The sequence below is a fragment of the Pseudoalteromonas sp. P1-7a genome (assembly GCF_001401855.1).
In the GTDB taxonomy this organism is placed as follows: domain Bacteria; phylum Pseudomonadota; class Gammaproteobacteria; order Enterobacterales; family Alteromonadaceae; genus Pseudoalteromonas.
Window position 1 is genome coordinate 230,687 of record NZ_LKDU01000001.1, and the last position, 230,686, is coordinate 461,372.

Genomic DNA, 230,686 nt, shown 5'->3' on the forward strand with positions numbered 1-230,686 from the left:
GCAGTGGCAACATTTTTATCCGCTTGTTGTACAAACAGCCCAGCACTATCGCGTTTTGTATCAGCAACACCCGCACGCTTTACAAGCGCGTTTAAGCTTGTACACCAGCCACTACGACTTTGCTACAAACCTCGTTATTAACCAATGTGTTATTAGCACAGCACTGTGCGCTAGCCAGCAATTTGATGACGAACTAACCGAGCTTTATATTGGTGTTGCATTGGTAGAGCATTGCTGCGTTGTAGCGCAGCATAATAAAATTGCGCAGCAGCAAATGCTTACACTCAGCGATAAAAAAATATGGCGTTTTCGCCATCAGCTAGCAGCAAAAGTGTTGCTCAGTGCACAGCACCCTACTCAAAATAGCGTGCGTATGTTAGCTAAACTAAATAAGTATAAGCAAGCGTTACTAAGTACTAGCGACATAATGCTATATGACAATGCCATAACCTTGTGTGCATTAAGTAATATTATCGCGATGAACATCACCTATACATCGAAAAAGAACCCATTAAATTTTTACAAAGCTTTGGGTGAATTGTATGTCAAAACAGCTAACCCATTTGCGCAAAGGTTAATTAAGGATTTAATAGCGCATATAGGCCCACACCTGCCAGGCAGTAAAATTGTTTACAGCGACCAAGCAATGGTTTATTTAGCAAGTGATGAGACTAATAAGCATATACTTATTAATGCCAATAATGAGAAAAAACTGGCGTGGTACAAGGTTAAAACCTCACTTAAAGATCAACCAATGCAATGGCTATGTACTGATAAACGGGTATTATTTTTAGCCTGGAACAATGAGCACCTAGTACGTAAAGCCCCGGCGCAGATAAGTTCAAAGGCCGAATTAATAGCGTTAGTGAGTCATATAAAAGTAGCACATGAATATAGTTTTAAAGGCTTAGATAAGTTACTAGCCCCTTTTAGTGAAATAACACAGAAGCTCTGCCAAGCAGTCAGGCCCTATAACAATCAGCACCAAGCCGCCAAAGACTTACGCCATAGCTTGTCGATGGTCGGCTACGATAATGCACCGGCAATTATTCAGCGGGTTATATTTGAGCAATTAGTGGATACATCACATCATCCACACAAACACATCGTACTGAATAAACTTAATAGCTTTATTAGTATTTTAGCTTTAATGGTAAGTAATAACCCAAAACAGCAATTTGAACATATAGCCTTGCCCATCTATGGTTACGTGCATTATTTATTAACCCATTGCAGTGCACAGCTCTGTGCAAAAGTAACCATAAGTAGCGTGCCTAACCAAACTTATAGCGCCCCATTAGCAGCCTTTTTTGGGGTGGAAACGACTAATAATGAACATTTAAATACAGAATTAGCAAAACTACTGAGTGATAATCCATGGACCAAGCCCCTACTCGATGCTGAACAACAACCTAAAAAAGAGCTAAACGAGCAGCACAAATTATGGATTAGTTTAAAGGTCGTGGCGCAAACTATTTTTAAACCCGCTCTGCCTTTAACGCCTTGGCAAAAACAAACTTTAAATGCGCAGCTAAAAGCACAAGGCTTTAAATCTGAGGATGATTTTTTTGCGCAACTGCAAGGCTTATCGCTATATAACAGCATTTAAGTCACTTATGCTGACTATAAGCACAGGTTATACCCTGTATTTATAGTATAAACTGGCAAAATGGGCGATAAGTTGGTATAAATGCGCCCTCAAAATATATCCACATACGTCACATAAATGACCTAACAAGCAGTTACTATTATTAGTAATAATTTATGTGCGTTTTTTATTCTTTTAAAGGAAAAGTCAATGGCCAAACAAACCATCACAGTGATCAAAGGCGACGGCATCGGTCCGAGCATTATCGACTCAGCACTTGAAATATTAAAAGCCGCAGGTTGCGATTTTGATTATGAATTTGTTGATGCAGGCCTTGCTGCACTAGAAAAAACTGGCGAGCTACTTCCTCAAGAAACAATTGATACAATCGCTAAAAACAAAATCACTCTTAAAGGCCCACTAACGACGCCGGTAGGTGAAGGTTTTACGTCTATTAACGTAACATTACGTAAGCAGTTTGGTTTATACGCAAACGTACGCCCTGTTAAATCATTTGTTGGTACTAAAGCACGTTACGATGATATCGATATCATTACTATTCGTGAAAATACCCAAGGTATGTACTCAGGTGTAGGCCAAGTAGTAAGCGAAGACGGTAACGAAGCAGAAGCTAAATCTGTAATTACTCGCGAAGGCGCTGAGAAAATCATCACTTTTGCCTACGAGTTAGCAGTACGTGAAGGCCGTAAAAAAGTAACCGCAGTACACAAAGCAAATATCTTAAAATCTACCTCTGGCTTATTTTTAAAAGTTGCACGTGAAGTTGCTGAGCGTTACCCGCAAATTGAATCAACTGAAATGATTGTTGACGCAACATGTATGAAGCTGGTTATGACACCTGAAGAGTTTGACGTTGTAGTAACAACTAACTTATTTGGCGACATTTTATCTGATCTTTGTGCAGGTTTAGTTGGCGGTTTAGGTATGGCACCAGGGGCAAACATTGGTGAAGATGCTGCTATTTTTGAAGCCGTTCACGGTAGTGCACCAGATATTGCTGGCAAAAACCTAGCAAACCCTACTTCAGTAATTTTAGCGTCTATCCAAATGCTTGAGCACTTAGATATGGGCGACACGGCTGAGCGTATTCGCAGCGCAGTAGCTGATGTAATTAAATCAGGCGATCGCACAACTCGTGATTTGGGCGGCAGCCACGGTACAACTGATTTCACTCAATCAGTAATCGACCGTTTATAATTTTACAAGGTTAATCTTGTTTTAAGCCTAAAAAGCCAGCATATTGCTGGCTTTTTTGTATTTTAACCTTTGCTGATAACATCACTTGGCATAACTACGCTATTTATTTTAAATAGAATTTTTAATGCAGCGAGCATCATTTTTTATACCACTGGTGTTAAGTTATTAGACATTTAAGTCAAATGCTTTTACTTCACAAAATCATTAAACTTTATTGCTGGTACGCCGGTAAAATCCACTTATCACTAATAGCGCAATTAAATAACCTATTGCCCCACCACTTGATGACGATTCACTTTGCGCTTCTTGTACCGAGACTGTTAGCTCACTACTTATAACTTCATTGGTTTGACTGTCTGTGAGTACAAGTTTTACTGTATAACTACCTGCACCTTGGTAATTATGACTTGGGTTTTGCGTTGTACCTAGTGGGCTGCTATCGCCATAATCCCAGCTATATGTATAATTACCAGATCCGCCTAATGGTGAGCTATTAAATTGTACCGCTAAGTTATTTGCCGTATGGCGTGTACTTAATTGCAGCGGTGCATTAACACTCAAAGCATGCTGTTGGCTAACACTTATCCCTTGCGTATCAGTTACTATTAACGCGAGGGTGTAATCTCCAGAGTAGCTAAATTGGTAATCTAGGTTTTCAGTTTGCGATACGGGTTCACCATCTATAAGCCAACTCATGTTGTAAGGTGCTTCTCCGCCAGTTACGATTGCTTGAGCAGATAAAATCGCACCGTTTAACTGATACGTTAAATTTTCAATTTCTAGCGGCTTTGTGATGGTAATTTGTTTAGTTTGTGTTTGCGTAGTCGTCTCACCCGTTGCCGAAAAGGTAACGCTATAGGTGCCGTAATCGGCATAGGTATGTGTAGGACTTAGCTCAGTACTCGATTGCCCATCACCAAAGTCCCATAAAAATGTATCTGTGGGGGTTAACTTTAAACCGGCTACATTAAAGCTAACGGTTGCCTCGTTTACTGTTGTGGTTATTTGTTGTAGCGCATCATAGCTAAGCAAAAGCTCAGCTGTTTCACTTTCAGGGTGTTGGCTGACTATTTCAAAGTTAAACCCTTGGGGAGTAAGCACCACACCTGATTCAGCCTGCTGCGTAAAGCTGTAATCAAAATGATCATTAAACTCACTAATGGCAGCTAAGTCTTGATCGCCTAAACCTGCACTTTGCTGATATAAACTAAATGCAGCATCGCGAACTTGTATAGGTGTATCTGCAAGTGTGGTGCTACCTGTACCGCGATAAATTGGCTTTTGATCCGCATCAACCACTAAATTAACCCCCCCCCCTGGGTGATCAGTTGTGTTGTTGTTATCAAATGCACTATTGCTAAACCACAATATAACTCCCGGTGAATATTGCTCTGCTTGTAAGCCGGCATCCACACCTCTGTGCGCACGTAGCTGTATATAGTAGTGGGCTGCTTTAGCATAAATATAACTACTCACGCGGCTAAAACCATTTAACGCTAAGGTCGACTCTGACTGCTCTGCGTTATTTTGCCAAATCACAGTATTGTTGTGTGTTATTTTTAAATCATCGGCTACAAAACCATAATACTGTGTGTTTGTATCAGTAATATACTCAATACTTAATGTAATGGTTTGTCCTGCATATTGTGTTAAATCAAACTCATGCATTAAAAAACCATTAGGTTGCTGCGCATCTGCATGTAAAAACGAATCACCAGTTATATACGGGCCTATATCGCCATAATAAGGATTTGTCTCGATTGTATAATTACCAGCTAAAGGAGTTTGATTTACCTTTACTTGTACAAGGTCATAATCGCGCTCAATACTGTAGTAAGCTAAAAAGCTAAATGTCAGTGGTGTAGCCGCCTCAGGTAAGGTCACGGTTTGTGAGAGCGTGTGTGTTAGGTTGTTACCTGTACCAGAGTAAAATTGAAAATCTCCTTCAACCGGGGTTTTAAATTTTTCTAGCTGCTGCGCAAGTGTCACTTTAATTTGGCTTTGTTGCTGAGAAAGTGAGCTAGTATAAACAAGCGACTGCTGAGGCTGGCTGTTAACTTCCTCCATGGTTAAATTAAGCTGGTTCACCCAATTGCCTTGGTATCTGTTTTGTAAATACTCAAGCGCCTGTGCACTAAACATAACGGGCTTTGAGCCCCGAGGCCCACCAGCCCAGCTACCAGTAGACATTATTGACCAAGACGATACAGGCTCACCCACGGTATTTGACTGAAAATCGTACTCATCTGCTAAACCTAAGTCGTGACCAAATTCATGCGCAACGACACCTATGCTGGCATCTATTGGGTTTATCGTATAACCCGATAACTTAACGCTACTACCCGCAATACTGACAGGTTCACTGTTTTCATCAAATACGTAGTAGCGGTGAGACCAAATTGCATCAACGCCTAAATAGCCTCCACCGGATTCTTCACCAATACTGGAATGAAAAACCATAACATGGTCGATAATGCCGTTTGGCTCGTTGATAATGCCATCGCCGTCAATATCATCTAAATCTGTTAAATCATATTGCGTTAAATCAATATCAAATTGTGCAGTGGCTTTTTCGACTGCTTCTTTTATCAGTGCGGGGGCATTTATATCGCGTGTGTTACCTACGCGCTCACCATAGGTTTTAGCATTACTATCTGCCCTAACCCACCCATATACTTGCCCGCTAAAAGCTAAGCTAGCACCTGATGCGTCGTAATAATAATCGTATACGCTGCTAAGTGTTTCATTATTAGGGCCTACAAACCCACCCTCATTAAAAAGCAATTGTTGGTAATGCTCTTTTGTATAATTTTCGTAATACATATCGGTATCATCATCAACTAGCTGATTGTCATCGTGCTTTAAATCAGGAAAATCAATTAAAATAGCCAGTACTTTAACCTCATTTAGCGCGATGCTAGGGCTAGCCGCACTTGCATATTGCAGCTGCTTATTGGCTTGCTTAGCGGTTAAGCGGGCTTTCATGGTAGAAACAGGTTTTAACTGCGAAGGGTTAAGCCGTTCAGTATTCGCTAAGTAGCTTTCAACCGTTGGCTTGTTAGTGGTTTGTTGGGTATCAGCGCGTTTATTTAACCAATACTCTATTCTTTGTTTGTTAATAATACCTGGGTCATGCGCACTGGTATTTGCTGCGTTAAGATTTAGGCTGCAAAGGAATAAACCAAGCCATATTATTTTTTTCACTGTATCTTCCCCAGATAAATTATTGCTCTATCATACCTAATATATGCATTAAGCACAGCGCTCAAATCACCTATTTACCCATTAAGGTTACTCGGTTAAATTAGCATAATTTCTTCATATTTTTTATATAACTACAAATAGCGTGCAACTTTTTAGTATTAAAACAAATTAATTTGAAATTTTAATCCAAAACAGCCCTTTCAAGGTTGACATAAGCACGTAAAACCCTTAAAAATAACCCCATATAGAATTTTTAATCTAAAGCAGCATTTTGCTTTTTATAAAGTGACAATTATGAAAAAACAACTTCACCTTTTAATCTTACTCGTAGTGGTCTTAGTGATAAGCCCAGCGGGGATGTATTAAAAAGTGAAATTGCTTTTTAAAAACCCTCGCACTACGCGGGGGTTTTTTTATGCATAAACAGCGCACAGAGGAATGAGGATGAGCAAACAAGAATATAATGGTTCTGAACTAGTTGTTCAGGCATTAAAAGAGTTGAAGGTTAAGTATATATTTGGCTACCCAGGTGGGTCGGTTTTAGATTTATACGATGCACTTTTTCAACAAGAAGACATTGAACATATTTTAGTGCGTCACGAACAAGCCGCAACGCATATGGCAGACGGTTATGCCCGTGCTACTGGCGAAGTTGGTGTTGTACTTGCTACCTCAGGCCCTGGCGCAACTAACTGTATTACAGGTATTGCCACCGCTTATATGGACTCAATCCCGATGGTGGTATTATCGGGGCAAGTACCTACTAGCTTGATTGGTGACGATGCATTCCAAGAAACTGACATTGTTGGCTGTTCTCGCCCGGTTGTAAAACATAGTTTTAACTGCAGAAGCGCTGAAGAAATTCCGGCTATTTTGGCAAAAGCGTTTTACATTGCAAGTACTGGCCGCCCAGGACCCGTTGTTGTTGAGCTACCAAAAGATATGCTTAACCCTGCTATTAAGTTTGAGTACAACTTCCCTAAAACAACAGAGCTTAGAACCTACAGCCCAAATACAAAAGGTCACTCTAAACAAATTCGCAAAGCGGTTACCACAATTTTAGAAGCTAAAAAACTGGTTATATACTCAGGCGGCGGTATTATCTTATCTAACACCTCTGAGCAATTAACCCGCTTAGTTGAATCGCTAAATGCACCTATCACTAATACATTAATGGGCTTAGGCGGTATTTCGGGTATTCACCCAAATTACGTGGGTATGCTGGGCATGCACGGCACGCTTGAAGCCAATAAAGCCATGGCAAATGCCGATGTAATTTTAGCACTGGGAGCGCGTTTTGATGATCGTGTAACCAATAATGTTAAAAAGTTTTGCCCTAATGCAACCATCGTTCACGTAGATGTAGACCCGACCTCTATTTCTAAAACGATTAAAGCACATATTCCGGTTGTGGGCTGTTTAGCCACTGTAATGGAGCAACTGCAAACCGGCATAGATAAAAGTAGCATTCAAATTGATCGCAGTGCACAAGAGGATTGGTGGCGACAAATTATTAGCTGGCGCGAGCAAAAGTGCCTAAGCTACAACACCGATGGCGACAAAATAAAGCCTCAAGCTGTTATAGAAGCAGTGTATAAAGCCACTAATGGTGACGCATATGTAAGCTCTGATGTGGGTCAGCACCAAATGTTTGCAGCGCAATATTATCCATTTAAAAACCCTCGCCAATGGATCAATTCAGGGGGCTTAGGCACCATGGGCTTTGGTTTACCAGCAGCGATGGGGGTTAAGCTTGCCTTTCCTGATAAAGAGTCTGTGTGTGTAACCGGCGATGGCTCAATCCAAATGAATATTCAAGAGCTATCAACATGTTTACAGTACAACTTGGCTGTAAAAGTGGTTTCGCTAAATAACCGCTCATTAGGCATGGTACGCCAATGGCAAGATATGATTTACGGCGGTCGCCATTCATCTTCATATATGGATTCATTACCTGATTTTGTAAAACTTGTTGAAAGCTATGGCCATGTAGGCATAAAGGTAGATACTTTAGATGAGCTACAACCTGCTATAGATAAAGCCATGAGCATTAACGATCGCTTAGTATTTTTAGATATTAACGTCGATGAAAAAGAACATGTATACCCAATGCAAATTAAACTAGGTGGCATTGATGAGATGTGGTTACGTAAAGGAGTAAAAGCATAATGCGTCGTATATTATCTATTTTATTAGAAAACGAACCGGGAGCCTTATCTCGCATTGTTGGGCTTTTTTCACAGCGCGCCTACAACATAGATAGCTTAACAGTGGGCACCACTGATGATGAGTCACTGTCACGTATCACCATTACCACAATGGGTGATGATAGAATCGTTGAGCAAATTACTAAACAAGTTAATAAATTAGTTGATGTACTTAAAATTATTGATTTGACCGAAATGAGTCACATCGAACGTGAATTATTACTTGTTAAAGTATTTGCCCAAGACGAAACCACACGTGCAGCTGTTACACGCGTGGTAGATGTGTTCCAAGGTGCTATTTTAGATATGGGACGCCAAAGCTACAGCTTACAACTGGTAAGCAGCACAGACAAAATAGAATCGTTTTTAGACACCCTACGCCATGAAACCGACATTATTGAAGTGGTGCGCTCTGGTGCTGTAGGGATCGGCCGTGGTGATAAAGCATTAAAAGCGTAATTAATTAAAGCTTAAACGTTAAGCGTTTTATATTAAATCCCTGCTAAGCAATTAGCAGGGATTTTTTATGCTAAGCCTTGCCTTACAACGCCCTGCATTAATACCTAATTAGGCATGTGGGAATAAGCTTAACTTAGGTAAGCTCACTACTTTAATACAAGCAAAAAAAAAGAGCTAAATAGCTCTTTTTTAAAAAATTCTGTAAAGCGCCAATTAAGGGTTTACTTGGTCTTTAAGACCTTTACCTGCTTTAAAGCTTGGGATAGTTGCCGCTGCGATTTGGATCTCAGCACCCGTTTGTGGGTTACGGCCAGTACGTGCTGCACGTTCTTTAACTGAGAAAGTACCAAAACCTACTAATGCAACTGAATTACCTTCTTTTAAAGAAGAAGTTACAGCGCCAGTAAACGCGTCAAGTGCACGTGTAGCAGCAGCTTTAGAGATTTCTGCATCAGTAGCGATTTTTTCAACTAATTGAGCTTTATTCATTGTTAGATTCCTATTCGTTATTATTTTGCCTTCGCAAAACCTATCTTTATGCATTTTTAAGGAGTTAGCAACAGCAAATTGCATTTTTTGCTTAAATACTTCGAAAATGCGTAAAATTTTAATAATTCTCGGTAAAATACAGCGTGTTGGATTAACTAAAACTTAATTTAAGTACACAAAAGGCACACTTTAAATAACACACTGCTCTATATTTTTTCGATAACTAAGGTCACTTCCCCAACCTCGACACCAAACTTAACAATAGACGTTCGGTTTATCAAGCGCGATTGTGTAACCAGGTACATCCAATCATCAAAATTCACCTCAAGCGTACTACCGTCATAGGGTAAGGCCACATTGTAGTTCCAATGAAACACACTGCCTGCGCTTTTACCGGTTGCAATGCCAAGCACATCATCAGCACGTCCCACTAAGCTATTATCGTCATTAAGGGTGACATACCAAATACGCTTTTGTGTTTCACCATCGTCATACACAAAGTCTTCCTCTATAACGCCCTCGTTCCCTTCCCAGCGCGCATTCATAGTGACAACAAGTTTACGTGTGAGTTCGCCTTTATAATCTTGCACGACGCCGTATGCTTTCAAATCGCCACTAAAAAACGCTTTAAAATCAAATTCTGGGTTGCTGCTATTGTAGTGCTCTACTTTTGGCGCGGAGCAGCTTACTAAAAATAATGCGGCCATTAAAATACATAGCTGTTTAAATTTATTTATATTGCGCATGTTAAATCCCTAATAATTGTTTTCTAAGTGCTGGCTCTGAGGTGTTTGGGCTAAGCCAAATAGCTAAAAACTGATTGGCAAATTGCGAGTCACTAATTTCACCTAACTTTTTATCATTATGATAAAAAATAGCCTCACCGCTTGGTGATGTTTGTAGGCTTAACGACTCGCCTTTTTTAATGTCTGGCCAAAGAGCGAGCAATTTATTAGCATACTTCGCTGATAAATCACTTTTACCTAAATGCTGCCATTGCTCTTTAGTGGCTTTAACAATGTCTTTTGCTGCAAAGTCTCGCAAATAGGTGAGCGTAAATTTAACGGGGTGCGCCCCCTGTTTGTAACTCCCTGAGCGGGTATATAACGTTGCATCGTAAACATCCCAAAATAAATATTCCATGCGCGCCTCGCCCACTTTTTTAAAGTCAGTTTGCTCTTCGCTAAAGCTCAATGGGGTAAAAAAAGTAGCCATAATCATTGTGGCCGTTATTGCACATATTTTTGCGGTGATATTCATACAAGCTCCTGTTATTGCTTGCTACAATTTATAATCGCTTTAATTTTTTGATTAATAATAAGAATTAATGTAAAAGCTGCAGCCCAAAGTGCGCCGTACAGAAGCCAAAATGCCCATACAGGTGAATAAATACTAAGCACGCCAAATTGAGCACCTGAATAATAACTAATTGGCGCAAAGGCTAAGCACACTAAATAGGCTTGCCAAAGTTTTAGGTTAGTAATAAACGCCATTGATGTGTTTAAGCAAAGCAATAATGCTGCCCAAAGCAAGGCTAACCAAAGCGGAAAAGGGGATACTTTAAATTCCAGAAGGTTTAGCTGCACAGCAAGGTATTCACATAACAGCGCAATTGGTAAAGCTTTAACTAAAAGCAACGCGTCGAGCTTATGCTGCTTTGATAAAACAAACATAAGCACAACAATACCAGAGGTGTATAAAACAGATTGAGCTTCTAAAAACAGTGATAAAAACCACACTGTTTGAAAAAGCACAAAATTAATAATTAAGGGCAATTTCGTCATTTTGACTAGTAAAACGTGGTTTACGCGCCGTTAAATGAACGGTACTGGTTGCTCGCGTTCTAAAAGCGCCTTCGCAGTAAGCAAAGTAAAATAACCATAATCTGTAAAAACGCTCATCAAACTTGTCACTGTCTAGGGTGTGCCAGTTATCAATAAAGCGTGTGCGCCAATCGGCTAGTGTTCTAGCATAATGTGCGCCTATGTCGCTAACAGTATGAATAACCATATCGGTATTGTTTTTAATTTGCTCGCTCATCTCATTAATTGAAGGCAAACAACCACCGGGGAAAATATACTGCTGAATAAAGTCAGAGTTTTTTAAATAATGTTGATAACGTTGATCGCCAATAGTGATCGCTTGGATTAGCATTGCACCGTCTTCTTTAAGCAAGCTATTACATTGCTTAAAAAAGCTTGGTAGGTATTCATGCCCTACTGCTTCTATCATCTCTATTGATACAAGCTTGTCGTATTGCCCTTCTAATAAACGATAATCAAGCTTGAGCAAAGTTATATTATTTTCAAGTCCTAACTGTTTAACCTTGTTTTCAACATAGGCATATTGCTCATCAGAAATCGTTGTTGTGGTCACATGGCAGTTGTAATGTGTGGCTGCGTAAATCGCAAACGCCCCCCAGCCTGTGCCAATTTCAATGACTGAATCGCCTTCGTTTATCTCTACCTGCTCACAAATTTGTTTCAGCTTATTTTGTTGAGCGTCCTCAAGAGAGGCATCTTTTGATGGATAAACAGCGCAGGAGTAAAGCATTTCCTCGCTTAAAAATGACTCGTATAAATCGTTACCTAAATCGTAATGTGCAACGATATTCTTTTTCGACCCAGATTCTGAGTTGCTGTTTTTGAGATGGTTAAAACGGTGGGCTAGGCCACTAAAAAACGAGAATTTTTTTTCAAAAGCATCTAGTTGTTTTTGGTTTATGGCAAATATTTCGATGAGTTTGGTCAAGTTATCACACGACCATTGCCCAAGAATATAAGACTCACCAGCACCCACACTGCCAGATAGCGCAAATGCTTTGTACATGGCAGTGTCGTTAACGGTAATCGTGGTTTTTAAGTCTGAATGTTGTTGACCAAATACTGTTGAGCGACTGTTCTCAACTAACACTATTTGGCCTGTTTCAATACTTGCAAAGGCTTTGGTGACTAGCTTTTTATATAAGTTTGTAAACCAACCTGTTTGCTCTTGGCAGTTTATACTCGAGACTTTTTCCATCTTAAACCCTTTATAATTTTATCGCTACCTGCAACTAAGCTTGTTTAACTATACTAAGGTTTTCCTGAATGACCTAAAAAAGGAACCCTTTTAATAAACAGCTTAAGTGCTTGCACATAAATACCTTTGAAAATAGACAAAGTCATCGCAGGAAATTTTTTTAATAATTTATTAACTTCTTGCTTAGTTAACTGACTTCGCTTTAATCGTAAAGACGCGTCGAATAACAACTCATCCCCACGTTTATTTTCTATATGAATTAATGTGTTATCGGCTGTATGTTGTACCTGCCAATGGTAGTCCATATCTAAATTCATAAAGGGTGATACGGAGAAAGCCTTCTTAAAGTTCACTTTTTTTTGTAAGGGCACCAAATAATAATGGCGCTCATTCCACGGCGTATTGCTTACCTCAGCAACCATATATTTAAAGTTATCGGTGCTATTACCGTAAAAGTAAAAATTTACAGGGCTAAAATAAATGCCCATACACCTAAGTTGGCCAAGCATATAAATATGCGAAAACGTCTCTTTAACACCTAGTTTTTCTATTTGGCACTGTGCACGTTCAATAATACTTAATGGCTCTGAGTTAGGTAGTGTGTTTAAATAATCGGATTGATTAAAACGCAGTGCTTTAAACCCAAAAGTACCTAACATGGGGTGAATGTTATTAAGCAATAACGGATTTTTTAAATCTACCCACATCATATAAAGCGGGTATTTAAACTGATGGTTTTTTACCGCAAAGCGCCTGTGCCTTACATCGCCTAGGTATACAGCGCTATTCAAATTCAACACCTAATTGCTTTGCCACATCTACCCCACTGCGAACACCATCTTCATGAAAACCGTTATACCAATAAGCACCACAAAAATAGCTATTATTTTGGCCATCAACAGTGTGCTTGAGTTTTTGTGCGGCAATGGATGATTCGTTAAAAACAGGGTGATGATAAGTAAACTCACGTAATATATTTGCTTTGTTAATCCCTTCTAAGTGATTAAGGGTTACACAAAATTGTGTATCTGAGTCAATACCTTGCAGTATATTCATTTGGTATGTAACAACCGCTGCTTTGTCGGTGTTTTCGTTTAGTAAGTAATTCCAGCTAGCCCAGGCGGCTTTTCTATCTGGCAGTAAACTGGTATCTGTATGCAGTACTACCGAGTTTTCGGTATAAGGAATTGCACCTAATACAGTCTGTTCTTGCTCAGTCGCATCACCAAGTAATGCAAGGGCTTGATCTGAGTGACACGCAAATACCACTTTATCAAATTCAGCTTGTTCGCCATTTTCAAGGGTAATAATTACCTTATTATCTACACGTGTAACCGTCTCAATGTCGGTATTTAATTTTATCCGCTCTGCAAAACCTTTAATAAGCGGCTTAATGTATTGCTTAGACCCACCAGGGATTACATACCACTGAGGCCTGTTTGTAACATCAAGTAAGCCATGGTTGTAAAAAAACTTTACAAAAAACTCAACCCCTACATTTTGCATCTCTTTGATGCTGGTTGACCAAATTGCCGCCCCCATAGGTAAAATGTAATGGTATTTAAAAAAGTCATTAAAGCCGTGCGTATCTAATAACTGACCCAGTGTTTGATCTTTAGGGTAGTTTTGCTCGCTGTGCATTGCTTTACATAATTTATTAAACTTAACTATATCGCTTAACAAGCGCCAAAACTTAGGCCTAAATATATTTCTTTTTTGAGCGAATAAGCTGGCAAAGGTGTGTCCGTTGTACTCAAAACCACTTGCTTGATTATGAACACTAAAGCTCATTTGTGTTTCTTGTCTGTCTACGCCAATGCGCGCGAGTAGTTTTTCAAAGTACGGGTAAGTGCGGTCATTAAATACTATAAAGCCCGTGTCTATTGAGCGTTTAACCCCAGCATCAGATATCTCTACTGTCGCGGTATGACCACCAATGTAATCGTTTTTTTCAAATACGGTAATATCGTAATGCTTATGCAGTAAATGAGCACAGGTTAAACCCGATACGCCAGAACCTATTATTGCTATTTTTTTCAACGGGCTAATCCTTTTGCTAAACGTAACCAAAGTGGTAACGGTAAAATACGTAATGCTTTTAAAATAAGCGTAAACCGATAAGGAAAATGAACTTCTTTACGGCGTTTATTGATCCCCTTAATCATATAATCGGCGGCCTCTGTTGCAGTGACGGCCATAGGCATTGGGAAATCGTTTTTATCAGTAAGGGGGGTTTTAACAAAACCAGGATGCACCAACGTAACATCAACATCGTTTAAGTCGATTGCTAAGCTTTTCGCTAAATAGCTTACCCCGGCTTTAGATGCGCCATAAGCCTCAGAGCGTGGCAGAGGTAAATACGTAACGCTTGAGCTAACAAGTACAAGTTGTCCGCCCGCACTAATTTTTGGTAATAAAGCCTCTAGGCAGTAGCCCATTGCCAGCAGGTTTACTGAAATAACTCGCTCAAACAAAGCGCTGTCAAAGTTACGGGCATCATCTACATACTCACAGTTACCAGCGTTAAGAATAACCTTATCAAAAGCACTAAACCCAAGGGTTGCTTGCTTTATGTCTTTAAGGTCTGTGGCATCAAACTGACACGCTTTAATGTTGGTGTGCTTTTCAAGCTCAACTAACTTTTCAAGGTTTCTGCCGCAAGCAATCACGGCGTTACCTTGCTGTGCGTACTTTATTGCTAGCTGCTCGCCAATACCTGAGGTTGCACCTGTAATTAAAATATTCATCGCTACCCTGCTCGTTTATCTATGTAATTTATAACGCCACCTAAAATAGGAATATGCTTGTATAGCATCTCACCGACATTAAAATAGTCGCGGTGGTTAATAATTTTACCTTCTTTAAAAACCAGCTTACTGTGCCCTTCTACCGATATAGTTTTGCCAGAAGCCAGTTTTGGGTGGGCGTAATGCATAGTCCAATACAAAAATGCTTTGTCATCACGCTCGTAGGTGTCGCTAATATCAAACTGACAATGCTTAACATTACTATATAGATTAGAAAAATATCGGGTAAGCTCGCTTAGCCCGTGTATTTCGTGCATTGGGTCTTTAAATTTAATTTGCTCGCTGTAAATATCATTAAGCAAATGCAGGTTTGATTTATCGAGTTCTTGATATATGTCTACAAATTTTGCTACCGGTAATGCTGTTTCCATATCACCCCTTAAATGCAGCTATTGCACGCTCGCGAGCTGCTTTATGATCTACGATTGCCGGCCAGTAACATTGCTTATCAGCCCCTATTGACGCTAAATAAGCATGAGGAAAATGAATATGTTTATCTGGCACTTTTTCAAGCTCTGGTAAATATTTACGTATAAATTTACCATTAGGATCAAAGCGCTCACTTTGAGTGATAGGATTAAATACGCGAAAATAAGGCTGCGCGTCACAGCCAGTGCTTGCAGCCCACTGCCAACCGCCATTATTAGAGGCTAAATCGCCATCAATAAGGTGCTGCATAAAAAACTGCTCGCCTTCACGCCAATCAATTAATAAATGTTTGGTCAAAAAGCTGGCAACTACCATTCTTAAACGGTTATGCATCCAGCCGGTTTGAACTAACTGTCTCATCGCTGCATCAACGAGTGGGTAACCTGTTTTTCCCTCGCACCAGGCTTTAAACTCAGCCTCGTTTTTACGCCATTTAACGCCATTGTACTTTTCGTTAAAGTTATCACCACGAGAAAGCTTAGGAAATTGCGCAATTAAATGACGATAAAATTCGCGCCAAATAAGCTCGTTTACCCAAGTAAACGTTTTACTTTTAGATGTTGTTAAAATATCTGGGTAGCGGTTTTGAATATTAACCAGTAACTGCTTAGGGCTTATAATACCCAGAGCTAAATAAGGGCTTAAACCCGATGTGCCTTTAATGCTGGGTATATCACGCTGATCGTCGTAGCTACTTAATTTGTCGCAAATAAAATTATCAACAATGGTTGCTAAGCTTTCATCATCAACCGGCCATTTTTCTGAGCTGCCATCACTTTTAATTGCCTGTGCGTTGTTATTTATCGGCTGTTTTTTTAAAGGCCACGGTAATAAGCTAAAGTGAGTATCTTGGTGTTGTTTAAGCCACTGTTTTTTAAATGGCGTAAACACTTTGTACATTTCGTTACTTTGGTTTTTAACACTGCCCACAGGCGCTATTACATCTCCCTCATAGAGGGTAAACGTAATATTTTTATCATCACACTTTGCAAGTATTTGCGCATCACGATTTACTTCATTTAACTCATACTCTTTATTGGCAATTACATGTTTTACCTGATGTTTATCGCAAAATGATAAAAGCGCACTTTCACAATCGTCAAAGTAAGGAGCGTCAATAATATGCAGCTCTATTGCGTACTGCGCTAGCTGCTCGCGTATATAATTGAGGCGCCTTTTTAGTAAATCTATTTGAATGGGAGCGGCGTTGTGTTGTTGCCATTGCTTTTCGCAGATAAAAAAAATGGCCTGTTTAGCGCCATTATTTAGCGCTTCAATAAGCGCTTCGTTAGAAAAAAGGCGCAAATCGCGCCTAAACCAAAAAAGTGTATTCATTATATGCCGTAACGTAATTTTAGTTCATTAGGGTAAGGATTAAAAAACACCTGCTTTTCTAGGTATTCATTAGGATGTACTTTTAGATGATGTTTTAACAAAGTAAGCGGTACGTACAAAGGCACTAAACCTTGACGGTATTCATCGATGGCATCGCGTAGCTCTTGCTTTTCAACCTTAGATAAGTCTTTTTTAAAGTAGCCCTGCAAGTGCATTAACGTGTTGCAGTTATTCCTACGTGATGCAGGCTTTTTAAGGCCGTTCATTAACCCAAGAATGTACTCATCTGCTAAAGCGTTAATATCATCACCATTATAAGTACCAAGTAAATTACCTAAGTCGCGGTAAGCTTGATAATTATGAGCCATTAATAAGTACTTATATTGCGAGTGAAACTGGGTGAGCTTATGCACTGTTAGCGGCTCAGATGCTAATAACTGCCACTGTTTGTACGCGTACACGCGCATTACAAAGTTTTCGCGTAAATGCATGTCGTTTAAGCGGCCGTTTTCTTCACATGGCAATAATGGATTGTGCTTCATTATTTGCTCAGCAAAAAAACCAACGCCTTCGGAGGTATTGCCGGTGCCCGCTTCGTTATAAATTTTAATTCTTTCCATACCGCAGCTTGGGCTTTTCGCACAAAATACAAAACCGCTTAGGTTTTTAGCTTGTTCTGTGGCTACTTTTATACCGTATTCAGTTAGCTTAGGCCCAACATCGCCAGTGCCATCTGGTCGGCATACTTTTATTGTATCGCCCACACGTACTTGGCGTATCGTTGGCCTAGGAATAGGTAACCCTACGGCTACCTCTGGGCAAAAACGCGTGTACTCTACATGTTTTCCAAGTTCGTCCATACAAAAGTTAGACTTTTTATGGCCTGTATCAAAACGTACTTTTTCGCCTGCTAAGCAGGCGCTAATACCTATTTTTATTGTGTCTGTTTGCATAAATTCTCTTAATAAATCAAGTTACCTATAGGATTGAGTAACTTACTGAGCCCTTTATTAAAATGTAGCGCACTACTGACTACTGTAAAGCATAAACAGCCATCTTTTGTAAGTGGGGTGTGCTGATGAGAGCCATCTTGCCAAATAAAGTCTCCTGGCACGTAACTGCCCTCTTCATCACTAAACTCACCATCAAGTAGCAATGTTACTTCAAAACCAGTATGAGTATGCTCGGGGATTTCGCCCCCTGCGCCAATATGTAAAAGGCTTGAGCGCAATGGGCCATCATCAATAGCAACGCGAGAGCGAGCAAGCTTACCCACTTGCGTAAAACGCCCATGCGAAATGCGTGTTAAGGCGCGTGGTAATTCGTAGTTATGATCATTAACTTGTACGGTTACCGGCTCAACTTCGTAAACTTCATCAATGCTAGCATCGGCGGTTATCAAATCTAGCAGGTCAGCGTCAAAATCTGGTACTTGTAAATCGTTACTTAAATTTAATGTATCAGGGGCGTATGGCGGCTCGCTAAATACATCCTTTGCATTAGCGGCTTCAAGTTTTGCCACTTTTGCTTGGCAAACTGGGCACATATCAACGTGTATAGATACCGCAACGCTTAACGATGCAGGTAACTGCGCTGAACAATATTGTGCTAGTAAAGATTCACTAGGGTGATGTTTAATCATGCTGATCTCCCATTTCATTACGTAATTTTTGCAAGGCTAAACGCAATCGTGATTTTACCGTGCCTACAGGAATATTTAATTGTTGAGCAAGTTGCTCTTGCGACATATCTTGGAAATAAACACCTCTGACTACCTCTCGCTGTGCAGTTGGTAGTTTGTCTAGGTAACGTTTAATTTGTTGATCTTCCAAGTGGTCGCTAAATTCAAGTGTTGTATCTTGAGATTCGTTAATAAGTGGCCAAATATCTTCGCTTATATTCTCTTCTTTATTACTTTTCATTTTACGAAGCATATCAAATGAGGCATTACGCATTACGGTATATACCCAAGTCGTCGCAGCCCCTTTATCGCTGTGATACAAATGCGCTTTACGCCACACTGAGGTTAGTGTTTCTTGTACAAGCTCCATTGCTTGTGCCTCAGAGCCAAATTGCTTAATTCCAAAGCGTTTAATTTTTGGCGAAAAGTATTCAAATAAGTAAGCAAACGCTCTTTTGTCTCGCGAAGTAGCTACATCAAGCAGAGCTTGCATAAGCTCTGCACTTGGCGTTTCTGGCATGGCAGTATATTTACCTGTATTAGGTTCACAACGTGGTGAGGGTTGTTGACTTACCATAATAATTAATCCCGTGTATGCTTTTGTACATATCTATACGCCAAGCAATTAAACGCAGATCACATTATTTTAGGCAAATTCATTGTTAATCACAGTATGGAGGAAGTTTAGTAAGTTAGCAAAGTTACTTTCGAACGCAAGTTGCTGTTTTTTATCGATAGATATAGGTAATAGTTCAAGCCAGCGGGCAGCTACCCAGGCTAAATTATCAAACTTGGTTTGCCTATATAAACTAGAAAGCTCTTTATTGTTTAAAAATATGTCCTGCAAAGAATCAGACAAGCGTTGATTATCAGCCGAAATTTCACTGTGGGAGTCATTGTACCAATACGGCGTATTGCAATCGCTTAATAAGCCATGGCGCAATTCACTTTCATCTTGGTAAACGTCATTTATTTGCACGCTTTTAGCAGCGTACACATCAATAAGTAGCATATTGCTAGGGTCTTGATCAAAGTCGATAATATCGACCAAACAGCCCTGAGCGCTAATATTAAATGGCGTGTCGTGCTGGTAGGTGCATAGCACAAAACCGACATTATTTTGTAGTGCGGTTTTTACCATGTTTAAATACCTAGGCTCAAATATACGCAAACGCGTATAGCCTTGTGGTAACACAAATATTGGTAATGGGAAAATCGCACGTTTCATAAAGTCTACTTCTTTAAATTACACTGCCTTTATCTACGTGCGCTTTTACTAAGTCGATCAGCTTACTCAAATCGAATTATTTACCTATAAATTAAAAGTTGATCCAACTTCCCATACTTTTTATTACTTGAACCATATAGTAAACACTAATCATGCTTACAACAGGCGCCAACATAAGTGCAAATAATCCTAATTCGTTACTCATCGTCTTATCCTTTTACACTTATTTAGCTTTAACTTGCGTAGTTACCGGCATTGTAGACTGCGTGGTAACGTCAGCTTGTTCTTGCGCTTGATTTACAAATTGCTCAAGTACTGCCTGGGCATCAAAACTAAGGCTCTGCGAAATTGATTGTTCAAGTTCTGCCGTTGCTTGATTAATATAGCTTGTTACGTTTTGCGTTATAATATCAGTTACATCTAAGTCCACTTCACTCGCATGTACTTGCGAAGAACCTAATACTAATAAACTTGCCATAGCGATTTTAATTGAATGTTTCATAATGGTATTCCTTGTTGTGTATATTGTTTAGACGCAATAACATAATCAAGGGTTGTGCCAACAGAAAAACAAAAATTAAACCATTGATATATAAAGACTATATTAAAAACTATACAGCAACGCAGCATTCAGGCTTGGTTAATTTAACTAACCTTTTTAATTTTTTGACTAACTATTAGTAAATATTTTTAGTTCACTATTTGCAGTTTAAAACAACGACTACCATTACTTTTTATTTTGTGTATTGGGTTTAACTTTTTTACCTAACCGATAAGCATCAGCCATACTTAGTAACCAAATGACCACCATTAAAGGAAGATATTTATATTCCCCAAGCTGAGCACATTCACCTGATGGATTACGAGCGGCTTGTAAAATGCCTGAAGCCGTCATCGGAATTTTACCTGCTAAAATTTCATTTGCGCTACATTGCGCTATAGCCAAAATATCACCTAATGTCATAAACAAAAGTAGCGTAAATACACCTGCAAAAATACAGCCTATTAAATGCTTTTTAAGCGAAAAATGCCCTGCCCCTGGATAAACAATGGCAGTAAGTAAAACGGCTTTGAGCTCTTTTTTCATGATAAACGTGCCTTAATTAATTGAGACTATACGACCACACTATAACCGATTAATTCCCTTTAAAATCAATAAAAGTACGGTGACAAATTTACAGTAACAATGCTGACATTGAAACATTGAGCGTACACCTGTACACTCAAGTTTAATTAATAAGTGGTAGGACTAGTATGACTATAGAGGCACCCTATTCTCGCAAAGAAGAAAAACTCAATGTATTAAGCCATGCACTGGGAATATTTTTTGCTGTGTTTGTAATGTGGGATTTATTTAAACAAGCCACCAGCGTAAAAGCTTATATTAGCACCGCTGTATATGGGGCTAGTTTATTTGTATTGTTTTTATCATCCACACTTTATCACGCCAGTGTACAGCCAAAATTACGCGCTTTTTATAAAAAATGTGATCACTGCGCTATTTACGTATTAATAGCAGGTACGTACACCCCATTTTTGTTGCTATCTCTTAATGGATTGTGGTCTTGGGGGACACTGAGTTTTATTTGGGCAATCGCGCTTGGTGGCGTTGCTTATAAAGTGCTGGTTAAAAATGGTAATAAAAAAGTCTCCCTGGCTACCTACTTACTTATGGGCTGGTTTGCCCTTGCGATTGTATACCCACTTTATTTAAATATTGATGTAAAAGCACTGTACTGGTTACTGGCAGGTGGCATTTTTTATAGCTTAGGAACATTGTTTTATAGCGCTAAAAGCACTCAATTTAGCCACGCAATTTGGCACCTCTTTGTAATAGCTGGGTGTGTGTGCCACTACATTTCAATTACTAATTACGTGTATTAATGCATGTAATTAGTAATTTTATGCCACACACATAAACCACAATAATTTTGCTACCCTTCTATATAAAAGCGCGATAAAAGCGCGTTGTAGCTTAGGCGTTATCACCTAAGTCTTAATTAAAAACGCTGTTATTTACGGCTCTGACTATAAGCCTATCACTATCCTTACTCGCCTAATTAACTAGCTCGATAAACAGCGTGTAACATTTTCGGTACTCTTATCCCTTTTTTACCCATTTTATTCACTTACTCTTTTCCTAGTTTAAAAATAAATGCATTAAAATAAGTGAGATAGCTTCATATTTTAAATGTAACGCTATGGCATACCTATTGCTCCTTCAATATAAATGGTCAGTAAAACCTTGACCAAGCAAATACGTTAAAGGAGATACAAAGTGGGCGCATTCCAAGCTGACTCTACAATTGAGGCAAGTGCTACATTAGTAAGTTGCTACTTATACTCAATATTTTACAACCACACTCACTTTTACGTCTATTCCCGCCAAGCAAAGAGGTAGGTAACACGCATTTCTGCGTTATATGCCATTAGGCTCTTTGTGATTACATGCAGTTAATCCAACTTAAACTTTACGTTAAAGGAGACGTTGATATGCCAACTAACCAATTTACGATGCAAGACCCTAGAAGCCAATATCAAATGGGACGAACCGAAAAAGACAGTGATCAACCAGACCCAGGCCTAGATGAAATTTTAAAACCTAAAGCAGATCACGGCGAAGATACGTATGTAGGTAGCGACAGATTAAAAGGCCGCAAGGCGTTGATCACTGGGGGCGACTCGGGCATTGGCAGAGCGGTTGCCATTGCATTTGCCAGAGAAGGTGCCGATGTGGTTATTAATTACTTAGCCAGCGAAGAAGCCGATGCGAAAGAAACACTCGATATTTTAAAAGCCAGCGGTAGCAAAGCTTGGGGAATTGCAGGCGATATCTCTGATGAGAGTTTTTGTAACGACCTTGTGGCGCAAAGCGTTGAGAACTTAGGCTCAATCGACATATTAGTGAATAATGCGGGTAAACAACAGTTTGTTGCCGAGTTAGACGATTTATCTACCGAGCAATTTTGCCAAACATATGCAACAAATGTATTTGCTATGTTTTGGATAACAAAGGCGGCGGTAAAACATATGCCACCGGGCGCTAGTATTATTAATACAACCTCTATCCAATGCTATCAACCCTCTGCTGGGCTTCTTGATTACGCATCGACTAAGGGCGCAATTACAAGCTTTACTAAAAGCTTAGCAAAAATGGTGATTGATAAAGGCATTCGGGTTAATGGGGTTGCTCCTGGGCCAATTTGGACCCCACTTCAACAAAGTGGCGGCCAACCGGCTAAAAAATTGCCTGAATTTGGTGATAACGTACCATTAGGTAGACCAGGCCAGCCTGCTGAACTAGCACCCACCTATGTCTACTTAGCATCGCAAGAGTCAAGTTACATAACCGCTGAAATAATGGGTGTGACAGGTGGGCAGCATCTACCATAGTCATGATGGCTCACTCATATTAGTTAATCTCAGCTTATTGTTTTTATAAAATAATAGCGGCGTATATCAGCCGCTATTTTTACCTAGCCTTTTTTCAATTATACCTAAATAAGCACCACTAAGTATTGGTGAGGCTCTGGTTAGCAATACCTTAGACAGCACCTGAGCTTGGCACTAAAACCTGTGCTCAAGCAGCAGCACCATTTAGCACAGTGTGAGCAAGAGCGTGCCTATTTAAGCACGCATAAATTAACTGCTTAAATAACTTAAGCAGATTAAGTGTTATCTTTTTTAGCACGTATATCGCGAATGAACTCTTCTAAATAAGGCGTAAACTCTAGCGCAAGTGCTATAAATAGCACCGTTGCCAAGTAAGTTATTGGTAAAGGAGAGGCTTTTAATTCAAGCGTAAAGTGAGGAGGAAAGCCGCCTGGAGTAAATAAAGCGGTAAATTGCTCCCAATGGCGCGCAATAATTAATACCAAAGCTAACAGGGGTATCATTTCTAAAAAACTGTGTATATGTTGCTCTACCGGCCCTACCCTTCGCTTACTTACCGCATAAGTTACATCCCACATTGCTGTAAGCTCATGCAGAAAAAACAACACAATACAAAGGGCAATAATCAAACTATTAACTTCAAAAATTAAAACGAGGATTAACGGAATGCCCACTTCGGCAAACATTAATAAATGAATAAATGACTCTTTAGCACCGCTGGTTGTAGAAATATTACTACGTCGATGACAAAACCAATCAGCAATACCAGCAGCAAGCCACACAGGGATCACAAAGTACATTAAAATCAATAAAGTTGGGTCAGTCATAGTTTGTTAGTCCTTAATATTTGGTTTTAATAACCCTCATGCTTAAAACTAAATATTTACACTTCATCAGCTTGATCATTCATCACTAGCGATGTGAAAAACCGTATTTTTTAAATAATTTATCAGTCACTTTTAAGATGGCTTGAGGATTACTTACGTTTTTACCTTAATGTAAATGAGATACCATTTTTAAACGCGCCCTTGAGCCAACATTTGGTATGCTCAATATCTATTTACAACTAATAAGTAGTTCAAATGTTATGCCAAATCTCGACGCTTAATTGATTTAATGCCATTTTAGCTATAGGTAGGTGTGGAGGTGTTTTTACTTTGCCGTGTATATTTTTATTGTGTAAAAAATAGACAATATATCGCTTATCATTGTAAGTTTTTCATTCACAAAGCTAGATAAGGAGGTTGTGGTAAAGGTAAAACTACAAGCTGAATACCCCTATTTGTTGTAGGTTTACGATAGGTAAAACAAAAAAGTAAGCCACTCACTTGTAATAAAGCAGCCTTTAAAAGCTCTTTTACAATAATACGTTCACTACTGCCATCTACACTCGCGCATATTTACTTTGTCGTTTTTAAAGCTAACCCCTTCTAATAATAGCTTTTGGCGCTGCTCTTGGTATTTATCACTGCCTGCAGGGAATGATATTTTACCTTGGCTGTTTACTACTCTGTGCCACGGTATAACAGAATCATCTGGCATTTGCTTTAAAAGGCGCCCTACTAAGCGTGAATTTTGCGGATAACCGGCAAGCGTTGCTACTTGCCCGTAACTTGCTACAAAACCTGCAGGTATATTTGCAATAATGGTGTAGATGAGGGTTTCTTTATCAATATTATCTGTCATTAACGTACGCCTCACTGAGTACTTTAAATTGCTCCCAAATAGAGCGTGCGACAGGGCCATGGTGTATTGCATCACGCCTAAATGCACGTACTTCTATGCCAAACTCATCTTCTCTGTCGTTTATCTGTATTTGCTGCAACAGCCCTGCTTCTATTTCAGGGGCGCAATAGTCTATGTTCATCATTGCCCAGCCGGCACCAGCAAGCAAAAACGACTTTAAATTGGTTACATCGTCAATCTTCATTAAGGCAGAGCCTTTTGAATACGAAAGCTTGTCGCTGTCTATGCTTAAGTCACTTTCAAACATAGCCAAACACGGGTAATTTTGTAGCTCGTTAAAGGTCATGTACTTAGGAAACGCATTAGTAGATGCAATAATTCCAATGTTTAATTTACCAATTGGTAGGCTCTCTAAGTGCCCTGTTGCATGAAATAAGTCAAACCAGGGGCCTATGCCTAACTCCACTTGCCCACTATTTACTTGCTCTAAAGAGACAAAGCGTTTGCCACTGGTTAAATTAAACTCTGTACGCTTAAATAGTCTAAAAGTATTACTTATGATCTCGTTATAACTGTCTTTTTGACAAATTTGCTCGTAGCAAATTCGATATTGTGGCTCGTTACCCAGTGCAAGCTCTTTAGCAAGCTGCGATAGCTCATCATTTGCATGCAATAATTGTTGTGCTTCGCGATGAAAAACACGCCCTTTTTCAGTTAACTGTAATCGGTACTTACTTCTATCAAGTAGTTCAAAGCCAATTTTTGCCTCTAGGTTTTTAATTGCTAAGGTAAGCGCAGGCTGAGTTTTATGTAATTTAAGCGCCGCGCCACTTAAACTTGCACTTTGTACAATGGCATCTAAAATTTGTAATTGATTCAGCTTCATACTGCGCTCAACATGATCATAAATAAAACTTATTATGTTTCTAAAATTTAATGAATTTTATTTTATATGGTTGCGGCGTATCCTGCACTTAATTATTTTGCCCATCATTGCCACGGAGAAGACATGAAACTCTTTCGTCTATGTATACTTACTACGACTTTACTTACCTTAATGGCCTGTTCTGAGCCAGAAAAGCAAGTAAAAGAAGAGCCCATTAGGCCTGTAAAGTTATTCAATATAGGACATGATTCGCAAACAAATGTGCGCAGTTTTCCTGCTGAAGTGGTTGCTAACCAAGGCTCGTACTTAGCATTTAGAGTCAATGGTGAACTGGTAGAGTTTCCGGTATTAGCAGGTGAAGAAGTTGAAAAAGGACAACTTTTAGCAAAGCTTGACCCAGAAGACTTTCAGTTACAGTACGATGATAGAAAAGCCCGTTATGAGCTTGCTAAATCACAACTTAGCCGCATTGAACAATTACTTGAAAAAAGAATCGCAAGTCAATCAGAGTACGATGAAGCATTGGCCAATATGCAAGTGGCAGAGTCTGCCTTTAAAATTGCCGAAACCAACCTAGAATACAGCGAGCTGCGCGCCCCATTTGCAGGGACTGTAGCCAAAGTATTTGTTAAAAACTTTGAAAACATTCAAGCCAAGCAAAACATTTTACGCCTAGAGACCCGCGATTTAATGGATGTAGAAATCCAAGTTCCTGAAAAAATAATAGCGCGCATTAAAAAAGGCAGTGACTACCACCCTACCGTTGTGTTTGACGGTTATGATAATAAAGAGTACACCCTTGATTTAAAAGAGTGGGACACGCAGGCCGATCCTACTACGCTTACCTACAAAGTTGTTTTTTCGCTACCAGTGCCTAAAGACTTTAACCTACTTGCAGGGATGACGGGCCGTGTATTTATCGATTTATCAAAAGTAACCAGCTCGCAAGTGGCTTACACTATTTTGCCGGTTGAGTCGGTTTTTTCTGAAGCTAAAGAAAGCGTGTCAGATAACGCCTATGTGTGGATATATAACCCAGAAACTGGTGTTGTTAATAAACAAGCCGTTAAAGTGGGCCAAGTACACCGCGACGGCATTGAAGTGCTAAGCGGTATTAAAGAAGGCCAAATTGTCGTTTCTGCTGGCGTGCACTCATTAGATGAAGGCATGAAAGTACGTCCATGGAATAAAGAGCGAGGCTTATAATTATGAGCTTTGCGCAACTCTCCATAGAGAAAAAAGTAATTAGCTGGATGTTTGCACTACTGCTGTTAATTGGCGGGAGTGTGTCGTACTTTGATTTAGGCCAACTAGAAGACCCAGAGTTTACGCTTAAAACCGCCATGGTTATTACTATGTATCCGGGTGCATCGCCACAACAAGTCGAGGAAGAAGTCACCTTTCCTATCGAAAATGCAATTCAGCAACTCCCCTACGTAGATTATGTGACCTCTATTTCATCAAATGGTAAGTCGCAAATATCGGTAGAAATGAAAAGCACCTACCGAAAAGAGCAGCTGCGCCAAATTTGGGATGAAATGCGCCGTAAAATTAACGATTTAGCACCTTCACTCCCAAGTGGCGTTTACCCAAGCACCATTTTAGATGACTTTGGTGATGTATACGGCGTTATGTATGCGGTTACCGGCGATGGCTACTCTTATGATGAACTTAAAGATTACACCGATTACTTAAAGCGCGAACTCGTACTCGTTAAAGGTGTGAGTAAAGTGACCATTGCTGGTGAGCAACAGCCTCAAGTAATGGTTGAAGTGTCTACCCGTAAATTAGCGCAGCTCGGTATTGCCCCAAGCCATATTTTTGGTTTACTGCAATCGCAAAATACAGTCTCTAACGCAGGTAAAATTAGAGTGGGCGATGAGTCTATACGCTTTCACCCAACCGGCGAATTTAAAGATGTTAAAGAGCTCGAAACTCTACTTATATCTAAACCCGGTGCTAGCGAGCTTATATACTTAGGTGATGTAGCAAAAGTATTTAGAGAATACGCAGAAGTACCCAGCAATGTTATTCGCTACAACTCAGAACAAGCGCTTTTAATTGGTGTTTCGTTTATGAATAGCGTGAACGTAGTAGATGTAGGTAAACGTATTGACGAGCACTTAGCAGAGCTTGAATACCAGCGCCCACATGGCATACATGTAGAATCGGTGTATAACCAACCTAAAGAAGTAGAAAAATCGGTAGATGGCTTTATTGTCAGCCTAGTAGAGGCGATTGCCATTGTAATCGTCGTACTGCTTATATTTATGGGGTTAAAAAGTGGTATTTTAATTGGCGGTATTTTATTACTCACCGTTTTAGGCACCTTTATATTTATGAAGTTGTTCGCCATAGACCTGCAACGTATTTCTCTCGGTGCGCTTATTATTGCCCTTGGTATGCTGGTAGATAACGCCATAGTAGTAACCGAAGGCATATTAATAAATTTAAAGCGTGGCCAAACTAAGTTAAAAGCTGCGGTTAATATTGTAGAACAAACTAAATGGCCGCTACTAGGCGCTACAGTTATTGGTATTACTGCGTTTGCCCCTATTGGCTTAAGCTCTGATGCGACCGGTGAATTTGCGGGTAGCTTATTTTGGGTCTTGTTTATATCGCTTTTACTAAGCTGGATCACCGCCATTACGCTTACGCCATTTTTTGCAAATTTAATGTTTAAACAAGATGAGTTTAAAAAAGCTAAAAATGCTGAGGGCGAAGAGGAAGATGACGACCCATATCAAGGCTTTATTTTTACCGGCTATAAAGCACTTTTAGATGTGTCTATGCATTATCGTAAAACCACGCTTGTGCTTATGGTCGTGCTCCTTTGCTCGGCTGTGGTTGGTTTTGGTGCGGTTAAACAATCGTTTTTCCCCGCCTCTAACACGCCTATGTTTTATGTAGATTACTGGCAGCAACAAGGCTCCGACATAAGGGCAACGCTAGAGGGAATCAAAAAGCTTGAAAACTACCTTCAAAAAGAAGAGCTAGTTGAAGAAATAACCAGTACTACAGGCCAAGGTGCTCCACGCTTTATGCTTACTTATGCACCGCAAAAGTCGTACTCGTCATACGGGCAGCTCATTATTAGAGTAAAAAACCGCGAGGCGGTGGCTGTAGTAATGCAAAAAGTGCGTGAATACTCGCAAAATACACCGCTTTCAGCTGAGCTTAAAATTAAGCCTATGGAAATTGGCCCCTCAACCGATGCTAAAATTGAAGCACGCTTTACAGGCCCTGATCCGGTAATACTTAGACGATTAGCCGCCCAGGCTGAAGAAGTTATCGCACAGGACGACGGCGCTTATAATATTCGTGATGATTGGCGCGCACGTACTAAAATGATTCGCCCACAATTTAACGAACAAAAAGCGCGCCGCTTAGGTATTAGTAAGTCAGACCTTGATGATGTACTGCTTACTAGCCTTTCAGGCAAGCAAGTGGGTGTATACCGCGATGGTACACAACTACTGCCAATTATTGCTCGCTCGCCGGCAAATGAGCGCCTAAATGTAGAAAGCGTTCACGATTTACAAATATACAGCCCAGTACTGGGTGTATTTGTGCCAGTAACGCAAGTGGTTGACGAATTTGTGGTTGAATGGGAAGACAGCCTAATTATGCGCCGCGACCGAAAGCGCACAATAACGGTAATGGCCGATCACAACGTATTAGGCGATGAAACTGCCGCTAAGTTATTTGCACGCGTGCGCGGACCCGTAGAAGCAATAGAGCTACCGCGTGGCTATAAATTAGAATGGGGCGGCGAGTATGAGTCGTCATCGGATGCACAAGCCGCTATATTTGGTTCATTACCGCTGGGTTATTTAGCGATGTTTGCGGTAACCGTACTGCTGTTCAATTCACTTAAACAGCCTTTAGTTATTTGGGCTACAGTGCCACTTGCCATTATTGGTGTGAGTGCGGGCATGTTAATAATGAATGCGCCATTTAGCTTTATGGCACTACTTGGATTACTAAGTTTAAGCGGGATGCTAATTAAAAACGGCATTGTGTTGGTCGATCAAATAAATCTTGAGCTTCGCGATGGTAAATCGCCTTATCAAGCTGTGTTTGAATCTGGCGTTAGCCGTGTACGCCCTGTAGCCATGGCGGCTATTACCACCATTTTAGGTATGATCCCGTTGTTGTTTGACGTGTTCTTCCAGTCAATGGCGGTAACTATTATGTTTGGTTTAGGTTTTGCAACCATACTTACGCTTATCGTAGTACCTGTGCTTTATACTGTTGTATTTAGAATAGACTACGAGCCTAGAAAGTAAATTAAAAGCCTTACAGGACGTTTAAAACGCAGCTTACCTCACAGTAGCTGCGTTTTTTATTATTTAAACCGAGGTTAAAGATGGACATAATAAACTAGGTTGTATTTGTATTCTGTTTGGCTATTTTCGCTTTATAACCGACGAAAATGGCAATGTAGATTTAAACAACTACCGTTTCACGAGCGGTATTGCACTGGTAATATTTGACGGTACTTACGATTTAATTACACGACTGCGCTCTAAAAACAGCGTATCTGCATTAGCCATTTATTTAGGGCTTTTTTTACTTTATATTGGCGTTGTGTTTTATAAATAACCCCTCAAATGACAGCAAAACAACTTTTTAGAATAATAATTACCGCTAGTTTACTATTCCCACCCCTATTTTTTATTGCTTGGGATGAAAATCTCGATCCCCCCTTTATTGCCAATACCGCTTATGATTTTTTAACACATAAGCTGTTTCCTGTTTTGTCAGTAATAATTAGTATTGCAGGGGGGATGTACGGATACAAAAAGTACAACGCATGCATAACATTTAAATCAAATTTTAAAGACTACTTAGAGGATGATGGGAAGCTTAGGGGCTGGCTGGGTATTTTGTTTATACCGGTTTTAGTTTATTTATGGCTGTGGGCTAGTTTTTGTATTTCAGTAAAGTTATGGACGTATTATTATAGCGACAATAGCTGGCAGCAAGAGTACCAGCTACTGGCTGTAGAGGCGTGTCCGAGTGATTACGAATACAGCTGCGCAAAACTGGTTGTGCTTGATTTACAAACTTACAGAAAGCGCTCTTTTAGGTGGTATTTAGATAAACCAGCATTAAAGCGGCTAAAAAATGAGAAAATAAACATCGTGGGCGTTAAAAGCCCACTTGGTTACGTTGTGCATCAAATACAGTGGTAAGTGCGCACGCTATTTTTTTAAACTTAATGTGCCAGATGAACGCGCTTTACCGTTTGCTGGCTTTTTGTTGTTTGCGTTTTTGCTATCGCCTTGCGTATTTTTACTAGCGCCCCCTTTACCTACATAGGTGGTTGAGCGCTTTTGAAAAGGGGTGTTACTTCTTTGAGTGCGAGTGCCTCGCTCATTATTAAAGGCGCGTGGGTTTTCACCCTGAAAATCACGCTTTTTAGGCTCGCCTTTGTTATTGGCATTTTGCTTATTGGTATCAACCGAATGCTCTTGCGTTTTACCCGAATCGGCAATGGAGTCATTAATTTGCGCCATTTCTACGTCGGTTAAATGTCGCCACTGGCCTACTTTTAAGCCCTTTAACGTTACATTCATAATGCGGGTACGTTTAAGGGTCACAACTTCATAACCTAGGTATTCACACATACGACGAATTTGGCGGTTTAAACCCTGCGTAAGCACAATTTTGAATTCTTGCGGAGCTGTTTGTGTCACTTTACATTTTTTTGTAACGGTATCTAAAATAGGAATACCGTTGGCCATTTTGCTCACAAATTGGCGATTGAGTGGTTTATCAACTGTCACCACGTATTCTTTTTCGTGGTTATTACCCGCTCGCAAAATTTTATTAACGATATCGCCTTCGTTAGTTAAAAAAATCAATCCTTCTGAAGGTCTATCTAAACGGCCGATAGGAAATATACGGGTGGGATAATTAACGGCTTTGACAATATTACTTTGAATTTTACTCTCGGTGGTACAAGTAATACCCACTGGCTTATTATACGCAATGTACACGCGTTTTGGTTTTTCGCGCAGCGGTTTTCCATCTACTAAAACAGTATCGGTATCAGCCACTTTTACGCCCATTTCAGGCGTATTACCATTAACCGTTACACGACCTTGCTCAATATATTTATCGGCTTCACGGCGTGAACAAAAACCTGTTTCACTAATAAATTTATTTAAACGTTTTAATTCGGTCATGGCACTTAATGGTCCTAATTTTAAAGGCGACTAGTGTAAACCACACGCCATTATTTTTCGCCCCTAATTTAAACCTTTACGCATTAATTTTTGCAATTTTAGCTTGAGTTAACCTGCGCCAAACATATTCCAGTGGCCCTTGCTCATAATAGCGACAATATAAAGCTGTCAACAATAGCTGCACGCTAACTAGGCCAGTCGCGACTATCCAATAGTCTATTCGGTTAAAACTTAATACCCACTGCGGATACAACACTTTATAAAGCAACAGCTGCATAAATGTTTGGCATATATATAAGGTAAAAGCTAAGCGCCCAGCTTGCTGAATAAGCTGGCCCACATGGGCACGGTTATTACAAAATTTCACGATGAGATGAATATAAAATACAGCCATGAACAACGCGGCAAAGGTATTTATAAACTCTTGTATGGCGAACCCTGCTCCCCCTGTGAACTTTGACGCATAAAGCCTCATGCCTGAAAAAATAAAGGCGCCAGCTATACAAACAATAAGGTGCGGCTTAGTTAAACCTTTACTAAAAACCTCATTTTTATATAAATATATGCCAATCAGCATTAGCCCTACGCACAGCCACATGATCATGATAGGAACAGCTACCAGCATTAATACATTCATACCTAGATTACTCAAAAAGTAATCGCTGTAATGCGGGCTATATAAATCGATATACTGTGCTGAGTCACGATAAACGACCTCATCTGGCGCACTAAAGAGCACCAACCCCGTGGCTACACAACCAATTAAAAGAAACTCTCCTGCCCTTTTTACAAGCAGTTGATTATTACTTTGCAAATATTTTAGAACAAACCAGCCAGATACACCGTACAAAAATAAAATGTCGCCAGCCCAAAGTAAAAAACCATGTACCAAACCAAAAATGATAAGCCAATGCAATCGCGCTTTTAAAGGTGCTATTGATTTAACTTTTTGCCATTGAATATAAAGCCCTGCCCCAAACAGTAAGCTAAACAGCGTTCTAAATCGGCCATCAACAAAAAAAGTACTCACAGCATGGATAAGGGTGTCACTAAAAGGCGGGGTAGATAAAGGAATATAGCTATAATCCATTAAGCCAAACGCATAGCCATTCATATACACTAAGCAAAGCACAGCAATGCCGCGAATAAAGTCCATATTATAATTTCGCATAATGAGCGGTTACTATCCTTTAACTATTATTTTTATAATTATCTGCCCAATCTACGGCTTGATTATATAACCCTGGCAGCACATCACTTTTAACATTAAGTAATATAACGGCTTTTTCTAATGTCCACCAGCTACCTGTTTCGTACGCTTGTACTACATTTAAAATATAATATAGGGTGTTTTTTTCGTTTAATAACGCCGCTTTAATATCATCAGGAAAAGGTAATTTTTCGACTAATAAACTCATAGGTTGATCGAGTATCGCATCTAGTAACGAAAACAAGCCGGTTAAAAACGCCTCACCCGCCAACGATTTAGACACTTGCTTTGCTATTAGCTCACAAAAGCGTGCTCTAACTACACACACTTGCATTAGCTCTGCTGGCTTTTTACCCGCGGTGTGCGCGGTAACAATTAAACTAACAAACTTTTTTAAACGCTCATGCCCTAAATACACTAACGCCTGTTTAATAGATGATATTTTACTCTGAATAGGAAAAACACCGCTGTTAATTAGCCGCATAAGCTTATAAGCCAAGGCCGCATCGGCTTCAAATAACGCACTAATTTGCTTTATATCTGGGCTTGGTTTCATTACTTGCGCGTAAATAGCCACAACTAACGCATAGTTATAATCAATGTCTTGCTGTTCGTGCATTGTGGGCTTGGCAAAAAAGTAACCTTGAAAGTAATCAAACCCCATTTTATGTGCTTGGTGATAATCGGCTTGGGTTTCTATTTTTTCTGCTAATATTTTTATTTTTTTATGCTGTTTTAGTTTTTCTACAATCTCGGCAATATCTGATAAAGGCGTTTGCGCAATATCAAACTTTACTAGCTTAATAAACTTTAAAAATCGCTCCCATTGCTCGTTATAAACAAAGTCATCTAATGCGAGTTTATAGTTTTTATGAAAAAGCTCTCTGCAAAGCTGATAGTTATCGTCGGTGGGTTCAATGGTTTCTAATAGCTCAATGACCACATCTTTGCAGGGTAAAAAGTCACATAAATTGTGCTTTAAAGAGTCTGGGCCTATATTTATCAGTGCCGTTTTACCTGAGGTGATGTGGCGTGTGCCTAAATTAAGCTGGTTTTCCATTATTAGGCGAGCAGTTGCTTGACCTTCTTCTATATCGGGAAAAAAGTTTTCAGCACTATTACGAAATAAAAGCTCGTAAGCAACTACATTTTGCTTACGATTGAATATTGCTTGCCTTGCAACAAATACAGACACATTACCTACTTCTTATTTATATACTCAAACTAAGTAATTAATAGCGTAAATAGGTATAAATGTCACTTCTACTGCGTTTAATTTTAATGATTTAGCAATACATGCTTGAAATATAATCAACAGCGACCGTTTCCCACGAAAAACGTGCTCCTTTAGCATTAGCTGTAATGTTACTCCATTGCTTAGGATTTTGCTGTTTTAGCGTAAGGGTTTCAGTTAAGCATGTCATTAACCCATCAACTTGTTCATTCAACGAGCCGCCAGAAAATGCAAAGCCATTGTTGTTGTGGCTTACGGTGTCTTTTAAACCGCCAACACTGTGTACTAAACAAGGTTGCCCTGCGCGCATAGCAAGCATTTGACTAATTCCGCAAGGTTCAAACGAGCTTGGCATTAAAAATAAATCCCCAAGCTCATATAGGCTATCGCCAATACCTTGCCCATAACCTTTTAAAAACAATAAGTTTGCATTGCGTGCCATGGCCTTGGTGAAAATGCTTTCAAGGGCTTTGTCACCAGAGCCTAAAATAATAAGACGACCGTTAAAACGGTTAATTATTTCACACACGTTATCAAGCGCTAATGCATTACCGTATTGTTGGCAAAGTAATAACACCTTTTGCTCGGTCAGCCTGCCAACACTTGTTACAAGGGGCCCATCTATTGGCGTGTTTTTAAACTGCAGCATGCGCTGATGCGCCACATAGTAGCTCGTTTCAAGCTGCTCATGTTTTGCCATCCAGTTAAATAAAGTATGTTCAATACGCTCATACAAGAGCGATAAAGTAACCTGCTCAGGGTGTTGCTCAGGGTAATCACAGCCATTTAATATTCCCACCACCTTGCCTTGAGCCGATTGATTTTGTAAATCAAGCTCTAAGCCTTCTCCACCAAAAAAACCTTGCTGATAATTACTCGGCTTTAATACCTCGGTACTGTAAGTAGGTGAGACTAAATGAACTTTATCTGCCAAATTTATAGCACTGCGCATAGGATTAAAACAGTGTGGGTAGCGAGGATCGCACAAATGTTGCCCGTTATAACCTAACGACGGAAACCAAGCCTCTAAACTCGAGTCGTCGTGTTTAAAAGGCCTGATCCCTTGCAGTGCTAAATTATGAACTGTATAGGCAATATGTAAATTAGCGAGGGTATCGTAGCGTTTATCAAATTTTAATAATACGGCGACACACGCGCTATGCCAATCGTGTAAATGCAGTGCTTGAGGGCGCGTTATTAAACCCTGTAGCAGCGCTTCACATAGAGCGGCACTAAATAATGCATATTTTGTTGCATCAGTGGCAAAAGGTCTCCCGGGTTCGTCATTGCAATACACCGAACCCGATTGGCTAAACAGTGGGTGCGAAATAACAAATTGATTAATGTGTGTGTTGTCATCACTTATTTTAAATAAAGATAATACCTGTGGCTGCGCTCTAAATATAACAGTGACATCACCTATATATTCACGTTGCAGTTGCTCAAACCCATAATCAGGAATAACAACATCTACGCTCACGCCTTGTGCTGCCAGTGCTTTTGGGGCATCTCTGACTACATCTGCTACCCCGCCCACTTTAGCGTTTGGTAGAGCATCGTTTTCTGCGGCAACCATTAATACATGCATTTATTTACTACTTCCTTAACCTTTGTTATTCGCATCCGATTTTAAGCGAACTTTTTATTTTCGTGTGCTTGACGTTCAAGCTTTTTAGCAAGTTCCGTGAGCATATCACGGGTGACTAATACGATGCCTTTTTTAGACACCCTAAAGCCGTTTTCTTCATCGGCTTTTCTATCGTAGCCAATTTCAAGCCCTGCGGGTATTTCACAGCTTCGATCAATTATGGCTCGCTTAATTTTACAATGACGATTAATGAGAGCCCCGGGTAAAATAACCGATTGCTCTATTTCGCAAAATGAACGCACGTGCACGTTAGAAAAAAGCAGTGATTTTCTAACTACTGAGCCCGATACAATACACCCTCCTGATACCGTTGAGTCTACCGCCATACCTCGTCTATCTTCATCATCAAAAATAAACTTAGCCGGTGGCAACTGCTCTTGGTAAGTCCAAATAGGCCAGGTTGGATCGTATAAATCTAGCTGTGGCTCGGGCATTACCAATTCCATATTGGCTTCCCAAAACGAGTCTAACGTTCCTACATCGCGCCAATAAGGTTGCCCTTCTTGCATGGGATCTCTAAACGGGAACGCATACACACTGTGCTCTTCTATAATTGCCGGAATAATATCGTGCCCAAAGTCGCGGCCAGAACCTTCATTTTCAGCATCTTTTTTTAGCTGCTCAAATAAAAACTCAGTGTTAAACACATAGTTGCCCATAGAGGCTAAGCAGGTACCTGGCTTACCAGGGACAGAGCTGGGGATCGAAGGTTTTTCATCAAAGCGACATACCCGATTTTTTTCATCAACGGTCATTACCCCAAAGGTATCTGCAGCCTCTTCAACAGGTACTTCAAGGCAACATACTGTCATGTCGGCGCCTTTTTGCACATGCTCGGCTAATAGAGCGCCGTAATCCATTCGATAAACATGATCGCCTGACAAAATCATCACATATTTTGGCAGTTCGTGGCGAATTATATCCATGTTTTGAAAAACCGCATCGGCAGTCCCACAATACCACTCATCACCATTACGCTGAGATGCGGGTAAAATTTCAACCGACTCCCCCAGCTCCTTTTTAAAATGGCCCCAGGCGCGATTAACATGGCGAATTAAAGAGTGCGATTTATATTGTGTGGCTATGCCTACACGCCTCACACCCGAATTGATACAATTTGATAATGGAAAATCGATAATACGGTGCTTACCGCCAAAATAAACAGCGGGCTTTGCGCGCCAATCTGTCAATTCGTGTAAGCGTGAGCCGCGTCCACCAGCCAGTATTAACGCGTACGTATCTCGGGTTAAGCTACTTATGTAACGATTTGCATAACTAGGCATAATACTCTCTCCGTTTAGTCTGTGCTCTTAGTGGCATGGCTCGTAGTTGCGTGTAAGTCTGTTTCACTAATAGTTAGGGGGGTTAGGTGCCAAATATCTTCACTGTATTGGCTTATGGTTCTATCGCTTGAAAATATGCCACTTGCGGCCGTATTTAAAATACTCATTTGCGTCCAATGCGTTTGGTCTTGATACGCAGCCTCTACCTGCTTTTGCGCTGCCACATAGCTTTCAAAGTCATGTGCAACCAACCACGGATCGTGAGGGCTTTTAATAGCATTAATAATGTCGTCAAATAAATTAGGCTCAAACAGGTTAAATTGCCCGCTTTCGAGTAACTGCATTACGTGGCTTAGGTCGCTGTTTTGCTCTATTAAATGTGAAGGGTTATATCGCGATTTAATATCATCAATTTGATGAGCCTGCGCACCAAACAAAAAGAAATTATCAGCGCCAACAGCGTCTCTAATTTCAATATTCGCCCCATCTAACGTACCAATAGTAAGCGCACCATTCATCATAAACTTCATGTTACCAGTGCCTGATGCTTCTTTACCTGCGGTCGATACTTGCTCTGATAAATCGGTTGCTGGGCAAATAGTTTCCATTGCGGTTACATTATAATTTGGCAAAAACGCAACTCGTAAATAAGGCGCTGCAAGTGGGTCTTTATTAATAACCTCAGCTACGTTATTAATTAACTTAATTATTTTTTTAGCCATGTAATAACCAGGGGCAGCTTTACCCCCTAAAAGCACACAACGTGGTACTAAGTTTGTAGTATCGCCTCGGCGTATACGGTCGTATAAATGAATAACATGAAGTACATTTAATAACTGGCGTTTGTATTCGTGAATACGTTTAACTTGTACGTCAAACATCATCTCTACATCAAAATCAACACCACAGCGCTCTTTCACTAAATCGACGAGACGTTGTTTGTTTTCGCGTTTAACATTTTGCCATTGCTGATGAAACGCGGTGTCGTCGAAGTAGCGGCGTAATTGGCTTATATCTGCAAAATCGCTAACCCATTTTGAGCCAATTTTTTCTGTAATTAAATGACTCAAGGCCGGGTTGCAGTGTGCTAACCAACGCCTTGGCGTAACCCCGTTGGTTTTATTATTAAACTTGTTAGGCCAAAGCTCATAAAAGGTTTTAAATAGCCCTTCTTTTAAAAGTTGGGTATGTAGTGCGGCCACACCATTTACCGAATAGCTACCCACAATCGCTAAATAAGCCATGCGTATTTGCGGCACGTCGCCTTCTTCAATTAACGAAAGCGCACGCTGTTTACTTGCATCGCCTGGCCAATGCTGAGCCACTTGCGCTAAAAAGCGGGCGTTTATTTCATAAATAATTTCTAAAATTCGCGGCAATAGTTTTGCAAAAAGCGGCACTGACCATTTTTCTAGTGCCTCTGGCAATAGCGTGTGGTTAGTGTAAGCCATTGTGCTGGTTGTAATTTCCCATGCGTTATCCCAATCAAGCTCGTAGTCATCAACTAAAATGCGCATTAACTCTGCCACGGCAATACTTGGATGCGTATCGTTTAATTGAAATACATGATGTGCTGCAAAGTCACTAAAGTCTTCGCCGTATTGTCCAACCCATTGCGATACGATATCTTGAATGCTCGCTGATGATAAAAAGTACTGTTGGCGCAATCTAAGCTCTTTACCATTTTCACTGCTGTCATTTGGGTAAAGCACCATTGTGATTTGTTCTGCTAGGTTTTTTTGCGCTACCGCTTCTGAATAACTCCCCGCATTAAACTCGGTTAAGTTAAATTCATCGGTCGCTTCTGATTTCCATAGCCTTAGCGTATTAACAATGTCGTTTTTATAACCAGGAATAGGCACATCATATGGCACAGCTAATACGTCGTGACAACCAACCCATTGACGGTGTTCGCGCCCATGTTTGTCGGTATAACTTTGTACGTGCCCAAAAAACTTCACTCGTTGTGATTGCTCAGGCGCGGCAAGCTCCCACGGGTGCCCCTCACGAAGCCAGTTATCGGGTTGTTCAACTTGGTGGCCATTTTTTAATGATTGGTTAAACATACCGTATTCGTAGCGAATACCGTAACCAACCACGGGAAGCGCAAGGCTTGCACAACTATCTAAAAAGCAGGCAGCTAAACGCCCAAGGCCACCATTACCTAGCCCTGCATCGTGCTCTGCCTGGGCTACGGTTTCAATTGTGGTGCAATACTCTTGCAGTGCACTGGAGACTTGTTCGTCTAAGTCGAGGTTTAAAATAGCATTACCAAGTGCTCTACCCATTAAAAATTCTAGCGATAGGTAAGCTGTTTTACGGCGTTTTTCTTGCTTGATTTGTTGTTTGGTTTCTCTGCAACGTGCAACAAGCCGATCTCTGATTGTCAGCGCAAGCGCATGATATAAATACAGTTGCGACTCACCCACTTTGTCACGCCCTAAACTGTAATAAAAGTGCCGAGTTAAATCATCTTTTAAAGTGCTTTCATCAATTACAGGGCCTTCTTGCCACCCTTTTACCACACACACATTTTCGTCTTGCTTAGACATGACCTTCGTCCTCTAAATTTGCACTAAAAACCCAGCTGCTTTGTGCTGAAATTTCGACTATTGCATCTTCTTTACTACTCACCGATGCGTTATGTACACTTGATAAAACCATGTCCCATTGCGCCGCGATAGGCGATGGGGGTAACTTACAAAAAACTGTTTTTTTACTCGCATTTAAAACGATTAATAAGGCGTATTTATTTTGCTTATCTAACAAGCTATACATTAAAAACTGGCGCTGTGGCTCGTGCCAATGCTCGTTGGTCATTTTTACGCCTTGCTCGGTAAACCATTTAACCGTAAAGCGCTCGTCAATATCTTCTGAAAACACGCTGTGTTTAAACGCACTGTGACCACGCCTTATTTTTAGTGCATCGTCAATAAATCGGGTTAGTGAATGATTTAGCTGTGAGTCTTTCCATGCCAACCAACTGGTGCGGTTATTTTGACAATACGCATTATTATTGCCCCCTTGCGAGTGACCCATTTCACTGCCTGAGGCAATCATAGGCACCCCTTTTGAGAGTATTAGCGTAAGTAAAAAGTTCTTTTGTTGCTGCAGCCTTAGGGCAATAATTTTGGCATCATTAGTAAATCCTTCAACACCACAGTTGGTGGAATGATTAGCGCTGTGGCCATCGCGATTTTGCTCGCCATTCGCTTCATTATGTTTATGCTCATAACTCACCAAATCGGCAAGCGTAAAACCATCATGGCTGGTAATAAAATTAATACTGTTTAGCGGCCCGCGCTGGCTGTGCTCAAAAATATCAAATGAGCCATGAATACGCTTTGCTACATTTGCAATAACGCCTTCTTCGCTTTGCCAAAATCGGCGTATTACATCTCGGTATTGGTCATTCCACTCTCGCCAAGGTGCAGCAAAAGCCCCCAGTTGATAGCCACCAGGTCCTATATCCCAGGGCTCACTAATAAGCTTTACACGGCTCAATACAGGGTCTTGCTCAATGGCTTGAAAAAACGCATGGGCGCTATTAAAACCATGGGCATTTCGGCCTAAAATGGTGGCTAAATCAAACCTAAATCCGTCTACTCCCATTATTTGCACCCAATAACGTAAGCTATCAAGTACCAGCTTTAAGGTTTTAGGATGATCAATATTAATGGTGTTACCACAGCCGGTATCGTTTATATACACCTGAGGCTTATCAGCCACCGTCCGGTAATAAGCTAGGTTATCTAGCCCTCTGAGCGATAAAATCGGCCCATCGGCGCCCGCTTCTGCGGTGTGGTTATAAACCACATCTAAAATAACCTCTATATCCGCTTTATGAAGCTCGCTAACCATGCGCTTAAATTCGTTAATGTCATCATCAACTAAATAATCTTTATGCGGAGTAAAAAAGTTGAGTGTGTTGTAGCCCCAATAATTTTGCAGCCCTTTTGCTGTTAAAAACTGCTCACTTATAAAAGCATGTACAGGGAGCAGCTCTAGTGCGGTAACCCCTAAATTATGTAAATGCTCAATAAAGCTAGGGTGGCTTAAACCTAAAAACTTGCCTTGTAAATTTTTCGGAATATTAGGGTGTCGGCACGTGGCGCCTTTTACATGGCACTCATAAATAACGGTATTAGACCAGCTATGGTTTGGCTTTTTATGTTCATAAGGCTGGCTATTAATAACCCGTGATTTAGGTATATCAATGGCATTATTAACCGTGCTTTTCGTACCAATAGGCATTTGCCCATAGTGGCGCTCACTCCATGTAAATTCGCCAAATAAGTCTTTTGCATAAGGGTCAATCAGCAACTTGTGCTCGTTAAACAGCAGACCTTTTTCAGGACTGTACTCCCCTTCAACGCGATACCCATATAACGCGCCTTCGGCTAAGGGCGCGACATGGGCTGTCCATATACCGCCTTCGTTGATATGCATGGTTACTTTTAATATTTCAGAGTGCCCACTTTTATCAAATAAGCACACATAAGCTTGTGTTGCCTTAGGTGCGTACAAGCTAAAGTTAACGCCGCCACTGCTAATAGTTGCGCCAAGTGGCTGTGGTTGCCCATGTGAAACCTCAAATCGATTACTCATCTTCAACCTTTTGTAAATAAATAGTCGTTAACCCGCACATCGCAATTTTAATGCTATGCGAAAAGCCATGAGCGCTTGCCTTAACGCTACTAACCGTGGCGTTTTTGTTTGCTGTTACTTTAATACCTGAGCCAAAAAAAGCGTCATCATCGGTGTTTAAAATAACCTTATATTTACCCGCTGCGGGTACCCCTATTTCATACTCTTGATAAGAAACAGGTGTAAAGTTTGCTACTACTACAATAAAGTCGTGGGCATTTTTAGCATAACGTACAAAACTAAATATACTTTGCTCGTTATTGTTGTTATCTATCCATTCAAAACCCGCAGGGCTTGAGTCGAGTTCATACAGTGCAGGCGACTTTTTATAAACAGTATTAAGCGCTTGTACAGTGTTTTGTATACCGCGGTGGCTTTTATGCTCTAGCAAATGCCAATCAATAGAATGATTGTGATCCCACTCTTTTCGCTGTGCTATTTCGCCGCCCATAAACAACAGTTTTTTACCGGGGTGCGCCCACATAAAAGCGTAATACGCACGTAAATTGGCAAATTTTTGCCAATCATCACCAGGCATTTTTTCAATTAATGAGCCTTTACCATGTACAACTTCGTCATGACTTAGCGGTAAAATGTAATTTTCGCTAAATGCGTACACCATAGAAAAGGTCATTTCGTGATGATGATGCTGCCTATAAAGCGGGTCATGTTGCATGTAATGAAGGCTGTCGTTCATCCACCCCATATTCCATTTGTAGCCAAAACCTAAGCCATTGTGATCAACACTTTGAGTGACCCCCGGCCACGCGGTCGACTCTTCAGCCACCATCATAATGCCCGGATTATTTTTATAACTACGCAAATTTACCTGCTTTAAGCACTCAATAGCGCCTAGGTTTTCTCGCCCACCATAACAATTGGCAATCCATTCACCTTCTTTGCGGCTGTAATCTAAATAAAGCATTGAAGCCACCGCATCTACGCGCAGTCCATCAAGGCTAAATTGCTCTAGCCAATACATCGCATTAGAGATTAAAAAGCTTTTAACCTCTGGGCGGTCGTAATTATAAATATAGGTATTCCAATCAGGATGAAAGCCCTGTCGAATATCGGCATGTTCAAATAAATGCGTGCCGTCAAAGTGGTGTAAACCATGCGGATCACTAGGAAAATGCCCAGGCACCCAATCAAGTAGCACGCCTAAGTTTGCTTTGTGGCACTGCTGAACAAAGTATTTAAAACTGCTGTAATCACCAAAGCGACTAGTTGGTGCAAATAAACCCACCGGCTGGTAACCCCAAGAACCATCAAACGGGTATTCACTTATTGGCATTAATTGAATATGCGTAAAGCCCATTTCAAGCGTGTAATTAACCAGTTTGTCGGCAAGTTCGCTATAGCTTAAATAGCGGTTTTCTTCAGCCCTTTGCCATGACCCTAAGTGCACTTCGTAAATACTTATGGGCGCGTCTATATGGTTACGCTTTTGACGATTTTTAAGCTCGCTATCACTGAGCGAAATAGCCGTTGCTTGCTGTTGTAATACACTGGCGGTACCTGGAGCTTGCTGCATTTTAAAGGCAAACGGATCTGCTTTTTCAAGCACATCGCCTTGCTGTGTCACAATAGAAAATTTATAACAGGTATCGGGCTGAAGCCCTGCGATAAAAAGCTCCCATACACCACACGCAGGATGAAAGCGCATATAATGACGATTAGCTTGCCAAAGGTTAAATTCGCCAATAACAGATACACTGGCTGCATTTGGCGCCCACACACAAAAACGCACTCCATCAACCCCTTGTTGATTAATAAAGTGTGCGCCTAAATGTTTATATGCATGCTCTAAACTGCCTTCGTTAAATAAATACATTGCATCCGTATCTAGGCTGCTTGCAAAGCTATATTCATCGTAAAAACATAATGCTGAGTTTGCATATTCAACGTTACACTTATAAGGCTGCGTTGGCATTTCGTTGCTTGTTGCAATAAATAAATCGCTACTGTTATAACGCTTAGCAATAACTTTTTTATCATTAATAATAATATTTACATTTTTAGCCGCGGGTAAATACACGCGTATTTCATAGCCATTTTTATAAGCATGTGCCCCTAAAAAACTAAAAGGGTCTTTAAATCTGCCGCCTTGAAGTGCAGTTACCTGTGCGTCGTAATGGGTCTGTAATGAATCCTTTGGTGCGGTACTACTCATATCCTTTCCTTATTGAATTAACTGCAGCCAAGGTACTGGCATTATTTTTAAAAATAGCGTTGCTTGAATGAGTTAAAACACGGCGCCAATTTGGGTATTCGGTATTAGTACCGGGTATATTCACCGGATACGTTTGTTTATCTAAATCATCAAGCTGAAGTGCAAATAAACGGGTCTCACTGTGTGCAAGTGCTTTGGCAAGTTCACCGTAAACGCACATAGCATCGCTAGTTTCGCTAAGTTGCTCTGCGCTATGTAACTGTATAAAACGCAGTAATCGTTGTTTTTCTTGTTGTCTTTCGTGCAATTGCTGTTGGTACTGCTGATCATCAATAAGCTGATACTGACGTTTAATATCTAAATCAACTGTTTGCCACCATCCGCAAAATGGCGGTACGTCATGATTCGCTATCATAATTAAACAATGCTTAGGTAATTGTTGTAACGGCAAAAACTCGCCATCATGTTGTTTTTCAAAATAAAATAAGCTATTTGAATAAATACCACTTACTGCAAGTGCGTGTTTTACCTCGGGCGGGACTATGCCTAAGTCCTCACCTATTACTATGCACTGATTAAGGTGAGACTCTATTTTTAAAATAGCCAATAAGTGCTCAAAAGGGTAATAAACATAACAGCCATCTTGTGTATGGTTACTTTCAAAGCACCACCATAAGCGCCTTAGTGCCATAACGTGATCAATGCGCAAACCGCCAACGCCTTGCATGTTTGCGCTAATAAGTGAGCGATAAAAGGCAAAGTGATCATTTTTTAATTGTTGCGGGTTAAGTGCAGGCAGCCCCCAATTTTGCCCCGCTTGTGCCCAAGGGTCTGGCGGCGCGCCAACATTGGCATTATCACTAAAAAGTGATTGCTGAGATTGATACTCAACGCCATCACCTGCACAGCCAACAGCAAGGTCATTAATTAAACCTATTGCCATGCCTTTATTTAAACAGTGCTGCTGACAATGGCTTAATTGTAATTTAGCCTGCCATTGTAAGTAGTAATCAAAGGTAGGATTGGCTGAATTCAGCGTAGTTAGGGTCTGGGCGTTTTGTTTGCAAAACTGTGCAAACTCATCGCGTCGTAAAGCACTGGCATGTGCTTCAAAATGACTAAATAGCGCTTTAAATAATGTATATTTAACTGCGCTTACTTTTTCATAATTTATAAACTGTTCATTGCTGTTAAAAAGCGCTTTTACCTCATCACTGTGTAACAAAGCATCTAATTGTGGATTGTTTTTAGCATCAGCTGATAGTTCAACACAAATGTACAAAGGATTTAATAACGCACGGCTATTAGGGCTATAGGGGCTGGCTCGCTCACTTTGCTGTGCAAACAGCAAATGTAACGGGTTGAGTAATATGTAGTCCATGTGCTGCTGTGCACATAAGTCACATAGCTCTAGTAAATCATAAAAATCCCCTATACCTAGGCCTGCTTTGTTTTTAACTGTGTACAACTGCAGCGAAAGCCCAGTGCGCTTAGTATCATCTACTTGAAAAACTTTTTCTGGGGTGGCCCACAATTGAATCTCTTTGCTTTGCTCCCCTACACTAACCAGCGCCTGATGATAACCTACCGGAATAGCCCCTAAAGGCACTGCTACTTCAATATAACGCACGCCATGTACATAGTAATCGCCCGTAATAGCCAAATTATGTAAGTTTGCACGCTCATAGGTTACGTTTAACTTTGGCAACGTTATCGCAACAGGTAAATCACGTTGACGCTCATCTATGCGAATATAAAAAAGGTTATCAGTTAAATTCACTAAGCTGGTATCGGGTGCTAACTCTAACCAAGGCGCAACATCTAATTGATAATTAAGCTGTGCTATTTGGTGTTCATCTTCGGTATTTACACCACAACATTGTAAGGCACGTTTGCGCGTGTCTTCGCTAAATATAACCTGCTCGCCCGTGTATTTAGTAAACTCATAACCGATACCGTGCAGATAAAACAACTGCGAAAGTGCGTCCATTTACTCGCCTTAATTTATGCGTTGAGTGTTCACTATGCTATTTTCTGTGCCAAATGTATTAGGTAGGTAGTCATCTGCTTGGTGGTCGTTATCCCAAATATCACCATTAATTAAGTAACGAAAATGAAACTGCTGATCAACTGGCAAGCGTTGCTTACATTTAAATACCCCTTCTTTTTTATTAAGCTTCATAGGCACCGGCTGCCAATCGGTAAATTCGCCAAGTAAACTTACTTGCTCTGCATCAGGGTGGGTAAACTCAAAGGTAACTTCAGCTTCATTTTTTGTTTTGAAAAAACGTTTATTCAACATAGTAGGCTCCAACTAAACCAAAATGGGTACTTAATCTTTGCCACAGGGCCGATACAACACTTTAAAGGGCGATGTGGTGCATTTAAACATCATTAAACGCGGGTAATTTAAACAAATTTTTATTTACGCATTATTACAGTGCAAAGAAGTTTTTACCTGCACATATAAGGTGCGATTACGATAAAAATTTTCGCTTATTAATGACAAACTAATGTACAGCAAGTATTAAACCAACTTAATCATTTTTCATTATTAATATATTGAGTAAAAAATCGTATAAAAGGTTCACACTAACCTATAAAATTCTTTCGTTATCAGTGTGCTTAAGTAATAATACACAGCATCTTACGTCTCTGAAATACCAAAAATTTCATGTTGAAAAAAAGCATTTTATTTACTACGGTAATTGTATTTATTGCACTTGCCTCCTTTGTAAGCCTTTCTATATATACCCTTTATAGTAAAAAGCAATTATCAGTAGACCCTAAATTAAAAGAAATTTCAGGCATTGAGTTTGATAAAAAAAAGCGTTTGTGGGCGATTAATGATGGCGGTGACGACCCAAAACTTTATCGCCTGGGCGAAGATGGCGCTATTGAAAAAGAAATCCTTGTTACGAATGCTAAAAATATAGACTGGGAAGACATGACGCAAAATAAATTTGGTCATTTTTTCTTAGGTGATTTTGGCAATAATAAAAACGATAGAAAGTGGTTAACTATCTATAAAATAGAAAACCCAATAGATATAAAAACAGAGACCACCGAAGCCGAAATTATTAAGTTTACCTATCCTGAAATGGATGGCACTCCCATTACCCCTAACAAACGCAACTTTGATTTAGAGGCCTTTGTAGAGTACAAACGCCATTTATATTTATTTACCAAAAATAGAACAGAACCTTTCGATGGCATAACCAATGTTTATAAAGTGGGCGATCATGCAGCCAATTTTGATGCTCAGTTAATTGATTCATTTAAAACATGCACAACTTTAGAAAAACTCTGTTGGATCACATCCGCTGCTCTTAGCCCTGACAGGACTAAACTTGTGTTACTTGATTCTACAAGTATTTGGCTGTTCGAAAATTTTAAAGGCGACAAGTTTTTTTCTGGTGATGTGTATCGAATCGATTTAGGTATTGTTACGCAAAAAGAAGCGATCACCTTTTATGATGATAATACGCTTATTTTTACCGATGAAGAATTCAAAGGGCTGGTAGGAGGAAATGCTTACGTTATTAAATTAAACGAAGCACAAAAAACCGTTATCAGACAAGCGCCAAAGGCTGCTGTAAATAAATAGCTATACAATATTTACACAAAATTTTGCTATACACGTGGGCTTTAATAAAACGCTGCTCACGCTATTAATTTAATGCGTTGTTATTAAGTGAGTGCAGCGCTTTTTCTACATCAACTCCCAAAATAATAACGCCAATATGATCGCCCTTGGCATTTTTTATCGGTAGACTTAATTGCACCTGAAAATGATGTGTTGAAGCATCATATTCAACACTGTCAAAGCGATACGCTAAAGACTGCTGGTATACGAGGCTAAATTTATTCTCATCCCCTTGCCAATAATCGCTGGTGATTTTGCTTATAGCCACATTTTTACCTTGCTTATCTGTCACTATAATTTCGGTAATTATGCCTTTGAACTGCCTTTGCCATTGTTTTAAATATAATGAAGCATCAGTAAATAGCATATTTTTAGCTAAATCATGTTGATGTGTTTTAACTTCTTTTATCCAAAGCTCGTCAGCGAGTTTGAGCGCTTTGTTAGTCAGCTTTATATGGTTACTTTGCGCTGCGGCATAGGTAATTATGGGCTGTGAAATTAACGCCTTTATTGGCTCTAACAATGTATTTAGTATTTGTACTTGCTCACCCTGTGATAAATAAAACGGTGCAGGGGCACATTGAGGAATCGTTTCGTCGAATTTTTCTAAAAAAGAAGGGTGCGAATTAATAAGCTTATTAGCAGCAAAAACACCTAAAGGCACATAACGATAAAATGAGCGCGGGTAGGCAGATGCGTCAATACCTAAGTGATCGGCAGCATTATTAAAATCATCTAAATCAAGTAATACTTTGTCTACTCTATGATGATGAAGTACGTTTACTATTTCTTCCAGCGAGTTTACTTCAACTAACGAGGTAATATTTTGCGTTTTAAACCAATTAGCCTGATAACTGCCATGGACCACGCCATAACGTAATTTTTTGGGGTCTTTATTAACGCTATCGGGATGAGTAAACCAGTACCAATTTTCTAGGTAAATAGGTGATGACAACTTACCATACTGGCTCATCTCAGAGGTTAAATGCGTTGTAAAATACCCATCTAACCTATCCAGTTTTACCTCGCGACGAGCCCTCAGCCAAGGTAACGATTGTAACTCAAATGGCATGTCCATATTGTGTAAAATGCATTGCACTTGGTTAACCGCATTATCTGGTGTTGTAAGCGATACATTGGTACCAAATTTTAAGGGTTCAGTTAAAGTTAAAAGTGCAAAAAATAACGTTGTGGGCATAATCCATTGCTAAATAATTGTGTTAATTACAATTAGTATAGTAAGGCTTTGCCAAAATATCTAACTTCGATAAAATTAAATATTAAGTTAAATCAATAGGTAACCTTTCGCTTCAGTAACACATAACTTTAACGCTTAAATTTTGTTTCTAAAATCACTGACGATGTTGTGCGCTCTACCCCATCTAAATTACCTATATCATCAAGTAAATGGCTTAGCTTTTCTAAGTTTTGCGCTTGCACTACAGCAATTAAATCAAACTCCCCACTAATGGCATAAAGCTGGGAAATAGCATCAATCTGTTTAAGTTCTAAATTGGTTTTAGTGGTGAGTTTTTGCATCACCTTTATAGATACATGAGCCGAGACCATACTGGTCAAATAGTCTTCACCGTAATCTACGCTATAGCCTTTTATAACCCCTGTTTCTTCAAGTTTTAACATACGACTTTGCACGGTAGAGCGCGATAAATTAAGCATGCGTGCCAAGTCAGAAATACTGGCTCTTGCATTGGTTTTTAAAATTGAAAGTAGCTTTTCGTCTTGTGGAGTTATCATATTGCTTATTAATTTCGTCATTTTGACTTTTATTGTAATCATTTTTCACAAAATAGCACTGCAAATTTAACCTGCAACCTTCGATAATAGTGCTTAATAACAAAAATTACCTAGCTGAGAAAACGCTAACGTTTTTATTTTGCTAATCTTTATTCAATATTCACAATTTTTAGGTGTACATAATGCAAGTAACAAGAGACTTATTTAACGATGTAATGGTGCCAAACTACAATCCGTCGGCAGTTATTCCAGTGCGCGGCGAAGGCTCACGTGTGTGGGATCAAAATAACAATGAGTTTATTGATTTTGCAGGCGGTATTGCTGTTAATTGTTTAGGCCACTGTCACCCAGCGCTTGTATCTGCTTTAAAACAGCAAGGCGAGAAAATTTGGCACTTATCAAATGTGATGACTAATGAGCCAGCCCTGCGTTTAGCACAAAAAATGGTTGAAGCGACATTTGCGGATAAAGTGTATTTTGCAAACTCAGGCGCAGAAGCCAACGAAGCGGCTCTTAAGCTTGCTCGTCGTTTTGCACTTGACGAACACGGCGAAGATAAATCACAAATCATTGCGTTTAACAAAGGTTTTCACGGCCGTACATTTTTTACTGTGACGGTGGGCGGGCAAGCTGCTTACTCTGATGGCTTTGGCCCTAAACCTGGCGACATTATGCACTGTGATTACAACGACATTGCAGCATTTGAAGCACTTATTAGCGATAAAACATGTGCCGTAATGATGGAGCCACTACAAGGTGAAGGCGGCATTATTTCACCAACAGATGAATTTGCTAAAAAAGTACGCGAGTTATGTACTAAGCACAATGCACTGCTAATTTTTGATGAAGTACAAACAGGCGTTGGCCGCACTGGCGATTTATACGCTTACGAAGGTTTAGGTGTAGTGCCCGATATTTTAACTACGGCTAAAGCTTTAGGCGGTGGTTTTCCTATTGGCGCTATGATCACTCGTACTCATATAGCAGAGCACTTAAAAGTAGGTACGCATGGCTCTACGTACGGTGGTAACCCACTAGCTTGTGCAGTAGCAGAAGCTGCATTTGACACCGTAAACACACCGGATGTACTCAACGGCGTTAAAGAGCGTGAACAACTATTTCGCGATGGCTTAAATGCAATTAACGAAAAATACAACGTATTTAGCGAAGTACGTGGTAAAGGTTTACTTATTGGTGCGGTATTAAACGATAAATTTGAAGGCCGCGCACGTGACTTTTTAGTTGCCAGTGCTAACAATGGTTTAATGAACCTTGTTGCAGGCATGAATGTTATTCGTTTTACCCCTTCTTTAGTTATCCCATTTGAAGATATTAAAGAAGGCCTAGCACGCTTTGAAAAAGCAGTAAGCGACGTAGTAAACGGCTAATTTAATTAAGCGCGCCTTAGGGTGCGCTGTTGGAGCAAGTAATAAATGCAAGTATTACGTCCTATTACCACTGAAGACTTTGCTGCACTTAAGCAAATTGCGATTGAATCGGGCCATGGGTTTACCTCACTTCCGGTGGACGACCAGCTATTAAAAGACAAAATAGACCGCGCCGAGAAAAGCTTTGCTAAAAATATCAATCAGCCGTTAGATGAAAGCTACCTATTTGTTTTAGAAGACAGTGAAACAGGTGAGGTTATTGGCACAACCGCCATAGAAGCCGCTGTTGGCTTATCGGTGCCGCTTTATCATTACCATTTAGGTAAAACAGTACACCACTCGCCTACACTTAATGTTTATAACACCGTTGATATTTTAAGCATGTGTAACGATTACACCGGATGCTCTGAAATATGTACTTTGTTTTTGCGCGAAAACAGCCGTAAAGGCTTAACCGGGCGCTTTTTATCACGCTCACGCTTTTTATTTATGGCGCAGCACAGCGAACGCTTTGCCGATACCGTGATTGCTGAAATGCGCGGTGTAAGCGACGAAGATGGTCATTCACCGTTTTGGCAGTGGCTGCAAGAGCACTTTTTTAGTATTGAGTTTCCCAAGGCCGATCATTTAGTGGGGCTTGGCGATAAAGTGTTTATTAGTGAGTTAATGCCTAAATACCCTATTTACGTAAACTTACTCAGTAAAAAAGCCCAAGCAGTGATTGGCAACGTGCATGAAAAAACTAAACCCGCACTTAAACTGCTCGAAAAAGAAGGCTTTGAGCACCGTGGCTACGTTGATTTGTTTGATGCAGGCCCAACGGTAGAAGCAAAGCTTGGTAATATTCGCAGTATTCGTGAGTCTCAAGTATGCCCTATTACAATTGGCGCGCTGGAACATATTAGCCAGCACAGCTCAGATACTTTAGCCGTTTGCAATCAAGGTGTAAGTGGGTTTAGAGCAACCTTTACCCAGCACGCCCATTATAACCACGCTAAACACACATTAGTAATAAGCCAAGAAGTGGCTGATGCCCTTAATTTATCCCAAGGAGATGCAGCGCGTTTTTTCCGCCTGTAAAACAAATATGAACACACACCTTATAAATAACCAATGGCATTCAGGCCAAGGCCCCGCTTTTAGCTCTGTTAATCCAAGTAACGGCGAAGTTGTATGGCAAGGTAATGGCGCAACAGCTGATCAAGTAGATGCTGCAATCAGTGCAGCTAGAGCCGCACAAGTACAATGGGCAGATACGCCAATTGAGTCGCGTATAACCATACTTGAAAACTTTGTAGCACAATTAAAAGAGCACAGCGAAGAATTTGCAGCCATTATAGCGCGCGAAACCGGCAAGCCTCTTTGGGAAACACGCACAGAAGTAGGCGCTATGACAGGTAAAGTGGCCATTTCGATTAAAGCGTACAACGAGCGTACCGGCACCACTGAAAACCCAATGCCGGGTGCAAAAGCCTTTATACGCCATAAACCACACGGCGTTGTGGCTATATTTGGCCCGTATAACTTTCCTGGGCATTTACCTAATGGCCATATTGTACCGGCTATTTTAGCGGGTAACACCGTGGTATTTAAACCGTCTGAACTAACCCCTCACGTTGCTGAATTTACTTTATCACTTTGGTTAAAAGCAGGCTTACCAGCAGGTGTGATTAATCTTGTGCAAGGTGAAGTAGAAACAGGTAAAGCACTTGCTTCGCATCAAAACATAGACGGTTTATTTTTTACCGGCAGCTCAAACACAGGTCATTTATTACATAAACAGTTTGCAGGCCACCCAGGTAAAATATTAGCGCTTGAAATGGGCGGTAATAACCCATTGATAGTTAAAGACGTAGCCGATGTAAGCGCTGCAGTGCACGATATTATTCAATCGGGCTTTATTACTTCTGGCCAGCGCTGTACTTGTGCACGCCGCGTGTTTATTGAAAAATCGCTCAATGGCGATGCTATTTTAGAAAAACTGATTAGCGCAACTAAAAACATTGTTGTTGATGACAGCTTTGCAAGCGATCAACCATTTATGGGCGCCATGATCAGCGAAAAAGCCGCCTTAGGCATGGTTGCAGCGCAAAATGAATTAGTTGCAAGTGGTGGCGAAATACTTGTTGAGCTTAAGCAGCTAAAAGCAGGCACTGGGTTTGTAAGCCCAGGTATTATTGATGTAACTAACATTACCAACATGGCCGATGAAGAACACTTTGGCCCGCTCATTAAAGTGTATCGCTACAACGACTTTGACAGCGCAATAGCAGAGGCTAATAACACCAACTTTGGTTTATCAGCAGGCTTACTTGGCGATAACGAAGATGATTACAGCCACTTTTTAAAGCGCATTCGTGCCGGCATTGTCAACTGGAACCGCCCTATTACGGGTGCCTCTAGTGCGGCACCGTTTGGTGGCATAGGCGCAAGTGGTAACCACAGAGCCAGTGCGTATTATGCCGCTGATTATTGTGCCTACCCTGTAGCATCAGTTGAGGCCGATAAGGTAAACCTGCCACAAACTTTAGCGCCAGGCTTAGTAATTGAATAAGTGAATAACCCAATTTAAGGATTTAACATGCACACTAACGTAAATACATTATTTGAAAACCTATGGGATAACTATTTAGCCGTTACCCCCTCGGCAGATAAAATTCATGATTTATTAGGCTCAACGCAAAAAGATGACATTATTAACGACCATATTGCGCTGCGGACCTTTAATATTGAAAAAGTAGGCCTAGAAAAACTAGCCGCGCACTTTTTAGCACTTGGTTATACAGAGTGTGGTGAATACCACTTTGAAGCTAAAAAGCTCTATGCTAAACACTACGAGCATAGCGACCCTAAGCAACCTAAAGTATTTATTTCAGAGCTATTAGTTGAAAAGTGTTCACCCGAGTTACAAGCCATTGTGTCAGATATGGTAGAGCAAATAGATGAAAACGCAGTAACTGCCGATAACTTTTTATACTCAGGCACCCATTGGCAAGTAAGTAGCGATACTTACAAGCAGTTACTCGCTGAAAGTGAGTACGCAGCGTGGATGTCGGCATGGGGCTACCGTGCAAACCACTTTACTGTAAATATTAATATGCTTGCTAAGTTTGATAATATTCAGGATGTTAACCAAGCACTTAAAGACGCAGGCTTTGCCCTAAATACATCAGGCGGCGAAGTAAAAGGCTCACCAGAGGTGTTATTAGAGCAATCATCAACGCTTGCTGATGATTACGCTGTCACCTTCAGCGACGGCGAACTGCGCATCCCTAGCTGCTTTTATGAGTTTGCCATTAGATACCCTAAAGCCGATGGCGAGCTTTACACGGGGTTTGTTGCAGCCTCTGCTGATAAAATCTTTGAAAGCACTAACGCGCGTTAAAAATAAAACATGTCTTAATGTTTTAACTTAAAAAAAGCCCGTTTGGGCTTTTTTTTATGACAAAAATATTTAGAACATTTACACTAAGTTTTATGCCTGTATTTACTAAATTTTTGATTATCTTGCATGTACTGCTTATATCATCATTGAGCCATGCAAATGAACCACTTACATTACTCTCTAGAGCGAATGCGTCTACTGATGGCTTTTTAAACTCAGATAAAACGTTCGAAAGCCTGCTCAATCATACAATTAATACTAAATTGCAGTGGACCAACCAAGCTCGTTTAATCAAGCGACTTATGGGTAATGAAGCAGTATGCAGCTACGATATAATAAAAACGCCCGAGCGTGAAAAACATATTTTGTTCTCAAATATACCAACTACTATTTACGAGCAACGAAAAATATACGCATTTAAACGCACCTTACAAAACTTTCCTGAACGAGTCTCTGTTGCTCAACTACTAGAAAAAGACTTTACCCTTGCCGTAGACTCAGGAACGAGTTACCAAAAACTTGAGCCTGTTTTAACAAAGTATAATGAGCAAATTGCAGCAATAAGCTCAGAAGATACCAGCTCTCAACTGCCTCAACTTCTCATCCATAATAGAATAGACATGATTGTCGATTACGAGGTTAACGTACTCGGTGCACTCACCAGTGAGCAATTAAAACAAATAGATAGCCGTGAAATAGCTGAATTTCCAGAATTTGTTAATGGCTACTTTGCATGTAGTAAGTCAGAGCTTGGCGAAAAAGTAATAAAAACCATCAATATTTTAATGAACACCCCCGAAATTTACGACCGCTTACAAAAAAGTTTACAACAAGCCTATAGTGCTGATACATCTAGCGCTATGATGCTTGCTTACTCATCAGAGCACGTATACTTAACCTCTGATGAGTAAAATCAATCGTCAAGACAAACTCCATAAATCAACATAAGCCACTGATTTTAATAACAAATAAATTATTTTAAATTTATTTAAAATTTTTATTGCGCTAAATAAAAACCTACATTATTATCTCGCCGCTTCTTGATGATAGCCAATCCGAGTACATTACAAACCCCGTTTGTAGCAAGGCGATAGAGCAACTATCCAAGAGTGAATTTGACTGTGCGTTTGCACTATTGATCTCACTCAACTGACTCGTGGATACACCATACCCGAGCAGTTGCTTAATTGACTCGGAAAATAAAATGGCTTTATCAACACAACAACAAGACACCGTAACTAAAGTACCTGCAGCAGCGGTTGCTGCAAATCAAGCAATTGATTGCGCGCAACCGAGTATTGCCCACATTGAACAACTTGCTTCACAATTTGGCGCACCTCTAATGGTGCTTGACTGCGACGCTATACGTCGTCAATACCGTGCACTTAAACATGCACTGCCTGGCGTTGTGTTACATTTTGCTTTAAAGCCTTTACCGCATGCTGCTGTCGTGCGCACTTTGTTAGATGAAGGCGCAAGCTTTGATTTAGCAACCAGTGGCGAAGTTGACTTAGTAGCAAGCCAAGGCGTACCAAGCGAGCGTACGATTCACACGCACCCAATAAAGCGCGACAGTGACATTCGCGACGCACTTGCCTACGGCTGTACAGTGTTTGTGGTGGATAACATTAACGAGCTTGAAAAATTTATTGCCTATAAAGATCAAGCCGAAATTTTAGTGCGTTTAAGCTTTCGTAATAAAGATGCATTTGCTGACTTATCTAAAAAGTTTGGCTGTAGCCCAGAGGCGGCAATCGACATTATTAGCCTTGCCCAGCAACTTGGTATTCGTATTAAAGGGTTATCGTTTCATGTTGGCTCGCAATCACCTAACCCAACTAAATACGTTGAAGCGATAAATGCATCTGCAAAAGTGGTTAAACAGGTGGCTGAGTTAGGCTTACCAGCACTTAGTACGCTCGATATTGGTGGTGGGTTTCCTGTGCCGTACAGCGCAGATGTGCTACCAATTGATGTATTTTGTGCGCCTATTAATATCGCGTTGGCACAATTACCGGAAACAATGCAAATTATTGCTGAACCTGGCCGTTTTATTGTAGCAAGTAGTGTAACCAGTGTTGCCTCTGTAATGGGACAAGCCACGCGCGAAGGTAAAACATGGTACTACTTAGATGATGGCGTTTATGGCTCTTTTAGCGGTTTAATGTTTGATGAAGCAGCCTACCCTATCGATAGTGCAAAACAAGATAGCGAGCGTTTTGAGTCGGTACTTGCAGGCCCAACATGCGACAGTATAGATGTAATAAGTGATTCAATTATGCTGCCAAAACTAAACAATGGCGATTTAATTATTAGCCGTATGATGGGTGCCTACACACTTGCTACAGCAACCGACTTTAACTTTTTTAAACGTGCTGAGGTCGTTGTATTAAACGAGCAAATGCACAGCCAAGTATTAACAGGTTAAGAAAATAAGTTCCTCGCTATAGGTACGCTGGCTTGTACCTATACATTTCAACGCAGTTGCTCATTCCAACTGCGTTTTTTTTATTGCATTAAATAACTGGGGCTTGTTTACCTTTTTGCCCAACAGAGCAGGCTCTAATAAAAGCAACCTGCGCTACTTATTACAAAAATAATGGTTTATAGTCGTTTTCTAACTGTTCAAACGATAAGTCACCTATAAATCTGCCAAAGCTTAGCCACGTTGCTAAACCTCGTAAATCTTTAAAATGTGGTGGTACAAATTTTGGGCTTTCTATTACACCTAAACTATGTAATTGCGATATAAGTCTAAAATCATCAATCGATATTTTTCCGACCAACAATAATGGCAGCTGATCAATGCGCCCAAGCTGTATAGCAACACGAATTAAGTTATATACCAGCACAAATCCTTTAATGTAAGCAATATCCTTAGTAAAAGGTAAGCCTGTTGCCGTGCTGCCTCTAAATACACGTTGTGCTAACGTATAGCTTTCATCTTTTGAAAGCCCTTGCGCTAAGTAGTCACGGTATATATCAACAAACTCTGCGCCATCGATCACTTTAGTAACTGCTTGAATACGATTTACTAACTTTGATAAACGCCTAGGCGTTGATTTAAGGGTAATTATTTCGGTTAAAACAGCTAAGCCTTCTTGAGTCACTGTTGAGCTTGGCGTCCCTTTACTTAAACAGGTTAGATAAGGCTGAGCTAGCCCGTTTTGCGTTGTACCTACGTGTATCCACCCTTCGTGCACTTCTAAAATATCGAGCTCACGCTGTGAGAATTTAACATCTTGATTTAGCTTAATGTTATTTGCACCTGCAGCAGCATCACTGACAATCCCATCGCTGAGCATAACCTCTACATTAATACCCGCCATACTGCTATTTACTTGCTCAGATAAAATACGCACGGCATCACTTGCATTAATATTTTTAGGATCATCTGGCAAAATATCGGCTATTAATAAGTTTTGCAGTGGTTTTTCTAGCATATTGGCAAGTTCGAACAGTGAAGGTTCACCCGCATGAAATAAATCCTTTGGGTGACCAAAAAGCTCTACCGACAAATCATGAAACTCAGGCGTCCCTCTATACTCAAGCATACTGAGCACCGTTTTATACTCACTACACATTTTACCCATGTATTGAGAAATAGGATTTAGCTGACCTAACTGGTTAATAATATTGCGATGCAAGTTAGAAAACGCTTGGCGTAATTCGCTGGGGACAAATCCTAAATCTCGTTGCTGGTAATAGGCGCTATCGATTAGCGGATTTTTTTGGCACTTTTGCCTAAAAAACGTCTCTTTGATTTGTTTATCCCAGTTAATGGCATCGAGTATTCTAATGGGTGTTTGTAAAGCAATTAATTGCTCTGACAGTTCGCGAGTTTTAAGGAGTAAAGCCTTGTCTATCATGGTGTAAGCTCAACAAAAAATGAGGCTTGAGCATAAGGTAAAACCAGTTAATAGCAAGATTATTTTAGCGCTTATTAGGCATTGTTTTTACGGTGATCGACCCTCATATATAAAACGTAATAGCTTTAAACAATAAAGGGTTAATGATGAAAAACGAACTCGATAACAAGCAGATCCTCTCTGTGTACGAACGTATTCAGCAGCGCGGTAAACAAAATGATATTGGTAAACATTATCAAGGTGTTACGGCTTACTCTGACATTGACGGCTACACTATTTACTTAGAAGGTAGCGGCGTCTTATTACGCTTTGGGTTTCATAATGCTTATCACCTAGATTATGAGCATGACAAACATAAAGACGACTTTTTAAAAAAACTATACAACATTGCTAATGAGGAATAATGCAGCCAAGACGCATTCGTAAACGCACCACAAACAAGCAAACCATCTCGTTTATAAACCTGGTAATTACTGAGCTGCAAGCGCACCCAGAAAAGCTGGAGATAATCCGTCGAAACCTAAATGAATACCGCGAACAGACTCACCTTAAACGCGGTTTTTTGCTGGCTATTGAACGCTTTGACTGGGTGTTTGAGGCCAGTAACGATGTTAATTTTATATGCCAACAAATCTTAGCCGATGATTACATAGGTAATCGCCTTAGACGCTACCCACTATTATTCAAAGGCGTTATTAATAGCGCCTAATTTACACGCCTTTTTTAACCTTAACCCCTCCTCTTATAGCCATTACACATTGCTACTTTTTTAATTAGTACACTAATTAAACATGTGAAATGGTTTCGTTTGCTTATTTAAAATACCCTTCGTACTCTAACTATTACCATTCTAACGAATATTTATCTTTTTTATTACTCATACCCCGTAAACAAATCCTTACTATTTTTGGCGTTTAAAAATTTAAACATAACCCACTGAATATAAGTAATTTTATTAATCAAGACCTGCATAAGGCACTACTACAAATTAACCCGTTTTTATTAATAATCCATCTACATCTTGGTATCTGGTTGTTTACTTGCGCCTTGAATTGTTAGAGCTATTACATTAAGCTTATCTTTATTGAACGTTCAATTAATAAAAATTATGCCTAAAGTCGGAATGGAACCTGTCAGGCGTCAGCAGCTAATTGACGCGACCATTGAGTCAGTTGCACAGCGCGGTTTGCAAGGAACAACTATTAACACCATCAGTAAAAATGCGGGTTTATCATCTGGCATTATTAGCCATTACTTTGGTGGTAAGCAGGGGTTAATAGAGGCAACCGTTAGGTATTTGTTATCGAATTTAAAAAATGAATTAATTGAAAAAGTTGAGCCAACCACCAGCGCAATTGAGCGTTTGATGTTTATTGTTGAGGCCAACTTTGCACTTGTTCAACAGCGCAATGACACCACGCGTACGTGGTTAAGTTTTTGGGCGCAGTCAATGCACGATCAAGAGCTGCACAGGCTGCAAAATGTAAACAGTAATCGCTTGCAAAGTAATTTAGCATTTTCTTTTAAGCAACTAATGCCCGTAAAGCAAGCAAAACAAGCTGCAGAACTTAGCGCCGCCATGATTGATGGCCTATGGTTAAGAGCAGTATTAAGTCAATCTGACGAAAACCAATTTAAACACAGTGAAACATTAGCAAAAAGCTATGTACATTCACTCATCAAGCAATATGGAGCCTAGCGTGACTACACCTGTCTATCAAAACTTTATAAACGGCCACTTCCTTGCAAACCAAAGTGGTGAAACTTTTGATGTAAAAAACCCAGCCACAGATGAAGTTATTTACTCGGTAGAAGTTGCCGACGAATTTATTCAAAACGCGGCTATCGAAAGTGCAAAACAAGGCTTTGCTCAATGGTCAAAAATGAGCCCAATAGAACGTAGCCGTATTTTATTAAAAGCGGTTGCTTTATTACGTGAGCGTAATGACGAGCTTGCCTTAGTTGAAGTGCTTGATACAGGTAAACCAATGCAAGAAGCTAACTGCGTTGATATAGAAACAGGCGCAGATGTAATTGAATACTTTGCAGGCCTAGCACCAGCGCAAGTTGGCCAGCAGCAAATGGTTGGCGAAGACTTTTACTATACCCGCAAAGAGCCACTAGGTATTTGTGCTGGTATTGGTGCATGGAACTACCCGCTGCAAATTGCATGTTGGAAATCGGGCCCTGCCCTTGCCGCAGGTAATGCGTTTATTTTTAAACCTTCTGAAGAAACCCCTTTAGGTGCTATTAAACTAGCTGAAGTTTTTGTTGAAGCAGGCGTACCTGCCGGCGTATTTAACGTTGTGCAAGGTGCCGGTGATGTAGGTCAGTGGTTAACCTCTCATAGTGAAATAGACAAAGTGTCGTTCACTGGCGAAGTAGGCACAGGTAAAAAAGTAGTGGCAAGCGCTGCAGGTACATTAAAAGACGTAACAATGGAATTAGGTGGTAAATCACCTTTATTAGTGTTTGAAGATGCCAATATTGAGCAAGCAGTCAGTGCTGCCATGCTAGGTAACTTTTATACGCAAGGCGAAATTTGTACTAACTGTACACGTATTTATGTTCATAAAAATGTATATCAACAATTTATTGATGAGCTTAAAACACGTACTGAGCAAAATATTATTGCCGGCGACCCACAAGATTTAGATACTAACTTTGGGGCATTAATTTCTAAAAAGCATCAAGAATTAGTAATGAGCTACATAGAAAGTGGCTTGGCCGAAGGTGCAACGCTACTTACTGGCGGTAAAACTCTTTCTCCTGAATCAGCGCCTAATGGCTACTTTGTAGCACCTACGGTATTTACCGATTGCAACGATGACATGACTATTGTTAAAGAAGAAATTTTTGGCCCAGTTATGAGCGTGCTTGTTTTTGAAGACGAAGACGATGTTATCGCCCGTGCAAATGGTACACACCTTGGCTTAGCCGCAGGCGTATTTACTAGCGATATTAAACGTGCGCACCGTGTTATTCACCAATTAGAAGCCGGTATTTGTTGGATTAATGCTTACGGTAATTCACCTGCTGAAATGCCTGTTGGTGGTTACAAGCAATCAGGTATTGGCCGTGAAAATGGCATAGAAACGCTTGATCATTACACGCAAACTAAGTCTATTTATGTGGGCATGGCCGACATAGAAAGCCCGTTTTAAGGTGGCAACTATGAGTAACACTTACGACTATATTATTGTTGGCGCCGGTTCTGCAGGTTGTGTACTTGCAAATCGCTTATCTGAAGATACAAACAATAAAGTGCTATTGCTAGAAACCGGTGGTAGCGATAAAAGTATATTTATAAAAATGCCAACTGCGCTCTCTATTCCTATGAATACAGATAAATACGCATGGCAATTTCACACTCAGCCAGAGCCTTATTTAGATAACCGAGAAATGCACTGCCCACGCGGTAAAGTGTTAGGTGGTTCGTCATCAATTAATGGCATGGTATATGTACGTGGCCACGCGAAAGATTTTGACGAGTGGCAGCAACATGGTGCTAACGGCTGGGATTATCAGTCGTGCTTACCTTACTTTAAAAAAGCAGAAAGCTTTTATTTAGGTGAAAATGCGCACCGTGGTGGCACAGGCCCCCTTGGCGTTAATAACGGTAACGAAATGCAAAACCCGCTTTACACCACCTTTATTAAAGCAGGTGTAGAAGCAGGATATGCACACACAGACGACTACAACGCAGCTCAGCAAGAAGGCTTTGGCCCAATGCATATGACTGTTAAAGATGGTGTGCGCAGTTCGGCCTCGCGCGAGTATTTAGATCCAGTAAAATCACGCAGTAACCTAACAGTTATTACAGGTGCTTTAGCACAAAAAGTGATTTTAGAGGGCAAAAAAGCCACAGGCATTGAATACACAGTAAATGGCACACTTAAAACGGCGCATGCTACTAAAGACGTTGTATTAAGTGCAGGTCCAATTGGCTCACCGCATATTTTACAGCTTTCGGGGGTTGGCGATAAAGCCATACTTGAAGAAGCCGGTGTTGAGGTAAAGCATCATTTACCAGGCGTAGGTCAAAACTTACAAGATCATCTTGAGTTTTACTTTCAGTACAAGTGTAAGCAACCTATTACCTTAAACGGTAAATTAGGTCTTATTTCAAAAGGCTTAATTGGCGCTAAATGGCTACTGACCCGTAAAGGCTTAGGTGCAACGAATCACTTTGAGTCGTGCGCGTTTATTCGCTCAAAACCAGATGTTGAATGGCCAGATATTCAGTACCACTTTTTACCAGCGGCGATGCGTTACGATGGGCGCAGTGCCTTTGCGGGTCATGGTTTTCAGGTGCATGTAGGCCATAACAAACCTAAAAGCCGTGGTAGTGTCACCATTCAATCAGCTAATCCTGAGCAACCGCCGAAAATTTTATTTAACTACTTGCAGCATAAAGACGATATTGAAGGCTTTAGAGCGTGTGTGCGCCTCACTCGCGACATTATTGAACAAAGCGCATTTGATGACTACCGCGATGAAGAAATTCAACCAGGTAAGCACATTCAAACCGACGAAGAAATAGATGCCTTTGTACGCCAAGCAGTAGAAAGTGCCTATCACCCGTCTTGTTCTTGCAAAATGGGCGAAGATGACATGGCGGTGGTTAATTCAAATACCCAAGTTCATGGTATTGAAGGGCTGCGCGTTGTTGACTCTTCAATCTTCCCAACGGTACCTAACGGTAACTTAAATGCCCCTACAATTATGGTTGCAGAAAAAGCAGCTGATCTAATTTTAGGTAAAACACCGTTACCACAAGCATCTGTAAGCGTTGCCATGAGCAGTAATTGGCAAACAACGCAACGTAATAGCGAGATTTAATTAAGCCATAGCGTGCCTAACACTGTGTGGGCACGTTCAACTTGCAGTGGCTCACGGCGTAAATTGGTTACGCGGTGTTTGTGCAAGTAATAAAACAAAAACGGAGAACTTATGAGTTACTTTTATTCATTTTGGGAGGGCGATAATGACTATATGGCTTAGTGCTGGCATTATATTTACGCTACTTGCTGTTATTACTATTTTATTTAAATGGGGTAACGTACGCGTAGTAGGCGTAACACCAGTGAGAACTTTTACCTTTATCGCAATCTTATTTACCTCAGGCCTAGACGTTGGCCTAATCATGTTTCCATTAACCGAATTTGCAGGTTATGCAGACATAAAAGCAAGCCCAGAATACGCGTTTGCAAACCCACTGGCTATTGAGTTTGGCTACTGGGGATTCTTGATCTGGGGATTTTACTTTCTTACGTGCTTTTATTTCTGTGTAATAGAACCCAAAGTTAAATTTTTCGAAATTTCATGGGTTAAGTTCATTAATAACGTGGTTATTATTGGTACATGTGCCTTTACAGCTTACCTCCTGCTTTCTAACTTGCCGTGGTACTTACCTGAGCTGGGCGATGGTTCGAGCGTTATACCCACCTTTTACTTAATTGTTTTTGCAGCTATTTGCTTTGCAGTGTATTCAAGTACAGATATTAAATACGTGCGCTTTTTAAGTATTTCTACAACCTGGTTATTTATTGCGTTAATTGCCTTTATGTGGGTTGGTGCATTTGTTGTTGGTGACAGCGAAATGTCGGCATTTACTAATAACCTTGCAGAAATAGGTACTTACTTTGCCAATATAAATGAATTTGTTTTACCACTTAACGATTATCATGAGTTTTACCTGTTTTGGTGGTTTGCCTGGAGCATTATGATTGGCCAATTTACATCTCGTTTTGTTGGCGGCCTTAAAACATACCAAGTATTAGGTGCAATGTTGATATTCCCTTCTATCCCAATTGCAATTTGGTTTAGTGTACTATATCACTACCATGAAATGGGTATTTCAACAGCAGGGATTAAAAACTTTGCTATGGTGTTTGTTGGTATCGTGTTTGTAATTAATTCGCTTGATTCATTAATACGCTTATACACAGATAACCTTAACTTAACGGTTAAACGTTTAGGTAAAATGAACTATATGATACTCAATATTGTTGCCCTTTCATTACTAACCCTATTGTTTAAGCTTGAGTTTTTACAAATTCAATGGGTTGGCGCGTTAGTAATTGCACTGTTTTTTGGTTGTGCTGCGTTTATTGGCTACAGCAAATTTAAAACGGTTAACAATATAGACAGTTCGCCAAAAGCAAACAAAATAGATTACACAAAAATAGAAACTGTACATTAGGGATCAACAATGAATAACAAACTAAAGCAACTAGCAGTAGCGCTACCTTTCGCACTTTTATCAACTACGGTGTCAGCTAACTGGTCAACAACCATTACAGCAGCATCTGACTATACTTTTAACGGTGTAACACAAACTGATAACGACCCTGCAATTCAAGCAAGCCTTGATTACGCGTTCGACAGCGGTGTGTATGCGGGTGCATGGGCATCTAATGTAGATTTTGGTGATGACACTGATTTTGAACTTGATGCCTACCTAGGTAAATACGTGCAATTAACTGACACGGTTAGCGCTGATTACGGTATTGCTTATTACACATACCAGGGTAATAACAGCGATGGTAACTACGCCGAAGCCTACACAAAATTTGGCTATGCAAGTGAGTATGGTCAAACAGAGCTAAACTTTTGGTATAGCTGGGATTACTTTGGTACAGGCGCTGGCCATGTTATTTCTATGATTGCCCACACCTTTGAAATTGCCCCAAATCATGCCATTCGTGCAAGCTTCGATATTTCTAATTCGCTTGATGGCGAAAAATGGGCATGGGATGTAAATCAAAAGAAATCATACAAACATTACCGCCTAGCGTACCAAACTAGCTACGAAGGCTTTGGCATTGAGATTGCAGCTGAAGACACAAGCTTAGATTACGATTACGCTGATGAGCGTATAGTACTTGCTATATCACGCACATTCGATTTATAAAATTGTAGTTGTTAGATTCTACAAACAAAAATGCCACTTTTAAAAGTGGCATTTTTTTACTTAATTTTAAGGCTATTGCCCAAAAAACTTTGCTTTAATTAAGGGCGATTAGCGCAATATACGGTTTAACGTTTCAGAGCCTACATAGTTGCGCCAGTGAATGCTCAACTTCATCGCCTATAGATAGTTGAATTTCATAGTATAGCGTAGCCAAAAACCCTACATTACCTTGCATAATAAACAGGCTCTAACCTTCTATTTCCCAGGCGCTGGTCCCCGCTGCAGATAAATTAGCGGTATTTTTACGTAACACTTTGTTACCCACATTGATAGATGATTCTGGGCGACTAACCAAATAGCCTTGCACAGAGCTTACTCCCATGCGTTTTACGAGTTCAAACTGCTCAATCTCTTCTACGCCCTCTGCCACTATTTTAAGTCCTAACTTTTGACCTAGTTCGCTGATGGTATTAAGAATGTCATTGTACTTTGGACTTTTATCGGCTTGAGAGATAAACGAACGGTCTATTTTTATTACATCAATGGGTAAATCAGCCAATGTACTTAATGAACTAAAGCCGGTACCAAAATCGTCAATGGCAATTGTCACACCTTCTGCTCGAAGCCGCTCAAGCTCTTCAATCATACTTTTACTGGCTTTAATAAACGTAGACTCTGTTATTTCTAGCATTAAAGAATGCGATGGCAGCCCTGTGTTTTTTAGATTTTTCATTATCCAATCGTACACTGAGCGGTGCTTTAATTGTACGCCTGAAACATTAACCGAAATTTTTACTTTACGCATACCAGCATTATGCCATGCGGCCATTTGCCTACAGGACTCATGCATAATCCAATCACCAAGCTCTAAAATAAGATTAGACTCTTCTGCAATAGGTATAAACTCCGCCGGTGAAATCATCCCTTCTATTGGGTGATCCCAACGAGTTAGCGCTTCAAAATAATCTATCATGCAATCTTCAACATGAACGATAGGCTGAAAAGATAAGTAAAAGTCTTTACATGCAACCGCTAAACGCAACTCTTCTAATAAATAGTGATAGCGGCGCATTTTATTACCCATCTCTGGGGAGTACACTTTAAAAATGCCTTTACCATCGCTTTTTGCACGGTACATTGCGACATCCGCTAACTGTAATAGTGCTTGTGGTGTTGATGCGCTCTCTGGGTACGCCGCTATACCAATACTGGCGCTAATTTTTATTATCTTATTACCTAGTACAAAGTCCTTTTCAAGTTCACTGAGTACGTGCTTAGCAATATCGACTACTTTATTATCGGTATCTACTGACTCAATAAAAATTGAAAATTCGTCACCGCCTAAACGAGATAAATTTTGCTCTAACTGATTAGCCTCGTTAATATTACTTAATTTATGATGGCGCAAAACGTTGGCTAGGCGTGTAGCAACCTGCACCAAAATTTCATCACCAAAGCTGTGGCCAAACGAGTCATTTACCTGTTTAAAGCCATCTAGGTCAATAAACAACAAGGCGCATTTAAGCTGCTGTTCGTCAGTAAAATTTATTTGCCTATCTATATGCTCAATATAAGCATGGCGGTCAATGAGCAAAGTTAGCTTATCTTGGCAGATACTTGTTTGTGTTTGCTTTAAATAATTAGCGACATGGGTATTTAAATTGTTTATTGACTGGCTTAAATTACCAAGCCCTGACGGGTTGTCGTGTTGGGGTTGTAGGTTAAAGGCTACAAGCAATTGATTAGCGTTGTTATTTAACTGTGCAATTTGATGCTGATAAGAGATTTTTTTACGCTCTTTACGAATAATCGAAAAGCCAACAAACAATACCATACACACCAATATAAAGTTTATTGGCGACGTTAACGTCATTAAAATAAGCTTTGTTGCGTTTGCAGCGATAAATTCCGTGTCGGTAGTTTTAACTAACAAAAAATCGGCAGAAGGCTGGTGTATTAAATAGTGCCCATTGAGTAAAGGGTTATACCAAGGCGCCATTTCGAGCGTTGTATCTACAATATCAAAGTGGCGCAAATCTATATCAGGGTTGAATAAATTAATGCGGTTAATTTGGTTTGTTAGTTCGATGTTTAAACAAAAGCAAAATAAGATAAATACAAAAAAAATGCCGCCTAAGGGTTTAAATTTATTCATCAACAAAATCCATCTAAATTACTTATCCTATAAACCCATTACTAAAAGGCGATTATATCGCCTGTTTTTAGTGCTAAGCAAGCCATAACACAGTCCTTATTCATTAAAATTTTTAGAACTGTACTCATAAAGAATAAATTAATGCTTAATAATTAACTAATTATAGAGTGTGATGAATAAAAATAAACCTTAAGCTTAAAATGTTTGAATAAACTAATATTACAAGTATTTAGTACATACCATCGATTAGTTCGATAATTTTTTCTTTCGCGTCTATAAACTTATCCAAACCACCGCCGGTGCGATAAGATGCTTGCGCAATTTTTTTATTGGTTCGAGCGTCTGTAACCCAAATATTCGCGTATGACATGTACAACGCTAAATCCCAATGCCAGTTAGCCACGTAATAAGCAACGGCATTACACCCTGCGATGTCAGCATTAGGTAATTCAGTTTGATACTCCTGATGTTTCAATACATAGTTAGCAGCAATTACACGTGTTTTAACGTTATGTTTTGCAAAACCTTCTTCCATTGCTGTGACAACGCCTTCTTTAACTGCCTTATGTTCAGCTATACATACTACTTCTGGTTTCACAGTGTCAAAGCGAGTTATATCTTGCTTAGCTGCACAACCCGCTAGGGTTGCTACCATTGCAGCTGCGATAGTTATTTTTATTGTTTTCATATTCATCCTTTTAATGGTTATTTAAAGCTGCCATGCATAGCTAACTTTTGTAAAAAATGTACGTTGTTCTCTTTCAACGTGTTTTAGGGAATCGTCTTGATAGCTTTTATCTGAGTAGCCTAAATAAAATAATGTTTGAGCATTAATTTTGTACGAGTAAACTAATTGGCTGCCGTAGTCTTTATTAATGTGGCTAACTTGGTAGTAGTAGGCGTCTTTATTTCTATCAATGTCTTCAAATTGCAAGATAAGCTTGAGCATAGCGCGCATGCTAAATTTATAATAAAGCCTAAAATCTAATAAGTTAGCAGTATAAACTCGCTCCCCTTGAGGGTTATCTAAAACGCTGTAGTTATGTGTAGCGTCTACTTGCCAATGATCGTTTATATCCCACGTAACTTGTGTTTGCGTAGCATACGAATCGCCAATTTGCTCATTGGCGTAATCAATGCGGCTGCCATACTCACCATAAAACGAAAGCCATATATTATTTTTAGGTTTAAAGCCCGTATAAACAAAGCCAATATTTTGGTTATAAAAAGCATCATTATAGTTTTCATAACGATGTAGTAAGCCAATTTCAAAAATAGACTGCTTTTGCCCTTTTAATGTTATAAACCCTTGGTATTCTTCTTCAAGTAGGTCGCCATTTTGCGCCCATGTTTTATCCCAATCAGCCTCATAAGACCATGACGTTAATAAGCCAGATCCATCTGCATACCAGGTTTGTCCGCCCCCAAAGCCTACGTTCTCATAATCTACTTTTTCTTGATAACCTAAGTCAGTACGATAGTCTTTACCTATGTTTTCGTAGCTAGCAAACAAATTGTAGTCACGTTTATCACGGGTAAACTCTATAGCGTACGCTTCATCAGATTGAGTTTTAGATAAGTTATAGTTACTTGTTAAAAAATCAGAGTTTTTAGAATCTGTTGTAGCTACCTGGTAGGTCAGTAGATCTGATTGATTAAACCAATAGCTGCCATCGACAGAAAGCACTGTATTGTAGTAATCATCGTTTTCGCGGTGAGTCGTACTTAGCCCTATAGTGCCTTGTTGGCCAATATCGTATTGATAACGCGCCGCTGCTGCATGGGTTTCATCCTCTAAAATTGCAAAACCAGAGCCTTGATTTGTAGGCAATAAAATATTGCTATTATTGTCATCGGCATACATAAATGCATAGCTATGTTGCCCTGTTTTACCCGTTAATTTTGCCCCAACTTCAGGCTCTGCAATAGTGCGGGTATACAGTAGTTCAAATAAACTGCTTTTAAAGTAGGATGCGCCATCTAAAAAAAATGGTCGTTTTTCTGCATAATAAATTGAGTACGTGGTATTTACATCAAGGGCTAACGCATCACTTTCTATTTGCGAAAAATCTGGGTTTATAGTGGCATTAATTACCGCATCTTGTGTAACCCCCCAGCGTAAATCAAGGCCAGCTTCGGTGTCTATATCGCCATTATCCCACGGCCCTGGCAAGGTAGGTTTTGAATCATTTCTGAGCGCCGTAAGTGTGGGCGTTAGTTGCAGATTTTTGCTGGCTTTTATATTTTTAAAACCATTTAATTTATCAAACTGACATAAACTGCACTTTATATCTCGGTCAAACCCCATATTTGAAAGCTGATACAGTACATCACGTTGGTAATTTCGCATAAGGGCAAAGCCCCATGTTAAATCTGTTTTATTTTCAGGAAATCTCAGCGCTTTAAAAGGTATACGCATTTCAACCACAAACCCTTGGTCGGTAATTTGCCCTGCGCTATCCCATATTGCATCCCAAGACGGGTCTGATTGCCAGCCATCGGTGTCACTCATTCGCGTATCACCTTGCGCACCCAATGGGTTTACATAAAATTCGTAAGCTGAACGTTCGTCGTTAAAAGTGTCAATAATTAAAATAACCGTATCATCTTGCCAAAGCGTATCTCTGTCACGTAGTGACGCTGTAATTTCGCTCGGCTGTGGATCTTCGGCTACAAATGCAACATATAAGTGGCTGCCATCTTCATACATGTAAGCATCGGTTTTAACCGGTGGGGTGCCCTTTTCGTTAGGCTCATCTTGAAATGCTATAGGAACTAAAGTGGCATTTTGCCAGTGGGGCTCATCAAGTACGCCATCTACAGTAATATCTGCATTTATATGTACAAGAGAATGCTGCTGTTTTTCACTGGCGTAAAGGTGGTTAGAAAATAAAAGTGCTAATAAGAAGGGGAATAAAGCACTGCATTGTTTTTTTATAATTATTAAGTACTGCATAAACATCCATTTAGACGTGTTTACCCTTAAAAGGTAAACTTATTTATGCAGTGTAATTTAAGTCAGTACATTTGTTAATAGCCTGATACTAAAAACAATAGCTTTTTTTAACTAATTAATATTAAAGGCTTAATTTAAAAGCTAGGTTTCAATTAATTTAAGCTTATCAGCAACGCCATTCCAACTATCGGCATCAGTGGGCGCTGGTTTTACTTCAACAATGCGTGGCCACACCAATGCAAGCTCAGCATTAAGCTCGGTAAACTCTTTTTGGTCTTCTGGCAGCTCGTCTTCTTGGTAAATTGCTTCAGCTGGGCACTCTGGTACGCATAATCCACAATCTATGCAATCAATAGGGCTTATTGCTAAAAAGTTAGGGCCTTCGTAAAAGGCATCTGCAGGGCACACCGCCACACAATCTGTGTATTTACACTTAATACAGTTTTCGGTGACCACAAACGCCATAATAGTTTAAACCTAGTAATTAATTATCTAAAGCGAGGATCATACCCAACCCCATTAAAAACACAATAAATATGTGCCATCTGCGGTCAATTTAACGTAATATATGCGCCCTTAATGTATAGCCATTACGTGCCCTACACTTCTTATTGTGAGCGGATACTATTACCGCTAAGACACCTAAAAGAGATAATAATGATACGTTTAACCGAAATAAAGCTGCCGCTTGATCATAACGAAGACGCTATAGGCCAAGCCATAGTTGATAAACTAAAAATACAGCCAGCGCAGCTACATAGCTACAATGTGTTTAAACGTGGGTACGATGCACGTAAAAAAACGGCTATTATGCTTATTTATACCCTTGATATTGAAGTCGATAACGAAGAGACGCTGTTAAACGCATTTGCAAAAGATCAGCACGTAAAACCAGCACCTGATACTTCATACAAATTTGTTGCCCACGCCCCCGCTAACCTTACTGAGCGCCCTGTAGTAATTGGCTTTGGCCCGTGTGGATTATTTGCGGGCTTAGTGCTGGCTCAAATGGGTTTTAATCCTATTATTTTAGAGCGCGGTAAAGAGGTACGTGAACGCACCAAAGACACCTTTGGCTTTTGGCGAAAACGTACCCTTAATACAGAGTCTAATGTGCAGTTTGGCGAGGGAGGCGCTGGTACATTTTCAGACGGTAAACTATACAGCCAAGTAAAAGATCCAAAACATTACGGGCGTAAAGTTATCACCGAATTTGTAGAAGCTGGCGCACCCAGTGAAATTTTATACGTAAGTAAACCACACATTGGTACATTTAAACTTGTTACCATGATTGAAAAAATGCGCGCGCGTATTATTGAACTTGGTGGCGAAATCCGCTTCAGTACCCGCGTAGACGATATTCATATAGATGATGGGCAAGTAACTGGTTTGACGCTTTCAAACGGTGAAACGCTAAATACCCGCCATGTAGTACTTGCTGTGGGACATAGCGCCCGTGATACCTTTAAAATGATTCACGATAAAGGCATTTACGTAGAAGCTAAACCATTTTCTGTTGGCTTTAGAATCGAGCACAAGCAATCGATGATTGATGAGTGTCGTTTTGGGCCTAACGCGGGTAACCCCATTTTAGGCTCTGCTGATTATAAGCTTGTTCACCATTGTGATAACGGTCGCACAGTGTACAGCTTTTGTATGTGCCCAGGAGGTACTGTTGTAGCCGCCACCTCTGAAGAAGGCCGCGTAGTAACAAACGGTATGAGCCAGTACTCTCGTAGTGAGCGCAATGCAAATAGTGCCATTGTAGTAGGTATTACACCTGAAAAAGACTTCCCTGGTCACCCGCTTGCCGGCATTGATTTGCAACGTAAACTAGAAGAGCAAGCCTATGCATTAGGCGGTAGCAACTACGATGCACCAGCACAGTTAATTGGCGACTTTTTAAAAGGAAAAGCATCGGGCGATTTAGGTGATGTACAACCATCGTTTACACCAGGAATAAAACTCACCGATTTAGCAAATGTACTCCCGCAGTTTGCTATCGATGCTATACGCGAAGCCATACCTGCATTTAATAAGCAAATTCGTGGTTTTTCAACTAACGATGGCTTATTAACCGGTGTAGAAACGCGTACGTCATCGCCGATTAGTATCAAACGCGATAAAAGCTTCCAAAGTATAAATACAAAAGGTTTATACCCAGCAGGTGAAGGCGCTGGTTACGCAGGTGGTATTTTATCTGCAGGCATTGATGGTATTAAAGCGGCTGAAGCCGTTGCACTCGCAATGTTAGAAAACGCTTAACCCTTTTAAATTATTAATCAAAAACCTCACTTAGTGAGGTTTTTTTGTTTACACCTTGAGCTAAATTGAGGCACAAAAAAACCTGAGTAAACTCAGGTTTTTTATAAATGCTAAATTTTGTAAGCTTACTTTTTAAGGGTAAGCTTGGCGCCTTTTAAGCTTTTACGCACATTTGAAATACGTGAGCGATTTACCGCACGTGCTTCGCCTGTTGCTTGGCCTGTTGGCTTATTCGTACGGCTACGACGTAAATGTGCTGGTTTTTTACCTATTTTATCAATAAGTACTTCACGGCTACTTACTTCATAACCCTCTAAGTAAACACGCTTGATTTTTTGGCCAATTAACGACTCTATTTCAAACAAGGTGTTTTCTTCTTCGCGGCTTACAAACGAAATTGCTTGGCCTTGATTACCTGCACGACCTGTACGGCCAATGCGGTGTACGTAATCTTCTGCAAGCCAAGGTAAATCAATATTAATGACTCGTGGTAGGCCTTCAATATCAATACCACGCGCTGCAACTTCGGTAGCCACTAAAACACGTACTTTGCCTTCTTTAAATTCACGAAGTGCACGTCGGCGGTTACCTTGCGATTTATCACCATGACATACAGTGGCAGGAATACCATCAAGGTTAAGCTCTTTAACCAGCCCATCCGCCGTTTCTTTCATGTTTACAAACACAAGTACCTGTTGCCAGTTCTTTTTACCAATAAGCTCAGAAAGTAGCTCTTGCTTACGGCGCTCTTCGACTGGGTAAACAACATGCTGTACCGTACTTGCTGTACTGTTGGTTTGATCAACACGAACAATTTCAGGCTGTTTTAGTACTTTTGCTGCAAACTGCTTAATAGCAGCGGGAAACGTAGCCGAGAAAAGTAAAATTTGGCGCTGTTCATCACAGCTTCTAATCACACTTTGCATGTCTTCAATAAAGCCCATATCAAGCATACGGTCGGCTTCATCAAGTACTAAGTGTTTAACACTTGCTAGGCTTAAATTACCTAAACGAATATGATCAAGTAAACGCCCTGGGGTTGCAACTACAACATCTACGCCGTCTTTAAGTGCATTTGCTTGGCCTGCGGTATTAACACCGCCAAATAGGCTCACTACTTTTAAAGCGGTATGTTTTGCATAGGCTTTAAAGTTATTTGCTATTTGCTCTGCCAGCTCACGAGTAGGCGCAAGCACTAACGCGTGCGGAGCATTGCTCGTGCTTAGCTCAGATTCAGTTAATTTTTGGATGATAGGTAAAGCAAACGCAGCCGTTTTACCTGTGCCTGTTTGGGCACTTGCTAAAACGTCTTTACCTTTACGAACAGCCGGAATAGCTGAACGCTGAATGGGCGTAAGGGTGTGGTAATTAAGTTCGTCTAACGCCTGAATAAGTTCAGGGGAAAAACTAAAAGATTTAAAATTCATGCTGTATAACCTGCGGCCACATTTATCAAGGGTCGCAAATTATACAGCAAAAATGAGTCAACAGTTAGTTATAACTTAACTAAAGTGCCTTTTAATGCAACCCCAGCGATAATTGTACCAGCACCGCATTCATATTCCGTGCTACTTACAAACTTACGCTTTTTATAATATGATTGAATATTTACAACTGCGTTCATGCCTTCTTTTATGGCACGCTCTTGTAGTGCTTTTAAAGCACTGAGCATGACCCACTCGCACGCTTCACGATCACTTTTATTAAATGCGTTAGTTTTTTTATTAGTGATCACTTCACCGTATTTACTGCTCTCACTACCGTAGCTTTGATCAGCAAAGTAAAGAGGTACATCTAATAGCGCACTTTTGGCTTTACTGGTTTCTAGCAGTGGTTGAATAGGATATTTACCTATATCATCACGTGCTTCAACCGCACTCACTGTTAACAAAGATGTAGCTAATAATAAGCTTGTCATTAATTTCATTTTATATTCCTTCTTTTGTATAGAACTTCCATGCAACTCCAAAACCAAACGAGATATTACTATCGTGTTTCACTAAGGGACTACGTTGCTGTTTGCTTTGGGCTAAGTGGTGATATTTAATAAAGCCACCTAGCCAATATTTTTTACTATCTAAATTAAGCCCCAGCGAAATATCGGCGCCAGAATACCCCGACTGAGTATTAAACTTTGAACGTGAATCATGCGTATCTGATGCTGATATACTATAATAATAATTTAAGTAACGACCGTCGGCAAAATTGGCATTTGCTCTTACGCTAGTGGTAATTTCATAAGTTGGGGCAATAAACACCGGGCTTTCATAGTAGATGCTCGGCCCATAACGCCAACCGACGTTAGTCACTGAGCTAAAATCAGTTGCCATAGCTTTACGGGTGAATAAGCCAATATAAAATTGTTCTGCCGCTTGGGGATCACCTTTAAAGTAATAATTTAGCGAAGGTCCAAGTTCAAACACCCAATCTAAATCATCCATGCCTTCTCGAGCTTGGTTATCTGCGCTGTCAACGGCTATACTAACTCCAGCAGATATATCTAGGTGTACATTATCAAAATGCCATAAGTAACCAGTAAAGCTATTGCGGTCCACATCTAACTCATCACTTTGATAACGAACATAAGGCACAGGCATTATGTATTGCTCACTTTGATCTGATCCTAGATAGTGGGGGATATCAGCCACAAACACACCACCGCCTATTTCTAATTTAGATGTAGCAAAACTCAATGGGCTAAATAAACACAAAAATAACACTAACCAAGGCATATTACTCACCTTTAAAGCGTTTAAAAATCAATGAGGTATTAATGCCACCAAATGCAAAGTTATTACTCATTATATAATCGGTATCTATTTCACGGCCATGTTCTGTAATATAATCTAAAGGCGCACATTCATTGTCTACTTCTGTCAAATTAATTGTTGGGGCAAACCAATTATCAGTCATCATATTAATACTAGCCCACGCTTCTATCGCACCACAAGCACCTAAAGTATGACCAAGATAACTTTTTAGTGAACTAATTGGTTTAGCACCTAACGCGTTAAAGGTTGCATGTGTTTCTGCAATGTCACCACGATCTGTTGAAGTACCATGTGCATTAACATAACCAATTTGATCTGCCGATAAATTTGCATCTTGCAATGCCATTTCAATCGCAACTTGCATCGTCGTTGATGTAGGTTGAGTAACATGTTGTCCATCAGAATTACAGCCAAAACCGACAACTTCAGCCAATATATTTGCCCCTCTAGCTTTAGCATGTTCATACTCTTCAAGTATTAGCGTACCGGCACCTTCTCCTATAACTAAGCCATCACGGTTTTTATCAAATGGCTTGGGAGTTAGCTCTGGATTATCATTTTGTGTACTCGTTGCATACAAAGTATCGAATACCGCAGCCTCTGTAACACACAGCTCTTCAGCTCCTCCAGCTACCATAATTTTTTGACGACCAAACTTAATTGCCTCAAAGGCGTACCCTATCCCTTGTGAACCTGAAGTACACGCAGAGCTTGTGGTAATGACTCGACCTTTAATACCAAAAAAAACACCCACATTTACTGGGGCTGTATGAGCCATCATTTGGATGTAGCTAGTTGCTGTCACTCCATTCATAGAGCCTGTATCCATCATACGACCAAATGGGACTAAAGGAGCCGTTGAGCCAATTGACGAACCATATGAGACACCTGTTGAACCATCGGTCAATGCTGGGTGTTCAAGTAGTTTCGCTTGCTCAAGCGCACGTTCAGTAGCATAAGTAGACATCAATGATACTCGTCCCATTGAACGTACTTTTTTACGAGAGTAATGAGATGGGCGATTAAAATCGATAACAGGAGCTGCGAGTTTAGTATTTAATCCATCTATATAATCCCACTCAGGCATACGCTTGACTGCATTTTTTCCCTGAATTAACGCAGATTTAAAATCCCCCCAGTTATCACCTAAAGCAGTAATCGATGACATCCCCGTTATTACAACTCGCTTCATTACGCCATACCACCATTTACTTGAAGCACTTGACGCGTAATATAGCTAGCCCCATCAGACATTAAAAACGAGACCGCCGCAGCTACCTCTTCAGGATCACCCATTCTATTAGCTGGGATCATTTTTGTCATTTCAGAAATCGGTAGATGGTCGGTCATTCCAGTATCAATCAAACCTGGAGCGACACAGTTAACAGTAATTTTTCGCTTTGCAAGCTCAACCGCAAGTGCTTTAGATGCCCCAATAACGCCTGCCTTTGAAGCACTGTAATTGACCTGACCGCGATTACCTGCCACTCCTGACACTGACGACATTGCAATAATGCGTCCCCCCTTTCGCGTTCTGACCATCGGCATAACAAGTGGATGCAACACATTATAAAAACCATCTAGGTTGGTGTGTACTACACTATCCCACTCTTCATCTGTCATCGCAGGGAATGCAGTGTCTGCAGTGATCCCAGCATTACAAACTACGCCATAAAAAGCACCATGGGTTTCAACGTATTGATCTAAAATTGCTTTTGCACTCTTTCTATCAGCTACATCAAATTGTAAAATATCCACATCTACACCTAACGCAGCAATTTCAGCTTTAACTTGCTCTGCTGCTTCACGACCTGAGCGGCAATGCAGGCTAATATTAAACCCATCTTTAGCTAATTGTAGAGCAACTGCTTTACCAATTCCTTTACTTGAACCAGTCACTAATACTCGTCTTGACATTACATTTGCTCCGCTAAAAATTGCTCTGGGTTTTCAGGTTGAAATACATTAATTTTTGCTTCTACTAACAGGGTATCCACTTGCTTAATACTACAGTCAAAAGCACTTAAGCCATTTGCTTCGCTGTATAATTTTTCTACTCTGATCGTTAATGTGCTATTTAAAGCAAAACGATTACAGTGCATCTTATACTTACGACTACTCACTAAAAAGCCAATTTCGACTTTTGCGCCATTATCAACTTGGTTAGCGTTGGCGTAAGCAGCGATGGCTTGCGCCATATACTCAATACCTACATGGCTTGCGACACTTTGGCTATCTGCATTATAAAAGTTACTCTGGGGTGTAATTGTGACTGAGCAAATTCCAGCTGTTTCATCATAGCTATCTAAACTATCGATCAAAATCATGGGCGCAGTATGAGGTAAAATAGTTTCAATTGGGTACACAGACATCTCTTATAATCCGATTAATACACTAACGTTATTGCCGCCAAAAGCAAATGAGTTGGACAGGCATGTTTTAATTTTTGTTTCGCTCTTCGCCCCTAATGGCACGAGATTAATTGTCGGCAATGCTGGATCCGCTTCGCCATCCCAAATATGCGGGGCAAACTCATCATCGCCAAGTAACAACCAACATAAGCCGATTTCAGTTGCTCCTGCTGCACCTAACGTATGCCCTATCATGCCTTTAGAAGAACTACAGGGTGTGCCATTACCAAACACTTCAGCCACTGCAATGGCTTCCATCTCATCATTTTTAGGGGTAGCTGTACCATGCAAATTCACATAATCAACATCACTTGCTTGATAGCCAGCTCGAGTCAGTGCGGCTCGCATAGCCGCTACTGCACCTTCGCCTTGTGGGTGTGGGGCTGACATATGATGCGCATCGCTAGACTCTCCTACGCCGAGCAATTTGACAGTACCTTGCTTTTCAACTATACATAATGCCGCTGCCTCACCTAAGTTGATACCATCACGGTTTTTACTAGAAGGATTGCTAATGCCAGTAGAAGTTGAGGCCAATGCGGCAAACCCATTAACTGTCATACCGCATAAGCTATCTACGCCACCGACAATTGCAACATCAGCAAGATCCGCTGCAATTAGCTCTTGTGCTGTGGCAAATGCTTTGGCACTCGAAGAACAAGCTGTAGATAATGTCATAGCGGGTCCTTTTACGTCTAAATACAAACTAATAAATTGAGATAAATTGTCCATCTCTTGCTGCTGGTAATGATAATTATGGACAAACTTTCCTTGCTCTAAGTATTGCGCCATGGCTTGTTCACCTTGCGCAATTCCTGAGGTACTAGTGCCTACAATTACTGCAATTCGGTGTTGTTCATATCTCTGTTTTAAATCGTTAACTGGGTTGATTAGCTGCTCTAGTGCTAAAGCGGCTAATTGGTTATTGCGGCTATGAAACTCACAAGGATATTGTACTAATGAAGGCAACACTGCTTGCACAGCACCAACATAAATTGGACCTTCATTAAGTAGTTCATTATTAACAACAATGCCTTCTTGATTTCCTGCTAACAAGTTACGTTTAATTGTTTTATTGTCACAGCCTAATGGGTTAACCATAGCATAATGGCTAATATATAGCGGTTGTTGCATATTAATATTCTTCTAATCTTTCTATTTTTAAGCGATAATTTTGTTCAAATTCTGTCAGTAGAGTGACAGCGCCATTATACGTGATTTCTCGAGCTAATAAGCCATTACGGTAAAACTGCCGTGTTCGAAGTAACATGTTATCAAACTCAATCACCTTACTATCATTACGCATGTTTTGCTCAAGCATCCCCAACGGCCAAAATGCACTTTGCATATCGTAAATAATTTTTTTCCCATCAAGCTCTAAACCTAACGTATTCTCGGTGGTAAGTTCATGAGTTTGAGTATCAAATTGCAGCTGTGTAACCGGCACCCCTTCAAAAGTGAGAGCAACAACTGTGATTGATAATTTTGAAAACTCGGTTGATACCAATATTGACTCATCAACAATGCCGGAAAACTGAAATCTTTCGAGCCAACCTTTTTCAATCAACTGTGTAGGGATTGGCATATAATTAAACATTGCTCTTGCCATATGATTTGCTGCCATTTGTTGACATCCAGCTATAAATAGCACACATAATGGCAACAGCGTTTTTCTATATAATCTCAACATCAGCAGCACCATTAAGCAACACTATCATTATTATCTGGCTCGCAAATTTGTTCTAAAATCTTTAATCCACGCTTGGTATTTTTTACAAATGGGTTACTTTTATCCCAAGCGTACCCTGCTAAGATTGAGCACACCATCTCTTTTACATCTGGTTGACCATCAGCAAAAAAGATCACTGATTGCAAACTCGTGTCGTACCATGAATTCACAAAGTATTTAAATACTTCGATCCCTCCCCTTAGTGGCTCTTCATACTGAACTTGCCAATCAATTGCTTCACCTTGAAGCTGTTTCACCACCAACTCGGACGCTTGAACAGCAGATTTTAACGCAATTGTGACACCAGATGAAAATACGGGGTCTAAAAACTCACCAGCATTACCTAATAATGCGAACTTATCACCGTGTAGCGTTTTTACATTCGCTGAATAGCCACCAATCGTGCGAACAGGGGCAATAATTTTAGCATCTGTCAATAAAGCACTTAGGTTGTCATCAGCACGAATAAAGTCTGAGAGTGTTTGTTCAAGTGTTTGATTTGGTCTTTCGATTTGTGCTGTTTCACCGACAACCCCTACACTAACTGTGCTATCACTAAAAGGAATCACCCAGTACCATACATCTGGAATCATAGGGTGAACGGTGATCAGTATCTTATTGCGGTCGAACTGTGTGCTATCAATATTATCTTTAAAATGTGTAAATACAGCCTTACGAGGAGTGAGTACACTCGGCTCTTCTAAATCCAATAAGCGCGGAAGTACACGGCCAAACCCGCTGCCATCTAAGGTAAATTTTGCAGAAATGATGCTTTCTTCTTTCGTTTTTAAATCAATTATATTTGTGTAAGTAGTCTTTTCATCACTTTTAAAGCCAGTTACCTGCTGTCCAAAGAGGATGGTAGCTCCTTGTTTAACTGCTTCTTGCGCTAATAAATTATCAAACGCAGCTCGTTTAACCTGATATGTTGTACTTGGCCCATCACTGAATTTTTCTTCAAAATTAAAGTTAGTATGGTGGCCATTACGATAAAATGCGGCGCCATTTTTGAATTGAAACCCAAGCTCATCAGCATTGTCTAGCAGTACATCAAGCATATTGGCTTTAGCTAAGAATTCCATTGTTTGCGGTAATAAACTTTCACCAATTGAAAAGCGAGGGAATTCATCCCGCTCAATAAGGCAGACACTTAAACCATGTTGCATTAACAAACACGCTGCGACTGTCCCCGAAGGGCCTGCCCCTATAATAGTTACATCATAATCTGTTGATATCATTAAATATTCCTTTTTGATACTAAAGCAAGGCGTGGCGCGAGCAAAAACACCACTGTTACACCAATAAATACTGTAAAACCAAATTGCCTAACTGCAGGCGTTGAACTAACGATTAATATTGCGAATACAAATAATGAACTTGCTGCTGATACAAAGGTGGTTAGTGTTATTTTTTTACTTAGGCCATGTTCGGCATAAAAAATACAATAATCTAGGCCAAGGGCTAAAATAAGGATCCCAGCAACATAATTAAATACGGTCAAACTTCCATAAAACCAAGTGCTTAATATAAGTGCAATTAGTATTGCAATTAGTGGGCGTGTCATTGCAATAAAAGCATTTAATAGCCCGTAGCGCAGCCAAAAAATTATCATCGCCGCAGCTAAGGAAAATGCATAGATTAAAACTAATTGCTGTCTAAATTGCTTTATTTGCTTGCTTACATCAGCTACTTTATCAATAAAAAAAACATTAGGATTACTGTTAGCTAAGGTTTTAAGCCTGCTAGAATTTTTTACCCTCTTTAACTTAATCACACTGTAATAACGGTCTAGCGATTGCAACCATTGATTGGTAAATAAAAGTCCCACTTGGCTATCTTGCCATTTGGCAAAGTCAAGCTGTTGATAATCATCAAATAGAATATCTGATGAATCATAGCCGAGCACTAAGTTTAACTGTGTAAAATCCCCGCGATTAACTGCTCGACTTAGCAATTGTTGATTACTCTTTTGCATGGATATTGACGGTAGCCATTGGCTGATACTGGAATACGCTGCAATCTCTTTGTTTGCTTGTAATTGCTCAAGCTGTGGTAAAAGTTGCTCCATCTGCCTAAGCACCTGCTGCTCGCTGTCACTGGCTATCAACAGGTATGAACTGTCCCATTGCGCTGCTAATAAATCGCTGATTGTTTGTTGCTGAGTGATTAAATCATGGGGAACTTTGTAGAAATGTCGTGGATCATCATCATTATCTAAAAACATTAAGCCAAATAATGCGACTATGATGAATAGCACTTGCCAACGCATCGCCAGCTTATTAGTAAGCCACGTTTGCTGTAGGTTATGCAATCCAGTAATAAAGTTCGGCACCTGCATAGCGCTTTTAGCTTTTAATAGCATTAAACTTGGGTAGAGTAGTAATACACATAATAAAGCCCCCAGCAGCCCTGCCATGGTGAAGACCGCAATTTGTTTAAATAATATTAATGGCGTAAACACCAGTATTAAATATCCGGCAGTAGTTGTCAGAAAACCTAATAACAATGAACTACGAATATTGTGCAATGGGTTTGCTATTTTAGCTTGAGAAAAACGCAATTCACTTAGGGCATGAAAACTATAATCGGCTGCTATACCAATTAACGTCACTGCAAACACTAACGTTAAAACATTGACCTCAGAAAACAATAATCGCAGTGCAGTGTAGCCATAAATCATACTGACTAAAACGACGAATAACGTGCAGAACACACTCAATACACTTCGGTAGATAACCATGATCAATAACAAGGTTGCGAGTACAGAAATCACCCCAAAAAGGGCCATTTCACTTTGGGCGCTGGAGCTTGCACTCGCAGTAAAAAAAGCAGCCCCAGTGGCCAAGTAATCCACACCTGTATCTTGTGTTAATGCTTGCTGTTTAAGAGAAGCGACGTTTGCTGCAATCTTTTTCGCAACATTTAAATCTAAACCCGTGCCATTACTCATAAAGTTTACGAGTACATAATAGCGAACCTGCTCTACAGCCTCGCTTTTAGTCGCAATTAAAAAGCCATCATAGTTTTTAAGTTGTGCTGAAGGTAATCGTTGTTGATTAAAAAAGTCGGCTAGGGCTAAGGTTTTGTCGCTTTGCAAAGTAGCTGCAACCCAAGGCGACGCCACGTCATTAAGGAGGTTAAATTGGTAATTGAATAAGCGTTGACTATCGTTTGCTTGCAACAAGTATCGATATTGCTCACTGATAAAAGCATACGGATAATTAAGGTAATCACGCACTATTGAGTCAAGTTTGGGTAAAGCATCAAACTTTACATTGACAGCAATACCCGTAATTTCATTTAACGACTTAGCCGCTCTCTGGGCATACTTGATTGCCGTGGCTTTATCTTGATGACCCACTAATAAAAGATGCTGACGTAATTGCTGTTGTTCTAATTGGTCGATAACGAGTTGTATTTCTGGACCTTGTTCTACGCTAAATATTTGATTGAGATCAGCAACAATCGTAAATGACTTAAATAGCCATAAATAAGTCAAACCCGCTAATATAACAGCAAACTGTATGCACCATACAACGAGCTTAGTGCGTGAGCTTAATGGCTTCCATGTCACCTTGACTAAGCTCCTTAGTGGTTATTTTCATAATAATATTGGTATGATTATTTTGTTGGTCGGTTATCACTATCTCACGTTGGCTATCACCTTCTCGGCAAAGTTTTACTTGCTTAAACATCTTTGCTACTTCAATTAAAGTTGGCACTAATTGGTAACAACCAGTTCGATCTTCAGTGGTTATTTGCCAATCAGAGTTCTTGATCTGGCCACTTAATAAGTTAGCTAATAGCTGGTTTATTTGTTTATCTTGGGTCAGTACTTGATAATCTTGGTCAGTATCAGTACGCCGATAAATTCCACTAGTTAAAAGCAGTAGCTCACTTTTTACAGGCAAAATTGTATGCCAATAAACTTGTCGCTCGAAAATAACAAACTCACCTTGTGACTTAATGGCCCGTTTTAAAAAGGTGAAATGCTTTGCTTGGCTAAACTCTCCTTTACCTTGCTTAACTTCAAACTCACTGAAATCACTTTGTGCAAAACAGTTAGTTGCCAAGCAAACGAATAACACCGCTACTAGCCATATAGTACAGCAAATTTTACTCAACATATGTACGTACTTTATCGATAAGTACAGCGGGAGATTCAAACTGTAATTCTTGGTTTTGTAAATCTAAGGCGACTTGAATTGTATGGGCTTTAGTCAACACCTTCTGGCTGTCTATACATTCAATTTTATATTCGATTTTGAGCCGTGTTTCGTACTCAACCAAACTCGCATGAATGCGTATGTGCGAACCAAACACGGCCGATGCAACATACTTTAGACGCATATCAACAATCGGCCACATATAACCTGAGTGTTCCATCGCATTGTAATTATAGCCAATTTTGTCAAGTAATACGCACCGAGCATCTTCTATGTATTTAACATAGTTCCCATGCCAAACAATGCGCATAGGATCTAAATCATAAAATGGCACCACCATGTCAACATGGGCAGTTACTATTGCGTTGGATTTTTTCATCTTATACCTTCACTTTATTGGTAAAGCGACCAACGTTGAGTTTGAATATACTCAATGGTTTGACGCAATAACTTATCAGTTGGGCGATCTTCTTCTAATAAATCAAAAAAGCCGGCTACATCATCAATCATCGCTGTAATTTCAGGATTAAGTGCTGCGGCATCGATTTCATTATTTAAAATACGAATGCGCACACCTTGAACTGCTGCAAGTAAAGTCGCAGCTAATACTTGCTCTGTGAGTTGTAAAATCCGTAAGCAATCACGCGCAGCTATAGTTCCCATACTCACTTTATCTTGATTGTGACACTCAGTTGAACGAGAAAACACACTCGCTGGCATGGTTAGTTTTAATGCCTCAGCCGTCCAAGCAGAGCAGCCAATTTGAATTGCTTTAAAGCCATGATTAATAAAGCGACGATCACTTGAAGCCGCACTTAAATTAGAGGGCAAACCATGGTTCATTTTCACATCAACTAGGGTGGCAATTTGGCGATCAGCCAAGTCTGCTAAGTTAGCCACACAGCTCTTCATTGAATCCATTGCCATGGCGATATGGCCGCCGTAAAAGTGACCGCCATGTAGCACATGCTCACCGACACCATCGATAATCGGATTATCATTAGCACTATTAAGTTCATTTTCAATCATGCTTCTCAGCCACGGTAGGCTGTCTTCTAACACACCAATAACGTGAGGAGCACAACGGATTGAATAACGATCTTGTAGGCGATGTGAATTACGTGGATGTTCTACATGATTTAAATCAGTTTGAATGCGCTTTGCCACATTTTGCTGACCCGGATGTGGTTTAACACTAAATAGAATATCATCAAAATGATTGCTGTTACCTTTAAGTGCAATACTTGCAAGCGCGGTAATACGGGTCATTAAACGACTTGCGTATTCACTACGATCATAAGCTTGACAAGCAAGCGCTGTCATCACCGCTGTGCCGTTCATTATTGCTAAGCCTTCTTTCGGACGTAAAGTAATAGGCTCGAGACCTTCTTCTTTAAAGGCCGCTAATGAGTTAACAACTTGATCCTTATAATAGGTGTCGCGCTCACCAATTAAACTTCCTGCCACATATGAAAGCGGCGTTAAGTCACCACTTGCACCCACTGATCCTTCTTGCGGGATAACAGGGATAATATCACGATTGATCATTTCAACGAGTAGTTTTAGTAAATCCCAGCTAACACCTGAATAGCCTTGTGATAATGAGGATAAACGGCTAGCTAAAATCAATTTACCTTGTTCTGGCGTAAAGAAATCACCCAAGCCACAACCGTGGAAGCGTGTAAGGTGCATAGGTAACTCATTTACTAATGCTAACGGAATCTCTACCGTACACGAGTCACCATAGCCAGTGGTTACACCATAGATATGGCCTTCTTCAGCTAAAAGCTTATCTAAAAAAGCGACGGCTGAATCAATTTTTTCAGCAAACTGGCTATCACCAGATAGCGCTACGCTGCGGTCTTCTTTTACAACACTAATAATGTCTTCAATCGTTAAACGGCCTGCGCCAAATAAAAGGTGTGTTGATTTATTGTTTTCCATTTACTACTGTCTCCAGATATTTAGCTAGGCTTTGAATCTTTGTTGCTGGCTTTTTGCCAAAAGTTAAAAAAATTGTACCATTGATAAGGCGCTTTTTTACAATAAAACTCAAGACGCTCAGCAAACTTTGTTGCCATTGCTTGAAAATGCGCTTGGCGCTCTTTGCGTTTTACTTTAATGGGATCGGCAAACTTCTCAATATAAGTTCTATAGCGCCCGTGTTCATTAATGCAAAACATTAAAAACACTGGGCATTCCATAATGTTCGCCAGCGCGAATGGACCAACAGCAAAAGGGGCTTGTTCCCCTAAAAACGGCGCTTGATGCACACTTGTTGGGTTATTGACCGAGGTTCTATCAGCAAAGATAACCACTGCTTCACCATCATCAATTTTTTGTTTTAGTTTAATCGTGTCATCAGGACCGAAGTTATTAATATGAATAAAATTAATGGCCGCTTCTTGGTTTACTTTCTTTAAGAAATTATTGAATGACGGGGTATGCTCATTATAAGTGATCACATTAAGTGGACGCTTATTATCACCCATACTAAAAATTGCGCGGCATATTTCCATATTACCTAAATGAGCACTAAAGATAACCGCCCCTTTGGCTTGCACTAACTCTTGATAACCGTCAGGGGTCGCAATCTCAATATCTTTGATATTTACTTTACCAAGCCAAGCATCAAACTTATCGAGAATTGCCATACCAAATGAAAAATACAATTTAAAACCTTGCTTAAAGCGCACTAAGCCGACCCGCTTTTGCTCACCCATGCTGGTGTTTAAATTGTCTAAGTAATGCCAAATTGCATGTCGTGATAAACGTCCCGTAATATAAAAGTAAAACATCACAGGCGTTAATACGACTTTAAATAACCATTTGCCAAATACTTTATAAATAAACACTAACAATTCAATACCAAACATCGAGCCACGCTCTTTTAATTGTGACCAATGAAAAGTACTGTCGTTGTGCGGTTGCTGTGGTTTGTTGTTATCTGACACTGTGTTTATTACTTCCTATTTAAATTTATTCGCAATGAGCCGAGGTAAACGCAGCAACATACCAAAAAATAAACGCGTATGCATTTTTGATATCAAAACATTATCTTCCCATACATTAAAGTGGGATACACCATTTTCTGGGTACAATACTTTGGTTTTAATGAACTCAACGGGTGTGCCCTGCCAATAAAGCTTTACCATGACCTCAATATCGAAATCCATCTTATTGCCTAAGCGCGTGTTATTAATTAACTGCACATAAGCAGCTAACGGATAAACCCGAAAGCCACACATAGTGTCTTTAATTTTGAAAGAAAGCGTTTCAATATGGACCCAAAAGTGAGTAATAAAACGACCGTAATAGCGCCCTTTAGATATTGACTCATCATAAACAGGCTGACCGCTGACCAATGCCGTGGGAGCAAACTTAGAGCGTGTGATTAGTTGCTCTACATCATTCAAGTCGTGCTGACCATCCGCATCAACTTGTATAGCATGGCTCCATCCTGCTTGGTGGGCATGAGCTAACCCTGTTTGTACAGCAGCACCTTTGCCACCATTTTGCGTTCTACGAACAAGCGTGACCAGAGCAAACTCTCGCTCAACATCCTCTAACACTGTTTGAGTTTGTTGATTACTGCCATCATCGACCAAAATAATTGGTAAATTAAAACTCACTAAAGCTGCGATGGTATCGCGAATCACTAAATGATGATTGTAATTTGGGATCACAAATCCGTATTGGCTGCTCATGATCAGTTCACCTTATTCATCTGCAAGTACCACTTTGCCAGAGGCATGCTGACCATGTGTGGAACTGTAGCTAAAGCTAAATTTATTTGCTTTGATTTTTTTCAAACACAGGGCAACCTCATAATTAGGCTGTACAATAATTTGAAATTTCAGGGCATCAATCGACACTGTTTTAGTACAATCGACCGCCATAAACTCTGTTAAATAGTGCATCACCCAGTCAAGCTGTGCTACACCAGGTAAAATAGCTGCCTGAGGAAAATGGCCTTGGAAATAATAGAGATTTTCAGGAATTGTTAACTTTAGCAAAACGTGTTTATCACTTTGCTCAATCAGCTTACAATCCGGTTTATATACAAAATCAGTCAAACAACTTCTCCAACTGCGCTTTATTAAGTTTACCCTGCGAGTTATGTGGTAACTCAGTTAAATAACGATACTTTCTAGGTATCACTAAGGGTTCGAAAAATGCTTTTAAATGTGTTTTTAATGCTTGAGAAAACTTAAATTTGCCAAGCTGCTCTAATGCCTGCTCACCAGCCTCTGTTAATACTAATACAGCGGCAATTTCATCTCGCTGGCCAGTACTTGTATCATGTTGCAGTAATAAAACATAACTATCTACAACCCAATCAGACTGGTTTACTCTGAGGCTTATTTCATCGAGTGAACAACGTTTTTCTTCTATTTTGACAATCCGGTCAGCACGACCTAATAAATTAAACTGGTTATTTGTCAATAACTGCACCCGGTCATCCGTCTGATACCACTGCCCATTATCAACATAAGGAGATGAAATAATAAGTCGCTGACAATCATCGAGTTTAAGCTTAATTGTTGAAAAAGCCTGCCAATGACCCTGGCTGTTTTGTCTACGCCAAGCAATACCACCAGTTTCTGTACTGCCTAATACTTCTATTGGCGAATCACCGAGTTGACTCGCCAACTGTATAGCCGCGGCGGTTTTTAGTGGCCCACCTGATGAGAATAATCCACGTATTCTATGCTTTATAGCCACAAGCACATTATCTTGTACTAATCGATGATAATAAGCAGGGCTGCTGATCACAACAAAGTCATGATCATCATTTTGTTGATTTATAAAGTGCAGTAAATGCTCTGGGTAATCAAAGCTATTAAAACAGACATCGCGCCCACTATACAGTGGCCACAAAACCTTAAACAATAAACCATAAATGTGCTGATGCGACACCGTGGCAACCATCATGGTTTGTTGCATTTGATCAGCAAATTGCTGTTCCAACTCTTTAACTTCAATCAATAACTGGGAAAAGGTTTTATCAATTGCTTTTGGCGTCCCACTTGAGCCAGAGGTAAAAAATCTAATCGCGGCGTTTTCATCAACCTTAATGGCAGTATTTACCACATGCTCAACACGAATGTTTTTATTAAAAGCCACTTCTGCACAGGTGTTATCGGCTATGCCAGTGAATGCCTGAGCTTGCGCTAAGCACTGTGCAAGCTGCTCTGGTTGGCCATTTTGTGGCAATACAATGGACTTGTTTGCGGCTAATAACGCAAAAAACAAAACACTGAACTGGTAACTGTCAGCATCAAATAATAACCATGTTTGTTCATCACGTGCAGCAAATACGCGTGCATGGGCATGTACTTGCTGTTGCCAAATGGCATAGCCATGATTTTGACAATAAAAGTAGGTCTTGTTAGTCGGCCATTTCATTTGATTTATTTTTTGCCTTTTGAAACTTTCTTATTATAAATTCTACGACCATTAATATCCCTATTAACAAATAGGAAATTAAACCATTATAGGTTAGCCAAACCACTGGATCTGGATGAAAAATCGTTGCTGTCGCAATTAACCCATTAATGATAAAAAATCCACACCATACTTTTGTTACTGTACGGGTGTAACGCTTGCCGTGCTCGTCAAGCGTTTCAAATTTACTGGCAATCACTTCAATAAAACTAGGTGGGTTGTAAAGTGAATAGGCAAATACAGCTAAAAAGCAGCTACTTATTACCACTGGGTAAAACTTCAGTGCCAATTCAGAGTTAGCAAAAGTCGCAAAACTTAATACAGTTATACCACTGATAGTTATTATTTTCATGTGTGCAAAATTAACTATACTGCTTTTTGTTAACCAGTATCGCGCTAAAAGCACCACAATAAAAAGTGCAGCAATTAACGCAGGCTCGCTAAACTGCAAGCCAAAATACACGGCTAGTGGATATAGAAAAAGTAACCCAACTAGCACGGCTTTATTCATTAAGCGTCTGCTGTCATCAGTTTTTCAACTGCATCAATGACGTCTTGCACTGTACGGACTTGTTTAAAGTCATTTGGCTCGATTTTTTTACCGGTTTGCTCACGTAATTTAACGACCAAATCAACCGCATCAATGCTGTCTAAATCAAGGTCTTCGTATAGATTCGCGCTGTAGGTAATATCTTCTGCATCTATTTCAAAATCCTGCTCTAGGATTTCGCTTAGCATTGCAAAAATTTTATCGCCATTATTCATGTTTTCATTACTCATAGTTACTTCCAAACAATGCAGAGTGACTGCAGTTTATTATGCCCGTGTTGAGGCAATAAAATCACACAAGGTTTTAACCGAGTAAAAATGTTTTTTACTGTCATCGGTATTACCATCAATTTTTACGTCATAAGCTTTTTTAATCGCAACACCTAATTCAAGTGCATCAATTGAATCAAGGCCTAAACCATCGACGAATAACGCTTCATTATCATTAATATCCGATGCTTCTATATCTTCCAAATCAAGGGTTTCAATGATTAGTTGTTTTACTTCAGTGCTTAAATCACTCATGTTTTAATTTTTCCTCGTTAAAATAAGCTTGTAAATCGCGTGTTAGTTGTCTAACAGTGTTAGTTACATGATCACCTTTTAAATAAGGTTTTATCTCATAAATCGGTAGCACGCGCATTTTAAAGGTAAAGCGACGATCAGTCACTTGATACCACTTTTGCCCTTTGGTCAGCGTGACCGGTGACACACCTATCAAAATCGGCAACATATCGACTTCAGTGCGAAGCGCGATATTTGCTGCACCTCGTTTAAATTTCCATGGCTTTTCGGGAACACTTCGCGTACCTTCAGGGAATACAATCAAGTTATTACCACAGGCAAAACTTTGCTGACACTGATTTAAAAAACATTCAGGATCAGCATCATTGTTGATATAACCCGTAGCCTTTACAACACCTTTTAAAAATGGATTTTTCCAAAGGTCCGCTTTGACGACACAATCAGCATTTCTGACTATCGAAATTAGCACCACCACATCTATCAAAGAAGGGTGATTGGCGATAATTAGCTGTCCTTTCGCATTTTTTATTGCATCTAATTTATCAAGATCGATTCGTAAAATACCAATTAGGCGCATATAACCGACAAAAAATTTAAACGAATAATGTACCGCGGTGCGCGCGGCTTGATTTCGTTGGTTTATATCCGAATAAAGTAAACGTTGAATTGAAAACACCAGAACCGATAAAACCAAGCCTCCGCCGCTAAATAAAGCAAACGCACTGCCTGTAGCTATTACGCGATATAGTTTAGTGAATGAAGCTTTCATATCTGACTTAACTGCCATTGATAGCGTTTTGAATCAAGCACTAACTGTTTATTATTTGAATAATAAAAACGCAAAAATGCCAATGCCTGTAATTGTGATGACTCAGTACCGTTAGGCTGGTTATGACTGGTAAATTCCAAATTAATGCACGCTTGCGATGTGCTTTTCTCTATTAACAAAGCCACAGCAACGTTATCAGGACTTTGTTGCACATAAGGTTGATATTGTTCCGGTACGGCTAAATCACTATATACATATAAAATACGGTCATAATTGTAAGCATGTAATTTTGAGACCGCATCAACCAAGCCCATAAAAAAGCTATCTTCGCCAGCCGACACAGCAGACAAAGGCGCTTTATTACCGGTAAAGATGCTAAATAAACCACCTACAGCGTTATGAACAGATAAACCAAAATGGGTTGGAGATAATGCCTCTTTACTTGCTACATCAGCAATTAATTTGCTTGTTTTGTGTAAATCCCCATGGCGAGATGAAAATACGCTAGGTACTGTTTGTTCATATGATTCACAGGCAGCAAGTGCACAATGCAGCGTTAATTTAGCAAACGGACTAAGACGCCTGCGCTGCATAGCTGGCATTTGTTTCAATTCAGGAATAGTTAACGTTCGAGTGTTTAGACTTCTATTGTTAGCAAACGCACACCAATCCTCGGTACTAGCCTTACCATCGCCCCAAGCAACACATTTTTTTACAGCAAATTTCAACGTAACAATCCCTATTACAAAGGTGATGAGAAAAAGAGGCTAGATTCTACAGCCCTGCATGCTCGGATTCAAGTAGAAGACACTAATCTTTGCCACGTTCGCTGGAAAAACCAGCATTTTCCACTATTTTAACTGAACAATGACGTATTTTATCATCTTCATGCCACACTACTAAGATAGCAATATCAATGATCCCACTTTCCATGTCAGCTTGAGCTAATAGTTGATTCTTTTTCATTCCTGACTTATCTGAGCCAATAAATAAATTAGGGCCGTTAATAAAATAAGCACTAGCAAGGTAATAATTAGCGGCATTGCCCACACTCGCAACAAAGCTAAGCGGCTTAATGGCTTCACAGTTGTGCACGTCAAGCAACATAGATTGCATTAAATCACTAGAAAAATAATCAGCGCAACTGTACAAGCCAATCCGCGAGGTTAAATCAATGCCCTGCTTTGCCCTAAAAACGGCCAATAAGGCAATCAGTGTAAATGCATCCATTCTACGAACTGTTAAACCTGTCTCTTGTTTTATTTGCTGGCGCAGTGCTTTTATATCCAGTGATTTATCTAAACTAACTAATGAGTTTGCAAGTACGTTCATCATCTAAGCCTTATGCCTTTGCATCACTAACGCTGCGTTATTGCCACCAAAACCAAAGTAGTTAAGTAGCACAGTGTTTACCTGCGTAAAGTCTGGCTTTACATAAAACGGCCACATTAATTCTTTGCTATCGTAAGCATAACTTGCCACTACGTAATTTTGTTGTTGCTGACATTGCTGGTACAAGGCTATTTCAATAACACCACACGCTCCCAAGGTGTGACCTGTAAAAGGCTTGAAAGCGATTAAAGGTGGTTGGTGCTGGTTAAAAACCCTTGTTAATGCGTTGCACTCTGCTTCATCGTTACCAAGCGTTGCTGTGCCATGAACCTTAACAACATCAATCTCGCTAGCACTAATACCGGCATCGCTAAGCGCATCGGTGATCACTTGCGCAATATGACTGCCGTCTTCTTGCGTCATAGTTAAACTGTAAGTATCACAAGCAGAAGCACCACCTAACAACTTAAACTGACACTGCTCAGCTGCTTTTTCAGATAGGTACAATGCAGCAAGGCCTTCTCCTAACACCAGACCGGAGCGCCCTTTAGCAAATGCGGCTAAGCCAGATTGACTAATCAAATCTAGCGACTTAAACCCTTCGACTGTTAAAGGATTATAAAACTCACAGCCAATGACTAGCGCATTGTCTATTTTACCTTGGGCAATTAAGCGTTTTGCGTATAAACATGCATTAGCGCTAGCGGTACAGGCCGTACTAAAAGTAAATTCTAAGTCATTGAGCCCATAACGCTGAACTAAAGCCCGATTTATTTTGTTGGTTGTAGAGAGCCAAAGTTCATCACTGGCACCAATCTCAACTGCACTGATATCTAATGATGTTGAACCTAAAAACAAAGATGTGGCTTTAAGATCCTCAGCAGTTAATGAAAGTTTTGCAAACAGCGGTAATATCAATTGATCAAAGTAAGCTAAAATGTCGCCAAATTGACAGTTGTCTATTTCATCTCTAAATGATTTAAACGCCACTACTTCACTTTCGTTAGTCTGTACTTTATTGCTTGTTTCAGTGCCTAGCGTTGCACACATCACTTCACTGGCATTTAAATAGACACTGCGTAAAGCCATTATTTTTCGCGCTCACTAACAATAAAATCAACAATAGTATCAATAGACTGCAAATGCTTACGAGTTTCTTTCGAGCCCTCAACTTTAATACCAAAATGCTGCTTTAGTACTAAAGATAATTGCAACGCGTCTAATGAGTCTAAATTTATGCGTGACTGACTACCAAATAAAGGCTCTGAGTCGATAATGTCTTCAGGGGCAAAATCATCTTCTTTGTCACACTCGGTAATAATCAGCTGCTTTAATTGTAGTTTTAGCTCGGCTAATTCCATGTCAAATTCCTCATTTTTTTATTAAATATCCATAAAGCGGCACTAAAGCATGACAATGAAAAACCCCAAAGTAATACGCTGTAATGCCAAAAACTGTGTGTCATTGTCTCGCCCATTATTAACCTTAAAATTTGTGCTGACCAATACATAGGCGAACCATTTGCCAGTGCTGCAAGATTGCTTGGCATGATCTCAAGCGGCACCATAAAGCCACTCATTGCCGCTAGGATGATATTCACCCCTCCTCCAACAACAATAGCTTGCTCATAGCTTGATACTAAACTGGCTAAAAATAATGCAAAGGAAATAGCCGCAACACTTAAACTGATTAATGCAATCACACACAAGCTCAAGCTGTTTAGAGATAGTAGCGGCAATTCTAAACAATACGGGATCACCACGCAGCCTATTAACGCTAATAACACTGTTTGCACTAAGCTTACGAGTGTATAGGCACATGCTTTATTATAAAAGTAACGCGCCATGCTAATAGGGTAGGTTTTTAACCGCACTAAGGTGCCATTATTTCGCTCGTTTATAAAAGTTAAAGAGACTGGTAACACAATAAAATACACGCCAAACACCCACCATGCAGGAATACTATTTAATGCTGGGTTGTGTAGCGCTTTTGCAGGCGTATTGGCAAGTAAATAATTGACATCAGATGCTGTGATTACTGCGTTTATTTGCTCATCAATAACGGCATCGGTGTCTAAATCACCAGTTTCGAGCATATATAAATAAAGTTTCAGTTGTGCCAAACACGCTTTCACTTTTTCTCGCAGTAATAAACGTGTTTGTGGGGCAAGATCATCACTTATAATAAGTTGTAACTGGCTTGTACCTTGGCGCATAAGGATTTGTTGATCAAACTGCGGATTGATAATCAACTGACTGACTTGCTCGGTTCTGCTTTTATTAGCGCTAATGGTAAACCCTTGTGCTTGCAGTAACTTAGTAATAACCAGGCTGTATTGGCTATTATTTTCACCCGCCACTGACAGTACCAAGTTCTGCTGTATGCTTTGTTGTGACTGACTACTTGCCATGGTCATAATCACCATGAACACGATGGGCATAAGCAATAAGACTGCTAAACTGTGCAAATCATTAGCAATTAAGCGCGCTTCTTTTTTCAGTGTGTGAATTAACATGCCTGCTCCGAAAACAACGCCCGATAAAGCTGCTCAATTTGGTTATCAGAAAAATTAACAGACTTTATTTCATCACTGAGCTGACTTAAAGCGCTAAAAAGACTGCCAAGTAGCTTGGTGTCTGAAATAGTCAACTGATACTGAGCCTCACTAATCACTGTTAATTGCTCTGTAAATAACGCTAACTGCATCTGAGACAAACGGTTTTTAGTAGTAAAGTTAAGCGTAAGTTGAGCACTGTTAATAGCTTGGTTGGCGACAACTTTACCGTCTTTTATAAACACTACATCGTCACATAATTGCGCCACTTCGTACAACAAGTGTGAGGTGTAAACCAAGGTTTTTCCTTGTTTTTTTAAATCCTGCAACAAACTAATAATGGCATCACGAGAGAGCGGATCGATTCCCACAGTCGGCTCATCTAAAAATATAATATCAGGTTGTTTGCTCAATGCGATTGCGATATTTAAACGCCGTTTATAGCCACCTGAAAGTGTACTTGCTCGTTTATTAGTAACCGCTTGTAAATTGCAGGCAGCAATTGCGGATTCAATATACTGAGCATGTAAACGGCGATTTTTTTCACTTATTGCAACAAAAAAAGCAAGATTATCATACACAGTTAGCTCTTCATAAAAGGCAAAATCTTGTGGTACTAAAGCCACTTTTTTTGCTATTGCCTGTTTTAGGCTTAACTGTTGATAATGCGGGTACTCTATCCGTCCTGCAGCAGGGGCTAACAAGCCAGTCATTAACGAAATTAATGTCGATTTACCTGCGCCATTTGGGCCTAAAATAGCTGTGCATGTCCCTTGTTTTAGCTGCAGTGAGACAGCATCAACCGTCAACCGTTCAGCCCCTTTGTAAGCAAAGCTAAGTTGTTGTAGTTCCAACATGATAGGAGCTATTTTTGCCATAAGTTATCCTGCGCCATGATTACTGTCCTTGTTGTTATTTTAATTATAAACGTTGCGCAAGGTTAAACGCCTCGCCAATAGCCCGTTGTAAATCTAGTTTTTCGGCTTTTAATGCACCACCAATATAGCTTACAGGAATAGATAGTTCATCTAGCTGCTGATGATTACAAGGTAATACGGGTTCTTGCCCACTACAAATCACAACATGGTCGACCGCCAAAATCCGCTCTCTTTTTCGTACGCTGATATGTAACCCTTGTTGATCAATTTTAGTGTAATTTACCGCCGCTAACATCTTAACACCTTGATGTTTTAAATGTTCACGGTGGATCCAACCTGTGGTTTTCCCCAAGTCAGCCCCATGTTTTCGTAATTTTCGCTGTAATAAGTACACTTTAGGTTCTGTATCAACACTGTCTGCTTTCGGCTGTTTATTTATCACACCACCCGGTGAATTCACCGTTAAATCAATGCCCCATTGATTCGAAAAACCCTGCGCAGATTGTTGCACACTGTGCCCAGATTGATTGCAAGTAATAAAACTTGCAACATCAAAACCTATGCCACCAGAGCCGACAATCGCCACATTGCCTTTAATTGGCACACTACCATCTAACACTGCTTGATAGCCGACCACTTTCGGGTCATCAATTCCCACAATATCAGGTGTATAGCCCTTCACCCCAGTAGCAACAACACAATGATCAAACTGAGCCAAGGTTGCAGTATCCGCTTGTGTATTCATGCAAACTTTCACATTAAGGCTCGATAAACGATTTTTAAAATACCGTAATGTTTCTTTAAACTCTTCTTTACCCGGAATATTTGCCGCTAATAAAAGTTGCCCACCAAGCTGGTTGCTTTGTTCAAACAAGCTCACTTTATGGCCTCGCTCAGCAGCATAAATTGCGCAGGCCATGCCCGCAGCCCCACCGCCGATAATAGCTATCTGTTTACTTTGTGTAGCTTTAACTGTCAGTATTAAGGTTTCATTACATGCGCGAGGATTAACAATGCATGAAGCGGGTAAATTAACAAAAATATTATCTAGGCAAGCCTGATTACACGCTATACAGGTATTGATCTGTGCACTTTGGTTGTTATGTGCTTTGGCAACAAATTGGCTGTCAGCTAAAAATGGTCGCGCCATGGAAATAAAGTCAGCGTGTTCGTCCGCTAATAATTGCTCTGCGACTTCCGGGGTGTTGATACGATTACTGGTGATCACCGGCACCGAAACCGCCGCCTTTAAACGTTGGCTCAATGACGTAAATAGCGCCCTAGGAACACTGGTTACAATAGTCGGCACGCGTGACTCATGCCAGCCTATGCCTGAGTTGAGCATATCGACTCCAGCATCCTCAAGCGCATGTGCAAGCTGTAATACCTCAGCAAAAGTGCTGCCATTTGCAACTAAATCCAGTAATGATAACCTAAATACTAATAAAAATTCAGGGCCTACGGCTTGGCGAACATGTTTTACAATTTCAATCGCAAAACGAATCCGATTTTCATAACACCCACCCCACTCATCAATGCGCTTATTGGTCGCTTTAACAATAAACTGGTTAATTAAATAACCTTCTGAGCCCATGATCTCAACGCCATCATAGCCTGCTTGTTTAGCAAGTTTTGCACATTGCGCAAAATCATTAATTTGTTTTTCTATTTCAGCGGTGGTTAATTCTTTTGGCGTGTAAGGACTGAACGGTGCCTGAATGGCCGAAGGCGCGACTTGCTGAGGCTGATAGCCATAACGACCGGCGTGAAGTATTTGCATGCATATTTTAGTACCGTGTTGTTTTACGGCATCTGTTATGAGCTTATGCTGTGCCACCCCAGTTTGGCAATCAAGTACACTTCTATTCGGTGCCAGTATGCCTTCGGGGTTCGGAGAAATTCCCCCTGTGATTATTAAACCGACCCCACCCTGTGCACGTTCACCGTAAAAAGCAGCGAGACGAGTAAAGCCATCTGGTAGCTCTTCTAAATTTGTATGCATAGACCCCATTACCACGCGGTTTTTCAGCGTAGTAAAAGCTAAATGATAAGGGGCAAATAATCGACTGAATGACATACAAACTACACAACTGTGGTACAAAACCGCGCTAGAGTAGCAAGCTTTAATAATGACTGCAAAAATTACCCACTAATTTTCTTCGCAACATATTAAATAGTACATTTTGTAGTCAAAATTAAAAATAAGGGCTTGTTGAATACCTAAACCGGCATTATGATAAAACTCAATTAACAGATAAAAACGTTTGTACCCTCTGTTTTTATTAATTTTATTTTACTCTACCAACAAGGAATGGTTATGTTTTCATTCAAGCCTTTAATAATTGGCTTAACATTAGCAACCTTATCAAGCTCAGCATTTGCCCTGACAACAATAGAGCAGCGCGATTATGATCGTTTAGTTTCTGGTGATTTAACCGAAGTAAAAAAAGCCGCACAATCAATAGTCGCTAATAATACCAACAATGCTCAAGTGTTAGATGTACTAGCCGAATTTGTCGCACAAAACTATTTACATGCACCGGATTATCAACTCGATACCATTGCATGGGCGTGTCGCGCACTAGGTGAAACAGGTAACCCACGTTACCGAGAGTTACTCACTAGCATTGTAAACAGTGATGCTCATAAAAAAGTTCGTAAATACGCGAAACGCTCACTCAAAAGCTTACCTTCTACTGATGCGAGCCAATACGTTGTTGGTAGTATTGATTTAAAGAGCATACAAAAAGCGCCTGTTACAAACGGTTCATCATTAACTGGTGATGATAAAGCAATGTTTGATATTGCTTCAGGAAATTTAATTGAAATCAAAATGCTCGCGCAAAAATACACCACAAGTGGTATTCCTTCGCAACAAGTTGGCGACACCCTGGCTGAATATTTTGCCCAAAACTACAAAACGGGGCAACAACATCAATACGATACACTCGCATGGGTATGTAAAGGCTTAGCAACAGATAAAAACGGTCGCTATAAAGCCTTAATTGAAGATGCCGAAGAAAATAGTCCTATCCGCGCAGTGCGCAAGCATTGTCCTGACGAAATCGAAGGCAAAGGCCCTTACTATCAGGCAGGTACGGTTGACCTAATAGAAGTAGAAAAACAACTACAATAATACAGGGTCTGTAGACGTTATAAGGTCTACAAAACTTAATAACAACGCCGCATTTTAGCGGCGTTTTTTATTGTTCACTTTAATTTGAATCTCGCTATTTTGGCTAAACTCAAAGACAGCATCTTCAGGGGATGGCTGGCCAAACATCAAATTTGGGTTATTTGAAAAGCCAACAGGTTCTTTGGGTATCGAACTGGCGGCTAAGTCTAGCTCACCATTGCCATTTAAATCCTGAAAAAATCGAACACAATAGCTGCCTGCCTGCAGTGAAGTTGACTGCTCCAATGAGCTGGCTGAAACGACTACTTCTTGCGTGACTAGATTAGGTAACTCTTGCCAGCTTAAAGCCACATTACTGCAATCAAGAATTTGATAATGCACCGCGCCAGTGACCTGTTTAAATTTGGCAAACGAGAGCTTAAGTGTGTGTCGCTCCTTCGCGAAACTTTGGCTCATCATTAAGCTGATGGCTAATAATCCAATGAATTTTTTCATGCCTATACGCTCCTTTCTATGGCTTGAGTACCTATATCTAGGTATAATAACGGACTTTTAGGAAGTTACAAAAGGTTAAAGGATGCGTAAAGTTCTCGTTATTCACTACTCACAAACGGGTCAACTCACTCAAATAGCAGACTCTATCGTCTCACCGATTCAAGGCAGTGAAGATATAATTGTCGACTATCTTAATTTAAAACCAAGTAAGCCTTATCCTTTCCCTTGGCCCTTTTTAACCTTTTTCCATATCTTTCCCGAATGCGTGAAAATGGTTCCGCAGCCAATGGACCTTATAGAGTCTGCCCATGATGACTACGACCTGGTTATTTTAACTTACCAAGTATGGTTTTTATCGCCATCGTTACCTATATCTTCGTTTATGCAGTCTGAACAAGCTATTAAGCTACTCAACAACAAACCTGTTATTACTGTAATAGGTTGTCGTGGTATGTGGCTAAGCGCGCAAGAGAAAATGAAACAACTATTGAGTAATGTAAACGCTAAGCTCATTGATAATGTGGTACTAAGTGATGAATGCGGCACCGGTTTTAGCTTTTTAGCCACACCACTTTGGATGTTTTCTGGGAAAAAGAAATCAGTATCTTGGGTGCCAGCAGCGGGTGTAGCACAGCACGAAATAACCGCAGCAAGTCGTTTTGGCGTTGCTATCAAAAAAGCCTTTTTAACCTTAGAGCCCGGGCACACATTAGATAAACCCGTGCTTAAAGGACTAGGCGCAGTCAAGGTGAACGAAAAGTTTATAGCTAGCGAACGTGTAGGCCAGCATAGCTTTAAAATATGGAGTAAAATTTTAGCTACACTTGGCCCGATGCATTCAACGCGCCGAAGTTGTGGGCTATTGATCTATGTGTTATTTTTGCTGACCTTAATCATTACTGTTGTGCCAATAACAGCACTCATAAAAAAATTAATTGCCCCATTAACTAGAAAAAGAATAGCCAAGCAAAAAGCCTATTTTGCTGAGCCATCTGGAGAGTAACCGTCCGTTATGGAAAATGCTGTATATATAAATAACTTACACGCTGTCTTACCCAATAGTCCTGTAAGCAATAAAGAAATGGAAGTCGTTTTAGGTGAGGTTGGCGGACAACGCTCCCGCGCAAAACCCGTTATATTACGAAGCAACCAGATAAAAACCAGATACTACGCCATTGACCCCGAAACTGGTGAATACAACTACACCAATGCGTCATTGGCTGCGGATGCAGTGCGTGGTTTGTTTAATAAGCTAGGCACACAACTTGAACAACTTGATTGCTTAGTAGCAAGTACGTCAATGGCTGACCAAATCATGCCTAATCACGGTGTGATGGTTCATGGCGAGCTTAAAAACCCTAGCCTTGAGGTCATCTCAACCGCCGGTATTTGTTTATGCGGAATCACCGCACTTAAATACGCTTATTTAAATGTAAAAGCAGGCGAAAGCCAGCACAGTGCAGTGGTAGCCAGTGAGCTTGCTTCAAATGTCATGCATTCGCGTAATTTTAATGCTGAGAGCGAACATAAAGTTGCAATGCTAAACCAAAAGCCTGAAATCGCCTTTGAAAAAGATTTTTTACGTTGGATGCTTTCTGACGGTGCTGGTGCTGCATTATTAAGTAACAAAGCCAACGACCACGGCTTGTCTTTACGTATAGACTGGATTGATGTCACTTCGTATGCTGATCAACTCGAGGCATGCATGTACGCCGGTGCTGAAAAAGTTAACGGTAAGCTAAAAAGTTGGACTCGTTTTGATTCACAAGAGCGCGAACAGCACTCTATCTTATCAGTAAAACAAGACGTAAAACTGTTAAATGAAAATATTGTAAAATACACCGTAGAAGATGCACTGAGCAAGATAGTTCAAAAGCGAGGCATTAAAACCTGTGATTACGACTTTTTCCTGCCGCATTATTCTTCGGGTTACTTTCGTGAGCGATTATTCGATGGCCTTTGTAATATAGACTTCCAAATTCCGTACGATAAATGGTTCACAAATTTAACGAAAAAGGGCAATACTGGCTCTGCGTCTATCTTTATTATGCTTGATGAACTGTTTAAATCAGGTCAATTAACTGATGGACAAACACTATTGTGTTATGTGCCTGAAAGCGGCCGTTTTTCTAGTGCTTTTATGCAGTTAACCGTGATTAACAAATAATGTGAGTCGCCTGTGAAAAAACATGATGTGCCCCAAGACAACAGCAAAACCTATCAAGGTCAAAACAAACTTGTTTACGCCGTGGATGAGCGCGGCCATTACGAAGGCGTAAAATCATCGGGTTGGGAAGTGGAAAGTTTTGCCACCCAAATGGCTGTTGACGATTTAAACGAGCAAACCAACGAAGCCCTAGCACAAGCGCAACGCGGTGAAGTGTCGCCATTAGCTTATCATATGTTAGCTAGGCGCTTCGATATTCCCACACTCGCTGGCGCCAGCGGTTTTTTTCAATGGCAAATTAAACGTCATTTACGCCCAGCGGTGTTTGCAAAATTGTCTGATAAGAAACTTAATCGCTACTGCGACACCTTAAAAATTAGCCGCGAAGCATTGCTGACTTTGCCCTCACAATAGATACTTTCATGCCTGATATTATTTTACCAATAAACCACCAGCAATCTTCGCATTGCGAAACTGGCGTAGTTGCTACGCTATTGCAGAGCAAAGGCATAGACATGAGTGAGCCTATGGCATTTGGGCTTGCATCGGCGCTTACTTTTGCTTATTTACCTTTTGTTAAAATTAGTGGTATGCCATTAATCGCCTACCGCATGCCACCAAAAACCATCATCAAAAAGGTATGTAAAAAGTTAAATATAGAATTAGAAAGCCGCAAGTTTTCAAGTCCAGAAGCTGGTATGCAAGCACTTGATAACGAGCTTGCAAAGGGCAATTTAGTGGGTCTGCAAAGCTCTGTTTATTGGTTACCCTACTTCCCTGAGGATATGCGCTTTCACTTTAATGCCCATAATTTGGTGGTCTATGGTAAAACAGAGCAAGGTGATTATTTGATCAGCGATCCGGTTTTTGAGAACCCTGTGACCTGCGCATACGATGATTTAAAAAATGCCCGCTTTGCCAAAGGTGCATTAGCTGCAAAAGGCTTAATGTATGTGATTCGCTCAGCGCCAAGCCAATGTGACTTAGCCCCAGTAATAAGGCCTGCAATTAAAAAAACCGCTAAGATGATGAATGGCTTAGTGCTACCTTACTTTGGCCTGAAAGGCATTCGCCACATGGCAAAGCAAATACGTATGCTTGATAAAAAGCCAGCTAAATTTGCACGGCTTTACTTAGCGCACATAGTACGGATGCAAGAAGAAATTGGCACTGGTGGTGCCGGTTTTAGGTTTATGTACGCCAGCTTTTTAGAGCAAGCCAGCGAGAAAACCAATACCCCAGCATTAAAGGAATGTGCAGAGCATACAACTGAACTTGGTGACTTATGGCGTGAGTTTGCAATGTTAGCGGTAAAATACTGCAAAAAGCGTAGCGATATCAACCTAAACGAGATAGCAAATAAGTTAGAGCAAGTCGCAGAGCAAGAGGCAAAATTAAGTAAATTGCTATTAAACGCTATTGCTTAAAAGTCTTTAAGTAAAAAGCCTTATCTTAAGAACGAAAAAAGTCACCCAAGGTGACTTTTTCATATTCACTGTTTATTCATTAGCCAATTATTGAATAGTCTTGCAGTAACGGTTTTGCTGTTTTTCCAACAAAGTCGCTGATTGATAAAGCATTGATAAGCTCTACTCCTTGTGCTTGTTGCTCATAGCTCAGTGGCACATACGGTAATCTAAATACGGGATTTACCGCGCCTGTCATCATCATTGCGGTGTTTATTGCAATCGGGTTTGGCTCGCAGAATAGCCAGTTCATTAAAGGTTGTAATGAGGTATTTAACGCATCATTTTTTGTATCCATTAACTGGCGGAACAACCCTGGTATAAGATTAGATGTGACCGATATAACACCGTGTGCATTGTGCGTGTGGCGTGCATCGTGTGCTTCGTCATCGTTACCTGACCAACACGCAATGCCTTGCTGTTCGTAATGGGCAATACGCTCGTTACCACCACATTCTTTTACACCAATTAAATTAGGGTGTTTTGCTAATGGCTCAATAATATCAGGGGTTAAATCTTGCCCTGTGCGCCCTGCTACGTTGTAAATAAACGCAGGGCCTATATCGAGTACACGTTTAAAGTGCTCGTTAACACCAGCAATAGAAGTGCGGCCATAATATGGGTTAATTTGCAGCGCGGCATGCATACCACTTGCAAAGCCATACTTAGTGGCTTTAATAGCTTCGCGGGTATTATTGCTCCCTGTGTTCCCTACAATCACCAGCTTGTCGCCATATTTATTTGCACTGTGCGCGATAAGCATTAAATGCTCTTCCCAGTTCATTAGCTGGCCTTCGCCGGTTGTACCACCAACCACAATGCCATCTACACCCGCTGCAATTTGTATTTCAACGAGTTCATCGTACTTTGCTAAATCTATTTCACCATTCGCTAAGTATGGGGTTTTAATGGCGGTAATTAAGCTTGCATGTTTAATTTGTTCTAGGGTGCGCATAAAAATTCATTATTTATAAAACTTGCGCTATTTGTAACATACTTGCACGCATTTTTGCAGGCCTAAGCGAATAATAAACGTAAAATGGCTTGTGTTATTTAGTTTGATAATACAAAATACAAATACTGTACATTTAACCAGTATTTGTATTTTTAACTTTAAGCGAGCCATTATGCGTTTATCTGACTACTTAGCCACTCATTTTTATAACACCGATGAGCTTTGCCATGCTTTAAATATTGATGCCGAGCAACTAGATACATGGCAGCAGCAAAGTATTTTTCCTAAACCAAGTTATTGTATAAAAAGCCAATTAAGTTGCAGCTCGTACTCTGGTTTGTATGAATGTGAAGAGTACGATGACTATTACCCGCGCGGCTGTGTAAATTGGGGGCAAGGGCTAATAAAACAAAAAATTGAATCCTCAAGCAATGCCTTTAATTACTTTGCGCAGCAGTACACGGCAAGCCTGAGTAAACTTGCCCAGCAAGGTTTTAGTTTTAATGAAGAATTATTTGGCTGCGAAATAGACGAGCATTTACAGCAAGTGTGGCAACAGTTTTTATGCAGCAAATACGGCGTACTGACACAAAACGGTTTAATTGACGAAATAGTATGTGTGGATATAGGCCGCTTGCTGGTAGACGATATTACTGAATTGCGCACTAAAGGAAGTTTAAACCAGCAAGAGCGTACGCAGCTTCACCCCGCGATAAAGTTACTCAATAAAGCATTAGGCCACGGTGCCGATCACGAAAAACAACACACATTGCGTGCCCGTTACATAGATGCACTTATATTGAAGTACGATTTATCGATTAAATAAAGCAACTGAGGTTTTAATACGGGCTGAGGGCTAAAAAGATTGAGTATTGTAATGGCGATGTATGTATACGCCGCCACTGTAAACAACAAATTCAACTAACTACTTAGTTTTGCTAGCCAATAGATTTGTACACATCAATATGACTGCTAGTTACTAAACCCTTTATTTGCGTACCAAAGGCTTTAAAATGCGGCTCATTTTTGTGCGCTTCAAAATGTTCTTCAGATGCCCATTGCTCACTTACTAAATAAGTCGTTTGGTCATCATCACTTTTGACCGATAACTCATAACGCAGGCAACCCACTTCTTGACGTGAATACTTTTGCAGGTTTTCGAGCGCAGTTAAAACAACATCTGCGTCGATATTATTACTCGAAATAGTGGCAATTACCGTTAACATACGGAGTCCTTTTATAAAAATGAAGGTACAGTGTTACTGCACCTAATATTGTTTTGCGTATTTATTACTGATCCCACTGCGGCGCAAAATCAGGCGTTGCCTGTCGATCGCCGCAATCAAGTCCGTCAATGCGGGCAATATCTTCAGCGTCTAACTTAACATGGTCATTAAAGTTATCTTCTAAGTTTTTACGCTTGGTTGATGATGGAATGGTGGTCATGCCGTTGGCATTAATCCATGCAATAACGACTTGCGCTGGCGATGCTTCATGCTTATTGGCAATATCAATAATCGTTTGGTCTTTAAGTACTTTACCGACAACAAATGGCATATACGCTGTAACGTGAATGTCGTGCTGGGCACAAAAAGCGCGTAGCTTGGTATTGGTTAAATACGGATGCACCTCAACTTGGTTAGTAAATATTTCTCGCGAATCAAGTGTTTGTATTGCTTCGTTTAAGTTGGCAATAGTAAAATTAGACACGCCAATATGTTTTGTTAAACCAAGCTGCTTAGCTTTTAAAAGCTCAGTAAGGTACTCGCTCATTGGCTCATCATTTGAAGGCGCAGGCCAATGAATAAGCAATAAATCAACAGAGTCTACTTGTAATTTCTCAAGTGATTTTTTAACGCTGGCAATAAAGTCAGTTTTGTTAAGCTTGTTGTTCCACACTTTGGTGGTTAAAAATATCTCGCTGCGCGGAATATTGCTATCTTTTATGGCTTGGCCTACTTGCTCTTCGTTACCATAAATTTGCGCAGTATCTATATGACGAAACCCCACTTCTAACGCCATTTTTACTGAATTGTAGGCGGTATCGCCTTCTAAACGGAATGTTCCCATGCCTAAATCTGGCATTTCTATTACACGTTGTGTCATGGCTCTATCCTTATAAAATAATCGGTTAAAAATACAAACTGTTTAAGTTTTACGAAATACACCTTTTACTTCTTTTGTGTTGTCACCTAAAATTTATGACCTCAATACAGGTAATGAGGCCATAAATTTAAGTTTCAACCTTAACAGAATACTTTATGCTTGTTTCACTTCTCGCTTATCAAGCATGCCACTATAACGGGTTACGACTAATGCTAGAGCAGAAATTGCTGCGCCAATCCAAGCGGTATCTTGAAGTGACATGCCCTCTACTACACTGCCACCAATAATTGAGCCCAGTGCGATACCAATATTAAACGCTGCGATGTTTAAACCCGATGCGACATCTACCGCATTAGGGGTATGCTTTTGCGCCTGTTTTACGACATAAAGCTGTAAGCCCGGTACGTTACCAAACGCAAATGCACCCCATACTAAAATAGTTAGTACGGCCGCTACTTTTGATTCCATCGTAAAGGTAAATGCCAATAAAATAATTGTTAACGCGCTAAATATAATACTCAATGCGCTAATTGGGCCGCGTTTATCAGCCAGTTTTCCGCCCCAAATATTACCAATGGCAACCGATACACCATACACAAGCATAATTAAACCAATCGCTGCAGGAGCAAACCCTGTTTGTTGCTCTAAAATAGGTGCTAAATAAGTAAACGCAGTGAATGTGCCGCCATAGCCTAAAATTGTCATTAAATATACAAGCAATAAGCGAGGCTTAACAATAACCTGAAGCTGTTCTTTAAATGTGGCCGGAATAGACTGTTTTAAGTTTTTTGGCACTAAAATAGCGCTGCCAATTAACGCGATTAAGCCAAGTAGCGACACCACTAAAAACGTTGCACGCCAGCCAAAGTGTTGGCCAATCCATGTACCTAGCGGTACACCTGTCACTAGCGCCACAGTCAGTCCGGTAAACATAATAGCAATAGCGCTGGCTTCTTTATCTTTACTTACTAAACTTGTGGCAATCATAGAGCCAATTGAGAAAAACACCCCGTGAGCAAGGCCTGTTAGTATGCGAGCCAATATTAATGTTTCGTAACTCGGTGCTTGCCATGCAAGTAAGTTACCTAAAACAAATAAGCCCATTAAGCTTACAAGTACAATTTTACGATTCCAACGCCCGGTTAATGCAGTCAATACCGGTGCACCAATGGCAACCCCAACTGCATATAAACTAACTAGCAAACCCGCTGAAGGTAGGCTTACGCCTAAATCGTTTGCAATAGTAGGCACTAATCCCACTATTACAAACTCGGTTGTTCCTATTGCAAATGCGCTTAAGGTGAGCGCCCACAAAGCCAATGGCATAATTAAATCCTCATTATTAGTTAAGACTTACAGTTTGACTAAAAATGTGTTTGCAAAAAATAGCATTAGTGACAAAATACTTTTGTAATTAATGCAAAAGTAAGGTGCTCACGTATGGCTCAACATGCAAAAACCGAAGACTTAGAAATGTTTCTAACTGTAGTAGATAGCGGAAGTTTTTCAGCAGCAGCTAATTTGCTTGATCAGCAAGTAGCTAAGGTTTCGCGTGCGGTGTCTCGCCTTGAAAACACCTTACAATGTACGTTACTAAATAGGACCACCCGCCGGTTAGAGCTAACCGAAGAGGGGCATACCTTTATTAAGTATGCCCGTGAAGGCTTAAACACCTTACAAACAGGCGAAGAAGCAATAAAGCTTTTAAAACAAGCCCCTAGTGGAAAATTACGTATCGATGCAGCCAGCCCTTTTGTGCTGCACCAATTGGTGCCTTTAATTGCTGAATTTAATAGGCAATATCCCCACATCACACTTGATATAACCTCCCACGATAGCATTATTGACTTGCTCGAACATAAAACAGACTTAGCAATTCGTATAGGTGAGTTAAAAGACTCTAACCTACATGCAAAAAAGCTCGGCGTAAGTAAATTGCACTTAGTTGCAAGCCCAAGTTACCTTAAACATACACCGACTATTTCGCACACCAGCGACTTAACCCAGCATAAACTCATTGGCTTTACCGACTCTCCTAAACTCAATAATTGGCCGCTAAAATCGCCCGTAGCTTTAAATTTTGGTTTAACCGCCAGTAGCGGCGAAACTGTACGCCAGCTATGCTTGGCAAACCAAGGGGTTGCGCTACTTTCGCACTTTATGATTGGTGATGATTTAAAATCAGGCAAACTAATAGAACTACTGCCAGGGTGTATCAGCACACCAAACAACCGCGAAATTGTGCAAGCGGTGTATTACAAAAACAGTGCTGTATCGTCGCGTATAATGGCTTTTTTAGACTTTATAAAACCACTGCTCAGATTATAAGTGACGTTTTTAAGCCCAAGGGCAGTATAACTAACACCCTTAATAAACAGGAATAAAATGGACTCGTTAACACAGGTAGTTTTAGGTAGCGCAGTAGGTTACGCCGTATTAGGCAATAAAATTGGCCGTAAAGCCGCTTTATGGGGTGCTGCTTTAGGTACCTTACCCGACTTAGATGTTTTTATTCCTTATGGCGGGCCTGTAGAGGCGTTTACTTATCATCGCGGTTTTAGCCATTCGTTTATAGTGCATTTATTGATTAGCCCCCTTATTGTTTGGCTTATTTTAAAAATACACACCGGTATGCAAATGCATAAAACACGCTGGTTTTGGCTGGTGTTTTTATGTTTATCAACTCATGCATTACTTGATAGCTTTACAGTATATGGCACACAATTATTGTGGCCTCTAACCGGGTACCCTTTTGCTATTTCAAACATGTTTATAGTCGATCCGCTTTATACACTCCCCTTAATATTTGGTGTAGCGTGTACATTATTACCAAAAATAACGAGTATGCGTGCCTATAAAATCAACACGACAATGCTTGGTCTTAGCTGTATATATTTATGTAGCTCACTTATTTTAAAAGTAATTATTGACGATAAAGCCACTGCTGCTCTTTCTGACAGGCAAATACAAGTAAGCAACTATATAAGTACTCCTGCGCCACTCACCACCTTGTTATGGCGTATTGTGGTTATGTCTGATGATCAATACTACGTAGGTTACGCGTCATTATTTGATGAACCAAACGACGTAACATTCAATGCCTATAACACTGACCCCTTATTAATAAATGAGATTAGCGATGAGTGGGGAATTAAACGCTTACAGTGGTTTACTAAAGGCTTTTACAGCATACGCCAGCAGCAAAGCAATATAATACTCTCTGATTTACGTATGGGCATGGAGTGCAATTATGTATTTAACTTTGTTGTGGGAGAAAAAACCGACTTAGGTGTAAATGTCGGTGACTTTGAAAAAATAAGCCAGCGCTCTAATTTAAGCCGTGTAAGTAAAGTATGGGATAGAATTTGGAACCCAGATATTAATCTAGCGCCACCTTTAGCAAACAAAAGCTGTGCTAAAGCGCAATGAGTACATTAAAAAAGGGCAGCAAAGTGATACTACTAACCTACCCTTTTAATATTAATTTTGATGCTCGTATTGGCCTCTATAAACCTCAAACACTTTTAGCACTGTGTGCTGCTCTTTATTAAGGTTATCAAACCAATCATCAAATAACTCGTCATTATCTTGCTCACTCAGTGCCATATATTGTGCTAAAAGCTCAATAATGTCGTTGTGTGTGCAGTCTATAGGGTTAATTTGCTCTGATAAGGCAGTGTGATCGCGCTCTCTTAGGGTTTCCATCACCCCTTGGTCTATTTGTTCTTGTTGTGCTGCGTCGCTCATAGCTTACCTCTAAACCGTAAAATTTTCTTGTTAACACTTTTTATATAGTTATAACAGCCTAAAAACTAATAGCCAGTATTTTTGGTTTAAGTGGTTATTTTTTGAATTGTTTGCGTAATTAGCCAACAAAAACCCACGTAAATGAGAGTAAAAATCATTTGCATGATTGCCGTAAACGCGATAACCTATAGTTATATTATCACATAACAACTTAAGGCGTATTATGAAACCTAATATTCATCCCGATTACAATATGGTTGCTTTTCACGATACCGCTGCCGATAGCTACTTTATTATTGGCTCTACCATCAAAACAGACCGCACTATTGAGCTTGAAGGGAAAACATATCCGTACGTGCCTATTGATGTGTCTAGTGATTCACACCCTTTTTATACAGGTAAACAAAAAACTGTGGCAAGCGATGGCCGAGTCGCGCAATTTAATCGCCGCTTTAAAAACTTATCGACTACCAAAAAAGGTGAGTAATGAAAGTATTAAGCTCGCTTAAAAGCGCTAAGCAACGACCTGGTTGTCAAATAGTAAAGCGCAAAGGACGTGTTTTTGTAATATGTAAAGACAATCCACGTTTAAAAGCAGTTCAAGGAATGAAGAAAAAGTAACGCTAATTCCGTGAAGTATACGGGTAAACGATACAGGTTTACCCGTATTTTTTATTTAACAACCACAGAAAACTCGGGCTGGGCCTGAATCACTTTTTTAACCGTACACGTATTAACCGCAGCAATAAGTGCTTTTTTATATTTTTGAGGAAAGCCATCTGGTAAATTAATTTCGATAGAAAATAATTTTTTACCCTCTTCATCTATGCTCTCGTTATTTTGCGTAAGGGTCATCCCCTCAGTAGAGATTTCTCGTTGTTCACAAAATTTACGCGCATAAAAACCAGCACATAGCACCATGCTTACTAAAAAGTAATCAAACGGTTCTGGGTGTTCGGCACCTCCACCCGCATTAATACTTTGATCGCTTATTACTTCAAGACTGCCAAACTTTGCACGCTGTTTTTGGCCGTCTAACAATGACACTGAAATTTCCATTACTACTCCTTAATTACCAAACAGTAAGTCAAAAAAGCCAGGAGGCTCATGTAACTCATGATACTTCTTACGTAAATCATCAATATTTTTAAGCGCTGGCTTTGCCGAATCCAGTCCCCGCTCGTTTGCTAACTTTTTCGCTAGTCTTGCTTGCTCAATGACCTTATCAAGCCCCTGTAGAGACATTTTCGGCTTTTTATGAAAGGTCGCCCTTTTGCTGCTTTCAATTAAGGTAATAAATTTATCGATAGCCATATTAAAGCCTTCTATATCGACTGCTTGAACTGCATTTTTATAAGCAAGACCCGTATTTTTCATATTAACTTCGAGGTCAATTTCTTGCTCAGAATAGGCCCCGTTACTAAATAAAAAAGTAAAAATTAAAACTAAAAACTTCATAGTAAAACCCATTTATAAACACCGCGTAAGTGTATCAAGTTTACGTAATAAAGTAACTTAGGGCGCATAGAAGGCTTAATAACTGTAAAGGGGCTTTACAAAACATGTGATTAACAAATATGGCTAACAAGAGTTGTAATTAAATAGTGAACAAAAGTTAAAACCACTAAAAACAGAACTCAAAATAGGGACGGTAAGCCGCATTTTTTAAAAATTATTTCACATAAAAACCCTGCCTTAACAGTCACGTACCCATAAAAACAACACTAAAAACAATTTCAAAAAACAAAACAAACCCTGTAAAAACAACGGCTAAGTAAATTATTTTCATTAAATTAACATAGTATTTGAGCTTATTTTATTGTGATTTCAGCTTAAATTAGTTGTTCCTATATGCATCCATGTTAATTGTTAATGTGCAATGTAAATAATAAATAAACAGCTCGTAGTAATTAATACGCATTGCACAAGAGCTGTAGTTTAATCACAAATAATCATCTAGGGAATATCAATGAAAACGTTCAATATAGTCTCTCACAGTATTAAAGCTGCACTTTGTCTCTCAACTGCAGGTTTAGCATTTTCATCACTCGCTGCAGAAGATGAGGAAAAGAAATTAGAAAGAATAGAAGTAACTGGTTCTAAAATCAGCCGTGTAGGTGCAATAGCCCCTGCCCCAGTTACCGTTATCTCTGGCGAAGATCTTATAAACACCGGCGCCGTTAATATTGGTGAAGCCTTAAATAAATTACCCGCATTGGGGAATACCTACTCACTAGCAAACTCTGGTAGATTCATTGGTACTGCTGGTTTAAATATTCTTGATTTACGTAACATGGGCACAGACCGTACCTTAGTACTTGTCAATGGTAAGCGCCATGTATCTAGTTCAGCAGGCTCGCAATCAGTAGATACGAATACCATACCTAGTGTTTGGGTTGAGCGTGTAGAAATAGTTACCGGTGGCGCATCGGCCGTATATGGTGCAGATGCAGTAACCGGGGTTGTTAACTTTATTTTAAAAGATAATATTGAAGGTTTGAATGTAAGTGTAACGAAAGGCGTTTCTGATCTTAGTGACTATAACAATGAAAAAGCGACTTTTTCATACGGTAAAAACTTTGATAATGGTCGCGGTAACGCAGCATTTGCAGTTGAGTACTCTGGCCAAGATTCATTAAATGCGCTTGATCACCCTTGGACAGACGGTTCTTACTCTAATTTACGTAACCCTGCTCAAACTGAAGCTAATAAAGATGACCCAAACTTTCCTGATAAAATTTACACACCGAATGCAGGCTACTACGCAATTAACAATGCAGGTGTATTTAGCTTAGGTAATGGCTATGTAAATACGTTTAACCCTGATGGCTCTCATCGTGATATTTATATTGGTGATAACGTTGATGGTTTACTATGTGCCGATTGTGACTCGTTTAACCTTGCACAATTTGATGAAATACAACCTGAATTTGAAAGGTACAATATCAATTTCAAAGTAAACTATGACGTAACAGAAGACTTAAATGCTTATTTTGAAGCAAAATATGTTAACAGTGAAGGTGAAAGTATTGGCCAACCAGCGTTCTTCTTTGGCGATCCGAGAAATACAATCAGTATAGATAACCCCTACTTAGATGACAGCGTCAGAACATTAATGGAAGAAGCAAATGATGGTGAAGGCGTTGACTCTATTAATGTGTTAAGAATGATGACAGATTTAGGGCGTCGCATCGAAAATAACACCCGTGAAACCACACGCTTTGTAGCGGGTTTAAAAGGAACCGTTTTAGAAGATTGGGATTTAGATGCATCAGTGGTTCGTGGTAAAACTGAGCTTGAGCGTGTAAATGGCGCTAATATGATCTTAGATAACTATTCTTACGCGCTTGATGCAATTGAAGATGACAATGGCAATATTGTATGTCGTAGTGAAGCGGCACGTGCCGACGGCTGTGTGCCAGTTAATATTATGGGTTTTGGTGCACCTAGCCAAGAAGCCATTGATTATATTAATACAGTATCAACCGGTACTTCTGAAATTACACAAACGGTTGTATCAGCTTCACTAGCAAATGGTGCGCTTTTTGAAGTACCTGCAGGCTACGTCGGGATGGCATTTGGTGTTGAATACCGTAAAGAAGAAAGTGAAACAATAGAACCTGATAACGCTGAGGGGACTTTCTTCAATGCGTTAGGTGAGGATAAGGGCGAATTTGATGTAAATGAAGTTTTTGCTGAAGCCACGATTCCTTTAGTCTCTGACCTTCCTTTTGTTCAAGATTTAGTACTGGATGCAGCTGTACGTTACGCTGATTACAGCACTATTGGTGATGCAACAAGCTGGAAGCTTGGCTTAGATTGGACCGTTAATGACCAATTACGCTTGCGATTAACACAGTCAGAAGCACTAAGAGCGCCTAATATTGGTGAAATTTTTGGCGCACCTAGCCAAACTTTCTATAACGTAGATGATCCTTGTTTAGCCGATAACTTAGATGATTTACAAAATAGCGACACACGCCGTGCTAACTGTGCTGCACTTGGTGTACCCGTTGGCTTTGAATCAGACTACGATTCGCAAACACTTGAAGGCTTACAAAGCGGTAACCGTGACGTTAAAGGTGAAGAGTCAACAAGTACAACAATAGGTATAGTGTACCAGCCTGATTTCATAGAAAATGCAGTATTAACGGTAGATTACTGGAAAATAGAGCTAGAAGATGCGATTTCTACAATTGCATCTCAAGAAATTCTAGATCGCTGTGTTGATAGTACTTCAGGCATTTCAAATCAATATTGTGATTTAATCACACGTGATGCTAACAGTGAAATTACGCTAATTCAAAACTCAGTTTTAAACGTATCAGGCCAAGAAGCTTCTGGTATTGATTTTGAACTGGCTTATGACTTTGATGCCCTTGAAGGTAGCTTTGCAACCCGCTTAATTGGTACTTACTTAATTGAGCGTAAAGAGTTCCCATTTCAAGATGAACCAGAGGAGTTCATTGAATATTCGGGTACAACTGGCGAAGCACAGTGGCAAGCTAACATTAATATAGAGTACAGCTATGAGCGTTTCTACACCTCTTTAAGCACTCGCTATATTGAAGAAGTTAGCTTATATACTGAGCAAGAGCTTGAAGATAACCCTAATCCTAATAGCTTAATGAACTTTGGTACTTATATCATTTCAGATATAACAGTAGGTTATAACTTTGATAATGGCATGGGTGTTAAATTAGGCGTAGATAACGTATTTAACAGAGAGCTTCCATACGGTACACGCGGTACAGGAAGTGGTAGTGCAAGTTACGATAATATTGGCCGTTTTGGCTACGTAAATTTATCATACGACTTTTAATTTTTAACTCTCCCTAGAAAGACCCTTAATTGGGTCTTTTTATTTTTTTAGATGAAATTTACTCAATTTATAGTTTTAAGTGACTAATAACTGCTTCATTATGTTCTTTTTTTAAGAACCTGCACGGTAAATGAGTTACATAAAAAACACATATAAGCGCAAGCATTAACCAATCATTAGGTTAATAAGCTAATCACTAAAGACCACTAAAATATCTACAAAGTTAAATTAAACTCAAAAAACAAACTCAAAAGAAGATTAGATGTAAACCAAGTAAAAAATAAATAAACACACCAAAAACCCGCTCTAACTCCTAACAAAACAACACAAAATAATAACAAGCAACTATTTCACCAAACGCAACAAACTTCAACTTTAAACAATTTAATAAAGAGTTAACTTACTGAAAAAGAATAAATTACGACGCTTCTATTCATAGTTTCCACATGCAATAATCGCCAGCCCTATAACAAAAGTTATAGGGCTTTGGCTAAATGCACACTGTATTTAGTTAAAATTTAATGTATCAAATTATTATAAAATCTCCTTTGGGAAACACATGAAACGTCATAATTTACTTTCTACTAGCATTAAATGTGCATTAATTACTGCTGCTGCAACAGCGAGTAATTCTGTGCTTGCACAAGATGAGCAAGCGACAAAAATTGAACGTGTTGAAGTAACGGGTTCGCGTATTTTACGTGAAGGCGCTATTGCACCAGCTCCTGTAACAGTCATAAGTGGCGAGCAATTAATTAATACTGGCGCTGTAAACATTGGTGAAGCGCTAAATAACTTACCAGCACTTGGCAATACGTATTCAATGGCTAACTCAGGCCGCTTTATTGGTACTGCTGGTTTAAATATTCTTGATTTACGCAACATGGGTACCGACCGTACCTTAGTACTTGTAAACGGTAAGCGCCACGTATCTAGTTCAGCTGGCTCTCAAGCTGTTGATACAAACACAATCCCAAGCGTCTGGGTTGAGCGCGTAGAAATCATCACTGGTGGTGCATCAGCTGTGTACGGTGCTGATGCGGTGACAGGTGTTGTAAACTTTATATTAAAAGACAACATTGAAGGCATGGACTTTAGTGTTACCCGTGGTTTTGCCGACTTAAATAGCTACAACAACGAAAAAGCCACCTTTTCGTACGGTTCTAACTTTGATAATGCCCGCGGTAATGCTGCATTTGCTATTGAGTACTCAGGTCAGGATTCATTAAACGCACTTGACCACCCTTGGACTAGCACATCTTTTGCGAATTTACGTAACCAAGCTCAAACGGAAGCAAACAAAGATAGTGCTGATTTTCCTGATAAAATATTAACACCTAATGCAGGTTACTACGCGATTAACAACGCGGGTGTTTACGCTCTTGAAGATGGCTATACTAATAGCTTTAATCCGGATAGCAGCGCTCGCGATTTATACATTGGCAATAATGTAGATGGCCTTTCATGTGCAAATTGTGACTTTTTCAATTTAGGTCAATTTGAAGAAATACAACCTGAGTTTGAGCGTTACAATGTAAACTTTAAAGTTAACTACGATGTGACCGACGACTTAAACGTCTACTTTGATGCAAAATACGTGAACAGCCAAGGCGAAAGCATCGGCCAACCAGCGTTTTTCTTTTTTGATAGCGACAACAGTATCAAAATTGACAACCCGTACTTAGACCCAGCTATCAAAGCACGTATGCAAGAGGAAGGCGTTGATTCAATCATGGTTAACCGCATGATGAGTGATCTTGGTCGCCGTGTTGAAAACAATACCCGTGAAACAACCCGCTTTGTTACAGGCCTAAAAGGGACTGTGTTTGAAGATTGGGAATTAGATACTTCACTTGTTTACGGTCAAACAGATCTTGAGCGCGAAAACGGCGCTAACATGATTTTAGCCAACTACTTTAATGCCCTTGATGCCGTTGAAGATACCGATGGCAACATAGTATGTCGCAGCGCTGCAGCACAAGCTGATGGTTGTGTACCGGTAAACATTATGGGTTTTGGCGCGCCATCTCAACAAGCAATTGATTACATAAATACAGTATCTGTAGGCACATCAACTATTAAGCAAACCGTGGTTTCGGGCTCACTTGCTAATGGCGCTATTTTTGAATTACCAGCAGGTTATGTAGGTGTTGCATTTGGTGCTGAATACCGTAAAGAAGAAAGCGAAACAAAAGAGCCAGATAACGCAGAAGGTACGTTCTTTAACGCATTAGGCGAAGATAAAGGCTCGTTTAATGTGCGTGAAGTATTTTTTGAAGCGACTATGCCTATTTTAACTGACTTACCGCTTATTCAAGATTTAGTACTTGATACCGCAGTACGTCATGCTGATTACAGTACAATTGGCGAAGCAACTAGCTGGAAACTGGGCCTTGATTGGACTGTAAACGATGAGCTACGTGTACGTGTAACACAATCTGCAGCCCTTCGTGCGCCAAACATCAGTGAAGTCTTTGGTGCAGCAAGCCAAACTTTCTACAATGTAGATGACCCGTGTCGCGCTGAAAATTTAGGTGACTTATCGAATGCTGCAACTCGCTCTGCAAACTGTGCAGCGTTAGGTGTAGCGAGTGACTTTAACTCAGATTATGACTCTGCATCATTAGATGGTTTAAGCAGTGGTAACCGTGATGTAAAAGGTGAAGAGTCTACAAGTACAACGGTTGGCATTGTTTATCAACCGATGTTTTTAGAAAACGCTGTGCTGACAATTGATTACTGGGAAATTGATCTAGAAGACGCCATTGACACAATTGAGGCGCAAGACATTCTTGATCGCTGTGTAGATAGCACGACAGGCATAGACAACCAATACTGTAATTTAATTACACGTAACGCCAGTGGTGAAATTTCATTAATTCAAAACTCAGTACTTAACGTAGCTGGTCAAAAGGCGTCTGGTGTTGATTTTGAATTAGGCTATGACTTTGATGCCCTTGAAGGGAGCTTTAAAACCCGTTTAGTCGGTACTTACCTTATTGAGCGTAAAGACTACCCGTTCCAAGATGATCCTAGTTCTTATATTGAGTACGCGGGTACAACTGGCGAAGCTAAATGGCAAACTAACCTATCAGTTAGCTATGCCATGGATAACTTTTACTCAACGGTTGAAACTCGCTTTATCAGCGAAGTTGATTTATACACAAATGTTGAGCTTGCCAGCAACCCTAACCCAAGTAACCAAATGTCTTACGGTAAATACTTTATTACCGATATGACAGTGGGTTACAGCTTCGATAATGGTTTAGGCGTAAAAGTAGGTGTTGATAACCTATTCAATCGTAAGCTTCCGTACGGCACTCGTGGTACAGGTGCTGGCTCTGCAAGTTACGATAACATTGGCCGCTTTGGCTACATTAACTTAAGCTACAGCTTATAATTAGAAACAACGTTTATTAAATATGTTAAAGGCTCGCACTGCGAGCCTTTTTATACCAATGGGCTTAATTAAGTGTACTTTTTGCAAATGGGCGTTGCTACTCATTATTTAATATTACTTAGCCATACACTTTGATACGGCTCAAGCTCTATGGTGAGTTGATCTTCGCTTATTGTTTCATCAGCCACTAAATCAAACCATTGCTGGGTGTTAATTAAATTTAAATCTGCAAGGGTAAGTACTTGTGGTTTATCACTTATGTTATAAACGCAAAATATACTTTGGCGCCTATCTATACTTTGCCGCCAAAAACCAAATAACCCCCCCGCTAGATGCAGCGTAAATTGCGTGGCATTTGGATGAAATGCACTTTGTTTTTTACGAATACCTAATAGGTGCTTAATACCATTAAACACTTTGTGATGATGGCTATATTTATCACCTAAAGCCGATAATAACTTTGACTCTTGCCAACGGTGGCGGTTTATAGCGCGGTTATGCTGGGAATTTTCAAAGCGTTCGTAATCGTTTGTAGTGCCAAGCAAACTATGAATATAAAGCCCAGGTATCCCTTCAAGGGCAAACATAATGGCGTGTGCACACATAAACCGCTCAAGGCCAAACTTATCTTGCCCATTGTGCGTACCTTGTAATGCATCAAAAAGTGCAATGTTTAGTTCATACGGTGTGTGTGTACCATCGTTGCTGGTGCGCATTGATACACGCCCACCAAATTGCATTGACGTACTCACCAATGATGCCACTTCGCTAGGCTGTAACAAGCCTTCTATTGGTCTAAGCCCTATGCCATCGTGCGAGGCAATAAAATTAAAATAGGTGGTGCCATTTTGTGCAGGCGGCATACTCATCATCCAATGCTTAATGGCTGTGCTATCGCCACTGAGTAAGGTATGCAGTAATAAAGGCGGTAAGGCAAAATTATAAATGCTATGGGCTTCGTTAGCATTACCAAAATATGAAAGGTTTTCTTGGTTTGGTATGTTTGTTTCGGTAATTATGACAACACTTGGCTCAGTATGCTCTATAAGCGTGCGTATGAGCCTAACGGCTTCGTGGGTCTGGGGTAAATTAATACAGTTTGTATTGAGCTGTTTCCATAAAAACGCAACCGCATCTAGCCTAAACAAACGTACGCCATTATCTAAATAGTGGCGAATAATGCGTATAAACTCTTTTAAAACCTCAGGGTTACCAAAATCAAAATCAACTTGGTCGTGACTAAATGTACACCATACATGTTTTTCGCCGCTTGGTGTAGTTACCGTATTTAATAGCGGTGACGTACGTGGGCGAACTACGTTACTTAAATCATCGGTTAAACTTGCTGTTTTAAAGTAATCTTTACCTGGGTCTACATCGTTTAAAAAGTTTTCAAACCATACACTTCGGCTAGAGCAGTGGTTAATTACTAAATCTGCCATTAGTTTTACATCTTTGGCAATATTTCTTATGTCTTGCCAATCCCCTAACGACTCATTAACTTGTACGTAGTTCATTACCGCAAACCCCTCATCAGAGCTATACGGGTAAAACGGCAATATATGCAAAGCGTTGAGCTGCATATCGCACTGCTCTTTTATAAATCGGTGCAAGGTTTTTAGGGGGGCTTCAAGTGGTTTTGCAACGGCTTGTTCTGCCTCATCATGCTTAATAATAGAATCGCCATAGGCTATTAAAACGATATCTTGCTCATCCCACCGGTTAGTATGGGGCGTAGGGTCGCGCAGCGGGCTGTCGCCTAAAATTATAGTAATAAGCTGCTCAGCCAGCTCTGTAATACTCAATGGCAGCTCAACATCTTTATAAATGATGTGCAGATGTTGCTCTACCCGCTGTAAAAATAATTCACTTACTGTATTCACACGCGCCCCTTATTATTGTTTTATTTATTCACTAAATTCTTTATTATCCAGATCTACCGCTTCTTTTAAGCGCTCAAACACATCAGGCATGGCCGATACAACTCGGTTCCAACTTGGCACAAATGGCGCTTCCATCGGGTTATCTAAAAAGTGCTGGCCTGCTTCCATAACATTTTTGGCGAACATTTCTACGGCCTTTTCTTCTTGGTGCACATCTAGGTTTAACCCGTTCATTATTGCATCGTTGTGGTAGGTTTCTATAAAGTCTAAACCAATACGATAATACGTTGCTTTTAAAGACCGAATAGTTTCACTGGTAAATGTAACCCCTTGAGTAGCTAACTTTCTAAACAACGCCTTTGTTATGTCTATCGACATTTTTGATAATCCAGCATTTTGATCATTAAGAGAAAGCTCCTGATGCTTATGGTCGTAGTTATCTGCAATATCCACTTGGCATAAGCGATTATGCGAATAATTGCGATACATTTCACTTAACACGCCAATTTCTAGACCCCAATCACTCGGGATACGAATATCGTTTAGCACATCACGTCTAAACGAAAACTCCCCCGCTAATGGGTATCTAAAGGTATCCATGTACTCAAGGTAGTCGGTATTGCCTAAAATAGTTTTGAATGAGCGTAATAACGGCGTTACCAATAAGCGCGACACACGGCCATTAATTTTGCCGTTTGCAGTACGCGGGTAAAAGCCTTTACAAAATTCGTAATTAAAACGAGGATGTGCAACAGGGTATATTAAACGTGCTAACAGCCCTCTATCGTAAGTTAAAATATCGCAATCGTGCAGTGCTATCGACTCCACCTCTGAGGTAGCTAATTTATAACCCATGCAATACCACACGTTTCTACCTTTTCCAAGCTCACGCGGTGCAACGCCTAGCGCCTGTAATTCTTTATCGAGCGCTTGTAAGCGTGGGCCATCATTCCATAAGACTTTGTGATTTTGATTCAGCTCTTTAAAAAAGCCCAAAGCATGGCGATACTGTGACTCATCTGCCCTGTCTAAACCTATGGTAATTTGTGATAAATAGGGTACATCTCTAAGTTCTTTTACAATATTCTGTAACGCTGGGCCTTCAAGCTCGCTAAATAACGAAGGGAGTATTAACCCCATAGGCCGTTGCTTGCTAAAACCAATTAGCTCTTCTTCTAGCGCTTCTACCGGTCTATCGGCAATGTTATGTAAAGTTGTAATAATGCCATTTTGATAAAAATCAGCCATGTGATTTCTGCTCCTCAATAGTATTTAAAATGCTGCTAATACAAGGCAATGTGGTTATTTCTTCAATCCAACCCTGTGGAGCGGGAGATTGTGAATAACGCGCCTTGTTGTGAGATAACTTAACCGGCTTTTTACTGCTTGGGTTATGGATAATAATCGCGATATCAGCTTGCTCTAGCATCTGCTTATCGTTGTCACTATCACCGAGTGCAATTACCGTGAGAGGCTTTCTAAAATGTTGTGAAATTTGTTTAACTAACCACTGCTGTGCAGCGCTTTTATCGGTGTTTTTAGCAATATGTATAAAGCGCCCGCCTATTTTTATTTCGTAGCCTAGTGCTTTTACATCGTTTACAAACGAATTTAGTAATTCATCGCTTCCATGCCAATAAAGTGGGTCTGAAAACTCGCGTGTTTGAGCGCGCCTTGCCTGCGCTTCATTAAGCCCTGTGAGGGATGATATTTGCTCGCTCGATAAGTCACTAAATAATTTATAGTTTGCTTTGTATTCGCTACTTAACGAGTTTAAATCGCTTAATAAGTCAGACAGCGGTGTTGCAAATGCATAACACCAATACGCCCCTACTTTCTTGCAGCCAATGGGTTTAAGCTCAAAATAATCTACGGGTAAATAAGCCGCCGCGCCATTTTCAACAATAAAAGGCTGTTGAATATTAAGCTCGTTTTTAAGTTCAACCACTTCGCAAAAAGTTTTACTGGTATTAAACACCACAGGAATGTGGGCGGCTTGCAAATCTTGCAGCAAGCCACTGATATTTTTAGTGTTGTAATCGCCATGATCGAGCAGTGTGCCATCTAAATCGGTAAATATAATAGGTTGCAGAGTATCATCGCTGGTCAAATGCATAGCACTAATATCGCGATTACTATCAAGCTCAATAAGGGCGTTTGCTTTAGCGCTTAAGGTGTTTAAATTTTCGCGAGTGATACGCTCAAAGTGTGAAATAAAGTGCAGCAGTTGATCATCACTCATGGTGCCATCGCCCTCGCCTTTAGCGGCAATAAGCTTTTGCTCTTGTTCTTGGCGCCACTTAAATACATCTTCAAAGCTCGGCGCTTTGAGCATCACTGTGTAATCTATTTTACTAAACACACTTTTGTATTCATTTGCTAGGCAACTGTTTACACAGCGTCGCCACACACCTTCTTTATCGTGCTGTGTTTCAAGCTCGTTTATAGGCTCACTTAAAGAAAATAACGGTTGTGGCTCACTGCCAACACACCAACCTTCTAAAATAATAATATCGATGGGCTTATCATTACATTGCCATGTTTGCTCGGGACTGCAGTCATCACAATGCTTATCAAATTTAGGCAAAGGTACGCCAACCTCTTTTGCAAGTAACCGGCTTATGGTGGTATTCATTAATCCTACATCGTGGGTGCCAGGCACACCTCGGGTGGCAAATAATGGGTGTACGTCTCTAGCGAGACCTTGGCGGTGAGATTTGGATAAGTAAAAATCGTCAATAGAAAGCGCGACACTGGTAAAGGGGGTATTGTTACTAAACCAAGTAACTAAAAAATCCGCAAGGGTGGTTTTTCCTGAGCCTTGGCAGCCATTTATTGCGACAAATATAGGGGTATTATTTTTTTTGGATTCTAGAATATCGTGTGCAAGCGGGATAAAAAATTGCTCGCTAAGGTACTGATACTTTAAAGGCAATTGATGCTTTGCTAAAAATGGGGTTATATCCACAATACTGGCCTCTGACATAGTCACTCCTTATAGTATGAAGTAACAAATGCAGGTACTAGACCACTATTATTTTTATAATATTTTTAATAACTTACAATAATAGCGCAATTAATATGCGCTATTTTGGTGCGTAAATTTTACATACAGTGCAAAATTAATCAGTTTCTGGCTCGGCTTTTGGCAATACTAGATTAAGTACAATACCTAAAATGGCGCACAAGCTAACCCCTTCTAAGCTAAATTGGCTACCACCAATGTGCATCCCGCCAATCCCGCATACTAATATAAGTGCCACAATACTTAAATTACGGGGTGCAGTTAAATCATCACCTGATTTAACCAATGTATTTAAGCCCACGACCGCAATTGAGCCAAACAACAAAATCATGATGCCGCCCATTACAGGTACAGGAATAGTTTGTAAACCTGCGCCCATTTTTGCTACAAATGCCAGCACAATCGCAATAATGGCAGTCCACATCATCACTTTAGGATTAAAGTTTTTGGTCAGCATAACTGCGCCTGTCACTTCTGAGTAGGTTGTATTAGGCGGCCCGCCAAACATTGACGCTGCTGCAGTGGCTAAACCATCACCAAATAAAGTGCGATGTAAGCCTGGTTTTTTTAAAAAATCTTTATTGGTTACTTGGCTAATAGCCATCATATCGCCAATATGTTCAATAGCAGGGGCAATGGCTACAGGTACCATAAATAATATGGCTTGCCATTTAAATTCTGGCCATGTGAAGTTTGGTACAGCCAACCAGCTCGCTTCATTTACGCTGCTAAATTCCACCACACCCATTACAAGCGACAAAACATAGCCCGATATAACACCAGCCAATATAGGAATTAGCTTATATACACCTTTGCCCCACACAGCAAAAATAAGTGTTACAACAAGAGAAAACAGCGAAATAATAATGGCTTTATCGTACGCGATGAGTTCAATACTGCCATCGCCACTTTTACCCATTGCCATATTTACCGCAACCGGCGCAAGTGCTAAACCAATCACCATAATAACGGGGCCAACCACCACTGGTGGCAAAATTTTATGAAGTGTTGCCACCCCTTTAAATTTAACCAACAATGCCAACAACATATAAGCGCCACCTGCAGCCATTAAGCCCCCCATGGTGGCTGGTACGCCCCACATTTGTACTGAGGCAATAATAGGCGCAATAAACGCAAACGATGATGCTAAAAATATAGGCACTTTGCCTTTCGTCACTACCTGAAATAGTAAAGTCCCTACACCCGCCGTAAACAAAGCGACACTGGGGTCAAGCCCTGTTAATAAAGGTACTAACACTAACGCACCAAATGCTACAAACAGCATTTGAGCGCCAGTTAAAATAGTTTTTACAGAAAAAGTGGCGTTATTTTGCACTGAATACTCCTAAACCGTACCAAATATTTTGTCGCCTGCATCACCAAGACCTGGGATAATATAACCTTTATCGTTTAAGTGACTATCCACTGAGGCGGTAAATATTTCAATATCTGGATGAGCTTCTAAAGTTTTTTCTACGCCTTCTGGCGCAGCTACAAGTACAATGACTTTAATGTCTTTACAGCCTGCTTTTTTAAGCATATCAATTGTTGCAATCATAGAGCCGCCAGTGGCAAGCATAGGGTCTATAACTAAGCTTAAACGTTCATCAATATTGCCTACTAACTTTTCAAAGTAAGGCACTGGCTCAAGTGTTTCTTCGTTACGCTCAAGGCCCACAACACTTACTTTAGCCGCTGGTAATAACTGCATAACGCCATCCATCATGCCAAGACCAGCGCGTAAAATGGGCACTACCGTAATTTTTTTACCCTTAATGTGCTCTACTTTTAATTTATTGCCGTCCCAGCCAGTAATTTCGTTATCTTCTAGCGGTAGGTTTTTCGTTGCTTCGTAAGTTAATAACGTACCTACCTCAGAGCATAATTCACGAAAGCTTTTAGTACTTATACCGTGAGCGCGCATTAAGCCTAATTTGTGTTGAACTAAAGGGTGTGAAATTACGTGAATTGACATGATAAAAACCTACTGATACAAGAATTAGCGGTATTTTATATTAAAAAAGGTCATTTGACCTGCAATTTTAAATAAGTTTTCATAGATCGTGCCAAAATGTCTTGATTTGCTTGATATTTATGCAAGTCATCAACCCACCGTGTTTATAAGTTGTTATTTGCTAACGTTGTGTTTACTTGCGCCATCATATAACTATTTATTTTAAAATGCGTTGGGCTCCACCCTGCTAAAAAGCGATAGAAATCAGCCCATGTTATTGACCATAACTCTTGCCATTGAGCTATTACATCGTCAGCTATTATGGTTGGCTGATAAACTTTAAGTGCATTTTTAAACTGCGAAAAATAATAAGCTAAATGCGTATCAGCATACTTATGTAACTGCTCTTCGTTAAAGCAACTCGTCATAAAGTACATTACATCTGTAACACCAACGCCTGCGCCTACATATTGAAAGTCATAAGCGAGTATTTCGCTTTGCTCACTTGCAGCAAAATTGGCAAGTTTAGCATCGCCATGTATAAGGGTTTTAAAGTGAGATGCTTGCAGCGTTTTATCTATTTTAAATGCCGCATTTTTAATATCGGACTTTTCATCTAACCTTTCATCAAGCTTTTTATACTCATCAGGGCGTGTGCTTAAATGCCAATAATTCCCTTGTTGCCATAAACCTGTTGCAGGCTTATTTAAATTAAACGCATGAAAGTGTGCTAACCAAGTGAGTATTGCCTTTATGTGAAGAGAGCTTGCTTGAGCAAAACCATGTTTGGTAAAGTTTTTAAATACCAGCACATAATCATCGCCGCTATTAATTGCACTTACACATTCAATACTTTTTGCTTTATTAGGTAAAAACGGGCTGTAACGCTTATAAAAGTTGTATTCAACGCAATAAGATTGCTGCTTTCTTTTTAATGCAAATTCGCTTTGCTTAATTTTAGGATGGTTTATGTGGCTTGGTATTTTAATCGCTTTGATAACACATGGCTCGGCATCAAGCGTGCACTCAACAATACTGCCACACCCGCTCCAAAGCGATGTTAGCGTATCGCCGATTTCAATGTGTTTAAAATGAGGCTGTAAAAGAGGAAGATAAAATGCCATGGTAATATTAAGTAATTAAATTTTTTGTAGTTTAACATTAGTGGGCGTTTTTAATAAAACGATAGCATCTATGAGCCTCCTTTCTTTTTTTAGCGTGACACCCACCTTAATTTCTTAATTTCAAAAAGTTAAAGTTCACTAATGAATTTATGTTTTTAACTGCCCAAAAATAATTTGAGTTTTAAAATAGAGATATTACTAAATAAGGCTCAAATGCCAGCCCCAAAAATTTCTACATTATGTAGTTGGAGTGCTCAAAAAGTGATTAGGCTCTAAGCGAATAACTTTGCGCAGTTACTGATATTCGCTCGCCGCTTTCGGTTTAAGTTTTCGCAATACCCTTCTTGTGAGGCTGGCCTGCCCACTGCACCATGAAATACGCGCGTAAATTGTGTGGTGAGTTTTAACCAGTTTTCTGATGATATATTAAGCCTTTCTAGCAAAGGAAGGGTTATATTATCTATATGCCCGTGCTTACCCTCTCGCATTACTCGCCCTGTTAGCTCAACGAGTTCAAGGTACGATTTGAGCTCAAACGGCAGCCCTTTAGGCATTACTTGACGTGGCATGCCAGCAAAGCGAAGTAGTTGTTTTGGCTGCTTGCCTTCTTTTGCGCATATTAAGCGTACTTGAGCGCTGGTATGGTCTGACTTTTCTGGCGTGTTAGCCATCTTGGCTCTAATGGGGTTTAAATCTACATAGGCCATACACGCTGCAAGTGCTGCTTCATCAAGAAGTGCTTGAGATTTGAATCTACCTTCCCAGAAACGCCCTGTGCAGTTATCTTCTTTATTTGCTCTACGCGCTATATTTTCATTTAATAGGCGCATAAACCAGCTAATACTTGCTAAACGTTCTCGGTATTGTTTTACCGTTTGATTGAAAAAGATGAGTTCAACTTTACTTAGCTTCTCGCCTTGTATGTATTTTTGCGTAAGTACAGTGCCTTTACAGAGCTTATGCCAGCGAATAACAATCGCTTTATCATTCAGCCTATTTGCTTTTTTATCATCAACATACAACACTAAGTGCGTGTGGTTACTCATAACGGCATAAGCACACACATCAATACAAAATATCTTGGCTAATTCACCCAGCTTATCTTCAACCCAGCCTCGTCGATGCTCGTAAGATTGACCAGTGAAATGGTCTTCACCACATAAAAATGCACGACGAACACACCGTGAAATACAGTGATAGTATTTTGTATCAACCAAACTTACTTGACGCTTTCTTGCGATTGCCATAAGACACCCTGCTTGTTTTTTGCACTAAATAAAAGCTAACCTCTAATTGCGTTAAGTGCAAAATTTAAGATGAGTGTCTTGTTTATTCTACCAAAATGATTGTAACTATCGTTGCTAAGATAGCTTTATTTTTTTGAATCTTCATTGTTGGATTATTCTTTTACACATAACGCCCGCCTAACACGCAATGTGTTGGCATGGCTTTTTGCGTTGTTTGCCAAAACCATGACAACTTTACATTGTCGGAGTTTAGGCGCTTGTTATATTTTGTCTTTCACAATTCTAACGTGGTATAGCGTTATTTGGTCATTTACTTCACGTAAACTTGTATCTAAATCGGCGACCTTTTCTCGGACTGCTTGCATTCCACTGGAACTCGTTTGAAGTGTTTCCGCTAATTTATATTGATGTTCTATTAGCTTAAGGTAGTGCTCTTTCATTGCTAGTAAAGCATTCAATCTACCAATGTCGTTCGCACGCTTAGCTTGATTTGCTGACCACCTTGCATATAAAGCAGAAAGAGCTCCAACGATTAGAGCTATAATTGATACCACCAGAGAAGTTTCCATACGCCTAGCTTCCAATAAAAATATAACGCCTCGTTAAGAGGTGAGAAACAGTTGGCTAAACTTCCTGAGCGAAGCGAATTCGAGCCAACTGTTACGAATCCGACTTCAACGACTTGTTATGTATTCTGTGACCGCAGTTTATGTAAGCCCATGAGCCGTTTAATTAACCCCATAATTATCATAGTGCCGTAAATTAGTGCGGCAAGATACCAATCTAAATACAGTAAAACGCCGGTGTTGATTAGGCAGTTAGGGTACATCGACCAACCCAAATTTCGGTCAAGTGCATGTTGCGCAATTTCAGTATCGCTCACTGTGAACAATACTATTGTAGCGGCGAAAGCAAGAGCAAATAGAATCACTGAAATTGGGTAATAAAACCAGGGCACTTGATAATATGCACTCAGTACGTATAAAAATGTAAGTATTGAAAATATGCCGGTTTTTAACACTGAAGCCTCTGGAATACATAACAATTTTATCAAAGGACACTTTCCTCTTTTCATGAGCAATGGGCGTCCCCATAGTTACTTTATAATATTAGTAACAAAACCTGTAACACTTTGCCAGCTTTAAATTTTATACCCGACTGTTAATTAAATAATGTGTAAAAAAAGGAAAACTTCCTCATTTCATGACTCAGTAGGAAAACACAAAAGTTGTATAAAAATACTGTTAATAAAGATTTAAAATCATATGTTTTGATTACTGCCTATATCCATTTCAATACTGCGGGTATCAATCCACTTCCTATAAAAGATGCCAACGGAGTTATTAGCCCTTTTTCAAGATTATAAGTGCCTCTTTTAAACCTCTGCACATACATACTCGCTTACAAACCAATACCGCTATCTATCTCTACTTTAAAAAACACATAAAAAAGCCCCGCTTGGTTTTAAACAAACGAGGCTCCACACTAATTTTTTAATCATGAATAAAAGCGCCGATACTGCGGGCGCTTAGCATCATTGAATTTTATTGATTAACTACACTTTTAAGTGGGTTAACTGGCTGTGCGTTGTCATCTAGTAAGTTCATATCAAAATCGAACTCATCTACACGAATCGCTTTTTCACGCTTTTTGTTGTAATCAACTAATTGCGCGTGCTCAGCCGCGGTAATTACGTTTGCCGCTAGTGCATTATCAAGCGTAATAGCAAAACGTGTACCTGGCTTAATTGTTTTAGCGCGCAGTGCTTTTTTAACTTTAGCTAGCTCACCAAGTGATGCCATTTTAGCTTTGTAAGCTTGTTCATTAATGTAATGACCATCACCCTCTACTGGTTTAACTAAATGCGTAATTTGCGCTTTAAATGCAGTATCAAGCTGCGCTTGTTTTGCTAATTCGCGAATTAAATCATCGCTAATTTTTGGCATTTTAGTTGAGTAGTTCATAGTTACAAAACGTATAAACTTACGAGTACCACTTGCAGGGAAGTTATCTAAAAACTTATGCAATGCTTCTTCAGCGCTTTGCAGTGCAAAACGAGTTGCGTAATGGAAGTAAGGTGCTGCTTGCTCACGCTCGCTGCTCGCTACTTTTTGCTCGTAATACTTGATTGATGCCATTGCCGCATATAAAAAGCTCATTACATCGCCTAAACGAGCTGAAAGCATTTCGGCTTGTTTTAATTTACCACCAAGTACAAGTAACGAGAAGTCTGCGTACACCGCTAATTTAGCTGATAATTTATGCACGGCTTTTTCGTATTCACGTACTTCTGGTAGCGCTGAGTTTGCGCTTGCAGTAAATGGTAAAACGCCTAAACGGAACGCACGTAAGCTGTTTGCGGTGCTGTAACCAATTGTTTTACGTAAAATGCCGTTAAATTCTGCATCAGCGCCTTTATCTTCACTATGAATAGATTCAACCATAGATTGTAAATATGGGTGACAACGCATAACACCTTGACCAAAAATCATCAGGTTACGAGTAAGAATGTTCGCGCCTTCTACTGTAATTGCAATAGGCTGTGCAACATAACCGCTTGCAAGGGTATTTTGCGGGCCATTTTGGATTGCTTTACCTGCTTGAATATCCATTGCAGAATCTAGCACGTCGCGACCAAGCTCTGTCATGTGGTATTTAGCTATTGCTGTAACAACTGATGGTTTTAAGCCCATGCCTAGGCCTTCAGTTGTAAGCACACGCATTGCTTCTTGAAGGTATGTTTTACCTGCAATGTCGGCTAACTTTTCTTGAATACCTTCAAATTGACCAATGGATAAACCAAACTGCTCACGTACTGCTGCGTATTCAGATGCAGATTTAAATGCCACTTGTGATGTACTTACACCAAGTGCAGGTAGTGAAATACCACGGCCAGCACCTAAACAGCTCACCAGCATTTGCCAACCGCGACCGATGTTTTTCTGGCCGCCAATAATAAAGTCCATTGGCACAAATACTTTGTTGCCGCGTGTAGTACCATTATAAAAACGAATACCCATTGGGTCATGGCGGTTGCCAAGCTCTACACCTGGGTGATCTTTTGGAATGAGCGCACAGGTAATACCTAGATTTTCTTTGCCGCCAAGTAGGCCCTCTGGGTCAACTACTTTAAACGCTAAACCAAGTACTGTAGCAATTGGTGCCAATGTGATGTAACGCTTGTCCCATGTAATTTCAAGGCCAAATACTTCTTCGCCGTTGTACATGCCTTTGGTTACAGTACCAATATCTGGAATACCGCCTGCATCAGAGCCCGCCTCTGGGCTAGTTAGCGCAAAACAGGGAATGTCTCTGCCGTTCGCTAAGCGCGGTAAGTAATGTGCTTGTTGCTCTTGCGTACCAAAGTGCAGTAATAATTCACCCGGGCCTAAAGAGTTAGGAACCATAACGGTCACTGCTACTGCAGAGCTTTTTGTTGCAATGGTTGCCACAATAGTTGAGTTTGCATAAGGGCTAAACTCTAAACCACCAAATGATTTAGGAATGATAAGCGAGAAAAAACGCTCTTTTTTCAAAAATTCTAATATGTCATCTGGTAAGTGAATACCGTTTTGAATAACTGAATCATCAATCATGCCTAGTAGCTCTTGTACTGGGCCATCTAAAAATGCTTGCTCGTCTGCAGTTAGGGTAGCAGCCGGCACGTCGCGTAGTGCACTAAAATCTGGCTTACCTTGATAGATAGAGCCCTCTAACCACACATCACCCGCGTCTAGCGCTTCTTGTTCAGTGATTGAAATACTTGGTAATACTTTTTTTAATTTTGTACGTAAACTCATGATTGAACTCATCCGACCAGATAAATAATACCTACATTACGTCATAAAAATCGGTTTAGATCAATTACTCTATTCAATTAATTAACAGTTTTTTCAATTTATTTTCTTTACGGTGACGTAAACTGTTGAAACTAAAAGGCTTACACTTGTGCGCTGAAATACATTTTTTAGCCGCAGTTATGCCTAAAAACACCAAATTTTATTTAGCCATAAAAAAACGCAGCCACTTGGGCTGCGTTTTTAAATTAAACTAGAGAGAGTTAACTGCTTATTTGCACTATGTGTTTGCCTGTAAAGCCACCCGCTATTTGATTGTTTAAAGCAGCACTTACAGACTCTGCAGTAAAATCAACCGCAGTTATTGCTGGTGTTTTAATATCGCCCGAAAGCGCGCCTTCAAGTAACAAATTGCCCATAAAACTTAAACGCTGTTGCGCACATAAACTGTTTGCAAGCCATGCACCACCAATTGAAACCACGCTAATATTAGGTGCTCGGCGGTACATTAAATTTTGATCAAAATGAGGCAATGGGTTTAAACACGCAATACGACCGCAAAAGCGCATTAATTCTATATTTCGCAGCGTTGATGCACCGCCCATTGTATCAATTACAGCATCAAAACCTTGTGGACCAAGCTCACGGCGAATTTTGTCGCACAACTTTTTATCGTTGTAGTCAAAAACAGTATCGGCTCCTAGCTTCTTAACCAATTTGTGATTACGTTTAGATGCAGTAGCAAATACATCAGCGCCACGTTGCTTGGCATATTGAATGGCAAACTGACCTACCGCGCCAGAGCCACCTTCAATTAATACTGTATCACCTTCGGCAATTGCAATTTTATCTAAGCTGATAAGTGCTGCCATACCCGCGCAAGGTAATGTTGCCGCTTGCGCAGGACTGAGCTCATTGGGCACAACCGATACAGCAAAATTAGGTACTTTAGTGTACTCACTCAATACCCCTTGCTCGCCAATATTGGCATGCCACATTACTCGCTCACCCACATTGGGGAACACGCCTTTGTTAGCTTTAACCACCACACCTACAGCATCAAGGCCTAGTATGTGTGGGTATTGCCAGTTACAAAAGCCTGTTTTAGCAAAATGCGCATCCGCAGGGTTAAGGCCCACGTATTCCACCTTTACCAACAATTCGTTGTTGACGCAATCAGGTACATCCACTTCAACATCGTGTAAGCAAATTTGCTCATCGGGTTGAGGAAGTACAATTGCCCGCATTGTTTGCGGAATATCGTATCTATCTGACAGTTCAGTATTGCTCATTCAATTAACTCTACTTATTTTGCGCTGTTAAGTGCATAGCTCCATTGGCCATTAAATGCTTGATAAGCTTTAACTTTCGCAAGCAAAGCTGTAATAGTTGTATCAACCGCATTTTCTTGGGCTATTAAAACATCCTGACGCGCATCTAACAACTCTAAGTACGGTATTTGTCCTTCTTCGTACATGGCTTGTGCTTGTAAAAACGCTTTATTAGCAAAGTCAAAACGCTCATCTGCAAACGTTTTTTGTTGCTGTTGGTTGACCAACATTTGCAGTGAAAGTTCACTTTCAGTCACCGCACTTAATACTATTTGCTGATAGTCGCTGTAAGCAGCTTCACTTAAAAACTGCTGTGCGTCGCGCTGAGCAAGTAGAGCTGGATAACTTAATATTGACCACTGTAACTGTGGCGCAACTTGCCATTGTTGGTCAGTATTTTTTAATCCTGTGCTGTCTATGCTCACCACGCCTGCAAAGGCCGATAAGCTAATATCTGGCAGTAGCGCTTTGCTTGCAGCTACGCTCAAGCTATTAGCTTGGCTAAAATCATAAAGTGCGCGGCTTATATCAGGGCGCAGTGCAATAGCTTCATTGGCATTTTTAAGCGCTACGCTAAAGTCGTGTTCAAGTATGTTTTGCTCATCGTTTATAGCTAGATCTTTGGTTAATTTACCACTCAGCACGGCCAGTGCCGATAAATCACTGTATTTAGCATACTCTATAGCAGGCATTAGGGCTTCTTGCTGCCTAAGCTGTGCCATAGTGCGGTTTAAATCAAGCTCGTTAGCAACGCCTTCGTCTACACGTGCTTGCAATACGTCAATACTTTGCTCAAGTGCTTCAATTTGCATCGCAATGATCTGCTGTTTTTGAACATTGCCTTGGTAGCTTACAAAGCCTTTCACCACTGACGATACAACTTCAATTTGCAATAAACGCACTTGCTCGGCTTGGCTCATGGTTGATGCATTTGCGGCATCAACCAAGGCTGTAATTCGACCAAACAAATCAAGTTGCCAGTTAAGAGCGACATTTGCACTTGATTGGCGCTCATACACACTGGGCGCATCGCTTCGAGCTGCGCCTACTTCAACACCACCTTGTGGTAAGTATTGCGCTTTTTGCTCGCCTAATCTTGCAAGTGCACTTTTCAGCGTTAATTGACTCGTTTTTAAGTCGTAGTTATTAGCAAGCGCGCTATTAACAAGGGCATTGAGCTGCTCTGACTCTAGCTTTTGCCACCAGTTAGTTTCATCAGCTGTCGCCACATTGCTTGCAATATTAGCCTGTGCTACAAAATCGTTAATGGCGTTTTGCTCACTGCGTGTATCTATTTTGCTTGCGCAACCAGATAAAGCAGCAGCCACTAACACAGCACTTAGCGTTAAGCGCGTTTTTACACGTTTAGTCATTAACTTAGTCATGTGATAACTCCTGCTCTTTTTGCTGCTTTTTAACAACTAACATGTAAAACACGGGGGTAAATAGTAAACCAAATACGGTTACCCCTATCATGCCTGCAAACACGGCGTTACCCATAGCATGGCGCATTTCGGCACCTGCCCCCGTTGCAAGTACTAGTGGTACAACCCCTGCTGTAAAGGCAATTGATGTCATTAATATTGGGCGCAAACGCATACGACATGCTTCAAGTATTGCCTCTATGTGCGTTAATCCTGAGTCGTGTCTGTCTTTTGCAAACTCAACCATTAATATCGCGTTTTTAGAAGCCAAGGCCACCAGTACTATTAACGCTATTTGCGTGAATATGTTGTTGTCTGAACCGACAAGCCACACACCTAATAACGCAGAGAAAATAGTCATAGGTACAATTAATATTATTGCCAGTGGTAAACGTAAGCTTTCGTACTGCGCTGCAAGTACCATAAATACAAGCAATACAACTAACGGGAATACATAAACCATGGTATTACCGGCAAGCACTTGCTGGTAGGTTACTTCTGTCCACTCGTATTCAATACCCGTCGGTAGATTATCTGCAAGTATTGTTTCGATCGCGGTTTGTGCTTGATCAGAGCTGTAACCTGGTGCTGGGCTGCCGTTTAGTTCTGCACTTGGGTAACCGTTGTAATGCATTACACGGTCAGGCCCTATTGTTGGTGTCACCGTTAGTACAGAACCAAGTGGGACCATGTTCCCTGCACTGTTACGTACTTTTAGGTTAAGAATTTGCTCAGGATCAAGGCGGTAATCAGCATCAGCTTGCGCATTTACTTGGTAAGTACGACCAAACATATTAAAGTCATTTACATACACTGAGCCTAAGTAAACTTGCAGTGCGTCGAATACTTCATCAAGTGGAATACCTTGTATAAGTGCTTGTTCACGGTCAATGTCTATGTCCATTTGCGGCACTTGAATACGGAAACTTGAATACATACCCATTAATGCTGGGTCTTGCTGAGCCTTACCAATAATAGTTTGTAAGCTGTTAAATAGCGCGTCGAAGCCTTTATTTGCTCTGTCTTCAAGTTGCAATTTAAAGCCACCGGTTGTACCTAAGCCTTGAATTGGCGGTGGCGGAAATACAGCTACAAATGCTTCATCAATGGCCGCAAAACGTTGGTTTAGCTGCGCAGCAATGGCCATTGCCGATTGGCTAGGGTCTGTGCGTTTATCAAAGCTTTCAAGTGGTGTAAATACAATGCCGCTGTTCGGGCTATTCGTAAACCCATTAACCGATAAACCAGGAAACGCAACAGTGTGAGCAACACCAGGTACTTCTAACGCAATTTTTTGCATTTTCGAAATTACATCTTCAGTGCGGTCTAAACTTGCTGCATCGGGTAGTTGCGCAATGGCCACTAAATATTGCTTATCTTGTTGTGGAATAAAGCCACCAGGTACGGTATCAAACAATTTAATTGTACCGCCCACCAGCGCAACATAGGCCACCATAACAATTACACTCATACGAATAAGCTTTTGTACTAGTTTTTCGTACCCTTTGGCACCGCGATTAAATACGCGGTTAAACGGTTCAAACAACCAAGGACCAAACAATTTATTCAGTAAACGAGTAAACGCATCTGGTTTTGCATCGTGCGATTTTAATAACAATGCAGCAAGCGCTGGCGATAACGTCAGTGAGTTAAACGCAGAGATAATAGTCGAAATTGTGATTGTAAGCGCAAATTGCTTATAAAACTGACCAGACAACCCAGTAATAAACGCCGTAGGAATAAACACCGCACTTAATACTAAAGCAATAGCAATAATTGGGCCTGTAACTTCACTCATGGCTACACGTGTTGCTTCTAGTGGCGATAACCCTTGCTCAATATTACGCTCTACGTTTTCAACCACAACGATGGCATCGTCCACAACTATACCAATTGCCAAAACTAAGCCAAATAGCGAGAGTGTATTAATAGACACGCCAAACCACTGCATAACCGCAAACGTACCAATTAATGATACAGGCACTGCAATCAGTGGAATAATAGATGCGCGCCATGTTTGTAAAAATACAATTACAACAATAACAACTAATACTATTGCCTCTAGCAATGTAGCGATTACCGCATCAATTGAACCACGAACAAATACCGTAGGGTCATATACAATGTCGTACTCAACACCCGCTGGGAAATCTTCTGACAAACGCGCCATTGTTTCACGTACTTGGTCTGAAAGCTCAATCGCATTTGAACCTGGGCGTTGAAAAATTGGCATTGCAAGTGCTGGCTGGTTATCCATTTCAGCGCGAAGTGCGTACGTATCTAGACCTAAATCTACACGTGCTACATCAGATAAGCGTGTTAACTGACCCTCGTCACCTACTTTAATAATAACGTTTTCAAATTCTTCAACGCTATTTAAACGCCCTTTTACGTTTAATAAAATTTGAAATTGGCTGTCGTTAGAAATTGGCTGTGCACCTAAGCTACCCGCGGCAACTTGCTGATTTTGCGAGCGCAAAGCGGCCACAACATCCGTTGCAGTAAGCTCACGGGCTGCTAATGCATCTGGGTTTAGCCACACGCGCATTGAATATTTGCCACCACCAAATAATTGAATGTCGCCTACACCTGGTAAACGGGCAATCTCGTCTTTAATATGAATGTCGGCATAGTTAGATAAGTACGCTGTGTCGTGCGTTTTTTCAGGCGAATATAAATGCACTACCATGGTTAAATCGGGTGATGATTTTTCGGCCACAACACCTAAACGCTGAACTTCCTCGGGTAAACGTGGCAATGCACTGTTTACACGGTTTTGTACTTGTACTTGTGCACGGTCTAAATCCGTACCTAACGCAAAGGTTACCGTTAATGTCATGCGGCCATCGCTGGTACCTTGCGAAAACATATAAAGCATGTTTTCAGTACCATTGATTTCTTGCTCAAGTGGCGTTGCCACTGTTTGCGCTATAACGGTAGGGTTTGCGCCCGGGTAATTTGCAGTTACTACAACCGTTGGTGGTACCACTTCTGGGTATTCACTTACAGGAAGTTGAAACAGTGATATACCACCAGCAATTAAAATAACCAACGACAGCATGGCTGCAAATATTGGTCGCTGAATAAAAAAGTGTGAAAATTTCATCGATAAACCTTATTGCTTAGCCATTAACTGGGCGTTGTCGTTTGACAGTGTAAAGGCAACCCCATCGGTATCAATTGTGACTGTATTAGGCGAAATAGGCATACCAGGGCCTACACGTGCTGGGCCATTTACCGCAATAACATCACCTTCATTTAGGCCTGATGTAACAGCACGTAACGCCCCATAACGTTCGCCTACTTCTATCAATTTGTATTCAAGAACGTTGTTTTCACCCACAGTTAATACAAAGCGATTTTTTAGATCTGTGCCAATAGCACGCTCAGGAATTATTACTTTTTCACTGACCTCATTTGCTGCCAATTTAATGCGAGCAAAAGAACCTGCGCGAAGTTGATTACTGTCTTGTTCAAATACCGCACGAACACGTAAAGTACCTGTGGCTGAGTTAATTTGGTTATCAATAAAATTAATATGGCCTTGGTAGGCAAACTCTTTTTGCCCTACTTTTTGCATAACAACGGTTTGGCGGCTTTGGGCGGTTACATCATTAAAAGCGCTATTCCATGTACGCTCATCAACATCAAAGTAGGCATACATTGCTTTGTTAGAGACAATAGACGTTAATACACTTTGCCCTGCTAAAACGTTATTACCTTTAGTAATGTTTGCACGAGAAATAATGCCATCAATTGGCGATACCACCGAGGTAAATTCTAAATCGAGCTTTGCAGAGGTAAGTTGTGCTTGTAGTGCTGCAAGTTGTGCTTCGCGCTGGCGAAGCGTTGAAGTACGTGCTTGCGCCTGCTCTGTAGAAATAGCTTTACGCTCTAATAATCGCATTGCACGTTTATCTTCACTTACAGCTTGTTCAAAGGCTGCTTCAGCGCTGTGAATTTGCGCTTCTAAACTTGCTACTACAGCAGCAAAAGGACGTTTATCAAGCTGAAAAAGCACATCGCCCTGCTTAACCACATCACCTTCTTTAAACTCAATACTATCGATAATACCTGACACACGTGGCATTAACGCCACCTCTTCTGGCGACTCTAAGCGCGTAGTGTAGGTGTGCCAGCTTTGTACCGGCTTTACCAGCACAGGTGCAACATCGATAGGCTGCAATTGTTGTTGCTGAGCTTGAGGCGCGCGCTCATCAGCACAGCCCGCAAGTGATAATGATGCCGCAGCGAGTGCAGCAGCAATTAAATGTTTGTTCATGTAGACGCTCCTTTATTGATTAGCGTGCATATTACGGACTATACCTGCGGACAAAAACCATAGATTTATAAATTCATTAATGCCAAAATGGCATCAATAAAAATTAATGAGTCATCGTGATGGATACAACAAGCCGACTTTTAATGCTACTAGAGGTCGTTGAGCAAGGTTCTTTTGCCAAAGCTGCAGAAATAAGAAACATAGACCGCTCCGTTATATCAAAGCAAATCAGTCGATTAGAGGACGAACTAGGCGTTAGGCTATTAAACCGTACCACCCGTTCGTTTTCGTTAACGGCCGCCGGCGCCGAAATGATAAAAAAAGCAAGTGAACTAAGAGAGCTACTTGGTGAAACCGTACGCATGGCAGAAAACTATCACCTTGAGCCACGGGGTGTATTAAAAATCACATCGTCAACGCTCATTGGTAGACGTTATTTGCAGCCTGTACTTAACGACTTTCAAAAACGTTTTCCTCAAGTAGAAGTAGAGCTACGCCTTGATGACAGGCTTGTTGATATTGTAGCTGAAGGCTTTGATTTAGCATTTAGAATTGGAGAACCTAAAGACTCTTCGTTAATTGCGCGTAGAATTGCCCGCAATAGATTACTTATTGTAGCGGCCCCTGAATTTATACAAACCTATGGCATGCCAAAAACCATAGAAGAATTGGCGAAGTTACCTGCCGCAAGTTATGCAAGTAATTCAATGCGGGTTGAAACCATAGATTACTACAATAGTCAGGGCGAGCCATGCGAGCAGAAAATTAACAGTGTGTACCGAGCAAACGATGCCGAGGTACTGCTAATGAAAGCTATTTCAGGGACTACCTACTTCGTGGCCCCGGCGTTTATTATTGATAAGGAAATAACGCAAGGCCAATTAGTGCCCATTTTAACGGATGTAAAGTTAAAGGAGTTTAGCCATATGTATGTCCTGTACCCGCACAGAGACTTACCAGTAAGAACTCGCTTATTTTTTGATGCAGTAAAGGAGTATTTAGGGAAAGACAAACCAATTTGGGAAAACAACATCCCTAATTTTGAACAAATGTACTAATTTGCTCGTTAAGCTACCTGAGGCTTTTCATTTAAATGGGCACTTGACTGAAAGTATACTTTATTTCGGCCAAATTCTTTTGCTTTGTAAAGTTGTTTATCTGCTTTAATAACAAATTTTTCAAGGGTATCGCCTTGGTGGTATTTTACAACGCCAATACTTGCGGTCACTTTGATGTTTAGCCCATCAATATCAAGTGCCGTATTGTTAAGTTTTGATCTAATTGTTTCGGCCATGGTTAGAGCGTCATTTTGAGAAGTAAAAGAGTGCAGTAAAGCAAACTCTTCCCCACCTACTCTAAATACATACCCTTTTGCTAATAGGACTCGTAATAAAGTGGCTACTTCAATTAGCACTTTATCACCTACAGCGTGGCCATAGGTGTCGTTAACCTGTTTAAAATAGTCTAGGTCGAGTAAAAATAAATAAAGTTGCGACTTATCTCTAAGCTCTACTTCAAAGTAATGATTCATTGATAAACGGTTTGCAGCCCCGGTAAGTGGGTCTAACAAAGCAAGATTTTTTAACCGCTTAGATGATAAAGCACGGCTACCTTCAAAAACATGAGAAATAGCCCAAATACTGATATAAACAAAGGCAAGATTTAAACTGAAATTAAGCGTAGTTAGAGGAAGTTGCGATGATTTTGTTACTAATATGGCACCTTGAAGTACAAAGAGCAAAGCCGATAATACAATGCCATAACGCTTACCTAGCAACAGGTAATACAATATAGGTAACGCAAAAGACCACACATACACACCATTTATTGGTTTAGCTAAATAGTTGCCTAATACAATAACAAAGGTGACAAATATGCACATAACTACAGATTGCCATACCTCTAACGCATGCGTGTTTAAGCGGTAGTAGGTGTAAGCACAAAATACACTGAGTGCTATTTCTAAATACCCTAATAAAGCAAAGTTATTTACAATAATATTAAATGCAGCAAAAAACAGTGAGACAAAACCAAAGCACAAGCACATCCATTTCAGGACGTTCCTTCTTAATGATTTAGTACTACTAAGCGCTGCTATATCCATTCAAAAAACTTAAAATAATAAAAAATTTAGTGTAACGCTAAAATTAAATATAACAAGTAGATATAAGAAAACATTAACTTTACTCACTACAAAGGCACGAGCACCCAACCAAACAGCTTACTATAAGGATTAACCACCTAACATAGATAAGTTTGTTGTAACCCCCGTATTACCTTGATGCAATAAGTGGGTTGGTTTTTTTGTTTTTATATAACGTGCTAACTGATTAATTAATGCCTGATTGGTGTTATCACTCATGTATTCTCTAAGTGATATACCTTGCTCAGAAAACAGACATAAATGCAATTTCCCTAGTGACGAAATTCTTAACCTATTGCAGGTGTTACAAAAGTCATTACTGTAGGGCATTATTAACCCTATTTTCCCCATATAATCAGGGTGGAAAAATTCTTGTGCAGGCCCTGCCGTTACATCGCGTATAATGGGCTGCCAACCATCGCGAAGCAACTGCTCTTTTATGGATTGCCCCGATATATGGTTAGCATCAAAAAACGATTTGTTATCGTTAGTTTGCATTAGCTCAATAAAGCGCATTGTCACGGGTCTGTGCTTTAAATAATCTAAAAAGCTATCAAGCTCTCGGCCGTTGTACTGTTTCATAAGTACGCTGTTTATTTTTACCGATTCGATGCCGCTTTCAAGCGCACTTTCTATACCTTGCATTACGCGCGAGAATTTATCGTGACCGGTAATCGTATTAAACATACGTGGGTCAAGGGTATCAATACTGACATTGATGGCGTTTAAACCCGCATCTACCCAATTATTAATATGCTTATGCATAGAGTAGCCATTAGTAGTAGCGGCTATTTTGGTAATGCCTTGCGTGTCTTTTGCTGCACGAATTACATCTATAAAGTCTTTTCTGAGGGTGGGCTCGCCGCCAGTAATGCGTAACTTTGATATGCCATGATGGGCAAAGGCTTTTATAGTATTACTAATTTCGTTTAGTGACAGGAAGTCTCGGTCGTGATCGCATTGATACCCATCAGGTAAACAATACACACACTTAAAATTACAAACATCGGTAATAGATAAACGCAGATAACTAAATTTTCGCCCTGCTGGGTCGACTAGCATAAATAAGCCTTTAACAATTTTAAAATACATCGCTAAATACACGAGTGTACAGCCTGCGCCATACACTCTTATTAGCGTTTAACTAGGCGGTTAAGCCTTTTTTGAGCTCACTCGGTTTCATGGGTAAATTACGTAACCTTACGCCAACTGCATTAAATACCGCGTTGCCAATAGCGGGTGCCACACCAATAACACCCGGCTCACCTAAGCCCATAGGAAACTCGTCACTTTGCACAAACTCTATGTCCATATCGGGCACATCTTGCATTCTAAGTGGCAAGTAAGTGTTAAAGTTAGTGGCCGCCACTTGCCCGTTTTGATAATTATTTGATTCGTGTAAAGCAAGGCTTGTGCCCCACAATAACGAACCTTCAAGCTGAGCTAATGCACCATCAGGATGAACTATTAAGCCTGCATCTACCACGGCATACAGTTTTTTAAGCGTAATTTTGCCATCACTTTTATTTACATGCACATGCGCCGCTGTAGCAATCCACGCAGGCATATGGCGCTCTTGACCAGAACTAACTGAAAAACCAATGCCTTCGTTTTCACCCAGCTTAACATTTGCGACCTTCGCTGACACTTTTTTAAGTACCGCATTTAAGCGCTGTGCGCCGCCTACGCTTTCAGGGGCTTTACCTGCTTGCTTGCCTTTGCCATCGAGCATTGATAAACGAAACTCCACCGGATCAAGCCCTTGTTTATGAGCAATTTCATCAATAAACGATTCTAAGCTCCATACAATCCAGCCAGGGCCTACCGAGCGAAGCCAGCCGGGGGTAAATGTGCTTTGCGCTAATTCATTATTAATTGCGCGAGCACGGTGATTATCCATGCTGTACCAGTGATCGGCTCCAGAGGCTGAAAACGAATCAAACTTGCCTTTGCCATCAACCCCAGGTGATAAAAAGCCAGGCGCCATTGCTTTTGTTGGCCAGCCTGCTGCAAATGCATGCTCCATAGCGCTTAACTCGCCTTTTTCATTAAACGAAGCTGTTAATTTAGCGGTGGAGGCAGAACGAGACTGATCAAATAAGCTATCATCAGCGCGTGTAAATACCAGTTTAACAGGTTTGCCAATCGCTTTGGCTGTTAGCGCTGCGGGCACAGTCCAATCACCAAATAGGCGACGCCCAAACCCACCACCTAAATAATAAGGACGAATAATAACGTTATTTTGTTCAACCTCTAATGCTTTGGCCAACGCAGGTAGTGTTAAAGACTGCCACTGATTACCAGTATGAATAATCCACTTGCCTTGTTTAAACTCTGCCACCGCATTAAGCGGTTCTAATTGATAATGACTTGCTGTTGCCGTGGTATACAATGACTCTAGCGACTGCGTTGCCTCAGCCTGCATTTTAGCGGTATCGCCTTCATTAACAAATAAGGTGCCAGCGTTGCTATCGTTACATAATTTTTCGCCCAGGGATTGAATATCAGCCTCTGTAACATTAGCTGTTTGGCCTTTTTTATAAGTTACTTTTAGGGCATCTACCGCTTTAATTGCACTGGGGTAATTGTCAGCTAAAGCGACCACCCAGCCTTGTACAGTGTTACTTGGGTCATTTAAAATCTCATACCCTTTATAGCCTTTTATTGCTTTTGCGGCGCTATCATCTATTTGCGTGACTTCACTACCATAACGTGTTGGTGGGATCACAGGGCGCGCATACACCATGCCTTCAAGCTCTACATCTATGCCATACACAGCCATACCATTTGTTTTTTCCGGAATATCGAGGGCTTTAAAGTCTTGCTTTAAACCCGTTAAGTGGCGCTTGTTGGCAGGCTTTATCGGTAGTTTTGCAACTTCTTCGCTGCTAAAGGTACGGTTAAACTCACCATGTTTAACAATATCGGCATAACTGAGCGACTTATCGCCTGCAATTATACGCCCTTTACTAGCGTGGCACTGCTCAGGTTTAACTCCAAGCATATTAGCCCCAGCGTCTATAAGAGCTATGCGCCCTGCTGCGCCGGCTTGAGAAAGCGGTTTAAAGCTTTGAAATACAGACCATGAACCACCTGTAACCATGTAGCCCCACTTCTCGTGCGTATCTACATACGTGATTGATACTTTATCCCAGTCGCACTCCAGTTCATCTGCCACAATACGTGCTAAAGCAGTGCCAACGTGCTGACCCATTTCGGCTTTGGCAATGCTCACCTCTACTTCACCTTGCGGGTTCATAGTCCACCAAATTGTGGGTGAAAACGATTGTTGTGAAATCGACTCTTTCGCGCTTAATTCACCTGAAAAGAAAGCAGGCGCGAATGCCATAACTAGGCCAGCTGTTGCTGTGCTAATCATAAAAGAGCGACGGTTTAAGTCTACGGTTTCGGTATTTTTTTGAAATAGTTTTTTCATTGTCGGCTCCAGTTACACGTCTAGCTCTTTTGGGTTAAACATTTGAACTGCACTTTGCGATTCATCAGCGGCGCGTTGTATAGCCGATTTAATGCGCTTGTACGCCATACAACGACAGTAGTTGCCGTTCATATGATTTACTATTTCTTGCTCGGTTGGATTTGGATTGTCAGCTAATAACGTAGCAGCTTGCATAATTTGCCCAGATTGACAGTAGCCACACTGAGGTACTTGCTCATCTACCCACGCTTTTTGCAGCGGATGCTCATTATTGAGCCCTTCTATGGTGGTAATGTTTTTTCCTGCCACTGCGCCCACGGGTAATACACATGAGCGTGTCGCTTGCCCATCTAAATGCACGGTACATGCACCGCACATGGCAATACCACAACCAAACTTAGTTCCTTTTAACCCTATTTCATCGCGAATAACCCACAGCAAAGGTGTATCTGCACTTGCTTGCGATTTAACCTCTTTGCCGTTAACTGTAAACGTCACCATAGCTTGCCCCTTGATTAAGCCTAAATAAAATTAAAATAACGCATGACCCATACACGTTACTTTTTACACCAACGTACGTTGAAATTATTACCCTTTGCATTACAGCGCACATTTACAAACGCGCTGTAATGAATTCTGAAAATTTAATTTTGATTTGAATATTCAAACCTTAAGTTTAGGCTATATTTTTAGTTTATTCGCGTGCCGTTAGGTTGTTGTTATTATCAATAAACTGCTTTAATTGCTGCTGAGTGTCGATATCTGTGCTTGCCTGCTTAAGTAAAATGGTATTTACCTTGACCTTTGTGTCTCGCAATAGATGTTGGGCGCCTTTATCACAACTTAGCGCTGCTAACGTTTTAAAATCACAGGCAGGAAATACAGCAGGCACGCCAATGCGCTCGCCATAATCAGCGCACCAACGCGAGGGTTTGTTTTTAAAATGATCAATTAATGTATTTATATCTGCAGTACAAAGCTCAACCTGATCTGCCAGCATAAATAAAATACCATCCAATGCGTGCGCAGCACTTATAACTTGCGTTGCCCGTGCAATGGATTTTCCTAAACCTACTTGCCAGTGCGGGTTATGCAGTATTTCAACATTTTTGTAGCTATGTAACGCATCTTCAATTTGCGCATGCCAAGCACCGCTAATAACGTATATGGGTAATGTGTCATACCCTTGTAAGGTATCTACGGCGCGGCAAATCATTGGTTTATTACCTACATCGGCTATTAGCTTACACCCGTTAAATCGCGACGATTGTCCTGCGGCCAATATAACCTTTGCTACGCGCACCTTAGTTACCCCAGTTACTTAACGATGTAGCATCTTTACTCGCTAATACTGCGTGTATTTCACTAATGAGCGATAAGGCAATACTCTCTGGGGTGTCTCCTCCTAAATTAAGCCCTACAGGGCCAAATACAGGGGCAACCACCTTGTTTACAGATGTGTTTGCATGCTCAAAAACTTGCGCTCGGCGATGTGCAGGTCCAAGTAACCCTAAGTACTTTAGTGGGCTTTGCTCAAGAGCGGCTAACGCCTGTGCATCAAGCTCTACACTGTGAGCCATTAAAGCGGCAGCATCCACTTTATGTTGTTCGCAAAACTGCTTTAATTGTGAAGCGGGACAACGCAAAATATGATCGGCATGCGTAAAATAGTCTCTTTTAGCATTTGCAGCGCGGCTATCCCATACACTCACCATCCAACCTAACTGCTTAGCAAACGCATATACCGGTATTGCATCCGCGCCACCGCCGACAATTAATAAATGTGCGCTGGGGTAAATAGCCACTTGTAAACTTTGGGTTTTATCTTGCTCTACAAGCATTGCTTTGCGGTTTAAAGATAAGTTGTGTTGCTGCGCCACGGTTTTAAAAACGCCAGCCCCCTTTGCCACTAAAGGTTTAATTTGCTGTGTGTAGTGCCCCGATTGCTTGTTTTTTAGCGCATTAAACATGGCATCTAATTGCAAGTATTCGTTTTCACGATTAACACTTTGCAAAAGAATATGCACCACGCCACCACAGCCTATACCCAGCTGAAACGTTAAATCGTCTTCATCAGTTGCATCGTAAGTGATTGTTTTAGAATGTAAGGTGGTCATAACCTGTTTGGCGTGACGCTGAATATCAGCCTCTAAACAGCCACCCGAAAGCATACCTAAACGTTGTCCTAGGCTTGAAATGAGCATCATCGCCCCCAGCTTTCGATAACTCGACCCTTCTATTTTATATAAAGTAGCAAGCACCCATTGTTGCTCATTACGAAGCGGATACCACGTATTGAGTATGCCTTTTAAATCAGTAACCATAAACTACTGCCATTACAAACCTTACTATGCGTGTGTTTCGATTATCATAATGCTGTCACTTTGCTAGATTTATGGACATAGCTAAGTTGCACAAGCGATAAATAAGTGAAAAGCGTACGTGATATATTTTAAAAGCGATCAGCTAGGACGTTTTCAACTTTAAATTATTATTTTAGCATTTATGTAGTTAGCTCAATAAGCGTAAAATTTATAAACCAGCATGCATGCCTAATTAGTAAGCAACAAGGCGGCTTTAATCCTCTATTAAATCGGTGAGCGTATTAACAAGGTCATCAAACTCCTCATTTACACGTTCTCGTTGCTGCTCACTCAACGTCGCATTTAGCTTTAAGAGCAAGTTTACATAACGTTCTAAATTCGCTTCATTATTGGCTAATAACTCTTTGCTCATATACGCTTCTCGCTGAGTAATTACATGGCTCAATTGTTTAACAAAATCAGCTTCATTGAGAGTTTCATTTAAAAGTACCTGTTGCGCTGCATTTAAACGCGTTTGCTTGTACTGATGCCAAAGCAGTGAGGAATCATAATGAGCATTGTTAGCTTGAGTAATAAGCTGCGTTTGCACAGGCGTTAAGTTTCCTAGCCATTGTTTATAGTAATCTAGCTGCCTTTCTAGGCGCTCACTTTTACGCTCTTGCGCTGTTAATTCATTAAACTCTTCGTATTCATCGTTAATTTGCGCTTGGATATTAGCAATGAGCTCGGCACGCTGTTCATACGAAAGCGTAAACCCTAATTGCGCAAGCTCAATATGTGCCTGTTCGAGAATGTTTTGAAAGTGAGCTCTTGCCAAGACCACTTGGGCCTTTAATTGTTGATAATCTAACTGTTTATTAAATAACGTTTTTAAATTTAATATATCTTGCTTATACCTTGGTAACTGTGTACTGCGGTGCCACTGCTGAGTGGTATTGATGATATTTTTAAGTTGTTTATTTTGCTGTTTAGTAAGGTCTATATAGTCATCTATCCAAAACGACGAAAGCCACGTTAAATTATTATAAGTAAACGAAGCTGAACAACTACACAAAAACAGTAGGCTAAGCACGATGGTGGCGCGTGATACTTTTATATTTTTTATTTTAAACATGTAAACCCCTTCTATCACTCATACTCTCAGATATTCCGTAAAGGCAGCACTTAATTGATAATAATTATTATTTACTATTGACACATAGTTAAATCTAAATAATAATTAATCGCATAAACAAAGTGTAACGACCTCAGTGCCCAAGGAAGAAATACAGCATGGATGCTGGCATTTTGTTTTAAGCACATGACTGCTTATTGACTATTATTTACTCGACCCAAGTAATAGCATAAAAGTTCATCTCTACTTGCTACATTGCTCATATTAGTGACGGTTAATATGACATTAAAAGCGCAGGCCTTGGCTTGCGCTTTTTTACTGCTTTAAATTTTCTGTAATATCTGTATCTTACGCTTATAAACACCGCATTATTAGCAATATAATTGCTTATTTAAGCTATAATTACCACTATAGCTTGGCTATATATTAAACGCACACATAATCATGAAAGCGATTTTAATTTACTTTAACCAAGCACTTGCACCATTTTATACGTGGCTATTAAATAGTAAGTACAAAGTGTTGCAATAAAACAGGTTTTTATACATACACATTGCAACTATTACCTATTGGAGACATGGCTATGTCACAGTTTAATTTAAAAGCATTAATACTCACTGGCGTTTTGCTTTCAAGCCCATTTGCACATGCAACTCTTGAAGATGGTATAAGAGCGGCCAACGAAGGCAAATTTGCTATAGCACTAAAAGAATTTGAATATTTAGCTGACAAAGGCTTTGCGCCGGGAATTTACGAACTAGGTAAACTTTACGAAGGTGGCTATGGCGTTACGCGCGACTATTTTAAAGCGGCAGAGCTTTATAAAGAAGGCGTTAAAAAAAATCACGCTGACTCAATGTTTGCACTAGCCGTTTTATACGATGAAGGCAAAGGCGTAAAGCTTGATAAGCAAATGGCGGTGACGTTATTCGAAAAAGCAGCGAAAAAAAACCTCCCTGCCGCACAATTCAATTTAGGTGTTATGTACGCAAATGGCGAGGGCGTCACGCGCGATTACAAACAAGCCAGAACATGGTACGAAAAAGCCGCTGCTAATAACTATTCACTGGCGCAATTTAATTTGGCACTCATGTATTTCGAAGGTCTAGGCATGCCTAAAGATCTAGAGAAATCATATGTATGGAACACCATTGCCGAATACAACGGCAACATGCAAGCAAGCCATAGCCGCAAGCTAGATGAGCGTAAAATGCTCCCTAAAGAAATAGAAGAAGCAAAAGAAAAAGCCGACAAAATTTACGAAAAAATACTCGCGGGCACTTACGCCGGTGAAGGACGTTTATTTTAATTTTCGCATTGCTAAACAAAGCATTACACAAGGGCAAATGCGTCTCGCATTAGCCCTTTTTTATACCAATTTACTTAATATATAAAAACTTAAGCAGCTTAATAATAAGGTTACTCTGTTTTAGTAAAAGCCCGGTACGTGGGTTAAACGAGCCAGACACCAAGGTGTTTTTTGCATGACTAAAGGTTAAAAACCCTTCTTTGCCATGATAATGCCCCATTCCAGAATGCCCAACGCCACCAAATGGCACATCATCTGCTGTCACCTGCACTAAAGCATCGTTTACAGCAACTGTACCGCTTAATGTTTGCTGCATTATGTAATCTTGAGCGTGCTTATCTTGTCCCAAAATATATAGCGCTAAAGGGTGATTATGCGCTTTAATGTAGCTAATTGCCTCATCGAGCTTTTCGTAGGTTTTAATCGGCAAAATGGGGCCAAATAATTCATCTTGCATTAGCGTCATATCATCGCTAGGCGCGATAACAATATGCAACCCCATTCTATGCTTTTGTTTGTCTTGTTGGTTTTGGCTGAGTGGCTTAATAACTTGCGCACCCAACTCCTGTGCTTGTGTTAAATACCCTTCTAAGCGAGTGTAATGCGCATCGCTAATAATTGACGTTAAATTTTTTCCTTCAACCCCGTCTTTAAAGTGCTTTTTATAAAGCTCGCACAATTGCTGTACCAGCTGATGCTCAAGGGATTTAGGCACAAATACATAATCTGGGGCTACACAAATTTGTCCTGCATTTGCCATTTTACCAAACAGTAATGTTTGCGCTGCTTTTTTAATATCCGCCTGCTCAGTAATAATTACAGGTGATTTTCCACCTAGCTCTAAGGTAACAGGGGTTAAATTTTCGCTGGCTGCTTTCATCACCAGCTTGCCCACTGACGTTGAGCCAGTAAACAGTAAATGTGCAAATGGCAATGACGAAAATTCACTTGCTACATCGCTTGCCCCTAACACCACTTTACAATGCGCTTGTAGCTCATCTGCAAATATTTTCTCGATGACAGCATTAGTATGCGGGGTAAATTCGCTGAGCTTAAGCATGACCCTATTGCCCGCGGCAATAGCGGTAATAACAGGCACTAATGCCAATTGTATGGGGTAATTCCAAGGCGCAATCACCCCAACTACACCAAGTGGCTGGTATGTCACACTCACTTTTGATGGCCACAAACTTAAGCTCGCTGAGCGCTTACTGGGTTTTGCCCATTTTGGCAATTTTTTAATAATGTGCGCTAAACCCTGAACCGTTGGCAAGATATCGCCAAGTAACGTATCGAACGCGGTTCTGTAACCAAAGTCTTTTGATGCTGCATCTATAAGCGCTTGTTCGTGACTAACAATTCGTTTGTGCAGCGTTTTTAATAATACGATACGCTTATCTATCGGGAGGTACGACTGGGCTAAAAAGCTATTTTGCAGCTCATTAAACGTATCGCTGAGTGACGGTGTGTATGTGTTATCAGTATCCAAAGGTGCTACTCGTGTATCATTTTGCTACGACTATAACGCCGTTCTGATTTTCGAGCAATAACACTAACTCTCTAAAAATTACCGTTTTTGTAGGAACAAATAGCCACAAATAACCACTACTTGCTCAATCATTTACCCCTTAAATTACTTTTATTTAGCGTGTTAGCTCCCACTAGGCAGTGTAATAATAAACTTAGCGCCGCCCTGCTCTCGGTTCTGCGCACTTAACGTTCCTTTAAGTGCGCTAATAATTTGCTTACATATACACAACCCAAGTCCTAGCCCATCGACCGATTTAGTACTGTAAAAAGGCTCAAAAATTTTATCTATATCGTGCACCTCTATGCCTGGCCCAGTATCTTCAATACACAGTTGAATCTCTTTGTTAACATAACCCGCGCTAATGCTGAGCTCGCGGGTGATACAGCCTTGCATTGCTTGGCTGGCATTCGATATTAAGTTAACTAACACTTCTTCAAGGGCTGCTTTATCTGCTAACACGTTTAATTGGCTGTCAATTTTAGGGGATAACACACTTATATTGTCTTGCTTTAGCTGGTTTTTATTTATATCAAGTGCCCTGGCTACTGATTCACTTAATGGCACTTCATTAATAGTCGTTTGCGTAGAATCAGAAAAATAATTTAGCTGTGCAACTATTTTTTGTACCCTTGCAACTAAAGCTTCAATAAACTGTAAATTTTCGTTTAGGGCTTCAAACTTCCCTTTAGCTAACAAGCGTCTAGCACTGGCTAAGTAAGTGTTTATAGTATTAAGTGGGTGATTGATTTCATGGTTAAACCCCATACTTAGTTGGCCAATTGTGGCAAGCTTCGTTGATTGCACTAGTGCCTCTTGGTGAGCTTTAAACGCATTGGTGCGCGCATCAATTTCTTGGCTAACACTGTGATGTGAATACACCAACTTTTTTACGCCTGCAAAGCGTCTTAAAACTAAATACCCTAACGCAATAACAAGTGCATAAATGACCAAAAAGCCAAATAACGCAGGTAATTGAGCAATATTAGCGTTAGATACATTTACTAATACAGTGACCGATGCATTCAAAAAGCGTAATTTTTGCTCTACCGATAGATATTTGTGCTCACCAATTGTGTTAAACAATAATCTTTGCGATGTGTAATTTGAATGCGCTATCAGCGTAGGTTGATAATCTAGATATGCTTGACGTTGAGCTATATCCCTACGATCCGTTATATCGAGAGTGGAAAACGTATTAAGGCGCCAGTCTTTCATATCTGAGATTGCAATCACGCTATCTTCTAATTGCACATAAAAGTGACTACCTTTGGCGGTATTTAATAGCTCGCGATCACTTTCAAATTTATTTACGTTAACTTTTAGCGCAACAACACCTACTGCCTTATTGTTGTTATAAATGGCTTGAGAAAAGTAAATACCTCGCTCTTTTGTACGCATGCCCACGGCAAAGTACGCGACTTTTTCGCCTGCAAATGCGCGTTTAAAGTAAGGTCTAAACGACAAGTCACTACCCAAAAAGTTATGATCAGCCTGCCAGTTACTACTTGCGATTACAGCGCCTTGCTCATCAAGGATATAAATGTCTGAAGCGCCACTGGCTTGTTGTATATCGGCTAAATAGTTATTAATTTTTTTTTCGTTATTTTGCGGCGCACCTAAAAAATTAATAACCGCATTGTTATAGGTAAGAAGCTGTGGGATTTTTGAAAAACGTGCAAGCTCGGTATCAATGTAGTGCTTTAACTGAGTTGCTTGTTGGGCTGCTTTTTGCTCGGCCTGATTATAGTAATGAGTTCGGCCATAGCAAAACACCACCGATAATAGCACTATCAGTACAACAAAAATTAAAAGAAGTTTTTTAGAAAAGGAGAACATGCCCTAGCTCACAACATAATAGCTATAAAATTTAAGGGCGCTAGTTTAACGGGTTATGAGCGCTAACAACAGAAACTTTGTGTTAACAAATACAATAAATCTTAAATTATTTATAAACTGCTGCAAGTCTATACTGACTCGCAACAGTCAACACAATTAGCAAAACTAAAATTAAGCGTTAGTGGCTAATTTAGGCTTATTTTTAACGTACTTGTATAAGCCGATCAGCGAAGCTGCAATCCAAAAAATCTCGATTACAAAGCTTGCAAGGTTAAAGTTGTAACACAAACTGATTAGCAGCAAAATTGCTCCTGACAAATTCATTGTGTTGTACAATAACCCCGTTGGGGATGCTTTATTCAGTTGTAATAAAAAAAACGCACCAACAACTAAGAAAGTACCCGCCATACCTACAATATCAAATAACAGTGCTATCACACGTTTATCCTTTGCTTAAAAAACCCAACTAACTGGCCCTATCCTTGGGGAGGGTGTTTTTCAATCATTGAAACAGCAAAACCGGGCGAGTATATCAACCTTATTTATTGCTACAAGGTCAATTGTCCGCCCCAATCTATATCAGGGCTAATCTATTGTAATTAAATGTTTTTTGATAAATAAGGTTATTTAAAGGTAACCTTACCACCAATTATTTTGTAGGCTGGCGTGCCACGTATGATTGCTGGGCGCGCAAACGGGCGCTCGCATTTAGGGCAAATACACGGTGTTGTTGTGTAGTCCTGAGTTATTCGCTCTATAAAACATTTAACTAAAGCGCCTTTGCCGCCTTTTCTATATCTAAATAGCGCCGCTTTGCAAGCAGAGCAAAAAATATCGACTGTTTTAGTCGGACCTTTTTTATTTGGCTTAGCCATATACGTCTTTAACATACCTACGTAATTGCAAAGCAGGCATTTTAGCAGTTAATAAATAAAAACGTTATAGACGCTTGGCAAAGTGCCTAATAAGCGGTGGAGAGAACACAGGGGTTAAAATAATAGGTGCAATATAAAACGCCTTACAAGCGTTTACATTAATCTCTAAAAACAGACGGTTTAATTGCGCTGATAACACATTCATATTAAATGGCTTAATAATAACCCCCGACACTTTTGCTTTTATAACTCGCTTTACTGTATCTGCGTTATCTTCGCACGTGATCATAATAACGGGTAAGTCGACTAAGGCTTCATCATGACGTATTTTATCGAGTAGGTTTACACCATCTACTTTAGGCATATGTAGGTCGGTTATAACTAAATCAAACTTTTGCTGATTCAGTATTTTCAACGCCTGGTAGCCATCAGTTGCCTCCACCACGTTTTTATAATCTAGCTGCCTCAACATATTAATTAATACGTGGCGCATGAGAGGCACGTCACCTACGACTAATATTTTCATAATTATCTTTACTGTATTGAGCTCTCAAAGGGGGCCAGAATTAAGCGCTTACGGCCATACACCTATAATGAAACCCATTAATGTAAACTGTAATGTGTAGTACCCTGCATTAATTAAAAATAGCTTGATTGGACGCTGCTCATAAATATAACTAAGTCCAAGCGAGCTACCTACCCAAAACAAACCGATGGCAAAGCCTGTAAATGCGCCCTCTCCCATACCGGCTTCTTTACCCAAAAATAATGAAAGTACTACCGCCGACACAAGTGCAAGTACCATACTGCCGCCAAAAATTAACGTCGGTTTTGCTGTTTGTAAATCAAGCTCAGTAAGACCTGTGCACTCTAACCAGGCATTTTTAAAAAAAGCGCTTGAATACCAAATACCGCCAAGCATAAAAGAGGAAAGTGCCGCCACAAGCACGGCAAAAAAATCAACATCAGTAAAATTCATACATACTGCCATAATACATAGTGTACAAGGGTATTCTGACTGTAGTTAAAAATACCCTAAGCAGCAAATTATCGCCTTTAAAATTTGCGGCTTAGGCTATATTAGTTTGCGTGGATCTTTTTAAAAATCACCATAAATGGCACGTGTTTGTTCTTTTAAATCAGTTGGCGAAAGCGCTAGCTCAAGCCCTCGCTTACCTGCACTTACATACACTGTATTAAAGGCTATAGCGCTTGAATGAATAAAGGTGGGTAGGCGCTTTTTTTGCCCAAGCGGACTAACCCCTCCTAAAATGTATCCCGTGGCGGCTTGTACCTTTGGTGCGCTTGCCATTGCGACCTTTTTAGCATGACTCAATTTGGCTAATTGCTTTAAATTTACTTGCTGGGATACCGGTGTAACGGCAACAATTAACTTCCCTTCACTGGTTTCAAGCACAAGGGTTTTAAATACCTGCTCACTGTTAAGGTTTAACTTTTCAACGGCTTCTTGGCCATAACGCGTTGTATTAGCATCGTGTTGATAACTAAGTACATCGTGAGGCACATTTTGTTTTTTCAGTAACTCTATTGCTGGGGTCATTCAAGTTAGCCCTGTTATTTAAGCGCATTATTAATCTACAATAAGGGCTAATCATTTTGAAGGGTTACTTAATAGCAGATACGTTAATAGCCGCTTATTGACGAGGATATAGGTGCAAAGGGTAAAGACGCGCAGGGGAATTACCTAAGACAACAAAATAAGCTCAGTGAATTAATCGATTGGGTATACGCACTTTATAAGAGTGTTAGGTAGTGCCCAGTGATAGGTATAAATTACATGAATTTGAGCCAAAAAAAACGGTGCATCAAGCACCGTTATTTAGTTTTTACGATAACTAATTACTTAGTTAAATCGTCAAAAAACTTTTTAACACCGTCAAAAAAGCCTTGCTCTTTAGGACGGTTTTTTGAGCTATCTTTGCCCATGCTCTCGTCTAACTCTTTAAGTAACTCGCGTTGACGCTCGTTTAAATTAACTGGCGTTTCAATCACGACTTTACAAATTAAGTCACCTTGAGCACCACTACGTACAGATTTAACACCTTTGCCACGCATACGGAACATTTTGCCCGTTTGTGTTTCAGACGGTATTTTAAGTTTTGCACGGCCATCAAGTGTAGGTACTTCAATTTCGCCACCCAAACCGGCAGTAGTAAAGCTAATAGGCACTTCGCAGTATAAGTTATTTGCTTCACGAACAAATATTGGGTGTTCGCGAACCGATACTTGTACGTATAAATCGCCTGCTGGCGCTCCGTGCATGCCCGCTTCGCCTTCACCACTTAAACGAATGCGATCGCCCGTGTCTACGCCTGCTGGAATTTTGACTGACAACGTTTTTGTTTTTTCAACGCGCCCTTGCCCATGACACTTGTTACAAGGGTCTGAAATAATCTGACCTTGTCCCTGACATGTTGGACACGTTTGTTGCACAGCAAAGAAACCTTGGCGCATTTGTACTTGCCCAGCGCCATGACACGTAGTACATGTTTTAGGCTTAGAGCCTGCTTTAGCACCACTGCCATCACAGGGCTTACAGCTAACCCATGTCGGTACTTTTATTTCTACTTCTTTACCACGAACCGCTTCTTCTAAGCTTAGATCCATGTTGTAACGTAAGTCCGAACCACGTTGCTGGCGCGATTGACGACGGCCACCACCGCCACCAAAAATGTCACCGAACACATCACCAAAAATATCACCAAAATCGCCTTGACCACCACCGCCAAAGCCACCGTGACCGCCGCCACCGCCTTGTTCAAAGGCAGCATGGCCGTATTGGTCATACATTTGACGTTTTTGATCGTCGGTTAATATCTCGTATGCTTCTTTTACTTCTTTAAACTTTGATTCGAGATCTTTATCACCGGCGGTACGATCTGGGTGATATTTCATCGCTAAGCGTTTATACGCTTTTTTTATGTCTCTCTCGCTTGCATCTTTGCTTACGCCGAGAACTTCGTAATAATCGCGTTTTGACATATCTATCACACTACTCTTTTCTATTTGCAGCTAAGCTGCGGGATAAACCGATAAATCACATCGATTTATCATGAAAATTTTAAACCTTAAATACATACAAAAGGCGCGACAAGCTGTAGCCTGCGCGCCTCAAAAGTTCATCCTACCCTAAAAACGTGAGCAAATCATGTTGTTTAGGCTAGTTAGAAGCTTAGCTGACAATTACTTGTCGTCTTTTACTTCTTCAAACTCAGCATCAACTACATCATCGTCTTGCTTAGCAGACTGTTGTGGTTGCTCGCCTGCATCTGCGCCACCTTGTTGCGCTTTAGCTTGAGCAATTTCCATTAGCTTTTGAGACTTTTCAGCAAGTGCTTGCGTTTTAGCTTCAATTTCAGCTTTGTCATCGCTCTTAATAGCTGCTTCAAGGTCAACAACAGCGGCTTCAATTGCCTCTTTGTCTTCGCTTGGTAGTGCATCACCCGCTTCTTCAATTTGCTTGCGAGTGCCGTGTACCATTGCATCAGCTTGGTTACGAGTTGCTACTAGCTCTTCAAACTTTTTGTCTTCTTCAGCATTCGCTTCTGCATCACGAACCATTTTTTCTACTTCTTCATCGCTTAAGCCTGAAGACGCTTGAATCGTGATCTTTTGCTCTTTACCTGTATCTTTATCTTTCGCTGATACATGTAAGATACCATCCGCATCTACATCAAAAGTTACTTCGATTTGTGGCGTACCACGTTGTGCTGGACGAATACCTTCTAGGTTAAATTGACCTAAAGATTTGTTGTCGCTAGCACGTTTACGCTCACCTTGTAGTACATGAATCGTAACCGCAGACTGGTTATCTTCTGCTGTAGAGAAAGTTTGCGATTTCTTAGTTGGAATCGTTGTATTTTTCTCAATTAGCGGTGTCATTACAGAGCCCATTGTCTCAATACCTAGCGATAATGGAGACACGTCTAATAGTAGTACGTCTTTAACGTCGCCTGCTAATACACCACCTTGAATTGCCGCGCCTACTGCTACAGCTTCATCAGGGTTAACATCTTTACGTGGCTCTTTACCAAAGAACTCAGCAACAGTTTTTTGTACTAGTGGCATACGTGTTTGACCACCTACTAAAATGATATCGTTAATATCATTTACAGATAAATCAGCATCCGCTAGTGCACGTTTAAGTGGCTCAATTGACTTAGTTACTAAGTCTTCAACTAATGACTCAAGTTTAGCACGCGTTAGTTTAACGTTCATGTGCTTAGGACCTGTTGCATCGGCAGTTACGTACGGAAGGTTAACTTCTGTAGATTGTGCAGATGATAATTCGATTTTCGCTTTTTCAGCCGCTTCTTTAACACGTTGCATAGCAAGCGGATCGTTTTCTAAATCGATACCTTGGTCTTTCTTGAACTCAGCTACTAGGTAGTTGATTACACGGTTATCGAAATCTTCACCACCTAAGTGAGTGTCACCGTTTGTAGCAAGTACTTCAAATGTGTGCTCGCCTTCAACTTCATCAATTTCAATGATAGATAAATCGAAAGTACCACCACCTAAGTCGTATACTGCAACAACGTTTTCACCTTTGTTTTTGTCCATGCCGTAAGCAAGGGCAGCAGCTGTTGGCTCATTGATGATACGTTTAACTTCAAGACCCGCAATACGACCAGCATCTTTTGTTGCTTGACGTTGTGAATCGTTAAAGTATGCAGGTACTGTGATTACAGCTTCAGTTACTTCTTCACCTAAGAAGTCTTCTGCCGTTTTCTTCATTTTTTTAAGTACTTCTGCAGAAATTTGTGGTGCAGCGCGTTTTTCACCGCCTGCTTCTACCCATGCATCGCCGTTATCAGCTTTAATGATTTTAAACGGCATAATGCCGATATCGCGTTGTACTTCTTCGTCTTCAAAACGACGACCGATTAAACGCTTAATTGCAAATAACGTGTTAGTTGGGTTAGTAACCGCTTGACGCTTAGCAGGCTGACCTACTAGTGTTTCGCCGTCTTGCGTGTAAGCAATAATAGACGGGGTTGTGCGATCGCCTTCCGCATTTTCAATAACACGTGCTTTATCACCATCAAGTACTGCAACACAAGAGTTTGTAGTACCTAAATCGATTCCAATAATTTTACCCATGAATCTTCTCCAACTTCAAATTCGTTAATACGTTCGATGACTAGTAAATAGGGATGCCACAAAGTGAATTCAACTGTAAAAATGAAAAAAAATTCATTTTTTGTAATTTATTTAACAAAAAACCTTAATAAAAGTAGGGTTTGATGTTTTTTGCGCCAAATACACCCCTTCAACTCAACTAGTCTGACCAGTTGATATGTGTTATATATGTTTAATAATGATAATTTCAAGGATATTAACGATGCATTTTGATGACTTATTAAAACAAGCCTCTGCTATTTCTAGCACGTCTTCGGCTGCGCTCACCGCTCACAGCAACACAATGGAATTTCCGGCTAATTGGTGCCAAGGTAGAACCGCCTTTGGTGGCCTTTCTGCTGCACTACTTTATCAAGCAATCAGAAAACACATTGACCCAAGTAGACGATTACTTTCTTTGAGTACTAATTTTGTGGGGCCATTGCTTGCTGATACGCCTTTTTCGATGTCAGTTGAAATTTTACGCCAAGGTAAAAGCAGTACTCAAGTATTAGCTAAAGTGATTCAAAGTGAGCAAGTGTGTGTAATTGTCCAAGCGTGCTTCGCTATTGATAGGCAATCAGGTGTTAACGTACCAGTAAGTAAAGAAATGGGATTAAAGCCTGTAGATGCACGACATACATTGCCATTTATTCAAGGGCAAATGCCTGAGTTTTTCCAGCATGTTGATTTATGCCCGCAGCAAGGCGCTATGCCATTTAGTGCTGCTGAGACTTCGCATTTAGGTGGTTGGATGCGTTTTAAACACACTCCCGAAACCATTACAGAAGCGCATATCATTGCACTAACAGATGCTTGGCCACCCACATTACTGCAAATGTTTAAGCAACCTGCGCCAGCAAGTAGCATGTCGTGGTATTTAGAATTTGTGCAAGAGCCAACACTTACACCTGGAGAGTGGTTAGGCTTTGAAGCAATCACACATCATGCAAAAGGTGGCTACGGATTAGAAGATGGCTGTATTTGGTCGCAGTCAGGGGAGTTGATTGCATTAACACGTCAAACCGTTGCTTTATTTGATTAAACACCGCTTGGCTTGCTGTTAACCACTTATTATTTGTTGATATTTACCCTTTACTTTTATATTTGGCCGCCATTATTAAATGCTTTTTTTGAGTACTAAGTTGCTAAAATAAGCAAGGCACTGGGCTTTTAGTAAATTGGGTGAATATTAACGGGTAATGAGTGTGTATTGTTATAGTAATGGAATATGCGCTCATTGGAGATAATTACATCTACCCTGTTTTCTTATGGCGGAATTGTCGCGCTGGCAGCAATCACAGCAGGCTTTTCACTGAGCAGCATCCATTGCCGGGTTTATAAAAAATAGCTATTAAAGCTAAGTTATAACAGCCTCATACCTACCCTTAACAAAGTGTTATTGCGCCTAATGATGAATCGCGTTGTATTAATAACCCAAATATAGCAAAATTGCCTAAACATTCTTCTTTGATGGTTATAACTTGCAAACGATTTGCCCGTGCTGCGATTTAATAATTGATATACCTGCAATAGCCAATAAGCAAATGGCTGTGTGTCCGCATTGTCACCATAAGTTGTGCGAAAGCGATGTAAATAACGACACTAAAGTGGTCGCACTCAGTATTGGCTCATTACTTATGCTATTAAGTAGCATGTTTTACCCGTTTATTTCGTTTAGTAGTAGCGGTATTACGCAAACCATCACCCTACCCGATGCCGCCCGAATTTTATTTAATTACGATAGTGAGTTACTTGGTTTATTTATTGACTTAAGTATTATTGCGCTACCAATGAGCTTACTGCTCATTCTTATTCCTATGCACCTTGGGCTTTTACAATCTTTGCCAAATGGTATTGCTAGACGTTTACTCAAATTTACCTTGGCTCTTGAGCCGTGGATCATGTCTGAAATATTTTTAATTGGTGTACTGGTCAGCATGGTTAAGATTATGTCGCTTGCCGACATTAGTTTTGGGACCAGCTTCTGGGCTTATATTGGCTTTGTTGTTATGTACATTGCCGCGCTTGCTCATGTAAACAAGCCTCGTCTATGGGCACAAATTAAGCCCGCCATAACACTTGATGACACATCACATGCTAAACGCGCTATTGATCGCAACATAAAAGCCTGCCATGTATGCCACCAACTTTGTAAAGATGACTATTGTCCGCGTTGCCACACTAAAACTCACATAAGAAACCCCAACAGTGTTCAAAAAGCAGCGGCTTGGTTAGTCACCTCAGTGCTTTGTTATATACCTGCAAACTTATTACCAATAATGCATACCACCAGTCTTGGCGATACATCACCGTCAACCTTAATTGGCGGCGTACTGACACTTTGGAAAAGTGGCTCCTACCCCATTGCCGCCATTATATTTTTAGCCAGTGTGGTGGTGCCTTTAGCCAAAGCCCTTGTGCTAAGTTTTTTATGTTTTATGGTGGCAAAACCTGCTAACAAGCATACAAAAGGCTATACTAAAATTTATCAACTTACTGAATTTATTGGCAAATGGTCAATGATTGATGTATTTGTTGTTGCTATACTCGTCGCCTTAGTGCAATTAGGTAATTTAATGTCAATTACGCCTGGGCTAGGCATTGTATTTTTTACTGTTATGGTAATATGCCAAATGATGGCTGCACATGCGTTTGATCCACGCTTGTTGTGGGATACACCAAAAAACAAACATTCAGAGAATAAAGCATGACCGAAACGGCTAATGTAACAAACAAACCAAAAATCTCAGCTATTTGGATTATACCGCTAATAGCCTTATTAGTTGGTATTTGGATGTTGTATCAATATCAAGCAAATGTAGGCCCTACTATTTATATAAAAATGCCCCATGCAGAGGGCATTATTGCAGGTAAAACAGAAATAAAGGTGCGCAGTGTTAAAATTGGTCAAATTGACGCTATACGCCTATCTGACTCGCAAGATAGCGTAATTGCCCGCGCACAAATAGACAGAAATTATAACGAACTACTCACCGAAGATGCCAAAATTTGGGTTGTTAAACCCCGTATAGACGAGACTGGCATTAGCGGCATGAGTACGCTTTTGTCGGGTGTTTATTTAGAGTTTTCCCCAGGGGAGAGTAAAAAACTTAAAGAGCGTTTTGTATTACAAGACGAGCCCGCCCTTATTGGTAAAGATGTGAAAGGTGGGCGTTTTCAATTACTCAGCTACAATGCTGAGGTACTCGAAGTTAGTACAGGCATATTTTTTAAAAATTATAAAATAGGCCAAATAGAAACCGCTACCTTTGACTGGAAAAACCAAGCAATGAAGTACGGCATTTTTATTAATGAGCCGTATCAAAACCTCATAACATTAAACTCTATTTTTTGGGTTAATGCAGGGATTGAAATCGACTTATCAGCCGATGGTATTAATATAAGTACTGGCTCACTGAGCAAGCTTCTCAAAGGCGGTATTTCGGTTGGCTTACCCGATCAACAAGCACCTGGCGATATTGCACAAAACGGCCACAACTTCTCGTTGAGTCAAAGCTACAAAGAAGCCTTGGAAGAGCGCTTTTACGATTTTGATTACTACATTATTGACTTTGAACAATCAATACGAGGCCTACGCCCCGGTGCCCCGGTGGAATATCGTGGCACTCGAATTGGTACAGTGGTAGAAGCGCCCGCTAACGTTATTATTGATGGTAAACCCGCGCACTTTAAAAACCACAATACAGCGGTGCCTGTACTGATTAAAATAGAGTATGGCCGTTTATATCACGATAGCGCAGCGGCCAGAGAATTTTGGCAAAGCAGCCTAACAGGTTGGATAAAAAGTGGTATGCGTGCCTCTTTAAAGCCCGGCAACCTTTTAACTGGCGCAGTGTATGTTGATTTTGATATATACCCCGACGCCCCTAAAGCGCATTTAGCAAAGCTTGCGAAGTATGATGTTTTTCCAAGTATATCCAGCGGCATTACCGTGCTTGCCGATCAGGTCTCGGATGTGCTTAACAAGGTAAACAGCTTAAAAATCGAAGACAGTCTCGCGCAAATGCAGGCTACATTTAGTGACTACCAAGCCCTCGCTAACGAAATGCGTGCGTTATTAAGCCAAAAAGAGACACAAAATTTGCCCGGCGACTTTAATCGTAACTTTGATAAAATGACTAAAAGTATGGAGCAGTTTGAAGTGACCATGCGTCAATTTGATAAAACCATGGCTAGCTATCAGGCAGGCTCTGAGTTTCACCATCAATTACAGCAAACATTACTTGAATTTAAACGTTTAAGTGAGGAAATTCAGCCGCTGACACGTGGCTTAAATGAACAACCAAATATGTTTATTTTTGATAAATCACTCCCTGCTGATCCACAACCAAGGAAGCAATAATGAAACACTTATTTTTAGCCATCACTGTGTTAATCACTCTTGCAGGGTGCAGTGCGTCAATTCAAACAGCAACGCAGTATTATCAGTTTGAACAACCCATTGCTTCATCATCCCGTCATGTTAAAGAAACAGATGCGCAGCTTAGAGTACAAACTGTGGCACTTAGAGGCGCATTAAATAATTTAGGCATAGCGATGAAAATAGATAACAATCAAATTCACGCAGCAAATTACAATCTGTGGGGGGAATCGCCTGATGTTATGCTTACCGCTACAGCGCAACAAACCCTTTTCAATGCCATGCCTAATTGGATGGTCATCAAGGGCTTACCGGTAATTACCGAGCTTGATCAGCAAACGTTTTACGAGCTTGAGTATGAAGTACACCACTTTAATGGAGATATGCAAGGCAACGCTGATATCTCAGGGTTATGGCGCTTGTATTACACCCATCCAGAAACCGGCCGCAGCTTGATTAGCGTACATAATTTTTCACATATAGTGCCTATAGATGACGACGGTTACGATGGTTTAGTGGCCACCCTTGAGCAAACCTGGTACAACATAAATTTAGATGTGGCAAAAGCGATAGAGAAAGCACGTATTTAAACACTAACTATAGGGCGGTTTTATGGTCACTAAAAATCGCCCTCCTCCCCTATTTATTTAAACAGAGCAAAATGCAGCCAATTTTGCTACCGATGCTCAAGCTATTATCATTCTAACATTCGTATTAATGCCAATTTGCTTAATTAAGTGAACCATTTTGAAGCGTTTAGAACGTATTGGTAGCTGGCCAAAAATTCTAATCATTTGTGATAAAAGAGAATTAATAACGCATATAGCGACATGTTTAGCCCCATAAAATGATTACGTATTATTGCGCATGGGTATAAGTTATCAGCTAATTGATGCGTATAGCCTAAAGAAAATATAAAAAACCCAGTACATATTTGCACTGGGTTTTGCGTTAAATACATAATCTATACAAAATTATTTTTGTAATTTTATTCCTTTGTAATAGGTTTCCAGCGATTTAATTTTCGTTTGATTTGGCAAATCTGCAAAGTCGCTTTCTGTAAACTTAGTACCACGTAGTTGCACATTTAAACGTGCAGCTTGCGGGTTTAACATAGTTTGTTTGTAATACTGCTTAATATCTTCAAGCGTTACTTTTTCGACTTCATCAATTAGTTTTTGTTTGGAGTCAAAATTAAAGTTTTCGCGGTACCAATCTGTAATGAGAGGCCCCATCTCATCGCTTAAGTTTTTAGGTTGCTCTTTGAGAGATACAAGCGTAGCGTTTTTAAGTTGGGTAAAGGTATCTAAACTCATATTATCAAGCTCTACCGCGTACTCTTTTTTGAATTGATCAAAACGTGCCTGAATTTCTTTTGGCCCTTTAACCGGCGTTTGTATGAACAAGCCGATTGCCGAGTAATCCTCTATTGGGCGAGCCAACGCACCTACAGCATATGCAAGTTGCTCTTCGGTACGCATTTTGTCAAACGCAACCGTTCTAAAGTGACTTTGTAGTACTGCAGCTTGTGCTTTTTGTTTATAGCCGGCTATTGGGTGTACGCTCATATCTACAACAGCTACATCAGCTACATCAATATCTTTTTGAAGTACCCATGTTTCGCCAGGCTGCGGTAACCATGCTTTACTGCGCGCAAACTCACTCGATGTATGATTGCTTGGTAAAGTGGCACTTAATTCATTGGCTATCGATTCTATATCTTGTTGGTTGTAATTACCGTAGCTAAATACACGTAAATCGTTGGTGGCAAACGTGGCTGTTTTTAGCTTGTTTAAATCGGCAACGCTTAACGCTTCTGCCGCTTTTATCAGTGCCTCTGTATCAAAGCTGCCTGTGCGGGTAAGTTTAGAGTAAGCGCCAAATGCCTGTGCATACGGAAATTGCTTTTGCTGATTTAACAAGCCACGTTTGTAGCGATCAATTGCTTGGTTAAATGCTTGTGCTGTTACCTCGGCTTTTAACCCGCTTAGCGCTTGTTTTAAAAGTACATCTTGCTTATCGGTAAAGCCACTCATTGATAAAACTAAACCATTACTTGGCGCAAGGTTTACGCTCATGCCGGCAATGGCGGCTTCGGTGCTTAATTGGCTTTGTTGCATGTTATATAAGTCAGCCCATACTGCGTATAGTACTTCAGCCTTAATATCGTTTAAGCCAGGTTGAGTATTAATATATACCTCAACCAGCCCCTTGGGCTGGGCTGCAAATTTTTGGCTTGCTTGGCGCCATACTTTTACGCCGTTTTTGTCGTAAGCCAATTCAGGGTGTTCTTGCTCTTTAAACTTGGCTGTTTTAATGGCAAAGCTTTCTGGTAGTAAGTTATTTACACTGGGTAAAGCAAGCTTAAACTCGCTTGATGTTTTCCAACTGGCAATTTCGGCATCGCTAATATCTTCAATACGGTATTTACCGTCATAAAAATGCAGTTGCGAGTCGGTTTCTTCTTGTTGCGAAATATACCATACGCGCAGCGTATCGGGATTTAATTGTTTAAGTACTGCGTTTATCGCCTCTGCGTCAAATTTGGCATAATAATAAGGCGCATCAATGGCATGATTTAATGGATAATCTTGCATGCTGCCAGTAAGCGCGCTGACATAGCTAAACTCATCGCCTTTTTCTAAAAACTTAAATTGATTGCTAAGCGATGTACGAATTTCGTTAAAGTACTTAGCGTCTACACCTTCTTTTTTAATCAGTTCAATGTATTGCATAATAGTTGCGACAATTGTTTCGCGGTTTTTCATGCCTTCATCGGTTAATTCTAGCGAAATAGTCAGCGCGCCGTAATTGCCATACTGACTAGGCGACGGTGACGCGGTTAATTGCGATACCCAGCCTTTGTCACGCAGTAATTGTGCAGGGCTACCTGGCATTTCATTACTCAATAAATAAGTAACATAACGATTAGGTTTAACCGCAAAGTCGCTGCTATTGTTATTAATAGTAAACTCAAGTTGCAGCTGTTTTACATCTTCATTTGGTGAATAGTACACTTTTTTGCCACCGGCTTTATCAAAATCAAGCTCTGCGGTAACAGATGGTTTTTCAATGTGTTTATTTTCAATATCGGCAAAATAAGTTCTCGCTTTTTGCTCCATTTGCTCAATTGGCAAGTTTGAGATAAGCGCCACTTTCATAATGTTAGATGAATAGTATTTATTGTAAAAATCGACTGTTTCTTTGTGTAATTTGCTACCTTCTTTGTCTCCTAACGTTTCTAGATTACCAATTAAAAAGCGGTTAGCTGGGTGATCCCCCATCATTTTACGGGCGAGTTTAAATTGGCCAAAAAAGTCCATTTCTCGGCGCATAGACCACTCGGCATTCACAGCGTTTTTTTCTTTATCTGCATACTCTGGGTAAAGCTTAGGGGCTTTAAAAAAGTCAGCAAAACGGTCTAGCGCTTCATCAAAAGCGTCGTTATTAATTTTAAACATGTAGTTGGTAATATCCAGCCAAGTATACGCATTATTTACCCCGCCATTTTTAGTCATAAAGTCGGAGTAGCCTTTGGTATCTGGGTAGCGCTCTGTGCCTAAAAAAAGCATATGCTCTAAGTAATGTGCCATACCTTGCTGCATCATAGGGTCGTGCAGTAAACCTACACCTACACTTAACGATGCAGCTGATTTTTCAGCGCTTGGATCAGAGACTAAAATAACTTCTATTTCGTTTTCAAGCTTTAGGGTTTTATATTCACGCGTGTCATTTGGGCTTACAACTAATGTGTCTGAGAGTAAGGTGCTTTGCGAAGAACTAGCAACCGGTGAGGTAGATGATGTATTTGTACAGCCACTTAAAACTGCTAAAGCGATGGCGCTAAAACCAAGAATTTTTTTCATTTTGTTTTTCCATTAAAATTGCGCTTAGGATGCGCTAAAAACAACATAACAGGACTAAATTAACACTAACAATTAAGGGTTTACCACAAAATAATACTAATTTATGTAACACATTGTGAAAAACACCTGCATACTTAAAGTCAGTAAAATAATAACGAAGGAAATAGGATGGAAAAAATAATAATACTCGCCATGTTTGCACAAGTAACGTTATCGCTAATTGTAATGTTAATTATGGGCAAACGACGCTTTGCGGCTGCAAAAAACAAACAATTACAGTTGAGTGATTTTAAAACCATGCGCCTTGATAACGCAGGCGATACCGTACGCGTAGCCGATAGAAACTTTACTAATCAGTTTGAAATACCTGTGCTTTTTTATATCGGTTGTATTGTTGCACTGCAACTTAACAGCGCCAGCTATTTAATAACTGCGCTTGCGTGCTTATTTGTTATTTCGCGTGTTGTGCATACGGTTATTCATATTGGCAGTAATAATGTAAGAATGCGCTTTAATGTTTTTTTACTTGGCTGCGCCAGCGTGTTTGCTTTATGGCTTGCGATTGTTTGGCGAATTTTAGCATTTTAGCAAAAGCGGCTTTATTAGCCGCTTTTTATTTATTGTTTAATGCATTGTTAGGGCCTGTTTATCTTTCGAGGTTAAATTTGCAGCAGTCTGTTTGGTAATTAGGCAAAGCAGAGCCTATGTAGTGTGGTTGCTCCCCATAAATAGGCGATAACGTAGCATAAATGCCAAACAGGCGCTGCCCGAAAGGGTTCTGCCTAGGGGGCATTTACTCTTTGTTGCTCGGTTTTTACTTAGCCCACTAGGTTACAAACCTCGCGCCGCGATTAAACGCCCCTAGATTGAACAAACTTTAATCCTGAAAGGTCAACAGGCCCTAATATTTGGCGCGATTTAAGCGTGTACCCACTCCAAGCAGTGCAATTAAGCAAAAGCCAACCCCCATACTCCCACCCGAGCTACTTACCGAACCAGCCTCAGAGGGTGAATCCTCTTGGCTTATTAATGTATTAGCTATTGGGTTTAAGCCGGCAGATGAAAGCGGGTCGTCATCTAATACCACCACACTATTAATAGTTACAAAGTTAGCGCTGCTCAGAGCGACATCGCTACTTGAGCATTGCTCACTGGTTATATCAACTAACGGAATATCACCACAGTGTACCAACCCTGCAATACTATCGAGCGTCGCTTGGCCTTGCGCTGTAATTTGTCCAAATACTGTAAAACCGCCATTTTGAGTATCAAGCGCTTCGCTATTATCAACCATATTAAAGAACCACTGGCTCGTTGCGCTGTTTTCATCGTTGGCTAATTTAGCCATCGCGATTGTGCCCTTCACATTAGATAAAACAGGCTCATTAACAACAGCAGGTTTAGTGGTTATTGGCACTAATTCGTCGGTAAATGTAAAGCCACCGCCTTGTATTACAAAGTCGCTGGCTGAGCGGTGTATAACAGTTTGGTTATATGCGTCATCTTCAATATAACTTAAAAAGTTAGCAACCGTATTGGGGGCTTGTTGATCAAACAAGTTAATTTGTATTACACCGTGCGAGGTTTGCATTTCAACAATGGTGGCTTGGCTAGTAAAGCACGAAAACGCAAGTAGCGAGCCAATCAAGCACTTTTTCATTATGAGTCCTTTTGTTATTGTTATTTAAAGTAAGTGTTAATACTAAACAACACTATACGCCATGCTAGAGCATTAATGGAGCGCAACTACAAATAGCACCGCTTTAGTTACATTTCATTACATATTATTTTAAATAACACTCACTTTATTTGCTTAATAAAAAGTTATTAATAATTTAATATTACTTTTATTAGCTGCAAATAAAAAAGGATAAAATAAGTACGTTATTTATCGTAAAATTAGTTTAAACTAACCGTCTAATAAATTAAGCACAGCATAATAAACGGGTATTTCATGCGTATAATTATTTTATTTTCAGTTATTTTATCTGTCATAGGTTGTACAAGCGCGCCTTTAAACACAGCCCCTTCCCCACAGTATATTACTGTATTACATACTAACGATAATCATGGGCGCTTTTGGCATAACGAAAAAGGCGAGTACGGTATGGCAGCGCGTAAAACGTTAATTGACGCTTTACGCAACAAAGCACAACAGCAAGGCCATGCAGTTCTACTGCTATCAGGGGGTGATATAAACACCGGTATACCTGAGTCAGACTTGCAGCATGCTGAGCCTGATTTTAAGGGTATGTCATTACTGGGATACGATGCTATGGCTATTGGTAACCATGAATTTGACAACCCGCTTAGCGTTTTAGCTAAGCAGCAACAATGGGCTAACTTTCCATTACTGTCTGCAAATATTTTTGATAAAGCAACCGGAGAAAACGCTTTTCAAGCTTATCAAATTTTCGAAAAAAATGGCTTAAAAATCGCGGTTATTGGGCTTACTACCACAGACACAGCTAAAATAGCTAACCCTCAATATATTGGGCATTTAGAATTTAAAGACCCTGCTGAGGTCACCGCATCCCTTGCTAAAAAAATTAAGGCGCAATATAACCCCGATATTATGATTGCAGTGACACACATGGGCCATTATGTAGATGCAAACTTTGGTATTAATGCGCCAGGTGATGTGACGCTTGCGCGCTCTCTACCTACAAATACTTTAGATATGATTATTGGCGGTCATTCGCAAGAGCCTGTTTGTATGGCTGGAAAAAATAAAAATGACGACAATTTTAAACCTGGACTTGCATGTAAGCCTGATCAGCAAAACGGCACATGGATTATGCAAGCGCATGAATGGGGTAAATATGTAGGTAAAGCAGAGTTCAAACTAGAAAATGGCACGCTGACCTTACTAGATTACAAATTAATGCCAGTTAATTTATATGTAGATGAAGTTCAAGCCGATGGGTCAAGTAAACAAGTATTAGCAAATCAATACATTGAGCCTGATCCTACTTTAAAAGCTTTTTTGGCTACGTACCAAGCCAAAGGCGCAAAACAAATTGCTGGAAAAATTGGCAGTGTTGATGCGCGCTTAGAGGGCGATAGAAACAAAGTACGTTACCAACAAACCAACTTGGCACGCGTGATAATTCAAGCACAAATGAATGTAGTCGGTGCCGATTTCGGCCTTATTAGTGGTGGCGGGATCAGAAGTTCAATTGAAGCCGGTGATATTAGCTATAAAGATATTTTAAAAGTGCACCCGTTTAAAAATCGCATTACCTATATGGACTGGCAAGGAAATGATCTATGGGATTACTTAGAGACAGTCACTGGCTTCCCTGTTGATGCGGGGGCCTATTTGCAATATCACAAATTGGCATTCACTCGTAAAAATGGCAAATTAGTCAGTGTATTTATTAACGGTAAACCGCTTGATAAAAATAAAACCTATCGAATGAGTTTGAATAGTTATAACGCATCAGGTGGTGATGGTTACCCCGCAATAAATAAACTTAAAGGCTTTGTGAGCACAGACGAAACCGATGCACAGGCACTTAAAACGTTTATCATGCAACATAGCCCACTTAAAGCTGCGGAGTTTGCACCTAAATAAAAAAGTTTTTAAAAAGGAAAGTAGCTGGCTACTTTCCTTTTATTTCGATATTTCCCTTTGCAATATTTATTAACGCATAGCTATGTAATCGAGACCTCGAACCTTCGCCATAGGCTTTAGGCGGATAGTAAATATCTTTCATATCAGGGTGCTCTGATAATACCTCATCTAAAGCTGCACGTATCTCGCTTAATGTTTTTTCTAAACTGCTATTAAAATTTGGGCGCTTGCGTATAGTGTGCCCAAGCTCAATCAACCTGTAAAAGTACTTATTAGCCAACTCTATAAGCTCATCTGGCACATATTTATTTTGATTTAGCACAACATCACGGTTATCTCTGCAAAACTCTATCAAGGCTAAATAAAAGCATAGCGGCTTGTTTGCTAAACACACCGTATTTTCTGGAAAGTAATTATTGCTGAGCGTTTTAGTGTTTAAATCAATAATCAGTACAAGCTCTTTAGGCGTGCTTACCTCTGTATTGGCGTTTTGTGGCGTACCTTTTACCTCAGCAGGCATTTCCGTAATAGATTTTAACCATTTACTGAATAAAACACTCAAGACTAAGAATAACAAACAAATCAAAAACCGAGTTTCTGACCAAAATTGTGCGTTTTTCTCGAATACTAAAGAGACATGCGTGGTACTCGACTTAAGTGTTCTTACAAATTGATTTGGTTTTAAAACTAAAGGCTTTGCAGACTTTGGCACAATTTTAACTAAACGTAAGTTGTTGCCTAAATAATCGTTAAGCTTTATTAAATAGTCTTGCACTGCATGCTGATTACCCGAGTGCTTTAAAAGAGCGTTAGAAAGCGCAATTAACGGCAAGTCTAGGGCTACTTGTTTTTCCGTTTCGATAACCTGGTGTTTAATGACGTGATTCTGCTCGCTAATGACAGAGACATAGAATACAAAGCAATTAATAAAAAAAACAGCACAGCCAAAAACAACATATTTATACTTATCCATTTTTAATGCTCTCATCTTTTGCTGTTACGTGTTCTGAGGTGCAATCCCAGTATGATTGTGCTTCTTTGTAATAGCTTAATGTTTGTTCTTTAGACATATCAAGAATATGACGCTGCACAGCGCATAATAGGTCAGTATTATTTTGCTGCATTTTTAAATACCAACGTGAACCTGAAATTTTGTTACTTAAGGGCGTTATATAATTTTTTGAAAAACGCTCGGCGTCACTCTCTTTCCAAAAAGATGCAATAATATCTACCTGCCCATTAGCTAATAAATCACGAAGCTCGCTGTGTGAACTTGCATAAGTAATGTCTAAGTTGCCTTGGTTTATATTTAAATCTTTAAACACCTTTTTGGGTAATATATGGCCAGAGCGGCTTGTAGGGTAATCCAACAAGCCTATGCGCTTATCTAAAAAGTACTGTTTTGTTAAGCGAGGTTTTTCCTTTGAAGAAATAAAGTACGCTGTATAATCAGAAAAGCCCACAACGGCTTGGTAGTTGTAGGTAAGCTCAGCATTAAAAGCGTTCATTATATTATTTTTTGCAAGTACCAGATCCGCTATCCCTTTACCCACAAAGTCAAAGCTTTCTGTTGTGCTATCGCCCCAATAACCTTTAACAGAACCATATTGCTTAGTTACTACTGAATCAACGCAAAGCGACTCAGTAAGTCGCTCTGCAACACTTTGCGAGGGCGTAAATACAATGAGCTGATTTTTGTTCTCACTTGCCGTGGTATAACATTGTGTTGACGTTTTTATTAATTCTGGAAAAGTAATTTCGTCACTGTTTACGCTTACATTTCCTACAGACCACGCAGCAACCATAACCAGAAACAAAAGTGTAACAAACGACAGTTTATGTAACATGACCTCTATAAACCCCACCAATAAGGTGTACCTAACAATGCAAAGGCTATATTTGAACAATATTTCTTACTTATTACAATAGGTAATTTTACCCATATATCATAACTAGCTGAAATTAAAGGGTTATGAATAAGAAATAATGAATACTCTTGACTCCTTCCTATATTAAGTAAAAACAATCACAATGCTCATACCAGCTATATAGGTGAATAAAAATAAATGCAGAAAACATTAATGCGCATTAAAATTGCTACTCTCGTAGCAACAACGTTAATAATTAGTGCTGTTTTTACAACAAGTAAATCGTATGCATGGGGCCAAAATGGCCACCGTATCGTTGGTTATATTGCTGAGCAACACTTAACCAACCAAGCCGTTCATAATTTAGCACCACTTTTGGAAGGTCAATCATTAGCTAAAATAGCGACTTGGGCTGATGAAATGCGATCTAACCCTGAGCTATTTTGGCGTAAAAAATCTTCTCGCTGGCATTACATAAATCTTCCCAAAAATAAAACGCTTTCCCTAAATCACGCACACACACACAGCAAAGATGATGTTACAAACATTCTAGAAGGTATCTACTTCTCTATTAATACACTCCAGTCATCGACTACTTCACTTCAAGAAAAACAGTTTGCTTTAAAGTTTTTAGTTCACTTGGTTGGCGACAGCCATCAACCATTTCATGCTGGGCGAAGTGAAGATAGAGGCGGCAATTTAATTAAGGTCGATTTTTTTGATAACGAGACCAATTTGCATAGCCTTTGGGACACTGGATTAATAGAAAATGAGAATCTAGCTTATACTGAATACGCTAAATTTATAGATACAAACGATACATCACTCATTAAAACCTACTTGCAGAGTAGCCCTACTACGTGGCTTATGGAGTCTCACAAACTGGCTGAAGAAATTTATAACTCAACCGATGACGAAGTGAGCTATAGTTATGTTTTCAAATACAATCCTCTTGTTAAGCAGCGTTTACAAAAAGCAGGCATTAGACTTGCGGGTGTATTAAACTATTTATTTGATTCATCAGAAGATAATAAAAACTTAAAAATAACGATAAAATAACAATCAACCTATAAATAAAAACCTACACACGGGAATTAATTTATGTTTATACACGGTTTAGAGTATAGCTAAAATAATAAAGCTGAAAATGCATTGATTACAAAGTGTAATTAACTATAGAGGGAGTTATATAAGTTACATTTCATAATACTGTCATATAATGTCGGTAACATAACAATAAGTAATTAATCCATATTTAGTTAAGTATACAAGTATAAATTGTGCAAATTAATTTTGCATATTACAAGAGTATACCCTTAGTGAAAAACGCTGGGGTTATACGACTTAAAATAACAATTTAATTATAACTTTCACGGGAAATGAAAATGAAGACTAAACTTCAAAAAACAGCACTCTCACTTGCTATCGCTGCATGTGTTAGTGTAAGTGGCGCTGCATTCGCCAACGAAACCACCTCTGCGATTAAAGGGCAAATTACTGGTCCAAATGGTAACCCTGCTCCAGGTACTAAAATAACAATTTTACACGTACCGTCTGGTTCAGTTAAAACAACTGAAGCGAATGATGCGGGTTACTTTACTGCTAAAGGCCTTCGTGTTGGTGGTCCGTACAAGGTAATTGTTGATTCTGATGTCTATGCTGACCAAGAATTCAATAACATTATCCTTAATATCGGTAACGATTACCCAGTAAATGCTTCACTTGAGCCACAATCAAGCATGGAGCAAATTGTTGTTACTGGCGCGCCTATCAGCTCTATGTCTGGTGGAACTGGTCCAGCATCTACATTTACATTAACTGATCTTGAAAACACGCCTGCTATTAACCGTGATTTAAAAGATATCATTCGTATTGACCCGCGTATCACAATTGACGATAGCCGTGGTTCAATTAACTGTGGTGGTGGTAACCCTCGTTACAACAGCTTAACGCTTGATGGCGTTCGTATGAACGATAACTTTGGTTTAAGCTCTAACGGTTACCCAACTATTCGTGCACCTTTCTCTTTTGATTCAATTGAACAGGTTTCAGCTGAGCTAGCACCATTTGACGTACAGTACGGTGGCTTTACTTCGTGTAACATCAATGCGGTAACTAAGTCAGGTGGAAATGAAGTTCACGGTGGCATCTTCTATGATTACACAAGCGATTCATTAAAAGGCGATAAAATCGAAGGCGAAGACGTTGATAACGGTAACTACACCGAAAAACGTTACGGCTTTAACGTTGGTTTACCGTTAATCGAAGATAAACTGTTTTTATTCACTTCATACGAAAAGCTTGAAGGTGTACAACAGTTTAACTACGACGGTTTAAGCAGCGGCAGTGTAACTGCAGATGATATTGCTCGTATTACAAACATTGCTCAAACTGTATATGGCTATGACGTAGGCGGTATGCCTTCAAGTATGCCTGTTGAAGATGAAAAAATCTTAGTTAAATTAGATTGGAACATCAACGAAGATCACCGTGCAAACTTAATCTACAACTACAACGACGGTAATACAGTTTCACAGTCAGACACTGGTTCTAGCCGTGTTTCACTATCAAACCACTTTTACGACCAAAGTGCAGAATTTACTTCAATCATTGCTTCAGTATACTCAGATTGGTCAGATGATTTTTCAACTGAAGTTCGTATTGGTAAATCAGAACTAGATGCAACGGTACAATCACTTGATGCTGCAAGCAGCTTTGGTGAAATGCAAATAAGCACAGGTAACGGTGGTACAGTTTACATTGGCCCAGATGACTCTCGTCAATCAAATGATCTAGATTACGATACCACTACATTTAAAGTAGCGGGTACTTACTACCTTGACCAACATACCATTACAGCTGGCTATGAGTTTGAAGAGTTAGAAGTATTTAACTTATTCGTACAGCATACTGAAGGCGAGTACCGTTTCTATAACGAAAGAGATTCAGACGTAACGGGTATTGATTTATTTGAGCAAGGTATCGCAAACGCTGTTTACTACAACAATGCTGCCGGTACTAATGATCCTAACGATGCGGCTGCAAGTTTCTCATACGCTCAGCATACGTTTTATGTTCAAGACGAATACGCATTTACAGACTTAGATGCAAACATCACGTTTGGTTTACGCTACGATAAATACACAAGTGATGACGTACCAAACTTTAACCAAAACTATACTGACCGCTATGGTTTTAGTAACCAAAGCACGTTTGATGGTATTGATTTACTTCAACCACGTGTTGGCTTCCAGTGGTATGCAACAGACGAGTTAGAAGTTCGTGCTGGTGTTGGCTTATTCTCTGGTGGTAACCCAAATGTGTGGTTATCTAACTCTTACTCTAACGATGGTATTACAAACATCGGTACATTCCGCAGCTCGGTTGATTTATTCAACACGCCAAACGTAAATGGCGGCACGCCTGGTTTTGAAGTACCGCAAGAGATGTTTGATGAAGTTGCTAACACTGTAATTGGCTCAGGTGATGCTACAGTAAATGCAGTTGACCCAGACTTTGAAATCCCTTCTGAGTGGAAATACTCAATCGGTGCAACATACACAACTGAAAACGAGTATGTAATTTCACTTGATTACTTATACTCTAAGAAGAAAGATGCTGCCTTAATGCGCGACATCGCACTTCAGGATTCGGGCGAAACTACATTTGATGGTCGTCCTATTTACGAGTCAATCGAAGGCCGTGATGGTGAATACCTTCTTACAAATGTAAGTGGTGATAGCGGTGATTCATCGGTTATTTCATTAGCTGTAAGCAAAATGTTTGACAATGGCGTAAGCGTTAACTTTGGTTACGCGTACACAGATTCAGACGATGTTAACCCAATGACAAGCTCTGTTGCGGGCTCAAACTACGGTAATATTGCGCTAACGGATCCTGGTAACCCTGGTGTTGCATCATCAGATTACGAAATCCCACATCGTTTTACTATGACGCTTGGCTACACGCATGAGTTTGTTGATGGTTTTGCTACTCGCTTTAACCTATACGGTGAAGCATACAAAGGCTTACCATACAGCTACACATTTGATGGGAGCGACGAAAATGTATGGGGCGATGCTAACTGGAATGGCGATCGTCAATTACTTTACGTACCACTTGAAAACGATCCTAACGTTGTTTACGACATGAGCGCTGATGAAATTAACGCGTTTAACGACTTTATCGCGTCTAACGGTTTAGAGCGCGGTGAAATCACTGGCCGTAATGCTGAAAACTCAGATTGGTTTGTTAAATTTAACTTTAAAGTTACTCAAGAATTACCAGGCTTTATGGATGGCCATAAAGGTGAAGCGTTCTTCGTAATTGATAACTTAACTAACCTATTAAACGATGATTGGGGCGTACTTAAAAAAGGTCCTTTCGTTGGCGCTAGCATGATTTCAACATCAATTGATGAGCAAGGCCGTTACGTATACTCTGGCTTTAACGAAAACAATGCAAATACATCAGTACAAACTGATGCGTCTTTATGGCAAATGCGTGTAGGTGTACGTTACACCTTCTAATCTCATTAGTATAAAGACTAAATGTTTATTAAAGCCCATCAACTGATGGGCTTTTTTTATACCAATCCGCCTAATTAACTGATCGAATTTAAGGGTTGGGATTATAAAGCCCCTTTTAGCTCTTTTAGTAAATTTAGCAATTGTGCTTGTTGTTGCTTGGTAAATTTTTTAGCTAATTGCGCTTCCCAGTTTTGTGCATCATGCGCTATCAGCTTGTAAATTGCATTGCCTTGCTCATTTAACATAACCTGAGTTACTCGCTTATCTTGCTGATTTAATTCAGCTTCTATATACCCTCTTTGTAGCAATGATTTAATAGCTCGCGAAACCGTTGACTTGTCCATATTGGCTTGTGTACATAAATCTTTAGCACTACTTTTGCCATATTGCGCCAAGTTTGCCAACACCCGCCATTGAGGAATCGTTAAGTCGTATTTTTGCTGATAAACACGCGCAAAATCATCGCTTATGTGATTTGCCATTTGGTTTAACTGATAGGGCAAAAAGTGCTCTAAATCTATTTTCATTATTGCTTTCTCATCACATTTACACACCATGAAAACTGTGCATTTTAATTTACAGGCTAAAACATGCGCCCATTTGAAATTACTCTCACATGAGAGTACTTTAAACTAATTAGGGTCTGTTGACCTTTCAGGATTGAAATTTGTTCAATCTAGGGGCCATTTAATCGCGGCGCGAGGTTTGTAACCTAGTGGGCTAAGTAAAAACCGAGCAACAAAGAGTAAATGACCCCTAGGCAGAACCCTTCGGGCAGCGCCTGTTTGGCATTTATGCTACATTATCGCCTATTTATGGGGAACAACCACACTGCATAGGCTCTGCCTTGCCTAATTACCAAACAGACTGCTGCAAATTCAACCTCGAAAGATAAACGGCCCTAGAAAGATAAAACACTGTCACTTTTACAGGATCATATTATGGCCAGCGAAATAAACTACATGAGCGGTTTTGGCAATGAGTTTGAAACCGAAGCGCTTCCCGGCGCACTGCCTGTTGGGCAATTTACCCCACAAAAAGTTAAATATAATTTATACACCGAGCAATTTAGCAGCACGGCCTTTACGGCGCCGCGTGCCGCTAATCGTCGTACGTGGCTGTACCGCCTTCGTCCATCGGTGGTACAAGGTGACTATACTGCAATAGATAATGCACTAATCAGAACAGCACCTATAACTGAAGCAATTACGCCCCCTACGATGATGCGCTGGAGCCCGATTGATATTCCCTCAAAGCCTACTGATTTTATTGATGGGTTAATTACAATGGCTGCAAATGGCAATGCCAATGGTCAATCGGGTATTGGTATTCATGTTTATGTGGCTAATAATTCTATGCAAGGGCGCTACTTTTGTAATGCCGATGGTGAGATGTTGTTTGTGCCTCAGCATGGCGAGTTGCTATTACACACTGAGTGCGGAAAGCTGACTGTAAAACCGGGGGAAATTGCCGTCATTCCTCGCGGGATTAAATTCTCGGTTGATTTAATAGATGAAACTGCACGTGGTTACATTTGTGAAAACTATGGCCATGCGTTTGAGCTTGCCGAGCGCGGCCCCGTTGGTGCAAATGGCTACGCCAACGACAGAGACTTTAAATACCCCGTTGCGTCATTTGAAGACAAAGAAGGTGACTTTGAATTAGTGACTAAATTTAATGGTAATCTCTTTAGCTGCCCAATCACTCATTCGCCTTTTGATGTGGTTGCATGGACTGGTAACAGCGCCCCGTACAAATACGATTTAGCCCGCTTTAATGTTATTAACACTGTAAGTTTTGATCACCCAGATCCCTCAATATTTACTGTACTTACCTCTCCCTCAGCCACTGAGGGCATGGCAAATGTGGATTTTGTAATTTTTCCACCACGTTGGATGGTAGCAGAGAATACGTTTAGGCCTCCTTATTATCATCGCAATATTATGAGTGAGTTTATGGGCTTAATAGAAGGGGTTTACGATGCAAAAGAGCACGGGTTTGTACCAGGAGGCGCTAGTTTGCATAATTGTATGTCGCCACATGGGCCTGAAGCCGAGGTATTCGAAAAAGCATCTAATGCTGAGCTCACACCACAAAAATACGAGAACACGCTGGCCTTTATGTTTGAGTCTCGTTACATAATATCGCCCACTAAATATGCCCTTGAAGGAAAAGAGCGCCAATCTAATTACACTCAATGTTGGCGTAGTATCACTAAACACTTTACAGGCGAGGAATAATGACAATGAAACTCTACAGCTACTTTCGCTCATCTGCTGCATACCGTGTTCGCATAGCACTTAATTTAAAAGGCATTGAACACGATATACAATTTGTTAATTTACTTAAATCTGAGCAGTTAGCTCAGCCTTACTTAGATAAAAACGTGCAAGGTTTATTACCCGCTATTGAAACAGAGGACGGTGTATTAGCGCAATCACTTGCTATATTAGAATGGTTAGATGAAAGTTATCCGCAAACGCCTCTGGTTTATGGGAATGCATGGCAAAAAGCGCAGATTCGTAACATAAGTTATGCCGTAGCGTGTGATATTCACCCTGTAAATAATTTACGTGTTTTAAAGTATTTATCAAATGAACTGAACGTTAATGACGAGGCGAAAAATAAATGGTACAGACATTGGGTTGAGGTCGGGTTTGAAAAAATTGAATCAATGCTAAGCGAAGACTGTGATTTTTGTGTAGGCGATAAACCATCACTGGCTGATATTTGTCTAGTGCCACAGGTATTTAATGCGTTGCGTTTTAATGTAGATATGGCTGCGTATCCAAAAATTGCAGCCATTTATGCACGCTGTAATGCACTGCCCGCTTTTAATGAAGCAGCGCCGCAAAATCAACGCGATGCAGTTTAACTTTTTAAAGCGCTGTGAATAACACTTACATGCTCTATTAAATCTAAGCCCAGATCGGTCAAATAGCCACCATCTGGGCTATCTATTACGCCTTTATCAAATAAGCGTTGCGCCGCACTTAATAAATTAGGCTCTGCGTCAGAATGTAACTTTATCCCCTGCATTTTGCTATCCCTAGGAAACTTAGCTAATAACGTAAATTCATCTATCATTATTTGATTAAATCGCATGTCTTCACCTTTTTATAGTTGTGTGTTTAAGTCAGTGTTGTATAACGCTATTACTTACCCTAGCATGTTTTTTAATCGTGTGTACTATTTTTAAACTATCAAAATTCGAGGTGGCTCATGCGCCATATTATGGTTTTATTTATTTTTACAATTGCGTTAACTCTTTCCCCTAGTAGCGATGCTAAAACAGTTAAAACACATTCTATTATTGACGCTAACGAGGTTATTAACGCTGGTAATATTTGTTGGTACGATAACAAACGTTATAGTGAAGGTGCGCTGATACAAGTACATTCTTTTACCTTAGTATGTGCGGCTAGTAACCCTCAGCATAATAACAGTAAGCTCATTTGGTTAAAATTAGATAAAAAAGGCAATCTTGTTTACCCCATAAAACCTAAAACCATTAGGGTCAATTAGCGCTATATGCGGATTTACGCTACAATGCGCACAGTTTAAATAAGTAGTATGGCTATGGATAATCAACCAAAGAATCCTCTTCACGGGGTAACATTAGAACAAATTTTAGTAGAGCTTGAACAACGTTTAGGTTTTAAAGCCATGGGCGAGCAAGTAAACATTAAATGTTTTACCGACTCGCCAAGCATTAAATCAAGCTTAAAATTTTTACGTAAAACCCCTTGGGCACGCGATAAAGTTGAAGCTCTCTACTTACATACGCTAAGTAACAAACCGCTGCGTAAACCCAAAAGCGCTCAGCGCTCTAAGCCTACTAGCTCAAGCAATAGCAGCGGTTTTGTTTGGCCAAGCATTAAAAAGTAATACACAAAAATGCACGTTAAATACGTGCATTTTGTATTTTATAATTCCTTACTAATTACATTTAATGAGGCAGGGTCAACTGTAATAGTAAGCGTATCAGCTGTTTTTATTTCACCATCTAATACATACTTGATTTCTTCATCTGCAGTAATCGTTACTTTTTTAGCGTTGGTATGATGCGAACTAATAGCTAATTGCGTTTGTGTAATACTACTAAACATCAACTCAGCAATACTAAGCACACTGGTTGTGTTTTCTTCGCTCGGTATCAGCCAATTTATGTCCAATAAACCATCTTCGTGATTAGGCTGTCCTCCCCCTTGCGCTAACAACGTGGTAAAAGGGGCTGCGTTAGCAACAATAAAGCTATTTGTGTGCACCTCTTGGGTTTGGTTATCATCAAGAGTTACATAGAGTGTTTGCGCTTTTTGCTCACTAAATGCCTGAAAAAAGCCGTTTAAGTAAGCAAGCTGACCCGATTTATTTTTTGAATCTCTGTCGGCTTTTTCAATCATCGATTGCTCATAACCAATTCCCGCTAACAACAGCATGAGCTCGTCATTACAGTAGGCGGTATCTATTGTATGAGTTTGCCCATCTATAATTAATTCGCAGGCCTGTTCAACAGGAATTATTTTAGAGCTAATACCCATAAGCACATGGGCTAAAGCATTGGCTGTACCCATTGGGATAATACCCAGCTTGCACTGAGTGTTTACCAACACACTAGCTACTTCTGTCACGGTTCCATCACCGCCACAGGCAATTATTATGTCTGGCTTATTTTTAATAGCTTGTTTAGCAAGTTCAATTCCATTTACTTCTTTAGAGGTAGTTAAAACGTTTAAATCATAATATTCCGACAGCCTAGCCACTATTAAGGGCTCTTTATCTTGCCACATTTTGGTGCCCGACACTGGGTTTGCTATTAATACCGCTTTGTTTTTTATAACAAGCTCCCCCTTTTTATGTCGTTTAGCCAAATGGCGAAGTTGGTGTTTATTAAGGTTTGCGGTTTCACGTGTCTCTTTAATTTGTGCAAGTATTTGATGTACTTCTGCATTTTTATCTTGGCTCAACAAATACGCAGCCATCACAAATACTGAGCGCCCTCTTCCTAGTGCGCAATGAACGACCACTCGGCGGTCTTCTTTAATATGATGATGTATCCAGTTAATGGCTTGGTTTAATTGCGAATGAGTAGGCACACTATGATCAAGCACCGGGATATTTAAATAGCTAATATTTTCTTGGGTTGAGCTCCACTCCAAGCCATCAAACTCACACGTTACATCTAATATTGCTGTTATGTCGTTTTCTTTTAACGTATCAATATCAGAGGGAAACAATCGACATGCTAAAAATAAATGCTCGTTAATTTTTTGAATGGGAGGGACTTTATCGTGCTTGCGAGAATACGCATTGTAAATTTGGGCACCTAATAAAAAGGGCACAAAAGCCCAACGAATATAAAAAGGAATGATGCCATTTTCGCGCTTTCTAAAAATTTTTGCCAAATTAAAAATATAAGCGCCACTGACAAGTATTAACGACAAGGCACTCCAATAAAACACCACTGCAAAGTAAACCGAGTTAACCTCCCAGCCTATCCATATAAAAATTAACGCTAAAATTAAATAACTCGTTGCAGCCCACATATTTTCTCCTTTATTTTTACTGTTTTGGCAAATTTTTACAGCTGTTTATAAGTGTAGTTGCAATTTACAGGCCAACAAAAATTGTATTTAGAACTTGAAAATAAATATAACTGATTGATATTAAACAGGTTAAAATCTTCAACTTTAAAGAAATTGGCCATATTAGCCGCTTTTTACACAGTTCTGGGTCATTTTTTCTCACTCGCCCTATGCGTTTGTTTTATGGCTAAAACTTGTCTCTTAGTTAAGAGCAGCTAAGATAAATAACAGTTCAACATTTTGCATCCAATCGCCCTTCTCACACGTTTATTGAGAGTGTGTTTATATTTTAGTTACATTTATATCTAGTCGATAAGTGTTTATCACGCGAGAATTAATATGTTTCTAGGTAAAAATTTAATTAATACAGCGCAATGCGCCTCAATAATAATAAAAATAACAGGAACCCTATGGAAAACGACAATCTACTTCCTCTTTTGTGTAAAACAGCACAAGGTAATAAAGCTGCGTTTGCCGATTTATACCGGCAAACAAGCGCTAAGTTATTTGCAATAAGTTTAAATATGCTCTCAAATCGAGCGCACGCTGAAGAGGTATTGCAAGAAGCATTTATAAAAATTTGGCATAACGCGTCAGAATACAACCCGACTAAAGGCACCGTAATCAGTTGGATGATAAGCATAGTACGGTACAGAAGCTTAGATGCGCTGCGCTATCATAAGGTCAGAAAAGAACAAGCCATAGGCGATGAGGAATATGATGAACAAGACTTAGACATTAACTACGATGATCAAACCAAACTTGTAAATTGCATTGAGCAACTCGACCCACAGCAAAAACAAGCCATTCACCTAGCGTATTACAAAGGCTTAAGCCATGGTGAGTTGGTCAATCATATAGAAACGCCTTTAGGCACAGTTAAAAGCTGGATAAGGCGTGGTTTGCAGCAATTGCAGAGGTGTTTAACATTATGAACTATAACAAACCAGAACTACTTGATGCTTTAGCAGGGCAATATGTGCTAGGTACTCTAAATGGCCTTGCACGAAAGCGTTTTCAACGCTTAATGCTCAGTTTACCGCAAGCCCGAGAAGCCACTATGATGTGGGAGCAAAATTTAAATGGCTTAGCCAGTGCAATTACACCACAAGCACCCGATGAGCATGTTTGGCAGCACATTTTAGATAAAATAGAAAGCAATGCTCAGCCTATTAAAACAGTTATAAAACCGGCGCCATCGGTATGGCGTACTTGGTCGTTTATAGCCACAGCGGCCTGTATTATTTTAGCATTTGTAGTTATTAAACCAGTAACACAACTGCAAGATAGCCAGCAGATTGCGCTTGTACAAAACCAAGATAAGCAATCACTGTGGATTATTAATGTGGACGAGCAAGCATTATCAATTAAAGCTAGTTCCAAATTGGTTGCGCAAACAGATAAAGACTACGAGCTGTGGATGATTTTACAAGGACAGGACACGCCTATTTCGCTTGGTTTATTACCTAAACAAGGTGAAAAGCTTTTAATAAAAGACGCTCGTTTTAATGCCCTAAATATTGCTCTACTTGCAGTAAGTTTAGAGCCGTTAGGTGGCTCGCCCAACGGCCTACCAACCCAAGTGTTATATACTACAGATTTAGTGGTTTTATAACTCAATAATCGCATTAGGTTGGCTTATCTATTTAGGCCAATCCACCCTACTTTTTTAACAAATTTAAAAATATTTTAACTTTTTTTGCATCTAATGTGCTTTTTGCTTCGTTATTAGTTATGACTCCAATCAAAACTAAAGGAAAAAGTCATGAAAGCTTTAACTCCATCTATACTCGCAGTAGTAGTATGCAGTACCTTAGTAAGCACCTCTAGCGAGGCATCAAGTCATCGTGAAGCGCCAAATATTAGCCGCTTTCCAACCTTAGACTCTACCGACTTTTACGTATTTAATAGTTATGAAGCAGGCAGAAACGATTACGTTACGTTTATTGCCAATTATATTCCATTACAAGATGCCTATGGCGGCCCTAACTACTTCGCTATGGACCCAGATGCAACCTACAGTATTCATATTGATAATGATGGTGATGCAGTAGAAGATATTACTTTTGCCTTTAATTTTACCAGTATGCTGCCAAACGATAACCAGGGTGTTCAGTTAACTGTTGGCCCAGAAGGTAATCAACGCACTGTATCTGTACCGCTTAAAAATGTTGGTGCCGTTGCAGCTGGTGATGATAGCGCTGCAAATTTTAGTGAGTCATATACACTAAGCATGATTAACGGCCCACAACGCACAGGTACCAGTACCACACTAAGCAATACAACCACCAGCTCAACCACGTTCAACAAACCGCTAGATTATGTAGGCGATAAAACATTTGGTTCAATGGCTGATTACCAAACTTATGCCGATCAGTTTGTTTACCAAGTGTCTGTACCGGGCTGTGACAATATGGCCAAAGTGTTTGTTGGTCAGCGCAAAGACCCATTTGTTGTTAACTTAGGTAAAACTTTTGATTTAGTTAACTATGTGCCTGTAGAAGGTGATAGTGCGCCAGGTGCGGGCGATGGTGGTGGTTTTCCTGGGGGAATTACACAATCGGCTGATAATGATGACCTTATTGATAAAAATGTGACATCAATTGCCATTGAAATGCCTAAAAGCTGTATTGTGGGTGATGGCAACGGCGTAATTGGCTCTTGGACAACAGCAAGCCTACCGCAAGCACGCATTTTAAACCCGAACGCTAAGTTTGCAGATAACGCAGTAAATGGCGGTGCATTAACACAGGTTTCACGCTTAGGTAACCCTTTAGTTAACGAGCTTGTTATTGGTATTAAAGACAAAGATACCTTCTCAACAGCTCACCCTAAAGATGATGCGCAATTTTTAGATTATGTTTCGCACCCCTCTTTACCTGAGCTTTTAAATATTTTATTTAAAGATGCAGTCAATACCACACTTGGCGCTAACTTAGAAACCCTCGCCCCCACTAATTTTCCGCGTACCGATTTAATCACCGCATTTTTAACCGGTTTTGCTGGAGTAAACCAACAAGCAACGGTAACGCCTTCAGAAATGTTACGTTTAAATACCGCAATTGCAGCCACAGCACAGGCTGATCAATCTGCATTTGGTGTTGCTGGTGATGATTTAGCGGGCTTTCCAAATGGCCGTCGTCCAGGTGATGATGTAGTAGATATTGCACTTCGCGTGGTAATGGGTCGTTTGTGTCACCCTATCCCAGTAAATGGTGAAGACACCGACTTAGGGCTGTGTACACCAGAAGATGCTGATGTAGGTACAGTGCCATTCACTGATGGTGCGCCTGTTGATGCAAGCATGATGGATGCCGCTTTCCCATACTTAGCTACCCCACTTGCAGGGTCTAAATAAGGAGTAACGTATGCGTAATTTAACTCTTACTCACATCGGTGTACTACTTGGCGTACTAACGCTTAGCGCATGTAGCAACGATGATGACAATAAGCAGCCTACACCGGTGGTAAATACAGCCCCCAGTGCAAGCGATGTAATGTTAACCACACAAACAGAAGTTGAAATTAACGACACGTTAGTAGCGAGTGATGCCGATGGCGACTCACTCACCTATGAACTCACAACAGAGCCTACACTGGGCAATGTAGTAGTTAATAGTGATGGCAGCTTTACCTATACACCCAATAAAGAAGCAACAGGCAGTGACAGCTTTATGTTTGGCGTATCTGATGGGGTAAACCAGCAAGTGACAGCTATGGTTGATATTACCATTGAGGCTTTGCAAGTAGATTTTGCACAATTTGCCAGTGATGCATTTAATCAAAGCCCTAACGATGAGCCACTATCGACCAACGGACGTGTTTTTACCAATACAGATACCGATGTAAGTACTATTTCATCAGGTAACTAACAGAGTAAATAATTTAAGCTGATGGCCATGGATGGCTTTTTTAAGAGGATAAAACGATGCGCGGTTATTATAAAAAAATGCTCTTTGTTTTTTGCGCTGCACTGTATGTAAGTAATGCTGATGCAGAGCCCATAATTCCAGAAGATAACGATATTATTGCAACCAGTAATTCATCAATTAGCGCTGATTTAACAATAGAGCAACTCAGCACTTTGGTCTTAAATAGCCAATACATAGGGCAAACCGAGCTGTATCAAGGCGTGCTAAAAAACCGCTTAGCGGCACTTTATAAACAACAGCCCACGGCACAAATAGGCTATTTATATGCAAGAGTGTTACAAAAAGAGCATCAATTTACTCACGCTATTGAAGTTGCAAGTACTGTAATAAAAAAACACCCACACCACGTCAATACCCACCTTTTACTGGCAAATATGTTAATGACACAAGGTAAGTTTGAACAAGCCAAGCGACACTGTGTGTCTCTTATTGGTGCAGCAAGCGTTATCACCGCAACAACTTGTGTGCTTGATATTCAAAGTCAGCAAGGGCAATTACAGCAAAGCTATCAATCATTACTTAATATTACTCAAAATAAAGAGATAAGCTTAACAACCAAGCAGGTACTTAGTGAGATGGCGTTTAGGCTTAACAAGCTCAATGAAGCGCTTGAGCACATTAACAATATTGATTTAAGCAAAGCACCTGTGAGCCTTATTGTGTTGTGGGCTGATATACAGCTAAGCCAAAACAATCCTGAGCAGGTACTTAATACCTTAAGTCAATTTAGCAATTTAAAGAGTCAACTTGAAGATGCTGTTTTACTTAGGCTCGCCATAGCTGAAAAACGCAGCACACATAAAGTTAGTGATCAGTGGCAAACGCGTATGCAGCAACGCGTTAACTTACGAGAACAACGACAAGATACTTTTCATGCCAATGATTTAGCTAACTATTATATTCATGTACAAGTAGATAAAGCCAAGGCACAATATTGGGCAAACATAAATTGGCAGCAAGCAAAAATGAGCACAGATCAACACCTATTACACCAAGCTAATGCCATGGCTAGGGACACCTTATGAAAACAGTAAGCTCTTTTTTAACCATTTTACTTGTTACACTAATTTGCACTTTTAGTGCACAAGCACACCAACTAAGTACCAGTTACATCACATTAGATAACGCGCAAAATCCGCAGCAATATACAGGTACATGGCAAATAAATATTAACGACTTAGAACAAAGCGTTGCGCTTGATTTAAACCAAGACCAACAAATAAGCTGGGGCGAGCTTAAGTCACAAAGCGAAGCCATTAATCGCTATGCAAAAACTAATTTTACTGTTTTACAAAACTTGCAAAATTGCCCGCTAACAATTGCTGATAACTACCAATTAGATAACCATTTTAATGAGGCTTATTTAGTTTTACCGCTGCTATTTAGCTGTGCCAATAATGCCGATATCACCCTTAACTACAGTGCTTTTTTTGAGCACGATGCTAATCACAAGGTGATTGTTAACGTAAACCACATATCGCGCGTATTTACCAAAGCCGAGCAACAACAGACGTTTTCTACACAGCAAGCAAGTTACCTAAGTACATTTAACCAATATGTTTACCAAGGTGTATTACATATTTGGATTGGTATTGACCATATTTTATTTTTAATTGCCTTACTTTTAACCTGTGTATTGTATCGCACTAACAAAAAATGGCAGGCAATCGCTTCTAAAAAACAAATAATTAAGCACACAGCCTGGATTGTAACGGCATTTACCCTTGCCCATTCACTTACTTTAACAGCGACAGCACTTAATATGGTGTCGCCAAATAGCCGCTGGGTAGAGCTTGGTATTGCAATTTCAGTATTATTTGCAGCTTTAAATAACGTATGGCCAGTTATATTGCGCCTTGGCTGGCTAACTTTTGCATTTGGTTTATTACACGGTATGGGCTTTGCCAGTGTGCTGGGTGAGCTTGGGTTATCGAGTGATTATCAGCTATTGAGCATTTTAGCATTTAATTTAGGGGTTGAACTGGGGCAGTTGAGTATTTTGTGTATAGCGCTACCTCTGTTACTTATAGTGCGAGATAAGCCTATCTACATAAAATGGATAATGCCCATAGGTTCGCTTGCAATAGCAGCAATGGCTTTACTGTGGTGTATAGAGCGAATTTAATGCTAAAAAGCGAGTGCGATGACTCGCTTTTAATTTTCTATTACTTGGTTTTATCAAACGGCAATAACAGAGTTTTCATTGCAGGCCTCAGTGCAATTAACACCGTTTCTTCAGTGAGTTCTGGGTAGAGCATCTTACGAAGCAGTAACCCTGCCATCATCGAAAAAATAACATTAATACGGCTCTCAAGCTCTTGTTCATCCGTGTTTTTAAGCGCACTACGCTCACTGGTGAGCAGTTGGCGCATGCGAGAGCGTGCTTGAGTATCCATATCGCGCAAAAGCGAGGCCACCTTATTATTGCGACCTGCTTCCGCCATCATGTCTAAGTCAATCACACAAGCACCGGTATCCATATGCCTTTGCACACCAATGTTTAGGCCATCTATAAGCGCTTGTAAAACATCACCCGGGTGATCTTCAAACTCCTGAAAGATAGAGAACATTTCTTCCATGTCTTTAGCAATAATACTTTCAATTATTGCCTCTTTGCTTTCAAAGTAGTTATATATATGCCCAGCGCTCATACCCGCAGTTCGGGAAATTTCGGCCATACCCGCGCCGTGGTATCCCTTGCGTCTAAAACACTCTGCGGCAGCACTGAGCACCTGTTCACGCCTAGCTTGAGCTAAGGCTGGGTCTAAATGTCTTTTAGCCTTAGTGCTCATAACCCGACTCCAGTATTAAAGGCATACATAATATTCGATAAGCTAATTGCACAGCTTAATTTAATAGCACCTTTCATTTTACTGCTCTTGCACAGAAGTTTTAGCTACATTCCAACCACCACCTAAGGCTTTATACAAGTTGATTTGGCTGGCAAGGTATGCCTGCTGACCCGTTATTAACTGCTGTTGAGCCGAGTACCACGTGCGTTGGGCATCAAGTACCTGTAGGTAGCTATCAGCGCCTTTTTCGTAACGCATTTTTGATAAATCGTAAGTAAGCCGACGCGAACTAATTAGCATATCAAGGGCATCAAGTTGCTCTTTGTAGCCTTCTCTATCTGCTAATGCATCAGCGGTTTCACGAAACGCATTTTGAATTTTTTGTTGGTACGTCGCCACTGCAATTTTTTGTTCGGCCTTTGCTACATCAAGGTTTGCCTGATTACGCCCCATAGTAAAAATAGGTAAGTTTATCGACGGTACAAAGCTCCACGTGCCCGAGCCTGAATCGAACAAGCCACTTAAATCACTTGAGGCAGAGCCCGCATTAGCCGTTAAACTAATGCTAGGATAAAAAGCCGCACGCGCTATACCAATATTCGCATTCGCGGCTAATAAAGCATGTTCAGCGGCTTTAATATCAGGGCGCTGCGTAAGTAAATCAGAGGGTAAACCAACCGGTACTTCTGGTAAATCCAATAAATTGGTTAACGAATTAGTTGGCAATAAATCACTCGATACAGGCTGCCCTACCAGTAAATCTAATGCGCTTTTATCACGTTTTAACAAGCGTTTATACGTTGCTATATCCACTTTTGCAGTAGCGACAGTACTTTTAAGCTGCTCAAGCGTAATGGCCGATGTAGCGCCTAAATCAAAGCTTTTTTGCGTAAGCGAAAGTGACTCTTGTTGCGAGCTTAATGTTTCTTTAGCGAGTTCTAATAACTGTAAGTCGGTGGCGTAGTTTAGCCACGCATTAGCAAGTTCAGCAATAAGTGAAATTTGCGTGCTGTACTGAGTAAGCTCAGTGTTATAAAGGTTTTGCAGGGCTTGCTCTGATTGATTACGTACCTTGCCCCAAATATCCAACTCATAAGAAGTAATACCCACTGTAGCACTGTATTGTGAGCTAATTGTGGCTTCGCCACTACCTGACAACTCAGCAGGCAAACGCTGGCGTGTACCACTGGCGTTAAAATCTAACGATGGGTATAAAGCCGAGTCTTCAATTTGGTATAAGCCACGAACGCGCTGTACATTAAGCGCTGCAATTTGCATATCCTTATTATGCTCAAGGCTTAAGCCAATCAGGGTTTTTAATTTTTCATCGTTAAAAAATTGCTGCCAATGTAATTGCTGTGCTGATGCTTGCTCAGTGTCAGATGCATATGCATCTGGCACTGGTAAAGTAAGCTCTTTTTGCTCTGGCGCTAATTGGCAACCACTTAAAATAACAAGCGTAATAGCGCTTAAACTTAGACGTTTTTTGCTCATTGCGCGCGCTCCTTTTTGTCTTCGCTATTTGCCATAGGGAATAAACGACGAACTAATACAAAGAATAACGGCACAAATACCACGACTAAAATAGAAGAGGCAAGCGTACCACCAATAATTGAAATACCCAGTGCATTTTGTGCGCCTGAGCCAGCACTTGAGGCAATAGCAAGTGGAATAACACCACAAATAAAGGCCATAGATGTCATAAGTATTGGGCGTAAACGCAAGCGTACGGCAGCAACAGCCGCATCGACTAAGCTTAAGCCTTCTTGCATTTTATGAATCGCAAACTCTACAATTAATATTGCATTTTTAGAGGCAAGACCTATGGTGGTTAACAAACCAACCTGTAAGTATATATCGTTAGATAATCCAGCCGTTAGTGCAGCAACCATAGCGCCAAATATACCCAGTGGCACAATAAGCATTACAGCAAATGGTACCGACCAACTTTCATAAAGCGCTGCTAAACATAAAAATACAAACAACAGCGATAAACCATATAGCAATGGCGCTTGGCCGCTACTTGAGCGCTCTTGAAACGAAATACCGGTCCACTCAGAGGCAATACCATTAGGTAATTGCTTTACTAAGCGCTCCATTTCATCCATTGCTTGGCCTGTACTGTAACCTGGCGCAGCAGTACCTTGAATTTCCATTGCTGAAAAACCATTGTAACGCTCAAGACGCGGCGAGCCATAGGTCCAATGCGAACTTGCAAAGGCCGAAAATGGCACCATATCACCGCTATCATTACGTACATACCACTTATTTAAATCCTCTGGCACCATACGCGAATCGGCATCGCCTTGTAGGTAAACCTTTTTAACACGGCCGCGGTCAATAAAGTCATTTACATAACTACTACCCCACGCAGTTGCTAGGGTGCTGTTAATATTAGCTTGCGAAACGCCCAGTGCCTGAGCTTTAGCAAGGTCTACATCAAGTTGTAGCTCTGGCATATCTTCTTGACCATTAGGGCGTACGCCCGCAAGAATTGGGCTTTGGCTTGCTAATCCTAATAGCTGGTTACGCGCGGCCAGTAATGCATCGTGTCCAAGTCCAACACGGTCTTGTAAGAAAATATTAAAGCCATTAGCCGTGCCTAGCTCAACAATGGCAGGTGGCGGAAAGGCAAACACAAACGCTTCTTTAATGGTCGAAAAATAGCCCATTGCTTTACCTGCCACTGCTTGTACAGATAAACCTTCGCCTTGACGCTCATCCCAGTGCTTAAAGTTCACAAAAGCAATTGCTGAGTTTTGACCCGAGCCGGCAAAACTAAATCCAGTTACCGTGAAAATACCATTTACAGCATCCGATTGATCGTTCAAAAAGTGCTTTTCTACTTTTTTAACAACTTCTAGCGTTTCTTCCGTCGTTGAGCCTGCTGGCAGTGATACCTGATTAAACAAAATACCTTGGTCTTCATCTGGTAAAAATGCCGTTGGTAAGCTTGAAAAGATATACACCATACCCGCGACAATAAGGCCATAACATAAAAGATAGCGCTTAGATAAACGGATCATGCGACTCACAAAGCTTTGTGCGCCTGAATTAGTTTTATCAAACCCGCGATTAAAGCCACTGAAAAAACGACCGAATAACGAGCTGTTATCATGAACATGGCTTGGTTTTAAAAGCGTTGCACACAATGCTGGTGTTAAAATAAGCGCCACCAATACCGATAACCCCATTGCTGATACCAGCGTAATAGAAAACTGACGATAAATAACACCGGTTGAGCCACTAAAAAACGCCATCGGAATAAATACCGCCGACAGCACCATGGCAATACCTACAAGCGCGCCTTTAATTTCATCCATCGATTTACGTGTTGCCTCAAGCGCAGAAAGCTTTTCTTCGCTCATTACACGTTCAACGTTTTCTACTACAACAATGGCATCATCTACCAGTAGGCCTATGGCAAGTACCATAGCAAACATGGTTAATGTATTTATTGAATAACCAAACGTGTACAAAATACCAAAAGTACCTAGCAACACCACTGGCACAGCAATCGTTGGAATAAGCGTAGCGCGGAAGTTTTGTAGAAACAGATACATAACCACAAAAACCAGTACCACTGCTTCTATTAACGTATGAACCACTTTTTCAATCGATAGCGACACAAACGGTGTAGTGTCGTATGGTACAACAACGTCTAATCCTTCAGGGAAGAACGCCTTAAGCTCTGCAATTGCAGCTTTTACACCTTCGGCTGTATCAAGGGCATTTGCACCACTGGCAAGCTTAATACCTAAGCCCGATGCAGGTTTTCCATCGTAACGTGCTACAACACGGTAGCTCTCGCCGCCGAGCTCTACACGCGCTACATCTTCAAGGCGTACAAACGAGCCATCAGCGTTTGCTTTTACTATAATTTGTTCAAACTCTGCTGCGGTTTGCAAACGGCTTTGCGCTGTCACCGTTGCATTGAGCTGCTGGCCTTCAACCGCTGGCATGCCGCCTAATTGACCAGCAGATACTTGCGCATTTTGGGCACTAATTGAAGTGCTAATATCCGCAGGTGTTAATTTATAATTTTGCAGCTTAGCTGGATCTAACCAAATACGCATAGCATATTGAGAGCCAAATAACTGAACTTCACCTACCCCTTCAACACGCGAGACAATATCTTGCACATTCGATGAGACATAATCACCAATGTCGATATTCGTCATACTGCCGTCTTTTGATACAAAACCTAAAACCATTAAAAAGTTACGTGCAGATTTTGCCACCGATACGCCCTGTCTTTGTACTTCTTCAGGGAGTAAAGGGGTCGCTGTGGCTAACTTGTTTTGCACTTGTACCTGTGCAATGTCTGGGTCTGTGTCGGCACTAAATGAAAGCGTAAGCGTAGCTGAACCGCTCGACTCAGACGTAGATGACATATACAACAAGCCATCAAGTCCTTTCATTTTTTGCTCTATAACCTGAGTAACCGTATCTTCTAAAGTACGAGCTGATGCCCCAGGGTAAGTAGCGGTAATACTAATTGCTGGCGGTGCAATTGACGGGTATTGTGCTATGGGTAAGCTTTGAATAGCCAACACACCTGCAAGCATAACCACGATGGCAAGTACCCACGCAAAGATGGGTCTGTCGATAAAAAATCGTGACATTAAAACTCTCCGTTATTACGCTTTGTCGGCTGTTGCAGACGGTGGAACTTCTGAAGGGCTAACTGGTGCACCTGGGCGAATTTTTTGTAAGCCTTCAACAATTACTTTATCGCCATCAGCTAACCCGTCGGTTACTAACCAGTTAGAGCCAATCGTTCTATCTACTTTTAACACGCGGCTTTCAACGGTGTTTTCTTTGCTTACCACCATAGCTGTTGGCTCGCCTTTTGTATTACGGCTAACTCCACGTTGCGGCACTAAAATAGCATTTTGTTTAACGCCTTCAACAACTGAGGCACGCACGTACATGCCAGGTAATAATAATTTGTCAGGGTTTGGGAATTTAGCTCTTAAAGTAACCGATCCCGTGCTTGGGTCTACAGTCACTTCTGAAAACTGTAATGTGCCTTTGAGCGGGTAAGCTGAACCATCTTCCATTTGCAGTTCAACATCAGTTTGTGATTGTGAATCAACACTTAAAGTGCCTGATGCAATGGCTTTTTTTAGTTGGGTTAGCTCGTTACTTGATTGCGTTAAATCGACATAAATAGGGTCAAGCTGAGTCACTGTTGCAAGTGCTGTCGATTGGTTTGCACTTACAAGTGCACCAACGGTAACACTCGATTTACTAATTTGACCGCTGATTGGTGAAGATACGTGGCTGTAATCGAGATTAATTTGTGCAGACTTAAGCTGGGCCTTTGCTGTTAATAGTTCGGCTTTTGCTTGTTTTTGCGCGGCATCGGCCTCGTCATAGTCTTGTTGACTTACGGCTTTAATTTTTAAAAGCTCGCTATAACGTGACGCTTTAGATTTAGTGCTCGCAATACTTGCCTCAGCGCGAGCTACAGCCGCCTCGCTTGCTGCAAGATCTGCTTCAAAGGTCGCGGGGTCAATTTGGTATAGCGCTTGGCCTTTTTCTACTTGAGCCCCCTCTTTAAATAACCGAGACTGCACAATGCCGCTTACTTGCGGGCGAATCTGTGCAATTTGAAAAGCACTAACGCGACCAGGAAGTTCCTTTTTTAGTGTAAGCGCTTGGCTTTTTAAAGTAATAACACCAACAGGTACTGCTTGTGGCGCTGAAGCTTGTTGCGACTCAGCTGCTTGATCGCAACCTGTTAAAGCAACAGACCCAATAAGAGCTGTTAATACAAATAAAGCGGTGCGAGAACGCTGCATGATAAATACCTTTTAATCTATTTATGTCTAGAGTGAACGATCATTCTAAAGTAAATCTAAAGGATAATAAATTAAAACAGCTTCAAATTTACACTAACTTACAGTTGCATAATTAAACTACGCCATAGGTTGTAGTTGGTGTTAATTAGATGAAAATTAAATAAAACAGTATGAAAAATAAACTTAAAAGCGATTCGCTAATTACCTACGCGCAACAAAAAAGCCAAGCTAAGCTTGGCTTTAAACGTAAATTTAGGTCTAGTTCTTGATTCGGGACACCAGTAATTGCTCTACTCTAATCCCCTCAACATCAACTACTTCAAACTTAAACCCGTTAAAGCTTACATGTTCAGCCCGTTTAGGAATACGCTTCATTGTGTATATTAAAAACCCCGCCACCGTTTCATAATGCATTTGCTCAGGAAACTCTTCAATATCTAATACTTTTGCTAAATCAGTAATGGGGGTTAAGCCATCTACCAACCATGAGCAATCATCACGCTTTACAATAAGTTCATCGCCTTGGTGGGTAATTAAATCGCCCATAAAGCCTTTCATTAAATCTTTTACAGTTACAATGCCAACCAATAACGCATACTCATTTACCACTACCGCAAACGGTTTAGCGGCACTTTTGAATGCATTTAACGCCTCAGATAGGCTCAAAGTTTCGGGCAGGTAAAAAATATCCGTCTCTACTAGCTCTTGTTTAATGGTTGCAAGCTCACCTTTAAGCACTTGGCGTAATATATCTTTTGACTCAATAGAGCCGCGTAATTTATCTAAATTCCCTGATACCACTAAAAAATGATTGTGGGGGCTTTCAATAATTTTAGTGGCTATATCGTGGCTGCTTTCATCTAAATCAAAATACACTATTTGGTCTCGCGGAGTCATCACACTCGATAAAAAGCGCGCCTCTAGTTCAAACACATTGCCAATTAGCTCGTACTCTTGCTGTTGTAAGCTACCGTATTCTGCACCTGCCTCCATCATCGCCACAATGTCTTCTGTAGTCACACTATCTTCTCGCTCTGCAGGTACTTTAAATAGGCGCAGCACACAATTAGTTAAACCATTAAAAAACATAACTAACGGTGTAAGTGCAAACGTAACCCAACGCATAATGATTACCACACGCACTGCAACTGCTTCGGGCATGATCATAGCTAAGCGCTTCGGCATTAAATCAGCAAATAAGATAAACAAAGAAGTAATAGTAAAAAACGAAAATATAAAACTGATTTTATCAAGGTGGGCGCCTTGATAAAAAAGCATCAATACATTTTTTACATAGGGCGATAAAGCTTGCTCACCAACAATCCCACCTAAAATAGCAATGGCGTTTAGGGAAATTTGAATCATTGCAAAAAACGCCCCCGAATTTTCTTGCAACTTTAATACTGCACGCGCGTTATCACTGCCTTCATCGGCCATCACACGTAGCTTAATTTTACGCGACGCTGCAATGGCGATTTCCGACATAGCAAATAACGCACTCATCAAGATCAATAAGCTAATCCCGATCAAATCACCCATTTAACGCTCCAAAAAGTTAGCGCTTTTTTCAATAAAAAGCAGCTGATTATAGACGCTTTTTTAAACGCGGCAATTAATATTTGCGACTTTACAACAAAAACCAGTAAGCCTTTGATTAGCAATTACTTATTTTTATATTTAGCTTCATCAAAAGCGAGCGAGAGTCTATCTTGTAGGCTTTGTGGCATGTTTTTATTACAGGCAAAGTACAAAGGGGAGTTTTGTGTATTGAGGGTTAATATAGGTTCTAATAACTTTAGCTTTGGCTCAAATTGTGCTCGGTAGTTAAATTGTTTTTTACTTAAAATAACAAAGTCGAGAATATCGTGCCGTGTGCTTATTAATTTATCTATTTTGTCTAAGCTATCAATTATAAGTAAGTTTTTAGACTCACTGAAGCCACGCTCTAACAAATAATGGTGGCTAAAATTGTCCCTAAGCACCGCTGTTTTATATTGTTTAGCATCGTTAAGCGTTTTTAAACGAATATTGCGCGATTTGAGCGCATAAATAGCAGAGTCAAAACTTTCAAGTTCAGCCACCCAGCTAAATTTATCTTCGCGTTTAGGCAGCCTTACAATAGAAAATATACAGGTATTTGTGTCTCTTAACACTGCGTTATAAGACACAGCCCAACTTTGCGCTAGCATAGTGTATTTTATATCTGTGTTGGCAAGTGCGTTTCTTACTTTGTCTACAGAACGCCCTGCTAGCCGATTGTTCTCATCAATATACTGAAAATCGGGGAATACCTCGGTCACTATTGTAATTTCAGCTGCATTGAGCCTTATGCATACAAAGCACAACAAAAGTACATACAACTTCATTCAGCTTCGCCTCAAAACTAAACAGATATTAACAAACTATAGCTGAGAGTAGCTGAACCGCTAGTTTTTAATCTAGCCCTATACGCTGATAGGACTAGATTTTTTATAACTATTTATTCATTGCGCCGATTAAAAACGCTGAGATTTTTGCGCCTTCACGTAATGTAGTTTCCGAGCTTGCTTGCCCTACCAACGAGCTGTCGGTGAACGGCGCAATTTCCATCATATCAGCGCCCGTAATAGGAAACTCATCAGCAATGGCTTGTAAAATATCCAAAGCGTGTTGCGGCGTTAAGCCATTGTCTTCTGGTGTGCCCGTTGCTGAGGCAAACTCCGCATCAAGTGCATCTATATCAAAGCTTACATACACTTCATCTACGTTATCAGCTTTTAACTGTGCAATGGTTTCAGCAGCAACCGCTTTAGCACCACGTTCTATTATTTCAGCAGCCCAATGCTGTTTAACGCCAAAGGTGCTTTCCCAATGCGCTTTTGGTTTACCGCTTGAGCGTATACCAAATTGAATTAAATGATGCGGCGCTGGTAAAAATTCTAAAATATGTGTACACCACGAACCAAAGCATAAATCTATACCTAAACGCTCTACTAATAAGTCAGTATGTGCGTCAAAATGAATTATAGCAGTTCGCTTACCTTGCTCACGCTTTGCTTTTAAATACGCTTTAGTTAGTGGGTAGCTAATTGAATGATCGCCACCAATGCCAAAAATACCCTTGTCTTTAAACGTTGCATAAAAGCTATCGCACACGTCTTCAGTAATTGAAAGCGGGCTTACGTAATAGTCATCATTTTCATCACCGTAAAGGGCTTTTTGACAATTAGAAATGGTTGCATCGTTTAAGTATTTATCGTGCAATAAGTGAGGAATTACCCTCACATCGCCTAAATCGAATGAGTGACACTGCGGTTGTTGATCTATCAGCGCAGAGCGCAAAAATAATGGCCCCCAGTTTGCTCCACGTAGAATGCCACCGCCACAATCTGAGCTAATACCTAACATAACCGCTTTATGAGGAGACTCAGGCAGCTGTGTTAAAGAGTTTCGCCACAAAACATCAACATTCTCGCTTTGCCCATATAATTTATTACGTAATGCCGCTTTACGCTCTTTGGCGGTATTCACGGTAAATACACCGTCGCCTGGGGCACATAAACAGTGCTCTACTTTACGTTTAAACGCGTCAAATTGTGTGCTCATAATAAATCCTATACTTGTGTTTTTATTCATGCGGTTTTGATTAGTTATGCAAATATTAAAATTATCGGCTTAATTACCTAAAACACTCTGCGCGCTCACTTATTGAACTAGCAATTAATACACGCTTGAAAAATCGATGTTTAAATAAAGCCAAAATCAATACATAACCATTTGTTATAAAACAATTAAAAACGTTTTAAACCACATACTGATAAATTGAAATTATCACCATAACCAATACATATAGACTCTAAATTAACAAGTCAACTCCTCTTGTTTTAACACCCTTTAAGTCTATGGTTTAATATTCAATGTGGATGAATAAAGCCAGCATATACGTGTATTTTTCAACATCGGACATACGTCCTGTACATAGTTTACATTTGTCGCAATGATGCTAGATTGACAACAAATTTTATAAAAAGGCTTAGTTATGGAAAAGGTATTTCACTTAGGATTATGTATTGACGATTTAAAAGGGGCGCAACTTGCTATTGTCCCGGGCGATCCTGATCGTGCTGCACGCATTTCTCAATTCCTAGACAACCCAACCTGCCTTGCTCAAACACGTGAGTTTCATGTTTATTTAGGTCAGTTGAATGGTCACTCTGTAGTGATTTGTTCAACCGGTATTGGCGGCCCGTCTACATCAATTGCAGTAGAAGAATTAGCGCAACTTGGTGTACGTACTTTTTTACGTATTGGTACTACAGGTGCGATTCAGCCACATATTAACGAAGGTGATATTTTAGTAAGCCAAGCATCAGTGCGTTTAGATGGTGCAAGCCAGCACTTTGCGCCGCTTAGCTACCCTGCGGTATCAGACTTTTTTGCTACGCAAGCTATGGTGCAAGCATGTAAAAACCTAAACATTGATTTTCATATTGGTATTACAGCATCAAGCGATACGTTCTACCCAGGTCAAGAGCGTTACGATACGCACTCTGGCTATGTACCAAAGTCATTACAAGGTAGCTGTGAAGAATGGCAAAACCTAGGCGTAATGAACTACGAAATGGAGTCGGCTACATTATTTACCATGTGTGCAGCCCTTGGCCTTAAAGCTGCGTGTGTTGCCGGTGTGTTGGTAAACCGTACTCGTCAAGAAATTCCAAATGTTGACCACGGTGAAATTGAGAAAAAATCTGTAGCAGTGGTATTAGAAGCTGCAAAAGTACTATTAGGCTAATCCTTTTTAGCACTTTAATTAAACGTATAAAGCACAGCAATGGCTGTGCTTTATTGTTTTTAGCTTAACCTAAACTCTGGTTACCCAGCGGTGCGCTAATCAATTTTATTTCAGGTAGGTTGTCAAAGCTTGCAAGTACAGCACGCGCTACTCCCCCTTGGTTTTCACGGCCTTGTGTTTCTAACAGGGTGATTGATTTAACCGTATTACCATTAAAACTAAGTCCCGCCAAAAACAGCTGGCTAAGCGCACTTTGTAGTGGCGAAAGGCTTGGGCTGTATGCTGCATTTTCTGCGTAACTGCCATAAAAGTCACCATTCTCAAATGTACTAATCTTTACCGCACTAAAATTTTGGCTATAGGGTACATATGCACTAAGTGCAATTGATGCTAATTTTTCATCAAGCTCAGTATTGGCAAACGTTTGCTGGTGAGGCTTAGGATTAAACAAACTGAATTCGTTACCTAAATCGGTAGGCCCAAATGAATGCGGTAATAAATCGGCTAGTTTAAAGTGTTGCTTTGGCAATAAAATATCAAACTCTTTAGCATCGGCCAGTTCATTCATAAACTGTCTACAGTAACCGCATGGCGCATCACTTATAGCGATTTTAACTATTTTTTTAGCGCCATTTAACCACGCATTATTAATCGCCGACTGCTCTGCATGAACTACTAAGCTAAGTGCTTGATGATCAAACTCTACATTAGCACCAAAATAAAAATTTACATCGCCTTGCTCATCAAGCGCTTTAACAATAGCACCCACATGAAAGTGTGAAACGGGAGCCACTGAAAATTCTGAGGCAAGCGGTACCAAACCTTGTAATAACGCATCATCGGATACATTAAATTGCGTACATAGCTGTTTTATATTATTAGAATTTAATATGCCGCGTTGGGTTTTTAGCTGACCACGTAAAGCGTGAGTTTGCGCTACGCTTAAAGAGATATGTGAATTTGTAAGGGCTGTGTCTTGTTGCACAGTAAAAGTTGCTGAAGCCATAACATATTATAATTATTTAATGGCCAAGTAGTTTAAAAGGTTAAGGTTAGAATTACTAGGACTATTGACCTTTGTGGTTAACATTTGTTCAGACTAGATGTGTTTTATGCGCGTCTTAAACTTTGATGCCTAGCGTGTTCGATAACTGCTCCTGTGCTATTTTAATGACTTACGTTCAGTAAAGCTAAACAATGCATCCACACCTTATCAAGCCTCATATAGGCCGTAAAAGTTAATCCTTAGGTTATTAAATAAAAAAGGGAACACAGCGTGTTCCCTTTTAAAATACCGATTACATTAAATTAGTGATTTACTATCACGTCATAAAATTACTTATTAACCTGTATTACGCATACCTGCAGCAATACCTGTCATAGTGATCATTAAGGCGTTATCAATGTCACCTTCGCTGCCTTTTTCACTTGAACGCGCACGTCGTAGTAACTCAACTTGCAGTACATTAAGCGGATCCGTGTACGGATTACGAAGCGCAATCGATTCCTTTATCCATGGTTGGTCCGCTAGTAAGCTATTTTGAGGACTAAGAGACTGTACAAGGCTAATTGCCTCTTCAAGCTCTTTACGCAGTGACACACCCAGTGGTTTGTACATATCTTCCACCAGCGCGTTATCGTAATGCTCACTTAACCAGCTATCAGCTTTACTAAATACCATTTCTAGCATTTCTAGACGCGCTCTGAAAAACGGCCATTGCAAGCTCATTTCATGAAGTGTTTCTAAGCCATACTTATCAAGCGCTGCTTTTAAGCCTGTTAATGCACCTAGCCATGCAGGTAACATTAAACGGTTTTGACTCCATGCAAAAATCCAAGGGATAGCACGTAAGCTTTCAACGCCGCCATTTGGATTACGCTTAGCAGGACGTGAGCCTAATGGTAATTTAGACAGCTCAAGCTCGGGAGTGGCCATTCTAAAGTAAGGTACAAAGTTTTCATCATGACGAACCACATTACGGTAGTGCTCACACGATTGCTCACTTATTAACTTCATTACTTCACGCCACTGCGGTTTTGGCTCTGGCGGTGGTAATAAGTTACTTTGCAGTACTGCACCTGCGTAAATATTTAAGCTTTGCAGTGCAACATCGGGTAAACCAAACTTAAAGCGGATCATCTCGCCCTGCTCAGTTACACGCAAGCCGCCTTTTAACGAACCCGGTGGTTGTGAATGCAGTGCCTGTGCGGCAGGTGCGCCACCGCGCCCGACTGTACCACCACGACCATGGAATAAAACAAGCTCTATGCCACGCTCATCGGCAAGCTGTACTAATTTATCCATTGCCTCGTACTGCGCCCAACCTGCAGCCATCATGCCGGCATCTTTGGCAGAATCTGAATAACCAATCATCACATTTTGGGTATTTTTAATATGCCCGCGGTACCACACATTATCAAGCAGTGTAGTAATTACATCGCTACCTGCATTTAAATCGTCAAGTGTTTCAAACAATGGCGCAACAGGTAAATCAAACTGACAGCCACTTTCTTTTAACAGTAGTTGTACCGCTAAAATATCAGAGGCAGTACGCGCCATTGAAATAATGTATAAGCCAAATGTATTTTCATCTTGCTGTGCAATAACATCAAAGGTATCGAGTACCTCTTGCACTTCTGGGCTAGGTTGCCAATTTTTAGGGATTAGCGGGCGACGAGAATTAAGCTCGGTAAGCAAAAATGCTTGCTTGTCTTGCTCTTGCCATTGGTTGTAATCACCTAAGCCTAAGTGGCGTGTTAGCTCTGAAAATACGTCGCTGTGACGGTCTGAATCTTGGCGTACATCAAGTTTTGCCAAACGCAGTCCAAAGCTATTAATACGGTGCAATAAATCAAGTAATAAGCCATCGGCGACTACTTTCATGTTGCACTTTAATAATGAGCGGTAACACACTTCTATCGGGTGTTTAATTTGATTAATATCAGTAATTAAGTCTTGTGAATCACTGCGCTTGTTTTTAATTTTAGCGCCTAAATGAGCCACGGTTTCAGCAACTTGCGTTTTAAGTTTTTTAATTACTGCACGGTATGGTTCAAACTCTTGCCCCGCAAGTTCAATGAGCTCATCGCTTGCATCAGACATAGAAAGCTCAGCGCACAATGTTTTTAAGTCTTGAATATATAAATTAAGCGCCATCCAGCGACCGTGATCAAGTACTTCAGAAGTCACTTGCGCAGTCACAAATGGGTTACCATCGCGGTCTCCCCCCATCCAAGAAGTAAACTCAATAGGGCTGTAATCGATGGGTAATTCTAAACTTAAATGCTCTTTTACTTGTTCTGAAAACTCACGTAAAAAACGCGGCACAGCGTGCCACAAGCTATTTTCAATTACCGCATAGCCCCATTTAGCCTCATCAATTGGCGTCGGGCGCGAACGACGAATGTCGTCCGTGTGCCACGCTTGGCTAATAAGCTGTGCAATACGGTTTAAAATAGCAGTGCGTTCTTGCTCTAAATTATCTTTGCGTTCAAGTGATGCTAAACATTCACTGAGTTCAACCTGTTTGTTGATCATTGTTCGGCGTGTCACCTCGGTTGGGTGAGCCGTTAATACTAAGTTTATGTGGAGTTTTGAGAGTGTTTCGGCCAGGTGATTACTGTCTAATTGGCCTTCTTTTGCTTTTGCAGTTAACGTTTTTAATGTTTGAGTGAGAGGGTTTAGTTGGCAAAAGCCAACATCATTAAAACGCGAAACAGTGTGGAACTGCTCTGCTACATTAGCTAAATTTAAAAAATGATTAAATGAACGGGCAACCGGTAAAAGCTCTTCATCACTAAGCGCATGTAGTACCTCAATTAGCGCTTGTCTGTCGTCTTCGTTACCACTGCGAGATGACTTTGATAAAGCACGAATTTCTTCTACCTTATCTAAAATCGCTTGTCCTTGGGCATCCTTAATAGTTTGTCCTAATAACTGCCCTAGTAAATTAACATTTCCTCGCAAGGCGGCATATTGTTCACTCATTTCTCAGTCTCCTTTGTTTCATGGAATGCTATTAATATCATTATGAGCGCATATTTAATAGATCCATTTGCAATGGTATGTCGTAAAAAAGTATATGAAAAATAAACGTTAAGTTATTTTATGATCATTTTTTATGACGGCAATTGTCCATTATGTAGCACTGAGATGACAAAATTAAAACAGGCTGACACCGGCAATAAAATCCAGCTTGAAGATTTAAATGCGCCCGATTTTAGTGACCGCTATTCATATATTGATAAAAATAAAGCAATGAATCATTTACATGCACAAACATTTTCCGGTGAAATGATTTACGGGTTAGATGTGACTTATCACGCATGGAAAACCGTTGGAAAACACACCTGGTTGAAAATTTTTCGCTTGCCTATAATTAGTTTTTTCGCTGACTGTGGTTATTTACTTTTTGCCAAATACAGACAAACGCTAAGCCGACTGTTAATGCCAAATACACAGTGCACCAACGGACAATGCCGTGTTAAATCAAAAGGTGCTAAATGAAAACAATTGTATTATTTGGCGCAAGTAGTGCCATTGCAAAAGCTTATATAGAGCAGCTACAAATAAATACACCCACTCATCAAATTGTTTGTGTTAGCTCAAAGAGTATTGATTTTGAGGGGAGTGTTGTACATTTTAAAACTGATTACACAACACCTTGCCTAGCGCGCGTTAGTGCTTACTTAAAAGAGCAAAGCGCTGAAATTGAACAGGTTGTTATATTTAACGGTATGCTGCATAGCACATCTCATATGCCCGAAAAAAAACTTGAAGATATAGACGCTGAGTATTTCAGCCAACTTCTAAACTCAAACACGCTAACCCCTCTGCTTTGCCTGCAAAGTATTTTGCCACTTTTAACACACAAAACGCAGTGCAATATTACCGCACTTAGTGCGCGTGTAGGCAGCATTAACGACAACAAGTTAGGCGGTTGGTATACGTATCGCGCCTCCAAAGCTGCTTTAAATATGCTTTTCAAAACCGCTGCGATTGAGCTTGCACGGCGCGCCAAAAATACCAAATTAGTATTATTCCATCCAGGTACTACCGATACAGCCCTTTCTAAGCCATTTCAAAAAAATGTACCTGCGGGTAAGCTTTTTAGTACCGAATTTGTGGCAAAACAGCTTTTTACACTTACATTTAATAACCCTCATTTAGAACTCAATGGTGCGCCTGCCTATTTAGACTGGCAAGGTGAAACCATACCGTGGTAAGGAACTTTAATGCATTTTACTAAAGAGCGAATAAACGCACTTGAAAAACACACCCGTACTCATTTAATTAACTCGCTTTCGGGTTATAAAAGCGCCAATTTAATTGGCACCCAAGATAAGCAAGGCAATACCAATCTCGCCATTGTTAGCTCTGTCATTCACCTTGGTGCACACCCGCCGCTGGTTGGCATGATAATGCGCCCAAACAGTGTGCCACGCCATACATTCGAAAACATAATCGAAACGGGTAGCTACACCATTAACCAAGTTAACAAAGCTATTTATAAACAAGCGCATCAAACATCGGCCCGTTACCCTAAAGGCGAATCAGAGTTCAATGCGACCGGTTTAACGCCAGAATACCTAAATGACTTTACAGCGCCATTTGTGCAAGAGTCACGATTAAAATATGCGGTAAATTATGTTGAGCACCAACACTTAGCCGTAAATGGCACTGAGCTGGTTATAGGTGAAATTACCGATGTTTACTTAGATGAAGTTGTCTTGCAAAGCGATGGCTTTTTAGATTTACAGGCTATTGAAACAGTTGCTGTGACGGGGCTTGATAGCTACCATACAGGCAACAAACTATCTCGTTTACCTTATGCTAAAAAGCCTTAATATGTATGTCGTCGCATAATGTTGAATTACTGTTTTAGATTAAACACAATGCCTAAAAACCAAGGAGACATTTATGGCCACAGTAGGCGTTGGTACGCAAACAAGTGAACAAGCACTGGCAAGTTTAAGTAATATGACATGCAAAGTGACCCCCATACAAGTAGATGAATATTTGCAGCGTATTGCTAAAGCACAAGCATACATGCAAGCTAATAATATTGATGCCATATACTTAAATGCAGGCACTAATCTCACCTACTTTACAGGTATGAAATGGTACGCAAGTGAGCGCATGGTTGGTGCCATTTTACCTGCTATTGGTGAAGTACAATACATTGCCCCGTATTTTGAAATTGGCACCCTAAATGGGTTTAAAGTGGTTGAGGGGCCTATTCATGGTTGGCAAGAGCACGAGAGCCCCTACTCGCTTTTTGTAAATGTATTAAAGCAGCTTAACGTAAGCGACACCGCCACTATAGGCATTGATGAAAGCGCGCAGTTTTTTATATTTGACGGTATTAACAAAGCGCAAAAAGGCTTTAATCTAATCAATGCACAAAGCGTTACTGCACATTGTAGAATGCATAAGTCGGTAAATGAATTAGCGCTTATGCAATGTGCAATGGACATGACTTTAGCTGTACATCAAGCAACCGCAAGTATGCTTTACGAAGGTATTACCACCACAGAAGTAGAGGCTTTTATAAAAAAAGCGCATCAAAAGGTAGGCGCACCAGGTAACTATTTTTGTATTGTTTTATTTGGTGTTGCAACGTCTTTTCCGCACGGTGTTAAAGACCCTCAAGTCCTTAAAAAAGGCGATATGGTACTAATTGATACCGGCTGTAAAGTACACGATTACCTATCGGATATTACCCGTACTTATGTATATGGCGAACCAACAATGCGCCAACGAATGTTTTGGGATCACGAAAAAGCAGCGCAACTCGCCGCGTTTAATGCAGCCAAGATTGGTGTTACGTGTGAAGAGGTTGATGCAGGGGCTCGTAACTATTTAGCGGCTCAAGGATTGGGGCCACAGTATCAAACACCCGGCTGCCCACATCGTACTGGTCATGGTATTGGCTTAGATATTCATGAATGGCCATACTTAGTTGGTGGTGATAAAACCCCACTTGCCCCTGGCATGTGTTTTAGTAATGAGCCAATGCTAGTTATACCCGATGAGTTTGGCGTACGTTTAGAAGATCATTTTTATATGACCGACAACGGTCCACATTGGTTTACACAACCAAGTTATAGTATTGACGACCCGTTTGGGCTTAACGCTTAAACCCTTTAATAAAGAGCAGCCATTAGCTGCTCTTTTTAGTTTAAGGATTGATAATACATACTTCATCCCAATATCCCTTTTATACCAAGCAATCCGCAAAAGGATGAATATGAAAAACTTTAAAATTGATATCGTGTCAGACGTAATGTGCCCATGGTGCGTAATAGGTTATAAAAACCTAGAGACAGCGCTTGGCCAACTTAAAGACGAAATGAGTGCAGATATTACGTGGCATCCTTTTGAGCTAAACCCTGATATGCCACTTGAGGGTCAAGATTTAAACGAACACTTAATGCAAAAGTACAACCTGACTGAAGAGCAAGGCGATGAAAATCGTAAAAACATGTTTGAAGCTGGAAAGCGTGCTGGCTTTACGTTTAATTTTGATGGCAAACGTATCATGATAAATAGCTTTGATTTGCACCGCTTACTTACATGGGCGCGCGAACAAGGCAAACAAACACAGTTAAAACTCGCCTTTTTTGAAGCGCACTTCACCGATTTAAAATACTTAAATCAAGAAGACGCACTGCTTGATGTAGTAGAAAGTGTTGGCCTTGATAAAGAACAGGCGCGTAGTATTTTGCACTCAGATAAATACGTACAAACAGTGCGCCAAGAGCAAGAGCGCTTTAAGCAATTAGGTATTACCTCGGTCCCTACGTTTATCATAAACGATAAATATGCTATCAGTGGCGGACAACCAAGTGATTCATTTATTCAAGCACTAAAACAAATTAGTGAAGAAGAAGCCAAGCAAGAAGTTTAGCAAGTAAGCTGCTGTTTAACATATATAAGGCTGCGCAATGCAGTCTTATACGGTTTTAAAGGTGCAGCATGACTTTGCTGTCTACGTGAGCCGATATTTCTATAAGCTTTTAACAAAAACCCTCTGCTACTCAAACTTCACCTTCTGCGCTTTTATAAAAGTGCTGGCACTATACGTGCATTAGCTATTTTGTGTTCTTAATGAGTGTGCTGCGCGCTATTTTATTTCAAAGGGCACGTAAATATTACAATGTGCCATTAACTTCTTTCATACCGCGATTCACTCTCTATTTATTAAGGACTAACGAGCGATTAAATACGCATAAGGAGCAAGCATGGCTAAGTCAGCAACATTATACAGAATGGTAACCAATGAGCATATTTGCCCATTTGGACTCAAATCAAAAGATTTACTTAAGCGAAAAGGCTATAAGGTAGATGATAAGCCGCTGACATCGCGCGAAGAAACCGATGCATTTCAACAAAAGCACAATGTTGATACCACACCACAAACATTTATCGATAACAAACGCATTGGCGGGTATGACGACCTGCGCGCTTACTTTAATAAATCGGAGCCTGGTCAACAAGGTACTACTTACACTCCCGTAACGGCCATTTTTGCTGTTACCTTATTACTTGCCTTTGCATTTAGCTACTCCACTGGCTTTGCACTTTTTTCTATGCATACAATTATGCTGTTTGTCGCGTTAACAATGGGCGTACTGGCTATACAAAAATTACGTGACTTATACAGCTTTAGTAATTCTTTTATAACCTATGATTTATTTGCAATGAAAGTCGTGAGATATACTTATGTGTACCCATTTTTAGAAGCATTTGTAAGTATTGGCATGATTGCGGGTCTCTCTGCTTATATTGTTGCACCCATTTCTTTATTTATTGGGGGTATTGGCGCCGTGTCGGTGATTAAGGCTGTTTACATAGACAAACGAGAGCTTAAGTGTGCCTGCGTTGGCGGAGATAGTAATGTACCGCTGGGGTTTATCTCTCTGACTGAAAACCTGTTTATGATTGCCGCAGGTGTCTGGATGTTTATTAAGTAATCTTAATTAAGGTTAAATCATGAGCTTAATAACTAAACGGTTTATTTTACACAGCTGGTCATTTAGTGTAAAAAAGGGGACTAACTAAATAATAAATGGATTTAAAATGAAATACTTACTGTCTATCATTGCCGCTCTAATCATTACTGGCTGTACTTCAACTCCACTTCAAGACAGGCCTGCAGCAACGGTAAAATCAACAGTTCCACCTAAATACCCTATTGCAGAGGTACGTAATAAAACAGAAGGTTTTGTTACCATGTCTTATGATGTAGATAGTTATGGGCGCCCTAATAATATTAACGTTATTAACGCTAAACCTGAGCAAGTGTTTAATAACGAAGCCAAACGCGCACTATCTAAATGGCAATACTCACCTAAAGTTGTTAATGGTGTTGCTGTACCTGACAAAAACTTAGAAATGACAATTGAGTTTAATTTGGATAATTAATAATCGGGTAAGGTTATATCTTAAAGGCTGCAGTGTGCAGCCTTTTTAGTATTTGTTTGCAAGCTTATTAAGTACGATAAAGCACTTTAATAACATGCCAGCCGAATTTAGTTTTAACTAAATGTGGCTCTAAAATAGCGCCATTAAAGGCTATTTTGTCAAACTGCGGAACCATTTGCCCGCGTCTAAATTCGCCAAGGTCACCACCTTTTTTACCCGATGGGCACGACGAGTATTTTTTAGCTAAGGTTTGAAACTTGGCACCTTTACCTAATTGCTTAATAATGTCTTCTGCTATTTCTTTGTGTTTAACCAATATGTGGAGTGCGTGCGCTGTACTTGCCATTTCAAAGCCCTGATAATTTAAAACGCGGCGATTTTAGCACAGCCACATAAACCTGGCATCTACTTATGCTGCAATGTGTGAACGACTAATTTATAAATAATGTTTTGCGTCACCTGGGTTGGGTACTCTGCAATACTGATATTTGCCAAATAAGGTATAGCGGTTTAAAGCAATTTTATCGTACAGCCAATTATTAAAGGTATTGGGTAAAACACTAAATACAGTGGCTAGTTTGTAGGGGTAACCTAGCTGCTTTACTACTTCAAAAAAAGCGTGGCTTTGCGTGAATACTTTGCCGTTTTGTAAGTACACCATCGAGGCGTATTGTGTGGTTGAAAAACGAAAGTGAGTTAATAGCAGTGCACCTTTTGGAGATTGCACGCTGCATAGTTTAAAAATGACATTGGCATCGTTACTACACCACGCACTACATAATTTACACTGCGCATCGAATAATATAATTTTTTGATTACGCATTAATGTAGCCGCATCATCACTCATTTTATACCCCTAAGCGGTTACTGCTGAACCGGCTTTTTTTGTAACTTACGCTGCAATGTGCGCCTATGCATGTTGAGTTGCCGCGCTGTGGCCGATACATTACCATTATTACTATGCAGTACTTGCTGAATGTGCTCCCACTCTAAACGCTCTGGAGACATAACTGGTGTGGCAACATCACTGACATTTTGTGTATTTAAATCTGCGTTTAGGGCCTTTAATAGCGTGGCCATATCAACGGGTTTAGTAAGGTAGTCGTTAGCACCTAAACGCATGGCCTCTACAGCGGTGGCTATGCTTGCAAAGCCTGTTAGTAATACAATATACGCCTGCGGTAATAAGCTGCGAAGTGGCTTAATTAAGGCAAGGCCGTTATCGTCACCCAATTTCATATCGAGCAAAATACAATCTGGTAAATGTTTATGTGCATTTAGTAATGCATCACTTTGATTATGCGCAACTTCACATCTAAAGCCTTGTTTTGTTAAACGCCGAGCAAGTGTACTGGCTAGGTTTATATCGTCTTCAATTATAAGTAATTTCATGTATGTGACTGCTCATTATTTACTGTGGCTAATTTTACTTTAGCAACCGCCCCACCACCAGCATGATTATACAAAGTTAACGATCCGTTTAGGCGCTCAAACGTTACATTAGAAAGCAAAACCGCAAGCCCCATACCTTGGCTGCTAGGCATAAGTTGCCCGCCAAGCTCTGCTAATTGTGATTGGCTAAAACCGCTGCCAAAATCACGAATTAGCAAATATACACATTCACTATGCTGATTATTTTGCTGCCAGCTTAGCTCTAACTCGGTTTGGTTATTTTTTTGATTTGCAATGCATGCATTTTGTAGCAAATTGAGAATAGCAGGTAATAGCATTGCATCACTTTTTAAGGTCGCTGCAATTGGCTCACTTAACCAATTAATGTGCTGATCTGGGTATTGCAGTAATAATGTATCAGTGATCTGTGTTTGCAGCTGCTTTACTGTAATGTCCTCGATGGTATTTTTATTACGAAGCTGAGCAGAGAGTTTTCTAAAGTCGTTTAACTGCGACGCACACTGCTTAAGCGGCGTTTGCATTTGCACCACGACAGGGTTATTTGGCTCCTCTTCTAAAAGCTCTTCAAATAGTAACTGTAAGTTAGCAATAGGACTGGCTAGTTGATGGGTAATTTGCGCCGCTGCGCCATCTAGGGTCACCAGTTGCTCGTTACGCAGTTGTTGCTCGCGAGCTTTAGCTATTGTGCGTTCGCGCTCTTTTAATGCTCTACTCATAGCACCAATAACCAAAGCGATAACGCTTGCACTTAAAACAAAGTTAACCCACATGCCTATAAAATGCCCGCTCATATTCATTTGATGCATACTGTGATCGGGCATCCTAATGAGTAAAAAGCTATAAGCGGCAATTGCCAGTACGGCGATATAAGCGAGTCCTTTTTCACGAAGTGTTACCGCTGCAATCATGATAGGTAGCAATAATAGCGATACAAACGCATTGGTTGCGCCGCCACTTAATGAGAGCAAAATAGTTAAAAACAGCACATCCGCAGTGAGTTGCATCAACATACCAACGGGGCGCGCTCGACTTACATTGCGATAAGCAAATACGCTCACTAATTGAAATATAGCCTCTAACGCTATTACCACTAATAAAGGCAATAACGCTATTTGATGCTCTAATAAAAAATACACGCTTAGTACAGCAATTAGCTGCACGGCAATGGCACCACTTCGCAGCATTAAAAGACGGCTAATGGTCGGGTCGGTTTGCATAAACAAGGTACGGTTTACCTATAAAATTTAATACGTTAATAAAAGCAGTCAATCATCCATTGATATAGTAAAAAGCGCGCACGGTGTTCCTTGATGAAACACCATTTTCCATTGTTCATTACTTTTGCGCCAAAGCGACATACGTAAGGAGTAGTTGAACTCGCTTCGGGCTGAGCGCCTGTAAGCTGCTTGGTAACTAATTTGCGCGATGTCTTCGCTTAGCATTCGCCCCTTGAAGTGCTGGTTATAAAACTGTGGAACAACCTCAGTAGGTAAACGAGTCAGTACGTGCTGCTTATCAAATACGGTGCCATTAGCTGAAATCTCAATAAATTCATCATCAAGCAAGGCATTTAATGCATCGTTTGATTGGCGTACTTCTGGGTCTAATAATTGCCGTTCAGACTCAATTAAGTGATTAAATAGTGATGCTTTAATTTTATTACCCATACACTTCCCTTTTATCAGTACAGACCTAAGATAATAATACCTTTATTTGCTTTAAATTCGAACGGTTATATTTATAAATGCAGCAACGGGCATTTAAAATTACAGTAAATTTAAACTTTAAGAGACAAAACAGGGTAATAACTTCTCTTAAAGGGCAATTTTTGATATAACTCATCCTTTAGCAATACACGTCAGACCACCATTTAAGAGAACACATTATGGCCTACGCACATATCACAGGTTGGGGTAAATGCATTCCCCCAGCAAGCATTAGCAACGATGAAATTAGCGAAATAGTTGATACCAACGATGAGTGGATCACCACACGTACCGGAATTAAATCTCGTAGGGTTAGCCATGTAAGCACCGCAGAACTTGCAACCGTTGCAGCTAAACACGCCATTGATTGTGCTGGTATTGATGCAAAGGATATTGATTTAGTTATTTTAGCGACGTGTACCCCTTCAACAGTTGTGGCCAATACCGCCTCTTTAGTACAAAAAAACATTGGCGCTACGGGCGCTGCAGCGATGGATACCAATGCTGCGTGTTCTGGCTTTTTATATGCCCTTCAGGCTGCTACCGCACAAATTCAAGCGGGAATGATAAAAAAGGCCGTGGTTATTGCTGCTGAGCGTATGACTTGGTATGTAAACTGGGCACGCCGTGACAGTGCTGTATTATTTGGGGATGGCGCTGGCGCCGTAGTACTAGAAGCCGCAGAAACACCTGCAGGCCTACTTGGCACTAAAACCGGTTGTGACAGTGAAGACAGAGACATTTTACACATCACCAACTTTGGTAGTGATTTAAATAAATATGAGCCAATTGGTCCATCAGACTTACTCTTTGAAGGCCGTGAAATTTTCAAACGTGCCGTTAAAGGCATGAGTGAAGCGTGTGATGATGTATTAACGCAAGCTAATTTAAGCCTTGATGACATAAACGTACTTGTCCCGCACCAAGCTAACTTACGTATAATCCAAGCGATTCAGCAGCGTTTGAAAGTGCCGGATGAAAAAGTCATGGTTAACATTGCTGACTACGGTAATACCTCAGCCGCTACAATTGCTATTGCATTGTGTGAGGCCGTAGAACAAGGGTTGATCAAGCCACATTCAAATATTATGTCGGCAGCCTTTGGGGCCGGTTTAACATGGGCCGCAAGCTACATAAAATGGGGCGAGCGTGTAACGCCTATCAAAGTAAGCGATGCAACCTTGCCACCTTGTGAGCTAACAGGCCTTGAGCTTGTAGCTCCAGCCGTTAAAGCATGCCAGGAAGCTGAGCCAAACTAAAAACACATGTAACAAGCTATACATAAACGCACTTTTTGGTGCGTTTTTGTTTTTAAGGACAATAAAATTAAGGAACTAACTTGGAACTATTAGGTATTCATCATGCTGCTATTATTTGCAGTGACTACGCTCGTTCTAAACACTTTTATAGCAACATACTTAAACTTGACGTTATTAACGAGCACTTTAGAGCGGCACGTAATTCGTATAAGTTAGATTTAGCCATGCCTGATGGCAGCCAAATAGAGCTCTTTTCGTTTGACGCAGCCCCTGCAAGACCAAGCTACCCAGAAGCGCAGGGCTTAAGGCATCTAGCATTTAAAGTTAAAAACGTTGCCCAAGCAAAGCAGTATTTAGAGTCACAAAATATAACAGTGGAAGCGATAAGAGTGGATGAAATAACCGGCAAAAAATTCACCTTTTTTGCCGATCCAGATAACCTGCCACTTGAGTTATACGAGGTATAACCCTCGTATAACAAGGTTTATTTAAAGCGACTTTGCAGGTAATTAAATACCGCACGAATCCCTAACGCTTCACCACCTGTTGGGCGACCAGGTAATGCACGTAAATTCCACGCCATTACATCAAAATGTACCCATGGAGTGGTTGGCTCTACAAACTCTTTTAAATAAAGCGCTGCGGTGATGGCCCCACCAAACGGTGTGTTGGCACAGTTAGCCATATCGGCTACATCGCTCTTTAAAAAGCTTTTGTACTGATCAAATAAAGGCAATTGCCATACAGGATCGTTTACATCCATACCTGCATCAATAATCCCATTTGCTACATCACGCTCTGTTGAGAAAAAGCCCGGTAACTCAGTCCCTAAAGCAACACGACAAGCACCTGTTAATGTCGCAAAGTCAATAATTAGTTCAGGGTTATCGTTTTGTGCCTCGCTAAGTGCATCACACAATACTAAACGCCCTTCTGCGTCGGTATTATCTATTTCTACCATAATGCCTTTACGCGTTTTAATTACATCACCTGGACGAAATGCATTTCGTGATACCGCGTTTTCAACCGCAGGCACTAAAACGCGTAATCTAATTGGTAAATTAGCCGCCATAATTAACTGAGCTAATGCAATAACATGCGCTGCACCGCCCATGTCTTTTTTCATGTTACGCATGCCTGTGCTTGGTTTTAAATCAAGCCCGCCAGAGTCAAAACATACCCCTTTACCGACTAAGGTAATAAGCGGTGCGTTTTTGTCGCCCCATTTTAAATCAAGTAAACGCGGTTTGTTTTCGCTGGCGCGCCCTACCATGTGTATAGTTGGGTAGTTTTGCTCAAGTAGCTCATCGCCAATCCACTGAGTAAACTCGCCATTATAATTGTTGGCTAAATCTTCCATTACTTGCGATAAGTGCTGCGGCATCATATCGACCGCCGGTGTATTTACTAAATCACGCGCCAAATAAATAGCATCGGCTTGTTGCTTGATACGTTGATACAATGCTTCATCGGCGATGGCCAGTTGTGCCTTGGCAGTTGGTTTTTCTTTATATTCGCTAAATTCATAGCCGCCTAACACAAAACCGAGTGCTACTTGTTCTACAAAAGTATCATCGCCCTGAATTTGATACGTGCCCAGCGGTAATTTATTGGCAAGCTCGCCTGCGGCCCAAAAATCATCTTTGCTTTGTAATAAACAATATACGTGGCTTAACTCACCGGTTTGCGCATCTGGCACAAGCGCTAAACCTTGCTTTTCAAAGCCACTATTAGTTAACCATGTTTGTATAAAAGTCGGTTGTTGAGATTGCCAGTCAGTGAACTCGTTTTTGAGAATAAAAGATAAAGGAATACCAGAAGAAGTATGACGAAGTAATGCACTCATTGAAAAGCTCATAAAATAAAAAATGGTATCTCAAAGCATATCAATAAGAGTGACCAAAAGGTATAGCTAATTTAACCTAGTTTATTCTTTATTAGGTGCTTTAGTATGTTGTTTTAAATCCTCTTTAATAATTTCGGCGTCGAGATCTTTGACGGGTTTATTAATGTTAAATGAGCTTGGCAACACATCAACACCTACTAAATGGCCTAGCTTAACCACCAAAGGAATAGTAATAGGTGCAAACGGCAGTACGGCAAATATACCAAGACCAAGCCCTTTTAAAATATCAACAAACTGCTCGTTAGCACGTTTTAACTCTTCTTTGCTGGTTTGGCCTTGCGTGTAACGCTTATAAATAGTGAGCATTTCTATGGTTTCTTGCTTTTCTTGCTCGAGCGCAATTTTAAGCGCCACCATGGCACGACGAAAGCGAAGCTGTTGGCGCTTTTTACTAATTTTAACTACCCGCCAAGGCGCACGGTGAATAACTTTATATAATCGCATAGCGTGTATTTTCACACATAAAGGGTTTTACACAAGAATAATTTACTTAATACGCCCTATACTTTATGCTTTTGCACCATATCAGTGCTTATAAACTCATTTCTATGCAAAACAAACCAAAAGTAGCCATCCCTAAACCCCAAAAACCTAAGCCTGATGAATGTTGCGGTGGAGGTAGCTGCTGCCCTTGCGTGTGGGACGAATACAGGCAAAAGTATCGTGACTGGCAAGCGCAAAACCCACCTTCAAACTAACTTAAATAAACAAGTTGATAACATTTACCTACCTGCTTCACGCATTAAATCTTCTAAAAAACACTAAAACCGCACTTTATTAGTTCAAATTAGTTACATACTGCACCATTGTTGCAAATATATTTTATTTTGAACTTTTTGTTATTAAAGCGTTAATTATTAATTGCCCTCAAAGTTTTTTATGTATAGGCTGTACATAGGACTTCACATGAGGTGAGCTTTTAGCTCTAAAAAGTCGAGTAGGTTGACTTTTTATCCCCATGTGAACACGTCCAAAATAATAAATAAGTAGTGTTAATTACTGCATTACGTAAAGAATATATTCTAACTGGGGAAAATTAGAATGAAACTTAAAAGCAACACGCTAAATCAAGCAATTAGATTTGCTTTAGCTACAACGACCACAGCTGGTTTGTTTATATCAGGGTCTGTTATTGCAGCAGAAGAAACTGAAACCAAAGTAAACAAAAATGTTGAAAAAATTGCCGTAGTGGGTACGCGTTCAGCGCCACGCTCTATTGGTGATTCACCAGTTCCTATTGATATTATTGGCGGTGAAGAGCTTGAAAAGTCAGGTAACACTGACATGCTTGAACTACTAAAAGGCTCTGTTCCTTCTTTTAATGTTCACCAAAACCCTATTAGTGATGCAGCATCACTAGTACGCCCAGCTAACTTACGTGGTCTGCCCTCAGATAGCACGTTAATTCTTTTAAATGGTAAACGCCGTCACCGTGCTTCAGTTATTGCATTTTTAGGTGGTGGTATTAACGATGGTGCACAAGGTGCTGATATTTCAGTAATCCCAAGTATTGCACTTAAGCAAGTAGAAGTACTACGCGATGGCGCAGCAGCACAATATGGCTCTGATGCAATCGCAGGTGTAATGAACTTCCAACTAAAAGATGCCTCTGAAGGGGGTAAGTTCGAAGTACGTCATGGCCAATACTATGAAGGCGATGGTGACACAACACAGATTTCGGGTAATGTGGGCTTACCATTTACCGATAACGGCTTTGCTAACTTAAGTTTTCAATATAAAACAGCAGATGCAACAAGCCGCTCAGTACAACGCCCAGATGCCGCAGGACTCGCTGCTGCAGGTGTGCCTGACGTTTCTTCGCTTGCCCAAGTTTGGGGTGCACCTGAAGTTGATGACGACATTTCAATTTTTGGTAATGTCGGATTAGAGCTAACAAACGACTCTGAATTTTATATGTTTGGTAACTACTCTGAGCGTGACGTACGTGGTGGTTTTTACTACCGTAACCCGCATACTCGCCCAGGTGTTTACTCAAACGATGGCGGTGAAACACTGCTTGTTGCCGATTTAACAGAAGACATGAGCGGTAACTGTCCAACTATCGCGATTGACGATAACGTTTTAGATAACCCAGATTACATTAGCGGTGTTGCTAATAACCCTGATTGTTTTGCATTTAACGAAACCATTCCTGGTGGTTTTACACCTAATTTTGGTGGCAACATCACAGATACCTCTTTAACTATTGGTACAAAAGGTATGTTTACAGGTGGTTTCCTTAAAGATGCTTTTTACGATTTAAGTGGTACGGTGGGCTTAAATGAATCACGCTACTTTATTTACGATACAGTTAATGCCTCATTAGGGGCAGACAGCCCGCGTGATTTTAGCCCAGGTAAATACGAACAACTAGAGAAAAACTTTAACTTTGACCTTTCAAAAGGCTTTGATTTTGACCTAGCGTACGATGTAAATATTGCCGGTGGTTTAGAATGGCACGAAGAAACATTTACTGTTATTTCTGGTGACGAAGCGTCATTTACAGCAGGGCCTTTAACTGATCAAGGTTTTGGCATTGGCTCTAACGGCTTCCCTGGTTTTAAACCGTCGGATGCGGGCGAATACACCCGCCGTAACTACGCAGCCTATGTTGATGTAGAAGCACCTTTTACTGAAGAGTTCTTAATGGGCCTTGCAGTACGTTTTGAAGATTACGACAGCTTTGGTTCAACTACCAACTATAAAGTAATGGCACAGTACCACCTTACAGAAGACTTAAATATTCGTGGTTCTGTAAGTACAGGTTTCCGTGCGCCTACTGTTGGCCAAGCAAACGTAAGTAACGTACAAACAAACTTAAGTGATGGTGTATTACAAGATTCAGCACTTTTACCACCTACAAACCCAATTGCTGTGCAACTAGGTGGTACAGAGCTAACACCTGAAGAATCGCAAAGCTACACATTAGGTGCAGTATACACAATTGGTGATTTATTCTTAACGCTTGATTACTACAACATTGACGTAGAAGATCGCATCAGCCAATCAGAAAAAATCGTATTAAGCCAAGCTGATAAAGACACGTTAGAAGCAGCAGGTGTACCTAATGCACAAAGCTATGCGCAAGTAAGCTTCTTTACTAATGACTTTGATACTACAACGCAAGGTATTGACTTAGTAGCTAACTACACAGCTGACATGCTAGGCGGAAGCTCTACATTTAGCCTTGCTTACAACTGGAATGAAACTGAAGTAACTAAGTTCAGCGACATTACCGGAGAGTTTAAAGTTAAGCGCTTAGAAGAAGATTTACCTAACCACCGTGCAACGCTTACTTGGGCACAGCAGTGGGAATCTTTTTCAATGTTTACCCGTGCTAATTACTACGGCGAATACCAAGGTGTTCACGTAGATTACGATGCAACAGCAAAAACAGCTGACGCAGCGGTGACCATTGACGCTGAAATAACGTACTTCTTAAACGAATCTATTAGTTTCTCGGTAGGTGCACAAAACATCTTTGACCAAGACGCTGAAAAACTTGATTTTGAAGACCGTACCGGTATTCCTAACAATAACTGGGGCGGGCAATACTACGAAACGTCTCCATACGGTATTAACGGTGGCTTCTACTACGCGAAAGCAACCTATACGTTCTAATATTTTTTCATGATAAACCAAGGCGAAATGGTAAGACATTTCGCCTTTTTTATTTTATATTAATTAAAAAAACAATAATGTCTCATCATGCTAATTAAAAAAGCCAATCAATTATTACAGCAAAATAAACTCAAAGAAGCTGAGTTTCATTTTAAAGCAATTTTAAATAGTGACCCACAAAGCGGCGAGGCATTTTTTGGATTAGGTAGAATAGCGCTTAGGCTAGAGCGCTTTGATGCAGCGGTATACTTATTACAAAAAGCATGCGAACGTTTACCTCATATGCTAGAACCTTTACACGCCCTTGCCGATGCTTTTAATGGTGTTCAATCCCCTGACGATGCGCTTAAAGTACTCGAATATGCTAGAAGCCTTGCAAGCCATAACCCGGAGCCTCACTACTACTTAGCCCAACATTATTTAAACTACGGTGAATTAGACAAGGCGCACACTACATTTGCGCATGCGCTAAGTATGGGGATTTATCCTGTAACGGCTTATATATTATTTGAATTAGTTCAATTGGGCCGTTTTAATAAAGAACACAACTATGTGAGCAATCTACACCACTTTTTAACGCAAACGAATAACCTGCGCTTAAAAATGGTGTGTTATTACGCATTAGGCAAAAGCTACGATAAACTAGACGACACAGAGCAAGCATTTAACTATTATGTGCTTGCCAATAAACTTCAAAAAAAGCTTACTCATTTTAAAACCAGTGACTTAGTGCCTTTTTATGAAGCAATTATAACGTATAATACACAACAGCTAATTGCATCTGCCGATCAGACTTTTACCGGCACTATTACTCCCGTGTTTATTATAGGCATGCCCCGAAGTGGCTCTACCTTACTTGAGCAGATGTTGGCTAACCACTCACAATTTGCCACGTTAGGTGAAAACACCAGTATAAGTAACCAAGTAGTGGCTTTTATAGAGCAACAAACACAAACGCCTTATCCCCAATGCTTAGATATATTAAATACTGATTTAATTACAAAAGCGCGCAATATTTATATTGAAGAATTAAAAAAAGCACAGCCAATACGCCCTTTTATTATTAATAAGCTACCAAGTAACTACCAATCTATAGGCTTAATTTATTTACTGTTTCCTAATGCTAAATTTATTAATTTAAGTAGGGATTTTAACGCCACTGCTTTTTCGGTATTCAGTAACTACTTTGCCGAAAATGAACCGTACTTTTGTGATTTAAAAGAATTTAAACTTTACCATGCGTTGTATGCAAAATTAATGGATCATTGGCGCAGTCTGCCCTCATTGCCGCTATACGATATGCATTATGAGCAAATAGTTGCCGAGCCTGAGTCGCAGCTAAGTGCTTTATTTTCGTTTTTAGGGTGTGAGTATGAACCGGAATGCTTAGCATTTTATAAGCGTAAAGCTGCTGTTAGCACATTAAGCAAGCAAGCCATTAGGCAGCCAATTAATACACACGCACTTGCGCATTGGGAGCGCTATAAAACACCGCTTTTAAAACAATTTGAATGAGCCTAATTGCCTAACTGTGCTCGTTAAACCAGCTTACAACATCTTTAAACTGTTCATCTCGTGCCTGTGGGTGCGTAAGCATATTAATATGATCGTAATCCACACTGTGGCCATAGCGCTTGCCATAAATTTTGAGGGTTTGTTTTCCAGGCCCTGACTCTGCCATAAACTTTTTGATATCAATAGGCTGCGCCAGAGCTTTGTCGTTTACTGCGCCAATATGAAGTGTAGGGGGGACATGCAGCTTAGCTAACGCACTTGCGTAATCAAAACCATCATCGCTATCTACCCAAGGCCTTTTTTTAGCCCATTGCATACTTTGATAATGCGACTTTTGCGATTCGTTATCGCTGCCCCACTTATAACCTTTCGCATTTAAGTAACCATGCTTTTTAGCGAGTAATGGCGCCATAAAGTACCAAATCACATTCGCTTGCAGTAACTTTTTAGGGTGGTTATTAAATAATGAACGTTTTGAGCCAAAATAGGCACAGGCCTTCACGTCTGTTACATACTCAGGAAAACGAGCAAAAACGCTATTCATTAAAACGCCTCCCCAAGAGTGAGCGATCCAATAGTCAGGCTTTTTGCCCTCCTCTTCCTCTATATAATTAATAAAGGCGGGAATATCTTCAACTATCGCCTCCGTTTGACCATATTTAGCATGACGTGAAATCAGCGGCTTACTTTCACCACGCCCACGCAGGTCTGCTACATAACAACAATATCCTTGCTCCGCCAAAAAAGGCGCTAAACCTTTATTACTGTGAGTATAAAAAATTTTGCCGTTTTCTACTGCTCCATGCATTAAAAACACGACGGGGCCTGCTTTATCATCGTTCGCGATACGGCGTAGATGCAAAGTTTGTTGATTGTTTAATTGAACAAAATGTGATTGCTGAGTGATTGCCACAAATTTTCCTTTGTTATTTTTACTTACTCATCCTACCAGTAGCATGGTTAATTCTAAAGTAAATGGTTGCACTTTTTAGCGGGGCATTTGATACAATTACATTATTATTGAATTGCTAAATTTAAGCTATGAAATCAAAATCAAACAGCAACAAGTTACATCCTCGCAATCAACACTTACATGGCTACGATTTGGACATGTTATGTGAAAAACATAATGCGTTAGCACCTTTTATAATAACAACTCCTGCGGGCAGTAAAAGCATCGATTTTAGCAATAACAAAGCCGTTAAAACGCTTAACCAAGCTCTATTAAAAGCGCACTATAATATAGAATTTTGGGATATACCCGATCAAAACTTATGCCCCCCTATTCCAGGGCGAGTAGATTACATACATCACTTAGCCGATTTATTAAGCACAGATAACCAACAAAACATACCGACAGGACGTAAAATTAAAGCGCTTGATATTGGGACAGGGGCTAACTTAGTTTACCCTCTTACAGGTAGCCACGAGTATAACTGGCACTTTACAGGGAGTGATATAGATGCAAGTTCAATAAAAATTGCAAAGCAAATAGCGCAGTTTAACGGTTTAAAAATCACTTTAAAACATCAAAAAAATGCTTCTTCTATTTTTAAAGGCATTATTAATCAAAAAGATTTATTTCACGTAACTCTGTGTAACCCTCCGTTTCACGCAAGTGCTGATGAGGCTAGCAAAGGCACTGAGCGAAAGTGGAAAAACTTAGGAAAATCACCTAAAAACACCCTTAATTTTAGCGGGCAAAATAATGAGCTATGGTGCGAGGGGGGGGAAGCCCAGTTTATCAGTAATATGATTACTGAAAGCGAGCAATTTGCGGAGCAGGTAATATGGTTTACGTCGCTTGTTTCAAAAAAAGAAACACTTGCTACGTTAGAAAAAAAACTCAGTACACTCCCTATTGCTGAATATAAAATTATAGATATGGCGCAGGGGCAAAAAGTAAGTCGCTTTATTGCGTGGAGTTATTTTGATAAAGCTACCCGAGAACACATTTTTGAAGAGTTTATGTAAACCCATAAAATAATAAGGCTAATAAAGGAATAACAACAATGATAGATTTTCGCTCAGACACCGTTACTCGACCTTCCAAAGCCATGCGCGATGCAATGCATAATGCCCCAGTTGGCGATGATGTATACGGCGATGATCCTAGCGTAAACGAATTAGAGGCATATGCATGTGAGCGCTTTAATTTTAACGCTGCGCTTTATTGTAGCTCTGGCACGCAAGCCAATTTATTAGCTTTAATGGCGCATTGTGAGCGCGGGGACGAATATATTTGTGGACAAAATGCCCATAACTATAAGTTTGAAGGCGGTGGCGCTGCCGTGCTTGGCTCAATACAACCTCAACCTATCGAAAACGAAAAAGACGGCAGCTTATGTTTTAACAAGATTGCCGAAGCTATAAAACCTAACGACTGCCATTTTGCCAACACGCGCTTGCTTAGCCTTGAAAATACCATTGGCGGTAAAGTGCTCCCGCTTGAGTACTTAGCCCAAGCTCACGACTTTGTTAATACGCATAAATTAGCACTGCATTTAGATGGTGCGCGCGCGTTTAATGCAGCCGTTGATCTAAATGTAGATATAACAGCAATTACAAAGCACTTTGATTCTGTTTCAATTTGTTTATCTAAAGGCTTAGGTGCGCCAATCGGCTCGCTATTATTAGGCGCACCAGCATTAATCGACAAAGCTAGGCGCTGGAGAAAAGTACTCGGTGGCGGCATGCGCCAAGCAGGAATGCTTGCAGCCGCTGGTCAATATGCACTTGAGCACAATGTAAATCGCTTGCAAGATGATCACGCTAATGCGCGTTATTTAGCTCAAAAGTTAAATAAATTAAGCGGTTTTACTGTAGATATGAGTAACACCACCAACATGGTGTATGCAACGTACAGTAGTAGTATTAATATTGAAGAGCTTGCACAAGCGCTTAAGCTGCAAGGTATATTATTTAGCCCAAGCAAGCAGCTTAGGCTAGTAACGCATTTAGATATTACGCGCGAAGATATTGATACATTTTTAAATGCCTTAGCGGCCCATATTTAATTCTGCTTTATAATGTTTGCGGCACACCGAAACGTATCGGTCGTTGCCGCCAATTTCTACTTGGTTACCATCGGCAATCGCATTGCCGTTTTCATCTGTGCGCAACACATGATTGGCTTTACGGCCGCAATGACATACTGTTTTAAGTTCAACCAGCTTGTCGGCCCATGCTAGCAAGTACTGAGAGCCTATAAATAACTCGCCTCTAAAATCGCTTCGCAGGCCATAACATAATACTGGAATACCAAGTTCATCAACCACATCAGTTAGTTGCATAACTTGCTCTTTAGATAAAAACTGGCATTCGTCGACCAATACACAGTGGCGTTTTTTTTCGTTTTGAAGGTTTTGAATCAAATCAAATACATTTTTAGATTCATCAAATATATGTGCATCAGCTTGAAGACCGATACGAGACGATACTTTCCCTACACCAGAGCGGTTATCAATGGCAGCCGTTAAAATAACGGGCTCCATGCCGCGCTCACGATAGTTAAACGCAGATTGTAACAAGGTGGTTGATTTACCCGCATTCATCGCAGAGTAGTAAAAGTATAATTGAGCCATTGCCGTGCCTTAAGATAAAAAGTGCGCTTATGCTACCTTAATATACGATTAATACCAATTTCATATCGCTATTTTAGTTAATAAGCGCTTTGATTTTCTTATTACTCAACAGCTTGCAAGTATTTTATGTAAATTTCAGCACTATCAAAGTGCGCTAGCCATTGCCATATCTCTTTACTAAGCTGGCTATTTTGCTGATAAAACTGCTTTGAAAAAATTAAATAACCGTCCGTTGTTTCATAAGGTGGGTAAAGGGGTTTTACATCACTCCCTTTATGTTGATAGCTCGACACTTTTAAGTCATCTACTTGGCATAAGTCAACACTTGCCTGCACAACGCCTTTATCAAGTAATTCAAATGCTTTATCTTTAGAAAACGTATTATGAATGTAAAAAGGCTCTTCTTTTAGCGCGCTGTTCAAGCCATAGCCATTAGGAATGGCAATAGTGAATGCTTTATTTTGGAATACTTCGCGGGTTTTCCATTGTTTATGAAAACGCGCTCGCCCTATTAAGCAGCTACTAAATCGACTCACTGCAAATCTTTCTAGCAATACGCCCTTTTCGTTTGTAGGGTACACAGCAAAACGTTCACGCCCAGCACGATAACTTGCAATAACCGCATTAACACGGTTAAGTTCTAAATCGTTTAGGCACCTGCGCCATGGTTTTCTAACAAATGAAATAGTCACATTGGGTATGCCGGCATCTAATTGCTTTAAAATTTCAATCGAAGCGCCAGGGTTATCTATCGGTACTTCCTGCCCTACCCCTAAAAACATAGGTGCTACGTCTTTGTCTTCGTAGCAAAACACTAAATTCGTTGGGTCAGCCAGCGCAGGGGCTGCAAATGTAAAAGCACAAAACAAGCTGATAAGTCTATATATTCTCATAATATTTTTATTTTAGCTGAGTTACCTAAAGTGTAGCGCGTCGTTTTATAAATGCCTAAGTTAATGATTATAATCTATATTAAACCTTCATGCTTTAACAACCATTGCTTTCTTGCAAGCCCACCAGCGTAGCCTGTTAACTTTGCGTTTGCGCCTATGATCCGGTGGCACGGGACAATAATACTAATAGGGTTTTTACCGTTTGCAGCCCCTACAGCTCTTACCGCCTTTGGATTGTTTAACAGTCGGGCTATATCACCATAAGTACTGGTTTTACCAAAAGGGACACTGAGTAATGCTTGCCACACACTGTTTTGAAAAGGCGTACCATGCGTATCTAATGGCACATTAAAGGTTATTCGCCTGCCATTAAAGTATTCGTTTAATTGCTTTGCGCAAATTAAAGCCGGTTCATTCGTCACCTGCTCAATGGGTGTATGTGTGTAGTGTGTTTTTGGATAAAAACCGACATAGCTCACGCCGTTTTCGGTTGCTTGAATGATAATGTCGTCAATTGGGCTCGAAATAGCGGTTTGGATAATCATGAAAGTTGTTGCCATAGCTGAAAGGTTAAGTATGAGCGAAATGGGGCGCTCAGTTCAGGGTTAAATTGCTGCGTATTTACTAACGCTTTTTTTACGCCCAGATCGCCAGCTAACAATATATCTGGGTTACTTTGCCCGCGCAGTTTGGCGTAGTTAACGGTCCATGGGCCTATCCCTTTTATCTCAAGCCAATTATCTAAAAGGCTATTTTCAGGATTATCGGCGCAGTACTTAGATAAATTTTTTAATGCATTTTTGCGCGATTGCGGCATTTTAAAAAATTCAAAGTCGCAGGTAGCTAAGTCTTCTGGCTGTGGAAAATATATTTTATCAGCATGTTGATCACCACGTTCTGCGACTAACTTTGTAACTAAAGTATGTGCGGCTGCTACACTAACTTGCTGACCTAGCACAGCGCGGATCCCCGCTTCAAAGCTCGACCATATTCCAGGCAATCTTAATCCTTCACTTAAATTAAATGCACCATTTATACTACCCTTCAAGTGAGTTTCTATATGGTTTATGTCAGCATCTACATCGAGCACACGACGAATATTATTAATAACTTTATGTAAATGCTCGGTATTGTCTATCACTATTTCAACTTTAAAATGGTTATTTTTCGCTTTAAAGTGCGCGTTAAAATGGCCTACAGCCCCATTTAACTTAAATGTTCGCCCATAACTATTCGGGGTTATCCACTCCATAGGCGATATTAGTCGCTTTGATAAAAAGCTATGTAAGGCTTGCCAATTGTAGGGCGGCCTAAAGGGAAGCGTTAATATAATCACAGGGCTTGACTCTTTTTTTGTTTTTCTGAGCGTTGATGGCGCTAAATGCAATTGTTGTAAAAAGGCATCATTAAAACGGCGCACACTTTTAAACCCAGCTGCAAAGGCAATATCGGTTATTGGTAATGTGGTTTCTTGAATAAGCTTTTTGGCAAACTGACATTGGTTAAATAAACGATATTGGGTAATAGACACACCAAAGTGCTGGTTAAATATACGCCTCAAGTAACGGCTCGTAATACCCAAGCGAGTAGCAAGTATTTCGCAATTATCATTCTCACCTAGGTCAATTAATTGCTTAGCTCTTAGTGCAGTGGTTTTTACTCCCAGCCAAGCCGCGCTACCTGGCGCACTATCGGGCCGGCAGCGTATACACGGCCTAAAGCCCGCTTGCGCGGCATTGTGCGCGTATTGATAGTACAACACGTTTTTTTCATGTGCAGTAGGTGCGGGACAAATCGGCCGACAATAAATGCCGGTGCTTTTTACGGCAACGTAAAATAAACCGTCAAATCGGGCATCACGGCTTTGCCGCGCTTTTTGCCAATACTGATTATTCATCAAGGGTCTTAATCAATAAAACGTACCTTAGCATAGCAATGTTTTAAACCAGTACTGGCCATTTTCGGTACTCATCTGCTTTTAAAAGTATCATACCAACCCACTTAGTGAGTTAAGCGTGTAAGTATCACTATTGCTCTGCAAAATCGAGCAAGTCTTGTCCTGCGAGACGATAGATTATCCATTCGTTTTGGGCTTTTGCCCCAATGCTATTATAAAAATCGATAGCGGGTTTGTTCCAATCAAGTACTACCCACTCAAAGCGACCACAGTCGTTTTTTATGGCTTTATTAGCCAAGTGCTTCATTATTAGTTTGCCCGCGCCATTGCCACGGCTATCAGGGCTCACATATAAATCCTCTAAATACAATCCATTTTTACCCAACCACGTAGAGTAATTATAAAAATACACCGCAAAGCCAATAGGCTCATCATCTTCAAGGCAAATAACACTGTGTGCTGTTGCCCCCTCACTAAACAGCGTTTTTATAATTGCCTGCTCATCTGTTTTTACTGCATCGGGTTCTTTTTCGTAAATGGCCAGTTCGGTAATAAACTGTAAAATGGTTGGCGCATCGCTTTTTTTAGCGTCGCGTATTTGTATTTGCTTACTCATGTTATTAATCCTAAAAGTACTGCTCTATTTTTTCTTTTAAAATATCAAGCTGAATGGGTTTAGTTAAGTAGTCGTCCATACCGGCATTAATACAACGTTCTTTATCTGAGTTCATTGCATTAGCGGTTAGGGCAATTATTTTTATTGCTTTGTGCTCATCCCCTGCCATACCGTCTCGTATATTAGCCGTGGCGTCAAAGCCATCCATTACCGGCATTTGGCAATCCATTAATACTAAGTCAAAATACCCCTCGTTGTGCTCGCTTAAGGTGTTTATGGCTTCTTGCCCGTTTTGCGCTAGTATCACCTCGCAATTTAGCTTTTTAAGCATTAGTGTAGAAACATGTTGATTAACGGGGTTATCCTCAACTAATAAAATTTTTGCAGGTGTGTCTGATTTTTCTTTTCTTAGTGACGAAATATACCCTGGAGTCACCAGAGGAAGGGGGTCGGTGCTGTCTGAACTTGTTATAACCGATAACGCAGAAATTAAATCGGCGGTTGTAACTGGTTTAGGAAAATACGCTTGAAAACCAATTTTTGAGTAGCGCTGAGCGCCTTCCATACCTGCAATACTGGTCATCATTACCAGTGGCATGGCTTTATAGTCATCATGTGCTTTAAGTACTTTACACAGCTCCATTCCATCCATTTCTGGCATTTGCATGTCTAGCACGGCAATATCAAACATAGTTTGTTTGTTTTCTATGCGCTTTGCACATAGCTCAAGCGCCTGCTTAGCACTACTAGCAAGCGTAACTTTTGCCCCCCAATGTCCTAACTGTTGAGAAATAACTAAGCGGTTAGTCTCGTTATCATCAACTACGAGTACATTTAACGAACTCATATTTATATTTGGGATAATGCGTTCTTTTTCTTCCCCTTCAGCCACTTGCATGGTTGCAGTAAATTCGCTGCCTTTGCCAGGTGCGCTCACCAGTGAAATTTTGCCATTCATTAGCTCACATAACTGTTTACATATAGCAAGCCCTAAGCCCGTGCCTCCGTACTCCCGTGTGGTTGATGCATCCACTTGCGAAAAAGGGGTAAATAATTGCTGTTGTTTTGCCTCGGTTATGCCTATTCCTGAGTCTTTTACTTTTATATTTAGCAGTAGGTCTTGCTCAGTTTTTTCTACAGAAGCACTCACCACCACCTCACCCTGACTGGTAAATTTAACCGCATTACTAATTAAGTTGGTTACCACTTGACGTATGCGCCCAGGGTCGCCCATTAAATGAGAAGGCTCCAAAGAAACTAAATCTAAAATAATCTCAATGCCTTTTTCTTGTGCGGTAAAGGCTTGTGCCTCAGCTATTTCGCCAATTAAGTCGCGAGCATTAAAATGTATATGCTCAAGCTCAACTTTGCCTGCTTCCGCCTTTGAAAAGTCGAGTATATCGTTAATAACACCAAGTAAAGAATGAGCACTACTTTTAGCAATAGCGACTTTTTTTTCTATCGGTTTACTTAATGACTCTAACTCAACCAATTCTAACATGCCTAATACGCCATTCATCGGCGTGCGAATTTCATGGCTCATTGTGGCTAAAAATTGGCTTTTTGCCACCGCAGCCTCTTGCGCTTGTACTAAAGCAACTTTTAGCTTTTCAGCGGTTTCTTTACGCTTTTGCGAGACCAATGTGCTACCCACTAACGTAGCCAAAGAGCGCAAATAAGTCTCCTCACTTTGCGTCCAAATGTGCTTTTCTCCGACGGTCTCTGCACATAAAATACCTAAATTACCATCTCCGGATGAAATAACTGCATCCAGCATCGACTCAATATTTAATGGTTGAGTATAGCTTTGGGTAAATTCAACCGTTGCCTTGTGCGAATACACATCGTCAATTGCCACTAGGTTTTGATCAAAAATTGCCTCATAGTAACTTGGAAAATCAGCCTTTTTGAGCACGCCGTCAAAATCTACAAATCCGTTTTGCCGAGTATATAAGCCATGGCATGCCATTTCGTCGCGCTGTTTATTAAGTATCCAAATAGAGGCACGTTCAACATTTAATACCTCTACCATTGACTTTATCGCCAGCTTTTTGACTTGTGCAACGTCGCTATTTTGTACCTCAGGCGAAACCGTTAATGACGCTAAATTTTTGTTATAGGCGTTTGCTTTTTCGCTTTCTAACTCTAGGCGTTTATGTGTATCAATACTTTGGAATGACCCAAAAACACGCACACATTTGCCGTCTTTAAATTCCGCCTGCCCCATCGACTTAACCCAGCGCTCTTTACCGGTATAAGTTAAAATGATCAGCTCAACACTCCAGCTTTCACCTAAAGTGACTGCACATTCAAATAAAGTACTGATTTTCTCTCGATGCTCTCCTGGCTTATAAAAATTTATAGCTGTTTCGATGCTAGGCTCAAACTCTTCTGGTACTTCGTGTATTACTTTTACTACATCTGACCAATACATGGTTTGGTTTTCAAGGTTTATTTCCCATGCACCTATTTGGCCTTGTTTACTCATTGCCTCAAGCAAATTTTGCTGGCGGGTAATTTCTGCTTGAGTATTGTGGCGCTCAGTAATATCTGAAATAAAACCATCTAAATACAGTACTTGGTTGTCATCACCATAAATGGCCTGACCTTTTTCGTGTACCCAACGAATATGGCCATCACTTCTTTTTATTCTGTATTCAATCGACCAAGGTAGTTTTTGAGCAATACAAGTACTTACTTGTAGCTCAACCTCTTTGTCGTCTTTGTGAATCATTGAAGCAAAGCTCAGTATTTTATTATTTATAAACGCATCTGGCGTATAACCTGTTATACCTTTTACCTGATCGCTCATATATAACATGGTCCATGCTTTATCAAACTTACACCGATAAATCACGCCTGGAATATTATCTACTAACGAAGCAAAGCGGTCGCGGCTGTACTGTAGTTCAGATTCAATCTGCTTACGCTCGGTAATGTCTAAATGTGTTCCGATCATACGCCGAGGCGAACCATCTAAGTTCCACTCGACCACTTTTGCAGTGTCGAGCACCCAAACCCAGTGGCCATCTTTGTGTTTCATCCGCGCTTCGCTGACATAGTAGTCTGTATCACCGTTAAAATGCGCTTTTAATTTTTGCTCTGAAATAACTAAATCATCAGGGTGTGCATACTTATACCAAGTATCAATTGTTGTTGGCTCAAGCTCACTGAGCTTATAGCCTATTATTTCTGCCCAGCGATTATTAAACGTCACTTTGCTGGTATCTATAAACCAATCCCATATTCCTACAGCGGTGGTATCTATAACTAACTGCAACTGGGTTTTATGCTGTTCAAGTTCAAGCTCTTGTAGTTTCAATGGTGTTACATCGGTGCGAATAGCAATGTAGCTTTGTGGTTTACCGTGCTCATCAAAAAATGGCGCTATGGTAGTATCTACCCAATAAAACCCCCCATGTTTTGCTTTATTACATATTTGGCCGTTCCATACTTCACCCCGTTTAAGGGTTTTATACATGCTTTTAAAAAAACCTTTGTCGTGCCTGCCTGAGTTTAGTAAGCGGTGGTTTTGGCCAATAAGCTCATGTTCTTCATAGCCGCTTATTTCACAAAACTTCTTATTGACAAAAGTAATAGTGCCCGCTAAATCGGTTACTGCAACAATGGCATGTTCATCAAGGGCACTTTTTTGCTCATCTAATTGTTTAAACGCGGTTTGCAAAGCTGAACGTTGCTTTTGCAGTATACTCTGCTGCTCTTCTTTCACTGCCACCATTTTTTGAAGATCGACTGATAACCTATTTAACTCATGGCTATCAGTTAAGGTCGGTACAGTTACTTTCTCGCCATCGGTAATTTTAGTCATTACTGAGGTGAGCTGAATTAAAGGTTTAGATAAGCGCCGACTAAACCACCAAGCTGCACATAAAACAAGCAATAAAGACACTGCATTTGATAAAATTGCCAAACGTTTATAATAACCAAAGTCTTTGAGCATTATGTGTGAAGGTTTTGCCGCTAAAAGTTGCCACCCTTCTACGCCCAAAAAATCTAACTCGCTAACGTGAGCATTATAAGTGGTACCCTGAGTACTGCTGTACTCAAACATTTGTTTATTAGTTAGTGTGGTTTGCGTAAGAACGGGAGCCTCTTCTGCATTCGTTACTGAAGAACGCTCTATTTTATTGTTATGAAGTACAAAAAAACTAACATC

General features: G+C 40.3%; 202 protein-coding genes and 1 pseudogene (2 of these 203 cut by a window edge). 71 read left to right on the forward strand and 132 right to left on the reverse strand.

Annotation, left to right across the window (positions count from 1 at the left end; genetic code table 11):
- Window positions 1-1,609 carry the 3' portion of a hypothetical protein gene (locus tag AN389_RS01055; protein WP_055019048.1) on the forward strand. 80 nt of this gene lie to the left of the window's left edge, so only the last 1,609 of its 1,689 coding nucleotides appear in the window; its start codon lies beyond the left edge, outside the window; the stop codon is at window positions 1,607-1,609.
- 189 nt (window positions 1,610-1,798) lie between these two features.
- Window positions 1,799-2,806, forward strand: a complete 1,008-nt coding sequence (locus tag AN389_RS01060; protein WP_055019049.1) for an isocitrate dehydrogenase — start codon at window positions 1,799-1,801, stop codon at window positions 2,804-2,806.
- Window positions 2,807-3,010: 204 nt separating this feature from the next.
- On the opposite strand, the gene AN389_RS01065 is transcribed toward AN389_RS01060, so the two are convergent.
- A complete protein-coding gene (locus AN389_RS01065; RefSeq protein ID WP_055019050.1) occupies window positions 3,011-6,010 on the reverse strand; it encodes an immune inhibitor A domain-containing protein in 3,000 nt (999 codons plus the stop codon).
- A gap of 444 nt (window positions 6,011-6,454) precedes the next feature.
- Here AN389_RS01065 and AN389_RS01070 point away from each other — a divergent pair, with 444 nt between their 5' ends.
- Complete coding sequence (locus AN389_RS01070) at window positions 6,455-8,179, forward strand: acetolactate synthase 3 large subunit (RefSeq protein WP_055019051.1); 1,725 nt, start codon at window positions 6,455-6,457, stop codon at window positions 8,177-8,179.
- Window positions 8,179-8,676 (forward strand): acetolactate synthase small subunit, encoded by a 498-nt coding sequence (ilvN, locus tag AN389_RS01075; protein ID WP_004586403.1) that lies wholly within the window; start codon window positions 8,179-8,181, stop codon window positions 8,674-8,676. Before AN389_RS01070 ends, ilvN begins: the two co-directional genes overlap by 1 nt.
- Window positions 8,677-8,889: 213 nt before the next feature.
- Here ilvN and AN389_RS01080 read toward each other — a convergent pair whose 3' ends face one another.
- The 16 genes from AN389_RS01080 to AN389_RS01155 form a co-directional block, all read right to left on the reverse strand.
- Window positions 8,890-9,165 carry an HU family DNA-binding protein gene (locus AN389_RS01080; RefSeq protein ID WP_004586404.1) on the reverse strand — a complete coding sequence of 92 codons (276 nt, stop codon included), beginning with the start codon at window positions 9,163-9,165 and terminating at the stop codon, window positions 8,890-8,892.
- A 206-nt stretch (window positions 9,166-9,371) separates the two neighbouring features.
- Entirely contained in the window at window positions 9,372-9,911 is a 540-nt protein-coding gene (locus AN389_RS01085; RefSeq protein WP_024031747.1) for a DUF3833 domain-containing protein, read from the reverse strand.
- A gap of 1 nt (window position 9,912) precedes the next feature.
- Window positions 9,913-10,386, reverse strand: a complete 474-nt coding sequence (locus AN389_RS01090) for a chalcone isomerase family protein (protein WP_055019166.1) — start codon at window positions 10,384-10,386, stop codon at window positions 9,913-9,915.
- Window positions 10,387-10,436: 50 nt separating this feature from the next.
- Entirely contained in the window at window positions 10,437-10,949 is a 513-nt protein-coding gene (locus AN389_RS01095; protein WP_055019052.1) for a DUF2878 domain-containing protein, read from the reverse strand.
- Complete coding sequence (locus tag AN389_RS01100; protein ID WP_004586408.1) at window positions 10,924-12,186, reverse strand: cyclopropane-fatty-acyl-phospholipid synthase family protein; 1,263 nt, start codon at window positions 12,184-12,186, stop codon at window positions 10,924-10,926. The genes AN389_RS01095 and AN389_RS01100 overlap by 26 nt, the downstream gene beginning before the upstream one ends.
- Window positions 12,187-12,239: 53 nt before the next feature.
- Window positions 12,240-12,977, reverse strand: a complete 738-nt coding sequence (locus AN389_RS01105) for a DUF1365 domain-containing protein (RefSeq protein ID WP_055019053.1) — start codon at window positions 12,975-12,977, stop codon at window positions 12,240-12,242.
- Window positions 12,970-14,226, reverse strand: coding sequence for an NAD(P)/FAD-dependent oxidoreductase (locus AN389_RS01110; RefSeq protein ID WP_055019054.1), 1,257 nt, complete (start codon window positions 14,224-14,226; stop codon window positions 12,970-12,972). The genes AN389_RS01105 and AN389_RS01110 overlap by 8 nt, the downstream gene beginning before the upstream one ends.
- Window positions 14,223-14,933 (reverse strand): SDR family NAD(P)-dependent oxidoreductase, encoded by a 711-nt coding sequence (locus AN389_RS01115; protein ID WP_055019055.1) that lies wholly within the window; start codon window positions 14,931-14,933, stop codon window positions 14,223-14,225. The genes AN389_RS01110 and AN389_RS01115 overlap by 4 nt, the downstream gene beginning before the upstream one ends.
- Before the next feature lie 2 nt (window positions 14,934-14,935).
- Entirely contained in the window at window positions 14,936-15,364 is a 429-nt protein-coding gene (locus AN389_RS01120; protein WP_055019056.1) for a nuclear transport factor 2 family protein, read from the reverse strand.
- Window position 15,365: 1 nt separating this feature from the next.
- Window positions 15,366-16,757, reverse strand: a complete 1,392-nt coding sequence (gene phrB / locus AN389_RS01125; protein WP_055019057.1) for a deoxyribodipyrimidine photo-lyase — start codon at window positions 16,755-16,757, stop codon at window positions 15,366-15,368.
- Window positions 16,757-17,710: a DUF523 and DUF1722 domain-containing protein gene (locus tag AN389_RS01130; protein WP_055019058.1), complete on the reverse strand. Its 954-nt coding sequence runs from the start codon at window positions 17,708-17,710 to the stop codon at window positions 16,757-16,759. Before AN389_RS01130 ends, phrB begins: the two co-directional genes overlap by 1 nt.
- 8 nt (window positions 17,711-17,718) lie before the next feature.
- Window positions 17,719-18,399 (reverse strand): ChrR family anti-sigma-E factor, encoded by a 681-nt coding sequence (locus AN389_RS01135; RefSeq protein WP_055019059.1) that lies wholly within the window; start codon window positions 18,397-18,399, stop codon window positions 17,719-17,721.
- Window positions 18,392-19,015 (reverse strand): sigma-70 family RNA polymerase sigma factor, encoded by a 624-nt coding sequence (locus AN389_RS01140; RefSeq protein ID WP_004586416.1) that lies wholly within the window; start codon window positions 19,013-19,015, stop codon window positions 18,392-18,394. Before AN389_RS01140 ends, AN389_RS01135 begins: the two co-directional genes overlap by 8 nt.
- Before the next feature lie 69 nt (window positions 19,016-19,084).
- Entirely contained in the window at window positions 19,085-19,666 is a 582-nt protein-coding gene (locus AN389_RS01145) for an LON peptidase substrate-binding domain-containing protein (RefSeq protein WP_055019060.1), read from the reverse strand.
- Between the two features lie 223 nt (window positions 19,667-19,889).
- A complete protein-coding gene (locus tag AN389_RS01150) occupies window positions 19,890-20,168 on the reverse strand; it encodes a hypothetical protein (protein ID WP_024031759.1) in 279 nt (92 codons plus the stop codon).
- Between the two features lie 225 nt (window positions 20,169-20,393).
- A complete protein-coding gene (locus AN389_RS01155; protein WP_055019061.1) occupies window positions 20,394-20,753 on the reverse strand; it encodes a hypothetical protein in 360 nt (119 codons plus the stop codon).
- A 167-nt stretch (window positions 20,754-20,920) separates the two neighbouring features.
- Between AN389_RS01155 and AN389_RS01160 the strand changes: the two genes are divergently transcribed.
- Together AN389_RS01160 and AN389_RS01165 are read left to right on the forward strand one after the other, a co-directional pair.
- Window positions 20,921-21,550 (forward strand): hemolysin III family protein, encoded by a 630-nt coding sequence (locus AN389_RS01160; RefSeq protein ID WP_055019062.1) that lies wholly within the window; start codon window positions 20,921-20,923, stop codon window positions 21,548-21,550.
- A gap of 609 nt (window positions 21,551-22,159) precedes the next feature.
- Window positions 22,160-23,059: an SDR family oxidoreductase gene (locus tag AN389_RS01165; RefSeq protein ID WP_055019167.1), complete on the forward strand. Its 900-nt coding sequence runs from the start codon at window positions 22,160-22,162 to the stop codon at window positions 23,057-23,059.
- A 275-nt stretch (window positions 23,060-23,334) separates the two neighbouring features.
- On the opposite strand, the gene AN389_RS01170 is transcribed toward AN389_RS01165, so the two are convergent.
- From AN389_RS01170 to AN389_RS01180, 3 genes are all read right to left on the reverse strand, one after another.
- Window positions 23,335-23,886 (reverse strand): hypothetical protein, encoded by a 552-nt coding sequence (locus AN389_RS01170; RefSeq protein WP_055019063.1) that lies wholly within the window; start codon window positions 23,884-23,886, stop codon window positions 23,335-23,337.
- A 547-nt stretch (window positions 23,887-24,433) separates the two neighbouring features.
- The gene (locus AN389_RS01175; RefSeq protein ID WP_055019064.1) at window positions 24,434-24,745 is read right to left on the reverse strand and encodes an MGMT family protein; all 312 of its coding nucleotides are present in this window, start codon (window positions 24,743-24,745) and stop codon (window positions 24,434-24,436) included.
- Window positions 24,735-25,631: a LysR family transcriptional regulator gene (locus tag AN389_RS01180; protein ID WP_055019065.1), complete on the reverse strand. Its 897-nt coding sequence runs from the start codon at window positions 25,629-25,631 to the stop codon at window positions 24,735-24,737. Before AN389_RS01180 ends, AN389_RS01175 begins: the two co-directional genes overlap by 11 nt.
- A gap of 123 nt (window positions 25,632-25,754) precedes the next feature.
- Between AN389_RS01180 and AN389_RS01185 the strand changes: the two genes are divergently transcribed.
- From AN389_RS01185 to AN389_RS01195, 3 genes are all read left to right on the forward strand, one after another.
- A complete protein-coding gene (locus AN389_RS01185; RefSeq protein ID WP_024031767.1) occupies window positions 25,755-26,837 on the forward strand; it encodes an efflux RND transporter periplasmic adaptor subunit in 1,083 nt (360 codons plus the stop codon).
- Between the two features lie 2 nt (window positions 26,838-26,839).
- Entirely contained in the window at window positions 26,840-29,920 is a 3,081-nt protein-coding gene (locus AN389_RS01190; RefSeq protein ID WP_055019066.1) for an efflux RND transporter permease subunit, read from the forward strand.
- A 324-nt stretch (window positions 29,921-30,244) separates the two neighbouring features.
- Window positions 30,245-30,829: a hypothetical protein gene (locus AN389_RS01195; protein ID WP_055019067.1), complete on the forward strand. Its 585-nt coding sequence runs from the start codon at window positions 30,245-30,247 to the stop codon at window positions 30,827-30,829.
- A 9-nt stretch (window positions 30,830-30,838) separates the two neighbouring features.
- Here the strand turns inward: AN389_RS01195 and rluF are convergent, their stop codons facing one another.
- From rluF to AN389_RS01245, 10 genes are all read right to left on the reverse strand, one after another.
- Window positions 30,839-31,825 carry a 23S rRNA pseudouridine(2604) synthase RluF gene (gene rluF, locus AN389_RS01200; RefSeq protein ID WP_055019068.1) on the reverse strand — a complete coding sequence of 329 codons (987 nt, stop codon included), beginning with the start codon at window positions 31,823-31,825 and terminating at the stop codon, window positions 30,839-30,841.
- 76 nt (window positions 31,826-31,901) lie between these two features.
- A complete protein-coding gene (locus tag AN389_RS01205; RefSeq protein ID WP_055019069.1) occupies window positions 31,902-32,981 on the reverse strand; it encodes a DUF418 domain-containing protein in 1,080 nt (359 codons plus the stop codon).
- A gap of 34 nt (window positions 32,982-33,015) precedes the next feature.
- The gene (locus AN389_RS01210; RefSeq protein ID WP_029774480.1) at window positions 33,016-34,230 is read right to left on the reverse strand and encodes an EAL and HDOD domain-containing protein; all 1,215 of its coding nucleotides are present in this window, start codon (window positions 34,228-34,230) and stop codon (window positions 33,016-33,018) included.
- Window positions 34,231-34,321: 91 nt separating this feature from the next.
- A complete protein-coding gene (locus AN389_RS01215) occupies window positions 34,322-35,857 on the reverse strand; it encodes a glycogen synthase (RefSeq protein WP_055019070.1) in 1,536 nt (511 codons plus the stop codon).
- Between the two features lie 41 nt (window positions 35,858-35,898).
- Entirely contained in the window at window positions 35,899-37,200 is a 1,302-nt protein-coding gene (gene glgC / locus AN389_RS01220) for a glucose-1-phosphate adenylyltransferase (RefSeq protein ID WP_004586432.1), read from the reverse strand.
- Between the two features lie 14 nt (window positions 37,201-37,214).
- Entirely contained in the window at window positions 37,215-39,752 is a 2,538-nt protein-coding gene (locus AN389_RS01225) for a glycogen/starch/alpha-glucan phosphorylase (protein ID WP_055019071.1), read from the reverse strand.
- Window positions 39,745-41,808 (reverse strand): glycogen debranching protein GlgX, encoded by a 2,064-nt coding sequence (gene glgX / locus AN389_RS01230; RefSeq protein ID WP_055019072.1) that lies wholly within the window; start codon window positions 41,806-41,808, stop codon window positions 39,745-39,747. The genes AN389_RS01225 and glgX overlap by 8 nt, the downstream gene beginning before the upstream one ends.
- Window positions 41,801-44,020 carry a 1,4-alpha-glucan branching protein GlgB gene (gene glgB, locus AN389_RS01235; RefSeq protein ID WP_055019073.1) on the reverse strand — a complete coding sequence of 740 codons (2,220 nt, stop codon included), beginning with the start codon at window positions 44,018-44,020 and terminating at the stop codon, window positions 41,801-41,803. The genes glgX and glgB overlap by 8 nt, the downstream gene beginning before the upstream one ends.
- Window positions 44,013-46,010: a 4-alpha-glucanotransferase gene (malQ, locus tag AN389_RS01240; protein WP_055019074.1), complete on the reverse strand. Its 1,998-nt coding sequence runs from the start codon at window positions 46,008-46,010 to the stop codon at window positions 44,013-44,015. Before malQ ends, glgB begins: the two co-directional genes overlap by 8 nt.
- A gap of 9 nt (window positions 46,011-46,019) precedes the next feature.
- Window positions 46,020-46,322, reverse strand: coding sequence for an isoamylase early set domain-containing protein (locus AN389_RS01245; protein WP_004586437.1), 303 nt, complete (start codon window positions 46,320-46,322; stop codon window positions 46,020-46,022).
- Between the two features lie 372 nt (window positions 46,323-46,694).
- On the opposite strand from AN389_RS01245, the gene AN389_RS01250 reads away from it, so the two are divergent.
- Entirely contained in the window at window positions 46,695-47,627 is a 933-nt protein-coding gene (locus AN389_RS01250) for a hypothetical protein (RefSeq protein WP_055019075.1), read from the forward strand.
- Between the two features lie 64 nt (window positions 47,628-47,691).
- Here the strand turns inward: AN389_RS01250 and AN389_RS01255 are convergent, their stop codons facing one another.
- The gene (locus tag AN389_RS01255) at window positions 47,692-48,864 is read right to left on the reverse strand and encodes a cache domain-containing protein (RefSeq protein ID WP_055019076.1); all 1,173 of its coding nucleotides are present in this window, start codon (window positions 48,862-48,864) and stop codon (window positions 47,692-47,694) included.
- A 128-nt stretch (window positions 48,865-48,992) separates the two neighbouring features.
- Complete coding sequence (locus AN389_RS01260) at window positions 48,993-49,421, reverse strand: Lrp/AsnC family transcriptional regulator (protein WP_004586440.1); 429 nt, start codon at window positions 49,419-49,421, stop codon at window positions 48,993-48,995.
- 182 nt (window positions 49,422-49,603) lie between these two features.
- Between AN389_RS01260 and AN389_RS01265 the strand changes: the two genes are divergently transcribed.
- The 6 genes from AN389_RS01265 to AN389_RS01290 all read left to right on the forward strand — a co-directional run bounded on the left by AN389_RS01265 (window position 49,604) and on the right by AN389_RS01290 (window position 56,622).
- Window positions 49,604-50,809 carry an aspartate aminotransferase family protein gene (locus tag AN389_RS01265; RefSeq protein ID WP_055019077.1) on the forward strand — a complete coding sequence of 402 codons (1,206 nt, stop codon included), beginning with the start codon at window positions 49,604-49,606 and terminating at the stop codon, window positions 50,807-50,809.
- Between the two features lie 45 nt (window positions 50,810-50,854).
- Window positions 50,855-51,889, forward strand: a complete 1,035-nt coding sequence (astA, locus tag AN389_RS01270) for an arginine N-succinyltransferase (RefSeq protein ID WP_055019078.1) — start codon at window positions 50,855-50,857, stop codon at window positions 51,887-51,889.
- A 7-nt stretch (window positions 51,890-51,896) separates the two neighbouring features.
- A complete protein-coding gene (gene astD, locus AN389_RS01275) occupies window positions 51,897-53,363 on the forward strand; it encodes a succinylglutamate-semialdehyde dehydrogenase (RefSeq protein WP_055019079.1) in 1,467 nt (488 codons plus the stop codon).
- A gap of 27 nt (window positions 53,364-53,390) precedes the next feature.
- Window positions 53,391-54,194 carry a DUF1338 domain-containing protein gene (locus AN389_RS01280; protein ID WP_055019080.1) on the forward strand — a complete coding sequence of 268 codons (804 nt, stop codon included), beginning with the start codon at window positions 53,391-53,393 and terminating at the stop codon, window positions 54,192-54,194.
- 56 nt (window positions 54,195-54,250) lie between these two features.
- Window positions 54,251-55,105, forward strand: a complete 855-nt coding sequence (locus AN389_RS01285; protein WP_024031785.1) for a transporter substrate-binding domain-containing protein — start codon at window positions 54,251-54,253, stop codon at window positions 55,103-55,105.
- Window positions 55,106-55,398: 293 nt separating this feature from the next.
- The gene (locus AN389_RS01290) at window positions 55,399-56,622 is read left to right on the forward strand and encodes a type III PLP-dependent enzyme (RefSeq protein WP_082430524.1); all 1,224 of its coding nucleotides are present in this window, start codon (window positions 55,399-55,401) and stop codon (window positions 56,620-56,622) included.
- A 160-nt stretch (window positions 56,623-56,782) separates the two neighbouring features.
- Here the strand turns inward: AN389_RS01290 and AN389_RS01295 are convergent, their stop codons facing one another.
- Complete coding sequence (locus tag AN389_RS01295) at window positions 56,783-58,063, reverse strand: flavohemoglobin expression-modulating QEGLA motif protein (RefSeq protein ID WP_054981898.1); 1,281 nt, start codon at window positions 58,061-58,063, stop codon at window positions 56,783-56,785.
- Window positions 58,064-58,209: 146 nt separating this feature from the next.
- Here AN389_RS01295 and AN389_RS01300 point away from each other — a divergent pair, with 146 nt between their 5' ends.
- The 7 genes from AN389_RS01300 to AN389_RS01330 all read left to right on the forward strand — a co-directional run bounded on the left by AN389_RS01300 (window position 58,210) and on the right by AN389_RS01330 (window position 64,979).
- Window positions 58,210-58,467 carry a DUF3081 domain-containing protein gene (locus tag AN389_RS01300; protein ID WP_024031788.1) on the forward strand — a complete coding sequence of 86 codons (258 nt, stop codon included), beginning with the start codon at window positions 58,210-58,212 and terminating at the stop codon, window positions 58,465-58,467.
- Entirely contained in the window at window positions 58,467-58,772 is a 306-nt protein-coding gene (locus AN389_RS01305) for a hypothetical protein (RefSeq protein WP_055019081.1), read from the forward strand. The genes AN389_RS01300 and AN389_RS01305 overlap by 1 nt, the downstream gene beginning before the upstream one ends.
- A 414-nt stretch (window positions 58,773-59,186) precedes the next feature.
- Window positions 59,187-59,762, forward strand: a complete 576-nt coding sequence (betI, locus tag AN389_RS01310; protein WP_024031790.1) for a transcriptional regulator BetI — start codon at window positions 59,187-59,189, stop codon at window positions 59,760-59,762.
- Window position 59,763: 1 nt separating this feature from the next.
- On the forward strand, window positions 59,764-61,227 hold the full coding sequence (gene betB / locus AN389_RS01315; protein ID WP_055019169.1) for a betaine-aldehyde dehydrogenase: 1,464 nt from the start codon (window positions 59,764-59,766) through the stop codon (window positions 61,225-61,227).
- 10 nt (window positions 61,228-61,237) lie between these two features.
- A complete protein-coding gene (gene betA, locus AN389_RS01320; RefSeq protein WP_055019082.1) occupies window positions 61,238-62,905 on the forward strand; it encodes a choline dehydrogenase in 1,668 nt (555 codons plus the stop codon).
- A 145-nt stretch (window positions 62,906-63,050) separates the two neighbouring features.
- On the forward strand, window positions 63,051-64,268 hold the full coding sequence (locus AN389_RS01325; protein ID WP_055019083.1) for a BCCT family transporter: 1,218 nt from the start codon (window positions 63,051-63,053) through the stop codon (window positions 64,266-64,268).
- Between the two features lie 9 nt (window positions 64,269-64,277).
- Window positions 64,278-64,979, forward strand: coding sequence for a TorF family putative porin (locus AN389_RS01330; protein WP_004586454.1), 702 nt, complete (start codon window positions 64,278-64,280; stop codon window positions 64,977-64,979).
- Between the two features lie 247 nt (window positions 64,980-65,226).
- On the opposite strand, the gene AN389_RS01335 is transcribed toward AN389_RS01330, so the two are convergent.
- The 4 genes from AN389_RS01335 to fdxA all read right to left on the reverse strand — a co-directional run bounded on the left by AN389_RS01335 (window position 65,227) and on the right by fdxA (window position 70,555).
- Window positions 65,227-67,134, reverse strand: a complete 1,908-nt coding sequence (locus AN389_RS01335) for a bifunctional diguanylate cyclase/phosphodiesterase (protein ID WP_055019084.1) — start codon at window positions 67,132-67,134, stop codon at window positions 65,227-65,229.
- Window positions 67,135-67,363: 229 nt separating this feature from the next.
- Entirely contained in the window at window positions 67,364-67,822 is a 459-nt protein-coding gene (locus AN389_RS01340; protein WP_055019085.1) for an Sbal_3080 family lipoprotein, read from the reverse strand.
- A gap of 21 nt (window positions 67,823-67,843) precedes the next feature.
- The gene (locus tag AN389_RS01345; protein ID WP_055019170.1) at window positions 67,844-70,090 is read right to left on the reverse strand and encodes a carbohydrate binding family 9 domain-containing protein; all 2,247 of its coding nucleotides are present in this window, start codon (window positions 70,088-70,090) and stop codon (window positions 67,844-67,846) included.
- Between the two features lie 141 nt (window positions 70,091-70,231).
- Window positions 70,232-70,555, reverse strand: a complete 324-nt coding sequence (gene fdxA / locus AN389_RS01350; RefSeq protein ID WP_055019086.1) for a ferredoxin FdxA — start codon at window positions 70,553-70,555, stop codon at window positions 70,232-70,234.
- Window positions 70,556-70,747: 192 nt separating this feature from the next.
- Here fdxA and AN389_RS01355 point away from each other — a divergent pair, with 192 nt between their 5' ends.
- Window positions 70,748-72,355, forward strand: a complete 1,608-nt coding sequence (locus AN389_RS01355) for an NAD(P)/FAD-dependent oxidoreductase (protein WP_055019087.1) — start codon at window positions 70,748-70,750, stop codon at window positions 72,353-72,355.
- A gap of 125 nt (window positions 72,356-72,480) precedes the next feature.
- On the opposite strand, the gene AN389_RS01360 is transcribed toward AN389_RS01355, so the two are convergent.
- From AN389_RS01360 to AN389_RS01495, 28 genes are all read right to left on the reverse strand, one after another.
- Window positions 72,481-73,782 carry a DEAD/DEAH box helicase gene (locus AN389_RS01360; protein WP_055019088.1) on the reverse strand — a complete coding sequence of 434 codons (1,302 nt, stop codon included), beginning with the start codon at window positions 73,780-73,782 and terminating at the stop codon, window positions 72,481-72,483.
- A 68-nt stretch (window positions 73,783-73,850) separates the two neighbouring features.
- Complete coding sequence (locus AN389_RS01365) at window positions 73,851-74,282, reverse strand: hypothetical protein (protein ID WP_055019089.1); 432 nt, start codon at window positions 74,280-74,282, stop codon at window positions 73,851-73,853.
- 1 nt (window position 74,283) lies between these two features.
- Window positions 74,284-75,087, reverse strand: coding sequence for a MipA/OmpV family protein (locus tag AN389_RS01370; protein WP_082430525.1), 804 nt, complete (start codon window positions 75,085-75,087; stop codon window positions 74,284-74,286).
- A gap of 1 nt (window position 75,088) precedes the next feature.
- The gene (locus AN389_RS01375) at window positions 75,089-76,318 is read right to left on the reverse strand and encodes a beta-ketoacyl-ACP synthase (RefSeq protein ID WP_055019091.1); all 1,230 of its coding nucleotides are present in this window, start codon (window positions 76,316-76,318) and stop codon (window positions 75,089-75,091) included.
- The gene (fabG, locus tag AN389_RS01380; RefSeq protein WP_055019092.1) at window positions 76,318-77,043 is read right to left on the reverse strand and encodes a 3-oxoacyl-ACP reductase FabG; all 726 of its coding nucleotides are present in this window, start codon (window positions 77,041-77,043) and stop codon (window positions 76,318-76,320) included. Before fabG ends, AN389_RS01375 begins: the two co-directional genes overlap by 1 nt.
- On the reverse strand, window positions 77,043-77,498 hold the full coding sequence (locus AN389_RS01385) for a hypothetical protein (protein WP_055019093.1): 456 nt from the start codon (window positions 77,496-77,498) through the stop codon (window positions 77,043-77,045). Before AN389_RS01385 ends, fabG begins: the two co-directional genes overlap by 1 nt.
- 3 nt (window positions 77,499-77,501) lie before the next feature.
- Entirely contained in the window at window positions 77,502-78,671 is a 1,170-nt protein-coding gene (locus AN389_RS01390) for a beta-ketoacyl-[acyl-carrier-protein] synthase family protein (protein WP_055019094.1), read from the reverse strand.
- A 1-nt stretch (window position 78,672) separates the two neighbouring features.
- On the reverse strand, window positions 78,673-79,161 hold the full coding sequence (locus AN389_RS01395; protein WP_055019095.1) for a DUF3261 domain-containing protein: 489 nt from the start codon (window positions 79,159-79,161) through the stop codon (window positions 78,673-78,675).
- A 77-nt stretch (window positions 79,162-79,238) separates the two neighbouring features.
- A complete protein-coding gene (locus AN389_RS01400; protein WP_055019096.1) occupies window positions 79,239-80,504 on the reverse strand; it encodes an NAD(P)/FAD-dependent oxidoreductase in 1,266 nt (421 codons plus the stop codon).
- On the reverse strand, window positions 80,504-82,840 hold the full coding sequence (locus tag AN389_RS01405) for an MMPL family transporter (RefSeq protein WP_055019097.1): 2,337 nt from the start codon (window positions 82,838-82,840) through the stop codon (window positions 80,504-80,506). The genes AN389_RS01400 and AN389_RS01405 overlap by 1 nt, the downstream gene beginning before the upstream one ends.
- Window positions 82,809-83,393, reverse strand: a complete 585-nt coding sequence (locus AN389_RS01410) for a hypothetical protein (RefSeq protein ID WP_055019098.1) — start codon at window positions 83,391-83,393, stop codon at window positions 82,809-82,811. The genes AN389_RS01405 and AN389_RS01410 overlap by 32 nt, the downstream gene beginning before the upstream one ends.
- Entirely contained in the window at window positions 83,383-83,811 is a 429-nt protein-coding gene (locus AN389_RS01415; RefSeq protein WP_055019099.1) for a thioesterase family protein, read from the reverse strand. Before AN389_RS01415 ends, AN389_RS01410 begins: the two co-directional genes overlap by 11 nt.
- Window positions 83,812-83,825: 14 nt before the next feature.
- Window positions 83,826-85,376, reverse strand: a complete 1,551-nt coding sequence (gene hutH / locus AN389_RS01420; RefSeq protein ID WP_055019100.1) for a histidine ammonia-lyase — start codon at window positions 85,374-85,376, stop codon at window positions 83,826-83,828.
- A gap of 20 nt (window positions 85,377-85,396) precedes the next feature.
- Window positions 85,397-86,386 carry a family 2 glycosyl transferase gene (locus AN389_RS01425; RefSeq protein ID WP_055019101.1) on the reverse strand — a complete coding sequence of 330 codons (990 nt, stop codon included), beginning with the start codon at window positions 86,384-86,386 and terminating at the stop codon, window positions 85,397-85,399.
- Window positions 86,387-86,401: 15 nt separating this feature from the next.
- Window positions 86,402-87,139 (reverse strand): glycosyltransferase family 2 protein, encoded by a 738-nt coding sequence (locus AN389_RS01430; protein ID WP_055019102.1) that lies wholly within the window; start codon window positions 87,137-87,139, stop codon window positions 86,402-86,404.
- A gap of 12 nt (window positions 87,140-87,151) precedes the next feature.
- Window positions 87,152-87,508, reverse strand: coding sequence for an acyl-CoA synthetase (locus AN389_RS01435; RefSeq protein WP_055019103.1), 357 nt, complete (start codon window positions 87,506-87,508; stop codon window positions 87,152-87,154).
- Window positions 87,501-88,841 carry an AMP-binding protein gene (locus tag AN389_RS01440; protein WP_055019104.1) on the reverse strand — a complete coding sequence of 447 codons (1,341 nt, stop codon included), beginning with the start codon at window positions 88,839-88,841 and terminating at the stop codon, window positions 87,501-87,503. Before AN389_RS01440 ends, AN389_RS01435 begins: the two co-directional genes overlap by 8 nt.
- Window positions 88,825-89,391, reverse strand: coding sequence for a hypothetical protein (locus AN389_RS01445; RefSeq protein ID WP_055019105.1), 567 nt, complete (start codon window positions 89,389-89,391; stop codon window positions 88,825-88,827). Before AN389_RS01445 ends, AN389_RS01440 begins: the two co-directional genes overlap by 17 nt.
- Window positions 89,391-89,645, reverse strand: a complete 255-nt coding sequence (locus AN389_RS01450) for an acyl carrier protein (protein WP_055019171.1) — start codon at window positions 89,643-89,645, stop codon at window positions 89,391-89,393. Before AN389_RS01450 ends, AN389_RS01445 begins: the two co-directional genes overlap by 1 nt.
- 51 nt (window positions 89,646-89,696) lie before the next feature.
- On the reverse strand, window positions 89,697-89,954 hold the full coding sequence (locus tag AN389_RS01455) for a phosphopantetheine-binding protein (RefSeq protein WP_055019106.1): 258 nt from the start codon (window positions 89,952-89,954) through the stop codon (window positions 89,697-89,699).
- Window positions 89,947-90,741, reverse strand: coding sequence for a 1-acyl-sn-glycerol-3-phosphate acyltransferase (locus AN389_RS01460; protein WP_055019107.1), 795 nt, complete (start codon window positions 90,739-90,741; stop codon window positions 89,947-89,949). The genes AN389_RS01455 and AN389_RS01460 overlap by 8 nt, the downstream gene beginning before the upstream one ends.
- Window positions 90,720-91,451 carry a beta-ketoacyl synthase chain length factor gene (locus AN389_RS01465; RefSeq protein WP_055019108.1) on the reverse strand — a complete coding sequence of 244 codons (732 nt, stop codon included), beginning with the start codon at window positions 91,449-91,451 and terminating at the stop codon, window positions 90,720-90,722. The genes AN389_RS01460 and AN389_RS01465 overlap by 22 nt, the downstream gene beginning before the upstream one ends.
- A gap of 82 nt (window positions 91,452-91,533) precedes the next feature.
- Window positions 91,534-92,055 carry a hypothetical protein gene (locus tag AN389_RS01470; protein ID WP_055019109.1) on the reverse strand — a complete coding sequence of 174 codons (522 nt, stop codon included), beginning with the start codon at window positions 92,053-92,055 and terminating at the stop codon, window positions 91,534-91,536.
- Window positions 92,056-92,058: 3 nt separating this feature from the next.
- Entirely contained in the window at window positions 92,059-93,144 is a 1,086-nt protein-coding gene (locus AN389_RS01475; protein WP_055019110.1) for a beta-ketoacyl synthase N-terminal-like domain-containing protein, read from the reverse strand.
- Complete coding sequence (locus tag AN389_RS01480; protein ID WP_055019111.1) at window positions 93,144-93,416, reverse strand: hypothetical protein; 273 nt, start codon at window positions 93,414-93,416, stop codon at window positions 93,144-93,146. Before AN389_RS01480 ends, AN389_RS01475 begins: the two co-directional genes overlap by 1 nt.
- A complete protein-coding gene (locus tag AN389_RS01485; protein ID WP_055019112.1) occupies window positions 93,407-94,570 on the reverse strand; it encodes an ABC transporter permease in 1,164 nt (387 codons plus the stop codon). The genes AN389_RS01480 and AN389_RS01485 overlap by 10 nt, the downstream gene beginning before the upstream one ends.
- A complete protein-coding gene (locus AN389_RS01490; RefSeq protein ID WP_055019113.1) occupies window positions 94,564-95,487 on the reverse strand; it encodes an ABC transporter ATP-binding protein in 924 nt (307 codons plus the stop codon). Before AN389_RS01490 ends, AN389_RS01485 begins: the two co-directional genes overlap by 7 nt.
- Window positions 95,488-95,530: 43 nt before the next feature.
- Complete coding sequence (locus AN389_RS01495; protein WP_055019114.1) at window positions 95,531-97,564, reverse strand: FAD-dependent oxidoreductase; 2,034 nt, start codon at window positions 97,562-97,564, stop codon at window positions 95,531-95,533.
- Window positions 97,565-97,804: 240 nt separating this feature from the next.
- Here AN389_RS01495 and AN389_RS01500 point away from each other — a divergent pair, with 240 nt between their 5' ends.
- Window positions 97,805-98,623 carry a HEAT repeat domain-containing protein gene (locus AN389_RS01500; protein WP_055019115.1) on the forward strand — a complete coding sequence of 273 codons (819 nt, stop codon included), beginning with the start codon at window positions 97,805-97,807 and terminating at the stop codon, window positions 98,621-98,623.
- Window positions 98,624-98,677: 54 nt separating this feature from the next.
- On the opposite strand, the gene AN389_RS01505 is transcribed toward AN389_RS01500, so the two are convergent.
- Complete coding sequence (locus AN389_RS01505) at window positions 98,678-99,118, reverse strand: DUF2141 domain-containing protein (RefSeq protein WP_055019116.1); 441 nt, start codon at window positions 99,116-99,118, stop codon at window positions 98,678-98,680.
- Between the two features lie 82 nt (window positions 99,119-99,200).
- Here AN389_RS01505 and AN389_RS01510 point away from each other — a divergent pair, with 82 nt between their 5' ends.
- From AN389_RS01510 to AN389_RS01525, 4 genes are read left to right on the forward strand one after another with little or no spacing between them, the layout of a single operon-like run.
- Entirely contained in the window at window positions 99,201-100,121 is a 921-nt protein-coding gene (locus AN389_RS01510; RefSeq protein ID WP_055019117.1) for a hypothetical protein, read from the forward strand.
- A 9-nt stretch (window positions 100,122-100,130) separates the two neighbouring features.
- On the forward strand, window positions 100,131-101,285 hold the full coding sequence (locus AN389_RS01515; RefSeq protein ID WP_055019118.1) for a beta-ketoacyl-ACP synthase III: 1,155 nt from the start codon (window positions 100,131-100,133) through the stop codon (window positions 101,283-101,285).
- A gap of 12 nt (window positions 101,286-101,297) precedes the next feature.
- Complete coding sequence (locus AN389_RS01520; protein ID WP_055019119.1) at window positions 101,298-101,699, forward strand: hypothetical protein; 402 nt, start codon at window positions 101,298-101,300, stop codon at window positions 101,697-101,699.
- Between the two features lie 8 nt (window positions 101,700-101,707).
- On the forward strand, window positions 101,708-102,712 hold the full coding sequence (locus AN389_RS01525) for a BtrH N-terminal domain-containing protein (RefSeq protein WP_055019120.1): 1,005 nt from the start codon (window positions 101,708-101,710) through the stop codon (window positions 102,710-102,712).
- A 79-nt stretch (window positions 102,713-102,791) separates the two neighbouring features.
- Here AN389_RS01525 and dapA read toward each other — a convergent pair whose 3' ends face one another.
- On the reverse strand, window positions 102,792-103,706 hold the full coding sequence (dapA, locus tag AN389_RS01530) for a 4-hydroxy-tetrahydrodipicolinate synthase (RefSeq protein ID WP_055019121.1): 915 nt from the start codon (window positions 103,704-103,706) through the stop codon (window positions 102,792-102,794).
- 172 nt (window positions 103,707-103,878) lie between these two features.
- Between dapA and AN389_RS01535 the strand changes: the two genes are divergently transcribed.
- A complete protein-coding gene (locus AN389_RS01535; protein WP_055019122.1) occupies window positions 103,879-104,532 on the forward strand; it encodes a DUF6058 family natural product biosynthesis protein in 654 nt (217 codons plus the stop codon).
- A gap of 112 nt (window positions 104,533-104,644) precedes the next feature.
- Here AN389_RS01535 and AN389_RS01540 read toward each other — a convergent pair whose 3' ends face one another.
- From AN389_RS01540 to AN389_RS01550, 3 genes are all read right to left on the reverse strand, one after another.
- A complete protein-coding gene (locus AN389_RS01540) occupies window positions 104,645-104,932 on the reverse strand; it encodes a putative quinol monooxygenase (protein WP_055019123.1) in 288 nt (95 codons plus the stop codon).
- A gap of 64 nt (window positions 104,933-104,996) precedes the next feature.
- Entirely contained in the window at window positions 104,997-105,812 is an 816-nt protein-coding gene (gene dkgB, locus AN389_RS01545) for a 2,5-didehydrogluconate reductase DkgB (RefSeq protein ID WP_055019124.1), read from the reverse strand.
- Window positions 105,813-105,965: 153 nt separating this feature from the next.
- The gene (locus AN389_RS01550; protein ID WP_055019125.1) at window positions 105,966-107,138 is read right to left on the reverse strand and encodes an MFS transporter; all 1,173 of its coding nucleotides are present in this window, start codon (window positions 107,136-107,138) and stop codon (window positions 105,966-105,968) included.
- A 114-nt stretch (window positions 107,139-107,252) separates the two neighbouring features.
- Between AN389_RS01550 and AN389_RS01555 the strand changes: the two genes are divergently transcribed.
- Window positions 107,253-108,140: a LysR family transcriptional regulator gene (locus AN389_RS01555; RefSeq protein ID WP_055019126.1), complete on the forward strand. Its 888-nt coding sequence runs from the start codon at window positions 107,253-107,255 to the stop codon at window positions 108,138-108,140.
- 57 nt (window positions 108,141-108,197) lie between these two features.
- Window positions 108,198-109,241, forward strand: coding sequence for a metal-dependent hydrolase (locus AN389_RS01560; RefSeq protein WP_055017131.1), 1,044 nt, complete (start codon window positions 108,198-108,200; stop codon window positions 109,239-109,241).
- Between the two features lie 51 nt (window positions 109,242-109,292).
- Here AN389_RS01560 and AN389_RS01565 read toward each other — a convergent pair whose 3' ends face one another.
- On the reverse strand, window positions 109,293-109,559 hold the full coding sequence (locus AN389_RS01565; RefSeq protein WP_055013750.1) for a hypothetical protein: 267 nt from the start codon (window positions 109,557-109,559) through the stop codon (window positions 109,293-109,295).
- A 223-nt stretch (window positions 109,560-109,782) separates the two neighbouring features.
- On the opposite strand from AN389_RS01565, the gene AN389_RS01570 reads away from it, so the two are divergent.
- Together AN389_RS01570 and ykgO are read left to right on the forward strand one after the other, a co-directional pair.
- Entirely contained in the window at window positions 109,783-110,046 is a 264-nt protein-coding gene (locus AN389_RS01570; protein WP_055013751.1) for a type B 50S ribosomal protein L31, read from the forward strand.
- A complete protein-coding gene (gene ykgO, locus AN389_RS01575; protein WP_055013752.1) occupies window positions 110,046-110,180 on the forward strand; it encodes a type B 50S ribosomal protein L36 in 135 nt (44 codons plus the stop codon). The genes AN389_RS01570 and ykgO overlap by 1 nt, the downstream gene beginning before the upstream one ends.
- 51 nt (window positions 110,181-110,231) lie before the next feature.
- Here ykgO and AN389_RS01580 read toward each other — a convergent pair whose 3' ends face one another.
- Entirely contained in the window at window positions 110,232-110,618 is a 387-nt protein-coding gene (locus AN389_RS01580) for an OsmC family protein (protein ID WP_055013753.1), read from the reverse strand.
- Window positions 110,619-110,627: 9 nt separating this feature from the next.
- Window positions 110,628-111,017, reverse strand: a complete 390-nt coding sequence (locus AN389_RS01585; protein WP_055017132.1) for a cytochrome b562 — start codon at window positions 111,015-111,017, stop codon at window positions 110,628-110,630.
- 511 nt (window positions 111,018-111,528) lie between these two features.
- Here AN389_RS01585 and AN389_RS01590 point away from each other — a divergent pair.
- Both AN389_RS01590 and AN389_RS01595 read left to right on the forward strand, forming a co-directional pair.
- Entirely contained in the window at window positions 111,529-114,381 is a 2,853-nt protein-coding gene (locus AN389_RS01590) for a TonB-dependent receptor domain-containing protein (RefSeq protein WP_055017133.1), read from the forward strand.
- A gap of 559 nt (window positions 114,382-114,940) precedes the next feature.
- Window positions 114,941-117,781: a TonB-dependent receptor domain-containing protein gene (locus AN389_RS01595; RefSeq protein WP_055017134.1), complete on the forward strand. Its 2,841-nt coding sequence runs from the start codon at window positions 114,941-114,943 to the stop codon at window positions 117,779-117,781.
- A gap of 104 nt (window positions 117,782-117,885) precedes the next feature.
- Here AN389_RS01595 and AN389_RS01600 read toward each other — a convergent pair whose 3' ends face one another.
- The 13 genes from AN389_RS01600 to AN389_RS01665 form a co-directional block, all read right to left on the reverse strand.
- Window positions 117,886-119,664 (reverse strand): sugar phosphorylase, encoded by a 1,779-nt coding sequence (locus AN389_RS01600; RefSeq protein ID WP_055013757.1) that lies wholly within the window; start codon window positions 119,662-119,664, stop codon window positions 117,886-117,888.
- Between the two features lie 24 nt (window positions 119,665-119,688).
- Window positions 119,689-120,912, reverse strand: coding sequence for a hypothetical protein (locus tag AN389_RS01605; RefSeq protein ID WP_055013758.1), 1,224 nt, complete (start codon window positions 120,910-120,912; stop codon window positions 119,689-119,691).
- Entirely contained in the window at window positions 120,905-122,650 is a 1,746-nt protein-coding gene (locus tag AN389_RS01610) for an HAD-IIB family hydrolase (RefSeq protein ID WP_055019127.1), read from the reverse strand. The genes AN389_RS01605 and AN389_RS01610 overlap by 8 nt, the downstream gene beginning before the upstream one ends.
- Window positions 122,651-122,786: 136 nt before the next feature.
- Window positions 122,787-124,025: a uracil-xanthine permease family protein gene (locus AN389_RS01615; protein ID WP_055019128.1), complete on the reverse strand. Its 1,239-nt coding sequence runs from the start codon at window positions 124,023-124,025 to the stop codon at window positions 122,787-122,789.
- 9 nt (window positions 124,026-124,034) lie between these two features.
- Entirely contained in the window at window positions 124,035-124,664 is a 630-nt protein-coding gene (gene upp / locus AN389_RS01620) for a uracil phosphoribosyltransferase (RefSeq protein WP_055013761.1), read from the reverse strand.
- A 143-nt stretch (window positions 124,665-124,807) separates the two neighbouring features.
- Window positions 124,808-125,767, reverse strand: coding sequence for a DUF1679 domain-containing protein (locus AN389_RS01625; RefSeq protein ID WP_055019129.1), 960 nt, complete (start codon window positions 125,765-125,767; stop codon window positions 124,808-124,810).
- A gap of 272 nt (window positions 125,768-126,039) precedes the next feature.
- Complete coding sequence (locus AN389_RS01630) at window positions 126,040-127,014, reverse strand: transposase (protein ID WP_055019130.1); 975 nt, start codon at window positions 127,012-127,014, stop codon at window positions 126,040-126,042.
- A gap of 260 nt (window positions 127,015-127,274) precedes the next feature.
- A complete protein-coding gene (locus AN389_RS01635; RefSeq protein WP_200911295.1) occupies window positions 127,275-127,583 on the reverse strand; it encodes a hypothetical protein in 309 nt (102 codons plus the stop codon).
- 975 nt (window positions 127,584-128,558) lie between these two features.
- On the reverse strand, window positions 128,559-130,814 hold the full coding sequence (locus tag AN389_RS01645; protein WP_055019132.1) for an acyl-CoA dehydrogenase: 2,256 nt from the start codon (window positions 130,812-130,814) through the stop codon (window positions 128,559-128,561).
- Between the two features lie 260 nt (window positions 130,815-131,074).
- Complete coding sequence (locus tag AN389_RS01650) at window positions 131,075-132,103, reverse strand: zinc-binding dehydrogenase (protein WP_055013767.1); 1,029 nt, start codon at window positions 132,101-132,103, stop codon at window positions 131,075-131,077.
- A gap of 14 nt (window positions 132,104-132,117) precedes the next feature.
- Window positions 132,118-133,527: a TolC family protein gene (locus tag AN389_RS01655; RefSeq protein ID WP_055013768.1), complete on the reverse strand. Its 1,410-nt coding sequence runs from the start codon at window positions 133,525-133,527 to the stop codon at window positions 132,118-132,120.
- Window positions 133,520-136,672, reverse strand: coding sequence for an efflux RND transporter permease subunit (locus tag AN389_RS01660; protein ID WP_055019133.1), 3,153 nt, complete (start codon window positions 136,670-136,672; stop codon window positions 133,520-133,522). The genes AN389_RS01655 and AN389_RS01660 overlap by 8 nt, the downstream gene beginning before the upstream one ends.
- A gap of 9 nt (window positions 136,673-136,681) precedes the next feature.
- Window positions 136,682-137,848 carry an efflux RND transporter periplasmic adaptor subunit gene (locus AN389_RS01665; RefSeq protein WP_055019134.1) on the reverse strand — a complete coding sequence of 389 codons (1,167 nt, stop codon included), beginning with the start codon at window positions 137,846-137,848 and terminating at the stop codon, window positions 136,682-136,684.
- A gap of 119 nt (window positions 137,849-137,967) precedes the next feature.
- Here AN389_RS01665 and AN389_RS01670 point away from each other — a divergent pair, with 119 nt between their 5' ends.
- Window positions 137,968-138,906: a LysR family transcriptional regulator gene (locus AN389_RS01670; RefSeq protein WP_055013771.1), complete on the forward strand. Its 939-nt coding sequence runs from the start codon at window positions 137,968-137,970 to the stop codon at window positions 138,904-138,906.
- Window positions 138,907-138,914: 8 nt separating this feature from the next.
- On the opposite strand, the gene AN389_RS01675 is transcribed toward AN389_RS01670, so the two are convergent.
- From AN389_RS01675 to AN389_RS01705, 7 genes are all read right to left on the reverse strand, one after another.
- A complete protein-coding gene (locus AN389_RS01675; protein ID WP_055013772.1) occupies window positions 138,915-139,952 on the reverse strand; it encodes a GGDEF domain-containing protein in 1,038 nt (345 codons plus the stop codon).
- 129 nt (window positions 139,953-140,081) lie between these two features.
- Complete coding sequence (moaA, locus tag AN389_RS01680) at window positions 140,082-141,053, reverse strand: GTP 3',8-cyclase MoaA (protein ID WP_055019173.1); 972 nt, start codon at window positions 141,051-141,053, stop codon at window positions 140,082-140,084.
- Window positions 141,054-141,135: 82 nt separating this feature from the next.
- Window positions 141,136-143,427, reverse strand: coding sequence for a xanthine dehydrogenase family protein molybdopterin-binding subunit (locus AN389_RS01685; RefSeq protein WP_055019135.1), 2,292 nt, complete (start codon window positions 143,425-143,427; stop codon window positions 141,136-141,138).
- 12 nt (window positions 143,428-143,439) lie between these two features.
- Entirely contained in the window at window positions 143,440-143,928 is a 489-nt protein-coding gene (locus AN389_RS01690; protein ID WP_055018005.1) for a (2Fe-2S)-binding protein, read from the reverse strand.
- A 193-nt stretch (window positions 143,929-144,121) separates the two neighbouring features.
- Window positions 144,122-144,730, reverse strand: a complete 609-nt coding sequence (locus AN389_RS01695; RefSeq protein ID WP_055013774.1) for a nucleotidyltransferase family protein — start codon at window positions 144,728-144,730, stop codon at window positions 144,122-144,124.
- Between the two features lies 1 nt (window position 144,731).
- A complete protein-coding gene (locus AN389_RS01700; RefSeq protein WP_055013775.1) occupies window positions 144,732-145,751 on the reverse strand; it encodes an XdhC family protein in 1,020 nt (339 codons plus the stop codon).
- Between the two features lie 253 nt (window positions 145,752-146,004).
- Window positions 146,005-146,865, reverse strand: a complete 861-nt coding sequence (locus AN389_RS01705) for a DUF6279 family lipoprotein (RefSeq protein WP_055013776.1) — start codon at window positions 146,863-146,865, stop codon at window positions 146,005-146,007.
- 583 nt (window positions 146,866-147,448) lie between these two features.
- Between AN389_RS01705 and AN389_RS01710 the strand changes: the two genes are divergently transcribed.
- Window positions 147,449-148,174, forward strand: coding sequence for a tetratricopeptide repeat protein (locus tag AN389_RS01710; protein ID WP_055013777.1), 726 nt, complete (start codon window positions 147,449-147,451; stop codon window positions 148,172-148,174).
- 70 nt (window positions 148,175-148,244) lie between these two features.
- Here AN389_RS01710 and AN389_RS01715 read toward each other — a convergent pair whose 3' ends face one another.
- The 9 genes and pseudogenes from AN389_RS01715 to dnaK form a co-directional block, all read right to left on the reverse strand.
- Window positions 148,245-149,663 carry a coniferyl aldehyde dehydrogenase gene (locus AN389_RS01715; RefSeq protein WP_055019136.1) on the reverse strand — a complete coding sequence of 473 codons (1,419 nt, stop codon included), beginning with the start codon at window positions 149,661-149,663 and terminating at the stop codon, window positions 148,245-148,247.
- A gap of 162 nt (window positions 149,664-149,825) precedes the next feature.
- The gene (locus AN389_RS01720; protein WP_055018007.1) at window positions 149,826-151,541 is read right to left on the reverse strand and encodes an ATP-binding protein; all 1,716 of its coding nucleotides are present in this window, start codon (window positions 151,539-151,541) and stop codon (window positions 149,826-149,828) included.
- Between the two features lie 171 nt (window positions 151,542-151,712).
- On the reverse strand, window positions 151,713-151,979 hold the full coding sequence (locus AN389_RS01725; protein ID WP_055013780.1) for a CBU_0592 family membrane protein: 267 nt from the start codon (window positions 151,977-151,979) through the stop codon (window positions 151,713-151,715).
- Between the two features lie 185 nt (window positions 151,980-152,164).
- The gene (locus AN389_RS01730; protein WP_055018008.1) at window positions 152,165-152,416 is read right to left on the reverse strand and encodes a hypothetical protein; all 252 of its coding nucleotides are present in this window, start codon (window positions 152,414-152,416) and stop codon (window positions 152,165-152,167) included.
- 163 nt (window positions 152,417-152,579) lie between these two features.
- Window positions 152,580-152,942: pseudogene (locus AN389_RS01735) on the reverse strand (response regulator); the annotation flags it as partial.
- A 48-nt stretch (window positions 152,943-152,990) separates the two neighbouring features.
- Window positions 152,991-153,395, reverse strand: coding sequence for a DUF1761 domain-containing protein (locus AN389_RS01740; RefSeq protein WP_055019137.1), 405 nt, complete (start codon window positions 153,393-153,395; stop codon window positions 152,991-152,993).
- A gap of 120 nt (window positions 153,396-153,515) precedes the next feature.
- A complete protein-coding gene (gene ybaK / locus AN389_RS01745; protein WP_055013784.1) occupies window positions 153,516-153,977 on the reverse strand; it encodes a Cys-tRNA(Pro) deacylase in 462 nt (153 codons plus the stop codon).
- Between the two features lie 299 nt (window positions 153,978-154,276).
- Window positions 154,277-155,419, reverse strand: coding sequence for a molecular chaperone DnaJ (gene dnaJ / locus AN389_RS01750; protein ID WP_055013785.1), 1,143 nt, complete (start codon window positions 155,417-155,419; stop codon window positions 154,277-154,279).
- 201 nt (window positions 155,420-155,620) lie between these two features.
- On the reverse strand, window positions 155,621-157,540 hold the full coding sequence (gene dnaK, locus AN389_RS01755; protein ID WP_055019138.1) for a molecular chaperone DnaK: 1,920 nt from the start codon (window positions 157,538-157,540) through the stop codon (window positions 155,621-155,623).
- Between the two features lie 241 nt (window positions 157,541-157,781).
- Between dnaK and AN389_RS01760 the strand changes: the two genes are divergently transcribed.
- The 4 genes from AN389_RS01760 (at window position 157,782) to AN389_RS01775 (ending at window position 162,532) form a co-directional block, all read left to right on the forward strand.
- Window positions 157,782-158,603: a thioesterase family protein gene (locus tag AN389_RS01760; RefSeq protein ID WP_055019139.1), complete on the forward strand. Its 822-nt coding sequence runs from the start codon at window positions 157,782-157,784 to the stop codon at window positions 158,601-158,603.
- Window positions 158,604-159,105: 502 nt separating this feature from the next.
- Window positions 159,106-160,272, forward strand: a complete 1,167-nt coding sequence (locus tag AN389_RS01765; protein ID WP_235575935.1) for a paraquat-inducible protein A — start codon at window positions 159,106-159,108, stop codon at window positions 160,270-160,272.
- The gene (gene pqiB, locus AN389_RS01770; RefSeq protein WP_055013789.1) at window positions 160,269-161,924 is read left to right on the forward strand and encodes an intermembrane transport protein PqiB; all 1,656 of its coding nucleotides are present in this window, start codon (window positions 160,269-160,271) and stop codon (window positions 161,922-161,924) included. Before AN389_RS01765 ends, pqiB begins: the two co-directional genes overlap by 4 nt.
- On the forward strand, window positions 161,924-162,532 hold the full coding sequence (locus AN389_RS01775; protein WP_055013790.1) for a membrane integrity-associated transporter subunit PqiC: 609 nt from the start codon (window positions 161,924-161,926) through the stop codon (window positions 162,530-162,532). The genes pqiB and AN389_RS01775 overlap by 1 nt, the downstream gene beginning before the upstream one ends.
- A 384-nt stretch (window positions 162,533-162,916) precedes the next feature.
- Here AN389_RS01775 and AN389_RS01780 read toward each other — a convergent pair whose 3' ends face one another.
- A complete protein-coding gene (locus AN389_RS01780) occupies window positions 162,917-165,808 on the reverse strand; it encodes an insulinase family protein (protein WP_055018011.1) in 2,892 nt (963 codons plus the stop codon).
- A gap of 168 nt (window positions 165,809-165,976) precedes the next feature.
- Here AN389_RS01780 and AN389_RS01785 point away from each other — a divergent pair, with 168 nt between their 5' ends.
- Window positions 165,977-166,396, forward strand: a complete 420-nt coding sequence (locus AN389_RS01785; protein ID WP_055013792.1) for an MAPEG family protein — start codon at window positions 165,977-165,979, stop codon at window positions 166,394-166,396.
- Window positions 166,397-166,709: 313 nt separating this feature from the next.
- On the opposite strand, the gene AN389_RS01790 is transcribed toward AN389_RS01785, so the two are convergent.
- A complete protein-coding gene (locus AN389_RS01790) occupies window positions 166,710-167,468 on the reverse strand; it encodes a peptidylprolyl isomerase (RefSeq protein WP_055013793.1) in 759 nt (252 codons plus the stop codon).
- Between the two features lie 294 nt (window positions 167,469-167,762).
- Here AN389_RS01790 and ushA point away from each other — a divergent pair, with 294 nt between their 5' ends.
- The gene (gene ushA / locus AN389_RS01795; protein ID WP_055018013.1) at window positions 167,763-169,385 is read left to right on the forward strand and encodes a bifunctional UDP-sugar hydrolase/5'-nucleotidase UshA; all 1,623 of its coding nucleotides are present in this window, start codon (window positions 167,763-167,765) and stop codon (window positions 169,383-169,385) included.
- A gap of 28 nt (window positions 169,386-169,413) precedes the next feature.
- Here ushA and AN389_RS01800 read toward each other — a convergent pair whose 3' ends face one another.
- Both AN389_RS01800 and AN389_RS01805 read right to left on the reverse strand, forming a co-directional pair.
- Complete coding sequence (locus tag AN389_RS01800) at window positions 169,414-170,358, reverse strand: hypothetical protein (RefSeq protein ID WP_055013795.1); 945 nt, start codon at window positions 170,356-170,358, stop codon at window positions 169,414-169,416.
- Window positions 170,351-171,232, reverse strand: coding sequence for a hypothetical protein (locus AN389_RS01805; RefSeq protein ID WP_055013796.1), 882 nt, complete (start codon window positions 171,230-171,232; stop codon window positions 170,351-170,353). The genes AN389_RS01800 and AN389_RS01805 overlap by 8 nt, the downstream gene beginning before the upstream one ends.
- A gap of 234 nt (window positions 171,233-171,466) precedes the next feature.
- Here AN389_RS01805 and AN389_RS01810 point away from each other — a divergent pair, with 234 nt between their 5' ends.
- Entirely contained in the window at window positions 171,467-172,312 is an 846-nt protein-coding gene (locus tag AN389_RS01810) for a S1/P1 nuclease (protein ID WP_055013858.1), read from the forward strand.
- A 326-nt stretch (window positions 172,313-172,638) separates the two neighbouring features.
- Entirely contained in the window at window positions 172,639-175,782 is a 3,144-nt protein-coding gene (locus tag AN389_RS01815) for a TonB-dependent receptor (protein ID WP_055013797.1), read from the forward strand.
- A 101-nt stretch (window positions 175,783-175,883) separates the two neighbouring features.
- Here AN389_RS01815 and AN389_RS01820 read toward each other — a convergent pair whose 3' ends face one another.
- Window positions 175,884-176,309 (reverse strand): MarR family winged helix-turn-helix transcriptional regulator, encoded by a 426-nt coding sequence (locus AN389_RS01820; protein ID WP_055013798.1) that lies wholly within the window; start codon window positions 176,307-176,309, stop codon window positions 175,884-175,886.
- 414 nt (window positions 176,310-176,723) lie between these two features.
- Here AN389_RS01820 and hmgA point away from each other — a divergent pair, with 414 nt between their 5' ends.
- Entirely contained in the window at window positions 176,724-178,022 is a 1,299-nt protein-coding gene (gene hmgA, locus AN389_RS01825) for a homogentisate 1,2-dioxygenase (protein WP_055019141.1), read from the forward strand.
- Between the two features lie 5 nt (window positions 178,023-178,027).
- Entirely contained in the window at window positions 178,028-178,657 is a 630-nt protein-coding gene (gene maiA / locus AN389_RS01830) for a maleylacetoacetate isomerase (RefSeq protein ID WP_055018047.1), read from the forward strand.
- On the opposite strand, the gene AN389_RS01835 is transcribed toward maiA, so the two are convergent.
- Window positions 178,654-178,887, reverse strand: coding sequence for a TIGR02647 family protein (locus AN389_RS01835; protein WP_055013801.1), 234 nt, complete (start codon window positions 178,885-178,887; stop codon window positions 178,654-178,656). The two genes, maiA and AN389_RS01835, sit on opposite strands and share 4 nt — an antisense overlap.
- Window positions 178,888-179,004: 117 nt before the next feature.
- On the opposite strand from AN389_RS01835, the gene AN389_RS01840 reads away from it, so the two are divergent.
- Both AN389_RS01840 and AN389_RS01845 read left to right on the forward strand, forming a co-directional pair.
- Complete coding sequence (locus AN389_RS01840) at window positions 179,005-179,307, forward strand: DUF1496 domain-containing protein (protein WP_055018014.1); 303 nt, start codon at window positions 179,005-179,007, stop codon at window positions 179,305-179,307.
- A gap of 54 nt (window positions 179,308-179,361) precedes the next feature.
- Window positions 179,362-179,670 (forward strand): VF530 family DNA-binding protein, encoded by a 309-nt coding sequence (locus AN389_RS01845; RefSeq protein ID WP_055013803.1) that lies wholly within the window; start codon window positions 179,362-179,364, stop codon window positions 179,668-179,670.
- 38 nt (window positions 179,671-179,708) lie between these two features.
- Here AN389_RS01845 and AN389_RS01850 read toward each other — a convergent pair whose 3' ends face one another.
- Window positions 179,709-181,328, reverse strand: a complete 1,620-nt coding sequence (locus tag AN389_RS01850) for a diacylglycerol kinase family protein (protein WP_055019142.1) — start codon at window positions 181,326-181,328, stop codon at window positions 179,709-179,711.
- 449 nt (window positions 181,329-181,777) lie between these two features.
- On the opposite strand from AN389_RS01850, the gene AN389_RS01855 reads away from it, so the two are divergent.
- The 6 genes from AN389_RS01855 to AN389_RS01880 all read left to right on the forward strand — a co-directional run bounded on the left by AN389_RS01855 (window position 181,778) and on the right by AN389_RS01880 (window position 187,424).
- Complete coding sequence (locus AN389_RS01855; RefSeq protein ID WP_055013805.1) at window positions 181,778-182,302, forward strand: sigma-70 family RNA polymerase sigma factor; 525 nt, start codon at window positions 181,778-181,780, stop codon at window positions 182,300-182,302.
- Window positions 182,299-182,982, forward strand: a complete 684-nt coding sequence (locus tag AN389_RS01860) for an anti-sigma factor domain-containing protein (RefSeq protein WP_055013806.1) — start codon at window positions 182,299-182,301, stop codon at window positions 182,980-182,982. The genes AN389_RS01855 and AN389_RS01860 overlap by 4 nt, the downstream gene beginning before the upstream one ends.
- A 150-nt stretch (window positions 182,983-183,132) precedes the next feature.
- The gene (locus AN389_RS01865; RefSeq protein WP_055019143.1) at window positions 183,133-184,725 is read left to right on the forward strand and encodes a DUF4331 domain-containing protein; all 1,593 of its coding nucleotides are present in this window, start codon (window positions 183,133-183,135) and stop codon (window positions 184,723-184,725) included.
- 10 nt (window positions 184,726-184,735) lie between these two features.
- Window positions 184,736-185,239, forward strand: a complete 504-nt coding sequence (locus AN389_RS01870; RefSeq protein WP_055019144.1) for an Ig-like domain-containing protein — start codon at window positions 184,736-184,738, stop codon at window positions 185,237-185,239.
- A gap of 56 nt (window positions 185,240-185,295) precedes the next feature.
- A complete protein-coding gene (locus AN389_RS01875) occupies window positions 185,296-186,324 on the forward strand; it encodes a lipopolysaccharide assembly protein LapB (protein WP_055019145.1) in 1,029 nt (342 codons plus the stop codon).
- Complete coding sequence (locus tag AN389_RS01880) at window positions 186,321-187,424, forward strand: HupE/UreJ family protein (RefSeq protein ID WP_055019146.1); 1,104 nt, start codon at window positions 186,321-186,323, stop codon at window positions 187,422-187,424. Before AN389_RS01875 ends, AN389_RS01880 begins: the two co-directional genes overlap by 4 nt.
- A 40-nt stretch (window positions 187,425-187,464) precedes the next feature.
- On the opposite strand, the gene AN389_RS01885 is transcribed toward AN389_RS01880, so the two are convergent.
- From AN389_RS01885 to AN389_RS01915, 7 genes are all read right to left on the reverse strand, one after another.
- Window positions 187,465-188,091, reverse strand: a complete 627-nt coding sequence (locus AN389_RS01885; protein WP_055019147.1) for a TetR/AcrR family transcriptional regulator — start codon at window positions 188,089-188,091, stop codon at window positions 187,465-187,467.
- 78 nt (window positions 188,092-188,169) lie between these two features.
- Window positions 188,170-189,585 (reverse strand): efflux transporter outer membrane subunit, encoded by a 1,416-nt coding sequence (locus tag AN389_RS01890; RefSeq protein WP_055019148.1) that lies wholly within the window; start codon window positions 189,583-189,585, stop codon window positions 188,170-188,172.
- Window positions 189,582-192,716, reverse strand: a complete 3,135-nt coding sequence (locus AN389_RS01895) for an efflux RND transporter permease subunit (protein WP_055013813.1) — start codon at window positions 192,714-192,716, stop codon at window positions 189,582-189,584. Before AN389_RS01895 ends, AN389_RS01890 begins: the two co-directional genes overlap by 4 nt.
- A 15-nt stretch (window positions 192,717-192,731) precedes the next feature.
- Window positions 192,732-193,898 (reverse strand): efflux RND transporter periplasmic adaptor subunit, encoded by a 1,167-nt coding sequence (locus tag AN389_RS01900; protein WP_055019149.1) that lies wholly within the window; start codon window positions 193,896-193,898, stop codon window positions 192,732-192,734.
- Between the two features lie 258 nt (window positions 193,899-194,156).
- On the reverse strand, window positions 194,157-195,437 hold the full coding sequence (locus AN389_RS01905) for a hemolysin family protein (RefSeq protein ID WP_055019150.1): 1,281 nt from the start codon (window positions 195,435-195,437) through the stop codon (window positions 194,157-194,159).
- Window positions 195,438-195,559: 122 nt separating this feature from the next.
- The gene (locus tag AN389_RS01910) at window positions 195,560-196,264 is read right to left on the reverse strand and encodes an ABC transporter substrate-binding protein (RefSeq protein WP_055013816.1); all 705 of its coding nucleotides are present in this window, start codon (window positions 196,262-196,264) and stop codon (window positions 195,560-195,562) included.
- 109 nt (window positions 196,265-196,373) lie between these two features.
- Window positions 196,374-197,483: an arginase family protein gene (locus AN389_RS01915; protein ID WP_055013817.1), complete on the reverse strand. Its 1,110-nt coding sequence runs from the start codon at window positions 197,481-197,483 to the stop codon at window positions 196,374-196,376.
- 433 nt (window positions 197,484-197,916) lie between these two features.
- Here AN389_RS01915 and udp point away from each other — a divergent pair, with 433 nt between their 5' ends.
- Window positions 197,917-198,672, forward strand: a complete 756-nt coding sequence (gene udp, locus AN389_RS01920; RefSeq protein ID WP_055013818.1) for a uridine phosphorylase — start codon at window positions 197,917-197,919, stop codon at window positions 198,670-198,672.
- A 64-nt stretch (window positions 198,673-198,736) separates the two neighbouring features.
- On the opposite strand, the gene cdd is transcribed toward udp, so the two are convergent.
- Window positions 198,737-199,678 (reverse strand): cytidine deaminase, encoded by a 942-nt coding sequence (cdd, locus tag AN389_RS01925; RefSeq protein ID WP_055013819.1) that lies wholly within the window; start codon window positions 199,676-199,678, stop codon window positions 198,737-198,739.
- A gap of 336 nt (window positions 199,679-200,014) precedes the next feature.
- Window positions 200,015-202,660 (reverse strand): phosphoenolpyruvate carboxylase, encoded by a 2,646-nt coding sequence (ppc, locus tag AN389_RS01930; RefSeq protein ID WP_055018025.1) that lies wholly within the window; start codon window positions 202,658-202,660, stop codon window positions 200,015-200,017.
- Window positions 202,661-202,780: 120 nt separating this feature from the next.
- On the opposite strand from ppc, the gene AN389_RS01935 reads away from it, so the two are divergent.
- The 7 genes from AN389_RS01935 to AN389_RS01965 all read left to right on the forward strand — a co-directional run bounded on the left by AN389_RS01935 (window position 202,781) and on the right by AN389_RS01965 (window position 208,099).
- A complete protein-coding gene (locus AN389_RS01935; RefSeq protein WP_055019151.1) occupies window positions 202,781-203,179 on the forward strand; it encodes a thiol-disulfide oxidoreductase DCC family protein in 399 nt (132 codons plus the stop codon).
- Window positions 203,176-203,898 carry an SDR family NAD(P)-dependent oxidoreductase gene (locus tag AN389_RS01940; RefSeq protein ID WP_055018026.1) on the forward strand — a complete coding sequence of 241 codons (723 nt, stop codon included), beginning with the start codon at window positions 203,176-203,178 and terminating at the stop codon, window positions 203,896-203,898. The genes AN389_RS01935 and AN389_RS01940 overlap by 4 nt, the downstream gene beginning before the upstream one ends.
- Before the next feature lie 9 nt (window positions 203,899-203,907).
- The gene (locus AN389_RS01945; protein WP_055019152.1) at window positions 203,908-204,519 is read left to right on the forward strand and encodes a flavin reductase family protein; all 612 of its coding nucleotides are present in this window, start codon (window positions 203,908-203,910) and stop codon (window positions 204,517-204,519) included.
- A gap of 73 nt (window positions 204,520-204,592) precedes the next feature.
- On the forward strand, window positions 204,593-205,813 hold the full coding sequence (locus AN389_RS01950; protein WP_055019153.1) for a Xaa-Pro peptidase family protein: 1,221 nt from the start codon (window positions 204,593-204,595) through the stop codon (window positions 205,811-205,813).
- 109 nt (window positions 205,814-205,922) lie between these two features.
- On the forward strand, window positions 205,923-206,582 hold the full coding sequence (locus AN389_RS01955; RefSeq protein ID WP_055019154.1) for a DsbA family oxidoreductase: 660 nt from the start codon (window positions 205,923-205,925) through the stop codon (window positions 206,580-206,582).
- A gap of 334 nt (window positions 206,583-206,916) precedes the next feature.
- Window positions 206,917-207,648: a MauE/DoxX family redox-associated membrane protein gene (locus AN389_RS01960; RefSeq protein WP_055019155.1), complete on the forward strand. Its 732-nt coding sequence runs from the start codon at window positions 206,917-206,919 to the stop codon at window positions 207,646-207,648.
- A gap of 106 nt (window positions 207,649-207,754) precedes the next feature.
- Window positions 207,755-208,099 carry an energy transducer TonB gene (locus AN389_RS01965; protein ID WP_055019156.1) on the forward strand — a complete coding sequence of 115 codons (345 nt, stop codon included), beginning with the start codon at window positions 207,755-207,757 and terminating at the stop codon, window positions 208,097-208,099.
- 67 nt (window positions 208,100-208,166) lie between these two features.
- On the opposite strand, the gene AN389_RS01970 is transcribed toward AN389_RS01965, so the two are convergent.
- The 5 genes from AN389_RS01970 to AN389_RS01990 form a co-directional block, all read right to left on the reverse strand.
- A complete protein-coding gene (locus tag AN389_RS01970) occupies window positions 208,167-208,445 on the reverse strand; it encodes a peptidylprolyl isomerase (protein WP_004588770.1) in 279 nt (92 codons plus the stop codon).
- Between the two features lie 90 nt (window positions 208,446-208,535).
- A complete protein-coding gene (locus tag AN389_RS01975; protein WP_055019157.1) occupies window positions 208,536-208,946 on the reverse strand; it encodes a thiol-disulfide oxidoreductase DCC family protein in 411 nt (136 codons plus the stop codon).
- A gap of 17 nt (window positions 208,947-208,963) precedes the next feature.
- Window positions 208,964-209,491 carry a response regulator transcription factor gene (locus AN389_RS01980; RefSeq protein ID WP_055013829.1) on the reverse strand — a complete coding sequence of 176 codons (528 nt, stop codon included), beginning with the start codon at window positions 209,489-209,491 and terminating at the stop codon, window positions 208,964-208,966.
- Complete coding sequence (locus tag AN389_RS01985) at window positions 209,488-210,729, reverse strand: ATP-binding protein (protein ID WP_200911299.1); 1,242 nt, start codon at window positions 210,727-210,729, stop codon at window positions 209,488-209,490. The genes AN389_RS01980 and AN389_RS01985 overlap by 4 nt, the downstream gene beginning before the upstream one ends.
- Window positions 210,730-210,777: 48 nt before the next feature.
- The gene (locus tag AN389_RS01990) at window positions 210,778-211,179 is read right to left on the reverse strand and encodes a DUF4440 domain-containing protein (protein WP_055013831.1); all 402 of its coding nucleotides are present in this window, start codon (window positions 211,177-211,179) and stop codon (window positions 210,778-210,780) included.
- Between the two features lie 218 nt (window positions 211,180-211,397).
- On the opposite strand from AN389_RS01990, the gene AN389_RS01995 reads away from it, so the two are divergent.
- Window positions 211,398-212,477: a ketoacyl-ACP synthase III gene (locus AN389_RS01995; protein WP_055013832.1), complete on the forward strand. Its 1,080-nt coding sequence runs from the start codon at window positions 211,398-211,400 to the stop codon at window positions 212,475-212,477.
- A gap of 80 nt (window positions 212,478-212,557) precedes the next feature.
- Window positions 212,558-212,944 carry a VOC family protein gene (locus AN389_RS02000; protein WP_055013833.1) on the forward strand — a complete coding sequence of 129 codons (387 nt, stop codon included), beginning with the start codon at window positions 212,558-212,560 and terminating at the stop codon, window positions 212,942-212,944.
- A 17-nt stretch (window positions 212,945-212,961) separates the two neighbouring features.
- Here the strand turns inward: AN389_RS02000 and AN389_RS02005 are convergent, their stop codons facing one another.
- Together AN389_RS02005 and AN389_RS02010 are read right to left on the reverse strand one after the other, a co-directional pair.
- Window positions 212,962-214,323, reverse strand: a complete 1,362-nt coding sequence (locus AN389_RS02005) for a M17 family metallopeptidase (protein WP_055018035.1) — start codon at window positions 214,321-214,323, stop codon at window positions 212,962-212,964.
- Between the two features lie 81 nt (window positions 214,324-214,404).
- Entirely contained in the window at window positions 214,405-214,827 is a 423-nt protein-coding gene (locus AN389_RS02010; RefSeq protein WP_055019174.1) for a hypothetical protein, read from the reverse strand.
- A gap of 104 nt (window positions 214,828-214,931) precedes the next feature.
- On the opposite strand from AN389_RS02010, the gene AN389_RS20105 reads away from it, so the two are divergent.
- The 3 genes from AN389_RS20105 to AN389_RS02020 all read left to right on the forward strand — a co-directional run bounded on the left by AN389_RS20105 (window position 214,932) and on the right by AN389_RS02020 (window position 219,519).
- A complete protein-coding gene (locus tag AN389_RS20105; protein ID WP_082430530.1) occupies window positions 214,932-215,081 on the forward strand; it encodes an oxidoreductase-like domain-containing protein in 150 nt (49 codons plus the stop codon).
- A gap of 343 nt (window positions 215,082-215,424) precedes the next feature.
- Window positions 215,425-218,004: a TonB-dependent siderophore receptor gene (locus AN389_RS02015; protein ID WP_055019159.1), complete on the forward strand. Its 2,580-nt coding sequence runs from the start codon at window positions 215,425-215,427 to the stop codon at window positions 218,002-218,004.
- 87 nt (window positions 218,005-218,091) lie between these two features.
- On the forward strand, window positions 218,092-219,519 hold the full coding sequence (locus AN389_RS02020; RefSeq protein ID WP_055019160.1) for a sulfotransferase: 1,428 nt from the start codon (window positions 218,092-218,094) through the stop codon (window positions 219,517-219,519).
- Between the two features lie 10 nt (window positions 219,520-219,529).
- Here AN389_RS02020 and AN389_RS02025 read toward each other — a convergent pair whose 3' ends face one another.
- Window positions 219,530-220,432 carry an alpha/beta fold hydrolase gene (locus AN389_RS02025; protein ID WP_055018037.1) on the reverse strand — a complete coding sequence of 301 codons (903 nt, stop codon included), beginning with the start codon at window positions 220,430-220,432 and terminating at the stop codon, window positions 219,530-219,532.
- A gap of 128 nt (window positions 220,433-220,560) precedes the next feature.
- Here AN389_RS02025 and rlmF point away from each other — a divergent pair, with 128 nt between their 5' ends.
- Window positions 220,561-221,493, forward strand: coding sequence for a 23S rRNA (adenine(1618)-N(6))-methyltransferase RlmF (rlmF, locus tag AN389_RS02030; protein ID WP_055018038.1), 933 nt, complete (start codon window positions 220,561-220,563; stop codon window positions 221,491-221,493).
- A gap of 38 nt (window positions 221,494-221,531) precedes the next feature.
- Entirely contained in the window at window positions 221,532-222,536 is a 1,005-nt protein-coding gene (gene ltaE / locus AN389_RS02035) for a low-specificity L-threonine aldolase (protein ID WP_055018039.1), read from the forward strand.
- Here ltaE and AN389_RS02040 read toward each other — a convergent pair.
- From AN389_RS02040 to AN389_RS02065, 6 genes are all read right to left on the reverse strand, one after another.
- Window positions 222,519-223,103 carry a thymidine kinase gene (locus tag AN389_RS02040; RefSeq protein ID WP_055013840.1) on the reverse strand — a complete coding sequence of 195 codons (585 nt, stop codon included), beginning with the start codon at window positions 223,101-223,103 and terminating at the stop codon, window positions 222,519-222,521. The genes ltaE and AN389_RS02040 overlap by 18 nt on opposite strands.
- 101 nt (window positions 223,104-223,204) lie before the next feature.
- On the reverse strand, window positions 223,205-223,996 hold the full coding sequence (locus AN389_RS02045; protein ID WP_055013841.1) for a hypothetical protein: 792 nt from the start codon (window positions 223,994-223,996) through the stop codon (window positions 223,205-223,207).
- A 74-nt stretch (window positions 223,997-224,070) separates the two neighbouring features.
- Window positions 224,071-224,541: a methylated-DNA--[protein]-cysteine S-methyltransferase gene (locus tag AN389_RS02050; protein WP_055018040.1), complete on the reverse strand. Its 471-nt coding sequence runs from the start codon at window positions 224,539-224,541 to the stop codon at window positions 224,071-224,073.
- A complete protein-coding gene (locus tag AN389_RS02055) occupies window positions 224,538-225,893 on the reverse strand; it encodes a DNA-3-methyladenine glycosylase 2 family protein (RefSeq protein ID WP_055018041.1) in 1,356 nt (451 codons plus the stop codon). Before AN389_RS02055 ends, AN389_RS02050 begins: the two co-directional genes overlap by 4 nt.
- Before the next feature lie 130 nt (window positions 225,894-226,023).
- Window positions 226,024-226,509: a GNAT family N-acetyltransferase gene (locus tag AN389_RS02060; RefSeq protein WP_029774246.1), complete on the reverse strand. Its 486-nt coding sequence runs from the start codon at window positions 226,507-226,509 to the stop codon at window positions 226,024-226,026.
- A gap of 10 nt (window positions 226,510-226,519) precedes the next feature.
- Window positions 226,520-230,686, reverse strand: the 3' portion of a protein-coding gene (locus AN389_RS02065; RefSeq protein ID WP_055019161.1) for a PAS domain-containing protein. The gene runs 591 nt beyond the window's last position; 4,167 of the gene's 4,758 nt are visible here — the last part of the coding sequence; its start codon lies off the right edge, out of view — the gene reads right to left on this strand; its stop codon occupies window positions 226,520-226,522.

Bases quoted from the DNA above. Each gene is read 5' to 3' on its own strand.
- AN389_RS01060 (WP_055019049.1), top strand. From the start codon at position 1,799: ATGGCCAAACAAACCATCACAGTGATCAAAGGCGACGGCATCGGTCCG.
- AN389_RS01070 (WP_055019051.1), top strand. From the start codon at position 6,455: ATGAGCAAACAAGAATATAATGGTTCTGAACTAGTTGTTCAGGCATTA.
- ilvN (WP_004586403.1), top strand. From the start codon at position 8,179: ATGCGTCGTATATTATCTATTTTATTAGAAAACGAACCGGGAGCCTTA.
- AN389_RS01080 (WP_004586404.1), bottom strand. From the start codon at position 9,165: ATGAATAAAGCTCAATTAGTTGAAAAAATCGCTACTGATGCAGAAATC.
- AN389_RS01085 (WP_024031747.1), bottom strand. From the start codon at position 9,911: ATGCGCAATATAAATAAATTTAAACAGCTATGTATTTTAATGGCCGCA.
- AN389_RS01090 (WP_055019166.1), bottom strand. From the start codon at position 10,386: ATGATTATGGCTACTTTTTTTACCCCATTGAGCTTTAGCGAAGAGCAA.
- AN389_RS01095 (WP_055019052.1), bottom strand. From the start codon at position 10,949: ATGACGAAATTGCCCTTAATTATTAATTTTGTGCTTTTTCAAACAGTG.
- AN389_RS01100 (WP_004586408.1), bottom strand. From the start codon at position 12,186: ATGGAAAAAGTCTCGAGTATAAACTGCCAAGAGCAAACAGGTTGGTTT.
- AN389_RS01115 (WP_055019055.1), bottom strand. From the start codon at position 14,933: ATGAATATTTTAATTACAGGTGCAACCTCAGGTATTGGCGAGCAGCTA.
- AN389_RS01120 (WP_055019056.1), bottom strand. From the start codon at position 15,364: ATGGAAACAGCATTACCGGTAGCAAAATTTGTAGACATATATCAAGAA.
- phrB (WP_055019057.1), bottom strand. From the start codon at position 16,757: ATGAATACACTTTTTTGGTTTAGGCGCGATTTGCGCCTTTTTTCTAAC.
- AN389_RS01130 (WP_055019058.1), bottom strand. From the start codon at position 17,710: ATGCAAACAGACACAATAAAAATAGGTATTAGCGCCTGCTTAGCAGGC.
- AN389_RS01135 (WP_055019059.1), bottom strand. From the start codon at position 18,399: ATGATTAAACATCACCCTAGTGAATCTTTACTAGCACAATATTGTTCA.
- AN389_RS01140 (WP_004586416.1), bottom strand. From the start codon at position 19,015: ATGGTAAGTCAACAACCCTCACCACGTTGTGAACCTAATACAGGTAAA.
- AN389_RS01145 (WP_055019060.1), bottom strand. From the start codon at position 19,666: ATGAAACGTGCGATTTTCCCATTACCAATATTTGTGTTACCACAAGGC.
- AN389_RS01150 (WP_024031759.1), bottom strand. From the start codon at position 20,168: ATGAAACATTCAATTAAAATCGCTATGGCAAGTTTATTAGTATTAGGT.
- AN389_RS01155 (WP_055019061.1), bottom strand. From the start codon at position 20,753: ATGAAAAAAGAGCTCAAAGCCGTTTTACTTACTGCCATTGTTTATCCA.
- AN389_RS01160 (WP_055019062.1), top strand. From the start codon at position 20,921: ATGACTATAGAGGCACCCTATTCTCGCAAAGAAGAAAAACTCAATGTA.
- AN389_RS01165 (WP_055019167.1), top strand. From the start codon at position 22,160: ATGCCAACTAACCAATTTACGATGCAAGACCCTAGAAGCCAATATCAA.
- AN389_RS01170 (WP_055019063.1), bottom strand. From the start codon at position 23,886: ATGACTGACCCAACTTTATTGATTTTAATGTACTTTGTGATCCCTGTG.
- AN389_RS01175 (WP_055019064.1), bottom strand. From the start codon at position 24,745: ATGACAGATAATATTGATAAAGAAACCCTCATCTACACCATTATTGCA.
- AN389_RS01180 (WP_055019065.1), bottom strand. From the start codon at position 25,631: ATGAAGCTGAATCAATTACAAATTTTAGATGCCATTGTACAAAGTGCA.
- AN389_RS01185 (WP_024031767.1), top strand. From the start codon at position 25,755: ATGAAACTCTTTCGTCTATGTATACTTACTACGACTTTACTTACCTTA.
- AN389_RS01190 (WP_055019066.1), top strand. From the start codon at position 26,840: ATGAGCTTTGCGCAACTCTCCATAGAGAAAAAAGTAATTAGCTGGATG.
- AN389_RS01195 (WP_055019067.1), top strand. From the start codon at position 30,245: ATGACAGCAAAACAACTTTTTAGAATAATAATTACCGCTAGTTTACTA.
- rluF (WP_055019068.1), bottom strand. From the start codon at position 31,825: ATGACCGAATTAAAACGTTTAAATAAATTTATTAGTGAAACAGGTTTT.
- AN389_RS01205 (WP_055019069.1), bottom strand. From the start codon at position 32,981: ATGGACTTTATTCGCGGCATTGCTGTGCTTTGCTTAGTGTATATGAAT.
- AN389_RS01215 (WP_055019070.1), bottom strand. From the start codon at position 35,857: ATGCATGTATTAATGGTTGCCGCAGAAAACGATGCTCTACCAAACGCT.
- glgC (WP_004586432.1), bottom strand. From the start codon at position 37,200: ATGCCTAGTTATGCAAATCGTTACATAAGTAGCTTAACCCGAGATACG.
- AN389_RS01225 (WP_055019071.1), bottom strand. From the start codon at position 39,752: ATGTCTAAGCAAGACGAAAATGTGTGTGTGGTAAAAGGGTGGCAAGAA.
- glgX (WP_055019072.1), bottom strand. From the start codon at position 41,808: ATGAGTAATCGATTTGAGGTTTCACATGGGCAACCACAGCCACTTGGC.
- glgB (WP_055019073.1), bottom strand. From the start codon at position 44,020: ATGAGTAGTACCGCACCAAAGGATTCATTACAGACCCATTACGACGCA.
- malQ (WP_055019074.1), bottom strand. From the start codon at position 46,010: ATGGACGCACTTTCGCAGTTGTTTTATCTGCACGGTATCGGTTATGAG.
- AN389_RS01245 (WP_004586437.1), bottom strand. From the start codon at position 46,322: ATGTTGAATAAACGTTTTTTCAAAACAAAAAATGAAGCTGAAGTTACC.
- AN389_RS01250 (WP_055019075.1), top strand. From the start codon at position 46,695: ATGTTGAAAAAAAGCATTTTATTTACTACGGTAATTGTATTTATTGCA.
- AN389_RS01255 (WP_055019076.1), bottom strand. From the start codon at position 48,864: ATGCCCACAACGTTATTTTTTGCACTTTTAACTTTAACTGAACCCTTA.
- AN389_RS01260 (WP_004586440.1), bottom strand. From the start codon at position 49,421: ATGATAACTCCACAAGACGAAAAGCTACTTTCAATTTTAAAAACCAAT.
- AN389_RS01265 (WP_055019077.1), top strand. From the start codon at position 49,604: ATGCAAGTAACAAGAGACTTATTTAACGATGTAATGGTGCCAAACTAC.
- astA (WP_055019078.1), top strand. From the start codon at position 50,855: ATGCAAGTATTACGTCCTATTACCACTGAAGACTTTGCTGCACTTAAG.
- astD (WP_055019079.1), top strand. From the start codon at position 51,897: ATGAACACACACCTTATAAATAACCAATGGCATTCAGGCCAAGGCCCC.
- AN389_RS01280 (WP_055019080.1), top strand. From the start codon at position 53,391: ATGCACACTAACGTAAATACATTATTTGAAAACCTATGGGATAACTAT.
- AN389_RS01285 (WP_024031785.1), top strand. From the start codon at position 54,251: ATGACAAAAATATTTAGAACATTTACACTAAGTTTTATGCCTGTATTT.
- AN389_RS01290 (WP_082430524.1), top strand. From the start codon at position 55,399: ATGGCTTTATCAACACAACAACAAGACACCGTAACTAAAGTACCTGCA.
- AN389_RS01295 (WP_054981898.1), bottom strand. From the start codon at position 58,063: ATGATAGACAAGGCTTTACTCCTTAAAACTCGCGAACTGTCAGAGCAA.
- AN389_RS01300 (WP_024031788.1), top strand. From the start codon at position 58,210: ATGAAAAACGAACTCGATAACAAGCAGATCCTCTCTGTGTACGAACGT.
- AN389_RS01305 (WP_055019081.1), top strand. From the start codon at position 58,467: ATGCAGCCAAGACGCATTCGTAAACGCACCACAAACAAGCAAACCATC.
- betI (WP_024031790.1), top strand. From the start codon at position 59,187: ATGGAACCTGTCAGGCGTCAGCAGCTAATTGACGCGACCATTGAGTCA.
- betA (WP_055019082.1), top strand. From the start codon at position 61,238: ATGAGTAACACTTACGACTATATTATTGTTGGCGCCGGTTCTGCAGGT.
- AN389_RS01325 (WP_055019083.1), top strand. From the start codon at position 63,051: ATGACTATATGGCTTAGTGCTGGCATTATATTTACGCTACTTGCTGTT.
- AN389_RS01330 (WP_004586454.1), top strand. From the start codon at position 64,278: ATGAATAACAAACTAAAGCAACTAGCAGTAGCGCTACCTTTCGCACTT.
- AN389_RS01335 (WP_055019084.1), bottom strand. From the start codon at position 67,134: ATGAATAAATTTAAACCCTTAGGCGGCATTTTTTTTGTATTTATCTTA.
- AN389_RS01340 (WP_055019085.1), bottom strand. From the start codon at position 67,822: ATGAAAACAATAAAAATAACTATCGCAGCTGCAATGGTAGCAACCCTA.
- AN389_RS01345 (WP_055019170.1), bottom strand. From the start codon at position 70,090: ATGCAGTACTTAATAATTATAAAAAAACAATGCAGTGCTTTATTCCCC.
- fdxA (WP_055019086.1), bottom strand. From the start codon at position 70,555: ATGGCGTTTGTGGTCACCGAAAACTGTATTAAGTGTAAATACACAGAT.
- AN389_RS01355 (WP_055019087.1), top strand. From the start codon at position 70,748: ATGATACGTTTAACCGAAATAAAGCTGCCGCTTGATCATAACGAAGAC.
- AN389_RS01360 (WP_055019088.1), bottom strand. From the start codon at position 73,782: ATGAATTTTAAATCTTTTAGTTTTTCCCCTGAACTTATTCAGGCGTTA.
- AN389_RS01365 (WP_055019089.1), bottom strand. From the start codon at position 74,282: ATGAAATTAATGACAAGCTTATTATTAGCTACATCTTTGTTAACAGTG.
- AN389_RS01370 (WP_082430525.1), bottom strand. From the start codon at position 75,087: ATGCCTTGGTTAGTGTTATTTTTGTGTTTATTTAGCCCATTGAGTTTT.
- AN389_RS01375 (WP_055019091.1), bottom strand. From the start codon at position 76,318: ATGAAGCGAGTTGTAATAACGGGGATGTCATCGATTACTGCTTTAGGT.
- fabG (WP_055019092.1), bottom strand. From the start codon at position 77,043: ATGTCAAGACGAGTATTAGTGACTGGTTCAAGTAAAGGAATTGGTAAA.
- AN389_RS01385 (WP_055019093.1), bottom strand. From the start codon at position 77,498: ATGTCTGTGTACCCAATTGAAACTATTTTACCTCATACTGCGCCCATG.
- AN389_RS01390 (WP_055019094.1), bottom strand. From the start codon at position 78,671: ATGCAACAACCGCTATATATTAGCCATTATGCTATGGTTAACCCATTA.
- AN389_RS01395 (WP_055019095.1), bottom strand. From the start codon at position 79,161: ATGGCAGCAAATCATATGGCAAGAGCAATGTTTAATTATATGCCAATC.
- AN389_RS01400 (WP_055019096.1), bottom strand. From the start codon at position 80,504: ATGATATCAACAGATTATGATGTAACTATTATAGGGGCAGGCCCTTCG.
- AN389_RS01410 (WP_055019098.1), bottom strand. From the start codon at position 83,393: ATGTTGAGTAAAATTTGCTGTACTATATGGCTAGTAGCGGTGTTATTC.
- AN389_RS01415 (WP_055019099.1), bottom strand. From the start codon at position 83,811: ATGAAAAAATCCAACGCAATAGTAACTGCCCATGTTGACATGGTGGTG.
- hutH (WP_055019100.1), bottom strand. From the start codon at position 85,376: ATGGAAAACAATAAATCAACACACCTTTTATTTGGCGCAGGCCGTTTA.
- AN389_RS01430 (WP_055019102.1), bottom strand. From the start codon at position 87,139: ATGAGCAGCCAATACGGATTTGTGATCCCAAATTACAATCATCATTTA.
- AN389_RS01440 (WP_055019104.1), bottom strand. From the start codon at position 88,841: ATGAAATGGCCGACTAACAAGACCTACTTTTATTGTCAAAATCATGGC.
- AN389_RS01445 (WP_055019105.1), bottom strand. From the start codon at position 89,391: ATGAATAAAGCCGTGCTAGTTGGGTTACTTTTTCTATATCCACTAGCC.
- AN389_RS01450 (WP_055019171.1), bottom strand. From the start codon at position 89,645: ATGAATAATGGCGATAAAATTTTTGCAATGCTAAGCGAAATCCTAGAG.
- AN389_RS01455 (WP_055019106.1), bottom strand. From the start codon at position 89,954: ATGAGTGATTTAAGCACTGAAGTAAAACAACTAATCATTGAAACCCTT.
- AN389_RS01460 (WP_055019107.1), bottom strand. From the start codon at position 90,741: ATGGCAGTTAAGTCAGATATGAAAGCTTCATTCACTAAACTATATCGC.
- AN389_RS01470 (WP_055019109.1), bottom strand. From the start codon at position 92,055: ATGAACGTACTTGCAAACTCATTAGTTAGTTTAGATAAATCACTGGAT.
- AN389_RS01475 (WP_055019110.1), bottom strand. From the start codon at position 93,144: ATGGCTTTACGCAGTGTCTATTTAAATGCCAGTGAAGTGATGTGTGCA.
- AN389_RS01480 (WP_055019111.1), bottom strand. From the start codon at position 93,416: ATGGAATTAGCCGAGCTAAAACTACAATTAAAGCAGCTGATTATTACC.
- AN389_RS01485 (WP_055019112.1), bottom strand. From the start codon at position 94,570: ATGTTAATTCACACACTGAAAAAAGAAGCGCGCTTAATTGCTAATGAT.
- AN389_RS01490 (WP_055019113.1), bottom strand. From the start codon at position 95,487: ATGGCAAAAATAGCTCCTATCATGTTGGAACTACAACAACTTAGCTTT.
- AN389_RS01495 (WP_055019114.1), bottom strand. From the start codon at position 97,564: ATGTCATTCAGTCGATTATTTGCCCCTTATCATTTAGCTTTTACTACG.
- AN389_RS01500 (WP_055019115.1), top strand. From the start codon at position 97,805: ATGTTTTCATTCAAGCCTTTAATAATTGGCTTAACATTAGCAACCTTA.
- AN389_RS01505 (WP_055019116.1), bottom strand. From the start codon at position 99,118: ATGAAAAAATTCATTGGATTATTAGCCATCAGCTTAATGATGAGCCAA.
- AN389_RS01510 (WP_055019117.1), top strand. From the start codon at position 99,201: ATGCGTAAAGTTCTCGTTATTCACTACTCACAAACGGGTCAACTCACT.
- AN389_RS01515 (WP_055019118.1), top strand. From the start codon at position 100,131: ATGGAAAATGCTGTATATATAAATAACTTACACGCTGTCTTACCCAAT.
- AN389_RS01525 (WP_055019120.1), top strand. From the start codon at position 101,708: ATGCCTGATATTATTTTACCAATAAACCACCAGCAATCTTCGCATTGC.
- dapA (WP_055019121.1), bottom strand. From the start codon at position 103,706: ATGCGCACCCTAGAACAAATTAAACATGCAAGCTTAATTACCGCCATT.
- AN389_RS01535 (WP_055019122.1), top strand. From the start codon at position 103,879: ATGCGTTTATCTGACTACTTAGCCACTCATTTTTATAACACCGATGAG.
- AN389_RS01540 (WP_055019123.1), bottom strand. From the start codon at position 104,932: ATGTTAACGGTAATTGCCACTATTTCGAGTAATAATATCGACGCAGAT.
- dkgB (WP_055019124.1), bottom strand. From the start codon at position 105,812: ATGACACAACGTGTAATAGAAATGCCAGATTTAGGCATGGGAACATTC.
- AN389_RS01550 (WP_055019125.1), bottom strand. From the start codon at position 107,138: ATGCCATTGGCTTTGTGGGCGCTCACCTTAAGCGCATTTGCAATAGGA.
- AN389_RS01555 (WP_055019126.1), top strand. From the start codon at position 107,253: ATGGCTCAACATGCAAAAACCGAAGACTTAGAAATGTTTCTAACTGTA.
- AN389_RS01560 (WP_055017131.1), top strand. From the start codon at position 108,198: ATGGACTCGTTAACACAGGTAGTTTTAGGTAGCGCAGTAGGTTACGCC.
- AN389_RS01565 (WP_055013750.1), bottom strand. From the start codon at position 109,559: ATGAGCGACGCAGCACAACAAGAACAAATAGACCAAGGGGTGATGGAA.
- AN389_RS01570 (WP_055013751.1), top strand. From the start codon at position 109,783: ATGAAACCTAATATTCATCCCGATTACAATATGGTTGCTTTTCACGAT.
- ykgO (WP_055013752.1), top strand. From the start codon at position 110,046: ATGAAAGTATTAAGCTCGCTTAAAAGCGCTAAGCAACGACCTGGTTGT.
- AN389_RS01580 (WP_055013753.1), bottom strand. From the start codon at position 110,618: ATGGAAATTTCAGTGTCATTGTTAGACGGCCAAAAACAGCGTGCAAAG.
- AN389_RS01585 (WP_055017132.1), bottom strand. From the start codon at position 111,017: ATGAAGTTTTTAGTTTTAATTTTTACTTTTTTATTTAGTAACGGGGCC.
- AN389_RS01590 (WP_055017133.1), top strand. From the start codon at position 111,529: ATGAAAACGTTCAATATAGTCTCTCACAGTATTAAAGCTGCACTTTGT.
- AN389_RS01595 (WP_055017134.1), top strand. From the start codon at position 114,941: ATGAAACGTCATAATTTACTTTCTACTAGCATTAAATGTGCATTAATT.
- AN389_RS01605 (WP_055013758.1), bottom strand. From the start codon at position 120,912: ATGGCTGATTTTTATCAAAATGGCATTATTACAACTTTACATAACATT.
- AN389_RS01610 (WP_055019127.1), bottom strand. From the start codon at position 122,650: ATGTCAGAGGCCAGTATTGTGGATATAACCCCATTTTTAGCAAAGCAT.
- upp (WP_055013761.1), bottom strand. From the start codon at position 124,664: ATGTCAATTCACGTAATTTCACACCCTTTAGTTCAACACAAATTAGGC.
- AN389_RS01625 (WP_055019129.1), bottom strand. From the start codon at position 125,767: ATGGCATTTTATCTTCCTCTTTTACAGCCTCATTTTAAACACATTGAA.
- AN389_RS01630 (WP_055019130.1), bottom strand. From the start codon at position 127,014: ATGGCAATCGCAAGAAAGCGTCAAGTAAGTTTGGTTGATACAAAATAC.
- AN389_RS01635 (WP_200911295.1), bottom strand. From the start codon at position 127,583: ATGGAAACTTCTCTGGTGGTATCAATTATAGCTCTAATCGTTGGAGCT.
- AN389_RS01645 (WP_055019132.1), bottom strand. From the start codon at position 130,814: ATGAGTTTACGTACAAAATTAAAAAAAGTATTACCAAGTATTTCAATC.
- AN389_RS01650 (WP_055013767.1), bottom strand. From the start codon at position 132,103: ATGAGCAATACTGAACTGTCAGATAGATACGATATTCCGCAAACAATG.
- AN389_RS01655 (WP_055013768.1), bottom strand. From the start codon at position 133,527: ATGACTAAGTTAATGACTAAACGTGTAAAAACGCGCTTAACGCTAAGT.
- AN389_RS01660 (WP_055019133.1), bottom strand. From the start codon at position 136,672: ATGAAATTTTCACACTTTTTTATTCAGCGACCAATATTTGCAGCCATG.
- AN389_RS01665 (WP_055019134.1), bottom strand. From the start codon at position 137,848: ATGAACAAACATTTAATTGCTGCTGCACTCGCTGCGGCATCATTATCA.
- AN389_RS01670 (WP_055013771.1), top strand. From the start codon at position 137,968: ATGGATACAACAAGCCGACTTTTAATGCTACTAGAGGTCGTTGAGCAA.
- AN389_RS01675 (WP_055013772.1), bottom strand. From the start codon at position 139,952: ATGGATATAGCAGCGCTTAGTAGTACTAAATCATTAAGAAGGAACGTC.
- moaA (WP_055019173.1), bottom strand. From the start codon at position 141,053: ATGCTAGTCGACCCAGCAGGGCGAAAATTTAGTTATCTGCGTTTATCT.
- AN389_RS01685 (WP_055019135.1), bottom strand. From the start codon at position 143,427: ATGAAAAAACTATTTCAAAAAAATACCGAAACCGTAGACTTAAACCGT.
- AN389_RS01690 (WP_055018005.1), bottom strand. From the start codon at position 143,928: ATGGTGACGTTTACAGTTAACGGCAAAGAGGTTAAATCGCAAGCAAGT.
- AN389_RS01700 (WP_055013775.1), bottom strand. From the start codon at position 145,751: ATGGTTACTGATTTAAAAGGCATACTCAATACGTGGTATCCGCTTCGT.
- AN389_RS01705 (WP_055013776.1), bottom strand. From the start codon at position 146,865: ATGTTTAAAATAAAAAATATAAAAGTATCACGCGCCACCATCGTGCTT.
- AN389_RS01710 (WP_055013777.1), top strand. From the start codon at position 147,449: ATGTCACAGTTTAATTTAAAAGCATTAATACTCACTGGCGTTTTGCTT.
- AN389_RS01720 (WP_055018007.1), bottom strand. From the start codon at position 151,541: ATGTTCTCCTTTTCTAAAAAACTTCTTTTAATTTTTGTTGTACTGATA.
- AN389_RS01730 (WP_055018008.1), bottom strand. From the start codon at position 152,416: ATGGCTAAGCCAAATAAAAAAGGTCCGACTAAAACAGTCGATATTTTT.
- AN389_RS01740 (WP_055019137.1), bottom strand. From the start codon at position 153,395: ATGAATTTTACTGATGTTGATTTTTTTGCCGTGCTTGTGGCGGCACTT.
- ybaK (WP_055013784.1), bottom strand. From the start codon at position 153,977: ATGACCCCAGCAATAGAGTTACTGAAAAAACAAAATGTGCCTCACGAT.
- dnaJ (WP_055013785.1), bottom strand. From the start codon at position 155,419: ATGTCAAAACGCGATTATTACGAAGTTCTCGGCGTAAGCAAAGATGCA.
- dnaK (WP_055019138.1), bottom strand. From the start codon at position 157,540: ATGGGTAAAATTATTGGAATCGATTTAGGTACTACAAACTCTTGTGTT.
- AN389_RS01760 (WP_055019139.1), top strand. From the start codon at position 157,782: ATGCATTTTGATGACTTATTAAAACAAGCCTCTGCTATTTCTAGCACG.
- AN389_RS01765 (WP_235575935.1), top strand. From the start codon at position 159,106: ATGGCTGTGTGTCCGCATTGTCACCATAAGTTGTGCGAAAGCGATGTA.
- pqiB (WP_055013789.1), top strand. From the start codon at position 160,269: ATGACCGAAACGGCTAATGTAACAAACAAACCAAAAATCTCAGCTATT.
- AN389_RS01775 (WP_055013790.1), top strand. From the start codon at position 161,924: ATGAAACACTTATTTTTAGCCATCACTGTGTTAATCACTCTTGCAGGG.
- AN389_RS01780 (WP_055018011.1), bottom strand. From the start codon at position 165,808: ATGAAAAAAATTCTTGGTTTTAGCGCCATCGCTTTAGCAGTTTTAAGT.
- AN389_RS01785 (WP_055013792.1), top strand. From the start codon at position 165,977: ATGGAAAAAATAATAATACTCGCCATGTTTGCACAAGTAACGTTATCG.
- AN389_RS01790 (WP_055013793.1), bottom strand. From the start codon at position 167,468: ATGAAAAAGTGCTTGATTGGCTCGCTACTTGCGTTTTCGTGCTTTACT.
- ushA (WP_055018013.1), top strand. From the start codon at position 167,763: ATGCGTATAATTATTTTATTTTCAGTTATTTTATCTGTCATAGGTTGT.
- AN389_RS01800 (WP_055013795.1), bottom strand. From the start codon at position 170,358: ATGGATAAGTATAAATATGTTGTTTTTGGCTGTGCTGTTTTTTTTATT.
- AN389_RS01805 (WP_055013796.1), bottom strand. From the start codon at position 171,232: ATGTTACATAAACTGTCGTTTGTTACACTTTTGTTTCTGGTTATGGTT.
- AN389_RS01810 (WP_055013858.1), top strand. From the start codon at position 171,467: ATGCGCATTAAAATTGCTACTCTCGTAGCAACAACGTTAATAATTAGT.
- AN389_RS01815 (WP_055013797.1), top strand. From the start codon at position 172,639: ATGAAGACTAAACTTCAAAAAACAGCACTCTCACTTGCTATCGCTGCA.
- AN389_RS01820 (WP_055013798.1), bottom strand. From the start codon at position 176,309: ATGAAAATAGATTTAGAGCACTTTTTGCCCTATCAGTTAAACCAAATG.
- hmgA (WP_055019141.1), top strand. From the start codon at position 176,724: ATGGCCAGCGAAATAAACTACATGAGCGGTTTTGGCAATGAGTTTGAA.
- maiA (WP_055018047.1), top strand. From the start codon at position 178,028: ATGAAACTCTACAGCTACTTTCGCTCATCTGCTGCATACCGTGTTCGC.
- AN389_RS01835 (WP_055013801.1), bottom strand. From the start codon at position 178,887: ATGCGATTTAATCAAATAATGATAGATGAATTTACGTTATTAGCTAAG.
- AN389_RS01840 (WP_055018014.1), top strand. From the start codon at position 179,005: ATGCGCCATATTATGGTTTTATTTATTTTTACAATTGCGTTAACTCTT.
- AN389_RS01845 (WP_055013803.1), top strand. From the start codon at position 179,362: ATGGATAATCAACCAAAGAATCCTCTTCACGGGGTAACATTAGAACAA.
- AN389_RS01850 (WP_055019142.1), bottom strand. From the start codon at position 181,328: ATGTGGGCTGCAACGAGTTATTTAATTTTAGCGTTAATTTTTATATGG.
- AN389_RS01855 (WP_055013805.1), top strand. From the start codon at position 181,778: ATGGAAAACGACAATCTACTTCCTCTTTTGTGTAAAACAGCACAAGGT.
- AN389_RS01860 (WP_055013806.1), top strand. From the start codon at position 182,299: ATGAACTATAACAAACCAGAACTACTTGATGCTTTAGCAGGGCAATAT.
- AN389_RS01865 (WP_055019143.1), top strand. From the start codon at position 183,133: ATGAAAGCTTTAACTCCATCTATACTCGCAGTAGTAGTATGCAGTACC.
- AN389_RS01870 (WP_055019144.1), top strand. From the start codon at position 184,736: ATGCGTAATTTAACTCTTACTCACATCGGTGTACTACTTGGCGTACTA.
- AN389_RS01875 (WP_055019145.1), top strand. From the start codon at position 185,296: ATGCGCGGTTATTATAAAAAAATGCTCTTTGTTTTTTGCGCTGCACTG.
- AN389_RS01880 (WP_055019146.1), top strand. From the start codon at position 186,321: ATGAAAACAGTAAGCTCTTTTTTAACCATTTTACTTGTTACACTAATT.
- AN389_RS01885 (WP_055019147.1), bottom strand. From the start codon at position 188,091: ATGAGCACTAAGGCTAAAAGACATTTAGACCCAGCCTTAGCTCAAGCT.
- AN389_RS01890 (WP_055019148.1), bottom strand. From the start codon at position 189,585: ATGAGCAAAAAACGTCTAAGTTTAAGCGCTATTACGCTTGTTATTTTA.
- AN389_RS01895 (WP_055013813.1), bottom strand. From the start codon at position 192,716: ATGTCACGATTTTTTATCGACAGACCCATCTTTGCGTGGGTACTTGCC.
- AN389_RS01900 (WP_055019149.1), bottom strand. From the start codon at position 193,898: ATGCAGCGTTCTCGCACCGCTTTATTTGTATTAACAGCTCTTATTGGG.
- AN389_RS01905 (WP_055019150.1), bottom strand. From the start codon at position 195,437: ATGGGTGATTTGATCGGGATTAGCTTATTGATCTTGATGAGTGCGTTA.
- AN389_RS01910 (WP_055013816.1), bottom strand. From the start codon at position 196,264: ATGAAGTTGTATGTACTTTTGTTGTGCTTTGTATGCATAAGGCTCAAT.
- AN389_RS01915 (WP_055013817.1), bottom strand. From the start codon at position 197,483: ATGAGCACACAATTTGACGCGTTTAAACGTAAAGTAGAGCACTGTTTA.
- udp (WP_055013818.1), top strand. From the start codon at position 197,917: ATGGAAAAGGTATTTCACTTAGGATTATGTATTGACGATTTAAAAGGG.
- cdd (WP_055013819.1), bottom strand. From the start codon at position 199,678: ATGGCTTCAGCAACTTTTACTGTGCAACAAGACACAGCCCTTACAAAT.
- ppc (WP_055018025.1), bottom strand. From the start codon at position 202,660: ATGAGTGAACAATATGCCGCCTTGCGAGGAAATGTTAATTTACTAGGG.
- AN389_RS01935 (WP_055019151.1), top strand. From the start codon at position 202,781: ATGATCATTTTTTATGACGGCAATTGTCCATTATGTAGCACTGAGATG.
- AN389_RS01940 (WP_055018026.1), top strand. From the start codon at position 203,176: ATGAAAACAATTGTATTATTTGGCGCAAGTAGTGCCATTGCAAAAGCT.
- AN389_RS01945 (WP_055019152.1), top strand. From the start codon at position 203,908: ATGCATTTTACTAAAGAGCGAATAAACGCACTTGAAAAACACACCCGT.
- AN389_RS01950 (WP_055019153.1), top strand. From the start codon at position 204,593: ATGGCCACAGTAGGCGTTGGTACGCAAACAAGTGAACAAGCACTGGCA.
- AN389_RS01955 (WP_055019154.1), top strand. From the start codon at position 205,923: ATGAAAAACTTTAAAATTGATATCGTGTCAGACGTAATGTGCCCATGG.
- AN389_RS01960 (WP_055019155.1), top strand. From the start codon at position 206,917: ATGGCTAAGTCAGCAACATTATACAGAATGGTAACCAATGAGCATATT.
- AN389_RS01965 (WP_055019156.1), top strand. From the start codon at position 207,755: ATGAAATACTTACTGTCTATCATTGCCGCTCTAATCATTACTGGCTGT.
- AN389_RS01970 (WP_004588770.1), bottom strand. From the start codon at position 208,445: ATGGCAAGTACAGCGCACGCACTCCACATATTGGTTAAACACAAAGAA.
- AN389_RS01975 (WP_055019157.1), bottom strand. From the start codon at position 208,946: ATGAGTGATGATGCGGCTACATTAATGCGTAATCAAAAAATTATATTA.
- AN389_RS01980 (WP_055013829.1), bottom strand. From the start codon at position 209,491: ATGAAATTACTTATAATTGAAGACGATATAAACCTAGCCAGTACACTT.
- AN389_RS01985 (WP_200911299.1), bottom strand. From the start codon at position 210,729: ATGCAAACCGACCCGACCATTAGCCGTCTTTTAATGCTGCGAAGTGGT.
- AN389_RS01990 (WP_055013831.1), bottom strand. From the start codon at position 211,179: ATGGGTAATAAAATTAAAGCATCACTATTTAATCACTTAATTGAGTCT.
- AN389_RS01995 (WP_055013832.1), top strand. From the start codon at position 211,398: ATGGCCTACGCACATATCACAGGTTGGGGTAAATGCATTCCCCCAGCA.
- AN389_RS02005 (WP_055018035.1), bottom strand. From the start codon at position 214,323: ATGAGTGCATTACTTCGTCATACTTCTTCTGGTATTCCTTTATCTTTT.
- AN389_RS02010 (WP_055019174.1), bottom strand. From the start codon at position 214,827: ATGCGATTATATAAAGTTATTCACCGTGCGCCTTGGCGGGTAGTTAAA.
- AN389_RS20105 (WP_082430530.1), top strand. From the start codon at position 214,932: ATGCAAAACAAACCAAAAGTAGCCATCCCTAAACCCCAAAAACCTAAG.
- AN389_RS02015 (WP_055019159.1), top strand. From the start codon at position 215,425: ATGAAACTTAAAAGCAACACGCTAAATCAAGCAATTAGATTTGCTTTA.
- AN389_RS02020 (WP_055019160.1), top strand. From the start codon at position 218,092: ATGCTAATTAAAAAAGCCAATCAATTATTACAGCAAAATAAACTCAAA.
- rlmF (WP_055018038.1), top strand. From the start codon at position 220,561: ATGAAATCAAAATCAAACAGCAACAAGTTACATCCTCGCAATCAACAC.
- ltaE (WP_055018039.1), top strand. From the start codon at position 221,532: ATGATAGATTTTCGCTCAGACACCGTTACTCGACCTTCCAAAGCCATG.
- AN389_RS02040 (WP_055013840.1), bottom strand. From the start codon at position 223,103: ATGGCTCAATTATACTTTTACTACTCTGCGATGAATGCGGGTAAATCA.
- AN389_RS02045 (WP_055013841.1), bottom strand. From the start codon at position 223,996: ATGAGAATATATAGACTTATCAGCTTGTTTTGTGCTTTTACATTTGCA.
- AN389_RS02050 (WP_055018040.1), bottom strand. From the start codon at position 224,541: ATGATTATCCAAACCGCTATTTCGAGCCCAATTGACGACATTATCATT.
- AN389_RS02055 (WP_055018041.1), bottom strand. From the start codon at position 225,893: ATGAATAATCAGTATTGGCAAAAAGCGCGGCAAAGCCGTGATGCCCGA.
- AN389_RS02060 (WP_029774246.1), bottom strand. From the start codon at position 226,509: ATGAGTAAGCAAATACAAATACGCGACGCTAAAAAAAGCGATGCGCCA.